Genomic DNA, 226378 nt, shown 5'->3' on the forward strand with positions numbered 1-226378 from the left:
CATCAGCCGCGTCAGCACCGTGGCCAGATCGGTCGCCGAACCCACGACAACCACCCGGGACGCGCCGTGGACGGCAGCGTCGATGGCCGCCGGATCGGGGTCGTCGAGACAGGGCAGCGAGCCCAGCCCGCGCGGCAGTCGGCGGCCCCCGAAACGCAACACGGCGATCTCGGTGTTGGTCAACGACACTCCTCGCGCTGCGCTCCGATAGGGTAGGTCACCGGCTGCACCACAATAAGCAGGAGAAATACCATGCCGGCAATCGTCCTCATCGGCGCCCAGTGGGGCGACGAGGGCAAGGGAAAAGCCACCGACCTTCTCGGTGGGCGCGTCCAGTGGGTGGTGCGCTACCAGGGCGGTAACAACGCGGGGCACACCGTCGTCCTGCCGACCGGCGAGAACTTCGCGCTGCACCTCATCCCATCGGGCATCCTGACCCCGGGGGTCACCAACGTCATCGGCAACGGTGTCGTCGTCGATCCGGGCGTGCTGCTGACCGAGCTTGCCGGTCTCGAGGACCGCGGGGTTGACACCTCGGGGCTGCTGATCTCGGCTGATGCCCACCTGCTGATGCCCTATCACGTGGCCATCGACAAGGTCACCGAGCGCTACATGGGCAGCAAGAAGATCGGCACCACCGGCCGCGGTATCGGCCCGTGCTACCAGGACAAGATCGCCCGGATGGGTATCCGCGTCGCCGACGTTCTGGACCACGAGCTGCTGGCTGCCAAGATCGGCGCCTCGCTGGAGCTCAAGAACCAGGTCCTGGTCAAGATCTACAACCGCAAGGCGCTGGACGCCGACGAGGTCCTAGAGGCACTGCTGGCGCAGGCCGAAGGCTTCAAGCACCGCATCGCCGACACCCGCCTGGTCCTCAACACCGCGCTGGAAGCCGGCGAGACGGTGCTTCTGGAGGGCTCGCAGGGCACGCTGCTCGACGTCGACCACGGCACCTATCCGTTCGTGACGTCCTCGAACCCGACATCGGGTGGCGCGGCCGTCGGCTCGGGCATCGGCCCCACCCGCATCACCACCGTGCTGGGGATCCTCAAGGCCTACACCACCCGGGTCGGCTCGGGCCCGTTCCCGACCGAGCTGTTCGACGAGCACGGCGCCTATCTGGCCAAGACCGGCGGCGAGGTCGGCGTGACGACGGGCCGCCCGCGCCGCTGTGGATGGTTCGACGCGGTGATCGCCCGTTACGCCACCCGGGTCAACGGCATCACCGATTACTTCCTGACGAAACTCGATGTGCTCTCCAGCCTGGAGACCGTGCCGGTGTGCGTCGGCTACACGGTCGACGGCAAGCGCACCAACGAGATGCCGATGACCCAGAGCGACATCGCCCGCGCCGAGCCGATCTATGAGGAACTGCCCGGCTGGTGGGAGGACATTAGCTCGTGCCGTACCTTCGAGGACCTGCCCGCCAAGGCGCGTGACTACGTGCTGAGGCTCGAAGAGCTTGCCGGAGCCTATGTTTCGTGCATCGGCGTTGGTCCCGGCCGTGATCAGACCATCGTGCGCCGCGACATCCTGGCACCGAGATGACGGAAGAGTTCGAACTCGACCCCGACTATTACAAGCACGGCGGCTTCCCGAAATTCGAAGCCGCCCAACCGGGAGAGGGATTCGGCCGGTTTCTGGCCGCGATGCGCCGGGCTCAGGACCTGGCGGTGTCGGCCAATCCGGACCCGGACACCTGGAGCGCTGCTGCCGATCGGGTCGAGGAACTGGTGAGCCTACTGGCATCGTTCGAGGCCGCCGAAGGCGTTGGTCCGGCCAACCGCGTGCCCAGTCTTCCCGGCGCCGGCAGCCTGTTGATGGCGCCGTACCACGTCACCAAGTTCGATGCCGAGGCCGTCGAGTTGACCGTGCGGTTCAGCAGGTTTCACGTCGGCGGCAACTACGCCGTGCACGGCGGTGTGTTGCCGTTGATGTTCGACTCGATGTTCGGCATGGTCATCCATGCGACCGGGCGTCCGATCAGCCGGACCGCCTTCCTGCACGTCGACTACCGCAACGTCACGCCGATCGACACCGACCTGACGGTGCGCGGCTGGCTGCGGGAAGCCGAGGGGCGCAAGGCCTTCGTCAACGCCGAGCTGCGACGTCCGGACGGAACTCTCTGCGCCGAATCGCACGGTTTGATGGTGCGTCTCCTGCCCGGGCAGCCCTGAGTCTGTCACCATGACGACGTGCCCGACTCCAGCATTGGCAACAAAGGCTCGTCGACGCTGAAAACCCTCACCACTCCGCGGGCGGCCGCGGCCGCCGGCGTGGCATTCGCGCTCTTGTTCGGCGCCAACCTGATCCTGATCCGCTCCTCCCTGCCCGAAGGTGCGCAGCCCGGCTCGCAATGGCTTGATGCCGCAAGCGGGAAGATGAAGATCGCGGCCATCCTGATGCCGTTCGCGGGGATCAGCTTCCTATGGTTCATCGGGGTCGTGCGCGACGGCCTCGGCCGGCTCGAGGACCGATTCTTCGCCACGGTGTTCCTGGGCAGCGGATTGCTGTTCCTGGCAATGATGTTCGTGACGAGCGCGATCGGGGCAGGCCTGGCCGGGAGTAACAGTGCGGTGGGTCACGAGCAGCTCGGGCACAGCGACGTGGCGTTGTTCGGCCAGATGATCGTGCTGACGTTGTCGAAGACCTATGCCCTGCGGATGGCCGCGGTGTTCATGATCTCGTTGGCCACGATCTGGCTGCGGACCGGGCTGATGCCGCGCTGGCTGGTGTACATCAGCTATCTGCTCGCCGTGGCGTTGTTGATCGCCAGCGACATCAGTATGTGGCTGACACTGGGCTTTCCGATCTGGGTGCTCGTCGTGAGCTTGCTGCTACTGGCGCGTGCCGGGGTGTTCGAGGATCACCAGGCCACCGGCAGGGACCGCAAGCCGTAGATGAAGTGGAACGGTTTGAACTCGATCTCGTCGAACGGTTCTGCGCACGCCAGGTTCGGAAAGCGCTGCAGCAGAGCCGGAAACGCGATCCGCATCTCCATGCGGGCCAGTGGGGCACCAAGGCAGTGATGCACGCCGTGGCCGAAGGCCAAGTGGCTCAGTAGTTCCCGTTTGATATCGAGTACGTCGGGGTCATCGACGAACGCCGAATCCCGATTGCCTGACGCCAAGGCGGCCAGCACCAGGCTGCCGGCCGGGATCGCCACCCCGGCGACGTCCACGTCGGCCGTGGTGATCCGAGGAATGCTGCTGTGCACGATCGACAGCCAGCGAAGTAGTTCCTCGACGGCCGGTGCAACCGCATCGGGGTCGTCGCGGACGGCTGCGAGCTGTTCGGGATGTCGCAGCAGCGCAAGGGTGCCCAGGCTGAGCATGTTCGACGTGGTCTCGTGCCCGGCGAGCAGCAGCAGCGCCGAGACCCCGATCAGTTCGTCATCGCTGAGCTCGTCGCCGTGCTCGCGCACCAGCATGCCGAGCATGTCCTCGCGCGGCGCGCGACGCGCCGAGGCCACCAGCGAGCCCATGTATTCGCGGCCGGCCCGCACCAACTCCAGGCGTTCGGGGATCGGGATGGACAGGTCGAGCTGGCGGGCGCTGCGCCGCTGGAAATCGTCGCGGTCGGCGTACGGCACGCCAAGCAGCTCGCAGATCACCAGTGAGGGGATCGGCAGGGCGAAGTCGGCCACCAGATCTGCTGGTGCGCCTGCCTGTTCGATCGCGTCGAGGCGGGCGGTGACGATCTCCACGATGCGGGGTTCGAGGGCCTTCATCCTGCGCACGGTGAACTCGCCGGTCAGCATCCGGCGCAGCCGGCTGTGCTGGGGTGGGTCGAGGGCCAGCAGGTTGCCCGCGCGTGCACTGGCCTGCTCGTCCTCGGCAAGCTGCGGCGCGCCGGGCACCACGAATCCGGGGGGCCGGGAATTGGAGAAGTGTTCGTGATCGGCGAGCACCGCCCTGATGTCGTCGTAGCGGGTGATCAGGTACACCTGCATGCCGAACGCGTTGACGGCGGTGACCACACCGCTGCCGTCGCGGATGTCGCGTAGTTCTGGCGTGGGGTCGAACCCGTTGCGCCGCATATGCAGTGGCGGCAGCGCGGGAGCGTGTGTCATGACACGACGTTACGCGCCCTTGGACGGTTCGATATCGCCACGCCGGAACGCCGGCCACCAGATCGCCGGTCCGATCAGGGTGAACAGGGCCGGGATCACCACGGTGCGCACCACGAAGGTGTCCAGCAGGATGCCCAGGCCCACGATGATGCCCAGCTGGGTCATCACGATCAGGGGCAGCACACCGAGCACGGTGAACACCGCCGCCAGCACGATGCCGGCGCTGGTGATCACCGCACCCGTCGCCGATACCGCGCGCACGATCCCGCCGCGGGTGCCGAACTCTGGCGTCTCCTCCCGGGCTCGGGTCACCAGGAAGATCGTGTAGTCCACGCCGAGCGCGACCAGGAACAGGAACGCGAACAGGGGTGTGGTGTTGTCCAGTGCCGGAAAGCCCAGCACGTGCACACTCACCCAGCCGCCCAGCCCGAGCGCGGCCATCGTGGACAGCACGGTTGCTGCCACCAGGACCAGCGGGGCCAGTGCGGCGCGAAGCAGCGCGTACAGCACCGCGAGCACCACGATCAGGATGGCCGGGATCACCACCCAGCGATCGCGAACCGCCCCGTCCCTGGCGTCCATGGCCTGGGCGTCTGAGCCGCCCACCAATGCGGCGGGGTCGACGTGATGCACCGAATCACGAAGGGCGGCAACGGTATCAAAGGCGGCTGGGGAGGCCGGTTCACCCTCGACGACGACCTGCCACTGCGTCAGCCCTGTCGGGGACTGCCCGGCCGGGTTGGCCGAGACGACGCCGGGGGTGGCCAGGATCGCCTGATTGATGGCAACACTCTTGTCGGTGCTGCCGATCACCCGGGTCGGGTCGGTGAGTCCGCTGGGAAAGTGCGCGGACAACGTGCGGTAGCCAGCCACCGAATCCGCACTGACTCGGAATTGGTCGATCTGATTGAGCCCCACCGGTGTTGCCAGCAGGCCGGTGGCCAAAACAGCCAACACCGCGGTGGCCGCGACCGTGACGCGGCCAGCATGACGCGACACCCAATCGGCGACCCGGTGCCACGCCCCGGTATCGGTGACGTCTTCGGTACCCGCACGAGGAATGAAGGGCCAGAACAGCTTCGGGCCGAACAATGCCAGCAGGGGCGGCAGCATCAGCAACACGAAGACGGCGGCGACCAACAGCCCAGACGCGGCCTGCACCCCCAGGCTGCGGGTACTCGGCGATGAGGCGAACAGCAGCGTCAGCAGCGCCAGCACGACGGTGGCATTGCTGGCGGCGATCGCGGGACCGGCGAACCGGACCGCGGTGCGCAACGCCTGCCGGTGTTGGCTCGTGTGACGCAACTCTTCCCGGTAGCGCGAAATCATCAGCAGCGCATAGTTGGTCCCCGCGCCGAACACCAGCACGCTGGTGATGCCGGAGGTCGAACCGTCGGCGGCCAGGCCGGAGGCGTCGGCGATGGCCGCGCCCAGGACCGCGGCCACTCGATCGGCGAAGGCGATCACCAGTAGTGGGACCAGCCACAGGACCGGTGATCGGTAGGTGACGATCAGCAGCAGGGCGACCACCGCACCGGTGACGGCCAGCAGGGTGATGTTGGCCCCCGCGAACGCATTTGCGATGTCCGCACCGAACGCCGGGCCGCCGGTGACGCTGGCGACGAGGTCGGCGGGCAGGCCCGCCTTGGCAGCTTCGCGCAGCGACTTGATTTCGTCGTTGAGCGCGAAACCGGACAGCGTCGTGGCGATCGGGACCGGGGCCAGGGCGGCTTTGCCGTCATCGGAGGCGGCGACCGGAATGGGTAGACCTCCGGTGCCGGTGGCGGCGATCATCCGTCCGCGCGCCGCGTCGGCGGCGGCCAGATCAGCCGGCGTCAGCGCCGCGCCGTCGGCGCGGGTGACGACGAGGATCACCGGCGCGGACTCGCCGCCGGGAAACTCTTTGAGCGTGGCGGCGACTTTGGCGGACTCCGCGCTCGGCGGCAGGGATACCGGTGACTGTTCGGCCGCGTTGCCCTGTCCGATGGCGCCCATCAGTCCGCCGCCGATCACCGCGACGATCAGCGCCAACAGCCAGGAATGCCGGTTGGTGACGAGATCGCCGATGCGCTCCCACAGCGGGCGCTTTGCTTCGAGTCCTCGGTGCACGACATCAACATAGCTTCATTTTCTTAACATTTCATCCACTTAACAGATAGCCTGGCGGGATGGACAACGCCGGCCGCGCCGAACTGGAGTCGGCCGTGGTTGCCGACATTCAGGCGTTGTCGGCCGAATCCGATCAGATCGGGCGGGAGTTCGCCGGCATCCACCGGCTGTCGGCCAATGACTTCCGGGCGCTGGTGCATGTCATGGTCGCCGAGAACGCCGGCACTCCGCTGACGGCGGGGGAGTTGCGCGCCCGGATGGGCCTGTCGGGTGCGGCGATCACCTACCTCGTCGAGCGGATGATCGAATCGGGGCATCTGCGCCGCGACTCCGACCCGACCGACCGCCGGAAAGTGATCCTGCGCTACGCCGATCACGGCATCGAAGTGGGCCGGGCGTTCTTCACCCCGCTGGCAACCCACACCCACCGCGTGCTGGGCGAGTTGCCCGACGCCGATCTCGCCGCCGCCCACCGGGTGTTCGCCGCCGTGCTGACTGCGATGACCGCGTTCCGCAACGATCTGGGTTCCTGACACTTTGTGTTTTGGAGAACTTGCCTGCGGACTTCGCCCAGGGTGAGTAAACATATTGTCGGCGAATGGGTCTTGGGGGTTCAGGTAGTTGCCGAGCACCTGTCGCTGACGGTCAGTGATGAGCGAAGTCGGGGAGCGGGCAATGAGTAGAGCAAAACATCTGTGCGTCGGGGTCGCCGCCGCGGGCATCGTCGGCCTCGGGGCGTCGGTTGGTGCGGCGGTCGCCAACGCCGAACCCGGCAACGCCGATGCCGGACCGTCAGCAAGCGCAGCGAAGTCCAGCTCGGCGAGCGCGGGACCCCGCGCGCGCACTCGTCCGCAGACCGAAACCCGGCGCACCGCAGGCAAGACCAGCCAGACCGTCGTGTCGTCGGCGTCGCGTAAACCCGCCGCGGCGGTGCGGACCACGACCTCGCCCGCGGCGGCGGCGCTGTCGGTTGCGCTGTCGTCGCTGGGGATCACCCCGCCGGCCTCCAGCGCGGCTTCCGGATCCTCGACGGTGTCCCCGGGAGTCGGTCAAAGTCGGCGCGGTCTGGTGATGACCGCGACGGCGTCGGCCGCCGCCGGTAACGGCGGTTCGGTCGGCGCGCTGGGCGTCAGCACGCCGACGCATGTGCTGGTGATCGGAATCGACGGCACGAATCTCAGTGCCATCCTGTCCGACCCGAACAACGTCAATCTTCAGGCGCTGATGAACACCGGCACCACCGCGGCGTCGACGATGGTGGGGCACACCACGATGTCGAATCCGTCGTGGACGGGCATCTTGACCGGCGTGTGGAGTGAGAAGACGGGTCTGTTCAACAACGTCTTCACGCCGTGGACCTACGACAAGTGGCCGACGATCTTCAACCAGCTCGAGGCCTTCGACCCGAACATCGAGACAACGTCAATCTCCGATTGGGAGAACATCGCCCAGATTTCCGGCGCGGGTTCGATTCCGGCCGACGTGATCAAGTTCTTCCCGAAGTACAACAACAGCTGGCTGGACACCGATGATCTGGTCGGCCAGGCCTCGGTCGATGCGATCAACGCCACGACAGCAGGCGTCTCCAGCTTCAACTTCACCTACTTCGTTGGCGTCGACGACACCGGGCACGAGTCCGACGCCGGATCCCAGCAGTACAAGGAGGCCCTGAACAACGTCGATGAGAACGTCGGCGAGATCATGGCCGCGGTCGATGCCTGGAACACGGCGCATCCGACCGAGAAATGGACCGTGCTGGTGACCACCGACCATGGTCAGGTGCCGTGGCCGACCATCCGGCTCGGCTCGGACATGCGTGCCCATGGTTTCCAGACACCATGGGAGACAACTACTTTCGTCATCGCCAACGGCGCGGGTTTCGAGCAGGGCGCGATCAACAACACCTACCTGAACATCGATATCGCCCCGACCGTCGACGCGCTGTTCGGGTTGACGCCCCCGTCCTACACGCAGGGCAAGCCCTTGATGGAGCGTGCGGCCAACGATTACAAGCCCGTGGCGCCCGGCTTGGACGCGCTCAAGCTGGCTCTGAACGACGCGATCGCGATGTACGGCTATCCCGACATCCAAACGGAGCTGGCCCTGGACCTCCGGACGATCGTCGGCTTCGTTCCCTACTTCGTGTACAGCGTCTTCAACGGCCTGACCGCCGACATGTCCGGGCCGCTGAAGCTGCCCATCCAGTTCATCGGGGCGGTGCTCTATCAGGCGGTCAACATCCCCGCGCAGATCATCGCGCGGCTGACCGGGGTGACGGGCAACCAGATCATCCCGCCGGACCTGTGGCCGTACACGACGGTGCCCGGCGTTCAGCCGTTGCCGCCCGCTCCGCCGACGGCCACCGTGCCGACGCCCGCCTCCATCGCGGTCTGATGGTGTCGGCCACGGCTGGTTAGCTGGGGGCGTGCTCGACACCGTCGCCGTGGAGAACTACCGCTCGCTGCGCCGGCTGGTCGTGCCGCTGCGCGGGTGCAACGTCGTCACGGGCCCCAATGGCTCCGGCAAATCCAGCCTGTACCGGGCGCTGCGCCTACTGGCCGACTCGGCCCGCAACGGCGCGGTCAACGCGCTGGCCCGCGAGGGCGGGCTGAATTCGACGATGTGGGCCGGCGGGGGAAAGACGGGTCCGGCGAGCCTCAAGCTGGGCTTCGCCGGTGAGGACTTCGGCTACGCCGTCGACTTCGGGATGCCCGTCCCCGGCAGAACCGCGTTCAACCTGGATCCGGAGGTCAAGTCCGAGGCGGTGTGGGCCGGCCCGGTGCTGCGACCCTCCGCTCTGCTGGCCGAACGCTTGGGGCCCGCCGTCCGGATCCGCGACGCTGACGACGGCTGGCGCACCGTCCCCGCCGGACTGCGCCCGTTCGACAGCATGCTCAGCGAACTCGGGGATCCTCAGTCCGCACCGGAACTGCTGGCATTACGTGAGCGGGTGCGGTCCTGGCGGTTCTACGACCATGTCCGCACCGACAGCGACGCGCCCGCGCGCCGACCTCAGATCGGCACCCGGACAATGGTTTTGGGCCACGATGGCGCCGACCTCGCGGCGGCTCTGCAGACGATCGCCGAGGTCGGCGATGCCGGGGCACTTGCCGAGGCGGTCGACGATGCGTTCCCCGGCTCCCGGGTGGAGATCCCCAACAGTGACGGTCGCTTCGAGGTCACCCTGCGCCAGCCCGGAATGTTGCGCGCACTGACCGCGGCCGAGCTCTCCGACGGCACGCTGCGCTATCTGCTGTGGGTGGCCGCCCTGCTCACCCCGCGGCCGGCCGAGCTCACGGTGCTCAACGAGCCGGAGGCCAGCCTGCACCCCGATCTGCTGCCCGCGCTGGCCGCGCTGATCGCCCGCTCCTCGGAACGTTCCCAGGTCGTCGTCGTCACCCACGCCGCCGCGTTGGTCCAGGCGTTGCGCCGCCAGCAGTGCGACGTCAACGCCATCGAACTCACCAAGGAGATGGGCCAGACGACCATCGTCGGCCAGGGTCTGCTCGACGAGCCGTCCTGGCACTGGCCTGCCCGGGGATGAGCCCACCTATCCTTGGGCATCATGCGTGTGATGCTGGTCGGGTCTGGTGAGCTGAGCCGCGAGCTGGTGCTGGCCTTTCAACGGCTCGGCGCCGAGGTCGTCGCCGTCGACCGCTACGCCGACGCTCCGGCGCACGACGTGGCCGACGAGGCGCTCGTCGTCACGATCACCGACCCCGAGGAACTGACCGCCGCTATCGCCAGGGTCGAGCCGGCCTACGTCGTGGTCGACACCAACGAAGTGGCCATCGATGCGCTGCGGGCGGCCGCCGACGGCGGCACCACCCAGGTCGTGCCCGGCGTCTACGCCACCCAGCTCAGCCTGGACCGGGAGGGGATGCGCCGGCTTGCCGCCGACGAGCTGGGCCTGCCGACCGCGCCGTTCTGGTTCGCCGGTTCGATCGATGAGCTGACCGCGGTCGCCGAGCACGCGGGGTTCCCGCTGGTGGTCAAGCCGGTGATCGGAGTGCCCGGCCAGGGCCAGTCGGTGCTGCTGCGCCCCGACGACGTCGAGCCCGCCTGGCAGCGCGCCGTCGCAGCCGGCGGCCGGGTGCCGCACAACCGGGTACTCGCCGAGACGGTCGTCGAGATCGACTACGCGGTCACCCTGCTGACCGTGCGTACCGACGGCCCCGCGGGTCCGGCCCTGCACTTCTGTGAGCCCATCGGGCACCGCCAGCTCGACGGCGTACTGGAGGCCTGGCAGCCGCAACAGATGACGCTGGCGGCGCTGGGCGCGGCGAAGTCGGTGGCGGCGCGGATCGTCCGGGCGCTCGGTGGCCGCGGAGTGTTCGGGGTGGAGCTGCTGGTCCGGGGGGACGAGGTGTACTTCTCCGATGTCAGCGTTCGTCCCTACGACAGCGGGCTGGTCACGCTGCGGACCCAGCGGCTGTCCGAATTCGAACTGCACGCCCGCGCCGTCCTGGGCCTGCCGGTCGACACCATCATGATCTCGCCGGGCGCCGCGGAGGTCACCTACGGCGGTGCCGACGAGAGCACCAACACCCCGGAGATCGACCCCGTGGTGCTGGCCGAAGCGCTCGTCGTGCCGGAGAGCGACGTGCGGCTGCTGGGCCGCCATGACGGTTCGGCACGATCGCGGCTCGGGGTTGCGCTGGCCACCGGATCCGAGGTCACCACCGCCCGGGACCGGGTCCGCCAGGTCTCGACGGCACTGCACCGGGTGTGGAAGCCGTGACCGAAGAAGAACACGACGGCTCGAGCCCGATGCCGATTTTGATCGCACTGGTTGTTGCTCTGCTGGTGCTCGGCACGATCGGGATCGTGTGGGTGCTCGACACCAGGCAGAAGCCGCTGACTGAGGACGTCAAGGTCGGTCGCGCCGCGGTCGGCCAGAATGACGCCCTGCAACGAGACAACTACGGCGACTTCCGCAAGTACACCTGCGCCGCACAACAGGGTGCTGAGGCCGAAGTGCTTGACCGGCAACAGAAGTCCAAGGCGGCACAGGGCGCCCGCTACGTCGACGACGTCACAGAGGTGAAGATCGACGGCGACAAGGCCACCGCGACGGTCGTCTACCACTTCGAAAAAGCGGCAGACCACAAGATCAACGTGCCGATGACCTTCGTGCGGGAGAACGGCGATTGGACGGTCTGCTCGCCAGGTCCGGTCTAAGAGCTATCCAGATCGGTGTGGAAGACTCGGCCGGGTGAGCTACGCAGGAGATATCACCCCTGAGGCGAGCTGGAAGCTGCTCAGCGAGAACCCGGACGCGGTGCTGGTGGACTGCCGCACCGACGCCGAGTGGCGGTGGGTCGGGGTGCCCGATCTGTCCAGCCTCGGCCGCAGCGTGGTGTTCGTGGAATGGAATCGCGGCAACGGCCAGCGCAACGAGGACTTCGTGGCTGAGCTGAATGCCGCCGGCGTCACCCCCGGCGAACGGCCGGTGGTCTTCATCTGTCGCTCCGGTAATCGCTCCATCCCCGCGGCCGAGACAGCCACCGCCGCCGGAATTGCGCCGTCCTACAACATGCTTGACGGTTTCGAAGGCCAGCTCGACGCGGACGGGCACCGCGGCGGCAACGGCTGGCGTGCGCTCGGCCTGCCGTGGAAGCAGTCATGAGCGACGTGCCCTCGGTCCGGATCCCCGTGCCGCTGCCCGACGGCGTGAGCCAGGCGACCATCGGCGTCCGGGGCGGGCTACTGCGCTCGGGCTTCGAGGAAACCGCCGAGGCGATGTACCTCACGTCGGGCTACGTCTATGAGTCCGCCGCCGAAGCCGAGAAGGCATTCACCGGCGATATCGACCGCTACGTGTACTCCCGCTATGGCAACCCGACGATCTCGATGTTCGAGGAACGCCTGCGGCTGATCGAGGGTGCGCCGGCCGCGTTCGCGACCGCCTCGGGAATGTCGGCGGTGTTCACCGCCCTGGGCGCACTGCTGGGTGCGGGGGACCGACTGGTCGCCGCGCGCAGCCTGTTCGGCTCGTGCTTCGTGGTGTGCAACGAGATCCTGCCGCGCTGGGGTGTGGAGACCGTCTTCGTCGATGGTGAAGATCTGTCCCAGTGGGAAGAGGCGCTGTCCAAGCCGACCCAGGCAGTCTTTTTCGAGACCCCGTCCAACCCGATGCAATCGCTGGTCGACATCGCCGCGGTTTCCGAGATGGCGCACGCTGCCGGAGCAAAGGTGGTGCTGGACAACGTCTTTGCCACTCCACTGCTGCAGCAGGGTATTCCGCTCGGCGTGGACGTGGTGGTGTATTCGGGTACCAAGCACATCGACGGCCAGGGGCGGGTGCTCGGCGGGGCGATTTTGGGCGACAAGGAGTACATCGACGGCGAGGTGCAGAAACTGATGCGCCACACCGGACCTGCGCTGTCGCCGTTCAATGCCTGGGTATTGCTCAAGGGCCTGGAGACCATGTCGGTTCGGGTCGACTATTCGAACCGGTCCGCTCAGCGGATCGCCGAATTCCTGGAAACCCAGCCCGGTGTGAACTGGGTGAGATACCCGTTCCTGGAATCACATCCGCAGTACGACCTGGCCAAGCGGCAGATGCGCGGCGGCGGCACGGTGGTCACCTTTGAATTGGACGGTGGCAAGGACCGCGCCTTCGAGGTGCTCGACAAGCTGCAAGTGATCGACATCTCGAACAACCTCGGCGACTCCAAGTCACTGATCACCCATCCGGCGACCACCACGCACCGCGCGATGGGTCCCGAGGGCCGTGCCTCGATCGGGCTCGGCGACGGCGTGGTGCGGATCTCGGTCGGACTCGAAGGCACCGAGGATCTGATCGCCGACCTGGATCGCGCGCTGGGCTAGCGGTGTCGCGAAACTCCGATGCCAAGAAGGCCCGCCGCAAGAAGCGGCAGGTCAACCGGGATGCGCGCTGGCTCCCCGAGGATGTGGCAGGTGCCCTCGACGATGTCGACGTCGAACTCGCGCAGGCGGTCGAGACGTTCGACGAATGGCTGACCACGCGCGGCTGGACGTTCGACGCCGAGTTCTCCACCGACACCCTGCTCAGCTGGTTCTTCGAGCCGTCGGCCACCGCCGTCGTAGCCGAGGGCTATGAGCCGGTCACCCGGATCTGGATCACCGCGTCCGGAGAAGACGATGACTTCCCCGAGAGCGTGAAGGCAGTCCTCGTCGGCACCGGTGGCGAAGGGGACGGCAAGCTCTACGCGGTCGAGCCAGAGGTCCTGCTCGCCCACATCGATGCGGTCGAAAACTACCGGCCCGGGGCAGCCATCCCCACGATGAGCTAGCACACCAGCAGCAGCGCGGCCGTGATCAGCATGACGACGGCGGTGCCGCCGTGGACGCCGAACGCGATGGGCTTGGTGCCGCCGTTGCGGAGCACGATGACGGCGTCGGCGACCGGAATCACGGTGGCGGCCAAGATGATCCAGCCGAGAAGGTGTGTCGCACCCGCGACCATCAGGATGATGACGATCAACCCCGATACGATGTCGCGCACGCCTTTGACGCTCAGATAGGCGCCCTCGCCGGGCACTCCGTAGCCGGGGGCGGCAACCCCTGGCGCGATGATGAAGCGGGCGCCGATGACAATGATGGCCGCGGCGATGAGGCCGGCGAGGACGTAGCCGATGGTCGTGATCATGATGAAAGCTCCTGGGGTTCAACTGCTTTGAGCGAGATGGTGTTGACGTCGATGATGTGGTCGGCGTCGAAGCCCGCCATGTCCGCGGCGAACTCAGGACTGGCCATGATGGTCCGCGCGAGCTCGCCGGGGTCGACGCCTTCCGGGTAACGGATGAGTGCGACGAGTCGGTTTGCCCCGCCACGACATTCGGTCCACACGCCTTCTGTGTTGACCCCGAACTTCGGGAAGGTCGTCAGGTGGCGGACCCAGTGCACGGTGGCGTATTGCTGCAGGGCCTCGGGTGATCGCAGGGTGTAGATCCGCAGCTGCAACATCAGATCGCCAGGGCTACGCAGAGAGCGGCCACCGCGAGGCCCTGCAGCAGTGCGCGGGCATTGATGATGCGGTCCCACTGTGCCTGCAGCGCACGGGCATTGGGCAATGACTCGCGGGCATCGGAGGCCGCCGTCAATTGCCGATTGATGGGCGCGCTCACCCGCGTGTAGAGCACGAGCCACACCAGCAGAAGGACGAGCGCGACGCCGGCCGCCAGCGCCTGTGTCCAGTGCGCCACCACGGCGGCCAGTGCCGCAGCCGCCGCGCTGGCCCCGATCCCGATCACGCCGGGGACGGGCATCCGCCGGTCGCCATATCGGTGCACGTTTCCCATGACCGCGACGAGGGCGCGATCGTCGACCGGCGCCAGCGCGGGTCGCAGCACGATCGCGCAGAACACGTCGGTCCCGTAGACGACGCCGGTGCCCAACACCGCGACCAGCGTGACGGTCCGGGCGATGAGATCCAAAATCATGCTAGCAACGCTAACCCCAAGTGCGACCCTGTGCAATAGCGCTGCTAGCTTTTCTAGCTGTGCTATTTTCAGGCATGGCCAGTGATGACCGACGCGAGCGCGACCGGGCCGCCCGGCGACAGCTGATCGTCACCACGGCACGCACCGTGGCCGAGGCTGAAGGGTGGGACGCGGTCACCACCCGGCGGCTGTCGACCGAGATCGAGTACAGCCAGCCGGTGCTGTACAAGCACTTCGCGGGCATGGAACAAATCGCGGACGCGGTCGCGATCGAAGGGTTCGGCGAGCTCGCGGACGCGGTCCGGGCGGCCCGGTCTGATTCCGGCACCGCGGGCGACGCCCTTGGCCGGATGGCCCACGCCTACCTCGACTTCGCCCGTGACAACCCGGCGGTGTACGACGCGATGTTCATCCGTGCGACCGCCCTGCGCTTCGCCGCCGACGACACCCCGCCCCAGCTCGAGGAGGCCTTCGCCGAGGTGCGCCACGCGGTCGGCGCCGTCGCCGGCGACCGGGACGCGGACACGCTCACCGAGGTCTTCTGGGCGGCGCTACACGGCCTGGTCACGCTGAGCCGCGCCGGTCGGCTGCGGCCCGACTACGACGCCGACCGTATTCGGCTACTGGTCGACGAGTTCGCGACTCGGCGTTAGCCGTTGTCCGGGGTCTCCACCACTCCGGTCGCACTCTGGGCGCGCTTCTCGTAAGCGGCGCGGGCGGTGGTGTCGAAGTCCAGGAACACCCGATCGGTGCCCATCTTGTTGGACAGCCACCGCCGGCCGCGCGGGGGAAGGAACATCACCGCGGCGGCGAGGAAGCGCGAGTAGCCGGGAACGGAGATCGACGTCGTCGGCTTGTCCAGCGCCTTGATCACCGCGGCGGCGATGTCTTCGGGCTGAACGGGCTTGGTTGCCGCGGTGGTGTGCGTACCCGAGATCAGCTCGGTATTGGTGAATGTCGGCATGACACAGCTGATTTGGACGCCCTGCGGGGCGAACTCGTCGGCCAGCCCGGTGGTCAATCCGACGACGGCGAACTTGGTCCCGGCGTACAGCGCCTGGCCGGGCACGGCCAGCATGCCGGCCATCGAGGCGATGTTGACGATGTGGCCGCCGCGGCGGCGGACCATCTCCGGCAGTACCAGCCGGCAGCCGGTGATCACGCCGTAGAGATTGACCTCGACGGCGGTGCGCACCGCTTGCTCGGAATGGTCGAGGAACGGGCCGACCGGCATGACACCCGCGTTGTTGATCAGCACATCGATGTGGCCGCCACCGTCGGCGCGAGCCTTGTCCAGGAACGTCGCGAACGACTCGGGGTCGCTCACGTCGAGCGGGTAGCCCGAGACCGGCCCGAGCTTGCTCAGCTGGGCGACAGCCGACTCCTCGAGCGCCACGTCGCGGTCGCCGATCACCACGCGCGCGCCGCGCTGCAGCAGCGCCCGGGCGGTGGCGAATCCGATACCTCGCGCAGCACCGGTGATGGCGATGGTCTTACCTCGGATGTTGTCCATGAACGGCGACTTTACAGGTGTCAACTTTTAGGTGAAAGGGGCAGACTGGCTCGGTGACCGGATTGCGCTTCGTACCTGTTGGCACCGGCGACGAGCTGGCGCAACCGCTGCTGGCCGAGCTCGCCATCGAGTACGCCACCCGCTACGAAGCCCCCGAGGCCGCCGTCGCAACATGGCTGCGCAACCACCCGGCGGGGACGTTCAGCCCGCCCGACGGCGGCATGCTCATCGGCGTGATCGGCGACCGGCCGGTGACGGGTGGGGCGTTCTGCCGTTTCGACGACGACACCGCCGAACTCAAGCGGATCTGGACCGACAGCGGAAGCCGGCGCCGGGGCTATGCCACGAAGCTTCTCGCGGCGCTGGAGGCTGAGATCGCCGAGCGCGGCTATCGACGGGTCTATCTGACCACCGGCAACCGCCAGCCCGAAGCTGAAGCGCTCTATGACAGCACCGGCTACACCCGGCTCGACGAACCCCTGCCCAGCCACGGAGACGTGTTCCCGGTGGCGTTCATAAAAGCCCTGTCGACGGCTTAGCTGGGCGAATTTGAAATCACGGTGAGCGCAACCCCGGATTACGGAATGCGTTCTGCCACCGCGCGTTAGACAGTTGTGTGATGGCGCAACACCCCCTGAATCTCGGCGTCGCACTCGACGGTTACGGCTGGCACCCGCAGGCCTGGCGGCGCACCCTTGTCGCCAACCCCACTGCGGCGCCGACGACTTCTGGGCGGCACTGGGCTCAGCTTGCCGCCACCGCCGAACGCGGGCTGCTGGACTTCCTCACCATCGACGACAGCCTGGCCGCTCAGCCGGGACGTCGCGAAGAGATCGATCCGCGCCGGCTAGCCGGTCGCGCGGACGCTGTCCTGGTCGCGTCCAGGATCGCCCCGGTCACCCGCAATATCGGCCTCATCCCGGTCGCCACCGTCACCCACACCGAGCCGTTTCACGTCTCCAAGGCCATCGCGACACTGGACTTCGTCTCGCACGGCCGGGCCGGCTGGCAGGCCAGGGTCAGCCCGACCGCGCACGAGGCGGCGGCATTCGGACGTCGCACGGTTCTCGACGGGACCGAATTATTCGATGAAGCAGCCGATTTCGTCGATGTCGTCCGCCGGTTATGGGATAGCTGGGAAGACGACGCCGTCATCCGCGATGTGGCGACGGGCCGCTACGTCGACCGCGACAAGCTGCACTACATCGACTTCCGGGGGTCGTACTTCTCAGTCAAAGGGCCCTCCATCACGCCACGCCCGCCCCAAGGCCAACCTGCGGTCGCCGCTCTGGCCCACGCCCAGCCGGTCTATGAATTCGCCAATGCCGCTGCCGATCTCGTGTTCGTCACGCCGAGCGACGAGGCATCGGTGCGGGCGCTCCTGGGCAGGGTCGATGGCAAGGTGATCGCCGACCTGGTGGTCAGCTTCGCCGGTGACAGTGACTTCCGCTCCGATGCACAGATTTTCGCGGGTGCACCGGCGGACCTCGTCGAGCTGCTGCTGGGCTGGCACGATCTGGGCCTTGCCGGGTTCCGGCTGCGGCCGGCCGTCAACGCCACCGATCTTCCCGTGATCGTCGACGAGGTTGTCCCGCATCTGCAGCGCGCCGGGCGATTCCGCACCCGCTACCGCGACGGCGAAACTCTGCGAGAACGGTTCGGTTTGCCCGCATCTGTCAATCGCTACGCCGAGGTGGGATCGTCGTGAACGTCCCGCTGTCGATCCTCGACCTGTCGCCGATCAGCGCCGGGTGCGACGCGGGGTCCGCGCTGCGCAACACCGTCGACCTCGCCCGCCACGCTGATCAGTGGGGCTACCAACGCTATTGGGTCGCCGAACACCACTTCGTCGCCGTCGCGAGTTCGGCGCCGGCGGTGTTGATCGGCCAGATCGCCGCCGCCACCGAACGAATCAGGGTCGGTGCGGCGGCGGTTCAGCTCGGGTACACCACGGCCCTGGCGGTAGTGGAGAGCTTCGGCATGCTCGATCAGTTCCACCCCGAGCGTATCGACCTCGGGCTCGGCCGTTCAGGGCAGCGCCGCAAGGAGGCCGAACGCGGCGACCTGCCGGACCGGCCTGACGTGCCGTGGCGGGAAGTCGACGGCGTGGTCGTTCCGTCGCCGTTCGACGTACGCGCGTTGCTGGGTAGCCCGCGAATGCGGGCGCTGTCAACGGTTCTCACCCAGCCCGAGGCCGTCGCACCGGACTTCGCCGAGCAGGTCGGTGAGATCCTGGCGCTGCTCGACGGCAGCCACACCGTAGACGGATACCCGGTGCACGCGGTGCCGGGGGAGGGTTCGGGCCTGACACCGTTGATCTTCGGCAGCAGCAGGGGGCAGAGCGCCGAAGTCGCTGGAGCACAGGGACTTCCGTTTGTGGCGAGCTACCACATCACGCCCAGCTCAGCGCTGGACGCCGTTGATGCGTACCGGGCGGCGTTCACGCCGTCCCCACATCTGGCGACACCGTACGTCGTGGTCTCGGCCGACGTTCTCGTCGCCGACGATTCCGCCACCGCAACACATCTCGCCGCCCCGTTCGGGCAGTGGGTGTATTCCATCCGGGCACAGGGTGGGGCGGAACCGTATCCGGACCCCGACACCGTCGTGCCCCTTGCCGACGATCAGCGGGCGGTCGTCGAGGACCGGCTCGCCACGCAATTCGTGGGTGACGCCGACGAGGTGGCCGACAAGCTCGCCGCTCTGCAGCGGGTCACTGGCGCCGACGAGCTGGTGGTGACAACGGCCACCCACCAGCACGCCGACCGGCTGCGTTCGTACGAATTACTGGCCAAACGCTGGGGTGTCACGGGATGATGCGAGAAGGTAAGCAACACAAGCAGGTTCACCTGGCGGCGCATTTCCCCGGGGTGAACAACACCACGGTGTGGTCGGACCCGGACTCGGGCAGCCAGGTCGAGTTCGATTCGTTCGTCCACCTCGCCCGCAAGGCGGAGCAGGGACTGTTCGACTTCTTCTTTCTCGCCGAGGGCTTGCGACTGCGTGAGCACCGCGGGCAGATCCACGATCTGGATGTCGTAGGCAGGCCTGACACCTTCACCGTCCTCGCCGCGCTGGCCGCGGTCACCGAGCACATCGGCCTGGCCGGCACGATCAACACGACCTTCAACGAGCCGTTCGAAGTGTCCCGGCAGTTCGCCAGCCTGGACAACCTCTCCGAGGGCCGCGCCGCATGGAACATGGTCACCTCATCTGATGCGTTCACCGGCGAAAACTTCAGGCGCGGTGGATTTCTCGACCATGCCGACCGCTACCGGCGCGCCGGGGAGTTCATCACCGTCGCGCGCGAGTTCTGGGACAGCTGGGCCGCCGGCGCGGTGATCGCCGACCCGGACTCCGGCATCTACGTCGACCCGGACCGCATCCGGACGGTGTCGCATCGCGGTGCGCAGTTCGACGTCCGCGGTGTGGCCACGCTACCCGCCGGCCCGCAGGGACATCCGGTTCTGCTCCAGGCCGGCGATTCCGACGAGGGCCGGGACTTCGGCGCCAAACACGCCGACGCACTCTTCACCGGCCACGGCGCGCTCGAGGACGGGCAGCGCTACTACGCCGACGTGAAGGCCCGCGCGGTGGCGCACGGGCGAAATCCCGACGATCTCAAGGTCTTTCCCGCCGCGACGTTCGTGCTCGGCGACAGCGCCGCGGACGCCGAGGAGAAGGCCCGACACATCCGGTATCAGCAGGTCAGTCCGCAGACGGCGATCGCAATGCTCGAACAGGTCTGGCAGCGCGACCTGTCCGGCTACGACCCGGACGGCCCGTTGCCCGATGTCGAACCCACCGACGATCCGAGCGTCACGCAGGGCCGGGTGCGTCACGGTGATCCCAAGGCGTTGGCCGGGGCCTGGCGGCAGCGAGCCGAGGCCGAGAATCTGTCGATCCGTGAACTGGTCATCGCCGTCACCAGCCGCCAGCAATTCGTCGGCACCGCAACACATGTCGCCACCGAAATCGACCGGTACGTACAGGCCGACGTCTGCGACGGATTCATCCTGGTGCCACACCTGACACCACGCGGGCTCGACGAGTTCGTCGACACCGTCGTGCCGCTGCTGCAGGAGCGCGGCGTGTTCCGCACCGAATACGGCGGTACCACTCTGCGGGAGAATCTGGGGCTGACCGCGCCGGAGCCCCCGACTCAGCGGGGCGTGGCCTGACGCACGGCCTCGCGGATCGGCCCGATCCACAGATCCCCGTGCCCGGGAATCAGCACATCGGTTTCGAGCATCGCCAGCGCGGACAGACTGCGCACACACCCCGGTTCGTCGTGGTTGAACACATGGTGCAGAAGCTGCGGGCCCTTGCGCGGCGCCAGCGGATGGCCGGTGACCAGGGCGTCACCGCTGACCAGTACGCCGTCGACGATGTAGGAGCAATGCCCGCCGGTATGCCCAGGGGTCGGTACGGCCAGCGGCCTGCCGGGAAGACGCTCGGCGACGTCTTCGGTCAGGGCGCCGGTCGACGGGATGCCCGCGTGCACCAGCGCACCCTTGCGGACTATGTCCAGCGACCACTTCACCCAGCGCGGCTGCCAGGCGTGCAGCATCAGGTCGACCGGTGAGGCTTGCTGGAGATATTCGCGTTTGGCGTGGCCGACCTCGTCGGCGTGGCAGTAGACCGGAGTGCCGTGGGTCTGCGCGAACCAGATGGCCGAACCGAAATGGTCGACGTGCGCGTGGGTCAGCAGGATCGCCGTCACATCCGTTGGTCCGAAGCCGAGTTCGCGCAGTGACAGCAGGACGTCGTCGCGGCTGCCGGGAAAGCCGGCGTCGATCAGCATGACACCGGCGTCGTCGGTGACGACCGTCCAGTTGACCAGCGGTGTCTGCGCCATGTGGACGTGTTCGGTGACAGCGGTCAGGGACACGGGCATGCCGCGAGTTTAAATCGAGACTCCGGCTGACCACAGTGGCGGCGAGGGGAGTAGAAACGAGAGCGTGGCTGAACTGAAACTGGGATACAAGGCGTCGGCGGAGCAGTTCGCGCCGCGGGAGTTGGTCGAGCTGGCGGTGCTCGCCGAGTCGCACGGGATGGACAGTGCGACGGTCAGCGACCACTTCCAGCCGTGGCGGCACGAGGGTGGGCACGCGCCGTTCTCGCTCGCGTGGATGACGGCGGTGGGTGAGCGCACCAAGCGTCTCGTCTTGGGCACCTCGGTGCTGACCCCCACGTTCCGCTACAACCCGGCGGTGATCGCGCAGGCCTTCGCGACGATGGGCTGCCTGTACCCCGACCGGATCTTCCTCGGCATCGGCACCGGTGAGGCGCTCAACGAGATCGCCACCGGCTACGAGGGCGAGTGGCCGGAGTTCAAGGAGCGTTACGCGCGGCTGCGCGAGTCGGTCCGGCTGATGCGTGAGCTGTGGCTGGGCGACCGCGTCGACTTCGAGGGCGAGTACTACAAGACCAAGGGCGCCTCGATCTACGACGTGCCCGAGGGCGGCATCCCGATCTACATCGCCGCGGGCGGACCGCAGGTGGCCAAGTACGCCGGGCGCGCGGGCGACGGCTTCATCTGCACCTCCGGTAAGGGCGAGGAGCTGTACAAGGACAAGCTGATTCCCGCCATGCGCGAGGGCGCCGAGGCAGCGGGTAAGAACCCCGACGACGTCGACCGGATGATCGAGATCAAGATCTCGTACGACCCGGACCCGAAGCTCGCGCTGGAGAACACCCGCTTCTGGGCGCCGCTGTCGCTGACCGCGGAACAGAAGCACAGCATCGACGACCCGATCGAGATGGAGAAGGCCGCCGACGCATTGCCGATCGAGCAGGTGGCCAAGCGCTGGATCGTGGCCTCAGATCCCGATGAGGCTGTCGCCAAGGTCAAGGACTATGTCGATTGGGGCTTGAACCACTTGGTGTTCCACGACCCGCGCCAAGATCAGCGCCGCTTCCTGGAGCTGTTCAAGAAGGACCTCGAACCGCGCCTGCGCAAGCTCGGCTAGGGCTTGCTCGCCGCGCTCACCTGTGGGCCGGTGACCTTGTAGAGCCGGAAGCGCTCATCGCCGGTGGCGCCATAGATCGTGAGGACCAGGTCGCCGAATCCCGCGCCGTCGTACCACAGCGTCGGATAGCGAACGTCGATCGCGTCGGCGTCGGAGATCTCGGGGTTGCTGATCAAGACGTACTTGACGCCGTTGGCCCATGGCCGGTTCAACGCGGTCTTGAAGTCGTAGTCACTGGTCACGATGAACTGTTTGGGGCGGTTGGAGCTCAGCCACACGCCCCAGGTGTTGAACGTGTCCATCAGCACCGAACCGTCCGGAAGCTGCATGCGATCGAGGTACTGGGCCAGCACCCGATCGTTGACCATCAGCCGGCGATACCACTGCTCTTGCGAACGATATTTCTCCGGGTGCAGTAGCGAGTTGAACCCGAACTGCAGCTGCTGATTTCCGATGCGTTCGTCCAGCGAGGCACGCACCGTGACAGGGAAGCCGACGAGGATGGACAGCGTGATCAGGACCGCGGCGAGTTTGGCCGCCGGTGTCTCCGCCTGCCACGGCGTGCGCAGTCTCGGGGCCGACGTCCAGCAGGCGAGTGCGATACACACCACCGCCGGAATCGCCAAGAGATAGAAGCGGAACCAGCCGAACGTGGTGGAGGTGAACTGTCCCCACGCAGCGAACGCAAGTACCGGCCCGAAGGTCACCAGCGGCACCAGCGGAGTCAGCCGGCGGCTCAATGCCGCGTAGAGAAGTGCACCGGCGGCGGCGATTCCGACGAACGGCTGCATCCCGAACAGACGTGCCGAGACCACCACCCAGTCCGACGATGCGGCCTGACTCAGCGTGCCGCCACGGGCCACCGCGCCGGCCACCTGACTTCCGTTGCCGTAGCGCGATGTCAGGGTGGCGAAGAGTTCGGCGTTGACCACCCAGCCTGCTGCTGCCCAGATCGAGGCGGCTGTCACGATCGGGAACAGCACGATGGCGAGATGTGCTGCGGTCGTGGTCATTCGCGTCGAGCGAGGCGCCGACCTGAAGACCAGGAAACCGACGAAGGCGGCAACGCCGACCGCCACGGGTACGACTTCATAGCGAGCCAGGTAGCCGACTCCCAATGCGACGCCGGCGAGCGCCAGGTCGCCGACATAGCGTCCCTCGACCCAGCGCAGCAGGTGACGGGTACACCACACCACGCAAAAGGCTTCGGCGGCTTCGCTCATCCCGGATGCCCCGTAGACGATGATCATCGGCTGCAGCGCGAAACAGAGGACAGCCAGTCGCCGCCAACCCGAACCCAGACCGCGGTCGAGGGCGATGCGGCGCACCATCACCGCGGCGCCGGCCATGAACAACGAGCTCTGCACCACGCCGGCGATCCCGTGGCTGCGCAATTCCGGCCACCAGCGGGCGAATTGCAGGATGGGGATCTCGACCAGGCTCGGCAACGGATTCCACACGAAGCCGATCGCCGACAGGTGGGGGTCGCGACTCTGCGTGACGTAGCCCGCGTTGGCGACCCGGCTGGTGGAATCGGGGTCAAACATGTTGTAGCGCACGGTCAGGACGTAGCCGACGGTGAAATACAGCGCACTCAGCACGATGTACAGAGCCACGCCCCGCCAACGCCCCGGCACCGATGGGTCCGGGGGCGTCGACGGGGTGTCGTGCGCGGCTGTCGCCGGCGCGTCCGTCAGGACTACGGTCACCGCATCACTCGTGAGGTACCTCGCCGACGTGCACCGGTTGCGTCGGTAGCTGCCGCTGACGGCGGCGCAGTCGTACCCGCAGCTGCCAGATCAGCAGGCCGGCGACGGCGACGACGGCCGCGGCGATCGCTCCGATCGTCAGCCATGACCACCATTTCCAGCCGTCACCGGGATACTCGTTGATCAGCGGACCACCTTCGCGCACAGTCAAATTCACAGTCTGCGAGGCGGCGCCGGTGGCTACGACGTCACCGGTCAGTGAGGCCCAGCGCGAGTCCGCCGCCCGGATGTAGTCGAAGTTCCGCTCGACCAACGACCAGTCGTCGGTCGCGCTGACGGCAAGAATCGTCCGGTTGTTCTGCGAGAAGACCTGCACCACGCCGACGGGTCCGTTGAAGTTCACGTCGCTGTCCGGTGTGCCACGGAAGCCCACTCCGTTGGTCTGCGCCAGCACCGTCGGCGTCAGGCCGGCACGCGAGAGATCCTCGCCGCGTCCCACCACCAGCAGGCCGCGGCCCGAGGTGGCGGCCGCAGGCAAGGCGTTGAGTTGTGGGCGCAAGGTGATGGCGGTCTGCTGTGCCATCAGATTGACTGCCTGCGCGGCGAATCGGAGATGGTCGGGCTGATCGACCACCACGTCGAAGTCCGGGGTGAAGGCCATCGGCAGGACCGCGAAACCGCCGCGATTATGCGTACCGGGGGTGACCGCCACGGTCGAGCCCGGATCGAGAGTGAACTGAATCCTGTTGCTCAGGGGCGCACATTCCTGGCTGGCGGTGTAGTGCAGTTCGATGGCGATGCCGACATTGGACTGCACCGATTCGCGCGGGATGACGCCGTTGACGTCGACGACACCGGACTCGTCGAGACGCTTCGACGCGAGCACGGTGCTGCCCGAACGAACCACCATGGATGCCTGGCCACCCAGCACCGGCGTGTAGTGCGCGATCAAGTGAAGTTTGGCTTCCTGGATCGGGCCGATGGCGAACTGACTGACATCGAACCCGACGTACAGCGTCGACGTGTTGGCAACCGAGGTCTGGCCGGTCATGTTCAACTGGCCAAATGTCTTGATATTGGTCGACTTCGGTGTGTCGGACTTCACCGCGGTGACCGCGGCCGAGTCAGTTTGCGCCAGCTTGATGCGCTGGTCGGCGAAGAGCTGAACCTGGCGGCTCAGGTCGTCACCCTTACCCGAAATCACCAGCACCGCGTCGGGAGAATTGGGATTCTCCACCAGCAGCCGCGCCGGCGCGATGTCGCGCAACTCGATGACCCGCCGGGTCGGCGAGCCCGGCGGCAGCGGGTCACTCGAGGTGTCGACGTCGACGCGTACCGGCATCGGCCGGTAGTGCTGGGTCAGCTTGGCCACCAGGTCGAGCGCGGCCTGCTGCTGCGCGCGGGATGGGGTGGGACCGGTCCGGATCACGATCTGGTCGGTGTAGCCGGGCTCGAAGTCGGACACCATGGCGGGGAACGGAGCCTGCCCGAGGAAGTTGACGGCCAGTTGACTCATCGTCAGCGACGGGAGCTGCGTACAGCTGTTACCCGGCGGGTTGGCGTCGCGCAGAACGAAACTCAACTTGGCCGACCCGTCGGTGACCTGCGCGGCGGAGAGGTCCACGGCGAACGGTACGGGTCCCAGTTCCGGCGGGATCACGATGGTGCCCAGCGTCGTTCCGCGGGCGTCGAGTACGTCGACACGACCGTCGGCGACATTGACAACCGAGTTGATCACGCCGGTGAGCACCCCGGGCACCACGCCCTCGGGCACCGGGACGTCGGTGTCCACCAATTGATTGCTGCCCACGATGTCGATGCGGTCCGATCGGCCCAGCTGCGGCCACGAGATGGGCGCTGTCACATTGGGTTCCGGCGGCGCCACCGCTTCCGGCGCGACTACCGGCTCGGTTTCGGGTGTCACTGGCTCCACCGGCGAGACCGGCTGCTCGCCGGGGTCTGGTTCGGCAGCGGCGCGCGGCATCGGACCACCCAGTAGGGCACAGGCCAGTAAGAGGCAGGCACACATGACCGCCCAAGCCCGAGACAGTGCCGTCATGACGCGGTCACCGAAACCCGGGTCGAGGACGGAGTGCTCAATCCATGCACGGTTTTCTCCCAATAGAACGGTCTGAAGAACAGCTGGTACACCGCTTTGAACGCGGCTATCGATTGAAGAACCCAATACCCGGGTGCCAGGAGGGCAGCCCACCAGAGCTGTGGCTTGCCCATCGCGACAACGGCGATGAGTCCGACGAACAGTGACATCGGCGCCGCCAGCATGAACAGCACCAGGCACAGGTAATAGGTGAGTGGCGGGAACATCAGTGTGACGGCGTGCGGGCGACCGATGATCCAGACCGCCATCGTCGACCACAGCAGCAGGTTGGAGGCGTTGGCCAGCGGAATCGCGCCGGTCATGTTGATCAACCGCAGCGTGGGGAGGATGCCGACTTCTTTACGCAGTTGTCCGGGGCGTCGCAGGTGCACGATCATCGTCTGCAGGTAGCCCTTGTACCACCGAGACCGCTGCCGGATCCAGTTGATCAGGTCAGCGTTGGCTTCTTCGAGCGTCAGCGAGTCCAAAATCATTGTGCGGTAGCCATTTCGGGCAAGGCGAACGCCGAGATCAGCGTCTTCGGTGACGTTGTGTTCGTCCCATCCGCCGATGTCGTGCCACACCTGTGTCCGCATGTGATTGGACGTGCCACCCAGGGGCACCACGCAGCGCGCCTTCTCGACCGCAGGCAGGACGGCGCCGAACCATTGGTCGTACTCCATCGAGAACCAGCGGGTGAGCAGGTTCTGGGATTCGTTGAAGTAGCCGAGTCGGGCCTGAAGGCATCCGACATCCGCTGGCAGCCGGCGGAACGCCACCACAGCGCGCCGCAGCTGCAGCGGGTCCGGAATGTCTTCGGCGTCGTAGATGGTGACCATCTCGCCGCGGAGCCCGGCCAGCGACATCCCGTAGTTGCACGCCTTCGGCTTCGTCTTGGGCAGGCTGTGCGGGACGAGGACGACTCGGATTCCCTTGATCGGCAACAGATGAAGCGCAGCCTGGGTGGCGATGTCGTCGTCCTCGACGAGCAACAGCACTTCCAGCTTGTCGTGCGGGTAGTTCAGGTTGCCAACGCCGTCGAGGAGGTTCTGGACGATCTCTGGTTCCTGGTAGACCGGCAGCAGCACGGTGTAGACGGGGAGATCGTCGTCGGCCACCGCCAGGGCGTCTTCGTCGCTGACCGACACCATCGCCAGCGAACGGATTCCCCGCAGCATCAACATGTTCCGGTCGATGGTGGACACGAGATACAGCGCTGCCGCGATCAGGGTCAGGATCGGGGGGACCGCGCGGGGAAAGGCCACGATGGCGGCGACGGTGACGGCGCCGAGCAGCAGCAGCACGAGCAGGGTTCGGGTGCCAAGCGCGGTGCGGGCAGACAGATGTGGCGCCAGCACGGCGGACGGCATGTTCTCAGGCACGTCTTGGCGCTCCGGCGGACAGGACGTCGGAGACGACCTGCCTGGCCCGCACGGTGACCAGCGGATCGGCGACGACGGAGGGGCTGGCTTGTTGGCGCGTGAGCCATAGCGCGGGGCCGGTCACGACGTCGTGCACCGTGAGCATGGCAGGCAGTGGCGGTGCGGCCTTGGAGACCGGGTCCTGATTGAGCACGACGAACACCTGCTGGTATTTGTCGCCCGCACGCCACAGCCAGGTGATCGCGTACCACTGGCTGGCGTCGGCGTCGGTGACGGACGACGAGTCGCTGCCGACGACACGCCCTTGTGGCACAGCGACATTGCCGAGGTTGATCGGTGCGTAATTGGGTGTGACGGCGGCGGGATACCAGACGACGTCGCGGTAGGCGCGCAGGGCTTCGAGGTTGTCGTCGGTGATCACATCGACCGCGGCCTGCGGATAACCGTCTCGGGCGGGCACGGTGTAGCGGGTGAAGCTGGCGTCGTTCCCGAGATAGCGATGGATGAAGCCGAAGTGCTGTGTGGGCACCAACCCCGACACCGTCTGCCAATTGGCGCGTGCCACTGCCGGCGATGACGCGCCGGCCAGGTTCGCGCTGTTGAGCACGAGCAGCAGGACCGATACCGCCGCGAGCAGTCCGACCGAGAGGAATGAGCGCCGCGGTACCGGCGTGTGCTCGACGTGCAGCTCCCACTGGCGCCGAGCGCCGAAGGCGTTCAGTGCCACGAACGACGCCACCGGCACCACTCCGGCGGACACGGCCACCGAAGCGATCAGTGGGACGTGCGCGAGAGCCATCGCGCAGGTGACACCGAAGAGGGCGGTTGCCATCGTGGCGGCCAACCGCCAGGCCAAGGCGTGTTGGCGCCCGGCCAGGAACACCGCGATCGCGCCGACGGCAGCGGCGACCGACGACGACGCGACGGTCGATCCGCCGAGCGCCGCGGTGAGCATCAGGTAGGGCACCGGTGTGACAGTGCACAGGGCGAACAGCCACAGCGGCCACTTGTTGGCGACCCGCCGAACGCCGAACAAGATGGTGCCCGCGACTGCGGTCCAGATGACGGCACCGATCAGGGGCAGGTGCCACAGGCCGGACAACGTCGGCAGGCGATGTTCCATCAGGAAGCGCAAGAGCAGTGCGAGGCCGCCGACTATCCCGGCCAGGATCCAGTCCGCCTCGGCGTCGCCCACTCCGCGCGGCGGCGCTGAGCAGCCGAACGCGACCATGGCCAGCAGGATTGGCAGCACGGCGAGGTAGGCGATCGGCGCGCCGCCCGCGATCGAGCGCGCGACCTCGAAGAAGATGCCGCCGAACGCGACGAGGGTGAACGCCAGCAGCAATGCCATCCGGCGCATGTGCCGCAGGGACGGCAACGTCCGCCGGTAGTGACGAGCTCGTGCCCGACTGGCCCGGCCGGCTTGCAGGGGGAGGGCAGGTGTCCCGACTAGGTTCAGCGTGAGCGAATCGCGGTGGTCGCTCACCAGCGCCGCCGAGGAGGCGCCTACCGGGATCGGGACCGTGTGGGGCTCGGAGGAGCTCGGCAGGGTCTTGGCCTTGCGGCCGGCCCAGCCGGCTGCGCGGGTCCGCAGAGGTGCGTGGGTGATGCGGTCGTCAGTGAGATCTGCGTACGTCGTCACACCGCTTCCTTCGCCCCGAAGTGTTTGCGCAATCCCCTGGCATACTTTGAATACAACTGGCTGGTGTGCAACTCAGGTGCTCAACGCACTAAATGCCTCGGAAATCATACAAATCCCGGCCAGATTCCGCACCCTTTGGCTCATTTTTCATAATTTGCCATATCTGCATGTCTGTGAACGTCTCTTAATTAACTCCTAAGTAATTTCGCTGGCGGGCTCGTGCCGGAAGGCCCTCGCTGCCGTCGCGGTGAGGTGTCCGGGTGTCACATCGATCGCGGTTACGGAAAGCTGTTGGGGTGACCGCCGCCCCCACCACGTCGATCTATATCGCGTCGCCCGAGGGTGACACCGGTAAGTCCACCGTCGCGCTCGGAATCCTGCACCGGCTGACCGCGATGGTGCCGAGGGCGGGGGTGTTCCGTCCGATCACGCGCCGAGAGAATCGCGACTACATCCTGGAGTTGTTGCTGGCGCACAGTAACGCCGGCCTGACGTACGAGGAATGCGTCGGCGTGACGTATCAGCGATTGCACGCCGATCCGGACGGAGCGATCGCCGACATCGTCGACCGCTATCACGAAGTGGCGGCGCGCTGTGATGCGGTCGTGATCGTCGGATCGGACTACACCGACGTTGCTACGCCGACCGAGCTGAGCGTGAACGCCCGCATCGCGGCCAACTTGGGCGCGCCGGTTCTGCTCTCGGTGCGCGCCCGCGATCGCTCCCCGCAGGAGGTCGCCGAAGTCATCGAGTTGTGCCTGGCCGAGCTGGCCACTCAGCACGCCCACACGGCGGCCGTGGTGGCCAACCGCGCCGATCCGGCCAAGCTCCACGCGGTGGCCGAGGCCTGCGCCAACCTGGGGCCGCGCGTGTACGTCATCCCTGAGGAGCCACTCCTGGTGGCACCGACGGTCGCCGACCTCAGCCATGCGGTCGACGGCGTTCTGGTGCACGGCGACGAATCGCTGCTCGGTCGCGAAGTGATGGGAGTGCTCGTGGCGGGGATGACCGCCGAGCACTGTCTGGAACGGCTCACCGAGGGCGTCGCCGTCATCACCCCAGGTGACCGCTCCGACGTGGTGCTGGCCGTCACCAGCGCGCATGCCGCCGAAGGCTTTCCCTCGCTGTCGGCGATCATCCTCAACGGCGGGTTACCGCTGCATCGCTCGATCGCCGAATTGGTGACGGGGCTCGGGCTACGACTGCCGATCATCGCCACCGACCTCGGCACGTTCGAGACCGCCAGTGCGGTGGCCGGGACCCGCGGCAGGGTGACAGCGACCTCACAGCGCAAGATCGACACCGCGATCGCGCTGATGGAGCGCTATGTCGACATCGACGACCTGCAGGACCGGCTCAGTCTGCCGATCCCCACGGTGACGACGCCGCAGATGTTCACCTATCAACTCATGGAGCGGGCGAGCGCCGATCGCAAGCGCATCGTTCTGCCGGAAGGGGACGAGGACCGGATCCTGCATGCGGCCGGCCGCCTGTTGCTCCGCGGTGTCGCCGACCTGACGATTCTGGGCGAGGAGGCTCAAGTCCGTTCCCGCGCAGCAGAACTGGGCGTCGATCTGAGCAAGGCGGCCGTTCTGAACCCGCGCACCAGCGAGCTCTGCGACGAGTTCGCCGCGCAATACGCCCAGCTTCGAAAGGCCAAGGGCGTAACGTTGGAGCAAGCCCGCGAGACCATGCACGACGTGTCGTATTTCGGAACAATGTTGGTGCACAACGGCATTGTCGACGGCATGGTCTCCGGTGCCGCGCACACCACGGCGCACACCGTGCGGCCCGCCCTCGAGATCATCAGGACTCGGCCCGATGTTTCGACGGTGTCCAGCATCTTCCTGATGTGCCTTGCCGATCGGGTCCTCGCCTACGGCGACTGCGCAATCGTGCCCGACCCGACCGCAGAACAACTTGCCGACATCGCGATCAGCTCCGCGCGCACCGCCGCGCAGTTCGGCATCGATCCGAGGGTGGCGATGCTGTCGTATTCCACGGGCGACTCGGGTAGCGGCAGTGGTGTCGAGAAGGTCAGGACCGCAACCGAATTGGTCCGGGAACGGGCACCCGAGCTCTTGGTGGAAGGTCCGATCCAGTATGACGCCGCCGTCGATCCGACCGTGGCCGCGGCCAAGATGCCGGGTTCCGCGGTGGCCGGCCGTGCGACCGTCCTGATCTTCCCGGACCTGAACACCGGCAACAACACCTATAAGGCGGTGCAGCGCAGCGCGGGCGCCATTGCCATCGGTCCGGTGTTGCAGGGACTCAACAAACCCGTCAACGATCTCTCGCGTGGCGCGCTCGTCGATGACATCGTCAATACCGTCGCGATCACCGCAATCCAAGCCCAGGGGGCCTGACCCGCGTTTTCGCGCACGTAGTGTGGCCAGTCCCGATAGCATGGCCTTTCGTCCTGGATGGGTGGGGATCAAGGGTGGGGGTCAGCGTGACGACGAGTAGCCGCCCAGGCGGTGATGGCTCCCCATCGCTGCGGTTTGCCTTCTTCACCGAGCTGTGTCTGCCGAGTATCGGCGGGCAGGAAATCTTCTTTCTCGAGCTGGGCGAGACGCTGGTCCGGCGGGGGCACGCGGTCGACATTTATTGCATCGGGCACGAACCGGGACTTTCCGCCAACGAGACGATCAACGGTGTGCAGGTCCATCGGAATCCCAACGGTGGGCACTACAAGAACCCCAGGATCAAGGCGCTGCGGCGCGACTGGTCCGACATCGCGAAGTACAGCGCCGGGATACGCAAAGTTGCCAAGAGCGGACGCCACGACTTCTATCTGCTGAACCAGTGGCCCCTCATGCATGTGGCGGCGTTGCCGAATCGGGTCCGTAAGCGTAGTGGCTTGCACTGGTGTGAGATCCGTGAAGATCCACTCCTGCGCGCACTGCAGGCGACACTTCCGCGGACGGTCAGTTCCAGCTTCGCCATCAGTGCATCGGTCGCGCAGGGAATTCTGGATGCGTCAGGGCGCCCGACGTTGGTCTTGCCGAGCGGAATCCAGCTCGAGCGGTACCGGTCGAAGCCGCGCAGCGAACGTTCCGGGGTGCTGGCCGTCGGACGGGTGGCGCCACACAAGAATCTCGAACTACTCATCGACGCGTTCGGTTTGGCGGCCGCGCGCGGCCTGACCGGTGATCTGACGATCGGCGGCGACGGGCCGGCACGAAGCGATGTCGAGGCCTACGCCCGCCAGTCGCCGGTCGCCGACCGCATCCACGTGCTGGGGTCGGTCACCGAAGAGAAGAAGATCGAACTGCTCTCGCAAGCCTCGATTCTGGGCATGCCGAGCAAGCGTGAAGGATTCCCGCGGGTGATCACCGAGGCAATGGCCAGCGGTCTGCCCGTGGTCACCGGTCGCTTCCCCGAGAATGGCTCGACGGCCATCGTGTCTCAATACAGCTCGGGCATCGTCTGCGGAACAGAGCCCGCCGAATTCGCCGACGCACTGCTGGCCGTGGAAGCCGAGTGGGATGGCTATTCGCGCGCAGGACTCGCCGCCGCCCAGACACTGGACTGGTCGGATATCGCACGCACGCTCGAGGAGCGGGTACGTGAAGTGATCGCCCACTGACGGCCGAATCGGCAGATCGGGAAGGAAAGCGCATGCGAGTTCTGGTAACGGGTGGCGCCGGCTTCGTCGGCAAGGAGTTGGTCGGCATCCTTCGCGATCAATCCGAGCTGTTGGTGGTCGACATGTTGCGCTACGGCATGCCCGATTGGTTGGAGCGGCCCGACGGATTTCAGTTCAGCCGCACCGACATCCGCGATGCCGGTGCCGTCGCCGAGGTGGTCGGCGGTTTCGCGCCCGACGTCGTCGTGCACCTCGCCGCGATTCACTACATCCCGGAGTGCGACAAGGATCCGGCAAATGCGGTGGCCACCAACGTCACCGGCACCGTCAACATGCTGGCCGCGTGCGCCCCGGGTACCCGGTTCGTCTTCGCGAGCAGTGGGGCGGTGTACAAGCCCGACGAGGCGCCGCACCAGGAGTTGACGTCGGTTGTCGAGCCCGCCGATATCTACGGCTTCACCAAACTGCATGGCGAGGCCTACGTGCGATCCCTGGCCACCAGCAGGCAGCTCACGGGCGTCAATGTCCGGCTGTTCAACGTGATCGGCCCTGGCGAGACGAACCCACACCTGTTGCCTGCGCTCATGGATCAGCTCCGCAATGGCTCCGACGTCCTCGAGGTCGGAAACACTTGGCCCAAGCGCGATTACATCGACGTCGTCGACGCCGCGGGTGGCTTCGCCGCTGCGGCTCTGGGTGACGGGCCCGGGCCCGGCGAATGCGAAACCGTGAATTTGTCCAGTGGTGACCAGTATTCGGTCGATGAGATTCTCGAACGGCTGCAGACGGTGCTCGGGCTGAAGTTCGAGGTGCGGCAGAGTCCGGATCGGATGAGAGCGGTCGATCGCCCGTTCCTGGGCGCTGACATCAGTCGCATCGGGGACAAGTTCGGCTGGACCCCTCAGTACAGCCTCGAGTCCAGTCTGGAGCGTGCGTGGGCCAGCCGCGACTCGCTGCCCGACCTGCGCGGCCGACTGAAGTAGGAGGCACGTAACCGATGGAGGACGGCACCGAAGTCGACTTGCTGTTTGATGTACGACACATCAATCAGAGCGGGATCGGTACCTACATCGTCACCCAGTTGCCCTGCCTTCAGGACGTTTTCGCCGAACACGGACTCGCCCTTGCCGTCCTGGCCAACCAGGCCAGCCGGCCGGCGGTGGATGAACGCACGCGGGTTGTGCTGTCCCACCCCCAGGATGCGCCGATGTATTCGATGCAGGAGCAGAAGGCGTGGGCGAACGCACTGAGTGCCACTCGGCCCCGGGCCATGTGGGTGCCGCACTACCCGTTCCCGGTGTCGCTGCTGGCACCGGCGAACCGGGGTGTGCGCAGTTTTGTCACCGTCCACGACACTCTGCACATCATGCCGCGCGAGATCAACGACCAGCCGCTGCCCAAGCGGATGTATGCCCGCACCATGTTGACCCTGGATGCTCGGCGCGCCACGAAGATCTTCACGCCGTCGCACGCGACGGCGAAGACTCTGCTCGCCGCACGGCCGTCGGCGCGGGTGCTGGTCACCCCGCTCGGACTCGACGAAATCTGGTTTGAGCCAGTCGATCCGAGCCTCTCGCCGGTGCAGAGTCCCTACATCGTCTACGTCGGCAACACGAAGTGGCACAAGAATCTGACGGTTCTGCTCGAGGCGTTCGAGCAGGTCGCCGATTCGATCCCGCACAAGCTGGTGATCGCCGGGGGAGGGGAGGTGGTGAAGACGGTCGACAGCCGTGTCGACGCGCTGGCCTCGAGGCGCCCGGACCGCATCGTCATCAGCGGCCGACTTGACTTCTCCGCGCTGCGCTCGCTGGTCGCCGGAGCCGACCTGTTGGTCATGCCATCACTGCACGAAGGCGTCGGACTGCCACCGCTGGAGGCAATGGCGTCGCACACGGCGGTTCTGTCGTCGCGCATTCCCGCGCTGGAAGAAACCTGTGGAGACGGGGCTGACTACTTCGATCCTCGGGATCCCCGCGAGTTGGCCGGGCTGCTGCGCACCTACTGCGGCGATGCCGAAGCCCGAACCGCATTGGCGGAGCGGGGTTTCGCTCACGTGACGCAACGGCAGTCGCGGATCTCGTTGCCCGCCACGGCCGAGGCGATATGCGCTGAGCTGGCGAAATCACGCGGTGGGCTAAGGTAGCGCAGGTGAACGACAGTGTGGCGAATCCGGCGGCTCCGAGGGTCGGTGTCGCCATCACCACTGTCGGGCGATGGGATGCGCTGCGCGGTCTGCTCGATGACCTGGCCAACCAATCACAACGGCCGCACGCGGTGGCGATCGCCCACCACGATGCCGCCGCCGCGGGCGATCTGGAGGCGCTGGTCGACGCGTTCGCCGACAAGCTGACAATCACCACGGTCGTCAGCCCGCGCGGGATCTCCAACGGGCGTAACGCGGCGGCCGGGACGTTCGGCGATGACGTCGACTGGCTCTGGTTTCCCAACGACACCAGCCGAATTGACTCCGACTTTCTGCAACGGGTCGCACCGCACCTGGCACCCGAGGTCGCCGTTTGTGCGGTACAGCTGGTCGATCGAGAAGGTCCCAGAAACGTGCTGCCGCCGAAGGGCACCCCGGTGGACCGACGCAACATCTGGGGTCCGATCGAACCCGCCACCTTGTTCAGGCGGCGGGATTTCCTGCGGGCCGGGGGATTTGACCCGGGAATCGGATCCGGCGCCGGCACACCTTGGCAGGCCGGTGAGGGTACCGATCTGTTGTTCCGGATGTCGGAGCAGGACGGCTTTGCGATCGCATGGGTCGACGACATCGCTGTGCGTGCCCAAACCGAGTTCGCCCATCTGACCCCGAAGGAACGCCGCCGCAAGAACAGGTGCTACGGGCGCGGCACCGGCTATCTGTACCGGCGGTGGAAATACCCTGCGTGGCAGCGGTTCCGACACATCGTCGGTGCCGCTCTGATGCCACTGAGAAACCCCGACAAGTTCCAGCTCCGAGACGGTCTGGCACTCACGGTCGGTCGCGCCGAGGGCATCTTCGGCAGAGTCGTTCCCGGCGATCAGGACAATCGGGCCATCTTGCGATGATCAGTCCCGGAGCTCATCGATGACGCGATGGAGGGTCCTCGCGCGGGTGCTGGCGCTCGTGCTGATCGCGTGCACGGTCCTTTCCTGCCAGTCGGAGTCGCCGGCGAGCCGGGTCCCGATCGGGATGACGGTGCACCCGCGCGACGCGGACGCGGCCAATATCGTGCGGCAATTCGAACTGATGGCGGCCATGCATGTTACGTGGGTCCGAGTGGATCTGGCCTGGGCGTGGATGGAAAGCCAACAGGGCGAACTGGATTGGGGCTATCCCGACAGGATTGTGCAGGAAGCCAACGCCAGAGGCATGAAGGTTCTCTGTGTGTTCTCGTCCACGCCCAAGTGGGCGCGCTCGGCCGATGCCGGCGACAGCGCCGAGAGCAACTATGCGCGCCCGGTGGACTTGACCAGCTATGCGAACTTCGCCCGGGTCGCTGTCGAGCGCTACGCACCGCGAGGGGTTCACAACTGGGAGATATGGAACGAACCCAACGTTCGCCAATTCTGGCCGCCAAAACCCGATGCCGACGAGTACGGCAGATTGTTCAAAGCCATTGTGCCGGCAGTACGAGAGGCCGACCCGAACGCCACGGTGTTGATCGGTGGCTTGTCCCCGAAGTACCAGTCATCAGAGAACGAGGAGTCTCCGCTCGACTACCTCGAACAGCTCTACGCCAACGGGACAGCGCAATTGGCCGATGCGATTGCCGCCCACCCCTACACCTTTCCGGCGTTGCCGATGGCCAAGAAGCAGCGGATGGTCGGCGGCTTCAAGAGTCTGCCCACCATGCACGAGATCATGGTCAAACACGGTGACGGTGCAAAGAAGATCTGGATCACCGAGTACGGTGCTCCGACAGGCACCAGTGCGAACGCGGTCTCTGAAGATGCGCAGGCCCGCGCCCTGATACTTGCCCGTCAAGAGCTGGCTCAGTGGGATTGGGCCGGACCGCTGATCTACTACGAATTGGTCGACGGTGGAACCGATCCCAATTACGATCAAGACAATTTCGGTGTCTTCCGCAAGAATCTCGATCCCAAGCCGGCAGCTGAGGCGTTGTTGGAAGCCGCTTCCCACGGCGGTGCATAGGGCGTGAAACGTCCGGCGCATCAGGCGAGAATCGGGCCGGTTCAATTCAGTCCCAAACGGGCGGCTCCGTGTTCTCAACTGGCTAGAATCGGGCCGTGACGTCTCCCGATAGCGGTTCCCTACAGGGAACGGCTGTCCGCGGCGGGGCCGCCGTCATGCTCGGTCAGGTAGCGCGCACCGTGATTCAGTTGATCGGCCTGATCCTGCTGGCCCGCTTGCTCAGTCCGGCCGATTTCGGGTTGGTCGCCATGGTCACCTCGATCATCGGGGTGACCTCCGTGTTGAGCGATTTCGGTCTTTCACTGGCCATCATGCGGGACGCGAACCTTGAGCGGGCGATCCGCGACAGCCTGTTCTACATCAGTGTGGTGATGGCTGTCGTGACGGCGGGCTTGGTGTGGCTCGCGGCGCCGTTGATCGCCGACTTCTACAGTGAGCCGCGGCTCGAAGAGGTGACCCGATGGCTGGCGGCCTCGATCTGTATCGCCGGTCTGGCGCCGCAGTTTCGGGCGGAATTGGCGCGCACGCTCAAGTTCGGGGCGTTGGCATCCGTCGACACCATCGCGCAGGGTGTGGCCTTGGTCGCGGCGTGCATAGCCGCGATACGGGGTGCCGGATACTGGGCGGTGGTGATCCAGCAGGGCACGGCCGCCGTCGCCCTCGTCATGTTGTTGGTGGTGCTGTCGCGCTATATGCCGCGTTCGCGGCCGAGTCTGCGTGGGGTCAAGGAACACGTGACACTGGGTGCGACATCGCTGGGCATCGACGTGACGAACTACGCAGCCGTTTACGCGGCCCCAACGGCGGTCGGCCACGCGCTCGGCGCTGCGGCTGTCGGGTTGTACTCGCGGGCGTTCCAGCTCGTGGCGTTTCCCCTCGTCCAATTGGCCGGGCCGCTCACGCGGGTGATGGTGCCGATCCTGTCGCGTGTGGACTCCGGACCACCACTGGTCGCCGCGGCCAAGCGGGTCCAGCTGGCGATGGCCTACGCACTCTTGCCGTTCCTGGTCTTCATCATCGTCGGTGGGGCTGACCTCATCGAGATCATGTTCGGGCCGGTGTGGCGCCCGTCAGGGCAACTCGCTCAGATTCTCGCCGTTGGCGGAATCTTTCAGATCTTCGGATATGTGAACTACTGGTTGTTCACGCACAAGGGGCGGCTGGGATTTCTGTGGGCTCTTGATGCGTCGGTCTGGGTGCCGATAACGGCGATGTATTTCATCTTCAACACCAGGGGAGCGGAGTGGGTCGCCTCGCTCTATGCCCTTAGCCTGGTGCTGAACTGGCTCGTGTCGACCACGATCGGGTTGCCCAGGCTCGGATTCCCCGCGCGAGAATTTCTGCTGCCGTCGCTGAAACGCCTCGTCTACTTGATTCCGGTGGTGGCAATCGGACTGGTCGTCAGCGAGGTGTTGACTCGCGTTGGCTGGCACGCGATCTGGGTGTTGACAGCTACGACGGTCTCATCGTTGGCGGTGGTCGCCGGGCTGCTGCTCGTACCGAACTTTCGTAGCGAAATGCGGGAGTTTCTCGCAGTTCTGGGGAATGTTCGGAAGCGCAAAGTTTGATCGAAGCGATCGCGAGGCGCTGCTCTATTCGGCTCCGATTGTCTGTCCGATCTTCGGCGCTGGCATTCTCCAGGTGGTCGCCCCGCCCTTGGTGAAAAGGCAAGGGGTGATTGCCCCTCCGCACTCACGCTCCAGGTTCTCGGCAACTTCGATACGCCGGCGAGGGTCGACGATCATCATCAGGAAGCCACCACCGCCGGCGCCTGAGACCTTGCCGGCCACCATGCCGTGAGATGCCGCCACCTGATATGCCCGTTCGATCTCCGGGTTGGAGATTCGCGAGGCGAGCCGTTTCTTTGCTTCCCAGCCCCGAAGCAGAGAGTCTGCGAAGCCGGGCATATCGCCCACCACGAGAAGGTCTTTCATCTCAAGTGCTTCTGCCCGAATGGTGTGAGTCGCCGCCAGGGCATCCTCGTCGCGTTCCACCACGTGCCGCTGCTGTTCGGCAATGACCTCTGAGGACAACCGTGATACTCCACCGAAATACAGAAGCAGCGACGCCTCCAGTTCCGCTATCACCTCACGACGTATGCGAAGCGGGTTGACGATCACGTCGCCGCTGCGATGGCATTCCATGAAGTTGAAGCCACCGAACGCCGCGGCGTAGTGATCCTGCCAGCCGCCTGCCATGCCGAGATCGACGCGTTCGATCTCCCACGCCGTGCGGGCCAGCTCGTACGGTCCAGGCGATACGCCGATCAGTTCGCATGTGGTGATCAGCATGGCGACCACGAGCGCCGACGATGAGCCCAGTCCAGAACCCGGGGGTGCGTCGACCTGTGTCGCAAGGTCGAGCGCAAACGGTACGCCGCCGTTGAAGTCTGAGACCACTCGCCGGTAGACAGCGACATGCAGCGGAAAGGCCGCCTCGAGCGAGGGGAGATCGTCGATGTGGGCTTCGCCGGCCCGCGACCGATCGGGGGAACGAAATGCCACTGTCTTTCCGGCTTTTCGCTCGGCGAACGCATACGCGTACTTGTCGATGGTGGCATTGAGAATGCGCCCACCGAATTCGGTCGAATACGGATCTACGTCTGTGCCGCCGCCGCCCAGACCCAGGCGCAACGGTGCCCGTCCACGCAGGCATGTCATACGGGATCTCCCCTCGGCTCAGCCATCTCTGTCGACAAGGACCCACGACGCCCAGGCCGCGCGCTCCGCGGCAACCGTCCGCGAAAGGCGCCAGGGTCCCGCTCGCTACGTCTGGGGAGCGAAGAGCGCGTATTCGACATGCTCGGATATGGCGTGGATGAAGACGATATGGGATTCCTGGATCCGGCCTGTGTCTCGGGATGGCACATTGATCAAGAAATCTGCGAGCCCCGCGAGCTGACCACCGGACTCGCCGGTCATGGCCACCACCGCGACCCCCAACTGCTTGGCTGTGGTCGCGGCCCGAATGACGTTTGCGGAATTGCCAGAGGTGCTGATCGCCACGAGTGTGTCACCCGGGCGGGCGGAGGCCTCGAGGGCCCGGGCAAAGACTGTGTCGTAGTCGTAGTCGTTTGCGACCGCTGTCATGTGGGAGGAATTGGCATGGAGCGCCTCAGCGCCGAGTGGTGGTCGATCGAAGATGAAATGGCCGGTCAGCTCGGCTGCGAAGTGCTGGGCGTCCGCCGCGCTGCCACCGTTCCCGCACATGAAGACCCGGGCTCCGGCCCGGTAGCCGACAATCAGGTGATCCCCTACCGCCCGAGCGGTTTCCAGCAACACTGCGTCGCTGACGATCCGCGTTTTGACCGCGATCGTGTCTGAGAAAATCTCCTCGACGGTCCTCATGCTGACCCCTTCGCCGACACCCCCGAATGCCAATGGCCCAACCAGACTACGGTCTCGGCGGTGGCGTTGCGTAGAGTTTGGCGAGGTCGACGCGAACCGTCGGCCACGAAAAACGATCCCGTGCCGCATCGTGCAGGGCGATGCTGTAGGCACGCAACTCCTCGGGACCGAGCGCTGCGAGCGCATCGTATTTCGACCAGAACTCCTCTGGCGATGAGAACAACAAGCGATCGCCGTCGGCGACGTAGTCCGTCACACCGTCGATACGGCTCAAGAGCGCGGGTAGATAGCAGTTGTAGGCCTCCAGCAGCGCATTGTTCGCGGTTGCAAACGTCAACGGGAGTAGCAGGGCGAACGACTCCCGCATCAGGGTGTTGTAGCTCTGCGCGTCGAGTCGCGGGTGGCACACCACGCCGGTGTGTTCGGCGAAGCGATCGCGAGTCGCCTCGTCCATGCCGACGAGGCTGATCTGGACTGAACGCGAACCGCGTTGCGCCGCAATCTGTTCCACCATATCGAAGTCGCGGTAGTTGGCACCGACGACGATCAGACGCCGCGGCTCCCGGGAGCGCTTTTCGAAGAGCTCGACAGAAGGCTCACCGTCTTGGGTGAAGGTGAACCCGTGAGGTACGAATTCCACTTCCGCGTTGGGAAGCAGCCGGCTGAAGACCTCGCGCTGCTGGCTGCTCAAGGCCACGACGACATGCGCGGCGCCCAGCGAGAACTGCTTGATGCGGTGGTGCGTGCTGCGCGTCGGTCCGAACCACTGAGTGTCGTCGAGATGGACCGTGTAGACGATGCGCTTCCCGAGCAGGCGAAGTATCCAGGGCGACACGTACGCCGTCGCCTCCGGGTGGAAGTAGTGCACCGCGTCGTAGCGGAGGCCCCGCACGATGGTGAGCAGGTCCAGCAAGAGGAAGTTCAGGTGCCGCGGTCGGGTGGATTCGAGACGATCCGCGAAGGGCAGGTTCTCCCCGCTCACATAGTCGCGGGGATCAGCGACGACCTGGTCGTACCCCGAGCCGGGATTGAGGTGGAGATAGTGGAACCCGGAGTACAGCACGCGAGCGGAGCCGGAACGTTTCGCCATCATGTCTGCCCTTCCGTGGCTCTGTCTCTGTCTCGAGCCATGAGTAGTGTCGCGAAGATCAGACCGCTGGTCGGGAACTGCTGCATATTGGGCCAGAGGTCCCACACGGCTTCGGTTGTTGCGATGACGAAAAATGCTATGAGATAGCCGAAAACGGCGATCTGCTCATTGCGGAGGCGTATCGCGCGAACGGCGACGATCGCACCGATCCAGATCGGCAGCAATGCGGCCACCCCGGCCAAGCCTGACTTCACGAGCGTATCGATGAGAATGTTGTGACCGGTGCCCGGGCCTGCCCAGATCACGAGCTCCGCCGCCGACTGGCCGTAGGCCAAGAACCAGTTGAAACCCGAACCGACGAACGGGGAATGCTGCCAGAAATCCAGGGCTTGCGACCAGATGAACGCACGTCCGGTGAACGTTTCTGGGCTCAGATCCAACAGTGGAACAACAAGTGCGGCCGAAAGGGCAAGGCTCGCAAGCACGGTGCCCGCGAGCCGGACCGAAACCATCGTGCGCAGCCAGCACAGTGTCCACCACAGCATGACAACCGCCGAAGCGGTAACCGCGGTTCTGGTGGCTGACAGAACAATCGTCGTGAACAGGATCGACGCGCAGATCACCCGCCACCTGGTCCCAGGTATGAGCGGAACCAAGGAAAATGCGACCCCGCAATACATCCCGAGGGCGTTGCTCTGACCAAACGGGCCGGCCAATTCCCAACCGGCAACCAGGGATTTCCGCGACACCAGGTTGTACATCATGTATTCGGGGATAAGCAGCCCACCGATGATGGAGTACACGCCGACGCACGTCACCAGGATCGGAATCCACTTCAGTTCGGCTACCCGTGCCCCGGTGTTCCAAATCGCCACCAGCACAACGTTGGCCAGCACGATTTTTATCAAGTCCGGTGGCAACACCGGTTCTGGCCCGATGACATACGGCAGATTCAGTGCCAGCAACAACAGGCCCAACCAGGTGATGTCCCGGTTCGGATGGCCGGGCATGAATGCGATCACACCTGCCACGACAAGTAACAGGCCCGAGAAGGCCCATCGGGAAAGACCCGCGATGGGGGCCTCCGCGGAGATCAAGGCTCGTTCGATTTCGAGATCGGGTGTGTGCTTGAGGATCAGGTGGTTGATGACTTCGGGTATCACCACGAGACTCATCGCGGTCGCCAGCAACACGACATACGCACGGTTGCCGGCTCGAAGGCCCGATGCCGCGGCGTCGATCCCACGGACGGGCGCCGACAGAAAAGTTCCCAGCGCATTCGGACCAGTCGGCGAAGGCCTGGGATTACCGCCCGCCGATCTCGGTGGCGCGGCTATGAAGGCGGCTTGTGTTCCGTTGTCTGCCGATTGGTTTCGCGCCATGACTCTGCCGACCTAGATCACTTCTGTTGCGAGCGGCGGCGACCCCGACGGCTTGGTGAGCTCGAATTCTGCTGCGGGGCACTGTAATACCTCGTCTCAACGGAGTTCGGCTTCTTGGTTGGGGCCATCGTCACCACGGCGCCGAGCAAGGGTGCCCCGGCCCGGCTGAGGGCCTCTGCTGCGTGGGCAAGCTGCGTGCGCGTCGTCTGACCGAACCGGGCGACGAGCAACACCCCTTGAGAATCTCCGGCCAGGATCGCCGCGTCTGTGACCAGCATCGGCGGCGAATCGACGATGACGTAGTCGAACGTCGTGGCCAATTCGGTCAGAACTTCTCTGGCGGCCTGAGACCCGAGTAATTCCGTCGGATTGTCGGGCGGGGCGCCAGCGGGCAGCACGGTCAATCGCGGAAAACGAGAGGCCTGCAGTGCTTCGCTCAATGGCGCCCCGCCGGACACCACCGTGCTGAAGCCGATCTGCTGATCGATGTCGAGGTACGAGGCGACCTCAGGATGTCGAAGATCGCCGTCGACGACGATCACATTCTGGTCCGCTTCTGCCAGCGCCAACGCAAGATTGATCGCTGTTGTCGTCCGGCCTTCATCGGGCATGGGGCTCGCCATCACGACGATCCGCGACGTGTTCGCGATCTCCAAAGACTGCAGGTTGATCCGCAACGCTCGGAAAGCCTCGGCAACAACGGAGCGATCGTTCGCGAACGCAATCACCGGTTGCTGTTGGCGTTCAGGCCGAAAGGGGATCGAGCCGATGACGCCGACGCCGGTCGCCTTTTCGACCTCCGTCAGTTTCCTCACGCTGCGATCGAGACGGTCGCGGATCACCGCCAGGACGACGCCGATCACGAGCCCCAATGCCCCGGCAATGCCGAGAATCCGCTTTTTCCTCGGAGTTGCCGGAGTAGCGGGCTCCTCTGCGCGTTGCTGAACTATTACCTGGGCGTTTGGCCGAAGTCCTCCCGAGGGCGTCTCCAGATTGGCGACCATGACGGTGAATTCGTCGGACAGTGTGTTGGCGATATCGCGCGCCCGCGTTGGCGATGGATCCAGCACCGAGACATCGATCAGGACCGTGTCCGCCGGGGCGCTGGCGGTGATCTTCTGCTGCAGTTGCGCCGGGGTCATATCGAGGTTGAGTTTGTCGATCGTGCGCTGCGCGAGGATTTCGCTAGCCAGAAGCTTTGTGTAGGAGACCACGCGGCGCTGCGCAAACAACCCGCCGTCGTTTGCCTGGGTGGCATTGCCGTCTGCCGTCGCCCCGACAAACAGGCGCGTCGAGGCTTCGTATTGGGGAGTGACCAGGAGCAGATATGCCACCGCGGCAAGAATTGTGACGGCGATTGTCCCGCAAATGATCTTCCAGCGGGACCGCAAGATCTGCGTCAAGTCCTGACTAGTCAATTGCGACCCCTCCATCGCCGGTACGGCCAGCGTAACTTCCACTCGCACGCCGGACGTCCGATAAGCGCCTACCTTCTTGGCGCTCTCTCACAAGGTAGTTTGACATCCCGCAGTGGGGGTCGTGCCGTTTGCGCACTTGGCACCTCACATGTGTTGCCCGACGGAGATCTTCCTGTGTCGGGCATGCGACCAGCGAACGTCGCCGTCCATCGATGAAGAACACGCATGATCCGATGTGCCGACCGGTAACGTGCCGCGCCTGTTAGTCTTGCGAGACTCGAACACCGAAAGTAGACAGCGTGCATCCGGTCAGTTCAGTTTTCTCAACGATTTTGCTGCGACGCCGCGGTTCGAGTGCCGGTAGTTTCGTTGGTGGCCAATCATGATCTTCTTTCGGAACGCCCTGCGCACCATTCTTTCCGCCATTTTGCTGGCCCTGCCCACCCTTCTCGCCGGGCCTGCTACGGGTCCGGCGGGTGCTGCTCCCGATCAACCCGCCGATCCGGCAGTAACGGCGTTGCCGTTGCCATGGACTGCCCTCGGATTGAACCCTTCTCTGGTTCTGGGACCCAACGCCAACATGGGTGTCACCGTGCCGGTGCCCGCCGGGCTGACAGCCGCGCGGGTGCAGGGGTCGATCGAGGTGCCCATGAATGTCAGCCCCGGCTACGTCGAGGTCGATGGTGGCGACGGCACGTTCCTCGGTGCGGTTTATGTGCCTGCCGCCGGGCCCGATCGGCTCGTGACACCGTTCGACATCGATATCTCGGCAGCGCGGCGAGGGCCCTCGTCAGTCGACTTGTCGTTTGCCTTCCATCCGATCGAACGTGCCGACGAGGTCTGCGCCACTCAGCAACTGACGCTGAACAATCTGGTGACGGTGTTCGCGGGGGTCGAACCCGCGGTGACGTCGGTGGCGAGTTTCTTCCCGTCGGTGGTGAAGCGGTTCACGATCTACGCACCGACCGACGCCGACACGGCTGAGAAGCAGGCGGTGCTGACGTTGGTATCCACGTTGGCGCGGCTCTATCAACCCCAACCGCTGGCGATCTCGGTCCTCACCCAGCCGCGTGGCGCGATACCGCCACCGGCGCCGTCTATGGAGCGGGCGATCGTGGTCGAGGCCGGACCGGTGGGCTACACCGTGGTGAACCCGAGCAGTCCGGCTGCCTACCTTCGGATTTCGGGCCGTGGTGACTCGCTGACAGCTCAGATTTCGTTGCTCGTCACCCAGATGCAGTCGCTGGTGCAGTCTCCCACTGCGCGGGTCGACCAGGCAGGCGCCACTGAGACCCGCGGCGGAGACACGCTGACGTTCAGCCAGTTGAAAATGGCCGGGAAGACCGATGTCCTGCGGACCGGCACCATGTCGGTCGGTGTCGACCGGTCAGCGCTGAGTGCCGGCCGCATCGACAGCGTCCAGGTGCACCTGCTCGCCGACTACACGCCCGTCGCCAAGGATGACCGGGGAGCCGTGGTGATTCGCTCCAAAGGCGTCGTCGTCTACCGGGCGTTGCTGGACGGCAGTGGTCGCCTCGACACGACCTTCGACTTGGAGCGCCCCGACTTCGGCCAGGGAATCAACCTGGACTTCACCCTCACCTATACCCCGGTCCAGGTGTGCGGACCGCTGCTGGCCCCCCTCACCTTCCAGGTCGATCCACGTTCGACGTTGACCATCCACCGGGGTGGGCCCCCGCTCGATGGATTCACCGCTCTGCCATCGGAGTTCAGTCCAGGTTTCATGGTCGCCCTTGACGGCAGTGGGCCCAACCAGCTGTCTTATGCCGCCCAGATCGTCGCCGAGATCGCGAGCCTCACCAGCCGCCAGCTGACACCTCAGGTCGTGGACGTGAAGACCGCCGCCGACGCCGCAACCGGCGCATTGATCGTGGCCAACGCCATGGCGATACGGCAAACCTCGCTGAACCCGCCGGTCGGGGGCGACGGCGCGGGGGTGACTGTCCGACTGCCCAGCGAGCTCGGCCTCAACGTCGACGGGGGGATCGGGTCGATTCAGGCCTTTGCCGACCGCCCCCGAAACCGTGCGGTTGTGCTCGTCACCACGACCACCGGGTGGAACCTGGTCGACCCGCTGTTCAGCTACCTGGCGGGCCTCAAGAACGGGTGGGCGGAGTTGACCGGAGACGTCCTGGCCGCCGGTGCCGATGGCGTGCCGACCAACGTCGCCGTGCGCGCCGAGGCCGACACCTTTCAACCGGCGCCGCCGCACAAGACGAGCCCGCTGGTCTTCGTCGGCATCGGGGTGGGTGTGCTCGCGGCGATCGCGATTGTCGCGGCGACCCTGCGGTCGGGTCGGCGCCGCAACGCCGCCGCCGCATCGCAGGCACCGTCAGACCCGGGTGCCTGAAACGCGCGTCGCGCAGGTTAACGTTTGGCTGGCAACGGTCACGGCCCGGCGCGGATAGGGGAAGCTTAGGGGATGACCGATACCGTCCTGGTGCTCAACTCTGGTTCGTCGTCGCTGAAATACCAACTGGTGCAACCCGATACTGGGGCGTCGCTGGCCCACGGGATTGTCGAGCGGATCGGTGAGCAGACCTCCACCGCGACACTGGTGCTGGGCAACAATGAGATTCGCCGCGACGGCCCTGTCGGCGACCACGAGGCCGCGCTGCGGACGGCATTCGATTTGTTCGCCGAGGCCGGCCAGGCGCTGGACAGCCTAGGGCTGGTCGCCGTCGGTCACCGGGTGGTGCACGGGGGCCAGGATCTCTATCGCCCCACCGTCATCGACGACGCGGTGATCGCCAAGCTGGAGGAGCTCGCCCCGCTGGCACCGCTGCACAACCCGCCCGCGGTGCTGGGTATCGAAGTCGCCCGCCGGGTGCTGCCGGATCTGCCACACGTCGCGGTGTTCGACACCGCGTTCTTTCACGACCTGCCCGCCGCCTCGGCCACGTATGCGATGGACCGGGAGTTGGCGCAGCGCTGGCAGATTCGCCGCTACGGCTTCCACGGCACCTCGCATCAGTACGTCAGCCAGCACGCCGCGCAGTTCCTCGATGCTCCGATCGAATCGCTCAACCAGATCGTCCTGCACCTGGGCAACGGAGCGTCGGCGTCGGCGATCGCGGGCGGCCGGCCGGTCGACACCTCGATGGGCCTCACACCGATGGAGGGGCTGGTCATGGGAACCCGCTCCGGGGACATCGATCCCGGCGTCCTGGTGTACCTGTGGCGCACGGCCGGAATGGGTGTCGAGGAGATCGAGACGATGCTCAATCGACACGCCGGTATGTACGGGCTCGGTGGCGAGATCGACTTCCGGGTCGTGCATCAGCGGATCGAATCCGGCGACGAGGCAGCGCAATTGGCCTACGACGTGTATATCCATCGGCTGCGCAAGTACGTCGGCGCGTATCTGGCTGTCCTCGGGCACACCGATGTGGTGACGTTCACCGCCGGTGTGGGTGAGAACGACGCGCGTGTGCGCCGCGATGCGCTGACCGGGCTGGCGCCGTTGGGGATCGAGCTCGACGAGCATCTCAACGAAAGTCCGGCCCGGGGTGCGCGACGGATTTCGGCCGACAAGTCACCGACCACGGTCCTGGTGATCCCGACGAACGAGGAATTGGCGATCGCCCAGGCCTGCATGACGGTGATCTAGCGCGGCGGGCGGGGGTCTCCTGGGTCGTCGGGGTCGGGATCGCCGAACCAGCGCGACGGAATGTGCTCGGGGTAGTTGTCGTGCCAGCTCCACCACTCGTAAGGCTTGCTCTGCGGGTAGCCCTGCGGCGAATCCTCCCAGGTCTCCTGGCGGCCCAAGGCGGTCATGTCGAGGAAATGCCATGTGTTGACGAAGATCTCGTCACCGCGGCTGTCGATGAAGTAGGTACGGTAGATCTGGTCGCCGTCACGAATGAAGGCATTGGTGCCGTGCCATTGGTCGACGCCGAAGTCGACGTCGAAGGCGTTGTCGGGACCGGGCAGCATTGTGAACCACGGGATGTCCCAGCCCATGGCGGCCTTGATGCGCGCGACGTCGGTCTGGGGTCCGCGCGATGTGTAGACCAGAGTGGTGTCGCGGGCGTTCAGGTGCGCGAGGTTGCCGATGTGGTCGGCCATCAACGAACATCCGACACAACCGTGGTCGGGCCAGCCGTGGACGCCGGGATCCAGAAAGGCGCGGTAGACGATCAACTGGCGGCGGCCGTCGAACAGGTCGAGCAGGCTCACGGTGCCGTCGGGCCCGTCGAACTCGTACGTCTTGTCGACCGGTGTCCAGGGCATTCGCCGTCGCTGCGCGGCCAGCGCGTCGCGCGCTCGGGTCAGCTCCTTCTCCTTGACGAGGAGATGTTGGCGGGCGGCGTCCCAGTCCTGTGCCGAGACGATGTCAGGTGTCTTCATCGGTGCTCCCTCGTAAACATTAAACAAATACGTTGAATATCTTCCTCCAGAGAACCACGGCTGCGGGTCTATAGTCAACAAGATGGTTGAAGATCAGGTTCTGGACCGTGCGTACGCCGCACTGGCCGATCCGACCCGGCGGCACCTGATCGAGGCGCTGCGGGGCGGCGACGCTCGGATCACCGACCTCGCGGCGCCGTTGCCGATGACGTTCGCCGGGGTCTCGCGCCACATCGGCGTGCTGGAATCGGCCGGACTGATCCAGCGCGAGGTGCGCGGCCGCGAACACTGGGTGTCCCTGCGGCCGGAAGGGCTTAGCGCAGCACAACATTGGATCGACGAGCAGACCCGGTTCTGGTCGGCGCGCGCCGATGCACTGGCGGCGCGCCTGCGCCGAAAGAAAGGGCAGGGCCGATGAGCGAGACCGTGACCGTCGTCGTCGAGCGGGTCATGCCGGCCATACCGGAGGACGTGTTCGACGAGTGGCTTGATCCGGAGGCGCTGCAGGAGTGGATGTGTCCGCACCCGGTGCGCGTCGTCGATGTCAGCGTCGACGCCCGCGTCGGGGGCACGGTGCGCTTCGACGTCGACGACTCGGGCGCGCGGGTGCTCATCAGCGGGCAGTTCCTGACCATCGAGCGCCCACACCTGCTCCGGTTCACGTGGAGCAACTCCAACTGGGAAGATCCGACACAGGCCAGTGTCGTCACCGTGACGTTCGAGGCTGTCGGCGCCGACGAGACGTTGATGTCGATCGAGCATTCCCTGCTGCCGCCAAGCGAATTCGAATCGTTCCACACCGGCTGGATCGTCACGTTCGGCCAGCTCGCCGAGAAACTGGAGCGCTGACGCCGGGAGTCACCGTCGATCCTGTGGATAGCCGAAGGCACGGTGCCGGGTCGCATGGCAACCTGCACCCGTGTGGGATGGCAACCAGCCCTTTATCGGGAGCGAAGCTCTGGCATGTGGGCTGCTGAATCGCCATCAGCTGCGAACTCGATTCCGTGCGCTGTTTCCTGACGTATACGTGGACAGAAAGACTGAGATCTCACTGTGCGAGCGAATTGCCGCCGCGTGGTTGTGGTCGCATCGCGAGGCCACCATCGCTGGGCTCTCTGCCGCGGCGGTGCATGGCACGAAATGGATTTCGGACGACACGCCCGTTGAGCTGATCCACCACAATGCACGACCACCCTCTGGAGTCGTGACCCGGCGGTCGCTGCTGCATGACGACGAGGTGCAACTGCTCGACGGTCGACGGGTGACGACCCCAGCCAGGACAGGCTTTGACATTGGGCGGCGCGGCAGGTTGTCATCCGGTGTCGCTCGGCTCGATGCGCTGGCGCGAGCGACCAAGCTGCGCGCCGAGGAGGTTGCGGCGGTGGCCGCCCGCCATCCCGGTGCGCGTGGGCTGCGCCAGCTGGAATCAGCACTTGACCTGATCGACCGAGGCGCAGAGTCCCCGCAGGAGTCGTACTTGAGACTGGTTCTGATTCGGGGCGGGCTGCCGCGACCGACAACCCAGGTACCGGTGTACGCCGAGGACGGCACGGTTGTCGCCTATCTGGATATGGGCTGGCCGGAATTGATGGTCGGTGTCGAATACGACGGTGACCATCACCGCACGGACAGGCGACAGTATGTGCGAGATGCGCGCCGCAAGGACCTGGTCGAAGAGCTGGGCTGGCTGATGGTCCGAGTGGTCGCTGAGGACCATCCCAAAGACATCCTGCTTCGGGCACGGCGCGCGATCGCCAAGCGAGAACTGACTGTGCGCTGAGGGTTTCGAGTGTGCGTCCAGGGCGGGATTCTCGGCCGAACGTCGCCCTGAGCGCACAGTCGACGCCGTGAGCGCACAGTCGATCCCAAGCTAGTCGGCGTACGGTCGGCAGCCGTGGTTCGCGGGACGTGCTTCGTGTCGGCCATCGCGGTGTGGGCAGTGGCGACCTTCAGCGCCGTGGGCACCTACGCGCCCGTGCTGTTCTGGGTTCGCGCGCTGCAGGTGCTGCTGCTGTTGCAGGTCGTGCCGTTCCTGCTGGCCCTGAGCCGGCCGCTGACCGTGTTGGGCGTGGGGGAGTCGCAACTGGACTCGAGATTCCTGCGGATCGCCTGCTCGCCACTCGTGACGTCCATCGCCATGCTGGCCACTCCCTGGCTGCTGTACCTGACACCCTGGTACGTCGCCTCGATGACCGGACCGCTGGCCGTCGTGACGCAGGGGCTTCTCGTGTTCATCGGTTTCGGCTATTTCTACGCTCGCCTGCAGGCCGATCCGGTACCGCAGCGCTTTTCCCCGCTGGTATCCATCGGGATCAGCGTTGTCGAGTCCCTGGCTGACGGCCTGCTCGGTATCGTCCTGTGGCTGGGACCGCTCGTCGCCGCTGACTATTACACTGCACTACAACGCAATTGGGGACCGAGTGCGCGGATTGACCAGTCCATCGGTGCGGGCATCCTGTGGATCGCCGGGGACGTGCTGAGCATCCCATTCCTCGTGGTTCTCATGCGCAGGCTCGGTTCGCACGAACGCCGACGAGCAGTCGAGGTCGACACCGCGTTGGACGAGAGCCCCGCGTCGACGCTGTGGTGGGAGAACGATCCGCAATTGCGCGATCGTTTCCAGCATTAGAACGTGCTCGTGGGCCGCACGTTGTTCGCCATGTCGACCAGCGCATAGCGGTGCGCCTGGCTGGTGGCCACCCGGGCCAGGCTGCGCAACGAGGCTTCGACACCAAGGCGCAGACCGTGTTCGGTGAACGGGAAACCGAGGATGTGGTTCGTGCTTGCCGAGTTCTCGGACATCCAGTCCATCGCGGTGCCCAGGACCAGCGCACGGATCTGCAATACCCGCGGCTCGGAGTCGGGCAGTGCCTCCACCCGGTGCGCGGCATCGCGGATCTGCTCTTCGGTGAGCTCGTGCGCCGACCGCCCGGACAGCAGCGTCACCGCACTGGTCAACCGCGCGGTGGTGAAATGCCGTGACGAAGCCGGGACTTCGTCGAGTGTGTTCACCGCGTCCTCGCGGTCGCCTTCGACCGACTGCGCCCGGGCCAGGCCGAAGGCGGCTGAAATCGAGTTGTTGTCGGTGTGCCACACCGTCCGATAGAACGGCAGCTCGTCGGACGTTGCGGCCAGCTCGGCGGTGGCCGCCAAGGCCAGCTTCGGCGCCAGCTCACCCGGGAAGATGTCCAGGACCTCGGTGAAATGCTTTGTCGCCGACTCGTAGTCACCGGTCAACACCTCGGAGACGGCCTTGAACCAGATCAGCCGCCAGCGCCACCCCACCCGCTCGGCCAGGTCGTCGAGCTTGCGGTTCGCCTTGGCGACGTCGCCGAGGTCGAGCAGTGCCCGCACCTCCATCAGGGGAAGTTCGATCGATTCGGCAAGATCGACGCCCTCGGCATCCAGTACGCCGTGCCGGGCCGCGCGCAGCGAGTCCAGCGTCTGGACGGGCTGCGAGAGCACCGTTGACGAGAGTACGGTTGCGGCGATATCGGTGGGATCCACGAGCGGAACCGGAAGTGCGGTAACGATTTCGGCGGCCGTCAGTTTCTCGGCATGGGCCAGCCCGTCGAGGTAGACATCGGTGTGGGCCACCAGCAATTCCACGCCGAACGCCGCGCGGGTGCGGGTGAACACGTTCGACAGACCAGGCCGCGGGACTCCGGTGTCCTCGGCGACCACCTCGCGCAGCACACCCAGCAGTTGCCCGGACATCTCCTCGGCGCTGGCGAACCGGCGACGCGGATCGGGATCGATGGCCCGGCGCAGCAGCCTGGCGAACGAATCGTATTTCAGCAGCACCGGATCGTCGTCGGGCAGGCCATCGACATAGCGGCCCTTGCGCGTTCGCAGATCCAGTGTCAACGCGGCCAGCGTGCGGCCGACCGTGTAGATATCACTGGCGACGGTCGGGCCGGTACGCACGATCTCAGGCGCCTGGTAGCCGGGTGTGCCGTAGAGGTAGCCGAACGAGTTGATCCGCGATACCGCGCCGAGGTCGATCAGCTTGAGCTGTTCCTCGGTGACCATCACGTTCTCGGGTTTGAGGTCGTTGTAGCACAGGCCGATCGAATGCAGATAGCCCAGCGCGGGCAGGATCTCCAGCACGTAGGCGATCGCCTCCGACACCGGAAGCTTCTCGCCCTTGGGCATTTTCAGCGACTTACCGCCGACGTACTCCATCACGATGTAGCCGACCGGCTCACCGTGCTTGTCGGGATGCTCGACGAAGTTGAAGATCTTCACGATCGACGGGTGGACGACCTCGGCGAGGAACTGGCGCTCGGCCATCGCGATCGCCTGCGCCTCGGCGTCACCGGAATGCACCAGGCCCTTGAGCACCACCGGGCGTTCGTTGACGTTGTGGTCGACGGCCAGGTACACCCAGCCCAGGCCGCCGTGCGCGACGCAGCCCTTGATTTCGTACTGATCGGCGACCATATCGCCGGGAACCAGTTGCGGCACGAACGAATACGCGCTGCCGCAGTGCGGGCACCACCCTTCGGAGTCGGCCGCGCCATCCTTGGTCGAGCGGCCCACCGGGCGTCCGCAGTTCCAGCAGAACCGTTTCGACTCCGCGACAACGGGATCGACCATCAACGCTGTCAGCGGGTCGATCTCCGGGAACCGGGGAATCTCCACCAGGCCGCCGCCCAGGCGCCGGGTCGGCGAGAGCTTGCGGGCAACGGTCGGATGGTGCATGGCTTCCGGCTCGGTGCCCACGCTGCCGACCGAGTCGTCGTCGTCATCGTCGAAGTTGGGCCGGAAGATCGCCTGGGTGGCCATCGGCCGCATCGTCGACATCGAATCGACGGCGAGGTCGTCGAAACTCGCCGGCTGGGTGCCGACGTCGACCTCTGGCTGATCCGGGGTTTCCATCAGTCCAGATACCTCGGTGTCGGGGGAGCGGGCGCGGGCCCCAGCACCGTCAACCATTTGCGGTACAACGTGTTCCATGTGCCGTCGCGCCGGATGCGTTCCAGCGTGCCGTTGACGAACCGCACCAAACCGGTGTTGGCCAGATTGATCCCGATGCCGTACGGCTCCTGGGCCATATTCGGTCCGATGATGTGCAAGTACGGATCCTGGGCCACCAGGCCTGCCAGGATCGAGTCGTCGGTGCTGATCGCGTCGACCTCACGCTGCTGTAGGGCCACCAGGCAGTCCGCCCAGCTGACCACCGTCACGATGATCGGCGGCGGGGCGATCTGGCGCACCCGGTCCAAGGACGTCGTGCCGCTGGCCACGCACACCCGCCGACCGGACAGATCGGACGCCTGCGAGATGGCCGACTCCCGCGGGGCCAGAATGCGTTGATAGGCAGTGAAATACGCCGTGGAGAAGTTCACCAGCTTGCGGCGCTCACAGGTGATCGTCATGGTCTTGACCACGATGTCGACGGTGTTGTTCTGCAACGCGGTGATCCGGTCGGCCGAGGACAGGATCCGGTATTCGACGGCCGAGGGGGTGCCGAAGATGTCGCGAGCCACCTCACCGGCGATGTCGACGTCGAAACCGGTGATCTCCCCGGTGATCGGATCGCGGAACGAGAACAGGTTGCTCCCGACGTCCAGGCCGACGATCAGGCGCCCACGACCGCGGATGCCCGCCACCGCCGCGTCGGCCTCAGCCTTCGTGGGGAACGGTTTGAGACTGGCGGTCCGATCGCAGTTGTTCTCGGTCGGGTCCGGCGGCTGCGGCGGTTCGGGCGCCAGCTCCTGCATGCCGGCCGGTGTCGGCGGTGCCAGGGTCGGCACCGGTGGGGTTCCCAGGTATTCGGTCTTGGCGCAACCGGAAAGGGCGATCGCCGCGGCGATCACGAGGCACAGCATCCGGCGCATTTTCATCAGCGGTACTCGCTCAGCCGCGGCCACAGCCCCAGCGCCACCGCCAACGCCGCGCCGACCGAGAGCACCACACCGCCGACCGTCGTGCCCGACAGCACCCGCCTGGCGGACAGGATGTCGTTGCGGAGTTGGTTGCGGCTCTCCCGGATACCGAGGGACAGCGCGTCGTCGAGCTTGTCGAACGCCGGCGTCGAGTCGTCCTCGCCGGTGCCCAGCGCCACCTGGGTGGCCGCCTGGTAGTTGCCGACCGAGATGTAGGCGTTGATCCGTTCATCGGCCTGCCGCCACTTGGTCAGCAGCTGGTCGGCGTTGGCCAGATCGTTCTTGGCGATGGCGTCGTTGCGGGCCAGATAGTCGGCGAGCTGAGTGTGCATGGCTTCAACGCGTTGGTAGTAGGAGCGTTTCCGGACGTCTTCGTCGCCCCGCCGGATCAGCGACAGCGTCTCGTCGGCGCGAGCCTGCTGGGCGGTGATCGCCAGGTTAGTCACCGTCTTCAGTGACTCGGCCGCGGTGTCCTTGGCCGCCCGGCTGCCCGCGGTGGAGATCAGCAGTGCCGACCCCACCCAGATGACCATCACGACGATCGCCAGACCGCCGGCGATCAGACCCACATTGATCCGGCGTTTGGTGCGGTCGGCCAGCCACCGATGGCCGAACACCCCGAACAGCAGGGTCACCGCCACGATCGCGATCACCGGCGCCGGGATCCGGGTGGAGGCCGTGGTCTCGGCGTCGACTCGGGCCGAGGTCTCCTCGTAGAGCCGTTGCGCGTCGGGCAGGATCTGCTGCTGCATCAGCGCCGACGCCTCCGACAGGTACGACGAGCCGACCGGGTTGCCCATCCGGTTGTTGGTGCGCGCCGTCTCGATCAGCCCGGTGTAGACCGCCAGCTGCGCGTTGATCCGGCCCAGCAGCTGCACCAGCGGCTCGTCGGTGAGCCCGCTGGACGCCCGGGTGACCGCGACGGCCGCGTCGGTGATCGCCTGCTCATACCGCTGTCGCACGGCGCGCGGCTCGGAGCCGGCGATGAACGCGGTCGCCGCCGCGGCGTCGGCCACCGACAGCGTGGTGTACAGCTGGCCGGCGGCGAACGACAGCGGCTCGGTGTGGTTGAGGACGGTGGTCAGCTGGGTCTGCCGGTTGGTGATCGTCGTCGAGGTGGCGAATGCGGACAGGATCCCCAGCGTCGCCAGGATCAGGCCGAGGGTGAGGATGCGACCCGGGGTGCTGCGCAGGAACCACCAGCGGGGGTGAGCGGGCAGGGTCGGCGTCCGTTGCCCCAACGGCTCAGTCGACGGGTGTGCCAACTCAACGGTCACCGCTCGCGGACCTCATTCCCTGTTGTCTCAGATCCCTTGCTGCCCTGTGCCGGTATACCCGACATGCTTCCTGAGACAATCCTAAGAGGTCGTGTGACGGATGGGGCGGGATCGACCGACCTACTCCGGCGTGGCGTGCTTATCCTGAACGCGTGCGTGGGGATGGCGACGGCTGGGTGGTGTCCGATACCGGCACCCACTATTGGGGTGTGTACGGTGCCGCCGGTCTGTTGTTGCGGGCGCCCCGCGCCGACGGCACGCCCGCCGTACTGCTCCAGCACCGCGCCCCGTGGAGTCACCAGGGCGGCACCTGGGCGTTGCCCGGCGGTGCACGCGACAGTCATGAAACCCCCGAGCAGGCCGCGGTGCGCGAAGCTCACGAGGAGGCCGGGCTGCTGGCCGAGCACGTGCATGTCCGCGCGACGGTGGTGACCGCGGAGGTCTCCGGTGCCAGCGGTTCGCACTGGAGCTACACGACCGTCGTCGCCGACGCCCCCGAACTGCTGAACACCGTGGCCAACCGGGAGAGCTCCGAATTGCGCTGGGTGGCCGAGGACGAGGTGGTCGAGCTGCCGCTGCACCCCGGTTTCGCCGCCAGCTGGGAACGGCTGCGCATCACCGCGATGCTGAGCGCGCACGATCATGACGAATGCCTGAAACCGGTGCCGCACACCGTCGAGATCCAGTCCGGGGTCTTCGGGTGGTGCACGTCGGCGGCCGCTGAGGTCAGCTAGTCAACGCTGCGCGCAGCCGGGTGGCCGCGGCCCGGGGGTCATCGGCCGCGGTGATCGCACGCACCACCACGATTCGGCTCGCGCCCGCCCCCAGGACCTCGGGCAGGCGCTGCTCGTCGATTCCGCCGATGGCGAACCACGCCTTGTCGGGTCGCACCGCCGCGACCTCACGCACCAGGTCCAGACCGGGTGCCGGGCGGCCGGGTTTCGTCGGCGTCGGCCAGCAGGGGCCGACGCAGAAGTAGTCGACGTCCTCCGTCAGTGCGCGGGCAGCCTCACCGATCGCGTGGGTGGAACGGCCGATCACGGTCTGATCGCCGACGATGTCGCGGGCCACCTCCAGCGGCAGGTCGTCCTGGCCCAGATGCAGCACGTCGGCACCGGCCGCGCGGGCGATATCGGCGCGGTCGTTGACCGCCAGGAGGGCGCCGTGCCGACGGGCGGCGTCGGCCAGGATCTCCAGCGCCTGAAGCTCCTCGCGAGCCTCCAGCGGGCCGAACTGCTGTTCGCCGGGCGAGCCCTTGTCGCGCAGCTGGATCAGGTCGACGCCACCGGCCAGCGCCGCGTCGGCGAACTCGGCCAGATCGCCTCGTTCGCGGCGGGCGTCGGTGCAGAGGTAGAGCCGTGCGGTCGCGAGCCTGGTGTGAGGTTCGTGCACACCGCGACGGTAGCGGCTAGCGTGGACGGTTGGCACGGGAGCCCCGGGAGCGGGGCTGAGAGTGGAGCGATAACCCTCCAGACCGTCACCACCTGATCCGGGTCATGCCGGCGAAGGAAGCGAAAGGGATATGTCGAAGGAATCTCTGGCCGTCGTCGGGGGCGGTGTCATCGGTCTCGCGGTCGCTCGCCGCGCGGCGCTGGACGGACTGGCGGTGCGGGTACATCGGTCACCATCCTGGGGTGCCTCGTGGGTGGCCGGCGGCATGCTGGCCCCGCACAGCGAAGGCTGGCCCGGCGAGGAGAAGCTGCTGGCGCTCGGCCTGGAGTCGCTGCGGCTGTGGCACGGCGGTTTTCTGGACGGTCTGCCCGACGATGTGGTCACCGCTCGTGAGTCGTTGGTGGTCGGGGTGGACCGGGCGGATGCTCAAGACCTTCGGACGGTCGCCGACTGGCTGTCGGCCCAAGGCCACCCGGTTTCGGTCACGACCACCGCCCGCGAAACCGAACCGCTTCTGGCCCAAGGTATTCGGCATGGCTTCATCGCCGCTGACGAACTCGCGGTGGACAATCGCAAGCTGGTGAGTGCCCTCGAGGCCCGCTGCGAGCAGCTCGGCGTTCAGTGGGCGGCGCCGGTGGAGCGGCTCGACGACGCTCGCGACGGCGCGGACACCGTGGTGATCGCCAACGGCATCGACGCGCCCGCGCTGTGGCCCGGTCTGCAGGTACGCCCGGTCAAGGGCGAGGTACTGCGGTTGCGTTGGCGGCGCGGGTGTATGCCGGTGCCGCAACGCGTGGTTCGGGCCAGGGTGCACGGCCGTTCGGTGTACCTGGTGCCGCGGGCTGACGGGGTGGTGATCGGTGCGACGCAATACGAGCACGGCCGTGACACCGCACCCGCGGTGACCGGTGTGCGGGAGCTGCTCGACGACGCCTGCGAGGTGATGCCGGCTCTGGGCGAATACGAGCTGGCCGAATGCGCGGCGGGGTTGCGGCCGATGACCCCGGACAACATGCCGATCGTCGGCCGTCTCGACGAGCGAACATTGGTGGCCACCGGACATGGCCGGTCGGGATTTCTGTTGGCGCCGTGGACCGCGCAGCGGATCGCCGCCGAATTGATTGGAGCACGGGCGTGAAGGTGATGGTCAACGACGAGGAGCGGGAAGTCGACGACGACACCACGGTGTCGGGACTGCTGGAGACTCTCGGCTTTCCCGAACGCGGGATCGCCGTCGCGGTGAACTGGACGGTTCTTCCTCGCTCACAATGGAATTCGGCGGTACCCGAGGGTGCCCGGATCGAAGTGGTGACGGCGGTGCAAGGTGGTTGAGCAACTCACGATCGCGGGCCGCATGTTCGGCTCGCGGCTGATCATGGGCACCGGCGGTGCGCCGAACCTGACGGTGCTCGAAGAGGCGCTGATCGCGTCGGGCACCGAGATGACCACCGTGGCCATGCGCCGAGTCGACGCCGAGGGCGGTACCGGCGTGCTGGACCTGTTGACCCGGCTGGAGATCGCGCCGCTGCCCAACACCGCGGGGTGCCGCGGTGCCGCAGAGGCGGTGCTGACCGCGCAACTGGCCCGCGAGGCACTGGGCACCGACTGGGTCAAGCTCGAGGTCATTGCCGACGAACGGACACTACTGCCCGACGCGGTCGAATTGGTGCGTGCGGCAGAGCAATTGGTCGACGACGGATTCGTGGTGCTGCCCTACACCAACGATGACCCGGTGCTGGCCCGCCGACTCGAAGACATCGGTTGCGCGGCGGTGATGCCGCTGGGCTCACCGATCGGGACCGGCCTGGGGATCTCCAATCCGCACAATATCGAGATGATCGTCGAGGCGGCCGGTGTGCCGGTGATCCTGGACGCCGGGATCGGTACCGCCAGCGATGCCGCACTGGCCATGGAATTGGGTTGTGATGCGGTGCTGTTGGCGAGTGCGGTCACCCGTGCCGCCGACCCGCCCGCGATGGCCGCAGCGATGGCTGCTGCCGTCACCGCCGGTCTGCTGGCCCGGCACGCCGGGCGCATCCCCAAGCGGTTCTGGGCGCAGGCGTCGAGCCCCAGCCTCGCATGAGCCGGTACGTCGCGCTGGGCAGCTCGATGGCGGCTGGGCCCGGAATCAAGCCTCGCGCAACGGGATCGCCGGTCGCGGCCGGCCGGTCGGCCAACAACTATCCGCACCTGGCCGCCGAACAACTGGGTGTCGACCTGGTCGACGTCACCTACTCCGGAGCCACCACCGCCAACGTCCTGCGTGAACCCCAGCGCGGCGCGCCACCCCAGATCGACGCCCTGGACGGCTCGGAGGAACTGGTCACCGTCACCATCGGCGGCAACGACGTCGGTTACGTCCCACTGCTGTTCGCCGCTACCCTGCCAACGATGTTGCGGTCCATGCCGATGATCGGTGGCTGGCTGCGCGACCTGCTGGATCCGCGGGCGCGTGACGCGGCGCTCGATCAGGTGGGCGCGTCCCTGCGGGAAGTCGGCCAGACGCTACGCGAGAAGTCTCCACGCGCGCGAATCCTGTTCGTGGACTACCTGACCCTGCTGCCGCCGGCCGGAACACCCGCCCCACCACTGCCCGACGATGTCGCCGACCTGGGCCGTCACGTCGCGCAGCGACTGGCCGACGAGACTCGGGAAGCCGCCCAGGCCACCGGATGTGAAGTCGTCCACGCCGCGGATGCCAGCCGCGATCACCACGCCTGGTCGGCCGACCCGTGGACCATCGGCGCGGGCTCGCTGCTGCCGTGGCGGCCGAAACCGTGGCATCCCAACGCAGCCGGTATGCGCGCGGTCGCCGACCTCATCGCGGCGACGGTCCGTCAACCGTAGGTGTTGGCGGGTGGATCAATCCGCGTGAGAGCCGACACCTCGAGTGTCGGTATCGACGACGTGCCCGAGTAGGTCTGCCCGGCAGGCACGGTGCCCTCGACCCGAAGCCAGGTGTTCTCCGGCAGCGCCGCGGCGTCGGCCACGGCCGGGCCGGACAGATGAAGCCGCGCCAACTGCGCGTCGGCAGCACAACAGATGATCACGATCTTGGCCAGATCGACCCGATCGCCGTCGCGCATGATGAACCCGGTTGTGGTGATCGGCCTGCCGTCCAATCCGCCGACCTTGCCGACCGCGACGCGCATCAGCACCTCGGGCAGTGACACCGCAGGCGCCGGCCCGGCGGGCAGCGGCGGAAACGACAGGGCACCGGTCACCGTCACCGCTGCCGGTGCCGCCGCCCTGGCGCTCAATGCCGGTGGCACCACGAAGATCAGCAGCACCACGGGAAGGACGAGCAGCCAGACGATGCCGTTGCGGTGAACATGCCCGACGTGGTCGTGGCCGGCGCCGCCGCTGCGGACGTCCCGCACGATCGCCGCCAACGCCAGCGCGATCACCACCGCCGCCGAGATCGCCAGCCACGGCAGCATCGCCGGTTTGACGTAGCGGGTGTACGCCCCGGTGATCGTCACCATCACCAGTGCGATCCCCACGATCAGCAGCAGCGTGTTCTCGGTTTCGCGCCTCACAGCAGCACCACTCCCACCGCCGTCGCCAGCACCGTCGCGACCACCAGGGTGACCGGGGCGAAGCGGAGCGCGAAGCTCCGCCCGAACAGACCCGCCTGCATGGCAACGAGTTTCACGTCCACGGCCGGACCGACCACCAGGAACACCAGCCGCGGTATCAGCGGCACCATGGTGAGGCTGGCCGCCACGAAGGCGTCGGCCTCCGAGCACAGCGCCAGCACGAACGCCAACAGCGCCATGGTGATCACACCGATCACCAGATGACCGGCGATGTGCTCGAACATCCACGGCGGCACAACAACTCGCAATGTGGCCGCCGCGGCGGCACCGATCACCAGATACGAGCCGGCCTGCAGGAAGTCATGCCGCGCGGCCTCGCTGAACACCGTCCAGCGCGACTGGCTGTCGTCGTCTTGGCGCGGCAGCGTGCGGGTGACCCAGCCGGGGCGCCCCCACTTCGACCACAGCACTCCCATGACGACCGCGGTGGCCAGCGAGGCCACGCAGCGGGCGGCCACCATCTGCGGCTGACCGGGGAACGCCACCGCGGTGGCCACCAGCACCACCGGATTGATCGCCGGCGCGCTGAGCATGAACGTCAGTGCTGCCGCCCCCGTCGTCCCCTCGCCGAAGAGGCGCCGGGCCACCGGAACCGATCCGCACTCACAGCCCGGAAGCGCGGCGCCGGCCACCCCGGCGGCGAGCACGGCCGTGGGCGTCCGCTTGGGCAGCCACCTGGCCAGCCGTTCCGGGGAGACGAACGCGGCGATCAGACCGCTGATCACCACACCGAGCACCAGGAACGGCACGGCCTGCAGAAAGACCCCGGCGAACACCGTGCCCGCGGTCGCCAACCGCGGGTTGCCCGCCACCCCGTCACGCATCCAGGTACCGACCAAGGCGCACACCACGAGCCCCGCCACCAAGACCTCGGTCGAGGTCACCAGGCGGCGGCGCGGGGCGGTCACGGTCATCGAGCAACATCGTGCCACCCGAACCTGCGTGCGCGCCGATACGTCTAACCTGGGCGCGGTGAAGTACAGACAGCTGACCGCAGTGGCCCTCGCCGGCGTGGTGGTGACCGTCGCCGGATGCAATCACCCGGCCCAGTCGACGCAGCCCGGCACGGCCCGCACGCCGGCCGCGGCGTTCGCCGACGGACTGCGCAAGCAGGTCAGCACCGATGCGATGTATGCCCACCTGGAGAAGCTGCAGGGCATCGCCGACGCCAACGACGGAACCCGGGCGGTCGGCACCCCTGGCTTCGATGCCAGCGTCGACTATGTGGCGGGCGTGCTGCGCGATAAGGGGTTCGACGTGCAAACCCCGCAGTTCCAGGCCAGGGTCTGGCAGTCAGGCAAACCGGATCTGCGGGTCGGCGGCAGCGAGGTCACCGCCCGCGCCATGGAGTTCAGCCTGGGGACGCCGCCGCAGGGCATCACCGGCCCGCTGGTCGCCGCGCCGGCCGAGGACACCCCCGGCTGCGCGCCGGCCGACTACGACGGCCTGCCCGTCAAGGGTGCGGTGATACTGGTCGACCGGGGGAGTTGCCCGTTCAAGGACAAGCAGGAGATCGCCGCCAAGCTGGGCGCGGTCGCGATGGTCGTCGCCGACAACGTCGACGAACAGCGCATGGGCGCCACGCTGGGCGAGGACACCGACGTCAAGATCCCGGTGGTCGGCGTGACGAAAGCCGACGGGGCTGCGCTGCGGGCCAAACCGGGTCCGGCGACGCTCAAGCTCGAAGCGGAGACGAAATCCGTCAACGCCCGCAACGTCATCGCCCAGACCAAGACCGGCTCGGTCAGTGATGTCGTGATGGTCGGCGCGCATCTGGACAGCGTTCCCGAGGGGCCCGGTATCAACGACAACGGCTCGGGGGTGGCCGCGGTGCTGGAGACGGCCGTGCAACTCGGTCCGAACCCCGACGTGAAAAACGCTGTGCGGTTTGCCTTCTGGGGAGCAGAGGAGCTCGGCACGATCGGGTCGAAGAAGTACATCGAGTCGCTGAATGTCGATCAGCTCAAGGACATTGCGCTGTACCTCAACTACGACATGATCGGCTCACCCAACCCGGGCTATTTCACCTATGACGGAGACCAGTCCACTCCGCCCGGACAGGGGGGCGCGATCCCGCGGGTGCCGGAGGGGTCGGCGGGAATCGAGCGCACGCTCGTCGCCTATCTCAAGGCGGCCGGGAAGACCGCCCAGGACACATCATTCGACGGTCGGTCGGACTATGACGCGTTCACCCAGGCCGGGGTGCCCAGTGGCGGGCTGTTCTCCGGAGCCGAGGAGAACAAGACCCCCGAACAGCAGAAGCTCTGGGGTGGGACTGCCGACGCGCCGTTCGATCCGAACTATCACAAGAGCACCGACACCCTGGCGCAGATCGACAAGACCGCGCTGGGAATCCTCGGTGGCGGAGTGGTCTACTCGGTCGGGTTCTATGCGCAGGACCAGGACGGCCGCAACGGGATTCCGCAGCGCGAGGATCGCACCCGCCACCTGATCACCGACGCGTAGCTCGAGTCAGCGACCGCACACTCGCCAAAGCTCTTCGGCGGCATCGAGATTGGCTGCACCGAGGCATTCGCCGATGGTCGGCTGACGCAGCCACGTCAGCACCTGTTCCTTGACGGCCGGGTCGAATGGCTCGCGAGTGGTGAACGCCGCCTCGACGAGCTCGCCGAGATGCTGTGCAGCAGCGACGGTACCGGTCGCGGACCAACGGTCCAGATGAGGCTGCAATGGCTGGTCGGTCCAATAGGTGAAGTCGATCAGAGTGGGGCCATCGGAGAAATAGCCGATTTCGGCCGGATGGTGGGCCAGTAACCGGCGCCACAGATCGTCGACGAGTTGTCCGACGGCCTGTTTCTCGGTGGTCGGCCAGCGCGGTATCTGCTGGCGCAGGCCGCGCAGGTTGAAGGCGAACACCGGTGCCTTCTCATCGGCCAGCAGCTCGATGAGACGTGGAAAGAAGTGGCGAAAGTGATCGTCGCTCAACGACATCACGTGCAGCGCTTCCAGCTGCGGCAGCGACAACGACCGCAGCGGGGTCGACCGGATGTCGTCGATGGACCACTGCGGGCCGCACTGCTCACAGATCGCCAACTCCCTCGGCAATGGATAACGCGCGAAGGTGGTGTACAGCGGCGCGGCGACATCGGTCACGACGACCGCGCGCCCCGCAGCACCCCCAACGCCCGCATGCCGTGATAGACGACGAGTGCGGCGATGGAGCCCAGCGCGATACCGGTGAACGTGAGATTGCCGATGCTCCAGGTGAAGTCGGCGATTCCGATGATCAGTGCGATCGCTGCGGTCATCTGGTTGACGGGCAGGCTGAAGTCCACATTGTTGGTCAGCCAGATCCGTACACCCAGCACACCGACGAGCCCGTAGAGCACGATTGTGGCGCCGCCGAGCACACCGGGTGGAACCGCCGAGATCGTCGCTCCGACCTTGGGGCACAACGCCAGAACGATGGCCGTCACACCCGCTACCCAGTACGCCGCGGTGGAGTAGACGCGAGTCGCGGCCATCACGCCGATGTTCTCGGCGTAGGTGGTGGTCGCGGAGCCACCGCCGATACCGGCGAGCACCGTCGCGACACCGTCGGCTGCCAGCGCCCGGCCGGTCAGCGGATCGGTGTCCACGCCCGTCATCTGCCCGACCGACTTGACGTGCCCGATGTTCTCGGCGACCAACGCGATGACCGCGGGTAGGAACATCGGCAGAACCGACAGGTTCAGCGTGGGGGTCTGGAACTCCGGCAACCCGATCCAGCCCGCCGCGGCGATCCCCGAGGTGTCCACCTCACCGAGAGCCAGCGCGAGCAGATATCCCGCGACGACCGCCAGGAAAATCGCCAGCCGGCCGATGATGCCGCGGAAGAACGCCAGCACCACGACGAGCAGGACCAGCGTGACAATGCCGACCAGAGGGCCCTTTTCGAAGTTCGTCTTGGCGGCCGGGGCCAGGTTGAACCCGATCAGGGCGACGATGGCTCCGGTCACGACCGGGGGAAGGGCGACCTCGATCCAATGCGTGCCCGCCAGGTGCACCACCAGGCCGATGACGATCAGCAAGGCGCCGACGGCGATCAACCCACCCAATGCGCTGCCTGCGCCGTGCGAGGCCACCGCTGCCGTCACCGGCGCGATCACCGAGAAGCTCGAGCCGAGATAGCTCGGCAGCCGATTGCCGGTGATCACCAGGAACAGCAGCGTGCCGATGCCGGAGAACAACAACGTGGTCGCGGGTGGGAAGCCGGTGAGGACCGGGACCAGAAAGGTGGCTCCGAACATCGCGACGACGTGCTGGGCGCCGATGCCCAACGTCCGCGGCCAGCTCAGCCGTTCGTGCGGGGCGACGACGAATTTCTCGTCGGCGCGACTTTCAACCGGTGTCCAGCTCATCGGTATCACGGACTGAAACTCAACCGCATTCTGGCGCGGCGCGCACGCTGTATCCATGAACTGGACTGGCCCCGCTATCGCATCGATCCAGTCGGCCCCGCCTTGGTTCACTCGGTAGGGTTGGGCTACAAGCGGATTCAATCCATAGAAGCAACGCGCTGACATTGCGACGGAGAGGGAAACCGTCATGAGTCGCCGAGAACACGCGCCTAGTCCGGTACCGCAGTCGGTGCTGGACGATCTGCAGACCCGACTGGCGTCGTACCGCCGGGTGGAACTTCCCGTCGGGTTCGGCTGGGAACGCGGTGTCGACGGCGAATATCTCGCCCGCCTGCTCGACTACTGGACGACGTCCTACGACTGGCGCGAACATGAAGAACAGCTACTCACGTTGCCCTGGACAGTCGCCGGAACCAACAGCGAGACACCGATCCGGGCGATCCATCAGCGGTCAGCAGACGATGGTGCGGGGACGGTGCTGTTGCTGCACGGGTGGCCCGACTCCGTCCTGCGCTTCCACAAGATCCTGCCGATGCTCACCGAGGCGCACCTGGTTGTGCCAGCCTTGCCCGGATTTCCCTTCGCCGCGCCTATCGACCGCCGTGGCGTATCCGCGACCGCTGCGGCCGAGGCAATAGCGGCCGCGATGACCGATCTCGGTTACGACCGCTACGTGGTGTCTGCCGGCGATGTCGGTTGTGACGTCGCCGAGGCGATCGCAGCCGATCACCCCGACGCGGTCGCGGCACTGCACCTGACCGATGTATCCCAATACCGATATCTCGTGAATCCGCCTCAGGACGTGACCGAATCGGAGCGGGCATACATGGCACACGGTCACCGGTGGCAGGATGCAGAGGGCGGTTACATGCATCTTCAGCGTACGAAGCCACACACCGTCGCCGTCGGACTCGGTGATTCGCCGGCAGGGCTGGCGGCCTGGATACTCGAGAAATTGCGGAGTTGGACCGACTGCGGCGGCGACGTGGAAGCCGTGTTCAGTCGCGACCAACTGCTCACCTGGATCACCGCCTACTGGGTCAGCGGTGCGATCGGTACGTCGTTCACGCCGTATGTCGAAAGTGGTTCGAAACCACCGGCCCGAATCCAGATCCCGACGGCCTTCACCATCTTCCCGAAGGACCTTGTGAACGCGCCCCGAGAATTCGCAGAACGCTTCTTCGACGTCCGGTCATGGAGCGAGGAGTCCCGCGGCGGTCACTTTGCGGCGTGGGAATGTCCGGTTGAATACGTCGCGGGTGTGCGTGCTGCAGTCGAGCTTGCCGGTTCACCGTAACCGCCGGACTAGGTAAATCAGCGCACCGAGCAGGAGTACGCCCACACCGGAGGCCACGGCCTGCACGGGAAGTGCGACCGCCAGCACGACGCAGCCGACCAGGCCGAGGGCGGGAACGAGGCGACGCCCCAGCGTCCACGCCGAGGCGTTGGCGATCGCGTAGTACACGAGCACCGCGAACGACGAAAACCCGATCACCCCACGGACATCGGCGACCGCGGCCAGCACAGCGACCACCACACCGACCGCCACCTCCGCGCGATGCGGCACCCCGAAGCGGGGATGCACGACGGCCAGACCGGCCGGCAGGTGGTGATCGCGCGCCATCGCCAGGGTGGTCCGCGATACCCCGAGAATCAGTGACAGCAGGGAACCCAGCGCCGCGACCGCCGCCCCGGCGCGCACCACGGGTTCGAACCCGGCCGCTCCGGCTGCTCGCACTGTGTCGGCCAATGGTGCTGCGGCCGTTGCCAATCGGTCGGGGCCCAGGACCGCCAGCACGGTCACGGCCACCGCGGCGTAGATGATGAGGGCAAGGCCGAGTGCGAGGGGAATGGCCCGCGGGATCGTTCGGGCGGGATCGCGCACCTCCTCGCCGAGCGTGGCGATGCGCGCGTAGCCCGCGAATGCGAAGAACAGCAATCCGGCGGCTTGCAGCACCCCGAGCGCGTGGGCGTCGCCAAGCCTGAGATGCTCGGCGTCGGCGCGCCCTGAGGTCGCCGCGATCACCACGACGGCGGCCAGCACCGCCACAACGACGGCGACGATGATCCGGGTCAGTAGCGCCGACTTCTGGATACCGCGGTAGTTGACGGCGGTCAGCGCCAGCACCGCGGCAACCGCCACCGCGTGCGCGTAGGCGGGCCAGACATAGAACCCGACCGTCAGCGCCATCGCGGCACACGACGCGGTCTTGCCGACGACGAAACTCCAGCCCGCGAGGTAGCCCCAGAACTCGCCGAGCCGCTCCCGGCCGTAGACGTACGTGCCGCCCGACTGGGGGTAGCGGGCCGCCAGCCAGGCCGAGGACATCGCGTTGCAGTAGGCGACGGCACCGGCAAGCGCCAACCCGACCAGCAACCACGAACCCGACGCGGCCGCTGCAGGGGTCAACGCGACGAAGATGCCGGCCCCGACCATGGAACCGAGCCCGATGATCACCGCATCGCTGGTGCCGAGGCGTCGCTGTAGGCCGTTCACCGGCGGGATCCTAGGCCCTGAACATGAATGCGGACCGACGTGGGAGCGGTCGCCCGCACTCACGCCGGTCCGGCACGGTCCCCCGACCTTTCGTGCTCGATCAATGTAAGCGAAAAATCTGACGGGGGCGTAAAAGGTGTCAGAACTGTGATCTTGAAGAGCTCAGCGGTTGCGGGCGATATTCGCACCCAGATAGGCGCCGTAGGCCACCAATCCGGCCAGCGCCAGCTTGCGCGTCTTAGGCACCACCAGGGCCAGCCCGATCGCGGTCTCGATCCCGCCGTCGATGTAGGTGTGCTGCAGGGTGTTGTCCGGGAAAGCCGACTTGGTCGCCGATTCGAACAATTCGGGGCGCACGAAGTGCGACAGCCCGGTGACGGCAACGACGACCCCGGTCAACTTGATCAACGGCTCTGCAGACATCGACGTCCTCTCAGGTTCAGCTGATGTGCCACTCGGTTTAACTGATGTGATAGTCGGACACCGGATACGTCGACGCCTCGCGTAATGCTTCGTGCGTAGTCATCGGCCGCAACAGCGTCGCCTCACCACTGGGATTGAAATAGTACGACCGCGACGACGCGCAGTTTCCGAGGGTGAACAAAGAGGTCCCCAGTAACTCGGTCATGTGATCGAGGTAGCGGGTGTTGGCGTCCTCGGTGATCTCGAACGTTGTCGCCCCGCGCTGCTTCAGTTCTCCGAAGAGCCGGTCCATGTGCCGCATCTGGTACTCCATCGAGTTGAAGAAGTTCAACCCGAGGAACGCGTACGGACTGGCCAGGCTCAAGAAGTTGGGGAAGTACGGCACCGACACGCCCTGGTACGCCTGGAACCGAGTCTCCCGCCACCACTTACCCAGATTGCGGCCGTCGCGACCGATCACCTCGATGGCCGGGAAGTTGGCTTCCCAGAGATCGAAACCCGTTGCCAGCACCAGAGTGTCGATGACGGCTTTGCTGCCGTCGTTGGCGACGATGCCGTCGGGTTCGATGTGATCGATCCCGCTGGTCTGCAGGTGCACATTCGGTTTGGTGAACGCCCGATAGAACTTGTTCGAGAATGTCGGCCGCTTGCAACCGAAGTCGTAATCCGGGGTGAGCTTGCGCCGCAGTTCCTTGTCCCGAATTATGGCGAACCGCCACAACTTCGACAGGTCGCCCGCGGCCCTGTTGCCCGCCGGGAAACGGCTGTAGTGGAGGATGCCCCAGTCGACGAGTACCTCGTAGACGAAGTCGGTGACGGCGCGGATGGCACGCTGGGCCAGCGGGACACGCGCGAACAGCCGCTTGGCCCTGGCGCCGAATTTGATGTCGATCTTCGGCACCACGTAGATCGCGGTGCGCTGATACACGGTGAGATCGGCTGCGTCCTTGGCCAATTCGGGGACGAGTTGCACGGCGGTGGCGCCGGTGCCGATGATGCCGATCTTGCGGTTGGCTGGGTCGTAGCTGTCGTCCCACGCGGCGGTGTGAACGACCTTGCCCTCGAAGCTCTCGATGCCTGGAATTTCGGGCGTGAACGGCTGCGACAGGAAGCCCGTCGCGGTGATCAAATACCGCGCCGTCAGCATGTCACCGTCGGCCAGCGTCACCCGCCACCGCTTGTCTTCCTCGTCCCATTGAGCGCTCTCGGCGGTCGTGTTGAACCGGATGTGGCGGCGCACGTCGTATTTGTCGGCGACGTTGTCTGCGTACTGCTTGATCTCCGTGCCGGTCGAGAACAATCGGTTCCAGTTCGGATTGGGCTCGAAGAAGTACGAGTACGTCGTGGTCGGGACGTCGACGGTCAGCCCGGGATAGTGGTTGACGTACCAGGTACCGCCCAGATCGTCCTCGCGGTCGAGCACGACGAAGTTGTCGAACCCGAGGCGTTTGAGCTGGATTGCCGCACCGATTCCTGCGAAACCGGCGCCGACGATGATCGCGTCGAGCTGCATCGATGGCATGCGGACAGAATACCGTATCTTACTCGCGAGTAAGGTGAAGCCGTTTGGCCCGAGTCCCCGGGACCAATGTCGTCAGGGCAGTGCCCGCAGCGCGGCGTCGACCGCCAGCGTGGGAACGTCCAGCGCCTTCGACCCCAGGTCGTGGCGCGCCCCGGTGACCTCGACGATCTCGACGGGCCCGGTGATGCCGCGGGCAGCCTCGCGCACGTCGTCGATGCTGCCGAACGGGTCCGACGTGCCGTGGGTGAACACCGTGGGGACCGTGATGGCACCGAAGTGTTCGGTGCGGAGTCGGTCGGGCTTGCCCGGCGGATGCAGGGGATACGAGAACAGTGTGAGCACGTTCAGCAGGTCGGAGTGCTCGGCGGCGACCATCGAGGTCATCCGGCCGCCGTAGGAATGCCCGCCCGCGATCACCGGCCCGTTGGCCAGCGTGCGGGCCAGCGTGAGCGCCTCGACGATCCCGTCCCGATCACCGGCTGCCGACCCCGACGGCGGTCCCTTCGGGCGGCGCCGGCGATACGGCAGGTTGTAGCGCACCGCGAGCCAGCCGCGGGATGCCCACTCGTCGCAGATCCGGATCAGCAGCGGAGACTCCCGGCTACCGCCGGCGCCGTGGGTCAGCATGACGACTCCGACCGGGGTGCCGTCCGGCTCGTGCGCGATGCCCGCGATGTCCTCGAGGTTCATTGCTGCAGCCGGAAGAGCGCTGACACGGGGCCGTGCCCGCCGCCCAGCGGATAGGCGGCGCGCAGACATTCGGTGACCCAGGCCTTGCCGAACGCCACCGCCTCGGGCATCGAATACCCATGCGCCAGTGCGCAAGCCGTGGCCGCGCCCAGCGTGTCACCGGCACCGTGGTCGTGGCCGGTGTCCACTCGCGGCGCGTCGAATTCGTGGAAGTCGGTGCCGTCGTACAACAGGTCGGGGCTGTGCGTCGAGCCCCGCAGATGGCCACCCTTCACCAATGCCCATTGCGGGCCAAGGGCGTGCAGCGCCTTCGCGGCGTCGCGCTGGGTCTGCTCGTCGACAACGTCGATACCGACCAGCAGGCGCACCTCGTCGAGGTTCGGTGTGACCAGGCTGGCCAGCGGAAACAGCTCGGTGCGCAGGGTCTCCAGCGCCGACGGATGCAGCAGCGGGTCGCCGTGCATGGAGGCGCAGACCGGGTCGACGACGAACGGGGTGGTGCCGGCCAGGCCGAGATCGCGCCAGGTTCCCGCGACCGTCTCGATGATCGCCGACGATGCCAGCATGCCGGTCTTGGCCGCCTGCACGCCGATGTCGGTGACCACCGACTCGATCTGGCCGGCGATGATGTCCAGCGGAATCTCGTGAAAACCCTTGACGCCCATCGAGTTCTGCACGGTCACCGCGGTGACGGCAACCAGAGAGTGCACCCCCAGCAATGCGAAGGTGCGCATATCGGCCTGGATGCCGGCACCGCCACCCGAGTCGGAGCCGGCGATGGTCATGACCCGCAGTGGGGTCTGGCCGAGCGGGGTCAGGGGCAGGAAATTCACGGCACCGAGTTTTCCAGAGGTATGTACACCCGGTTGCCGTGTGCGGCGAACTCCTCGGATTTGGCGGCCATCGCGTCGCGAATGTCCTGCGTGATGCGCATCGAGCAGAACTTGGGCCCGCACATCGAGCAGAAGTGGGCGGTCTTGGCGGGCTCGGCGGGCAGCGTCTCGTCGTGGAACTCTCGCGCGGTGTCGGGGTCCAGCGACAGGGCGAATTGGTCGTGCCACCGGAAGTCGAACCGGGCCCGCGACAGCGCGTCATCGCGCTCTTGAGCGCGCGGGTGACCCTTGGCCAGGTCGGCGGCGTGGGAGGCGATCTTGTACGCGATCACGCCGTCCTTGACGTCCTTGCGGTTGGGCAGCCCGAGATGTTCCTTGGGGGTGACGTAGCACAGCATCGCGGTGCCGGCCTGGGCGATGATCGCCGCGCCGATCGCCGACGTGATGTGGTCATAGCCGGGGGCGATGTCGGTGGCCAGCGGGCCCAGTGTGTAGAACGGGGCCTCGTCGCACAGTTCCTCTTCGAGGCGGACGTTCTCGACGATCTTGTGCATCGGCACATGGCCGGGTCCTTCGATCATCACTTGCACCCCAGCGGCTTTCGCGACCTTCGTCAGTTCACCGAGGGTGGCCAGCTCGGCGAACTGGGCCGCGTCGTTGGCGTCGGCGATCGAGCCGGGCCGCAGGCCGTCACCGAGCGAGAAGGTGACGTCATAGCGCTGAAGGATCTCGCAGAGATCGTCAAAGTGCTCGTACAGGAACGACTCTCGATGATGAGCCAGGCACCAGGCGGCCATGATCGACCCGCCCCGGCTGACGATCCCGGTGACCCGCTTGACGGTCAGCGGGATGTGGCGCAGCAGGACTCCGGCGTGCACGGTCATGTAGTCCACGCCCTGCTCGCACTGCTCGATCACGGTGTCGCGGTAGATCTCCCAGCTCAACTGGGTTGGGTCGCCCTTGACCTTCTCCAGCGCCTGATACATCGGCACGGTGCCGACCGGCACCGGGGAGTTGCGCAGGATCCACTCCCGGGTGGTGTGGATGTCGGCGCCGGTGGACAGGTCCATGATCGTGTCGGCGCCCCATCGAGTGGCCCACACCATCTTGTCGACCTCTTCGGCGATCGAGGAGGTGACGGCCGAATTGCCGATATTGGCATTGACTTTCACCGCGAATGCCTTGCCGATGATCATCGGCTCGCACTCGGGGTGGCGGTGATTGGCGGGGATCACCGCGCGGCCGCGCGCCACCTCGTCGCGGACGAGTTCAGCGGGCACTCCTTCCCGCGTGGCGATGAACGCCATCTCCGCGGTGATCTCCCCGGCGCGGGCCCGCTGTAGCTGGGTGCCTTCGGTGACAACGCCGGCCCGCGCGGGCAGCCCCGCGTGCAGGTCAATGGTGGCCTCGGAATCGGTGTACGGACCCGAGGTGTCGTAGAGGTCCAGATGCTCGCCATTGGACAGGTGCACACGGCGGAACGGAACGCCATCGCGGTAGATCTTGGTGCTGCCGGCGATCGGGCCGGTGGTAACGGTGGGTTCGACAAACGCAGTCATGCTCACTCCCTACGCCGGCATTATCCGGACAGGTTCTACGGTCGACGGCCCTCAGCCGTCCTCTCAGCGCACTGCCGGTGCGCTCCCGTGTGGTTGGTTTCCGTCGCCCACAGTAGCCCATGTCGCCGAGTTTCACGTTTTGCAGCCACTCACTCGATGTTTCGCTGCGAAAGGTGAAACTCGATCGGGGCCAGTCGGTCTCGGCTGAATTGTCGGGACTCGCTGGGATGCTTCCCGCATGGCGAAGCGGGATGTATTCGTCGGCCGTGAGGCATTGGCGGCCGGTCGGCTCACCAGAAGTGAGCTGGTCCGCTGGTATCAGCCGCTGTTCCGCGGCGTGTACATGCCCAAGGGTGCTGTCACGTTGTGGGACCGGGCGAAGGCGGCCTGGTTGGCGACTGGCCGCCAGGCGGTGGTCACCGGCGTCGCTGCATCGGGCCTGTACGGCGCGAGTTGGGTCGACGCTGACGCCACCATCGAGCTGATCTCCCCGCGGCACGCTCGTCCGCAACCCGGCCTCGTGGTCCGGCAGGAATTGCTCGCACCCGATGAGATCACCAAAGTCGCCGGCATCCCGGTCGTGGTGCGTGCCCGCGCGGCGTTCGACCTGGGGCGACATCTGGGACGCGGCGAGGCGGTCGCACGCCTGGATGCGCTCATGCGCAATCGTGTGTTCTCGGCCGAAGACGTACTCATCCTGGCCAAGCGGTATCCCGGAGCGCGAGGGGTGAAGCAGCTGGTCGGCCTCTTGCCGCTCATCGATGGCGGTGCGGCCTCGCCGCAGGAGACTCGGCTCCGATTGCTGTACATAGACGCCGGGCTCCCTCGTCCGACCACCCAGGTTCCCGTTCTCAACGGATGGGAAGCAGTCAGAATTCTGGACCTCGGGTGGGAGGACTTTCGGGTCGGCTCGGAGTACGACGGCGACGTGCATCGCACCAACCGTCGTGCCTACGTGAAGGACTTGCGTCTACGGCCGAAGGTGGAGGCCCTGGGCTGGGCGGTCGATCACGTCATCAAAGAAGACAGTGACGACGAAATCATCGGCCGCGCCGCCCAACTTCTGCGCTCTCGCGGCTGGACTCCCTGACGAGTTTCACGTTTTGCGGCGCGGTACTCGCACTTTCCCTGCGAAAGGTGAAACTCGCGCGTTGCCGGCCTGTCCCGGCGGCTGGGAATACCGATTGGCCCTTGATGATTTGTATAGCTAACATATGTGTTTCGCATACGAAACGAGATTCGCCCGTGACGACCGAGCTTGACCCTGCCCTGGCGGAAACCGACCGGCGTCGACGCCGGATGGACCACGATCACCCGCACTACAAGTGGGTCGTGCTGTCCAACACCACGCTGGGCATCCTGCTGGCCTCGATCAATGCCTCGATCGTCCTGATCTCACTGCCTGCGATCTTCCGTGGCATCGGCCTGAACCCTCTCGCGCCCGGCAACGTCAGTTACCTGCTGTGGATGCTGATGGGCTACCTGGTGGTGACCGCCGTGCTGGTGGTGCCGTTCGGGCGGCTCGGTGACATGTACGGCCGGGTGCGGATCTACAACATCGGCTTCGTGGTGTTCACGCTGGCGGCGGTCGCGCTGTCGTTCGACCCGTTCCACCTCGACGGCGGCGCGATATGGCTGATCGCCTGGCGGGTGATCCAGGGCATCGGCGGCGCCATGCTGATGTCGTCGTCGTCGGCCATCCTCACCGACGCCTTCCCGGCCAATCAGCGGGGCATGGCGCTCGGGGTCAACATGGTCGCCGCGGTGGCCGGCTCGTTCCTGGGCCTGCTGATCGGCGGCGTGCTCTCCGAGATCCACTGGCAGGCCATCTTCTGGGTGGGCGTGCCGATCGGCATCTTGGGCACCATCTGGAGCGTGCGCTCGCTCAAGGAGCTGGGTGTGCGCAATCCCGGCCGGGTCGACTGGGCCGGCACCGTCACATTCGGTGTCGGACTCACGGTCCTGCTGATCGGCATCACCTACGGCATCCAGCCCTACGGTGACTCCACGACGGGCTGGACGAGCCCCATGGTGCTGGGCTCGATCATCGGCGGGCTGGTGCTGCTGGTTGCGTTCTGTTTCATCGAACTGCGGGTGTCGCAGCCGATGGTCGACATCCGGCTGTTCAAATCGGCCGCGTTCGGCATGGGCAACCTCGCCGGGCTGATGTCGTCGGTGGGCCGCGGCGGCTTGCAGTTCATGTTGATCATCTGGTTGCAGGGCATCTGGCTTCCCTTGCACGGCTACAGCTTTGAATCCACCCCGTTGTGGGCGGGCATCTACCTGCTGCCCGCGACGTTCGGGTTCCTGGCCGCCGCGCCCATCGCGGGTTCGTTGGCCGACCGGTTCGGGGCGCGGCCGTTCACCGTGGCGGGCATGCTGCTGATGGCGGTGACATTCGTTGCGCTGCTGATGATCCCGGTCAACTTCAACTACTGGGTCTTCGCGGTGCTGGTGTTCCTCAACGGCCTGGGCGGCGGCATCTTCACCGCACCCAACACCGCGGCCATCATGTCCAGCGTCCCGGCCTCGCAGCGGGGCGCGGCGTCGGGCGTGCGCTCGACGTTCTTCAACGCCGGCAACTCGCTGTCGATCGGAATCTTCTTCTCGCTGATGATCGTCGGGCTGGCCCACACCCTGCCCGATGCGATGAGCCAAGGCCTTCAGGCCCAAGGCGTTTCGGCATCAGTCGCCCACGATGTGGCCAATCTGCCGCCGGTCGGCAGTCTGTTCGCCGCGTTCCTGGGCTACAACCCGATCGCCGAGCTACTGGCGCCGTACAACGCGCTGCACCAACCGGGTGTCAACGCCGATGTGCTGACCGGTCAGACGTTCTTCCCGAACCTGATCACCGAGCCGTTCCACTCCGGGCTGGTGGTGGTGTTCGGTGCCGCCGCGCTGATGATGGTGATCGGCGCGATCGCCTCGTTGTTCAACCCGGGCCGCTATGGCGGCGATCCGGTCACCGAGGGCCAGACGCCCGAGCAGGCGACGGCCGAGTAGCCACCGGCGGGGCGGTCCCCTCAGCCACCCAGCGGTGCAAGCGGCCTGCAGTGCGCCACATGGCGGCCTGCATTTCGTCGGGACCCAATTCGTCTTGGGCACAAGCCTTGAGGCGATCGGAGACCCTGACCAGGGTCACGGCTGCCACGCGGGCGGTGCGGTCACGCGAGGCCCGCATGCTCTGCGAGATCACCTCACGGAGCTCGATGAGATCGCCGACCACCCGCGAACCTCCGGCGGGTCGTTCTCGGCGATACAACTCGATGAGTGCGTCGATGCACGTCAACGTCTGGTGTGCGGTGCTTTTGGGAATCAGGATGTCGATGTCCGAACTCACCCGCTCAGCCCAGCACACCCGCGCGAACAAATCGTGACGAGCCGAGGACGGCCCGGGTTCACCAATCCGAACGGCCGACCAGAATGAGGTCGGTCAGTGCGAACGCAGGCACAGCGAGCGCTTCGGAGAGCTGCGCCGCGTAGGACCGTGCGATGAGGGGCCCGTCGCTGCGCTCGTCGAAGTCTCCGGTCAAGTCGACGGCGATCCGGCAGCCGAAGGTGTCGCTGGCCTCCACGACCTCGATGCCGAGCACACCGGCGGGCATCGGCAGTGTCGACGCGGCCGCGCGCACGTGCTCCACGGTGGCCGCCCAGTCGACGTAAACGGAAACAAACGATCGCATCTCATTGATCGTCGTTTCGGTCACCGGCGACCGCCACACGAATCGCCGAATGTTCACCTGCCGGTAATGGCGGGCGGCCTACTTGGTCCGAAACGACGTCTGCAACAGCTGCGCATCCATGTGGCTCGGCGTGACACCTGTGGTGGCGTAGAGGTACACCGCGGCCCGGAAAATCGATCCGAGCGCGGTGAAGACGAGGATCAGCGCCAAGAGATAGACGACTCCGACCGCGACGAGCGTGGCCACGACGGCTCCGCTCACGGCACCGCCGCCCGCACTGTTGGCCAGCATCACCCCGAGGGCGCCGAAAGCGAACAGCGGAAGCATGAAGAGAAACGAGATGAGGCCCAATCCGCCTGAGCCGGCCAGTGATTCACCCCAGGTGCGGCGCAGGATGCCCGACGACTGCTTGACAGCCTTGATGGGCCCGACCCCGTCGGTGACGAGGACCGGGACCACGAAATAGGTGGCGACTCCCCAGACTGCGCTGAAGATGCCCGCAAGCAGTTCCCCGAAAAACCCGAGCTTGTCGGTCAACAGCGCCTGCAGCGCCTGCAGGATGACACCGACGGTAGCCGCGATCAGTGACCACCCGAGGATCTGTGGCAGGCGCTTGGCCGCGGCGGCGAATCCCGAACCGATCGTGGGTGTCTGGCCAGCGAAGCTCTGCAGCGCGCAGGAGATCAGCGCGGCGTTGCAGAACACCACCACGAATGTGCACAGGAAATACCAGACGAACACGGCGACTCCGACAATCACCTGTTCGGTGTTCTGCGAGACGTTCAGCCCGGCTCCGGCCGCCGCAGCCACGCCGGTCGGGATGACTGCCACCGCGCTCACTGCGATCAGTGCGATACCGGAGAACACCGGGAACAGCGCCAGTTTCGGATAGCTCTTCAGGACCGACCAACTCGCCCCGGCCATGCTCCAACCGCGCTTGAACGATTCGAACATTGCGGCCTCCTTGTCTGAAGCCAATGCGTCGAGGACACCGTAGCGTGGTCTGTCTCATCTGGGCTCCAAACCGGCGTCGCCTTGGGTAGCTTCACTGACCGTGCCCGTTCTGACGAACCGCCAGATCCTGCTGCGCCGACGCCCCACGGGGCTGGTCCAGCCCGCCGACACCGAGCTGATCACCACGGCCGCTCCTGAGCTGGCCGACGGTGAGGCGCTGCTGCGCACGACGTACGTGGGTCTTGACGCCGCCGTGCGCACCTGGCTCGACGACCAGCCGAGCTATCTGCCGCCGGTGCAGCTCGGCGCGGTCATCCGCGCCGCCGGGATCGGCGAGGTCGTCGAATCGCGGTGTCCGGCGTTCGCGGTGGGCGACATCGTCACCACCCTGACCGGCTTTCAGGACTACCAGGTCATCCGCGACGACCTGTTCAGCACGCCCATCCCCGGCGAAACCGACCACCTGGCCATCATGAGCGTCTACGGGCCGACCGGTGCCACCGCCTATTTCGGGATGACCGATATCGGACGGCCGCAGGAAGGGGAGACGGTCGTGGTGTCGGCGGCCGCCGGGGCCACCGGGTCGATTGCCGGACAGATCGCCAAGATCGCCGGTGCCCGGGTCGTCGGCATCGCCGGTGGGCCGGATAAATGCCGGGCGGTGATCGAGGACTTCGGATTCGACGCCTGCATCGACTACAAGAGCGACGACATCCCCGCCGCGCTCAAGCAGCACTGCCCCAAAGGGGTGAACGTCTATTTCGACAACGTCGGCGGCCCGATCCTGAACGCGGTGCTGGGCCGGCTGGCCCCCAAGGCCCGGGTGGTGCTGTGCGGTGTCATCTCGAGCTACCTGACAGGCGAGCATCCGGGGCCGGCCAACTACGTCAACCTGCTGGCGAAAACCGCGTCGATGCAAGGGTTCAACGCGCTGGACATGTGGGGCCGCTTCGACGAGGCGTTCGCCGATCTGCGCCGCTGGGAATCCGAGGGCAGGCTGGTGCACCGGCAGACCGTGTTCGACGGTCTCGAGTCCTGTGTCGATGCGCTCAACGGACTGTTCACCGGTGCCAACATCGGCAAGATGCTGGTGAAGGTCAGCGAGCCGAGCGGCTAGCGGCTCAAGTCCACCAGCACCGGAGCGTGATCGCTTGGCGCGGGGTCGCCCTTCTTGCCCGGACGGCGCTCGTCCTTGACGATCTCGGCGTGCGTCACCCGCTGCGCCAGACCCGGTGAACCGAGGATGAAGTCGATGCGCATGCCGCGCCGCTTCTGGAAGGCCAGCTGGGTGTAGTCCCAATACGTGTAGACCCCGGGGCCGGGCGTGTACTCGCGGACCACATCGGTGAAGTTGGTGTCGGCGAAGGCGTTGAACGCCTTGCGTTCCGGTTCGGACACATGGGTGGCGCCGTCGAACGCCGCCATATCCCAGACGTCCTCGTCGGTGGGCGCGATGTTCCAGTCGCCGACCAGGGCGATCGGCTGCTGCGGATCGTCCCGCAGCCAGGACTCGGCGGTATTGCGCAGGGCGGCAAGCCATTCCAGCTTGTACTGATAGTGCGGATCGGCCAGGGTGCGGCCATTGGGTACATAGAGGCTCCACACCCGCACACCCGCGCAGGTGGCGCCCAGCGCGCGGGCCTCGGCCTTGGCATCCGCCCCGTCCTTGCTCCAGGACGGCTGGCCGTCGAAACCGATCTCGATGTTGTCCAGGCCGACCCGCGAGGCGATCGCGACTCCGTTCCACTGGTTGAACCCGCAGTGCACCACCTCATAGCCGGCTTCCAGGAACGGCATGGTGGGGAACTGGTCGTCGGAGCACTTGGTCTCCTGCATGGCCAGCACGTCGACGTCGCCGCGCTGCAGCCAGCTGACCACCCGGTCCACCCTGGTCCGAATCGAATTCACATTCCAGGTGGCGATGCGCAGGGCGTCGGCTGACATGCGCTACACCCTACGTCCGGTCAACGACACGGCATCGACGTAGCGATGGTGATGGTGTAGCCGGAACCCCAGCGAGTGATACAGCATGATCGCGCCGCTGTTTTCAGTCAGCACCTGGACGTATGCCCGGGTTGCGCCGCGCTGCACACCCCACCCCAGCAGGGCCTGGCACAGCCGTCGGGCATGGCCCTGTCGCCGGGCGGCGGCACCGACGTGAACCGCCGAGATCCCCAGCCAACGGGTGGCGTCCGGGGCGGTGGTCACCGCGCCTCGGCCCACCGCCGCGGCGGTCGAGGCGAACACCACCTCGCCGTCGACGACCGCGGTCAGCACCTCGGTCGGTACGTCGCGCTCGTAGCCCGCCAGCCACGCGGCATCCGGCCGGTCGGCCAGCCTCACCGCCGGATCCAGGTCAGCCCCGGTGAGATCGGTGACCATCACGCGGGTGTGCTTGACGCCTTCGGCGCGAATGGGAAGCAGTCGCTCGGGAAGTGCCAGCCAGGGTTCCAAACCGCGTTGGCGATACCAGTCGATGATCGGTGGCAGTGTTTCGACCGTCGCCGAGAAGTCCAGCGGCACAGCCGAGTTGGCCCGGCTGGTGTAGCCGCCGCCGGCGCGCAGCAGCCAGCCGTCCTGCCAGCTCTGCTCGGTTCCCGGCCAGGCCAGTGCCGCCGCATGCTCCAGCGCTCGGATCTCGGAGGCCCGTACCGGAACCACACTGAGTTCGCGCACCGCCACGACATCGGCGGGTGACACCTCGACCACTCCATCGGATTTGGTGCGCACCACGATGACGGGCTCGACAGCCTGCAGTTCGCCGATCACGTCGGTCATGGCCGGGGCAGTGCCCGCGGGGAGGCGGTAACGAATGCTCACCCGGCTGCCGACGGGCGGCAGGCTGGCCATCGGATCAGTGACCGAACGGGTCGGGCACCTCGCCGGGTGTCCACGACAGTCCGGGCACACCCCAGCCGTTCGACTTGATGGTGCGCTTGGCTGCACGGGCGTGCCGGCCGATCAGGTGGTCGACATAGAGAAACCCGTCGAGGTGACCGGTTTCGTGCTGCAGCATGCGGGCAAACAGGTCGTGCCCTTCGAGGGTGATGGGATTCCCGTCGGCGTCCAGGCCGGTGACCCGGGCCCACTTCGCCCGACCCCGGGGGAACGATTCGCCGGGAACCGACAGGCAGCCTTCGTCGTCGTTGTCCGGGTCGGGCATCGTCTCGGGGATTTCCGAGGTCTCCAGAACCGGGTTCACCACGACGCCGCGATGGCGCGTGGTCTTGCCGCGCTCGTCGGCGCAGTCGTAGACGAACACCCGCAGGCCGACTCCGATTTGGTTGGCCGCCAGCCCGACTCCGTTGGCGGCGTCCATCGTGTCGTACATGTCTTTGATGAGATCGGCGAGATCTTCGGGCAGCGAGCCGTCGGCTCCGACCGGCACCGGTTGGGTCGGAGTGTGCAGAACGGGATCACCCAGGATCACAATTGGTCTTACTGCCATGATCGGCAAGCTTAAGTCAGCCGACGCGCGGGCTTGGCTGCCGTCCCAACCGGCTCGACCGTGATTGAATGAGCGCCAAGCAAAGGGATGTCTTTTCAGGTCTTCGAAAGGGTCAGCAGATCGAAATGGACGGCGCCATGGCACGGGCCGAGCGGTCTAATGACGACGCTGACCTTCCCGATGGGTTGACTCGCCGCGAATACGACGTCCTCGCCTTCGAGCGGCAGTGGTGGAAATACGCCGGGGCCAAGGAAGAGGCCATCAAGGAGCTCTTCAGCATGTCGGCGACCCGGTACTACCAGGTGCTGAATGCGCTGGTTGACCGCCCCGAGGCGCTGGCGGCCGATCCGATGCTGGTCAAGCGGCTGCGACGGCTGCGGGCGAGCAGGCAGAAGGCGCGCGCGGCTCGCCGGCTCGGCTTCGAGGTCCCCTGATTTTTCTCCGTAGGCGGCGCCCCTGGTTACAGTGGGCGCGATGAACGACCGCGTTCCTGACTCCTCCGGGCTGCCGCTGCGGGCCATGGTGATGGTGCTGCTGTTCCTCGGTGTGATCTTTCTGTTGGTCGGGTTCCAGGCGATGGGCTCGGGCAACGACACCAGCAGTGACGACACCTCGGTGCGCACCGTCACCACCACGACCACCAAGACGTCGGCCGCGCCGGCGCCCAAGTCCGACGTGCGCGTGTTCAACGTCGGTGAAGGCGAAGGCGCCGCGTCGCGCATCGGTGACCGGCTGCGTGAAGCGGGCTGGAACGTCACCGAGACCAGCAACCTCCAAGTGCCGCCGATCCCCGCGACGACGGTCTACTACGGCACGACCGACGGGGAGCAGGCCGCCGCGGAGGCGGTGGCGAAGGTGCTCAGCGCGCCGGTGGCACCGAGAATTCCAGAAATTGCCGAGCAACCACCGGGCGTCATCGTTTTGGTGACCGGATAGGCTTCGGCACATGGTCAAGCCTGTGAGCCCGTTGAGAACTGCCGCCGCCGTCCTGTTCGTTGCTCCCGTCGCATTGCTGAGCGCGTGTAGCCCCAACGAGCCGATCGCCTCGCAGCCCGGCACCACGCCCGCTGTGTGGACGGGTTCCCCGGCGCCCGCCGCTGCGGGCGAAGAGTCGCACGGTGCACCGGAAGCGTCGCACGGCGCGCCGCAGGCCCCGGCCAGCTCGGGCGACACGCTGACCGCACAGATCAAGACCGCCGACGGCACCCAGGTCGCCGCGGCCACTTTCGAATTCCAGGACGGCTTCGCCACGGTGACCGTGCAGACCACCGGCACCGGCAAGCTGACCCCCGGCTTCCATGGCCTGCACCTGCACTCGTTCGCCAAGTGCGAGGCCAACTCCGTCGCCCCGGCCGGCGGCGCACCCGGCGACTTCCTCTCCGCAGGCGGACACTTCCAGGTCAGCGGACACACCGGCCACCCGGCCAGCGGTGACCTGGCCTCGCTGCAGGTCCGCGAGGACGGCTCGGCGACGCTGGTGACCACCACCAACGGCTTCACCAAGCAGGATCTGCTGGCCGGCAACGGCACCGCGATCATCATCCACGCGGATGCGGACAACTTCGCCAACATCCCGCCCGAGCGCTACCAGCAGATCAACGGCGGCGCACCGGGTCCGGACGAAACCACCATGGCCACCGGCGACGCCGGCAAGCGGGTGGCGTGCGGTGTCGTCGGTACCGGCTAAGCCGTCAGCGGGTAAGCCCGAGCGCATCGATTTCGCCGGCTCACCCCGGCCGACGCTCGGCGTCGAGTGGGAGTTCGCGCTGATCGACGCGAAGACCCGCGATCTGAGCAACGAGGCGGCCGCGGTGATCGCCGATGTGGGCGAAAACCCGCGCATCCACAAGGAATTGCTGCGCAACACCATCGAGGTCGTCACCGGTGTGTGTGACACCGTCGACGAGGCGATGGCCGACCTTCGGACGACCTTGGGCAGTGCGCGCGAGATCGTGCACGAGCGCGGCATGGAGCTGTTCTGCGCGGGCACCCATCCGTTCGCGTCGTGGTCGGCGCAGAAGCTCACCGACGGGCGGCGCTACGCCGAGCTGATCAAGCGCACTCAGTGGTGGGGCCGGCAGATGCTGATCTGGGGCGTGCACGTGCACGTCGGGGTGTCCTCGGCGCACAAGGTGATGCCGATCATCTCCTCGCTGCTCAACCAGTATCCGCACCTGCTGGCGCTGTCGGCGTCCTCGCCGTTCTGGGCCGGCGACGACACCGGGTATGCCAGCAATCGGGCGATGATGTTCCAGCAGTTGCCGACGGCGGGCCTGCCGTTCCAGTTCGAGACCTGGCAGCAGTTCGAACAGTTCGTGCACGATCAGAAGACCACCGGCATCATCGACCACATCAACGAGATCCGTTGGGACATCAGGCCGTCACCGCATCTGGGCACCATCGAGGTGCGGGTGTTCGACGGGGTGTCCAACTTGCGGGAGCTGTCTGCGCTGGTCGCGCTGACGCACTGCCTGGTGGTCGACCTGGACCGCAGGCTGGATGCCGGTGAGCAGCTGCCGGTGATGCCGCCCTGGCATGTGCAGGAGAACAAGTGGCGCGCGGCGCGCTACGGTCTGGATGCGATCATCATCCTCGATGCCGACAGCAACGAGCGCCTGGTGACCGAGGACCTCGACGATCTGTTGACCCGGTTGCAGCCGGTCGCTGAATCTCTGCACTGCGCAGACGAATTGGCCGCGGTCGCCGATATCCCGAGGCGCGGAGGTTCGTATCAACGCCAGCACAAGGTGGCCGAGGCCAATGGCGGGGATCTGCGTGCGGTGGTTGACTCGTTGGTCGGGGAGCTGGATGTCTAGGAGGCGCCCATGAGAATTCGTCGATGGGGACTGGCGGTATTGGCCGCCGCGGTGGTCGTGACCGGTGGGGGGTGTGCCAAGGCGATCACCGGTACTCCGGTGGCCACACCGGGTGAAGCCGGTAAGGGTATGCGGCCGGCCGATCTGCTCACCACGACGTGCCGGGAGTATCTGACCATGGACACCGTCACCCGGCGCGAGGTCATTGTGGCGATCGGTAAGAGCGGGAACCAGTTGGTCGCGATGAACCCCGAATTGTGGTCGGGGGTCGCCGGTGCGCTGTGCGGGTTCGTCGACCCGAGTGCCCCGGTGAAGGACGTGGTGATGGGACAGGGCATCCGGTAGCCATGACGGCCCAACCCATGTTCCCCCTGCAGTCGGCGCTGCTGCCGGGAGAGTTGTTGCCGCTGCGGATCTTCGAGCCGCGGTACTCACAGTTGGTGTCTGATTGCCTGGCAATGACAGACCCCGCGTTCGGTGTCGTGCTGATCACCCGAGGACGTGAGGTCGGTGGCGGGGATGCCCGCAGCGAGGTCGGTGCGCTGGCGCGCATCACCGAGTTCAGCGATCAGGGGATGGGCCAATATCAGCTGAAAACTGTTCTCGGTGAACGCATCCGGGTGCTCGAATGGCTGGATGACGATCCCTACCCGCGGGCCGTCATCGAACCGTGGCCCGATGAGCCGGGCCCGGAAGTGAGGCCCGAGCGCATCGGCGAGGTCATCGACAAGATCTTGGCGCTGTTCGAGAGGATCGTCTCCATCCGTGGCGGGCAGCTGCGGCCGGATGCACTGGCCGTCGAGCCCGAGATCGCCGACGATCCATCCCTGCACATCTACGCGCTGGCCGCGCGGGTGCCGATGGGACAGGCCGACCGCTACGCGGTGCTGGCCGCTCCGACACTGGCCGAGCGGATCGACGCGTTGACCGACGCCATCGAAACCGTCACGGCCATGGTCGAATTCCAGATCGCCGACGAGGATTCCTAGCCTCAGAGCCCGCCGAAATCGACACGAAGGTTGCGATTGTCGAGTTTTCACGACCCTCATGGCGTTCTCGCGGAGTACTGCCTCTGCCTCAGAGCTTCCTGGCGTCGATCAGGACGGTGTCGGGCACGGGGTCCTCGAGCCCCTCGGGTGCGGGCCGCTGGTAATGCGCCATCAGGTCGACCGCGGCGATCGCGCTGACCTCCCAGCCACGTTCGGTCAGCCAATGCGCGACGTCGGTGCGTGCCTCCATGTACCACAGCCGGGTGACGTCAGGCAGCTCCGGGCCGCCGGCCGCGGCGGCGGCGGCGCGGGCTTCGGCCATCCGTTCCTGCCGGCGGGCCAGTTGTTCTGCCGAGTAGAACACTTCACCGAAGGCCTCGACCGACAGATGGCTGCCGCGCGCACTGAGCTGGTCGATCTGCTCGAACAGGGCGTCCTGGGCGGCGGCGGGCAGGTAGGGCAGCAGCCCTTCGGCCGACCACGCCGTCGGGGTGGACGGATCGAAACCGGCCTGGCGCAACGCCTTTGGCCAGTCGTGGCGCAGGTCCACGGCCACCGCGGCGTATTCCGCGGCCGGCCGGGCCCGGTGCTGGGCGAGCACCCGGTCCTTGAACTCGAGCACCTTCGGCTGGTCGATCTCGTAGACCGTGCTCCCGTCGATCCACGGCAGTCGCCAGGCTCGGGTGTCCAGGCCGGCGGCCAGGATCACCGCCTGATCCACACCGTTGGCACCGGCCGTGGTGAAGAACTCGTCGAAGAACTTCGTCCGCGATGCGATGTAGGCGGCCATGGCCTGGGCCCGCATCGGGTAGTCGTCCATGAACGGGGAACGCCAGCCCGCTTCGACCGCCGCCTCGACGAAGAAATGCGCGTAGGGGTCGGTGTAGAGCGGGCACTTGGCGTCGGTCTCGACAGCCCGCGCGCGGGCCACGCTCAGCGCGGTCGCACCGACACTCTCGGTGATGTCCCAGGTGTCGTCGTCGGTTCTGCTCACGGATTCGGCTTCGTTCTCTCGGTGTCGTCGCGCATCTCGTCGACGGTCAGCTCGTCACCGACCTTCTGTTCACGGTAGGCCAGCTGTCCCACGCGGTGCGCCACCACCGGCGCGGTGATGAGGGTGAACATCGCGGTGAGCATCAGCATGCCGACGTCGACGTTGCCGGACAGCCGGATCGTCGCGCCGCCGAGCACCAGCAGAAGTCCCAGCACCTGCGGCTTGGTCGCGGCGTGCATGCGAGTAAGGGTGTCGGGGAAGCGCAGCACGCCGATGGCCGCGGTCAACGCCAGCGCCGAGCCGGCCAGCACGAGGATGCCGGCCACCAGGTCGAGGGCGCTCATACCTCGGTCTCCTGTCCGGCGGACTTGCCGGCGATGTCGGGCACCCGGAACCGGGCCACGCTGACCGAACCGACGAAGCTGATCAACGCCAACGCCGCCAGGCTGTAGGTGACGGTGGTGTCGAGGCTGAACGCCGCCCAGGCGGCGACCCCGCACATCGTCACCGCCACCATGGTGTCGACGGCCACCAGTCGGTCCAGCGTGCTGGGACCCAGCAGCAGCCGCAACATGGTCACCGCGGCGGCCGCGACCAGCATCACCCCGGAGAGCACCCACACGACCGTCATGAGACCTCCTCCGATTCGGTTGCCGCAGGACGCCATTCGGAGTCACGCTCGAACGCGGCGATCAGTAGCCGTTCCAGCTGAGCCATCTGCCGATAGAACCGCTCCACCGAGCGTTCGTTTCCGACGTCGAGCACATGCACGTAGACCAACCGCCTGGCCTGGTCGATCTCCAACACGATCGTGCCGGGGGTCAGGTTCATGATGTTGACCGCCAGCGCCAGCACCAGGTCGGACTTCAGCGCCAGGTGTCCGCGCAGCACCGCCGACAACGGTGGACGTCCGGGGCGGATCGCCAGCCACGCCACCTGCACCGAGGATTGGGCCAGCCACCACGCCACGTGCAGCGCCAATCGCAGCAGCGACAGTGGGTGCAGCCGGCCCTGCACCGGGACCGACGGCAATGGCAGCAGCAGCGTGATCCCCAGTGCGACCACCACACCCGAGAGCACGTTGGCCACCGACACGGTGCCCCACAGCAGCACCCACACCATGGTCAGCCACGCCAGAATCCAGATCCGCAGCGTCCACTTCCTCATCGGTGACTCCCCAGCACCGCAGTGATGTACTGGTCGCGGTCGAGCACTTCGTGTGCGGCGCGGTCGGTGTAGCCGAAGATCGGACCGGCGGCCACCGTCAGTGCCACACCGACGGCGATCAAACCCATTGTCGGAGCCAGCATTCCGACCGGCATCCGGCCGACGTCATCGCGATCGTCGAAGGCGACGTCCTCGGAGTAATCGTCGAGCAGCACCGAGGGCGCCGAGTCGGCGAGCTCACCCTCGGGCGCGTCGGCCCTGGCCCGCCAGAAGGCCTTGGTCCACACCCGGGCCACCACGTACAGCGTCAGCAGGCTGGTCACCACCGACCCGGCGACCAGCAGCCAGGCCAGCACCGAACCGCTGGCGGTACCGGCCTCCAGCAGCGCCACCTTCCCGATGAAGCCTGAAAAGGGTGGAATACCACCCAGATTCAAGGCCGGAACCAGGAAGACGAACGCCAACAGCGGGCTGGCCGCGGCCAATCCGCCCAGGCGGCGCAGCGTCGAGGCACCGGCTTGCCGCTCGATCAGGCCGACAACCAGGAACAGCGTGGTCTGCACGACGATGTGGTGGGCGACGTAGTAGATCGCCCCCGACATACCCAGCTGGCTGGATAGCGCGACACCGAACACCATGTAGCCGATATGGCTGACGAGGGTGAAGGACAGCAGCCGCTTGATGTCGTTCTGCGCGATCGCGCCCAGGATGCCGACGAGCATGGTGAGCAGTGCGGCGACCAGCAGCACGTTGTCCAGCCCACCCGCGGGAAACAGCAGTGCGTGCGCCCGGATGATCGCGTACACACCGACTTTGGTCAGCAAGCCGGCGAACACAGCGGTCACCGGTGCCGGCGCCGTGGGGTAGGAGTCGGGCAGCCACGCCGACAGCGGGAACACCGCCGCCTTGATGCCGAAGGCCACCAACAACACCGCGAAGATCGCGCCTCGGGTGCCGTCGCTGATGCCGTGCAGTCGCAGCGACAGCTCGGCCATGTTCAGCGTCCCGGTGGCCGCGTAGACCAGTGCCAGGCCGATCAGGAAGATCAGCGACGACACCATCGACACCATCACGTACGAGATGCCTGCGCGCACCCGCTCCTTGCTGGCCCCGATGGTCAGCAGCACGAAGCTCGCCGAGAGCAGCACCTCGAAACCGACGTACAGGTTGAACAGATCACCGGCCAAGAATGCCGTGCAGACGCCGGCCGACAGCACCAGATAGGTGGGCAGGAAGATCGACACTGGCTGGTGTTCGTCGCCGTCGCGGATACCCTGCCCGATGGCATAGAAGACCACTGCCAGCAGCACGATCGCCGATACCACCAGCATCAGTGCCGAGAGCCGGTCGGCCACCAGCGTGATGCCCAGCGGTCCCAGGCCCGCCTCGGTCGGACCCCAGCCGCCGACGTGCAGCGCCTGAGTGCCGTCGCGGTCGGTCAGGTAGGTCAGCACGGCGCACACGACCAGCACAGCGGTGAGTGCGGCCAAGGTGATCAGCCGCTGCAGCCGTGGCCTGCGGCCGGCGATCAACGTCAGTGCGGCTGCCGCCAACGGGATCAGCACCGGCAGCGGCATCAGCACACCGGCGGTGTTCATCGCGACCCCTCATGGCCGGGCAGCGCGTCGAGCTCGTCGGGCTCGTCGGTATCGCGCTCGGCCACGGGCTGGGGGACGTCCTCGTCGACCGAGGAGGCTTCCTCGTCGGAGAGCTTCGAGACGCGGGTGTCCTCCGGGTCGTTGCTCACTTCCTCCTCGGTGGTCAACCGGAACGAGCGGTAGGTCAGCGCCAGGATGAACGCGGCGATCCCCATCGCGATGACGATCGCGGTCAGGATCATCCCCTGGGCCAGCGGATCGGCGGTTGTCGTCTCCGACCCACTTGTCCGGCCGCGGATCGGCGGGTTCCCGGTTTCCCCGCCGACGGTCAGGATCAACAGGTTGACGGCGTTGCCCACCAGCAGCAGGCCCAGCAGCATGCGGGTCAGGTTGCGCGAAAGCAGAAGGTACACACCACAACTGGTGAGACCGCCGATGATGACGAGCGGAACGAGGTAGACGATCATGACGCCCTCGCGCGCACCACGGCCGGCGAGACGAATTCCTCGTCGATGCGCGCGCCGAGGCTGCGCAGTACGTCGAGAACCAGACCCACCACGATGAGGTACACCCCGAGGTCGAAGAACAGGGCGGTCACGAACTTCACCGTGCCCAGCAGCGGCAGATGCAGGGTGATCACCGCCGACGACAGCGCCGGCGCGCCGAGCAGCATCGAGCCGACGGCGGTGCCGCCTGACAGCGCCAGCCCGGCGCCGAGGATCTTGCCGGCGTCCAGTGGCAGCGTCTCGCCGAGCTCGTAGCGTCCGCCCGCGAGGTAGCGCAGCACCAGGGCAAGGCCTGCGGTCAGCCCGCCGGCGAAGCCGCCGCCGGGGGTGTTATGTCCGGTGAAGAAGAAGTACACCGACAGCACCATGATCAGCGGGAAGATCATCCGGGTGGCGACCTCGAGCACCAGGGAACGGTTGCGCGGGTCGCGCAGCTCGCTGCCGCGCAGCCAGGTGGTGTCGCCGACTGCGGGGCTGTAGGCGGTCGTGGGAAGCACACCGATATCGGGCTGTCCGGCGTCGGCCACCCGCGGTGCCGCGCCGAACCGCCGGTTGCGGAACACCAGCGATGCCACCCCGGTGGCGGCGGCCACCAGGACCGAGATCTCGCCGAGGGTGTCCCAGGCGCGGATGTCGACGAGCAGCACGTTGACGGTGTTGGCGCCGTGGCCGCGGTCGTAGGCGGCGGCTGGCAGCAGATCGGCGATCGGGGTACCGGTGCGAGCGGCCATCGCGAACACCGCCAGGGTGGTGACGCTGGCGCCGACGGCCAGCGCGAGTGCGATGCGGGGCACCCGGTAGCGCCGGGCTTCCTCGGCCTCGGCCGGCAGTGTGCGCAGCACCAGAACGAAGATCACCAGGGTTAGCGTTTCCACCAGGAACTGGGTCAAGGCCAGGTCGGGCGCGCCGTGAAAGGCGAAGATCGCCCCGCAGCCGTAGCCGGTGATGCCGACCAACAGCACCGCGGCCAGCCGGTTGCGCAGAATGGTGGCGGCCACTGCGGCGGCCAGGATGAGCAGGCCCACCACCGGCTGCACCAGGGAATCCCACAGCCGGAACTGCGGGTGATTTCTGGATCCCAACGCCAGCACCGCGACCGGGAACAGCACCAGCGTCGACAAGATCACCGACTGGGTGACCGGAATGGATCCGCGCTGGGTGATCGCGGTGAGCCGCACCGAGGCGACGTCGGCTCCGCGAATGACCGCGTCGTAGATCCGGTCGGCGTTGCCCAGCGGATGCCAGTTGCCAAGTCCGGTGCGGCGCAGGCGTTCACGACCGAAGAAGGCCGCGATGCCGATCGCCAGCACCAGCGCGGACAGCACCAGCGGCAGATTGACGCCGTGCCACAGCGCCAGGGTGTAGTGGCCGTCATCGGCGCCTGCCGCGGGCATGGTGCCGGCATAGCCGTCGAGGGCGGTGTCGAGATAGCTGGGTACCACGCCGAAGAACAGTCCGGCCGCGGCCAGGATCGCGGGCGCCACCAGGAACGCGGCCGCGGGCCGGTGCAGGTTGGCCACCAGCGTGGTCGGGCCGTGAGATCCCTTGCGCGCGAACGCACCCCACAGGAATCGTAAGGCGTAAATCGTGGTGAACACCGAACCGATGACCACCCCGGTGAGCACCACGGGTGCCCAGGCGCCCAGTGACTCGCTGTGGGCGATGCTCTCGAAATCGGCCTCCTTGGCCACGAAACCGAGGAACGGCGGCAACGCGGCCATGCTCGCGGTGGCACCGGCGGCGATCACGAACAGCGCGGGCATCCGGTGGCCCAGCCAGGCGAGTCGGCGGATATCCCGGGTGCCGGTCGAATGGTCGATGACGCCGACGACCATGAACAGCGTCGCCTTGAACAGCGCGTGCGCGCAGAGAATGGCCAGCCCGGCCAGCATCATGTCCCGGCCGCCGCCACCGACCATCACGGTGATGAAGCCCAGCTGACTGACCGTGCCGAACGCGAGGATCAGCTTGAGGTCGTACTCGCGGACCGCGCGCCAGCCGGCCAACAGCATGGTCGCCACGCCCAGCGTGATGACGGTCGGCCGCCAGCCCGGGGAGTCGGCGAAGCCCGGGGTGAGCCGGGCGACGAGGTACACACCGGCTTTGACCATCGCGGCGGCATGCAGATAGGCGCTGACCGGGGTCGGGGCGGCCATGGCGCCGGGCAGCCAGAAGTGGAACGGGACGATGGCCGACTTCGACAGCGCACCGACGAGCACCAGCACGATGGCGACCGCGACGGCGGTGCCCTGCGGTGGTCTGGCCACCAGTTCGGACAGCAGGTAGGTGCCCGCGGTGTGGCCGAGGATCACGATGCCGGCCAGCATGGCCAGCCCGCCCGCGGTGGTGACCAGCAGGGCCTGCATGGCGGCCCGGCGGCTGGTAGCCCGTTCGGCGTAGTGCCCGACGAGCAGGAACGACAACACCGTCGTCAGTTCCCAGAAGGTGTAGAGCAGCAGCATGTTGTCGCTGATCACCAGACCGAACATCGCCCCCGAGAACGCGACGAGCTCAGCGGCGAAGCTGGGCAGCCGGTTCTCGGTATGGCCGTCGCGGTGGTGGAAGTACTCCGCGCAGTAGAACAGCACCAGCGCGCCGATACCGAGCACGAGCACGCTCATGATCGCGGTCAAGGTGTCGAAGCGCAGCGTGATGTTCATCGACAGCTCGGGCACCCACGGGATGTCCACGGCCGGTGTGGGGCGTCCGGCCCGTGGCCAGTTGAGGCCCACCCAGACCAGCGAGGCCGCTGGGACGAGAGCGAGAGGGTAGAAGGCCAGCCGTCCCCATCGGTACACGAGCGCCGGCGCCACGGCGGCGGCGATCGCGTGCGCGATCAGGATGACGAGCATGGCACTCCGATCTTTGGACGCGCCAGCGCGTCGGCGATCTACCGGTCGGTCGGGGTGTCAGCCAAAGGTTTTCGGCTATGTCCTGTCGACAGTCTACGGGGTTGACCCTTTCGTAGATTCTCGGGCCGCGCGTGTGCAATGCTCAGACTTGCTGTGTTGGCTCTGAAATGGCTTGAGCGGCAATACGTCTCAGCATATTGCGGACCACGACCCGGTGTCCGCCCGAGCCGATCACCAGTGCGCGGTAGACCCTGCCCTTGACCCCTGGGAAGGCCGCCCAGGTCTGTGCCGCGACCCTGGTGCCACCGGCCGGATCGTCGGAGAGCAGGAAGATCAGCTTGTACACCGAGAACCAGTGCCGCCCCTTCAGGGCGAAGCGGTCCGGTTGCTCGGCGGCCTCGAGGGCGAAGCCGAACGGGACCGTCTCGGGGTCCGAGGGATTGCTGCACATCGTTCGCAACACTGCGTGCCACGTCGCTGCCCGGTCTGCCGGGACCGTTATGGCATGCTCATCGATATAGGGTAAACGTTCCATATAGAAGGACTGTACTAGATCATGGCGCCACCGCGGAAGCACGAAACCGACGCCATCCTGGATGCGGCACGCGGGCTGCTGCTCGCCGAAGGGCCGCGGGCGGCCAGCGTCGCGGCGATCGCCAAAGCCAGCGGCGCGCCGGTGGGCACGCTGTATCACCGGTTCGGCAATCGCGACGGTGTGGTGACGGCGGTGTGGCTGCGCGCGCTGGAACGCTTCCAGGCGCGGGCGATGGCCGCGTCCGGCACAGATCCGGTGGAGGTAGCCGTCCAGATGGCGGTGGCCGCGGTCGGGTTCGCGACGGACTGCGCCGAGGACGCGCGTCTGCTGTTGACGATCCGGCCCGTCGATCTGCGCGACGCCGGACCTGACCCGGAATTCGACGCGACGCTGGCGACGATGAATGCGCCGCTCGTCGACCGGGTGGCTGAGTTGGCGCGCCAGCTGTACGGCCGTGCCGACGCGCGAAGCGTCGACGCCGTCACCAGAGCGGTGGTCGACCTGCCGTACGCGGTGGTGCGACGGCACGCGCACGACGACGGCATGCCGTCATGGGTGCGGGCCGATCTAGCCGCATCCGTTCGGGCCTTGCTGACGGCCCATTCGCCCGCGAGTCCGCTCTAGCGCTGCATGTAGGTGACCGTCTGGACGGCATTGGCCGCCGGGTTCGCGGTGAAGAGGACGTCGGTGGTGCCGCCCGCGCTTCCGGTCATGCGGGCCTTACTGGCGTCGCTGCTCGACGCGATGGCGATGCCGCCGGAGTTCGCCAGATGATCGGGGTGGCGGTAGGCGAAGTTGCAGTTCGCCGGCCCGCCGTTGGCACGTCGCTTGCCTTTCAGGAATCCCGTTGCGCCAGAGGCGATGCGGGGTGGACAGCTCGCGACGTTGGTGGTGATCTCCGGGACGAAGATCAGGTCGTGACCGGTGGTGTTGGTGAGCTCGAATTCCCAGCCGTTGTAATTGGGTCCCCAGGGGTCCCACCTGAAGACCACGATCTGGGGCCGGTCACCGGGGGTGTCGGGGAAATCGACGGACATCCCCTGGCCGTGTTCGTGCGCGGTGTGGCGGGTAATGGTGCCATCGGCGGACGCTTCGATGGCGATTCGTGCGCCGGTCGAACCGCACCGGTAGCCGAGATCGGCGTTGGCCGGCCCGTCGAACACGAAGGGCGGCGACGAACTCTTCATGCCCTTGGCGTAGCCGATCTGGCCGGCTTTGATGGGGCCGTCGGCGCTCTCGATATTCGAATTTCCGAAGTAGATGGGGACGAGGTCGACCGGAGTCTGGTTGTGGATCTCGAACTCCCAGCCGTCACGGTTGCGGCCCCAATCGAATTGGCCCAATTGTTCGGTGGTTACGTTCAGGGTCGCGGTCACGGTGTTCCTTCCGATGCATGCCGAGTGGAATAACCATGCCGCGGAAGGAGTCTGGCGCGCGTCGTCTGATCGGTGGGTGACGGGGAGGAAATCCTTGTCCCCCAATCGGAGTACGGGCCGCGCCCTAGCGGCAGAAGGTGCGCACCGGAAGCGCGTGCCCGAGCAGCCCGATGGCTCCGCCGACGATCGGCCAGACGGGCCAGAAGTACGCGGTCGAACCGGTGGTGAGCGCGACGGCCAGCCAGACGGTCAGGACGATCGCGACCATCGCCGCGTAGCCGGCGAGATGGAACCGCACCGAGGCGCGGGCGGCCTTCTTGCGGGCGGCGACGCGACGCGGATCGACGCGACGCAGCTGTCCGACGGGCAGGTCGGCGACCAGTCGGCGGAGTTCTTCTGCGCTGCGTGCGGCGAATGCCGCTTGCACGCGAGTCTCGTACTCGGCGAGGTCGAAGTATCCCTGGCTGAGGGCCTGGGACAGCAGGTCAGCGGTATTTTCCCGGTCGCGGTCGCCGATCAGGACGGTGGGAGTGGTCATACCGTCCAACTCTGACATGTCAGTAGTGGAGTGTCAATGGATGCTGTTGAATTGCTCCATGGCCGAGCTCAGCAGGATCGTCAGCGCCAGCACGCGGATCGCCGCACCCGCGGCAGCCATCTTCGAGCTCATCGCCGATCCCGCCCGCCAACCCGAATGGGACGGCAATGACAACCTGGCGCAGGCAGTGCCCGGCCAGCGGGTGCGCGGTGTGGGTGACGTGTTCACGACGACCCTGACCATGGGCGTCGACCGGGAAAACCACGTCGTCGAGTTCGAGGAGGGACGGCTGATCGCCTGGCGGCCGTCCGAGGTCGGCAATCCGCCGCCCGGGCACCTGTGGCGCTGGCAGGTCGAACCCGCCGACGATGCCAGCGCCGTCGTCACCCATACCTATGACTGGACACAGCTGACCGACCCCAAGCGGCTGGAGAAGGCACGGAATACCACGGCCGACAAACTGCAGGCCTCGCTCGACCGGCTCGCCGCGCTCGCCGAACGGGGTTAGCGGCCGGCTTCACCCTCTGGTCCGGTTCCTCCTCCGCGCTCGTTCCTCGCGCGGCATCGGTCACCGTTCCGAAAAAGCGCGCAACGACTCCACCTGCGCGGAGTCCAGCGACGGCCGCACTGTTTCGCGGGCCTTGGCCACATCGGCGGCGGTGACGTCGGCGGCGTCGATCGAGCGACGCATCGCGGTCAGTGCGGCCTCGCGCAACAACGCCACGCAGTCGGCCGCGCTATAGCCGTCCAGCTCGGCGGCAAGGGCGTCGAGGTCGACCTCCGGCGACAGCGGCACCGATTTACCTGCCGTGCGCAGGATTTCGCGTCGGGCGTCGGCGTCGGGCGGCTCGACGAACACCAGCTTCTCCAGCCGTCCCGGGCGCAGCAGCGCGGGGTCGATCAGGTCTGGGCGGTTGGTGGCGCCGAGCACCACCACGTCGCGCAACGGCTCGATGCCGTCGAGTTCGGTCAGCAGCGCGGCCACCACCCGGTCGGTGACCCCGGAGTCGAAGCTCTGTCCGCGCCGTGGCGCCAGCGCGTCGATCTCGTCGAGGAAGACCAGTGACGGGGCGGAATCCCTTGCCCGGCGGAACAATTCGCGGACTGCTTTCTCCGAGGAGCCGACCCACTTGTCCATGAGCTCGGCACCCTTGACCGCGTGTACGGACAGCCGGCCCGAGCTGGCCAGCGCGCGTACCACGAAGGTCTTCCCGCATCCTGGCGGGCCATAGAGCAGCACGCCCCTCGGCGGGTCGACGCCGAGGCGGGCGAAGGTGTCCGGATGCTGAAGGGGCCACAACACGGCTTCGGTCAGCGCCTGTTTGACCTCGACCATGTCGCCGACGTCGTCGAGGGTGACCGAACCGACCGACACCTCCTCGGTCGCCGAGCGGGACAGCGGGCGGATCACAGTCAGCGCGCCTGTGAAGTCCTCCTGGGTCAGGGAAGGCGGTTTGCCGTCCTCGCTGGCGCGAGCGGCTGCGCGCAGTGCCGCCTCCCGGACCAGTGCCGCCAGGTCGGCGCGAACGAATCCCGGTGTGCGCTCGGCGATCTCGTCGAGTGCCAATTCGTCGGCAGGGACGTCGCGCAGCAACACCTCGAGCACCGCCTTGCGGGTGGCACCGTCGGGCAGGCTCAGGCCGAGCTCGCGGTCGCAGAGGTCCGGTGCGCGCAGCCGCGAATCCACCGCGTCGGGCTGTTGGGAGGTGGCGACCAAGGCCACCCCAGGCGCGCCGACGGCCTTGCGCAGCTCGGCCAGGATCAGCGCTGACACCGGCTCGGCCGGAGTGGGTAGCAGCGCATCGATATCGGTGATCAGCAGCACCCCGCCGCCACCGATGACGGTGGCGACGGCTTCGGCGACCGCACGCTGGCGATCCTGAGCCGCCAGCGCTCCGGTGTCGGGGCCGTCGAGTTCGACCAGCCGCCGGCCGGCACAGACCGCGCGCACCAGGGTGGCCTTGCCGACGCCGGCCGGCCCGGTCACCAGTACGCCCAGATTCGGTGTGGCACCGAGCTTTTCCAACAGCTCTGGCTCGTCGAGCGCCAGCTTGAGCCACTCGGTGAGCCGGCCGGCCTGGACGTGCTGACCCTTGAGGTCATCGATGGACACCGCAGGGGCCTGCGGCCACACCATCGGCGGGCTGACAGCCGGAGAGAGCGCCGGGACGGCGGACGATCCCGTCACTCCGTCACCCCAGGTGACCGACGAATTCGGTTGTACGCTAACCGGTCCGGACGGATCGGTGCCGGTGACGGTCAGCAGCTCCGAGGTCCAGGTGATGCCGACGGAGGACGCCAGGGCGGAGCTGGCCTCGGTGGTCGACGTGCCGGGCCCGAGATCGCGCGGCAGCAGCGACACCGTGTCACCGACCGTCATCACCTTGCCCAACAAGGCCTGCCGCAGGGTTGCCGACGAGACCGACTGGGTGGCCAGGGTGGAGCCGCGCAGGGTGACCGATCGCGCACCGTACACGGTGACCGGTGCGACCAATACCGTCGTGTCTTCGCGCAGGCCGGCGTTGGACAACGTCACATCGTCCAAGAGTGCGGTGCCGGCAGGCGTGCCAGGGGGAGCGACGCCGGCCACGGCGGCGGTGGTACGAGAGCCGGTGAGCGACAACGCGTCCCACTCACGGATACCAAGGGCGGCAATGGCTTCGGGGTGAAGTCGGACCACGCCACGACGAGAGTCCAGCGCCGAGGTGTTCAGCCGTGCGGTCAGCGCCAGGCCGGTCGGTGCCATCTCAGCGACCCGGCCTGCGCAGGCCGAGGCGCGTCACCGAACGACGGTTGGGCAGACGACGATTCGCCCGGCGCGCCGCGCGCCGCTGTTTGGGTGCGTCGTTCCATGCTTCCGGGCGCGCCGCCACCCAGCGCTGGCTGTACACCGTGAACGGGATGATGCACAGGTAGCCCGCGATGATCAGCAGGACCAGGATGTAGGGGAACAACAGCAGCGCCGCCGCGGCGGCAGCGATCAGGATCAGCAGGATCGGTGCGGCATTCGGCGGCATCTTGATGGCTTTGAGTGCCAGCGTCGGCACCCGGCTGATCAGCAGGGTGGCGTTGGCGGCGAACCAGAAGCAGACGAACCACGGCGAGGTCCACCAGCCGTGGCCGAACTGCAGCATCGCCGCGAGCGGGCCGATCACCCCGACCGCGCCGCATGGTGCGGGCATACCGGTGAAGTACTCCCGCGTATAGGCCGGCCGGGTGTCGTCGTCGAGCAATGCGTTGAACCTGGCCAGCCGCAACACAATGCACACGGCGTAGAGCAGCGCGAAGATCCAGCCGACCGGCGAGGTCGGTAGCAGCGTCACGTAGACCACCAATGCCGGTGCCACACCGAAGTTCACCGCGTCGGCTAGTGAGTCGATCTCGGCGCCCATCCGCGACTGGGCGTCCAGGGCGCGCGCGATACCGCCGTCGATACCGTCGAGCACGGCCGCCGCGCCGATCAACGCCAGCGCGATGTGCGGGCGCCCGTCCAAGGCGAACTTGATCGATGTCAGCCCGCAGCAGATCGCCAACACCGTTGTCGCGCTGGGCAGGATGCGCATGGCGGACGGGCGCCCCGACTTGATCATGGCAGCTCGGCCAGCACAGTCTCGCCGGCTGTCGCCCGCTGGCCGGGGGACACCAGCAGTCGCGAGCCCTGGGGCAGATAGGTGTCGAGCCGCGAGCCGTACCGGATCAGTCCGTACGTGTCGCCGATCGCCACGTTGTCGCCGGGGTGGACGTCGCACACGATGCGACGGGCCACCAGACCCGCGATCTGCACGGCAACCACCTCGGCGCCGTCGGGGGTGCGGATGACGATGCTGTTGCGCTCGTTGTCCTCGCTGGCGGCGGGCAGGTCGGCCGAGACGAACTGCCCCGGCCGGTAGTGGACCGCGGTCACCTGGCCGCCGACCGGTGCGCGCTGCACGTGCGCGTCGAACACCGACAGGAAGATGCTGACCCGCGGCAGCGGCTCGGCCGCAAGGCCGAGTTCGGCGGGCGGCACCGCGGTGTCGACGAGGCAGACCTGACCGTCGGCCGGCGCGACGACCACGCCGGGCCGGGTCGGTGGGACGCGGCGCGGGTGGCGGAAGAACGCGGCGTTGGCGCCCGCGGCGACCAGACCGGCGGTGCGGACCCAGCGATAACGCCTGCCCAGGGCGGCAACCGCCAGGCTGGCGCCGACGAACGGCAGGCCCGCCGGGTGCATCGGTGGCACGGTCGACCGGACCAGATCCAGCAGGTGTGATGATTCGGAGGTGCGGGGGCGTCTGGCCATCGGCGACGAGTCTAACCGCGCAGACCTACGACAGGTCCCACAGCTGGACCTGCTCGCCCGCGGCCATCTCGGTGACGTCCTCGGCGATCTCCAGCAGGCAGTTCGCCGAGGCCAGCCAGCGCAGGTGATGCGAGGCAGGCGGCCCGTAGGTGGTCACCGTGCCCGCCGCCGCGTCGTACACCCCGCGCCGGAACTGACGCTTGCCCTTCGGCGAGGTCAGGCTGTCGGCCAGCACCGCGGTCCGCCGTGGCCGGTGCGGGTGCGGCAGTCCCATCGCCGCGCGCAGGGCCGGCCGGACGAAGACCTCGAATGAGACCAGCGCGCTCACCGGATTGCCCGGCAGCGTGATGATCGGACAGCCGTTGATCCGTCCCGCGCCCTGCGGCATACCGGGCTGCATGGCGACCTTGACGAACTCGACGGCACCCCCACCGAAGGCGTCTTTCACGACCTCATACGCGCCGGCGCTGACACCGCCGGTGGTGATGATGAGGTCGGCCTGCCCGGCATACCCCTCGAGCACCGTGCTGAACTGCGCGACGTCATCGCTGGATGTCGGGGTGGCCACTACTTCGCCGCCGGCCTCCCGGACCGCGGCGGCCAGCATGATGGCGTTGGATTCGTAGATCTGTCCGGGCTGCAGTTCGGTGCCGGCCGACACCAACTCGGTGCCCGTCGACATCACCAGCACCCGCTGGCGCGGCCGGATCGTCAACGAGCCCAGGCCGAGTGCGGCGGCCAGACCCAGCGCCGCGGGGGTGACCACATGACCGGTCTGCAACACCGTGGTGCCCGAGGTCACGTCCTCGCCCGCGCGGCGGATGTGCTGGCCGAGCTTGGGTGCGGTCCGGATCTCGACGGTGTCGACGCCGCCGTCGGTGGCCTCGACCGGTACCACCGCCGTCGCGCCGGCCGGCAGCGGTGCGCCCGTCATGATCCGGTGCGCGGTCCCGGGGGCCAGCGTCAGCCGGTCGATACGCCCGGCCGGAATATCCTCGGCCACAGGCAGTTTCACCGGATTGGTGTCGGCTCCCGCGACGTCGTCGGCGTGCACGGCGTAGCCGTCCATCGCGGAGTTGTCGAACACCGGCAGCGACAGCGGTGCCGTCACGTCGGCGGCCAGTGCCAGTCCCTCGGCATCGACAAGACCGACCGTCTCCGCCGCCCGGGCAGCGATCAGGTCGGCGACGACCCCCTGGTGCTCCTCGACGGTACGCATCAGATCGGGAAACTCACGCCGGTCAGTTCCTCGGACACCGTCCACAGCCGCTGCTGCAGATCGCGGTCGTGGGATTGCGAACTGGACTGCACCAGCTTGGGATTGCCGCGCTGCTCACCGAAGCCGTCCGGGCCGTAGTACTGCCCGCCGCGCACGTCGGGATCGGTCGCGGCACGCAGCGTCGGCAGCGCTCCGGCGGCCGCGCTCTGGAAGATCATCGGCCCGACGATGCGGTAGGCCGGGTGCAGGATCGTCGGGATGTTGCGGGCCAGCTCGGTATAGGAACCACCGGGGTGAGCGGCCACCGCGATGGTGTCTTTCTTGGCCTGCTCGAGCCTGCGCTGCAGTTCGTAGGTGAACAGCAGATTGGCCAGCTTGGACTGGCCGTAGGCGGCGATGCGGCTGTAGCGGCGTTCCCACTGCAGATCGTCGAAGTGGATATCGGCCAGCAGCCGGTGGCCGAGGCTGCTGATCGTCACCACGCGCGAATTCGCCACGGGTAGCAGTGAGTCGAGCAGCAGGCCGGTGAACGCGAAGTGCCCGAGGTGGTTGGTGCCGAACTGGAGCTCGAAACCGTCCTTGGTGGTCTCCTTGGGCGTCCACATCACGCCGGCGTTGTTGATCAGCAGATCGATCTGGGGGTGCAGCGTGCGCAGCGAGTCGGCGGCGGCCCGGATCGAATCCAGCGACGTCAGGTCCAGTTGCTTCACGCTGACGTCGGCGCCCGGGGCGGCCGCCAGGATCTTGTCGCGCGCGGCCCCGCCCTTGTCGAGGTTGCGCACCGCCATCACGACGCGGGCACCGCGGGCCGCCAGTACCGCGGCGGCCTCGTAGCCGATACCGGAGTTGGCGCCGGTGATGACGACGACGCGCCCGTCCTGTGCGGGAACGTTGGCCCGAGTCCATTTACTGCCGCTCATGGCACGACGATACGTCGGCCCAAGTTGCATCCAACCGGTGGCCGTTTACTGTCGCTGCATGGCTATCGGTGGGGTGCTGTTCGACATCGATGGCGTCTTGGTGACCTCGTGGAAGCCGATCCCCGGCGCGGCCGAGGCCCTTGCGGTGCTGGCCGAACACCAGATCGCCCGCTCGTATCTGACCAACACCACCACTCGCACCCGTCAGCAGATCGCCGCGGCGCTCTCGAAGGCCGGTATCGAGGTGCGGCCCGACGAGGTGATCACCGCCGCCGCGCTGACCGCCGACTACGTGCGGGCCAACTATCCCGACGCGCGATGCTTCCTGGTCAACAACGGCCAGATCACCGATGACATGCCGGGTATCGACATCGTCGACTCCGGGGTCTACGACGACGACGGCGAACCCGATGCGCCCGACGTCATCCTCCTCGGCGGGGCAGGCCCGGAATACAGCCATCGCACCTTGAGTCGGGTGTACGAATGGATGGCTCAGGGCGTGCCGGTGGTGGCGATGCACCGCAGCACCGCGTGGACCACCACCGAAGGCCTGCGTATCGACACCGGCATGTACCTGATCGGCATGGAGGAGACGTCCGGTCGCAAGGCCACCGCCGTCGGGAAACCGGCACCGGCGGGCTTCCTGGCCTCGGCCGCCCGCCTCGGTGTCGATCCCGACGAGATGTACATGGTCGGCGACGATCTCAACAATGACGTGCTGGCCGCCCAGGTGGTCGGCATGACCGGCGTGCTGGTGCGCACCGGAAAATTCCGGCAGGACACCCTGGATCGTTGGGCCGCAGACGAATTCGCCATGCAGCCCAACCACGTCATCGATTCGGTCGCCAAGTTTCCGGAGTTACTGGGGCTGTAGCGGCTCTAGCGACTTCGGCGCGCATTCCGCCGCTGAGCGAACGAAAACGCGCCGAAATCGCAAGGGTGATGAGTTTCTCGAGGCCGCCGAGTCTGTCTGGATATGACTGAAACTCTGATTGTGAATGCCACCGTCGACGCGCCGGCCGGTGCGGTGTTCGGCGTACTGGCCGACCCGAACACGCACAAGGACATCGACGGCACCGGCTGGGTGCGGGATGCGCTGGATCCGCAGCCCCTGAACTCTGTCGGGCAGGTCTTCCGCATCGCGATGTACCACGATCTACACCCCGACAAGGACTACGAGATGGCCAATCAGGTCACCGCGCTGGAACCCGACCGCGTCATCGCCTGGGCGCCGGGGGGACTGACCGAGGACGGCAGCGTCGACCTGGGCGGCTGGACCTGGCGCTACGACCTCGAGCCGCTGGGTGCCGAGCAGACCCGCGTCGTACTGACCTACGACTGGACGAATGCGACGGCGGCGGTCCGGGAGAACATCGTGTTCCCGCCGTTCCCCGTCTCGCACCTGGACAACTCGTTGGCAAATCTGGCGAAGCTGGCCGCCGCGCGGCAATGACGCCGCTCGACTCCCGTCAATCCCGTCATCGAGTAGGTGACGACGGATTGCTGCACCGACCCGAGTAGCGAACTACTGGCGACAATCGCGCTGGCGTGCGTCACTGTGCTCTTGACATGGCTATTTGCTGCAGGTTGAGGGCTTCACCTGGGTCTCGGAGTACCACCGGGTCTCGGGTCGACGGCGAACGTCCGAGCCACGACGGAAATTTGCTGCGCTTGCCCCCCGCGGCGCTTCCGGTTGTGGTATCTATTCAGGCAATGTCGGCGCCCTCGATGGGCCATGCGTATCGCCTCCCGGGGGTAGAGGTCATGCTCGATTCGCATTTGATTCGCGCGATTGTTGGAACCGGTAGCGAAGCCCCTTCAATAACGTCGGCACCCGATCTCGTCACTCGAGATATCGCGGAACGGACATGAAGGGCGCACGGTGCCAATCCTCCTGACCGGGCAGGCGCCCGGTGATCAGATGCGCACGCTGGCAGGCGGCAAAGCACACAACCTGTGCGACCTGACCGCGGCCGGCTTTCCCGTGCCGACGTGGGCGATCCTCGGAACCGAAGCCTTCGAGGCCGCTGTCGCGGCGGCCGGGCTGAGCATCAGCGAGGCACCCCTCACTCTGGCCGATCGCCTTCGGGAAGCGGCATTCGCAGAAGCAGCGTTGAGCGAATTCGTCATGACCGCCGAAATTCGAGACGCGATTCAAGCGGCATTGGATTATGTGGGTGCCGAGACGGTCGCGGTGCGCTCATCGGGTCGGCAAGAAGACGGGGATCGGGATTCGTTCGCGGGACTGTTCGACACCTATCTCAACGTCGTTGGTCTTGACGCCACCGAAGACGCTGTCCGGCGTTGCTGGGCCTCGGCCTTCTCGCAACGAGCAACGCAATACCGTCACACCCGGGGCCTGGACTTCCGAGATGTCGCTCTGGCGGTCATCATTCAGCGATCACTGCAACCAGTGAGCAGCGGCGTGATGTTCACCGCGGACCCGCTGACGGGTTCATCGGACCGGGTGGTCATCAACGGTGTACTCGGGCTCGGCGAGGGTTTGGTCTCGGGCACCGTCGACTCGGACTCCGTCGCCATCGACAAGAGCAGCGGCGCAGTCATCGAGGAGACGATCGCCACCAAGGAGCAGATGGTGGCCGGAGTGGCCGGGGGTGGAATCAGCACGGTCGACGTTCCTGTTGAACGACAACGCGATTCCAGCGTCGGCTCTGCTCTGCGCGCGACCCTGTTCGATCTGGGGACTCGGCTGGAACAGCATTTCGGGGCGCCCCAGGATGTCGAATGGGCCTGCGACGACACATCCACCTGGATACTGCAGTCCAGGCCGGTCACCACCCTCGATCGCCACATCGCCGACACCGCTGAACATTTGGGCGAAGACGTGGCTCTCGACGAGGTCCGCATCTGGGACAACTCGAACATCATCGAGAACTTCGCAGGAGTCACGTCGCCGTTGACGTTCACCACGGCCCGCAGGCTTTACGGCGACGTGTACCGCGCCTATGCACGCAGCTTGAAAGTTCCTCCCGCGCAACTGGAACAAATGGAGTCGTGGCTGCCGGTGATGCTCGGCCAGTTCAACGGCAACGTCTATTACAACCTGCTGCACTGGTACCGGATGGTGGGCATCGCGCCGGGGTACTTCCTGAATCGCCGCGTCCTGGAAGTCGCGCTCGGCGTCAGCGAGACCCTCGACCGCAAGACGGCAAAAACACTACGTCCCTTCACCTTTGCCAATCCGCTCGCCCGCGTCCGGTCCCGGGTTCGCACGACCCTCCACTACGCGCGCAGCATCGCGGCCATCGACACCCTGGTTGCGGACTTCGACGAGACCTTCGTCGAATTGATCGACCGGCACGGCTTGATGGACGTCTCGGCGATGGACGGGCCTTCTGCCTACCGGAAGTTCCGCCAGATCCACGACGAGGTCGCCGAACTCTGGGGCCCGTTGATGGTCCTCGACGCGATCCTGTTGACGTTGGTCGGATCGCTGGCGGTGCTGACGAAGGTGCTGTTGCGCGACGCGCCCGAGTGGGTCCAGTTCGCGATCGTCAACCCGGAGCCGGACGTGATCTCCGTCGAACCCGCCAAGGCGTTGGTGGACATCGCCGCCTTCGCGCGTGAGCATCGCGAGCTCGACGAGTTCATCGGCTCCGTCGAACCCGCCATCGCCTACGCCCGGCTCGCCGAGTACGCCGCCGACTCCGAGTCGCCGATGTGGAAGGAACTGCTCGGCAAGATCGACGCGTACATCGACAAGTTCGGCTACCGGTGCCTCGACGAACTCAAACTCGAGGCGCCCGATCTGCGGCAGGATCCCGCGGGGATTTTTCACATGCTGCGGATGGCCTCTGCCGAAGAGCGGGTGAAGACCGGGGATTCCGCCGAGGATTATCTCGACGCGCATCTCGGTGGCCGGCGCCGACGCGTCTTCGACGCGCTACGCCGAAAGATTCAGCGAGCGGCCACCCACCGCGAACACCTTCGCTTCTGCCGCACCCAGGGTTTCGGCATCTTGAAATCGCTTGCCGCGGTGATGGGTCGGGATCTGGAGGAACGAGGAACGGTCGGCAGTCGCACCGACATCTTCCAGTTGCGCATCGACGAGTTGTTCGCTGTGTACGAAGGCACGATGCCGGTGGCGGACGCGCAGACCGCTATTCGGCGGCGCAAGCTCCTCCACGACAGCTATACGCAACTCGCGGCGCCTGCCCGCTTCACCACGACCGGATCGCGCTACTCAGACCAGGAGCTGGCTGCCGCCGGCTGGCGGCCGTCCGAAGACTCAGGACATGCGCCGGCCGGGACGGTGCTCACCGGCACGCCGTCCAGCCCGGGAGTGGTGACCGGCCGCGCGGTCGTCGTCGAAAAGCCGCAGGATTTCTCCAGTGGCATCCTCGTGGCCTACCGGACCGATCCGGGGTGGGTGGCGGCTCTGCCGTTCGCCTCGGCGCTGCTCATCGAACGCGCGTCACCGCTCACTCATGTGGCGATCATCGCCCGCGAACTGGGTGTGCCGACCGTGGTGCAGATCGACGGGCTGACCAGTGCGGTTCGCACCGGGATGACGATCAGTGTGGACGGCGCCAGCGGCCGCGTCGTTCTGTTGGAAGAGCCCCTTCTGGAAGAGCCGACGCCATGACCGATACCGAACGCATCATCGGCTGGCTGATGGCCCCGCGGGATGACACCGGGATCCAGCTGGCGACCGACGACGGTGGCTGGCAATTCGCGAGCTACCGCGAATTGGCCGACCAGGCCCGGCGTATCGCGCGCCAGTTGGTCGACGAGGGCGTGCGCTCCGGCGACGTTGTCAGTGTCTTGATGCCGACGTCGGATCTGTGCTTGGCAACGCTGTTCGGAGTGTTGGCCGCCGGCGCAACGCTCACCCCGATCGTGCCGCCGATGTTCCAGCACCCCGACCAGTACACGGCCCATCTGCACGGCATCCTCGGTGCGTCGGGTTGCCGCGCTGTGGTTGCCGCGTCGGGCTTCACCGGCCTGGCACAGCGAGCGCTGCCCGGCTTGGCCCTGAACCCGAAACTCATCGAGCTGGATCGGGCACCAGACTGTGCACCCATCGACGAATTGGCCGAGCCCGCACCGTCGGTGCTCCTGCAGATGACATCGGGATCGACGAGTGCACCGCGTGGCGCGAGCATCGGTTGGCACAGCCTGGCCACCAATCTCAATGTGATGGAGGAGCTTTGCGGAATGGCCGACGGCCAGCTCGGCGTTTCCTGGCTTCCGCTGTATCACGACATGGGGTTGATCGGGTGCGTCTTCCAGGCGATGACCCGGCAACGCAACCTGCAACTGCTGCGACCCGATCAGTTCGTCCGTGATCCGTTGCGGTGGCTGCGGGCGGCCGCGAACGCAGAGCACACGGCGTCTCCGTCGTTCGGACTGGTCTATGCGAGTCGCAGGCTCAAGCCGGAAGATCTCGGCGATATCGACCTGTCGGGGCTGCGCACGCTGGTCATCGGCGCCGAGCCGATCAACCCTGCCCATTTGCGTGCCTTCACGGAACTGACTGCAGGACACGGTTTTTCGCCCGCCGCATTCATGCCGTCCTACGGTCTGGCCGAGCACACACTGTTCGCCACCTCGCACCGGCTTGGCGAGGCGCACCGGATGGTCCGGGTGGATAGATCCGCGTTGCGTCATGGTGAGCCGATACGGGTGCTCGCCCGGGTATCGGACTGTGTGACAGACCAACCCGGCGACGACTGGGTGGTGTCGTGCGGTACGGCCGCGCCGGGTCACGAGGTGTGGATCGCCGACGAGTCCGGCGCTCGGCTGCCGGACGGGACGCTGGGGGAGATCGTTCTGTCGGGCCCGTCGGTGGCGCTGGGCTATCACGGGGACGCGGGCAGCACCACCCGGTTCGTCGGGGATGAACTGCGAACCGCGGATGCCGGGTTCCTCCTCGACGGCCAGCTGCACGTGTTGGGCCGCATGGGGACGAGCCTGAAGATCAACGGGCGCAGCGTCTTTACCGAGGACCTCGACGTGACGACCGCGGCCGCCATGGGACTGGCGCCGAGCCGGGTCGTCACCGTCGCGGTCAACGATGCCGGCCAAGCGGGCGTGGCGGTGTTCATCGAACAGGCGGCCATCGCCCCCGGCATGCTCACCGCAGCCGTCCGGTCGTTGCAGGCGAACGTCGGTGAGGACGCGCCGCTGTGGCTGATCAACGTTCCGCGCGGAGCCCTGTCTCGGACATCGAGCGGCAAGCCGCGCCGCGCGCACATGTGGCAGCAATGGCGAGCGGGCCAGACGACCGGCGCGGAGCTGCTCACCATCGGCGGTGCCGGACGGGATCCCCAGCAGCTCGAACGGGTGCGGACGTTGTTCGAGAAGACCCGCGAGCTGGCGGTGATTCCCGACGACGCGACAGTGCATTTCGAGGGTTCCCTGGCCGAAGGCTTCGGCAACGAGGGATCCGACATCGACTTCCTGCTGCTGGTGCCCGGGGCGAGCAAGCAAGCGGTGATGCCGACGGTCCTGTTCCTGGATGGTCGCCGGGTCGAGGTGCGCGCCCAGTCGCACGAGCAGGCTCGCAAACGGCTGCTGCGGGTTCGGCGAGCCATCGACACCGGTTCGATCGCCGGTGTGACCGAGGACGTGCTGAACCGGGTCCAGCGTTTCCTGCACGGCATTCCGCTGTATACCGGCCCCGACTATGGACAACTCCTCGACATCGTGACCTACGCGGAGCTGACCACACTGTTGCAGTCATGGTGGCGCCGGCGGGCCGGCGGCTGCCTGCGTCACGCCGCCGCGCTGACCCTCCTCGGTGACGATCGCGAGGCGGTCACCTGGGCCCGAGAAGGCCTGGCGCAGAACATGAAGGCCTTTCTCGCCGCGCACGGCGAGGGCTATATCGAGATCAAATGGCTGCCCGAGCAGATCGCGCGGCTGCGAAAGGTCGCCGACCAGAGCGTGGCGGCCCTGCTCGAGGAATACCAGACCCTCGATGCCACCCAGACGCCGGCGAGCCGGGACTTCATCGAGCGAGCCCTGGCACTGTCGGTGCGATTGGGCGGGCCCAGGATCACGCCGGATCCCGCCAACGTGCTGCTGCGGCGCGCACCCGGGGTGACCACCTGGCCCATCGGCTCGGCCCCGCACGTCGTGCGTGACAAGAACGACGTGTTCATGCTCTCGGCGCCGTGCGCACAGTCGTGGGGGAATGTGGTCTTCGGCCAGTCGATCGCGGACACCAAGGCTGCCCACCAACACATTCGGCTCTTCGTCCACTACGGCCTGATCGGCCTGACCTGGCGCGGTGCGGGCCAGATCACGCCGGTGTCGGCGATGTGCACACCCGGCCGGCCGCTGACGCCGCTACCGTCGGGCCGACGCCCGGTTGTCACGATCGACGGTGCCTTCACCGACCAGGACATCGCCCGATCTCCGCTCAACGCACGGGCTTTCGCCGAATGTGCGGGCGCATTGCTGGTAGCCAACATGGTGCTGGAGAACGCACGCGAGGATTTCTACGGAGCGGTCAAGAACGGCCAGTGGCAGGTGACATCGCTGTGCGGACGCCGCATCGTCATCATGGCGGTCCGGATATTGGCCAGCGCCTGGGGAATCACCCCGTTGCCGTCGGATCCGGTGCTCCTGCACCAGCTCGACATGCTCGTCCCCGAGCATCCTCAGATCGCGGCAACCGCCCGCCGGCTCAGCGAGCTGTCGGTCGGCGATCACGACGAAGCCTGTTCCGCCCAAAGGGAACTCGATGCGCTGGTTGCCGAGGTTCGAGAGGTCACCTGCGGAGCCCAGTTCCCGTCGTCGTTCTCGTCCCGAGACGAGTGGCAACGCACCATCCGGTACGGGTACCAGTGGCTGCGGCTGGGCGGATATGTCGATGCCTACGTCGAACTCGACGAAACCCGCGACCTGCTCAGCACGGGGGGCGCACAACCATCGGAGAGGCGGGCGCCATGACCGTTCGTGAAGACGTTCTGGCACTGGTCGCGGCAATGGCACCCGACACCGCCGGCGAGCCGGACCTGAACAGCGCCCTGATCGGCGACCTCGGATATACCTCGTTGCGGCTCGTCGAATTGTCGATCGCGGTCGAACGCGCATTTGGGCTACCGCAGCTGAATCCAGAGCTGCTCGCCGGCGTGTACACAGTGGGCGATCTCGTCAATCTCGTTGAGGCCCAGAAGGAACGGATATGAGTGCGGGCACGGGCATTCTGATCACGGGCGCCGCCGGACACGTCGGCACCGACGTCGTCGCCCGCCTGTCCCGGCGCGGGCGCAGCGTCATCGCACTGACGCACGATCGGGCGGTCGCCGGCGCGCGACCGGTCAAAGGGGATGTCCGGCGCGAGGATCTCGGCCTCGACCGGCAGACCGTGTCCGAACTCACCGGTGAGGTCGGCCTGGTGGTGCATTCGGCCGCGGTCACCGATTTCGGGTTGCCCGAGCAGAGTTACACCGAGCTGAACGTCGACGGAACCGCCAACGCGCTGGCGCTGGCGCGCCGCTTCGATGCGGGCTTCGTCTACGTCAGCACCACCTACGTGTGCGGCGAGACCGAGGGGACGTTCCACGAGGACCAGCTTGACATCGGCCAACAGTTCAGCAACGACTACGAGCACAGCAAGTATCGTGCCGAGCAGCTCGTCCGCGCATCGGGGCTTCGGTCGGTCGTCGTCCGGCCCGGCATCGTGACCGGCGAGTATCGCACTGGAAATACGCAGGTGTACAAGCACATCTACCAACTGCTCAAGGTGATCGTCGAAGGTAGGTTGCGCACGCTGCCGGGGAACTACGCGGCGACACTGGGGCTGGTCCCGATCGGGCATGTTGCCGACGTCACGGTGGCCGCCGTCGAGAGGTTTGCCGAGAACGTCGGGCGCACGTTCCACGCGGTCGGCGCCAATTCCCTGTCGCTGCGCACGATTTCCGATGTGCTCGCCGAGTATCCGTGCTTCCGCATCCCCGACTTCGTGCCTCCCGCCACGTTCAGCGAATACGACCTCGACGATATCGAGCGCAGTTACTACCAGAAGGTCGGGACGCTCTACACGAGCTATCTGCGCCGCCGCCTGGAGTTCGACAGCACCAACACCCGCGAGCGGCTCGGTCTCACGCCGCCGGCGATCGGACCCGGATACTTTCGCCGTCTTCTCGACTCCTGCTTGCGCACCGGATATCTGGGCCGGCCCGAACCGTCCGTCGCCGAGGTCCTGGCCCGGCTGCAGGCCGAGAGGAGCCTGGTATGACCAGCTCCGATCGCGTCGAAGCGCTACCCGTGCATCAACCGAGCAGGTATGACGCGGATACCTACTTCATCGAGACGTGTGATGCACTGGCCGCGTTGGACATCGACCGCCACGGGTTCGCGTACGAGAACGGAATACTGCTGCTCAAGCCGGATGCAGCGGTCACCGGGGCGATGAAGTCGGCGATCGATTGGCTGGTCGAGCATGACTACCGCATCGTCGGGGCAGCCGCGGTACAACTGACGTATCTGCACCTGCGCGCGCTGTGGTACTTCAACTGGCACAAGGCAACTTCCGAACGGCGCAAGGTCGCCGATCGACTCGCCGGGCTGTCGCCGTCGCTCGTTCTGGTCGTCCGCCACCCCGATGATGGGCAGCCGGTTTCGGTTCGGTTGACCGCCGACAAGGGACCGGCCGACCCGGCGCTGCGCAAGCCGGGCGAGCTGCGGCATGCGCTGGCGGCCGGTACCTATCTGCTCAACAAGGTGCATACCCCGGATGATCCCGACGATGTTCTGCGGGAACTGAGCATCTATTTTCCGGAACCCACACTCAGCGCCGTGATTTCGGCATGCGTCGCCGGCGCCGACGCAACATCGGATGCCGTTCGGATCGTCGACGGCATCGAATCCGGCCTGGAGTGCAAAAGCGGTGACCTCGCCGCCGCACAGGATGCGATCTGGCACGGATTTGGTGAGGTCGGTATGGGGGACCGACCTCGAAACGGCGAGGAATGGCTGGCTGCATTGGCCGACGCGGAGAAGCGGGACATCGGTGTCGATCCGTGGTTTCGGATCGTGGTCGAGTCGTCTTATCTGCCGATGCACCGATAGGAAAGAGACGGAATCATGAACGGAGAAAGCTTTTCTCAGACGGTTCGCCGTGAGTTGGTGCACAAGCGGGCCGTCTCCGAAGTGCTGGTCACCTCGGTGGCCGACCAGGACGGCACGTGGATTGTGCACGCCCAGCTGCCGCGTCAGCACAGTTTCCACACCGACGGGGTGGGACGTCAATGTTCGTACTACGACCCACTTCTCGTTCTGGAGGCATTCCGGCAGGGCTGCATCGCCAGCAGTCATCTCTTCTATGACGCGCCGCCGGACGCCCGGCACACCGTACGCCTGTACGAACTGTCCGTCGTCGACTTCGACCATTTGCAGCGCGGACCCGAGATGCTGGATCTCGAACTGACGATCGTGGTGCAGAAGGAATTCCGCCGCGGCGAGGACCAAGGCGCGGTGCACGGCCTGGAAGTCCGGGCCGTCGCCGCCCACGAGGGCACCAAAACGATAGAGCTGGCCGCGGCGTTCAACTGGATGCCGTTGGAGAAGTGGGATCGGATGAGGGCGGGCGCAAGCTGGGACCCGGGCCCCCAACCCGCTCCGGCTGAAGCCGCGTCAGTGGGTCGGACGCGGACGGAGAACGTGGTGATCGGGGCGCCCGTTCACACTGTCGAGGAACGCTCGGCGACTGCGCCACTCGTGGTGGACATCGGTCACGCGACACTGTTCGACCATCCCCTCGACCATCTGCCCGGCGGACTGATCATCGAGGCGGCACGGCAGCTGTCGCTGGCGATCGCCGATACGCGGGCCGAGAGTCTTGTCGGGCCGTCCTGGCTGAAGATCGAATTCCAATCCTTCGTCGAGATGGATGCGGTCAGCAGTGTCGCGATGACCCAGGACGCCGCCGAGCCGCTGACGTTCCGCGGCGACATCACACAGTCCGGAAATACCAGGGCCACCATCGAATTGGCCTTCATGGAATGACCGTTCTGCGGCGCACGACCGGCATCGGCGCATTCCTGGTCGAACGGTGCCTGCCGGTCTATCCCATCTACCTGGCGTTGTGGGTCGTCGCGGTCGAGTGCCTGATCGTCGTGGTCGGGCACTCCTCCGGCCCGTGGCATCCGTCCTGGGATACCGCGCTGAAGATCCTGGCGCTCAACGCCGCAGGGGCGTTCCTGCGGATGGTCGACGACCAGAAGGACCTCGACTACGACACGGCGTACAACCCGGACCGCCCGCTGGTTCAAGGTCGGATCAGCACTCGCGAGTTGCGAGTCGCGATGGTGCCGGCCGCCCTGATCGCGTTGGCGCTGGGAGCGGCGGTATCGGTCTGGACGGCCGCGTTCGTGGCGCTGATCCTGGGCTACAGCCTTCTCGTCTGGTGGGCGGAGTCCCGCGTTCAAATGGTGCGGGACAACCCGATCGTCAACCTGATCGCGGTGTGCCCCGCACAGTTCCTGGCGACGGGTTTCGCGATGACGGGTCAGCCGGGAGTCGGCGATGCGTCCTGGCTACGGCTGGCGCTGATCCCGCTGGTGTTCACCGCCACGATCTTGCATGTGGAATTGGCGCGCAAGACCACTCGGACGGCGGATGCCGACGATCTGCGCTCGTATTCACGAGTCATCGGACCGACGGCCAGCGGGGTCTCGGTGTTGATGCTCGGCCTGGGCGCGGTGCTTCTCGAAGTGCTGCTGAGCGCGCCGTGGAACTGGACCGGTCCCTGGTGGCCCGTTGCCTGGCTCCCGCTCGTGGCCGCCGTGCTGCCATGCATCTCGGCGTGGACCTTCTTTGTCACACGGGTGAGCGTCCACCCGCGCGGCCTGCCAACGGCTTTCGTGATCGTCTTCTATCTCGCCATCCTCGGACAGGGCTTGGTCTACCACTAGAAAGGTACATACTGTGCGGATCCTCATACCACTGGTCGGCAGTCGCGGTGACGTCCAGCCCGGGGTGGCGCTTGGTCTGGAGCTCGAACGCCGCGGCCATGATGTGATCGTCGGTGCGCCACCGAATTTCGTCGACTTCGTCGCCAAAGCCGGCCTGACCGTGCGCCAATTCGGCCCGGACGTGCACGCGCTGTATTCCTCTCCGGAGGGCCAGCGGGCGCTGGCGGCGGGCAGCACGTTCAAGTTGATGTCGATGGTGTCCAAGCAGATGTCGGAATACGCCGACCGGATGGACGACGAACTGATCGAGATCTCCAAGGGCGTCGAGATGATCGTGTGCACCACGTTCAGCGAGGACCGCTCGGCGATCATCGCTGAGTCCCTGGGCATCCCGATGGTGACCCTGCATACCTATCCGTGCCGCAAGAACAGTCACTACGCGCCGCCGGGATCGGTGCCGGTCAACTGGCGAGTTCCCGGTGTTTTCACCCGGGTGGCCTGGGCCGCGATCGAGCGACTGCGGACGGTGGTTTTCGGGAAGTACCTCAACAACCTTCGCACCAAGCTCGGCCTGAAGCGATCATGGGCCAGCACCGAATCGATTCTGATTCAACGGAATGTCCCCGAGCTACAGATGTACGACCCGGCTTTTGTGCCGGGGCTGGCCGAGGAGTGGGGCTCGTCGCGGCCCATGGTCGGGTTCCTGTGGTTGCCGCAGTCGGCCCGGGCGGCGATCGGCGAGTCGGCTGAGGCGCATACCGAGGTACTCCAGTGGGTGAATGAGGGAACGCCGCCGATCTTCTTCGGCTTCGGCAGCATGCCCATTCTGGACTTCGGATTGGTGCTCGGCATGATCGAGCAGATCTGCGCCAGGACGGGTGAGCGGGCGCTGGTCAGTGTGGGCGGTGCGAGCCTCGACCCGAGCCTGCGGAACACCTCGGCCAGCGTGAAGGTCGTCGATGCGTTGGCGCACGATCTCGTCTTCCCGCATTGCAAGGCGGCGGTCCACCACGGTGGGATAGGCACTCTCTTCGAGAGCCTTCGGGCGGGGCTGCCGACACTGGTCTGCTCGGTATCGTTCGACCAGCCGGTGTGGGGACATCAGGTGGAGAAGCTCGGGGTGGGTGCGCATATTCCGTTCACCAAGTTGGCACCCGACACCCTGAGCGCGGGCATCGATGCCGTGTTGGACCCCCAGATGCGTTCCCGGGCAGAGGCTTTCGGCGCACGCCTGCAGTCGACCGGCGACGGCGTGCCGCGGGTCTGCGACATCGTCGAGAAGACGGCTGCGCGCTAACCGGGGCGGCGAGGCGAGAACACCACCGGCAGCGATGCCGGCGACAGGACGAAATCCTTGGCCTGTGGCTTGACGGTGAAGTCGGCGGGCAGCCGGATATCCCACCGGGAGAACAGTGCCGCGGCCTGCAGGGTGATGGACAGCAGCGCGAATTGGCTTCCGGGGCAATGCCGCTGACCCAGTCCGAACGCCATCATGACGTCACGATCACCCGACCCGGACTCCCAGCGGTCGGGGTCGAACGTCGCCGCATGGGGAAAATACTGGTCCTGCAGATGCACCATCAACGGGCTGAACAGGATGTTGGTGCCGTCCGGAAACTCCGCAGAGCCGATCCGTACCGGGCCGTCGGACGTGAGGATGCTGATCCACGGTGCCCACAGACGCAGAGTCTCATTCAGCACATTTCGGAGATAACTCAAGGCGGGCACGTCGCCCACTTCCACAGGGCGAGAACCGATTACCGAATCCAGCTCGTCGCGGATCTTGGCTCCGATCTCGGGTGCGCGACTTGTTTCGTAGACGAGCCAGGAGAAGATGGACGTCTGCGACCCGATGCTCGCGGCAAGTGAGAGGAGCAGCTCGTCGACGAGATTGTCGTCGGACAGCGTCGCGCCGGTCTCTTCGTCGACGTGGTGCAGCAGGGCCGACAACATATCGCCCTCGTCGGGTTCATGGCGCCGGCGTTCGATGAGTGAGCGCAGTGCTGCGCGGACCTGTCGGGAATGTGCGATGAATCGCCGGTTGGCCAGCACCCGTAACTGTCGAGCGATCTTGGGCAGGGCACCGCGAATGATGACTTCGCTGAGCAGCCAAGGTGTTCGCTCACGAATGACATCGATCTCGTCGGCATCGGACTCGGCGCGGAACAGCGTCGCCAGCATGGTCCGCATCACCAGCTCGTGCACGCTGGAGCGCAGATCGGCCTGAGCGCCACTGGCAAGCGAGCCGGCCCAGTCGTCGGCAATTGCCGCGACGGTGACCCCGTACTCGGTGAGACGGCGTTGCCGGAAGACGGGAGCGATCAGCCTGCGGCGCAGGTCGTGTTCGGGGCCGCTGAGCACATTGGTCGCGCCGCTGACCAATTCGTGGATGGCCTCGCGCATCGGCTCGCGATGGAACGCTCCCGCGCGCCCGAGGCTGACGTCCCGGATGAGATCGGGCGTGGTCAGCATGTACGAGGCCTGTGGCCCCAGATAGACCCGGACGATGGGACCGATCTCAGGGGCGCGCAGCAGCAGCTCGCGAGGATCGCCCGTGACCATGTGGGCGTGGCCGATGAGTGGCAGACGCCCTGGCGCCGTGGGTATTTGAGACAAGCCGGTTTGGCTCATGGCCGCAGCGTATCGGGTTTAGGACGAGGTGAGTCCGCGAACGGCCTCGATGCGGGCCTTGAGCTGATCGGTGGTGGCCGCCGCCACCGGAGGGCCGCCGCAGACCCGGCGCAGCTCGTTGTGGATCTGCCCGTGCGTCTTGCCGGTGCGGTGATGCGCCAGCGACACCAGCGCGTTGAGTTCGCGGCGCAGGTCCCGCAGCTGGCCGTGGGTGGTCAGCCTGGGCATTTCACCACTGGCCGTACGCTTTTCGATCTGCTCTTCTTGCCTGCGCCGCAACAGATCTCGCATCGATTCGGCGTCCAGGAGACCCGGGATGCCGAGGTAGTCGGCCTCCTCGTCGCTACCCGCGGGCGTCGCGGTGCCGAACGACGACCCGTCGAAGATCACCTGATCGAGCTCGGCGTCGGCGCCGAGGTACTCGATCTTGTTCTCGCCCTCGTCGGGCTCGTCGCGGTTCTGCTTGGCCAGCTCCGCTTCGAGGGGGTCGTCGTCGAGGTTCTCCCGGTGCGGCTTGCCGAGCACGTGGTTGCGCTGGGCTTCCATCTCGCTGGCGAGCAGCAGCAGGTTGGGTACCGAGGGCAAGAAGATGCAGGCGGTCTCGCCGGGCCGCCGCGACCGTACGAACCGGCCGATCGCCTGGGCGAAGAACAGCGGTGTCGAGGCGCTGGTGGCGTAGACACCGACGGCCAGCCGCGGCACGTCGACGCCCTCGGACACCATGCGCACGGCCACGAGCCAGCGCGAGGTGCTCGCCGAGAACTGCGAGATCCGATCCGAGGCGCCCTTGTCGTCGGAGAGCACGACCGTGGGGGCCTCGCCGGTGATCTTCAGCAGCAGATCGGCATAGGCGCGGGCCGCGGTCTGGTCGGAGGCGATGATCATGCCGCCGGCGTCGGGCACGTGTTCACGAAGGCCGCGCAGGCGGATGTCGGCCGCGGCGATCACGGCCGGCATCCACTCGCCGGCCGGGTTGAGTGCGGTCTTCCACGCCCGCGCGGTCTGCTCGGCGGTCAACGGCTCGCCGAGCCGGGCCGCGTGCTCCTCGCCGGCGCTGTCGCGCCAGCGGGCCTCGCCGGAGTAGGCCATGAACATGACCGGGCGCACGACACCGTCGGCCAGCGCGTCGGAGTAGCCGTAGGTGTGGTCGGCCTGCGAGCGGGCGAAGCCGTCGGGCCCGGTCTCGTAGGTGATGAACGGGATCGGGCTGTCGTCGCTGCGGAACGGGGTCCCGGTCAGCGACAGCCGTCGGGTCGCGTCGTCGAACGCCTCCCGGATGGCGTCGCCCCACGTCTTGGCGTCACCGCCGTGGTGGATCTCGTCGAAGACGACGAGGGTCTTGCGGTTCTCGGTGCGCACCCGGTGCCGGGTCGGGTGGCTGGCGACCTGGGCGTAGGTGACGACGACGCCGTGGTATTCCGCGGAGGTCTGCGAGTTGGAGTTCGAAAACTTGGGATCCAGCGAGATACCGTGCCGGGCGGCGGCCTGAGCCCACTGGATCTTGAGGTGTTCGGTCGGGACCACGATGGTGATCGATTCGACGGTGCCCTCGGCGAGGAGCTCGGCGACGATTCGCAGAGCAAAGGTGGTCTTCCCGGCGCCGGGGGTCGCGACCGCGAGGAAATCGCGTGGTTTGGCGGCCAAGTACTTGACCAACGCCCGCCGCTGCCAGCCCCGCAATGCCTGGGTGCTGGGCGCATCAACTGCCCGCACCCCTGGGACTCCTCTCCGGTCGAGATGGACTCTAGCCCAAGCACATCCGCTTGCGCATATCGATCCGGCGTGTCGGCGGACCCGAGAAAGTTCTCGGCGTCGCGTCGATATTCACCCGGCCCGTCGGGTGCGTCAATTGACCCGTCGCCAGTGCTCGACCGCCTATGCTTGGCGGGTCGGGTGCCCGGGGGTCCCCGGGTTGGCGGTGCTGACATGACGGCGGCAGCTTGCGTGGCGTGCGGTACAACGCTGCGCGAGTCCGCGAAGTTCTGCGACGAATGCGGCGCGGCCGTGCCGGCCAGCGCCGCTCCCGCCGAGTACAAACAGGTGACGGTGCTGTTCGCCGATGTCGTGCACTCGATGGACATCGCCGCGGCGGTGGGGGCCGAGCGGCTTCGCGAAATCATGACCGCACTGGTCGATCGCGCCGCACGGGTCGTGCAGCGCTACGGGGGCACTGCCGACCAATTCACCGGCGACGGCTTGATGGCCCTGTTCGGCGTCCCAGTCGCGCTAGAGGATCACGCGTTTCGCGCCTGCTTGGCCGCGCTGGAGGTTCAGGAGGAATCGAAGGTCCTTGCCGAGGAGGTTCGCCGACGCGACGGTGTCGAGCTACAACTGCGGATCGGGCTGAACTCCGGCGAAGTGATTGTCGGCCAGCTCGGAGCGAGCCCATTCGGCCGTACTGCGGTCGGCGAGCAGGTTGGGATGGCGCAGCGCATGGAGTCGGTTGCCCCACCCGGCGGGGTGATGTTGAGCCAGTCGACAGCGCGGCTGGTCGAGCACGGCGCCATCTTGGACGGCGAAGAAAAGGTCCGCATCAAAGGTCGTGACAGTCCGGTTCTCGTGCGCCGGCTGCGCGGAGTCAGTGCGCAACGCGGCGACACCGGCCGGCAGGAGACCGCGTTGGTCGGGCGTGGGCAGGAGGTCGCCACGCTGACCGAGATCCTCGACCGGGCGATCGCGGGAACCGGTGGCGTCGTGGGGATCGTCGGCGCGCCCGGAATCGGCAAGAGCCGGCTGGTTCGCGAGACCGTGGCACGGGCCAACACGCGTGGTGTCGCGGTGTTCTCGACCTTCTGCCAATCTCACACGCGCGATATCGCGTTTCATGCCGCGGCGGGGCTTTTACGCGCGGTCTTCGACACCGATGGTCTACCTGGGGGCGCCGCGCGCGAACGAGTGCGCACGCGCCTGCCCGATGCCGATGCCGAGGATCTGGTTCTGCTGGACGACCTGCTGGGTATTCGTGAGGCTGACGTCGAGCCGGTCGTGATCGATGCTGATGCCCGACGTCGGAGGCTGACCCGCTTGATCAGGTCTGCCGCGCTGGCACGCCGCACGCCGACTCTGTATGTCATCGACGATGTCCATTGGCTCGATGAGGCCAGCGAATCGATGCTCGAGGAATTCGTCTCGGTGCTTCCTCGGACGCATTCACTGGCGCTGTTCACTTATCGGCCCGAGTATCACGGAGCGCTGGCGCGCACGGCCGGCTCGCGGACCATCAGCATCGTCCCGCTCGACTCGTCGGACACCGCAGCGCTGACAGCGGCGCTGCTCGGTGAGCACAGATCGGTCGCCGGGCTCATGTCGCAGGTCGCCGAGCGCTCCGGCGGTAACCCGTTCTTCACCGAGGAGATCGTGCGCGATCTCGTCGAACGTGACGTGCTCAGCGGGAGCGCCGGCTCCTACATCTGCCACCTCGACTCGGCGCATGTGACGGTGCCCGCCACCGTCCAAGCCACCATTGCGGCCCGCATCGACCGCCTCGGCCGCGCGGCAAAACGCACACTGCACACGGCAGCGGTGATCGGTTCCCGGTTCGTACCCGATCTGCTCTCCCGGGTGGACGGGCGGTCGGCGCTTGCCGAGCTGGTCGATGCCGATCTGGTCGACCTCGTTCCCGGGTCGCCGCATGGTGAGCATGCGTTCCGGCACCCGTTGATTCGCGCGGTCGCCTACGAATCCCAACTCAAAGCTGACCGTGCGGTGTTGCATCAACGCGTGGCCGAGGCGATCCAGCAGGACGATCCTGCGGCGGACGACGAGAACGCCGCGCTGATCGCCGGCCACCTCGAAGCTGCTGGGGACGTGCGCGCCGCGTTCGACTGGCACATGCGCGCGGCGGGCTGGCTCATGACCCGTGACATCCGCGCCGCCAAGACGAGTTGGCAGAAGGCCCGTGATGTCGCCGACCAACTGCCCGCCGACGAGCCGGGCCGCCTCCCGATGCGGATCGCCCCGCGCACGCTGCTGTGCGGCTTCGCGTGGCGTGCCGGTGGCGAAGCGAGTGTTGCCGACACCGGCTACGACGAACTGCGGGAACTCTGTTTGGCGGCCGGCGATCAGATGTCATTGGTCATGGGCACCTCAGGACTGCTGGTTGCGATGGGCCTCAACCATCGACTCGCCGAATTGCAGTCGCTCACACCGGAATACATTCGCTTGCTCGAGTCGACGGGTGATCCTGCACTGCTGTTGCTCTCGAACTGCGCGACCTTCGGTGTATTCCAGGCAGGCGCTATCGCCGGGGTGATGCCGCTGTTCCAACAAGCAATCGACGCTGCGGACGGCAACCCCACGCTCGGCAACTTCTTCTTCGAATCGCCATTGGCGTGGGTGACGACGCTGCGCGGGCTGGCTCGGAGCAGCCTCGGCGACCCGAACTGGCGGGACGATCTGCGCGATGCGCTGACGATGGCACGCGAGGTGGGCGGCATGACCCAGGCCTCGGTCGTCACCTACGGCTATGGCGTTGCTCTCCTGAACGGCACCCTGGTGCCGGACGCGACGACTTTGGAGCATTCCGCTTTCGCTCTGGACGCCGCGGAACGATCCGGCGACGACGTGTCACTGGCCTGGTCGCGAGTCAGCCACGGCATCATGCTGATTCGTTCGCGCGACGGCGACTCCGCAGGCGGGCTCGAACTGCTCAGGACCGGTCGCCGGCAAGCGGCGGGTCATGCGGATCTGCTCACGGTCACGATGGCCGACGTCCAACTCGCCGAGTGTGAAGCGCGCAGTGGCGACCTGGATGCGGCCATCGAGATCGCGGCGCCGACGGTCGCGCATTGCTTCGCTAGTGGCGAAGCCATCTTCCGCGGACCCGCGGTTGCCGTACTGGCGGATGCGCTGTTGAGCCGCGGAACCGCGCAAGACATGCAGGACGCCCGGAATGTGGTCGACCGGTTGGCCGCGAGCCACGCGGATCCGGGCTTTGTGTTCTACGAGCTGCCGCTGCTGCGGCTGCGCGCCCAGTTGGCGCGCGTCCGTGGCGACGAACAGGCATACCGAGAACTCGCGGACCGCTATCGGGCGATGGCGACGTCCGCCGGCTTTGAAGGGCACATCGCGTCGGCCCGTTGACCGAGCCCGTCAGCCGACCGGGTACACCACGCCCGTCAGATCTTCGGACACCTGCCACAACCGCTGCTGAGTCTTGACGTCGTAGGACTTCTTGTTGGACGTCACCAGCTTCGGGTAGCCCCGCATCTGCAGAATCCCGCCGGGCCCGTAGTACTGCCCGCCCCGCACGCCCGGGTCGGTGGCGGCGCGCAGCGTCGGTAGCGCGCCCATCTCCGCGTCCTGAACGGTCAGGCCGAAGCCCCATTCGATCGCCTTGGGCAGGTTGCGGCCCAGCTCGGTGGCCGAGCTGCCCGGGTGGGCGGCGGTGGCGATTGTGTCGGTGCCGGCCAGCCGCTTCTGCAGTTCATAGGTGAACAGCAGGTTGGCCAGCTTGGCCTGGCCGTAGGCGCCGGCACGGCTGTAGCTGCGCTCGGACTGTAGATCGTCGAAGTTGATGCTGCCGAAGCGGTGGCCGTTGCTGCTGACCGTGACGACCCGCGAGCCCGGTGTCGCGAGCAAGCGGTCCAGCAGCAGCCCGGTGAGCGCGAAGTGGCCGAGGTGATTGGTGCCGAACTGCAGCTCGAACCCGTCCTGGGTGGTCTGCTTCGGCGTCATCATCACGCCCGCGTTGTTGATGAGGAGGTCGATGCGGTCGTGGCCGGCCTTCAACTCGTCGGCGGCCGCGCGGACGGACTCCAGCGAGGTGAGGTCGAGTTCCTGGACGGCGACGTCGGCACCCGGGTAGCGGCGGGCGATCAGATCGGCCGCGGCCTTGCCCTTGTCGAGGTTGCGGACCGCGAGCACCACACGGGCGCCCTTCGACACCAGCGCGCGGGCGGTCTCGTAGCCGAGCCCGGTGTTGGCGCCGGTGATCACGGCGGTGCGGCCGGTCTGATTCGGAATGTCGTTGGCAGTCCACGCGGCCATCAGGGCCTCCTCGTCTAAACTCGATAAACGGAGCGCGCGCCCCGGTTTCTTCGACTATACGGAACGTGCGCCCCGCTTTGTCAACGCGTGAGAGGTGTGAGGTGGGCCTGAACTGCCGGCCGCTACGAGCCGATGCCGCGCGCAACCGCGCCCGGGTGCTGCAGGTTGCCTACGACGTCTTCGCCGAGCAGGGCCTGGCGGTGCCGATCGACGAGATCGCCCGGCGGGCCGGCGTCGGCGCGGGCACCGTCTACCGCCATTTCCCGACCAAGGAAGCGCTGTTCGAGGCCGTCATCGGCGACCGGGTGCGCTTGGTCGTCGAGCGGGGACGAGAGCTGCTGGCCGCCGACCCGTCCACCGCACTGTTCGAATTCCTACGCGAGATGGTGCGATCAGGTGCCGCCGACCACGGGATGGTCGAGGCGCTCGCGAGCTACGGGATCGACCTCGACTCCGCGGCGCCGGGAGCCGAGGCGGAATTCCTCGCGGTGCTCGGCGAGATGCTGGTGGCGGCCCAGAAGGCCGGAGCCGCGCGGGCCGATATCGGGCTGGCCGAACTCAAGGCACTGCTGGTCGTCTGCAAGAGCGGCCAAGAATACGGCGACGACGTCGCCGACCGGATCACGAACGTCATCGTGGCCGGTTTACGCGCCGGGTGAACGGCTGATCCACTTCTTGCACTCGCCCAGGCCGAGTGCTAAAAAGGTCTTTGGCACTCCCGACCGGTGAGTGCTAGGTCGGGACGGTGAGATCGAAGCCGAACACAGCTGCGATCGTCCGTCGCGGGCACTGCGTCCGGCCAAGAACGTGTAACCCCCAACCGGAGGATTCACTTCGCAATGTCCAAGATCATTGCTTACGACGAAGAGGCCCGTCGCGGCCTCGAGCGGGGCCTGAACAGCCTCGCCGACGCGGTAAAGGTGACGCTGGGCCCCAAGGGTCGCAACGTCGTCCTGGAGAAGAAGTGGGGCGCCCCCACGATCACCAACGATGGTGTGTCCATCGCCAAGGAGATCGAGCTGGAGGATCCCTACGAGAAGATCGGCGCTGAGCTGGTCAAGGAAGTTGCCAAGAAGACGGACGACGTCGCTGGCGACGGCACCACCACCGCCACCGTTCTGGCTCAGGCCCTGGTTCGCGAAGGTCTGCGCAACGTCGCTGCCGGCGCCAACCCGCTCGGCCTGAAGCGCGGTATCGAGAAGGCCGTCGAGAAGATCACCGAGACGCTCCTCAAGAGCGCCAAGGAGGTCGAGACCAAGGACCAGATCGCTGCCACCGCCGGAATCTCCGCGGGCGACCAGACCATCGGTGACCTGATCGCCGAGGCCATGGACAAGGTCGGCAACGAGGGTGTCATCACCGTCGAGGAGTCCAACACCTTCGGGCTGCAGCTGGAGCTCACCGAGGGTATGCGCTTCGACAAGGGCTACATCTCGGGTTACTTCGTGACCGACGCCGAGCGTCAGGAAGCGGTCCTCGAGGATCCCTACATCCTGCTGGTGTCGTCGAAGGTTTCGACCGTCAAGGACCTGCTTCCCTTGCTGGAGAAGGTCATTCAGTCGGGCAAGCCGCTGCTGATCATCGCCGAGGACGTCGAGGGCGAAGCCCTGTCGACCCTGGTGGTCAACAAGATCCGTGGCACCTTCAAGTCTGTGGCCGTCAAGGCTCCGGGCTTCGGTGACCGCCGCAAGGCCATGCTGCAGGACATCGCGATCCTGACCGGTGGCCAGGTTGTCAGCGAGGAGGTCGGCCTCTCGCTCGAGACCGCTGACGTCTCCCTGCTGGGCCAGGCTCGCAAGATCGTCGTCACCAAGGACGAGACCACCATCGTCGAGGGTGCCGGTGATTCCGACGCCATCGCCGGCCGGGTGGCCCAGATCCGTGCCGAGATCGAGAACAGCGACTCCGACTACGACCGCGAGAAGCTGCAGGAGCGCCTGGCCAAGCTGGCCGGCGGTGTTGCGGTGATCAAGGCCGGCGCTGCCACCGAGGTGGAACTCAAGGAGCGCAAGCACCGCATCGAAGATGCCGTGCGCAACGCCAAGGCCGCTGTCGAAGAGGGCATCGTCGCCGGTGGCGGCGTGGCTCTGCTGCAGTCGGCTCCGGCTCTCGACGAGCTCTCGCTCTCGGGTGACGAGGCCACCGGCGCCAACATCGTGAAGGTTGCGCTGTCGGCTCCGCTGAAGCAGATCGCCTTCAATGCGGGCCTGGAGCCCGGCGTTGTCGCCGAGAAGGTCACCAACTCTGCACAGGGAACCGGCCTGAACGCCGCGACCGGTGTGTACGAGGACCTGCTCAAGGCCGGCGTCGCCGACCCGGTGAAGGTCACCCGCTCGGCGCTGCAGAACGCGGCGTCCATTGCGGCTCTGTTCCTCACCACCGAGGCCGTCGTTGCCGACAAGCCGGAGAAGGCCGCCGCACCTGCGGGCGACCCGACCGGTGGCATGGGCGGTATGGACTTCTAAGTCCAAGATTCGAAGAAGCCCCGGCGTGCTCCGCACGCCGGGGCTTTTCGTTATCCCCACTGTGCGCCTCATGCACAGATATCGGCCAAAACCGCTGCACCGCAAGCACAGTCGCGGCGACCACGACCATGGTGTGGGCGTGCAACCCTTCATCGGAAGTGCCGCGGTGCGCCGCGGTGACATCACTCGAAATGCGCTTGCCCGTCATCACAGAGCGATCTACCGCGACGTTTACCTTCCTCGCGACGTCGAGCTGACGGCGCTGCTGCGGGCGCGGGCAGCCTGGCTGTCGACCGGTGCGACGTTATGCGGCTTGTCGGCTGCGGCGGCGTTCGGCACGAAGTGGCTCGATGCGTCGGCGCCCGCGGAAATCATCCGGGACACTCGGCATGCGCCGGCTGGCATCGTCGTCCACTCCTGGCGCCTGGCGCCCGATGAGACATGTCTGGCCGGAAGCATGACCGTCACGACCGCGATCCGTACCGCGTTCGACATCGGCCGGCACTTGCCGCCGGATCGAGCGATTCCAGTTCTGGACGCTTTGGCGAACGCCACCGGCCTCAGACCCTCCTCGGTGCACGCAATGGCGGACCGGTACCCGGGTGCGCGCGGAGTATCTCGGCTGCGCCGAACCCTCGAACTGGTCGACGGTGGCGCGGAATCTCCACAGGAGACCAGGCTTCGACTGCTGATCGTGGGCGCTGGGCTACCGACGCCTGAAACCCAGATCGCATTCCGCGACTTGCATGTTCGTGTCGACATGGGATGGCGCGAATGGCGGGTCGCCGTCGAGTACGACGGTATTCAGCACTGGACTGATCGCCGGCAGCGGGCCTGGGACCTCGAGCGGGTTGCCCTGTTGGAAGCTGCTGGCTGGGTCGTCGTCCGCGTCAGCGCGGACATGCTGTCACGACCGAAGGTCGTCGTCGAGCGCATCACGGCCAAGCTCCGGGCAGCAGGTTGCCCGATCTAGAGCCGAGTGTGCTGCTCCTGCAGAGATTTTCGCGAATTCGCGAGCATAGGGCGCACAGTCGGATGCCTAGCTGAGCGGCACGCAATCGTCGCCGCAGCCTGAGGCAGTCGGAACGTTGGGCTGCGCCGGCCGGTGCAATACGGCGCGCTGCGGGATCACGTGCAAGGAATCGTCGGTGAGCTCTCCTCGACCGTCGACGATCAGGCTATAGCCGCCAGGTTGGGCCGGCGGCCACAGCAGCGTGGCGTCGGGATGGCCGCAGATATTGCGGCGTGTGCTGTTGCCGACCGCGCCGACGTCGAGGACGCCGTTCGTGAGTTGCGCATTCACTGCAACGGTGTGGGCACGGTGGTCGTCGCCCACGGTGATGAGGTAGCCGATCGGGTAGTCGCCCAGGGTACCGGCGAGCTGATCGAGATCGACCTTGATGCTCATGGGCTGACGATACTGCGGCTCATCCACCTGAGCGTTGGGAATGCCACACCGTGCCCTAGGGTTGCCAACCAAATGCCGCTGCCTACGCCATCACCCACGTCCACCGCCGTCGTCACCGGGGCATCCTCCGGAATCGGCGCCGACCTCGCCCGCGAACTCGCATCACGCGGTTACGGCGTCACCCTGGTCGCCCGCCGCGAGGACAAGCTCAAAGAGCTCGCCGCCGAACTCGCCGACCAGGTACGCGTCGAGGTCATCGCGTGCGACGTCGCCGACCCGGCTGCTCGCGCCGGTCTGTTCGACGAGATACAACGGCGCGGCCTGACCGTCGACATCCTGGTCAACAACGCAGGCATCGGCACCATGGGTGCGGTCAAGGACGCGTCGGTCGACGACGAGATCGCGCAGGTCCGCGTCAACGTCGAAGCCGTTATCGACCTGACGACCCGCGCCGTGCAGCAGATGGTGCCGCGCGGTCGTGGTGCGATCCTCAATGTCGGCTCGACGGCCGGCTTCCAGCCGTTCCCCGGCCAAGCCGGGTATGCGGCGACCAAGGCCTTCGTCCGGTCCTATACCGACGGGGTGCGCGCGGAGTTGGCAGGCACCGGTGTCACCATCGCCACGCTCAACCCGGGTCCGGTGCGCACCGAATTCCTTCAGGCTGCCGGCATGGACGAGCGGACGTTCGCCGATGCGTTCCCGAAGTTCATGTGGGAGCCCTCGCGCGCTGTCGCCAAGGCCGGTATCGACGTGCTCGACCAGGACGGCGGCAGCGTGATTCCCGGTCTGGCGAGCCAGGTTTCGACGCGGATCTTCCAGGTGTTGCCGAAACGGCTACTCCTGCCGTTACTGGTCAAACAGCATCCGGCGCTACGACGCTGAACCCGGCCACGCACGCATCCAGCCCTCGACCGGCAGGTCCAGCCCGTTGCACAGGGTGCACACCGTGCGGTACCAGCCGACCGCGATCAGCAGCTCCATCCGCTGCTCGTCGTCGAAATTCTCGCCGAGCGCGGCCCAGGTCTGCTTCGACCACGACCCGGTGCGCTCCAGCTCGTCGACCGCCACGATGAGCGTGCGCTCCTCGGGACTCCACCGCGGATCGGTGGCGTCGCCGACGGCCAGCGCGTCGGCCTCGTCACCGGACACGCCCGCGATCGGTCCCCAGAACGCGGCCTGCCCACCCCACTCATAGGCGCACCGCACCAACCCGCAGATGCGCAGGATCGCAATGGTCCGGGCGCGCGGTGGCAGCCGGGTGTCGACGTACAGCGACTCACCCATCTTGCGCAGCTTGCGGGCCATGTCGGGGTGACGTTGTAGGCAGCGCACCAGCAGCAGTGGCTCATACGTCCGATCGGGGTGACCCCAGCTGCCGATGTCGGTGGCATCCTCGGGGCTCCACGGCTCGGCCAGCGGCGCAACGCGACTCACAGCGCGGGCGCCGGTTGACGACCGCGAATCAGCTTGCCTGGCCGTGCCGATGTGGGCACGCCATTCTCGGAGATCACCTCACCGGCGACGATCGTCGCCACGTAACCGTCCGCGGTTTGGTCCAGACGCCGCCCGCCGGCGGGCAGATCCGACTTGACGGTCGGCTGATGCAGCCGCAGCGCGTCACCGTCGATCACGTTGACGTCGGCCTTGTAGCCCACCGCGAGCCTGCCGCGGTCGGCCAGTCCGGCGATGCGGGCGGGTGTCGACGTCAGCTCCTGGATCACCCGTTGCACCGAGAGCCGGCCGGACTCCCGGTCGCGCACCCAGTGCGTCAGCATGTAGGTGGGAAAGCTTGCGTCGCAGATCATTCCGTAGTGAGCGCCGCCGTCGCCCAGGCCGAGGACGACGTCGTCGCGCTGGATCAGTTCGGCGACCGTGTCCAGTGAGTTGTCGCGGAAGTTGGCCAGAGTGACCAGCAGCATGGCGTGACCGTCGTCGTCGAGCAGCCGGTCGTAGGCCTCCTCGAGCGGGCTGACGCCGCGGGCGCGGGCCCGTGCCCCGATCGAATCCTCCGGCGAGGGTTCGTAATTCGGCGGATCGCCGAGCGGGTACATGTAGTCCCACGCCTGAGCGGCGAACATCAGCGGATGCCCGTCGCTGGCCGGGCTGTCGTTCAGGATGCGTTCGCGCACTTCGGGTTTGCGCATCTCGGCGACACGCTCGGCCAGCGGCAGCTCGGCGATCTCTCGGTACGCCGGGTACATGACGAACGGGTTGCCGGACAGGTCGAGGCCGAGCACCAGTCCGATCGGGCGCGGGAAGATCTGTCCGGTGACATCACCGCCGTTGGCGTTGGCCTTCTCGACCATGCGCAGTGCGTCGAGGTGGATCGGCGGGCCCGCGTTGCCGATCGCGAGTGTGAACGTCACCGGCAGACCCACGTCCGCGGCGACGTCGAACACCGCGCTCAGCGCGCCTTCGTAGTCGCCTGCCATCAGATCCGGCACGAACTGCAGCAGGCCGCCGCCGGCGTCGTCGACACCCCTGGCGATCGCCTCGATCTCCTCGTACTGCGCTTCGTAACTCGGAATCGGTTGTCCGCCAGAGGTTTTGTGCAGGGTCAGCCGGGAAGACGCGAAGCCCAGCGCGCCCGCCCGAATCGCCTCCTCGGCCAGCTTGCGCATCAAGGCCAGATCCTCGGTGGTGGGGAGTTCGCGGTCGACGCCGCGCTGCCCCATGACATAAACCCGAAGGGGGGAGTGCGGCAGGAATGCGGCGACATCGATGTCCCGCTGCCGCGAATCCAATGCGTCGAGGAACTCGGGGAACGTCTCCCAGCTCCACGGCAGTCCGTCGACCATCACGACGCCGGGGATGTCCTCGACACCGGCCATGACATCGACGAGGACGTCGTGATCTTCTGGGCGGCACGGCGCAAACCCGACGCCGCAGTTGCCCATCACCGCGGTCGTCACGCCATGCGCCGACGACGGCGTCATTCGGTCCGACCAGATCGCCTGCCCGTCGTAGTGGGTGTGGAGGTCGACGAAGCCCGGCGTGACGAGCAGCCCGGTGGCGTCGATCTCCCGGTCACCTGTGCCGTCGACGGTGCCGACCGCGGCGATGACGCCGTCGGACACGGCCACGTCACCGGGGTAGGGCTCACCGCCCAGGCCGTCGACGATCGTGCCGTTGCGGATGACCAAGTCGTAACTCATGAGCTCAGGTTACGACGCCTGTCAGGATGGCAGCTGTGATCGATCACTTCGGAATCAACTGCAGCGACTGGGCCAAGTCGAAGGAGTTCTACGACGGCGTGCTCGGTGTGCTCGGCTACACGCGTCAGATGGACTTCGATGTCGCGATCGGCTACGGCCGTGACGGCAAGCCGGACTTCTGGATCGCCGACGCCTCGGCGGGCGAGGCGTCCGGCCCCAACCGCGAAGTGCACATCGCGTTCGCGGCGGCCGACGTGGACGCGGTCAAGGCCTTCTACGACGCCGCACTCGAACTCGGGGCCGAGTCGCTGCATGCGCCGCGGCTGTGGCCCGAATACCACCCCGGCTACTTCGGCGCCTTCGTGCGCGATCCCGACGGCAACAATGTCGAGGCCGTCTTCCACGGCGCCTAGCTGTCGTGGGGGCGACCTCCCCGAATTTATTGACGACGATGCAACCGGCCGCGCTAGTCTGTGGGTGGCCTGTTAGTTAGCTGTCAAACAACAATCGGGGGATTGTCATGACGGCAACCGTTTATCCGCACACGAGGCTCGCGTCGGCTCTGTTGGCGGCGGGCGTGGTCGCCGCGTCGCCGCCGTTGGTTCAGGTCGCGGAGCGGCCTGCGCCGGTTGTCAGCTTCGCTGCCGTACAACCGGTGTCGGTGGTGACCGATGTGCTGCAGAACCTGGGAGACGCCGTCTCCGGCGTCACCTGGGTGCTCGGCTCTCCGATCTACGGGTTGCTCTCGCTGCCGTTCAACGCCGTGTACGCGCTGACGACAGCCGTCAAGGATCCAGCGTTGATCCCCAGCGTGCTGAGCTACCTCACCCAGATCTACCTGAACCCGGACTCGGCCAGCGGTGGCCTTGCCTACGGCGTGAAAACCGGGTTGTCGGAGATCGCTGCCACGCTGCCGAACCCGCTGGGAACCTGGACCACGGGGACGCTGAACACGCTCTCCGGCCTGGTCGACAGCCTGTTCACCGCGTTCCCCGACCCCACGCCGGGCGGAGACGTGTTCGAAGATCTCGCCTTCATCAAGGCACCTGGCCGCGCGTTGTGGGCCGTTCGGCAAGCGCTCGTCGCGCCGGTCGAGGCTCTCGCCGACGTGATCACGTGGCTCGGCTACCTGCCGGCCACGCTCGAGGCGACGCTGGAGTCGGCGATCCGCGACCCCGCTGAGATTCCCGGCCTGTTCAGCAATGTGGTGCGTAGTGTGCTCGACCTCAATGCCGGTGTTCTCGGGTGGGTGCTCGAGGACCTCGTCCGTCCGTTCCGCTATCTGCCGGTCCCGATCGGGGACGACCCGGCGAATGTCTATTACGGCATGGCCAGCCAGTTCTTCAGCGCGCAGGCGGACAACATGGAGAAGTTGTTGGATGCGCTGCTGCCGGTACCGGTGACACCGACGCCGTTCAAGAAGGCGGCGGCGCCGAAGGGTGTCGACAAGAAAGCCGCCGCCGACGCGGTGAGCACCACGGGTGCCAGGCGCGCCGATACCGGTGTGAGCGCACGCGGCCGCACGACGGTGAAGGACGCCCGCAAGGCTCCGTCGACCAGCGTCAAATCCAGCGATACCAAGGCTGGATCCCATCGGGTAACCCGGCGGTCGGGCGCCGGGTAGGAGTTGCCTGGGCGTACGTTGGCGGGCATGACGATGGATGCCGCACGCGAACTCTTACGGGACTCCTTCACCCGCATCATCGAGCATGTCAACGACCTCACCGACGATCTGACCGACGAGGTCTCGTTCTTCCGGCCGACCGCGACGGCGAACAGCATCGCCTGGTTGATCTGGCACAGCGCCCGCGTTCAGGACGCCCAGCTCGCCGACATCGCGGGAACCGATCAGGTGTGGTTCACCGGCGGCTGGGTGGACCGCTTCGACCTGGATCTGCCCCGGGACGCCCATGGCTACGGACACACGCCTGAGGACGTGGGTAAGGTCCGCGTTCCCGCCGACCTGCTTGCCGGCTACTACCACGCGGTGCACAAGGCGACTCTGGAATACATCGCCAGCGTCACCGCCGAGGAGCTCGCCCGCGTGGTCGACACAAACTGGAATCCGCCTGTGACAGCGAGCATCCGGTTAGTCAGCATCATCGACGACTGCGCTCAGCATCTGGGCCAGGCGGCCTACGTACGGGGCATCGCCCGCTGACCACCCACGCGGTCCGGTGGTGGCCGCCCATCGGCATCGCCGCGATGGCGCTGCTGGGCTGGGCGGTGGGTGCCGGGTCGACACCGATCGACGACTGGTTCCAGCGCGCCCACGGCAGCGTGCTGGGGTGGCTGCTGTTCTTCACCGACCAGCGCACGGTCGCGGTGATTCTGATCGGTGCGCTGATGCTTGCCGGCTACCGGCAGCGGTGGCTGCTCGCCGTCCTCGTCGTCGTGACTCCTGGTGCAGCCGTGTGGCTTTCGCGGATTCTCAAGGACTGGTTCGGCCGCGAGAAGGGTGGTGCGGTGGCGTACCCCAGCGGGCATACCACGCTGATGGTCGTCGCGTTGGGAATGCTGATCCTGGTCGCCGGTGCGCGGCTGTACATCGTTGTGGCCGCGACTTTTTGGGGAGTGCTGGGGATGCTCGGCCAGGCGGTGACCTACCACTACTTCACCGACGCCATCGGGGGCCTCCTGCTGGGGAGTTCGCTGGTGTGTGCGGCCGCCGCGACACTGCAGTCCGCCCGCACCAGAGCACACGACTGACGAGCCGTCGTTCACCGCGACGTCACCTCGGGTTTGCCTGCCGCTGATAATTTCCGGCCGTGTCACTCGAAAGCCATGGTTACTCGATCTTCGACGACGACGATGACGACCCGGTGCTGCTGGATGCCGCGGGTCTGGCCGTCGACACGTGGCGGGAGAACTACCCGTACGACGCGCGGCTGACCCGCACCGAGTACGAGGAGCAGAAGCGCCTCCTGCAGATCGAACTGCTGAAGCTGCAGAAGTGGAGCCAAGCCAACGGGCTGCGGCACGTCTTCGTGTTCGAGGGGCGCGACGCGGCGGGCAAGGGCGGCACCATCAAGCGCTTCATGGAGCACCTCAACCCGAGGGGCGCGCGGGTCGTGGCACTGGAGAAGCCCACCGAGAAGGAAACCACCCAGTGGTACTTCCAGCGCTACGTCAACCACCTGCCCGCCGCGGGTGAGATCGTCATGTTCGACCGGTCCTGGTACAACCGCGCCGGCGTGGAGCGGGTCATGGGCTACTGCACGCCCAAGCAGCACGCGGAGTTCATCCGGCAGGCACCGCTGTTCGAACAGATGCTGGTCAACGACGGCATCAGCCTGACCAAGCTGTGGTTCTCGGTGTCCTCGAGCGAGCAGCGCACCCGGTTCACCATCCGTCAGGTCGACCCGGTGCGGCAGTGGAAACTCTCGCCGACGGACCTGGCGTCATTGGACAAGTGGGACGCCTACACCTCGGCCAAAGAGGACATGTTCGCCTGGACGGACACCGAGATCGCCCCGTGGACCGTCATCAAAAGCAACGACAAGAAACGCGCGCGGATCAACGCGATGCGCCACGTGCTGAGTAAGTTCAACTACGAGAACAAAGACCATGAGGTGGTCGGCCAGCCCGACCCCTTGATCGTGGGCCGCGCAACTCACTCCGACTAGACCTGCGCGTCCCCGCAGAGGAGGACGCGTGCGGTTCGCGACGACGCTACTGCTGTGGCTCGTCACGACGCTCTTGCTGGCCCTCGCCCTGCCCACGGCGTGGGCGCAACAACACCTGGTCGACGAAGACGGCTATGCGGCGTTGGCGCAGAAGGCGGCCACCGATCCCGGGTTGCAGTCGGCGATGTCCTCGCAGTTGACGACGCAGGTGGCCCGCCTGGGTACCAGCGTGAACACTCAGACCGTGAGTCTGGTCGCGGCGGCCTACACCTCGAACTCCTCGTTCCCCGGTCAGTTCGCCCAGGCGAACCGCTTCGCGCACCGATGGTTGTTCACCGACACGATTCGCTCCAGCGTGGACTCACAGGGCCGCTGGGTGATCGACATCGCGCCGATGCTCTCCGACGCGGCGTTCAAGGAAACGCTGTCCGACTACAACATCACGGTGCCGACGACGGTGCCGATTCCGCTGACCGACAACGCTCCATCGGTGCTGCGGCCCGGCGCGTTGCGACTCGTGGGCACCTACGGGCCGTGGGTCAGTGTCGGGTTGGCAGTGCTCACCGGAGTACTCGCGTTGCTCACCCTGTTCGTCGCCCGAAGCCGCGGCAAGATGCTGGTGGGCTTGGGGGTGTCGGCCCTGTTGGTCGGTGCGGCCGGTTGGGCCGCAATCGAATTCGGCCGAAGACGGCTGAACGCGGTGCTCGACAATTCGTCGGGTGACATCAGGCGGATCGCCGACGTACTGGTCGGCACGGCGCAGAACAGCATGCATCAGTGGCTGAACATCACCCTGATCGTCGGCGGTGGCCTGGTGATCATCGGCGTGATCGTGTCACTGCTGGTGAGCCTGGCGAAGTCGAGCTAGCCATGCCCTTCGTCACCGATATCGTCGGCCCCCAGCATCCCGTCACCGAGTGGCCACCGCTGCGTCCCGGAATGCTGCGCAGGGCTACCACGATCGACACTCATCCGCAGGACTCGCACCGCGCCGATGCGCAGCTGCGTGCCCGTGACACACGGGCAGGCTCGTCCGGCATCCTCGAAGTGCTCGACGACGTCGTCGTCCTGGCACGGCTGACCGATCACGTGATCGATGAAATCAGTGGCGGTGATCCACGATTGGGCCGATTGCTGGGTGCCCGGGTGGGCGGGGGTTTCCGCGCGATCGTCAGGGATCTGCTGGGAAGCGACACCATGCGTTCGCCCGCGCTGTACCTCCTGCTCGACGACTGGGTCGGCGCATCGCTGGTGACGGGTTACGGCGCGCATCACGCCGATCTCACCGGCGGCGTCGAGTGGCCGATGTCGGATGCCATGTCCGATCACCTGGCAGGTGTCTGTTCGGGCTTCGCCCCCGACGCGTCGGCCGTCGACTTCAGCCGGCGCAATATGTTGATGCCGTGCGTGCGTGGGCCGCTCGCGCCGCCGCTTGGCGGCGACGGCATGCCGCCCGGGGAGCCCCTCCGGCCGCACGGTATGCGCCGGATGCGCAGGCTGGACGTATCTCCGAACGGCGCGACGGCGGCGTTTGACGCACACTTCCGGGATTCCCACGCCGACGCTGACGGCATCGAGACCGTCGTGCATGAGTACACCGTTACCGGCGAGATCGACGCTGCCACGCAATCCATTTCGCATCTGACGGCAGAGGCCAGGGTGCTTCCGTGGCAGGAGTGCCCTGGTGCTCTGGCCAGTGCGCAGCGGATCGCCGGGATGGCGGTGGCCGACGTGCGCGACCACATCCGCACCGAGTTCACCGGGATCTCGACCTGTACCCATCTCAACGACACCCTTCGGTCGCTGACCGACGCGCAGGCGCTGCTCGCGGCTAGGGCTCGATGATGTGCGACGGGTCGGGCCGCCGCTCGGGCGGGGCCTGGCTGTAGTCACCCCACGGCCCGTCGCGCAGCTCGACGGCCGCGCGGACGCCCTGTGCGCCTGCAGTATTGATGAAGTCGAGAGCTTCGGGGGTGTTGCGCATCAGTCCGTCGAGAATGCCGCCCAGAGTCTGCGTACTGGCCAGGCCCATGTTCTCGTAGGCCTGGTTGACGATCATCTTCTGAGCCTGCAACTGTGACAACGGGATTCGTGCCAGATCAGCGGCGATCTCGGCCACCCGCGCCTCCAGTCGCTCGAAAGGCACCGCCTCGTTGATCAGCTCGATGTCGGCGGCCTCCCGCCCGGTGAGCGGGCGCCCGGTCAGCGAATGCCACTTGGCCTTGCTGAAACTGAGTCGGTAGAGCCACATTCCGGACAGGTAGGCGCCCCACATCCGGCTGTACGGCGTGCCGATCATCGCGTCCTCGCTGGCGATCACCAGATCGGCAAGCAGCGCATAGTCGCTGGCGCCGCCCACACACCAGCCGTGGACCTGTGCGATCACCGGCTTGGTGGCCCGCCAGATTGCCATGAATTTCTGGGTCGGGCCGGTCGCGCGCCCACTGACCATGGCGAAATCCTTACCGGGGTCCCAGCGGCCATCGGTCATCATCGACTCGCCCCAGTGCTGGAATCCGCCGCCGAAGTCGTAGCCGCCGCAGAAGGCGCGACCGGCGCCGCGCAGCACGATCACCTTGATCGAGGGATCGTGTTCGGCCAGCCCGATCGCGGCCTCCACCTCGTCGGGCATGGGCGGCACGATCGTGTTGAGGTGTTCGGGGCGGTTGAGCGTGACGGTCGCGACGGGGCCATCGGTCATGTAGAGCACGGTTTCGAATGTGGTCATACGTCCAATTAACGGTCTTGGACACCGGCCAATTCAACGGGCACAAATTGAAGGTATTACCGAATGGCTTACAGTACGATCACCCCGTGCTGCGAGTCATCCAGTGGGCCACCGGTTCGGTCGGTAAGCATTCCGTCGCGGCCGTCCATCGCCATCCCGACCTCGAGTTGGTCGGAGCCCTGGTCTACAGCGATGCCAAGGCGGGCCGCGACGTCGGCGAGCTGAGCGGGATCGGTCCGATCGGCGTGCAGGCCACCAAGGATCCAGACGAGATCGTCGCGCTCGACGCCGACTGCGTGCTGTACATGCCGCAGGGGGAGATGAATCCGACCGGGGCGGTCGACGACATCTGCCGGCTGCTGGCGTCGGGCAAGAACGTGGTCTCGACCGCGGTGACGGCCTTGATCTATCCGCTCGCGATGGGCCAGGAGGTGGTGGACCGGCTCAGCCAGGCCTGCGCCGAGGGTGGGACGTCGTTTCACGGCACCGGCATCGAGCCCGGCTGGGCCGCCGAGGTATTGCCACTGACGATGTCCGGATTGTTCGCGCGCATCGACTCGCTGCTGGTGCAGGAACTGATGGACTACACGACCTATGACAGCGCGCTGATGCTGTTCGACATCATGGGATTCGGGAAACGGCCCGACGAACCGGTGCCGATGGCCGACGCCGCGCTGGCCGGGGTGACGTTCCGAGCCCCGTTGATGTTGCTGGCCGACGGGCTGGGCGCGACGGTCGACGACTTCGTCTACCATCGCGAAATCGCGCTGGCCGCTGAGGCTTTCGACGTCAAGGCGGGCCGGGTGGAGGCGGGTACCGTTGCCGCGCAACGCTTCGGCTACACGGCCGTGGTCAACGGGCGACCCGCGATGACCGTGGAGCACATCACCCGCCTCGGCGACGAGCAGGCGCCGGAGTGGCCGACCGGGCGGGGGTGGAAGGTGACCGTCGAGGGGGAGCCGTCGATGGTGCTGGAATCCAAGATCGCCACCCACGGCGAGGACGAGACCGATCAGGGTTGCCTGGGCACGGCAATGCATGCGGTGCATGCGATTTCGCCGGTGTGCGCTGCCGCGCCCGGTATCCGGACGTTCCTGGATCTGCCGATGATCACCGGCAGGCACGTGCTGGGCTGAATCACTCGTCGTCGGCGGGAGCCAATGCCGGTGGTCGGTCGGAGCGAGGAGAGGCGCTGAACACCCGCCCGTTGATCTTGATGAACGTGGTCCACCGACCGGCGACGAAGAACAGCGCGACCGCGAGCAGGATCGCGGCGAACACGCCCTGCCCCCAGTTGGGCAGTTGCCACAGCAACACCGATACCGCGGCGATCGCGCAACACGTCCACCACACTCGGCGCTGAATCGCATCGGGCGACACGGTCGCCGACTTCCACAGCGGGAAACTGCTGAAGATCGCAGCGGCTGCGAGCGCGGCGATTGCGGAGAACCCGAAGATCTCTTGCACTCTCACCAGCTACCTCCGCCACCGCCTGCGGACCCGAATGCGGGGTCGAACATCGACCCGATACCACCGCCGATCTGCTCGCCGCCAAGCCCACCGACCACACTGGCCGCGACCACGATCGCCGCGGTGGTCCACGGCCCGGTGAACGAGCCGGCGATGGCCGCCGCGCCCCAGGCGGCCGCCGATCCACCTGCCACCCCGCCCACCGCGCTACCGAAGTCTTCGTTGCTGCCGCCGTTGGCCCGATCGTTGAGGGCGTCGACCAGTTGGATGACGTCGCCGACCTTTCCGACCTTGCCTGCGATATGGGCCCACTTCTCGGCATCGGCAGGTGACAGCAGATCTTCCAGTTTCGCGTGTCGTCCGCCGGGCACCCGCTCGCCGTAGGCTTCGACACCGTTGGCCGCCGGTCCGGTGTAGCCGGCCAGATCACTACCTTTGTTCACCATGTCGTTGAGCACCGCCTTGGCGCCGTCCTCGGACATGCCCTGGCTGGTCAGTGCGAACATCGCCTGCTTGACCGCGACGACCCGGCCGAACTGCTCGCCGTTGTCGAGCTGCTGGGTTGCCTGATCGGGTGTCATCGGCGGCAGGTTGTACAACCCGCCGTGTTCCAACTGTTGTTGCATGTCGAGTCGGCGCTGCGCCCGCGTGCGGGCATCCTCGCCGAGGATGGGGTCCCTGGGTAGTGGCCCGACGAAGTTGGCCATCCGGAAATCGTCGAGACGTTCACCGGCCAGCTTTCGCGCGTCGGGGTCGGCGCCTGGATTCGTGGCGGTGGCGAAATCGCGCAAACGCGCTGCGGCCGCGGCCTTTTCCGGCGTCATGGGCCCGCCGCTGTTGACCAGCGCCTCGTCCTTGGCGCGCTGGTTCGCGTCGTAGTACTCGGTGGACTCCCGTCCGCGTTCTTCCGGGCCGAGTTCACCGTCGCCGTCGACGTCCTCGATCCCCGCGGGGTCGTACCCATGCTCGACGCGCAGGTCGGTCAACGACGCTTCCAGCTTGGCGCCGTAGTCGTCGCGCAGGGCCACCACCTGCTGCAGCACCCCGGAGGTCGCGGCGATCGCGTTGTCCTCCAAGGCCGAAGTGTCCTGTTTGTTCTTCAGTGCCTGGTCGATCAGGGCGTCGATGTAGTGCAGCTGGGTGTTGAGGTTGTCCACCTGCATATCGGAAAAACGTTGTGCCTCAGCAAGGTTCGCGGCAATGGTCGAGAGGTCGGCGCCGATCGCCGGCAGCTGGTCGCGCTGGACCAGCAATCCGGTGGTGGCGCGCTGCACCTCGGCGCTGTCGTTGATCGGATGCTCGCCATTTTCGCGATTCCAGGACGCCTGGAACCGCGCCTGCGCCTGCGTGAATTCCGTGTAGGTCTCGGCCGTGCAGGCGCCGGCGTTGTAGAACGCCCGGCCCAGCTCGGCGATCTGCCCGGGATCACCACTCTGCAGCGTGGCGTCGACCTGCCACGGATCGCCACCGGCCTCGCCGATGAGGGCGCCGACGCTGATGTGGATCAGGCTCGGGTATTCGGTCACAGCACCGAACGCAGGGCCTCGGCGTTGCGCTCCTCCATGTCGACGAACACCGACGCGGTCTTGTGCCCCTTGTCGCCCAGCACCCCGAGACGGTTCTCGTGCTTGCGCAGCCGGTCGACGTGGTTGCTGTGCGCGGCGGTCAGCGCGCCGTGAAACGACTCCGCAGCCGGAAAATCGCCGAATATGCCCGAGGTCGGGTGGACCCGTGACAGCTGGTCAGCGCCCTCCATCGCGAACGAGGCCGCGTTGTATGAGCGGTTTGCACCCGACCGCATCTCATCGACATCGACCTGCACCGAACACCCCCTGGCGTGTTAGCTGTTAGCTCGAGGGTACGCGAAAGTAGGTGCTGGTCAATTCAGCAGTTACCACTGCGCGAGAACGCCACCAGGGTCGTGAATTCGACAATTTCGCAGCCCTGAAGGCGGTCTCGCGGCTCGGCTCTAGTCGATCAACCCAGCATGCGGTGCAGGAACGAGTAGCTCAACGCCGACTTGAACGCCGTCTGGGCATTGTCGGCCGCCCCGGCGTGCCCACCTTCGATGTTCTCGTAGTACCAAACCGGCTGCCCGGCCTGCTCCAGGGCGGCCGTCATCTTGCGGGCATGCCCCGGATGCACCCGGTCGTCGCGCGTCGACGTCGTGATGAGCACCGGGGGATAGCGCTTGTCAGCCGAAATATTCTGATACGGCGAGTATTCGGACATGAACGCCCAGTCCTGCGGATCGTCGGGATCCCCGTACTCGGCCACCCAGGACGCCCCGGCCAACAGCAGATGAAAGCGCTTCATGTCCAGCAGTGGCACCTGGCACACCAACGCGCCGAACAACTCCGGGTACTTGGTCAACATGATGCCCATCAGCAGACCGCCGTTACTGCCGCCCTGTGCACCCAACTGCGCGACGCTGGTGATGCCGCGGTCCACCAGATCCCGTGCGACCGCGGCGAAGTCTTCGGCCACCTTGTGCCGGCCTTCCCGCATCGCCTGGGTGTGCCAGGCCGGGCCGTACTCGCCGCCCCCGCGGATGTTGGCCAGAACGTAGGTCCCGCCACGTGACAGCCATAACCGTCCCAGCACACCGTCGTAACCCGGAGTGCGCGATACCTCGAACCCGCCGTAGCCGCCCAGCAGCGTGGGGGACGGGCCCTGGTTGTGTCTATGGCCGACAACGAAATAGGGGATCGCCGTGCCGTCGTCGGAGGTCGCGAAGTGTTGGTGCACCTCGAGGTCGGCGGCGTCGAAGAACGAGGGCGCCCTCTTGATCTCGGTGAGGTCGCCGCCGATCCGGCCGTGCAGAAGTCGCGATGGCGTGATGAAATCGCTGGATTCCATGAAGATTTCGTCACCGTCGGGGTCGGTGGCCACGACGACGGCGTTATCGCCCAGGCCAGGCACCGGCTCGCGCGTCCATGAACCGGGTGTCGCGATCTCCACGCGGGTGGCGACGTCGACGAGCGTCACGATCAGCAGCCGGTCCAGCGTCCACGAGTACTGGTGCAGGCTGCTGTGCTCGTCGGGTTCGAAGACCACCGCCAATTCCGCTGTGCCGCTCAAGAATTCCTCGTAGTTGGCGGCCAACAGCGATCCGGTTCGATACGACGCCTTGCCTGTCAGCCAGTCGCTGCGCAGCTCGATGAGCAGCCACTCGCGGTGCACCGACAAGCTTGCGTCGGTCGGCGCGTCGATGCGGACCAATTCACCCAAGCGGAGTTCATACACCTGGTCGTTGAAGAAGTCGACGGCTCGGCTCAGCAGCGTGCGTTCGTAGCCGGGGGTGCGGTCCACCGATGCGCCTACCGCCACATCGGTGACCGGCCCGGTGAACAGTGTCTCGGCGTCGGCCAGCGGCTGGCCGCGGTGCCACCGCTTGACGATCCGCGGATATCCGGACTCCGTCATCGAATCCGGTCCGAAGTCGGTACCCACCAACACCGTGTCGTGGTCTTCCCACGACAACCGCGACTTGGCCTCCGGCAGCTCGAAGCCGCCGGTCACGAATTCCCGAGTCGCCATGTCGAATTCGCGCACGATCGCGGCATCCGAACCGCCCGGCGACAGGCTGATCAGCGCCCGCGTGTGATCCGGCTCGATGACGTCGGCCCCGGCCCACACCCACTTCTCGCCGTCGGCGGCTGCCAGTTCGTCGAGGTCGAGGATGACATCCCAGTCGATGGTCTCCGACAGGTAGCTCTCGAGTGTGGTCCGCCGCCACAGACCCCGCGGGTTGTCCGCGTCGCGCCAGTAGTTGTAGAGGAATTCACCGCGACGGCGCACGTACGGGATCCGTGCGTCGGTGTCCAGCACCTCCAGTGCTTCGGTGCGCAGCTGCTCGAACGTCTCCCCGCTGAATTCGGCAACTGTCGGATCGTTGTGCTTGCGCACCCAGTCCAATTGTTCGTCGCCGGCGATCTCTTCCAGCCAGAGGTAGGGATCGGCGTCGGTCTGCTCGGGGTGCCTGTTCGTCACGCCCCCATTGTGCTCAATGCGACATACTGCCTCGCATGGGCATCTTCGGCCGGTCGGACAACGTCGACGACGTCGATGACGGTGGATTGCGGCGCCGGGTCGACGAGTTGGAACGTCGCGTCGCCGCGCTGGAGTGGGCGCTTCGCGGCGCGGGCGCGCCGCCCGCACCAACTCCGGCTCCGGCTCCCGCTGCCACCGGTCAGGTCAGTTCCGAAGTTCTGCAGTTGGCTCGTCAGGGAAAGAAGATCCAGGCCATCAAGGTGCTTCGCGAGCAGACAGGTCTGGGACTCAAGGAATCCAAGGACATCGTCGACGCTCTCGATCCCTGACCGACGTCAGCTCAGGTGGTGCACCTCTTGCAGGCCGTAGACGGGCGTGGGGAGTCCTTCGTGGCGGGCCTTCAGCTGTAGCGCCAGATACAGCGAGTAGTGCCGCGACTGGTGCAGGTTGCCGCCGTGGAACCACAGGTTGGGCTGCTGGGTCGGCTTCCACATGTTGCGCTGCTCGCCCTCCCACGGGCCGGGGTCTTTCGGGGTGTCGCTGCCAAGGCCCCACACCTTGCCCACCTTGTCGGCGACGTCCTGACCGATCAGGTCGGCCGCCCAGCCGTTCATCGAGCCGTAGCCGGTCGCGTACACCACGACGTCGGCGGGGAGTTCGGTGCCGTCGGCCAGCACCACCGAGTTCGCCGTCAGGTGGTCGACCTGTCCGTGGGCCAGCTTGATCCGGCCGTCGGCGACCATGTCGCAGGCGCCGACGTCGATGTAATAGCCGGATCCGCGACGCAGGTACTTCATGAAAAGCCCGGAACCGTCAGCACCCCAATCCAATTCGAATCCGGCGGCTTCCAGCCGGTCGTAGAACTCCTTGTCGCGCTCACGCATCTGGTCATAGAGCGGGATCTGGAATTCGTGCATGATGCGGTACGGCAGCGACGCGAACGTGAGGTCGGCCTTTTCGGTCGTCATGCCGGCGGCCAGTGCGCGCTCGGAGTACAGGTCGCCAAGACCGATGTCCATCAGCGAATCCGATTTGACGATGTGCGTCGATGACCGCTGCACCATCGTCACGTCGACGCCGTTCTCGTAGAGCGCCTTACAGATGTCGTGCGCCGAGTTGTTCGACCCGATCACGACGGCCCTGCGGCCCACGTAGGTGTCGGGACCGGGATGTGCCGACGAATGGTGCTGGTCACCGGTGAACACGTCCTGCCCCGGCAAGACCGGCACACTGGGCTTGCCCGACATGCCGGTGGCGAGCACCAGCTGGGTCGGACGCAGCGTCAGCCGCTCGCCGTCACGGTCCACCTCCACCGTCCATCGGCCGTCGGATTCGTCGAAGGATGCGGACAGGCACGTGGTCTTCGACCAGTACGGCACCTCCATCACGCGGGTGTAGAACTCCAGCCAGTCGCCGATCTTGTCCTTCGGGGCGAACACCGGCCAGTTCTGCGGGAACGGCAGATACGGCAGGTGGTCGTACCAGACCGGGTCGTGCAGGCACAGCGACTTGTACCGCTTGCGCCACTGGTCGCCGGGGCGTTCGTACCGGTCGACAACGATCGCGGGCACTCCGAGCTGACGCAGCCGCGCGCCGAGCGCGATCCCGCCCTGGCCGCCACCGACGACCAGTGCGTACGGCTGGACGGTGCGCCCGAGCTCGGCGTCCTCGGCGGCCTTCTTCTCCGCCCACGACCGCGGATCCGGGTCGTCACCGTGCACCGCACCCATCACGCGGCTGGGGCCCTTGCGCTCCTCGTGGCCCTTGAGCTCCTGCAGTGCGGTCAGCAGCGTCCATGCCTCATCACCCTTGAGCCGGAGATGGCCGACGCCGCGGCCCGCTCCGGTCTCGAATTCGATGAACGCCGATGTGACATCACCGTCGGCGGTGGGGGCTTCACGGGTGCGGAAGCCGGACGGGTCAGCATCGATGAGCTGGGATCCCAGCATCGCGGCGATCTCGTCACGGCCCTCCAGGGTCTTGATGTTCCAGGTGAAGGACACGAGATCACGCCAGAAGCTGTCGACGGCGAACATGCCGGCGACCCGATCGATGTCGCGGGCGGCCAGCGCGGCTTCGAAGCCGGCGAGCCAGGCGTCGACGCGCTGCTGCGGTGTCACATCCGAAGCGGTCTGAGGTTCGAGAGTGGAAGTCATGTGAGCCACACCACACCCCCGGGGCAAGGCCTGGCAAGAGTTGCGACCCGTTGCAACGACCGGCTGCAACCCTCTGCAACTCTTTCGGGGTGTGGTCGCCGTCACATAGAACTGGCCCTATGAAGGCAGCTGTGTACTACGGACCGAACAAGATCGAGATCGACGACGTCGCCGAACCGGACCCGAAACCGGGCACCGTCAAACTCAAGGTCGGCTTCAACGGCATCTGCGGCACCGACCTGCACGAGTACTACGCCGGGCCGATCTTCGTGCCGACCCAGCCGCATCCGCTGACCGGAGCTGAGCTGCCGCTCACCATCGGCCACGAGTTCTCCGGCACGATCACCGCGATCGGCGACGGGGTCACCGGCTGGGCCGAGGGCGACCGGGTCGCCGTCGAACCCATCTACAAGTGCGATCACTGCGGGCCGTGCCGAGCCGGCAACTACAACGTCTGTCAGCAGATCGGCTTTCACGGCCTGATGTCCGACGGCGGGATGGCGGAGTACACCGTGGTGCCGACCGGCATGCTGCACAAGCTGCCGGACAGCGTCTCGCTGGAACTCGGCGCCCTGGTCGAGCCGATGTCGGTGGCCTACCACGCCGCGACTCTCGGCGATGTCCGCGCCGGCGATACGGCCATGGTGTTCGGCGCGGGGCCGATCGGCATCGGTCTGTGGTTCGCGTTGCGCGGCAAGGGACTTGACGATGTCTTCGTCGTCGAACCATCTCCGACCCGGCGTGCGGCCATCGAGGCGCTCGGTGCCGCAACGCTGGACCCTGCGGCCCTCGACGTCCCCGGCTTCATCGCCGACCACACCGACGGCCACGGCGCCGACGCGGTCTTCGATGCCGCGGGCGTGACTCCCGCAGTGTCGACCGCCCTGGCGTGTGTCGGCTCTCGCAAACCGATGATCAGTGTCGCGATCTACGAAAAGCCGCTCGAGACACCGCTTCTCAATCTCGTCATGAACGAGTCCCGCATTCAGGGCTCGCTGTGCTACACCGGCGCCGATTTCGAGGCCGTCATCGCGCTGATGGCCGATGGCAGGTACGACACCACCGGATGGGTGACCCGGATCCCGATCGACGACGTCATCGACGAGGGATTCGAGGCGCTGCACGCCGGCACCAAGATGAAAGTTCTGGTCGACCCGAACGGAGAATCATGAGTCTGCAGGGGAAGGTCGCACTGGTCACCGGTGCTGCGCGAGGCATCGGACGCGGCATCGCGCTGCGGCTCGCACGCGACGGCGCCGATATCGCACTGGTGGATGTGCTCCCGGACGGCATCAATACCGTCGCCGACGAGATCACCGAGATCGGTTGCAAAGTAACCACATTCGTCGCCGACGTGAGCGATCGGGACCAGGTGTTCGCGGCCGTCGATCACGCGGACTCGGCGCTCGGTGGCTTCGACATCATGGTCAACAACGCCGGTATCGCCCTGGTCGGGCCGATCGCCGACGTCACGCCTGCCCAGATCGAGAAGCTGTGGGCGATCAACGTCAACGGCGTGCTGTGGGGCATTCAAGCCGCCGTCGACAAATTCACCGAGAACGGCACCAGAGGCAAGATCATCAACGCGTCGTCCATCGCCGGCCACGACGGTTTCGCGATGCTCGGTCCCTACAGCGCATCGAAGTTCGCTGTGCGTGCATTGACTCAGGCCGCCGCCAAGGAGCACGCCGCGCACGGCATCACCGTCAACGCGTATTGCCCCGGCGTCGTCGGCACCGACATGTGGGTCGAGATCGACAAACGGTTCGCCGAGCTGACCGGGGCGGCCGAAGGCGAGACGTATGACAAGTTCGTCGGCGGCATCGCGTTGGGCCGGGCCGAAACCCCCGACGATGTCGCCGGCTTCGTGTCCTACCTCGCCGGCCCTGATGCCGACTACATGACCGGCCAGTCTGGTCTAATCGACGGCGGCCTGGTTTACCGCTGAGATGCGGAGCACAATCGGCATTGATGCAAGGGGCGTATGTGCCTGAGCCCGCGGTCGCGGTCGGCGAGGACCCGCGCAGCTACGCGCGGCTGATGTCGGCTGTCTACGACGCGACGATGTCGGGCCACCGTGCCCCCGCCCGCCCACGCGAGGTGATCGGCGAATCCTGGCGGAGACTCATGGTGGCCGGTGTCGACCCGGACGCTCGCACGCCACCCGTGGTCGAGTCCGGTGGCCTGGAGACGCTGCGCCGGGCGTCGGGATTGACCGCGGTGCTCGACGAGGTCTCTCGCGGGCTCGAGTCGATCGTCGCCGACGGAACCAACATCCTGGTCGTCGCCGACTCCCACGGGCGGGTGCTGTGGCGATCGGGTTCGCCCGCGGTGCTCAGCAATGCCGACCGGCTGGGCTTCATCGAGGGTGCGAACTGGGGCGAAGGCGAAGTCGGCACCAACGCGATCGGCACGGCGCTGGTGTCCAACCGCGCCGTCCAGGTGTTCTCCGCCGAGCACTTCATGCGCAGCCACCATTCGTGGACGTGTGCCGGTGCGCCCATCCGAGATCCGCGAACCGGCCACGTCATTGGTGTCGTCGACGTCTCGGGCCCCGCGGCCACTGTGCATCCGACGACGGTGGCGTTGGTCGACGCGGTCGCCCGGCTCGCCGAATCGCACCTGCGGGAACAACACGACCGCACGCTCAATCGACTGCGCATGGTGGCGGCTCCGATCCTGGCGCGCATCGGCAAACCGGCTCTGGCGGTGGATGCCGAGGGCTGGGTGGCGGCCGTCGACTCGTTGCCCCTGCACCACCGCATCCTGCTGCCCGATGACGTCGCCCCGGGCCGGGCGTGGATTCCCACCTTCGGCATCTGTGACGTCGATGTGCTGCCCGGCGGCTGGCTGGTGCGGCCCGCCGATGACGACGACGCGCCGGCGCTGGCGCAGGTGTCGCTGGACCTGAGCGCCGCGGGCGCACCGGCACTGGAGATGGTCGGACAGTTCGGTTCCTGGCGCCATGACATTTCACTGCGGCACGCCGAGATCCTGCTGATCCTGGCGCGCGATCCGCGCGGTCGGTCGGCACCGGAGCTGGCCGCCGATCTGTACGGCGACCGGTCCCGGGTCGTCACCGTCCGTGCCGAATTATCCAGGCTGCGTAAGCATTTCGCGGGTCTACTGGCGGCTCAGCCGTATCGCTTCGCGGGCGGGATCGATGTGACCGTGCGCTACCCGCTCGACAAGTCAATGGTGTTACCCGCGTCGACCGCACCGGCGGTTCGCGCTGCTCGTGTCCAGGAAAGTATCTCGTAGAGGAGGACTTATGACTGTCTATGCCCGCCCCGGAACCGGATCCACGATGGCGTTCCAGTCCAGGTATGAGAACTTCATCGGCGGTGAGTGGATCGCGCCGGCGGGCGGCCAGTACTTCGAGAACCCGACGCCGGTGACCGGTGAGGTGTTCTGCGAAGTTGCCCGCTCGACGGATGCCGACATCGACAAAGCCCTGGACGCGGCGCACGCCGCCGCGCCGGCGTGGGGCAAGACCTCGGCCGGTGAGCGCGCCGTGATCCTCAACAAGATCGCCGATCGCATCGAAGCCAAACTGGAGTCCATCGCGCTGGCCGAAACCTGGGACAACGGCAAGCCGATCCGGGAAACCCTCAACGCCGATATTCCGTTGGCAGTCGACCACTTTCGCTATTTCGCCGCGGCTATCCGCGCACAGGAAGGCGCCCTGAGCCAGATCGACGAGGACACCGTCGCCTACCACTTCCACGAGCCGCTCGGCGTCGTCGGCCAGATCATCCCGTGGAACTTCCCGATCCTGATGGCCGTGTGGAAACTGGCACCCGCCCTGGCCGCCGGAAATGCGGTGGTGCTCAAGCCCGCCGAGCAGACCCCGGCCTCGGTGCTCTATCTCATCTCGTTGATCGCCGACTTGCTGCCCGCCGGTGTTCTCAACGTGGTCAACGGGTTTGGCGTCGAGGCGGGCAAACCGCTGGCGTCGTCGAACCGGATCGCCAAGATCGCGTTCACCGGTGAGACCACCACCGGCCGGCTGATCATGCAGTACGCCAGCCAGAACCTGATCCCGGTCACCCTGGAGCTCGGCGGCAAGAGCCCCAACATCTTCTTCTCGGATGTGATGGCCGCCAACGACGACTACCAGGACAAAGCCCTGGAGGGCTTCACGATGTTCGCCCTCAACCAGGGTGAGGTGTGCACGTGCCCGTCGCGGTCGCTGATCCAGGCCGACATCTACGACGAGTTCCTGGCGATGGCCGCAATCCGCACCAAGGCTGTGCGGCAAGGAGATCCACTGGACACCGAGACGATGATCGGGGCGCAGGCCTCCAACGATCAACTCGAAAAGATCTTGTCCTACATCGAGATCGGCAAGAGCGAGGGCGCCCAGATCGTGACAGGCGGCGAGCGCGCCGAGCTCGGCGGTGACCTCAACGGCGGCTACTACGTGCAGCCGACGATCTTCACCGGCGACAACGCCATGCGGATCTTCCAGGAAGAGATCTTCGGACCGGTGGTGTCGGTGACGTCCTTCAACGACTACGACGACGCCATCCGGATCGCCAACGACACCCTGTACGGTCTCGGCGCCGGGGTGTGGAGCCGCGACGGCAACACCGCCTACCGCGCCGGACGCGATATCAAGGCCGGTCGCGTCTGGACCAACTGCTATCACGCCTATCCCGCGCACGCAGCGTTCGGCGGTTACAAGCAGTCGGGCATCGGGCGCGAGAACCACAAGATGATGCTCGACCACTACCAGCAGACCAAGAACCTGCTCGTCTCGTACTCCAACAAAGCCCAAGGATTCTTCTAGTGAGCGAGGCGCCGGCGCGGGCACTGATCACCGCGGCGGCCGCGGACCTTCTGCGCCGGCTGCAGGAGCGGCACGGGCCGGTGATGTTCCACCAGTCCGGCGGCTGCTGCGACGGGTCCTCGCCGATGTGCTACCCCGACGGGGAGTTCATCGTGGGCGACCGTGACGTATTGCTCGGGGTCCTCGAGGGTGCGCCGGTGTGGATCTCCGGACCGCAGTTCGAGACCTGGAAGCACACCCAGCTGGTGATCGACGTCGTTCCCGGGCGGGGCGGTGGTTTCAGCCTTGAGACCCCCGAGGGGGTGCGCTTCCTGAGCCGCGGGCGGGCCTTCACCGACGCCGAAAACGAGTTGCTGGCCAGCGCATTGCCGCTGACCGGAGCCGATTACGAGCGTGGTGCGCGGCTGCCTGAACGGTCCGATCTGGTGGTCGCCGAGGCTGCTGACGCGTGTGCAATCCCTGGTCGGCACGCCGGAGTCGTTCAGCCGTAGTCGGCTCACAGGCAAGTACCCTCATAAGGGTGATACCCCTGCCTCGGGCATGGCTGCTCACAAGTGCGTTGCTGGTCGGGACCGTGACCGGTCTGATCGCGGCTGTCGCGGCCACCGTGCTGATCAAGACCCCGGTTCGCCCCGATCTCGTGGTGGGCTTGGTGGTGGCGGTCCCCAGTGTGATCGGAATGCTGCTCATCCTGTTCTCCGGGCGGCGCTGGGTCACGACGGCGGGGGCGTTCATCCTGGCGATGGCGCCGGGCTGGTTGGGGGCCTTGGTTCTGGTTCAGGTGGTGTCCAGTGGCTGACAAAGCGTCCCTTCCGTCGACCGAACCGCATCATGCGCCGATCTTCGATACCGGACCGCACCCCGAGGCGTTGCGGTCGCTGACCGACGAGCCCGAGGCGGAGATCTCGGGACCGTCCATCGCCTTCAGCGAGCTGGAGGCTTTCGACACCGACTCATTCCTTCGTCCGCTCAACGGCCACGCGGAGCCGGTCGTGGTGCCGCCCGCGGTGATCGCGGCGTCGGACAACTACCAGTCGGTCAAACGCTGGCAGTTCGTGTTCATCGTCGCCGCGGTCTGGGTGCTGGCCGCGGCAGCCGGCCTGGGCTTCTACTTCTGGTGGTACACCTCGCTGAACAAGACGCCCGCGGTGTTCTTCGTGCTGATCTACCTGATCTTCTGCTCGGTCGGCAGCATGCTGGTGTCGATGGTGCAGAACCGGCCGTCGGTAACGGCGCTGGCCATCGCCCTGATGTCGGCTCCGCTTGCGTCGGTGGCCACCGCCGCGCTACTGCACGGTGCCTACTACTTCGAATGGATCGCGCGTCCGACGATAGGCTGAGGACGTGACTCACTATGACGTCGTCGTTCTCGGAGCAGGTCCTGGCGGGTACGTCGCGGCGATCCGCGCCGCCCAGCTCGGGCTGAACACCGCCATCATCGAACCCAAGTACTGGGGCGGAGTCTGCCTCAATGTCGGCTGCATTCCGTCGAAAGCGTTGCTGCGCAACGCGGAGTTGGCCCACATCTTCACCAAGGAAGCCAAGACGTTCGGCATCAGCGGGGAGGCCACCTTCGACTACGGAGCCGCTTTCGACCGCAGCCGCAAGGTCGCCGACGGCCGGGTGGCCGGCGTGCACTTCCTGATGAAGAAGAACAAGATCACCGAGATCCACGGCTACGGCAAGTTCACCGGCCCGAACAGCATCGAGGTCGACCTGAACGAGGGTGGCACCGAAAAGGTCGAGTTCGACAACGCCATCATCGCGACCGGCTCGAGCACCCGCCTTGTCCCCGGCACGTCGCTGAGCGAGAACGTCGTCACCTACGAGAAGCAGATCCTCGCGCGCGAACTGCCGGGCTCGATCATCATCGCCGGCGCCGGCGCGATCGGCATGGAGTTCGCCTACGTCCTGAAGAACTACGGCGTCGATGTCACCATCGTCGAGTTCCTGCCCCGGGCGCTGCCCAACGAGGACGCCGAGGTCTCCAAGGAGATCGAGAAGCAATACAAGAAGCTGGGCGTCAAGATTCTCACCGGCACCAAGGTGGAGTCCATCAACGATGACGGATCGACGGTCACCGTCACCGTCAGCAAGGACGGCAAGACCGAGGAGCTCAAAGCCGATAAGGTGTTGCAGGCCATCGGTTTTGCCCCCAACGTCGACGGCTTCGGACTCGAGGCCACCGGCGTGGCGCTGACCGACCGCAAGGCCATCGGCATCGACGACTACATGCGCACCAACGTGCCGCACATCTACGCGATCGGCGATGTGACCGGCAAGCTGATGCTCGCTCACGTCGCCGAGGCGATGGGTGTGGTGGCCGCCGAGACCATCGCCGGCGCCGAGACGCTGGCCCTCGGCGATTACCGGATGCTGCCGCGCGCCACGTTCTGCCAGCCGCAGGTGGCCAGCTTCGGCCTCACCGAGGAGCAGGCCCGCGACGAGGGCTACGACGTCGTCGTCGCCAAGTTCCCGTTCACCGCCAACGGCAAGGCGCACGGCTTGGCCGACCCGACTGGCTTCGTCAAGCTGATCGCCGACAAGAAGCACCTGGAGCTGCTCGGCGGGCACCTCATCGGTCCTGACGTTTCCGAGCTGCTGCCGGAGCTGACCTTGGCGCAGAAGTGGGATCTGACCGCTACCGAGCTGGCCCGCAACGTGCACACTCACCCGACGCTGTCGGAGGCACTCCAGGAATGCTTCCACGGTCTCGCCGGCCACATGATCAACTTTTGAGACCGACGCTGATCGCCGGTATCGGCGGACTCGTGGTCGGCCACATCCTGTGGCTGATCGGCATTTCCGTCGCTACCAGCGGCCAGGACGTCAGCTTCTGGGTGTTGATCCTGTCGGCGGTGATCGCGGTACTGGCCGCCGTCGTCGGCTTCGTCGCGTGGCGGAACTACAAACGCAAGCGGCTGGTGTGGGCGGCGTTTCTGGGTTGTGTCCCGGTCTCGCCGATCATCTTCACGCTGATCGTTCTCGGGGTCACCTACCTGTAGCCGGATCTGCCAGCGGTTCGCCAGGTTCGTGACAGGCTGTCGCAAGCATCGTGGTGTCCACTGTCGTTCACTACCGGCGACCACGCCTGGCGCCGGTTCGAAGCGGGGGGCAACATGGCTGAACTCACTCGTCTTGCGCGTACCAAAATCCTGATGGCAGTGGTCGCCGGCGGTGCCGTGGTGACGATGGCCGGTCTGGCCGTCGCGATCGACGATGGCGCGCCGCTGGTATCGACTCCGGTTGCCGCCCCGATCCTTCCGGGCCCAATGACGCAGGGCGACACCGTGACAACCACGATCGTGCCCGTGGCACTCCCGGGCACCGCGTTGGCCACCGCGAAGGCGGTCGTGACGCACAAGGCCCAGCCCTACAAGGGCTGAGTCGCGCTAGTCGGGGAAATCCATCGGAACGCGAAGCGTCGCCAGTATCGCGGCGATCGCGTCGTAATGCCCTGCCAGGGCACAGAATTCGATGACCTGCTCGCGACTCAGGTGGGTCGACAGGTCGGCGAACGTCTCATCGCTGAGATCCCGGTTGAGCACGAACTCGTCGACCGCCGTGATCAGGGCGCGCTGACGATCGGTCAATCCTTGCGCGGTCGGGCCGGCAAAGATCTTGTCCTGCACCGCAGAATCCAGCCCTCGGCTTCGGGCCAGCCGGCGGTGCTGCTGCAGTTCGTACGCCGAGTTCCGCAGGTGGCCCACCCGCAGGATCACCAGTTCCTTGTCCCGCTTGGACAGCTTGCCCCAATTCAGCAGCACGTGCGAGTAGGGCAGGAACGACAGGAACAGCATCTTGTGCTGGCCCAGGACCTCGAACAGATGCATGTGCGGAGCCCGAATCGCGCGGGCACCCAACCGGGAGATGCCCCAGTTGACCAGGCCCAGTTCGCGACGGCTGCCTGGCGGAATGCGTTGACCCATCATGGCTCCTTGACTAGGTAGGGCGACACTGTGCTGCGGTGCTCGTCGAGATCCAGTGCCCGGCCCAGCGCGGGGAAGGCGCGCTGCGGGCAGTTGTCGCGTTCGCACACCCGGCAGCCCGCACCGATGGGTGTCGCGCTGTCTGACGAGAGGTCGAGACCCTTCGAATACACCAGCCGGTTGGCGTGCCGGGCCTCGCAACCCAGGCCGATCGCGAACGTCTTGACCGGCTGACCGTATCGCGACGCTCGCCGCTCGACGGTGCGGGCCACCCACATGTAGTTCTGTCCGTCGGGCATTTGCGCGATCTGCACCAGGATCTTGCCCGGGCTTGCGAACGTCTCGTAGACGTTCCACAGCGGACAGGTACCGCCGGCGGAGGAGAAGTGAAAGCCGGTGGCGGACTGGCGTTTCGACATGTTTCCGGCCTTGTCCACCCGGACGAACGAGAACGGGACCCCGCGCATCGAAGGCCGCTGCAGTGTCGAAAGCCGGTGACAGATCGTCTCGTAGCTCACCTGGTAGAAGGCCGAGAGTCGTTCGATGTCGTAGCGGAAGGTGTCGGCCATGTTGTGGAATTGCCCATAGGGGAGCACCGTCGCCGCGGCGAAGTAATTGGCCAGCCCGAGCCGGGCCAGCTTGCGGGATTCGTCGCTGGTGAACTTGCCCTCGTCGACCAGTCGATCGATCAGGTCGCCGAACTCCAAATACGCCAGCTCCGTTGCCATCTTGAAGACCTGCTGACCGGAGGACAGGTGGTTGCTGATCTCCAGCGTGCGGGACTCCGGGTCGTAGCGGTGTAGCAGCGTGTCGCCGAGATCGACGCGTCGGATGATGTGCACGCCGTGCACCATGGTCAGCCGGTCGGACAGCTCGCGCGGCAACTCGGCGCGGTGCATCCGCATCCGAATGGTGAGATCTTCTGCGGCGGTGTCGAGTTCGTGCAGATAGTTCTGCCGTTGGTAGAAGTAGTCCCGAACTTCCTCGTGCGGCATCGAGATCGATCCCGTGCCGCTGCCGCCGGTGTTCACGCTGAAGCGGTCCTCGGTGGCGGCGGCCAGCTGTGCGGTGGTGATCCGGTAGCGGCGGTGCAGGTTGACAATGGCGCGGGCGACGCTGGGATGGGTGTTGACGATGTCGGCGACCTCGGTCATATCGACATCGAGATCCAGATCGCGATCCAGCGTGACTTCGCGCAGTTCGGCCAACAGTCGGGTCTCGTCCTGAGATGCGAAGAAGGTGGCGTCCACTCCGAACACTTCGGTGATGCGCAGCAGCACCGCGACGGTCAGCGGCCGGACATCGTGCTCGATCTGGTTGAGATAGCTGGGTGAGATCTCCAGCATCTGAGCCAGTGCAGCCTGACTGAATCCACGTTCATTGCGCAGTTGGCGGATTCGGGAGCCGACGAACGTCTTGGCCACTCGTCCAGCCTAGCGATACCTGCGAAGAACACCTTCGCAGCGTTGGCAACACAGGTTGGTTGGCATCCCCGGGGCCCTTTGGCATGATCGCGCTGGGATGGGGATTGGGGAAAGGACGACCGAATGAGTGCCGCTGAGCGCGCCGCCAACCCCGGGTTGGCGAAAGTGCTGATGCCCGTTCCCGACCCACACCCCGACGTCTTCGACCGGGAATGGCCACTTCGGGTCGGCGACATCGACCGGGTGGGCCGGTTGCGGCTCGACGCGGCCTGCCGCCATATCCAGGACATCGGTCAGGACCAGCTGCGCGAGATGGGCCAGGAGGAGACCCATCCGCTGTGGATCGTCCGGCGCACGATGGTCGACTTGATCCGCCCGATCGAGTTCCACGAAACGCTGCGGATGCGGCGCTGGTGTTCGGGCACGTCGAATCGCTGGTGTGAGATGCGCGTGCGGATCGACGGGCGCAAGGGCGGGCTGATCGAATCGGAAGCGTTCTGGATCAACATCAATCGGGAGACCCAGGGCCCTGCCCGCATCTCCGATGACTTCCTGGACGGTCTGAAACGCACCACCAGCGAAGCCAGGCTGCGCTGGAAGTCCTACCTGAGTGCCGGGGCCCGCGAGGACGCCGCCGAAATCCGCGACTTCCCGATCCGGGTCAGCGATATCGATCTGTTCGATCACGTCAACAACTCGGTGTACTGGAAGGTGGTCGAGGAGTTCCTCGCGCCGAACCCCGAGCTGTTCGAGGCCCCGCTGCGGGTCACCATCGAGCACGATGCCCCGGTGGCCTTCGGCGACAAGCTCGAAATCCTGTTGCACGTGTATCCGCCCGGTTCCACCGACAAGTTCGGGCCCGAGCTCACGGATCGCACTGTTAGAACGCTCACATACGTCGTCGGCGACGAGATCAAAGCCCTCGCCGCGATCTTCCCGCTCTGAGCGACGCGGTTTAACAGTACGAGCGTACTGACCTGCGAAAAGGTGCTACTGGACGGTAACTTCTGAACCGGTTCAGCTGGAGACGACCTTCGCAACCTTTGCAAACTTCTCGGCCCTGTTGGCGAAAATTGGCATTCAAAACCGCTTGAACTGCACTAATGATGCGAGGCATCCTCGTATCAGCACACAAGCGAAGCTGCGTTGGCGTTAACAGTTCCCCGTCAAGGTGGCGACCTCGATCCGAGAAGGAGCAGGCATGTCCACCGTTGGCCAGCCGAAGACCCCAGAAGCAATCCAGAAGGACTGGGACACCAACCCCCGCTGGAAGGGGATCACCCGTACCTACACCCCGGCCGACGTCGTCGCGCTGCAGGGCAGCGTCGTGGAGGAGGCCACCCTGGCCCGCCGCGGTGCCGAGGTGCTGTGGAACCAGCTGCACGACATGGAGTTCGTCAACGCGCTGGGTGCGCTGACCGGCAACATGGCCGTCCAGCAGGTCCGCGCCGGCCTGAAGGCCATCTACCTGTCGGGTTGGCAGGTCGCCGGTGACGCGAACCTGTCCGGCCACACCTACCCCGACCAGAGCCTCTACCCGGCCAACTCGGTGCCGCAGGTCGTGCGCCGCATCAACAATGCGCTGCTGCGCGCCGACGAGATCGCCAAGGTCGAGGGCGACACCTCGGTGGAGAACTGGCTGGCCCCGATCGTCGCCGACGGCGAGGCCGGTTTCGGTGGCGCACTGAACGTCTACGAGCTGCAGAAGGCGATGATCGCCGCCGGTGTCGCGGGCTCGCACTGGGAAGACCAGCTGGCCTCGGAGAAGAAGTGTGGTCACCTCGGTGGCAAGGTGCTGATCCCGACCCAGCAGCACATCCGCACCCTGACCTCGGCCCGTCTGGCTGCCGACGTCGCCGACGTCCCGACCGTCGTCATCGCCCGTACCGATGCCGAGGCCGCCACGCTCATCACGTCCGATGTCGACGAGCGCGACCAGCCCTTCATCACCGGTGAGCGCACCGCAGAAGGCTTCTACCGGGTCAAGAACGGCATCGAGCCCTGCATCGCCCGCGCCAAGGCCTACGCGCCGTACTCCGACCTGATCTGGATGGAGACCGGCACCCCGGACCTGGAGCTGGCGGCGAAGTTCGCCGAGGGCGTCAAGAGCGAGTTCCCTGACCAGATGCTGGCTTACAACTGCTCGCCGTCGTTCAACTGGAAGCAGCACCTCGACGATTCGACGATCGCGAAGTTCCAGAAGGAACTCGGTGCGATGGGCTTCAAGTTCCAGTTCATCACGCTGGCCGGCTTCCACGCCCTCAACTACTCGATGTTCGATCTGGCCTACGGTTACGCCCGCAACCAGATGAGCGCCTACGTCGAGCTGCAGGAGCGCGAGTTCGCTGCCGAGGAGCGCGGCTACACCGCGACCAAGCACCAGCGCGAGGTCGGCGCCGGCTACTTCGACCGGATCGCCACCACCGTGGACCCGACCAGCTCGACGACCGCTCTCGCGGGTTCGACCGAAGAGGGTCAGTTCCACTAATCCCGCCGTGAGTGACATCAGGCCCCGTCCTTATATTGGGCGGGGCCTGATGCGTAGGGGAGACGACCTGTTTGTGTGAGGAGTTGGAGTTGAGCATTCAACGAGTTGGCGTGGTCGGCGCGGGACAGATGGGCGCGGGCATCGTCGAGGTGGCGGCCAAGGCGGGCGCGAACGTCGTCGTCTACGAGCCCACCGACGCACTGATCAACGCGGGCCGCGATCGCGTCACCTCATCGCTGGAACGCGCGACGAGCAAGGGCAAGCTCTCCGAAGCCGATCGCGATGCCACGCTGGCCCGGCTCACGTTCACCACCGACCTCGAGGACATGGCCGACCGCCAGCTCGTCATCGAAGCGGTCGTGGAGGACGAGGCCGTCAAGGCCAAGATCTTCGGTGAGCTCGACCGGATCGTCACCGACCCCGACGCCGTGCTGGCGTCGAACACCTCGAGCATCCCGATCATGAAAATCGCTGCGGCCACGAAGAACCCGAGCCGGGTTTTGGGCCTGCACTTTTTCAACCCGGTGCCGGTGCTGCCGCTGGTCGAGGTGATCAACACGCTGGTCACCTCCGATACCGCCGTCGCCAGCGTCGAACAGTTCGCCGGTGAGGTCCTCGGAAAGAAGGTCGTGCGCTGCGGCGACCGATCCGGATTCGTCGTCAACGCGCTGCTGGTGCCCTACCTGCTGTCGGCGATCCGGATGGTCGAGGCGGGCGTTGCCACCATCGAAGACGTGGACACCGCGATCGTCGCCGGCCTGTCGCACCCGATGGGCCCGCTGCGCCTCTCGGACCTCATCGGTCTCGACACGATGAAGCTCATCGCGGACTCGATGTACGACGAACTCAAGGATGCGCACTACGCTCCGCCCCCGTTGCTGCTGCGCATGGTCGAGGCCGGAATGCTGGGCAAGAAGTCGGGACAGGGCTTCTACTCGTACTGACCCCAACACCTGCGGGCCTTATGCATTTCCCAGAAGGATTGGCTAGGCTCCTGGTTTTGGTCGGGGCGGCCGTTGCAACAACAATGCTTTTCGCGGCATCTGACCATGCAAGTAGAAAGCTAAGAGGTAGCTGTTGATGGTGGACGTAGACGCGGATTTGACCCCTTACTACGAGGAGTCACAGTCGATCTACGACGTCTCTGACGACTTCTTTGCGCTGTTCCTGGGCCCGACCATGGGCTACACCTGCGGTTACTACGAGCGCGACGATATGACGCTCGAGGAGTCTCAGAACGCCAAATTCGACCTCGCGCTGGGCAAGCTCAACCTGGAACCCGGGATGACGCTGCTCGACGTGGGCTGCGGCTGGGGCGGTGCGCTCGAGATGGCCGTGCAGAAGTACGACGTCAACGTCATCGGCATCACGCTGAGCAAAAACCAGTCGGAGTTCGCCCGTAAGCGCCTGGCCAAGCTCGACACCGACCGCTCGATCGAGGTCCGGCTGCAGGGCTGGGAGGAATTCGACGAGCCCGTCGACCGCATCGTGAGCATCGGCGCTTTCGAGGCTTTCAAGGTCGAGCGGTATCCGCTGTTCTTCGAGAAGGCCTACAACCTGCTTCCCGCCGACGGTCGCATGCTGCTGCACACGATCCTGGCGCACACTCAGAAGTTCTTCCGGGACAACCAGATCAAGGTCACCATCAGTGACCTGAAGTTCATGAAGTTCATCGAGACCGACATCTTCCCGGGGGGACGACTGCCGGCCGTCGAGGACATCGAGGTGCTGGCCGCCGACTCCGGCTTCACCCTGGAGCGCATCCATCTGCTTCAGCAGCACTACGCGCGCACCCTGGACATGTGGGCCGCGAAGCTGGTTGCCAACGAGGCCGAGGCGATCGCCATCACCTCGCAGGAGATCTACGACCGCTATATGAAGTACCTGACCGGCTGCGCGGATTTCTTCCGCCGTGGAATCACCAACATCGGTCAGTTCACCCTGGTCAAGGGCTGACGGTCAGGCCTGCGCCAGCCGCTGCTTCTCGGCCTCGATGTCGAAGTCGGCGGCCGGCCACGACAGATTCATGCCCTTGAGGGCCTCGATCAGCAATTCGTTGATGGCCAGCCGGGCATACCACTTCTTGTCGCACGGGATGACGAACCAGGGCGCGTGGTCGGTCGAAGTCCGGTCGAGCACAGCCTGATAGGCCTCTTGATAGGCCGGCCACAGCAGGCGCTCGGTGACGTCGCCGGGGTTGTATTTCCAGTACTTGTCGGGCCGGTCCAGGCGTTCGGCCAGCCGCCGCTTCTGCTCGTCGAGGGAGACGAACATTGCGCATTTGAGGATCGTGGTGCCGGAGTCGACGAGTTCCTTTTCGAAGGCGTTGATCTCCTCGTAGCGGGGCTCCCACACGTCGCGCGGCACCAGATCGTGGACCCGGACCACCAGCACGTCCTCGTAGTGCGACCGGTCGAACACCCCGATCTGGCCGCCTGTTGGAAGCGCCTTGCGGATGCGCCACAGGTAATGGTGGGCGCGTTCTTCTTCGGTCGGAACACCGAAACCGGTGTAGCGGATGCCCATTGGATCACCGGCACCGACGACGTGCTTGACGATGCCGCCCTTGCCTGCCGTGTCCATGCCCTGCAGGACCAACAGCAACGAGCGGTTGTCACCGGACTTGCCGTTGGCGTAGAGCATCTCCTGCAGGCCCGCGAAGCGCTCGTTGCGCTCGGCCTGTAGTTCCTCTGACCCGTCTTTGCCGTCGGAGTACCCGGGGCTCGAGTCGGTGTCTATGTCGGCGATGGTGGTTCCGGGCCGGAACCGCAGGATCTTCCGCGGCTCGTGTGTCCATTGCGACGGCAGATCGGTCATAGCCGACGAGAGTAGTCGGCGATCGGCTCAATCAGTTGTGGTCGCCGGTTGCGTGTTCTTCGGACCCGAACCACTTCCGGTAGATCGTCTGGTACGTCCCGTCTTCGCGGATCGCCAGCAGGGCGCCGTCGATCGGCTTGCGCAGGTCGCTTCCCAGCCGGAACGCCAGTCCGTAGTCCTCGTCGTGGAATTGGATCCCGGTCATCTGGGCCTTGCCCACACCCTGATGGGTCGCGTAGTACCGCAGGACCGGGGCGTCGAAAACGATCGCCTCTTGGCCCTGCCCGAGCGCCTTGTAGCAGTCGTCGATCGTGGGCAGTGAGGTGAAGCCGATCCCCATGGCCTGCAGGTAGTCCGATGACGTTGTATTGGCCACGGTGGCAACCGATTTGCCGTACAAGTCGTCGGGCCCGGCAATACGGCTCTCGATCTGTTCGACGGTCAGATTGGCCGTCAGGTTGGCGGTGTACAGGGCGACGAAGATGATCCCGGCGAATCCCCACACGATCGCCAGCGAACGGCTCACCCAATGCTGCGGTTCCCCCGGAGCCACCGCTGCCAGCGCTCCGAAGCCCCAGGCGAAGGCCTGGAAGATGCCCGGGAAATACGACCGGGACACCATCGACTCCGGGTGGCGGCGCTCGATCAACCACATGATGTGCGCGGGAATCAGAGCCACCAACGCCGCTGCGGACAGCCAGATCAGCATGGATTTCGACCACAGCAGGTTCAGGAAACTGCGCAATCCTGGCGCCGAGTCCGCGTGTTCGTTGTGCGGCACCATGATCTGCAGCCCGGCGTCGAGGATGGGTTGGGAGAAGTCGAAGCGCTTTTCCCGTTCGGCGGTGATCGACAATCCGCCGGCGGCGATATCGGCCTTGCCGCCGGCCACCGTGTCGAGCTGGTTCTTGACGTCGCCGACGCTGACGTAGTTCGTGGTCCAGCCAAGACGTTGGGCGATCTGCTCCCACAGCTCGATCGTGAATCCGGTCCACTGGCCTTGGTTCTCGATGACGAACGGCGACATCTGGTAGACCGCCACCGACACCGTGCGCTCCTGGGCGGCCGCCGGCGGTGCGAATGCCGGTGCGCCGCCGCAGAGTGCGACGACGAAGGCCACCAGCAACAGTGCGTACCAGCGCCTGCTCATAACAGTGCCTCCCGGGCAAAGTGTAGGTGACGGATTGTTGCGAACGCTCGTGAACTGTTGCAGCTCAGCGCATTTAACGCCCGACCGCGCCGCGTGCCGGCACGACCGGAACCGGTGCCTGGTGCGGACTGAACAAGGCCAGTGCGGCGATGGTGGCGTCGTCGATCAAGTCTTGTATCCGGCCGCCCCGCTCGAGGGTCAGCGCCGTCAGTTCGCGCAATCCGCCGATGAACATGATCGCCTGCGATCGGGCGACCTTCTCGTAGCCCGCCGCGCGATGTAACGGGGTATCGCTGAAACTTTGGATCAGGTGGATGTAGGCCTCGGTCACCTCGAGCTTGTGCTGGCGCGCCGCATGGCCCAGTCCCGGTGTCTCACGAATCCAGCTGAGCATCACCGCCGATTGCGGTGCGGCATTCTCGATCCAAGCGCGCACCGCCTGCGCGATCTGCACCTCCCACGGCGCCTCGATATCGATGGCCAACCGGATGGACCGGATTCCCTGGGTGTTGATGTGGGTGAGCAAGGCGACCAGGCAGGCCTCACGGTCGGCGAAATAGTCGTAGAACGTGCGCCGCGATGTCTTGGCGCGGCGCACGATGTCGGTCACCGTGGTGGCGGGGTAGCCGATCTCGGCGATCGAGGCCGACAGAGCGCCGATGAGGCGCTGGCGCGGAGTCTCATCGGATCCGTCCGTCGCATGTCCGACATTCACGGTGGCCCCCAGCATCGATGCGTGAGTGGATCCTAACCGCGTTGACCTGCACCGGTCGGCCCTTTGCACCACCGCCGCCGCGTACGAAAACGGGTGGGTCGGTGGGTAGGTGTCCGGGCCGCTACCCGCTGCGCCGCCGCCTGGTGGCAAGGATGAGCCCGACCGCAGCCAACGCCAACACGCCCGCGCCGACGGCGACACCGATCAGCAAGGTCTTGTTCTTGTCGATCCACGAACGCTTCTCGGCCGCGGTGGCGGCTGTCAGCTTCACGTTGTAGCCCGGCAGCGGTTCCTGGCCCGGCGGATTCACGCCGGGAAGGGTCTGGGTTTGGTTGATCACGAACAACGCGTCGCCCTTGTCGGTCTTCGACCATTGGCCCCAGGCGGGAATCTCTTCGTCGAGCAACACCTTGGTGGCGCCGTTGACGGTCGGGTCGGTGCCCAGATCGGTCAGCGACTTCACCCGGAACGGCGCTGACGCACCGCGGTCGAACTTCACCTGGACGAGCACGTTCTTCTGGGTGTTGAGCGACGCCGGCCGCTGGGGCGGTGCCTGCCCGGGAGCGGGCTCGTAGCCGCCGCCGGAGAAGCTGCCCACCGACAGGTTCGTGGGTGGCCCGGACTGAGGGCGCGTCACCGCGGTGAAGCTGTAGACGCCGGCGTTGGGGACGTTCACCGCGGCGCGAGCAAGCGGCGGCACGGTGAAGACCTGAGGTTGGCCGCCGGAGGTGTAGACAATGCTCAGCGGTGTGCGGTACGGGTTGGTGAACACCGGACGGTAGTACCTGTCGTAGGAGATCCAACCCGAATTCCACAGTGCCACAGGGCTACTCAAGGTGAACCCGGTGGTGAGTGTCGACGTGCTCACGACCGATGACATCGACGACTGGAAGCTGGAGTACTCCTCCGACGTCATCTCGGTCGTTGTCGTGGTCGTCACCTCGGAGTCCGAGGCGGTCTTGACATCTGTCGCCTCGGCCTGCGGGCCCTGGGGTGTCGGCTCGGCGACGTCGCCCGCGCCGGCAGTGTCCGTACCGGGTTCTTCGCCCGGCACCTCGTTCGTGCCGCTGCCGGGTTCTTCGTGCGTTCCGCCGGGTGCCTCGCTGCCACCGGGCTCTTCGTGTGTGCCACCGGGGGTTTCGTTGCCGCCGCCCGGTTCGTCGTGGGTGGCGCCGGGTTCGTCGTGCGTGCCGCCCGGTTCTTCGTGCGTGCCACCGGGTTCTTCCTGCGGAGCGCTGGGTTCTTCCACGCCACCGCCCGCGGGCTCCTCGACGCCCCCTCCCGAGGGTTCCTCGACGGCGCCGCCGCTATCGCCACCGCCGTCATAGCTGCTGCCGCCGCCGTCGTCCCCGTCAAACGGATCGGCAACGGCAACGGGGGTGCCAGCAAATACCGTGCACAACGACACGGCGACCGCGGCAACGACCCCTGCCGGCTTGCGATACGTGAAACTGTCGGTTCCCACCCTGATTCCCCTCGATGTGCGGCCCGGATTCTGCGATGTCGAAGAGATGCCCATTTGATCGAAACACTCTCCATCTGAGGCTGAATGCTCTTCATACATGGTCTGGGCACTCTCCATTCACGGTTTGCTTTTCAGCGAGGGGATTGCGGCGCGGCTTGCCGGGTGAGATGGGGTCTTGCGGGGCGCACGCAAATACGCCGTTGAAATGGTATGTCGCTCAATACCGTTGCGGCTTGGCGCCGAGATGTCCGGTATCAACCCAGCGATACCGCACCTCCCGGCATCGCCGGAGTGAACGCTATCAATCGGCAGCGTCGTTGGCGGGGAAACACATCCGTGCGACCGTCCGGATTTGGTATGCGGTTGTACCAACCTCTCGAATGAGCGGTTGCGTGATCACCCCGCATCGCGCCCGCGCGCCAGTTAACATCATCGGGCGTTGGATCGACGACTCGGGGGGACTGGTGCGCGCGCGAACCTGCTCGATCGGTGTGGTGCTGCTGTCGCTGGCGGCGGCCGCCGGTTGCGGACACAACAATTCATCGACGTCGTCACCGTCACCGTCGTCGACGGCCTCGGTGGTCGCCTCAACCGCGCAGGCACCGCCCGACGTCAACGGCAATGGGGTCCCCGACGCGTCGACCGACGACAAGGACTGGCCGGGCAAGATGACGGCGACCTACGAGGATGCGACCTCTCCGGACGCGATCACCGGTCGCGACATCATGCGCAACGATCACCTGCTCGAAGATCTCGCCGACGGCATCACCGATTCCATGAAGCTGCCGTATGACATTCCGCTGATCGGCAAGCAGTGCGACACGGCCAACGCCTACTGGAGCCCCGGCGACAAGTCGATCACCATCTGCTACGAGGACGCGGCCGACGCGCTGGACATCTACACCAAAGCCGGCGACCCCGACCCTCGGGCATCGGCGATCAACTCGGAGATCGCGACGTTCTACCACGAGACCGGTCACATGGTGATCGACCTCTACGACCTGCCCGCGACCGGCAAGGAAGAGGACGTCGCCGATCAGCTGGCCGCCTACATCCTGCTGGCGCCCGGACCCGACGGGAAGATCGATCCGGACTCGGTGCAGGCGGTCAAGGACTTCGCGCGTGAGTTCAAGGGCTACAGCGACCAAAAGGGCGGCGAGATCGACGAAGGCCAGCTCTCGGATGTGCACTCGCTGGATCTCGCCCGCATGTACAACCTCGAATGCTGGGTCTACGGAGCCGATCCCGTCGGCAACGCGGATCTGGTCAAGAACGGCTCACTGCCCGAGGACCGGGCCGATGGCTGCGAGGACGAGTACGCCAAGCTCAGCAGTTCCTGGGATACCCTGCTCGGCCCGTACCTCAAATGAGATTGGGCGGCAGCATCGGGGACGGATGCGCGACGGAGCTGAACATTTCCAGCGAGCCGCCCGCTTCGACGATTCCGCACAGCGCGTTCCAGCACAGCATCGTCAGGTAATCGATCAGCTCGTCGCTGCTCATCCGCGGGTTCGACATCCACGAGTGGGTGGCCAGCTGCACGCCACCGACGATGAGGTAGGCCCAGGGCTCGACGCCGCCGGTGTCCATCCCGGCCCGGTGCATCCGCCTGCGGAGCACCACCGCGAGCATCCTGGCGATGATTTGCTCCGAGTCTGCGATGACTTTGTTTTTGCTGGCGGAACTGTTTGCCATCACAAATTGGTACGTGGCGGGTTCGTCGGCGACCGTGTCCACGTAGACGCGGATGATCTCGCGGGTGAGCGCGAAACCGTCCATGTTCGACGACAGTGCGGCCGCCATATTGGGGATCAACGTGGTCTGCGCGAAGCGCATCATAATCGCTGTGGTCAGATCATTCTTGTCGACGAAGTAGCGGTACAAAACGGTCTTCGACACGCCGATTTCCGCAGCTATCTCGTCCATGCTCACGTCGCGGCCGCGATGCCGGACGGCCTCAAGCGCGCCGTCCACCAACTCGGTGCGACGTTCGACCTTGTGTTGATGCCAGCGTCGCTTGCGACCATCGGTCTTGGCGACCCCATGGGTAGTCTGCTGTGCCACTTTCGCGGAGTCCGTTCCCCTCGTTCTCGACGATTCTACTGTCTAATCAAAGGGCAGGGTCACATTAACTGGCTCGCCCGATAGCGGATGATGGTGGGGTGGCAGCGAAACATCGTCTCCCGGCGTTGCCGGCGGAGGTAGCCCGAGCGGGTGCGTCGTTTGCGGAGTCGTTTGCCGGGGCCGACCCGGAGGCGGACGAGCAGCGGCGCCGCGGGCTGCGCCGGATGAAGGCCGTCGCGCTGAGTTTCCTGATCGGCGCGACGGTGATCTTCCTGGTCTGCCGGTGGGGCCAATCCCAGGGCGGACCGGCGTGGATCGGCTACATCGGCGCGGCCGCCGAGGCCGGGATGGTCGGCGCGCTGGCCGACTGGTTCGCCGTCACCGCACTGTTCCGTCATCCGCTCGGGCTCAAGATTCCGCACACCGCGATCATCAAGCGCAAGAAGGATCAGCTCGGTGAGGGACTGGGCACCTTCGTGCGCGAGAACTTCCTCTCACCGGAGGTGGTGGAGACCAAGCTGCGTGACGCCGAAGTGGCAGGCCGGCTGGGCAAGTGGCTGTCCGAACCGTCGCACGCCGCCCGGGTGGCCAGCGAGGCAGGCACCGTGCTGCGGGTGGTCGTCGAGTTGCTCAACGACGACGACATTCAGCAGGTCATCGACCGCACGATCGTCAGACGGCTCGCTGAGCCGCAGTGGGGACCGCCGGTGGGTCGTGTGCTCGCCCAGCTGTTGGCCGAGAACCGCCAGGAGGCCTTGATACAGCTGTTGTGCGACCGGGCTTTTCAATGGGCTCTCAACGCCGGCGACACCATCGAGCGCGTCGTCACCCGCGACTCACCCACCTGGTCACCGCGATTCGTCGACCAGTTGGTGGGCGACCGGATCCACCGGGAGCTGATGGACTTCACCGACAAAGTGCGTCGCGATCCGAATCATGAACTGCGCCAATCGGCTAACAGATTCCTGTTCGAGTTCGCCAACGATCTGCAGAACGACGATGCGACGATCGCCCGCGCGGAGGCGGTCAAAGAGCAGCTGATGGAACGGGACGAGGTTGCGCGTGCGGCCGAGACCGCGTGGAAGACCTTGAAGCGCTTGGTCCTTGAGGGAGTCGACGACCCGTCGAGCACATTGCGCACGCGCGTCACCGATTCGGTGGTGCGGATCGGGGAGTCGCTGCGCGACGACGCCGAGTTGCGCGACAAGGTGGACAACTGGATCGTGCGGGGCGCGCAGCATCTGGTGGCCCAATATGGGGCGGAAATCACCACGATCATCACCGACACCATCGAGCGGTGGGATGCCGAAGAGGCGAGCCGGCGGATCGAATTGCACGTCGGCCGCGACCTGCAATTCATCCGGATCAACGGCACGGTGGTGGGCGCTCTGGCCGGCCTGATTATCTACAGTGTGGCGCAATTCATGTTCTGACCTGCGCTAGCAAGTGCTTGCAAAAGTTAGCACCCCCACGTAATGTGGCGTCCGTACGCATCGGAATACCCAACGCGACGGGAGGCGAACCATGGCGCAAGACGGCGATATCCAGGCCGTGGTGTCCAATGCCGCGCATGACATCGGGGGCTTCATCAGGGCGCAGCGTGAAGCCGCTCAGGTTTCGGTGCGGCAGTTGGCCGAAAAGGCCGGTGTCAGCAATCCGTACCTCAGTCAGATCGAACGGGGGCTGCGGAAACCTTCCGCGGAAGTTCTGAGCCAGATTGCCAAGGCGCTGCGGATGTCTGCCGAAGTGCTCTACATCCGGGCTGGGATTCTCGAGCCCGGGGAAGCGAGCAAGGTGCACGACGCGATCATCGGAGACACCGTGATCACCGAGCGTCAAAAGCAGGTGCTGCTCGACATTTACACGTCGTTCTGTCAGCAGAACGAAGCTGCCCGTGAGGAGCTCATCCCTGAGTAACAGACCAGCAAGCTTCCAAACCCGTTAACTGACAACCGATTCCAACATCGAAACATCGGAAGGAGCCATACCATGGCTGAGAACAATCCCAACCTCGAAGATCTGAAGGCCCCGCTGCTCGCTGCGGTAGGCGCCGCTGATCTGGCCCTGGCCACCGTCAACGAGATCCTGGCCACCCTGCGTGAGCGCGCCGAAGAGGCCCGCACCGAGGCCAGCAGCCGTGTCGAGGAGCGTCGTGCGGCGCTGACCAAGCTGCAGGAAGACCTGCCCCAGCGTGCCGAGGAACTGCGCGGCAAGCTGTCCACCGAGGAGCTGCGCAAGGCTGCCGAGGGCTACGTCGAGTCGGCCACCGAGACCTACAACAGCCTGGTTGAGCGCGGCGAGGCCGCCCTGGAGCGGCTGCGCAGCCAGTCCGACCTCAAGGATCTCGGCGCCCGTGCCGAGGGCTATGTCGACCAGGCCGTCGAGCTGACCCAGGAAGCCCTGGGCAACGTCTCGTCGCAGACCCGCGCCGTCGGCGAGCGTGCCGCCAAGCTGGTCGGTGTCGAGCTGCCGGCCAAGAAGGCTCCGGCCAAGGCCCCGGCGAAGAAGGCCCCGGCCAAGAAGGCTGCTCCGGCTGCCAAGAAGGCCCCGGCCAAGGCTCCCGCCAAGAAGGCTCCGGCCAAGAAGGTCACCCAGAAGTAATTTCACTTCCACGACAAGACCCGCCTACGCTTGTAGCTGTGATGCTGCAAGGTGTGGCGGGTCTTGTTCTTGAAGTCGTGTTCTGGATGGTCACCGCAGTGACCATCTACGCGTTCGTCCACGCGGCGATGCAGCGGCAGGACGCCTACACCGCGGCCGAGAAGCTCACCAAGCCGGTCTGGCTGGTGATCCTCGGCGTTGCGGGACTGTTGTCACTGTTCCTGGGCGTCACGGGCGTGGCGATCGCCGCCGTGGCCGCCGGGGTCTATCTGGTCGACGTCCGGCCCAAGCTGCTCGAGGTCCAGGGGAAGTCGCGCTGAGCGCACGAGGCCGGCTGGCGGCGGCGCTCGTCGTCGTTCCTATCGGGCTGAGCCTGGCCGCCCCCGCCGCCGCCGACACCACCCCCGCGCCGCCGTTCATCGATCACGCCCAGTGGGTGAGCTGGGGCGATCTGAAGAGTCTGCGGGTCTACCCGACCCCGGCCGGCCGACAGGCGGCCGCAGCGCTGCTGAAAACCCCGTGGGAAATCGATGAGGCATGGGGCGAGGTGCTGGCCCTGGCTCCCGATGCCGATCTGCCCGGGATGCGGGATCAATTCGTCTGTCACTTCCGGTTCGCCGAGATCGGCCAGCCGGGCAAGACCAGCTGGAACCTGGAGCCGTTCCGGCCCGTGGTCGACGACCAGACGATGACGGAAGCGGGCTGCAATCCCGGCGGCCTGGACGAGCCGTTCTGATGCGCTTCAAGGCTGACGTTGCCGCACTGGTCGACCACACGCTGCTCAAGCCCGAGGCCACCGATGCCGACGTCATCGCGCTGGTCGGCGAGGCAGCCGACCTCGGCGTGTTCGCGGTGTGCGTGTCCCCGTCGATGGTGAGCGTTGCCCACACAGCCGCGACCGCGTATCCGGAAGCCCCAGCTATCGCCGCCGTCGCCGGCTTCCCGTCGGGCAAGCATCTGCCGGACGTCAAGGCCCGGGAGGCAGCGGCGGCTGTCGACGATGGTGCCGCCGAGATCGACATGGTCATCGACGTTGGGGCGGCGCTAGCCGGCACGTACGCCGAGGTGGCCGCGGACATCGCGACGGTCCGGTCCGCTGTGCCCGGCGCGGTGCTGAAGGTCATCGTGGAATCGGCCGCGCTGCTGAGCCTGGCCGACGAGGACACGTTAGTGGCGGTGTGCCGGGCCGCCGAGGAATCCGGCGCCGACTTCGTCAAGACCTCCACCGGCTTTCACCCCGCGGGCGGAGCGTCGGTGATCGCGGTCGAGATCATGGCCGCCACCGTCGGCGGTCGCCTCGGGGTGAAGGCCAGCGGCGGTATCCGCACCGCCGAGCACGCGGTGGCGATGCTCGACGCGGGTGCGACCCGGCTCGGGCTGTCCGGGACGCGCGCGGTACTCGACGGGCTCGGCTAGACGCCTGCGAAGCAGGGATCCTGCTGACCGTTGGGGATCGTCGCGTTGCGGGTGATGAACTTGGCGGTGACGCCGTCATCGGTCACCGCGACGCTGTCGGCGTGAATGCCCATCGGCAGGTTGTTGGTCAGCGTGGTCATGAACGCGTCCAGCGCCGGCTGCACCGACTCCTTCGGCAGCATGAAGCCCAGGCCGGTGAGGCTCACCACCTGCAGGCTCAACGCCCCGTTGGCCACCGCAGGCTTCACGATCACACTGCCCAGCCCGCCCTGAAGCTCGATGGTGCCGTCGGACGGCGTCGTGGTCACACCACTGATCAGGCTGCCCAGGAACGGGATGGCGTCCTGCACGGTCTGCTTGATGCCGTCGCTGGACCAGGTGATGTCGGCATCGAGCGCGCCCATCGTGCCCGCCGAGTTGGCGGTCTGGTTGATCCGGACGTCATCGAGAAGAAGGTCGAGTTTCATGCCCTTGGCCTGGCGGATCTGATTGCCGGCCGTCTCGACGTGAATGTCGTTGTAGTGCTTGGTCAGGTGCTGGAGGATGAACGGCCGGACGCCGAACGAGACCTTGGTCTGGTCCTGGACCACGCAGGACACGGCCCTGGACACCACGGTGTCGGCCACGTGGCGCACATAGAGTTCGGTGCCCAACAGCCCGGCGATCACCACCGCCACCACGATGATCAGCGACAGGACGATCGTCAGCGGGTCGCGAAAGAACCCCCGTTTGGGCTCTTCGGGCTCCTCCGGCGATGTGGGCGGCGTTGGCGGGGCCGGTGGCGGTGGCTGCGGGATGTACTGCGTCGGCGCCTCGGTTGGGCCACCCGCACGCGGGATGTACTCGGTGGGTGTGCCCTGCCCCGGGGCCGCTGGCCACGCCGGGGTGGTCGGATCGCCAGGGCCCACGGGATGGTTCGGTCCTTGGGGGGGCGGATTGGTCACCCGCGCGATTCTGCCTTATCAGTCTGAGTGAACTCGGCGCGGTTGCGCAGTACCCCGAGCATTTCCCGCACGGGTGCGACGCGATCGACGTCGATATCGGTCACCACCAACTGCGGATCGTCGCCTGCGGAGGCCACCACCTCGCCCAGCGGAGAGGCCACCACACTGCCGCCCACCCCGGTGGGGGCTTTGGATGCCGTGGCCATCTCGTCGCCGGGATAGCCCTGGTCGACCGCGGCCACAAAGCACGCCGAGTCCAGGGCGCGGGCGCGGGCCAGCAGGGTCCACTGCTCCAGCTTGCCCGGCCCGGCACCCCACGAGGCGTGGACGGTGATCAGCTGGGCGCCGCGGTCGGCGAGCTCGGCGTAGAGGGTGGGGAAGCGGATGTCGTAGCAGAGGGTGATCCCGACACCCACCCCGTCGACGGTGATCACCACCGGCTCGCGGCCCGGTGCCACCGCATCGGATTCAGCGAATCCGAACGCGTCGTACATATGGATCTTGTCGTAGTGCGCGTCGACGTCGGGTCCGACCGCCAGCACCGTGTTGGTGACCCGACCGTCGGGGACCGGGGTGAACATGCCGGCCAGCACGGTGATCCCCGCGCTGTGCGCGATGCGGCGCACCTCGTCGGCCCACGGGCCGCCGAGCGGCTCGGCCACCGGGGCCAGCGGAACGCCGAACCGGCACATCATGCCTTCGGGGAAGGCGACCAACCGGGCACCGGCGTCGGCGGCGCGGCGGGTGTAGTCCTCGACGAGCTTGAGGTTCACGGCCGGGTCGGTGTCCGAGAGCAGTTGGGCCAGGGCAATCCGCATGCCGCCAGCCTACGTCGGCGCGACCGTCGACCAGGGAACAGTCAGCAGTGCATCGCGGGCAGTGCGCCGCTGCGGCTCGATCGGAACCCCCGCCCCGCGCAGGTCGGCGAGCATCGCCCGCCAGCGGTCGCGGGGCCCGAACACCGAGTGGCCGGCCGCCGCGGCCCAGGCCCGATCCGCTTGCATCAGCAGAGTATGGATGGGCTGTCCTGGAACATTATGGTGGATAAGGACTTTCGGCAATCGCTCGGCCAGATCCGACGGTCGCTCGATATGCCGCGGGTCGCATGCCAGGGTCAGGCTCACCGGGCCGTCGCGGTCCAGCAGCACCCAACAGCAGCGCCTGCCGAGCTCGTCGCAGGTGCCGTCGAGGATCAGCCCACCCGGCGCGAGCCGGGCCCGCATCTGTGCCCACGCTTCGTCCACGGCATCTTCGGGGTACTGCCGCAAGACGTTGAACGCGCGCACCAGAACCGGGTGCAAGCCGGCGAGTTCGAAACCGCCGAACCGGAATTCGACGCCGTCGACGCCGGGCATCACCCGCTCGGGATCGATCTCCAGGCCGACGACGCGGGCGTCGGGGCATACCGTGCGCAGCCGTGCCGCCAGTTCCAGTGTGGTGACAGGCAATCGGCCATAGCCCAGGTCGACGATCACCGGTTCGGCGGCCGACTCGAGCGCCGCGCGGACCCGTGGCGAATTCACCAGCCAACGGTCGGCCCGCCGCAACCGGTTGGCATTGGTGGTGCCGCGGGTCGGAACGCCGACCGGGCGCGGTGGTCTAGTAATGGCTGGCGATCCAGTCGCGGGTGAAATCCCGTTCGCTGTCGAACATTCCGCGCAGTCCGTCCAGGACCCACTTCTCGATCTTGCCGCCGACCAGCGGCACGTTGACCTTGCACTGGCTGTGCAGTTGCAGCTGGCTGCCCGCACCGGTCTGCGTCAGCACGTAGGTGCCGTCGAAGTTCATCGGTGCGGCAGGCACCAGCGCCCGGTAGTGCCCGTCGGCCGAATTCGTCGCGGCGTCGAACGGATCGAAGTGCTGTTCGCGGGTGATGGTGAGCCGCAACGGAACCACCGCGGCGATCATCGACGGCACATCTCTGCGCGACACCGTGTGGGTGAACACGATGTCGGTGCCGTTGTCGTCGGAGTGGAACCGGGTGAGCTCGGTGTCGGTGTGCTGCTGGTGCTCGGCGACCAGGTCTTCCCAGTACGTACGGCTGGTGAAGCTCTGGTAGAGGTCGGCCACCGGCTTGTCGAGTCCGATGACGTAGTCCATGCGGCGGGACATGGGCCAACGGTACCCGCGGAGTCAGCCGTTCTGCGCGATCCACCTGGTGGTGAATCGCTGCTCGGCGATCAACAGGTCGACGAGCTGATTGCCGATGAAGTTCTCCACCTTGCCGCCGACAAGCGGGATCCGCACCTCGACGGTGGCCCGAAAAGCCAAGTGCGCCCGCAATTCTGACGGCGCCAACTGTGCGCTGCCGGTCAGTGACACCGGTGCCCCGGGAATGGTGCCGTCGACGGTGGCATTGGCTTGGCCGCCTACCAGTCCGGTCCAGTTCTCCGCGCGCCGGATCTCCAGGTCACCGTGGTGGAATTGATGGACTACCGCGGGTAGCCGGTCGGCCCGCAGCACCTGAGTGGTCGTCACCTCGACGCCGCCGTTCGGGGTGAACCGGATCGAGTTGAGTGTCGCGTCGTCGGCACCGGAATCGGCCAAGCGGGCCAGCCAATACTGCTCGTCGAGGAATGCCTCGTGCACCTGTTCGACGCTGCCCTCGTAGTCGGTGGCCATGTCGAATGAACGCGGCATAGCTGGTGAGGCTACCGTTACGGGCCGTGGGAGCAGGGGACATGTACAGCGGCGCGGCGGTTGCCGAGAACGTCCCGCTGGCCCCTCTGACCACACTGCGGGTCGGGCCGATCGCACGCCGCGTCATCACCTGCACCACCTCCGAGCAGATCGTGGCGACCCTGAGTGCCCTCGACGGCGCCGTCGACGGCCCGGTCCTGGTGCTGGCCGGCGGGTCCAACGTGGTGATCGCCGACGATCTCGCGGATCTGACCGTCGTCCGGCTGGCCAATCGAGCGGTCCGTGTCGACGGCGCCCTGCTGCGTGCCGAGGCCGGCGCGGTCTGGGACGACGTCGTGGTCGCCGCCGTGACGGCCGGACTGGGCGGGCTGGAATGCCTGTCCGGGATCCCCGGCTCGGCCGGTGCCACCCCGGTGCAGAACGTCGGCGCGTACGGCGTCGAGGTGGCCGACTACTTGACCCGTGTCCGGCTGCTGGACCGCAGACGGTCCCAGGTGAGCTGGGTTCCTGCCGGTGAACTCGGCCTGGCATACCGGCACAGCGACCTGAAGAACTCCTCGGATGCGGTGGTGCTGGAGGTGGAATTCGCCCTCGACGACACCGGCCGGTCAGCCCCGCTGCAGTATGCCGAGCTCACCAAGGCCCTCGGCGTGCCGGCGGGGGAGCGGGCGCAGCCCGCCGAGGTGCGGGCCGCCGTGCTGGAACTGCGGGCGCGCAAGGGCATGGTGCTCGATGCCGACGACCACGACACCTGGAGCGTCGGCTCGTTCTTCACCAACCCCGTCGTCCCGGCCGACCGGTTCGCGGAACTCCAGGGTCGCCGCGACGATCCGGTGCCGCACTACCCGGCGCCGGACGGGGTGAAGTTGGCCGCCGGCTGGCTGGTGGAGCACGCCGGTTTCGGCAGAGGCTATCCAGGCGCGGACGGCGCGCCGTGCCGGTTGTCGACCAAGCACGCGCTGGCCGTGACCAATCGTGGCAGCGCGACCACCTCCGATGTGCTGGCGCTGGCGCGGACCGTCCGTGACGGCGTGCGGGACGCGTTCGGCATCACGCTGGTGCCCGAACCCGTGCTGGTTGGCTGTTCGCTGTAGCCCGCTGCGACATCGCCTCGACCGGTATTCACCGCGCCTGCGGCGACACACCTCGATCAATATTCTCAAAATTAACCCGCACGACGAAAAATGGGGAGAATGGTGGGTATCAGCCCGCTCACGGGTTTGCTTCGACGACTACTGGGGGATTCGACATGGCCACTGGGACCACGAAAACTGTGAAGCGCGGACCGCACCGCACGCTGGGTGTCAGAACTTGGCTGGGCGCGGGCGCGGTGACCCTGGGAGTGGGGGCTGCCCTGGCAGGTGCGACCGCGGTCGCCGCGGCCGACACCGGCGGTCACGCGTCCTCGAGTTCGGCGTCGTCGAGCTCGTCGGACGCCGGGCCCAAGCGCGCCACAGGCGTGGCCCAGACCAAGCGGGTGAACGCGCCGGTGGCCAAGGTGGCGAACGCCAGGCCCGCGGTGGCGGGCAAATCCGCTGTGGCGAGCTCGCAGACCAACGAGACCACCCAGACGATCAACACGCCGATCGGCCCGATCACCGTCGCGATCAGCGCCACAACCCCTGACCTCGGTCAGAGTGGCCCGGTCGACCTGGCGGTGAACGCGAGCACCCCGCTCGGCAAGGTGAAACTCGGCCTGGCGGGCAATGAGGTCTTCACTGCGCCTACCCAGCAGGATCCCACGGCCAAGGTCCAGTTCTCGCTGACAGACGGCACGCTCGTCGTCCCCAAGCCGGTCGCCTTCCTGGTGAGCTCCGCCGGCTCCGCCGTGTTGGGGGCCATGTCGGCGTACAACAGCGTCAACGCGTTCTTCACCGCCGCCCAGCACGGAAACTTCCTCGGCGCGGCGCAAGCCTTCCTCGAGGGCGGTCCCAAGATGGCGAATGCCATCTTGTTCGGCCAGGAGTCGCTCACCCTGCCGATCAGCGTCGGTCAGGGTGAACCCGCCCAGGTGAGCATTCCGTTCGGTGGGTTCTTCGCGCCGCTACGGCCCGTGACGCTGACCTGGCCGGGCTACAGCTACGTCGATCAGACTACCGGCGCGGAAGTCACCATCGATCCGGTCGATATCGAGTTCGCGGGCACCAAGTTCGGCGGCGTCGCCGGTGCTCTGGGGCAACTAATCGGCCTCTTGTGAGGGATTGACCACACACGCTCAATTGGCAGCACGGCGGCCGGGTTCCGTATCTTGGATTGACGTGAGCCCAGCCGACCAGCCGCCGATCAACCGGCGACGCGCTTTGACCGCGCTGGCGCTCGGCGTGGCCGCACCCGGTGTGCTGGCCGCCTGCGTCAGCAACCAGCCCGGCAAACAAAGCGCGGCGTCGGGACCCCCACCCAAGCCGTCGCTGAACTTCTCCCCGGCCGACGCGTCCAAGGACGTCATGCCGACGACGCCGGTGAGCATCCAGGTCAAGGACGGCTGGCTGCAGCATGTCTCGCTGACCAATGCCGACGGCAGGGCCGTCGCCGGGGTGCTCAACCGCGACCGCACCGCGTTCACGATCACCGAACCGCTCGGGTACGGCGCCTCCTACACCTGGGCCGGATCGGCGGTCGGACGCGACGGCAAGGCTCTGCCGGTAGCCGCGTCGTTCACCACGGTCGATCCCACCACTAAGGTCAACGGCCAGTTCCAGCTGTCCGACGGCCAGACGGTCGGAGTGGCGGCGCCGATCATCCTGCAGTTCGACGCCGCGATCGACGACGAACACAAGCCCGATGTCGAGAAGGCGCTGACCGTCACCACGACGCCGACGGCCGAGGGCAGCTGGGCCTGGCTGCCTGACGAGGTCGGCGGCTCGCGGGTGCACTGGCGGACCAAGGAGTACTACCCGGCCGGCACCAAGGTCCACGTCGACGCCCGCCTCTACGGCGTGAAGTTCGGCGAGGACGCCTACGGCGCAGCGGATTCCACGCTGGACTTCGATATCGGCCGGCGTCAGGTCGTCAAGGCCGACGCCACCTCGCACCGGATCCAGGTGATCACCGACGAGGGCGTCATCATGGACTTCCCCTGCAGCTACGGCGAGGCCGATCAACCCCGCAACGTCACCCGCAGCGGGATCCACGTCGTCAGCGAGAAGTACGCCGACTTCTACATGACCAACCAGGCCGCCGGCTACAGCAACGTGCACGAGCGCTGGGCGGTGCGGATCTCCAACAACGGTGAGTTCATCCACGCCAATCCGGCGTCGTCGGGCGCGCAGGGCAACACCAACGTCACCAACGGGTGCATCAACCTGTCCACCGGCGACGCCGAGCAGTACTTCGGCACCGCGGTGTACGGCGACCCCGTCGAGGTGACCGGGACCTCCATCAAGCTGTCCTACGCCGACGGCGACATCTGGGACTGGGCGGTGGACTGGAACGATTGGAAGGCCATGTCGGCACTGTCCGACACGCAGCCGCAGACGAGCATCCCGAGCAGTGCGCCGGCCACCCCGAGCGACGCGCCGACGCTGTCGGGCACGCCGACCACGACGAGTCCCACCCCAACCTCATCGTCGAGCCCAACGACGACGGAGACGACGACGTCGACACCGACGACGACGCGGACGGCTACGTCCGGCGGTTGAACCGGCTGGCGCTGGCCTGATCCCGGGGCCGGATGACGATCTGGTCGAGGTTGACGTGCGACGGGCGCGATGCCACGAAGCCGATCACCTCGGCGACGTCATCGGCGGCCAGCGGCGTGATCCCGGAATAGACCGCGTCGGCGCGTTGCTCGTCGCCGCCGAAGCGCACCAGGGAGAACTCCGTCTCCACCGCGCCTGGCGCAATCTCGGTGAGCCGCACCGGTTTTCCGAGCAGCTCCCCGCGCAGTGTCCGGTGCAACGCACCCTGCGCGTGCTTGGCGGCGGTGTATCCGCCACCGCCGTCGTAGACCTCGAGGGCGGCGATCGACGTGACGGTGACGATCAGGCCGTCCCCGGATTCGACGAGTTTGGGCAGCAGCGCCCGCGTGACTCGCAACGTCCCGACGACGTTGGTCTCCCACATCCAGCGCCAGTTGTCGAGGTTGGCTTCGGCGATCGGTTCCAGCCCTTTGGCGCCGCCGGCATTGTTGACCAGCACGTCGACCCGGGTCAGGCCCGCGGCCAGGGCCTCGACCTGGGCTTCGTCTGTGACGTCGGCCACCACGGGCGTTCCGCCGATCTCGTCGGCCAGCCGTTGGAGGCGATCCGCCCGCCGGGCTACTACGACGACGTGAAACCCAAGAGCGGCAAGGGTTTTGGATGTCGCCTCGCCGATACCGGAGCTGGCGCCGGTGACCACGGCCACGCGGGAATGGGCATCTGGACTCGTCATCGCTCCAACTCTAGTAACTGTGCTACTTTCTCCCCGTGATCCGTTTCGGTCTGACCAGCTGTCTGGTCGCGCACACCGCGTGTTGTTGTCGCGCGATTCGCTGCGCCTGACCAGACCGGACACTTTTCTCTCGTCCCGCTCAAGTCGCCAGGTGTGGCACAGGCCCCCACTGAAGACTCGAGAAGGACACCCCCTATGCGCACCGTCGCACTTTCCTCACAAAATCCGCTCCGCACTTCCGCCCATGACGCGGCCCGCATCGCCACCCGGCCGCATCCCCTGCGGGCCCGCCACCACATCGTGGCCCCCTCGCTGCGAATCCCCGATGCCGCCGCCGCATCGGTGTTCGCGGCGGTACGGCAGCGCGGTGCCATCGGCCGGGATGTGATCGCCCAGGTCACCAACCTGTCGATCGCCACAGTGAACCGCCAGGTCACCGCCCTGCTGGACGCCGGAATCCTGCGTGAGCGCGCCGATCTCGCGGTGTCCGGCGCCATCGGCCGCCCGCGTGTCCCCGTCGAGGTCAACCACGAGCCGTTCCTGACCCTCGGTATCCACATCGGCGCGCGGACCACCAACATCGTCGCGACCGACCTGCTTGGCCGCACGCTCGACGCCGTGGAAACCCCCACCCCGCGGGGCGGGCAGGCCGCCGCGCTGGCCTCGCTGGCCGGCAGTGCCCGTCGTTATCTGAGCCGCTGGCATCGCCGTCGCCCGTTGTGGATCGGCGTTGCGATCGGCGGTGTGGTCGACAGCGTCACCGGACACGTCGACCACAGTCGGCTGGGCTGGGCGCAGGCTCCGGTCGGACCGGTGCTCGCCGAGGCGTTGGGGTTGCCGGTGTCGGTGGCGTCTCACGTGGATGCGATGGCCGGCGCCGAAGTGCTGCTCGGTCTGCGTCGCCCGCCGGCCCCGACCTCGAGCAGCCTGTACGTCTATGCCCGCGAGACCGTCGGCTTCGCGCTGGTGATCGGCGGCCGGGTGCACAGCCCATCCAGTGGGCCTGGCACCATCGCTGCACTGCCGGTGTCCTCCGAATTACTCGGCGGCAGTGGACAATTGGAGTCAACCGTCAGCGACGAGGCCGTGCTGGCCGCCGCCCGCAAGCGCGGCATCGTGCCCTCGTCGGGCCCCAGCGCGTCGATGGCCGCCCTGCTTCGCACCGCCCGCCAAGGTGATACGCCCGCCGCGGTCGGCGCCCGCGAACTGCTGGCCGAACGGGCGCGGGTTCTCGGTGGTGCGGTCGCGCTGCTGCGCGACATGCTCAACCCCGACGACCTCGTCGTGGGCGGCCAGGCGTTCACCGAATATCCCGAGGGCATGCAACTTGTCGAGGCCGCGTTCGCCGAGCGGTCGGTGCTGCCGGACCGCGATATCCGGGTGACCGCGTTCGGTAATCGGGTGCAAGAAGCCGGCGCCGGAATCGTGTCGCTGGGTGGGCTGTACGCGGATCCGATCGGCGCTTTGAGACGGGCGCAGAACCGCCGCGAAGCCGCGGTGTAAAGATGGAGGCGTGCGGTACGCCCGGGAACTGACTGACAGTTCGACCGATGCGATGCCGCGGCGTGTTGCGGTGTTGTCGGTACACACCTCGCCACTGGCCCAGCCCGGCACCGGTGATGCCGGCGGAATGAACGTCTACGTCCTGCAGACCGCTCTGCACATGGCCCGGCGCGGGGTGGAGGTGGAGATCTTCACCCGGGCGACCTCGTCGTCGGATCAGCCGCTGGTCCGGGTGGCACCCGGGGTGCTGGTGCGCAACGTGGTCGCGGGCCCCTTCGAGGGGCTCGACAAGTACGACCTGCCGACTCAGCTGTGCGCGTTCACCGCCGGGGTCCTGCGTGCCGAGGCCAATCACGAGCCCGGGTACTACGACGTCGTGCACTCGCATTACTGGCTGTCTGGTCAGGTCGGCTGGTTGGCCCGCGACCGCTGGGCGGTGCCGCTGGTCCACACCGCGCACACGCTGGCCGCGGTGAAGAACGCCGCACTGGCCGAGGGTGATTCGCCGGAACCGCCGCTGCGCTCAGTGGGCGAGCAGCAAGTGGTCGATGAGGCCGACCGGCTGGTGGTCAACACCGAAGATGAAGCTCGCCAACTGATTTCGTTGCACAATGCCGACCCGCGGCGGATCGACGTGGTGTACCCGGGCGTCGACCTGGACACGTTCACTCCCGGCGACAAGGCAACCGCGAGGGCAGGTTTGGGGCTGCGGGCAGACGAGCGGGTGGTCGCCTTCGTCGGGCGGATCCAGCCGCTGAAGGCACCCGATGTGCTGTTGCGGGCGGCGGCCCAGGTGCCCGGTGTACGGGTGCTGGTCGCCGGTGGCCCGTCGGGCAGTGGGTTGGCCGCACCCGATGCTTTGGTGGGTCTTGCCGCTGAATTGGGTATCGCAGATCGGGTGACGTTCCTTCCTCCGCAGTCCCGCGAGCAGCTGGTCAATGTTTATCGGGCTGCCGATCTGGTTGCGGTGCCCAGCTATTCGGAATCGTTCGGGCTGGTGGCCGTCGAGGCTCAGGCCTGTGGAACACCGGTGGTGGCCGCCGCGGTGGGTGGACTGCCCGTCGCCGTCGCCGATGGTGTCAGCGGGGCCCTGGTGTCCAGTCACGACCCCGCTCGGTGGGCCGACGCGATCGCCGAAGTGCTTCGGCGCGACCCCGATGAGCTCAGCCGGGCGGCCGCCGCGCACGCGCAGCGCTTCTCCTGGGCCAGCACCGTCGATGGACTGCTCGACAGCTATGGCAGGGCGATCACCGACTACGCCAGCGCCCGCAGGCGCGGTGCGGCCGGTGACGCGCTGGCCCGGCGTAACGGCCGACGCTGGTCGATGCGCCGCGGGGTCCGGGCCTGATGGGTGACGTTCAGCAGCTCATCGAGGACGCGCTGACCGAACATGGGCTCGTCTACAGCCGACACGTTGGGGCTCACGGCGGGCTACCCGGGCTGATCGTCGAGCTGCCGGGGGAGCGCAAGCTCAAGACCAACACCCTGTTGAGCATCGGTGAGCACTCGGTGCGTGTCGAGGCGTTCGTCTGCCGCCAGCCCGACGAGAACCACCAGGGCGTCTACCGATTTCTGCTCAAGCGCAACCGACGGCTCTACGGCGTCGCCTACACGCTGGACAACACGGGCGACATCTATCTGGTCGGGCGGATGGCGCTGGAGGCGGTCACCCCCGACGAGCTCGATCGGGTGCTCGGACAGGTCCTCGAGGCCGTCGACACCGACTTCAACACCCTGCTGGAGCTGGGTTTCAAGTCGTCCATCCAGAAGGAGTGGGCGTGGCGGGTGTCGCGCGGTGAATCACTGAAGAACCTCGAGGCGTTCGAGCATCTGATCGACCAAGACGACGACTGAGCCGCGTGAGAGGATTTCGGGCATGGCTGACTCGACATTGATCCTGCTCCGGCACGGCGAGAGCGAATGGAACGCGCTGAATCTGTTCACCGGCTGGGTGGACGTCGACCTCACGGACAAGGGCCGGGCCGAGGCCGTGCGTGGCGGGAAGCTGATGGCCGAGCAGGGCGTGCTGCCCGACGTGCTCTACACCTCGCTGCTGCGGCGCGCGATCACCACCGCGCACCTGGCGCTGGATGCCGCTGACCGGCTGTGGATTCCGGTGGTCCGGGACTGGCGGCTCAACGAGCGGCACTATGGCGCGCTGCAGGGCCTGGACAAGGCCGAGACCAAGGAGAAGTACGGCGAGGAGCAGTTCATGCTGTGGCGCCGCAGCTACGACACGCCGCCGCCGCCGATCGAGCGGGGCAGCACCTACAGCCAGGACGCCGACCCGCGCTACGCCGATATCGGCGGCGGACCGCTGACGGAGTGCCTGGCCGACGTCGTCGCCCGGTTCGTCCCGTACTTCACCGAGACGATCGTCCCGGATCTGCAGGCCGGTAAGACAGTCCTGATGGTGGCGCACGGCAATTCCTTGCGCGCGCTGGTGAAATACCTGGACGGCATGTCGGACGACGAGGTCGTCGGCCTGAACATCCCGACCGGGATCCCGCTGCGTTACGACCTGGACGCCGACCTGAAGCCGCGGGTCGCCGGGGGTACCTATCTGGATCCCGAGGCCGCCGCCGCCGGTGCTGCCGCCGTGGCCAGCCAGGGCGCCAAATAACCCGACGATTCGGCCGGTTTGGGAAACGGCGGGTAAACGGGGGCGGAATACATACGTCCTGAGAGTGTGACGTGACCCGATTTAGCCGCACGCTGCTGGGATGACGTTCACCGGATGCGTACCCTTTGCGTGTGGGTGTTGTCTCGGTGGCACTGTTGGTCACCGCTGCGGCGCTGGTAGCGCTCGCTTTGGGTCTTGGAATAGGGGCCGCGCTCACCCCACGCATCCTCGAGCGCAGGCAGCGCCGCGCGATCACCGAAGCCGGCATCACGGTGTCGCAGATGTTGCAGCACGTCGTGTCGCTCGCGCCGATCGGCATGGTGGTCGTCGACTCCCACCGCGACGTGGTCTTCATCAACGACCGCGCCACTGAACTCGGCCTCGTGCGCGACCGCCAGCTCGACGAGCGAGCCTGGGCCGCTGCGCAGCACGTGCTGGCCACCGGGGAGGGTGTCGAGGTCGACCTCTCTGCGCAGCCGCAGCGCGCCGCCGCCGGCCGTTCGGGACTCTCGGTTCGCGGACACGTACAGATGCTGAGCAAGCAGGATCCGCGGTTCGCCGTGGTCTACGTCGAAGACCAGTCCGAGCAGGCGCGCATGGAGGCCAGCCGGCGCGACTTCGTGGCCAACGTCAGCCATGAACTCAAGACGCCGGTCGCCGCGATGGGTGTGCTGGCCGAGGCGCTGCTGGAGTCGGCCGAAGACCCCGAGACCGTGCACCACTTCAGTCGCAAGATCCTCACCGAGTCCCAGCGGCTGGCCAACATGGTCGGCGAGCTGATCGAACTGTCTCGTCTGCAGGGCGCCGAACCGCTGCCGAACCTGGACGGCATCGACGTGGATTCCGTTGTCAGCGAGGCGATTTCGCGCCACAAGGTGGCAGCCGACAATGCCGACATCAAGGTGACGACCGACGCGCCGAGCGGCTTCCGGGTGCTGGGCGATCAGACGTTGTTGGTCACCGCGCTGGCGAATCTGATCTCGAATGCGATCGCGTACTCACCCGACGGGTCGAAGGTGTCGATCAGTCGACGTCGCCGCGGCGACAACGTCGAGATCGCGGTCACCGACCGGGGAATCGGCATCGCCCGCGCCGATCAGGAGCGGGTGTTCGAACGGTTCTTCCGGGTCGACAAAGCGCGCTCCCGTGCCACCGGCGGCACCGGTCTGGGGTTGGCCATCGTCAAACATGTGGCGGCCAATCACAACGGCAGTATCCGGCTGTGGAGCCAGCCGGGAACCGGCTCGACGTTCACCCTGTCCATTCCCGCCTATCCCAACAACGATGACGACGAACCGGCCGACCAATCGGCCATTGACGAGGAGGCACTACGCCAATGACCAATGTGTTGATCGTGGAGGACGAAGAATCCCTGGCCGACCCGCTGGCATTCCTGCTGCGCAAGGAAGGGTTCGAGGCCACCGTCGTCGGTGACGGCCCATCGGCCCTTGCTGAATTCGATCGATCCGGCGCCGACATCGTGCTGCTCGATCTGATGCTGCCGGGGATGACCGGCACCGATGTGTGTAAGCAGTTGCGCGCTCGCTCCAGCGTGCCGGTGATCATGGTGACCGCACGCGACAGCGAGATCGACAAGGTGGTCGGGCTGGAGCTCGGTGCCGACGATTACGTGACCAAGCCGTATTCGGCCCGCGAGCTGATCGCCCGTATCCGTGCCGTGCTGCGCCGCGGCAGTGACGCCGAAGACTCCGGCATCGGTGACGCCATCCTGGAGGCCGGCCCGGTGCGCATGGACGTGGAGCGTCACGTCGTTACAGTCAACGGTGAGCCGATCACCTTGCCGCTCAAGGAATTCGACCTTCTGGAATACCTGATGCGCAACAGCGGGCGGGTGCTCACCCGCGGTCAGCTCATCGACCGGGTGTGGGGTGCGGACTATGTCGGCGACACCAAAACCCTTGACGTCCACGTGAAGCGGCTGCGGTCCAAGATCGAGGGCGATCCGGCCAACCCGGTGCACCTGGTCACGGTGCGCGGGCTGGGCTACAAGCTGGAAGGCTAGCCCGGCCGCTGGCTGGATCTAGTAGGCGCCGTCGCCGCTCAAAACGGTCTTGATCGTCTTGACGATGATCACCAGATCCTTGATGGGCGACCAGTTTTCGATGTAGCTGAGGTCCAGACGGACGGCGTCCTCGGTCTGCAGGTCTGAGCGTCCGCTGATCTGCCACAGGCCGGTCAGGCCGGGCTTGACGCTCAACCGGCGGCGAACCAGATAGTCGTACGAGTCGACCTCGCGGCGGACCTGCGGCCGGGGCCCGACAACGCTCATGTCACCGCGCAGCACGTTGATGAACTGCGGCAGCTCGTCGATGCTGTATTTGCGAATCACCTTGCCGACCCGGGTAACCCGCGGATCGTCCTTGGCCTTCCAGAACATCGGGGTGCTGCCGTCGGCGGCGATCATCGCCGACGCTCCGGCGTCGGCACCGTCGACCATGCTGCGGAACTTGAGCATCTTGAACGTGGTGCCCCGCAGGCCGATCCGCTCGGAGACGTAGAAAACCGGTCCGGGGCTGGACAACCGCACGGCCAGTGCTGCGAGTGCGAACAGCGGTGCCACGACGATCAGCGCGATCGTGGTGAACACGATGTCGAAGGCGCGCTTGGCTGCCGAGTTGGCCCCTTCGTGCTGCGGCTTGGTCACCTCGAACATGGCCATGCCCGCGACCGGCCGGCTGTGCAGCCGGTCCTCGGCGATGTCGACCAGCCCGGGGGCGATCAGCAGATCCACGCCGAGCGAATCGAGCTCCCAGATCAGCCGGCGGATCTCGGTGGGGTGCAGATGATCGGTGGCCGCCAGCGCGACCGTGTGCGCCCCGGTGCGGCGCACGGCATCGGCGATGGCCTGGTCGATCCCGACGATGGGGATGGACCGCCCGTCGACGTCGATGCTGTGGTCACGCACTGTCGGCCCCGCGGGGGTGCAGACCCCGACGACTCGGTACCCAGCACTGGGGTCACGGACGAAGGTTGCGGCAACGTCGGTTGCCGAGCGCGAGCTACCGACCACGAGCACGGAAACCTGGTGCTCGGCGCGACTGAGTTCGGCGACCGCTACCTTGCGCCAGTAGCGGCGGCTGACCAGCAGGCCGGCCAGTCCGAGCGGGAAGGCGATCGCGAGATAGGGGCGCGAGATGTCGACGTGGAACAGCAGCGCGCCGATCGCGATCAGGCCAAACAGCTGCAGGGTGGCGAGCACGACGCTGGTGTACTCGCTGACGCCGCGGCCGACTGTCCGGCGTGCGCGGTAGCCGTTGAGCCCCAGGGCGCCCATCCACAGCGCAGCCAGCCCGGCCGAGCCCGCGGCGTAAGTCAGCAGGGCGTCCGGCTGGCCGGCAAACACCACCGCGGTCGCGACAGCCAACATCAAGCTAATAATCGCCGCGTCGGTCAGCACCATCCGCTTGGAGTGCCGATCATGACGGGCCTCGCGCCGCGAAGCACGAGTTTCGGGCCACAGCGGGGGAATAGTGTTCTCGAAAAATAACGGCGAGGTCGAGTTTTGGCGAAGATCTTCATCCCAGTCGTTACCGACTGAGATGTGATTATCAGACTGTTCGGCCAACACAGCGAAAATATGCCCTCGGTATCGGAGAACTGCTATTAACTGCACCGTAACCCCACTTAGGCCGCAAGGCAACCACTGGGACGGATGACGTCCATCACTTGTTTTGTGCAGAGTGATGCAGATTCAGCAAATAATCGAAAGAAGGCGCTGCTCGGCGTCGTCAGTCCGTGCCGAAGGCGTCGTCATACGCGGCGAACACCGCGGGACGCGAGTACTTGGAAAGAAAGTGTTCGCGGGCCTGCGCCGAGATCTCGGCGTTGTAGGCCGGGTTGGTCAGCGAGCACAGCTGCTCGGTGAATTCGGCCGGTTCGGCACACACCAGCACGCCGGTGCCGGCGCCGCTGGCGATGCCCTCAGCACCGATGGGCGTGGACACCACCGGCAGCGCCCGGCCGAGCGCTTCGACCACCTTGAGCTTGATACCGGAGCCGAAACGCACGGGGTTGACCAGTGCCGCGGCCCCGCCGAGTGCCTCGCCGAGGTCGGTGACATAGCCCTCGATCTGGACGCTGTCGCGCAAGGTCGCCGCCAGCTCGGATAATTCGGGCCTGGCCTCGCGTCCGATGACTCGGAGCCGGGCACCGGGCAATCGCTCGACAATGCTCGGCCAGGCCGTGCGCAGAAACGAGCGCAGGCCGTCGTCGTTGTGGGGAAGCGACAGCAATCCGAGGAAGACGAACTCCGGTTCGCCGTCCCAGTGTCGTTGGGGCATGGTCGGTGCCAGGACCAGCGGCGGAACGCTGCGGATTCGATGTGCCGGCGCACTGGAGCGATCGGCCAGCACGCTGGCCTCGTCGGCGTTGACCAGTAGCGAGCGACGAAACCGGTGCACTGTGCGGTCCTCGCTGCGCCGGACCAGTGACCGCTCGGCGCGCAGCAGCAGGGTCTGGCTGTGACGGTGAGTGGCCAGCGGACGCAACTTCGCCGGGACGTGTTCGGCGAAATTGCCCAACGGGCTGACGTTGATCTCGCCGTAGCGTTCGGCGGCTTCCAGCATGCGGTCGTAGCGCTCGGAGAACAGGTCGTCGAGATAGCAGACCTGGGTGGCCGCCACCTGGTCGGGAGCGTACTGCGCCATTCGGACCGTATCGTATACCTGCAGTTCAGGACGTATTTTGCCGAGGATCTCGGTGATGCCCGCGGCGGTCTGCCGGGAGCCAAGGAAGGCTTCCTGCAAGCTGGCCCGCCCGGTGGTGACCTTGGTCATGAGATTGCCGAGGACCTGGCCGCGGCTGGGACCGGGCACGACGTGCAGCGGAACCGGAAACTGGTGCTGTGGTGGTGCGCCGACCTTGATGTAGTGCACGTTGTCCTGGCCGTGCCGTTCGCTGAGGTAGTCGATGAATCCCGCCAGGACGACCTTCTTACCGGCATCGGTCGGATAGGGGTCGACGGCACTTATCAACGCAACAGCCACCGCGTGATGTTAGCTAAATTGCGAAAATTTGCCATGACGTCTTCTGGCAGCGGTGGTGTAGCCGCCGCCGTCAGTTCGGGTAGCAGGTCAGCGCGACCTGCGCCTCCTTCATGTATGCGGGTGCGTTGACGCCGAAGAGTCGAAGGATCGTCGGGGCCACCGACGTCAGCGGGATCCGCTCGTCGACCCGGCGAGGTGTGGGGGACTGCACCCAGAAGCAGCCGTCGGGATGGTGGCGGCCGCTGCGCAGGCTGTGGATGCGGTAGAAGTACTCGTCGAACGGTGCCTGCCTGCCGTCGGGCAGCGTCATCATCGTGCGGCCCTGCGACCACTCGTTGATCGCACAGCCGGCCTTGAACCGTGGCCCCTCGGCCTCCTGCATCCGGAACAGCGGCTGGTCGCTGACTCGGCACTCCGTGAGCTGCGCGATGGCGCGCTGGGCGGCGGCCTCGTCGGGGAACGACAGCAGGAATTCCTCGGCCATCAACGGCGCCACTTCCGCGCTGGTCATGTCGATGCCGATCAGCCCGAGCAACTGGTCGAAATCCTTGGGCCGGTAGGTGCACTTCGTCGTGTCCCAGGGCTGCTGGCTCAGTGCGGTCGCGAACACCAGCCGGTCATCGGGGAAGTCGGCCAGGAAGCGCCCGATGAGCTGGTCATTGTTGCGGTAACCCTCGAGCATCGCGTCCGCCAGGGACGAGTGATCCTCGGGCGGCGACGGCAGCGAGAAGATCTCGGGTCGGAAGTTGCGCCAGTAGTAGTGCTGAAGGTGGGCCGTCGAATTCGAGAAGAAGGTGGCGAACGCGACGTTGTGGCGGCGCACCAGATTGCGAAAGACGTCGTAGGACATGGCGTCCAGGGCGAAGGAGCGACGCCATTTCACGCCGGGATCGCGCCGTTCACCGAGGAGCTGCTGCACGGTGGACAACGCGGTGGCCGGCGTCAGGCCATGTGTCGCGAGGTATCTGGCGAACGGGAGTGCGGCCCGCTTGTCGAGTTGATCGGCGGAATTCTCCTGCACGGCAGACACCACGAAGTTGGTGAACGCCTTGATATCGGCGGGATGCGGCGACAATTCCGCATTCCACGGGTCGGGTATGACGAAACCGTCGAGCGGTCCGTAGTCGAGGTTCATCGAGCCGAAGACGCCGACCTTGAATCCGGCGGCGGCCAGTTCGCGAGCGATCCCGCGCCCGGCGACCAGATCGGCTTCGCCGAGATGCTGGATACCGTGATCGCGGTCCGGGATACCGGTGTGCAGCGTCGGCCACTGAACCCACGGCTCGAGGTTGATCTCGTTGGCGGCGTCGGTGACGAAGACTTCCGAGGAGTCCCGCAGCTTCCGGAAATTCGGCAACTCGCCCGCGTCGATGAACTCGTCGATCAGAGTCGGACTCAACTCGTTGAATTCGATCTGAATTGTCCGTCGCATCGGCAACTCCACCCCGTAGGTCCTGGCGTGAAGATAGCACGAGCGTGGCGACGTCGAGATGTGCCGAGGATGCTGTCCAAAGTTCGCCGGGCCGACGCGCCAAACAGCAGTCGTCCCAGTTCAGACGGCGCTGTATTGTGTCCAACACCCGAAGACATCGGTAACGAGAAAATTGTCTCGGCGCCAAGTTGCACATGGCGCGGCGAGACTGAAGGACGGGATATGACCAAGCATCGCAGGACGATCGCCGTCTTCGCGTTCGTCGGCGCCATCCTCGGAGCGGCACTGGGATTCTTTCTGGCCCCGCAACCGCACTGGTACCAAGCGTCGGCCAACGTCGCGCTTCTCCCGGCACCCGATCTCACCACCGAGCAGTCCTCGGCGTTCTGGGAGGTGCTCACCCGCGGGCAGGTCAGCAGGACGGCCGCGGTGCTGTACAACGACGGCCGCTGGATACCGTCGGCGGCCACGGCGGCGAAGGTGCCCCAGGCCGATCTCTCGCTGTCCGCCGCGGCCCTGCCCGATACGACGATCGTGGTCGTCACGGTGGTGGCGCATTCGGCAGGTGCCGCCGAGGCGGGTCTCAACGACGTTCTGAACAAGGCCACTCCCGAAGTCGCGTCGCTGGCCGCGCCGTATGCCGTGAAAGTGATGTGGCCGCCGCAGAACAACGCCCTTCCCCTTCCGAGCCCGCGCCGCTCACAGATCGCGGCCGCGGTGGCGCTCGGCGGACTGCTCATCGGCGGCGGCGTCGGCTGGATCGTCGCCCGATCGCGAGATCGCCGCGATGACACCGCATCTCGTCGGACCGGCCCGATCCGCGAAGAGGTGCGACCCGGGCTATGACCGGCCCGATCCGCGCCACGCCTCAATCCGGCGAACTTGCGGCGATGGCCCTCGTCGGTGGTGCCGCGACCGTCGCGGCGGTGGTGATGTTCGGTTCGCGCAGCCCGTTGTTCGTGATCGCCGCGCTGATCGGCGGTGTCGGGCTGGTGTACGCGGCGCGGCGACCGCTTCTGGCACTTGTCGCGATGGTTGCCATCGAGGCCAGCAACCTGTCGGGTGTGCTGGAGCAACACGGCAATGTCCCGGTGTTCCAGGCGTCGATGGCGCTCGGACTTCTGGCCGTCGTTCTTGGCCTGCGTGATTCGGAGTTACGCGCGCGGCTCAACGTCTGGACGGTGATCTGCGCCGGACTACTGGCTGTGTTCCTGGCGACGCAGATGGTGGCCGCGATCGGCAGTGCCGATCTGGCGGCGTCGCTTTCTTCGGTGCGCCGCACCGCTATCGACCTGCTCTTCCTGATGCTCGTTCTGATGCTGGCTCAGATGACGGCGCGGCCGTGGACCGTCGCGATCACGATCGTCACGGTGCTGGCGCTGCTGTCTGTACTGACGGTGATCGACTTCGTCGTCTTCGGTGGCACCAACTCGTTCGGCGGATTCTCCATCGTCACAACATCTTCGGGTGAACTGGTCACCACGCCCCGATACGGCGGACCGCTGCCGGACTCCAACTTCTGGGGCAGGCACCTGATAATGGGCCTGCCGCTCGCGGCGGCCCTGTTGACACGGTCACTGCGGGCGTCGGACCGGCGGGCCGTGACCCTGGTCGCCCTGTCGATTCTTGCGTTGCTGGCCGGCATCTACCTGACCCAGTCGCGCGGCACGTTCCTGTCGGCCGGCATCGCAATGGTGGTGTGGTTCATCGCTTCTGAACGATCCATCCGGCGGTGGGCGCTGGTCGCCCTGCCCGCGGTGTTCGCATCGTCGTTCGTTCCCGGCATCGGCAACCGCCTCCAGGACATGTTCCAGCAGATCAGCCAGGGCGACGAGAGCAGCCACGTGGACCCGTCGCTGCTCGGCCGGTTGGCCGCCCAGGAACAGGCCGCCATGATGTGGTCGCAGCGGCCCTATTTCGGGTTCGGTCCCGGTACGTTCGCCGGTGAGGTGATCAACTTCGCCGGGCGGGTGTCGACGGCGGTTCGGGAGCCGAATCTGGCCGCGCACAACCTCTATCTGTCGCTGCTCGCTGAGACCGGGGTCTTCGGTCTCATCGGGTGGACGGTAATGGTGGCCGGTTTCTTGGCCATCATCGTCTTGCGGATCATCGCGCAGCCGCGCTCGGCCGACCGGGTTCTGGTGGCCGCACTGGCCGCGGCGATCGTCGGATGGTCGGTATCCAGTGTCGGGCTTCATCTCTCGTACTTCCGCACCTTCGCATTGGTGCTGGCCATGGTGGCGGCGGTCGCGCCGCAGTGGCCGGTTTCGGCCGAGATCGTGCGAAGGTTCCTGCGCAACGCCGGGATATGGCTGGTGGCCACGGCTCTGGGCGGAGCGTTCTTCTGGGCCTACCTCACCGCGAACAGCACCTCGGTGTTCCGGGCCAGCCAGCACATGACGCTGGTGCCCGCGCAGCCCCCCGACGGTTGGTATGCATACGCCCTCGATGTCCGGTCGAGGATCGAGATGTTGCCCACCATGGGAAGAGTTCTGCGCGACGGGAATTCGCCGGTCACCATCGAGGCCGACGCCGTACGCGGACTTCTCACCTTCACCGCCGAGGCGGACAGCGCGGACCAGGCTCGCGACGAGGTGCAGCGCGCCGCGGCGGTCGCGGGTACCCGGTTGAGTGAGGTGAACGGCTACGACCAGTACCTGCTGCAGACCGTCGGCAGCATGCAGATCACGCAGACCAGCGATCACACGAACACCACGGTCTTCGTCGCCGTTGCCGTCGGCATCGCCGGTGGACTGGTGACGGGTATGTCGTTGTTCGCGATGATCGGTGGCAGGCGTACCGATGATCAGGATTCCGTGACGCAGTCGTCGACAGACGATCGCGTTGCCGCCGAATGAGACGTGCCGGCAAGGCTGTTCACCATTGGTCTAGCAGCAGATCGGCGCGGTCGGTCACCGCGGTGGTCGCCATCGTGATCGTGGTTGTGGCGGTGCTTGCCGGGCGGGCGGCGTGTTCGAGCCCTGCCCATGACTGGCTGGCCAATCCGTTCGCAGCCGAGAGCCCTTGGCGGACAGCGATTCCACAGGATGCGGGGGTCGACCCGAACAGTGCGGCCATGATCGGCTACGTGCAGTCGACCCGCGGCGTGTTCGCCAACATCGTGGAGTTCGGCATTCCGATCTTCTCGGTTGGCCCGGATACCCCCGCCTACGCGGTGAAATGCTCAGGCCCCGAGTGGGGAGTATGCCCTTTCGCCGGCTGGCCGGTACCGATTCCGTATGGGGCGAAGCCCAATTCGGGCTCCGATGGGGTGATGGTCACCGTCGACGAGGCCACCTCGACCATCTTCGAGTTCTGGCAGGCGGCCAAGAGCGGCAATGACTGGTCCGCGCAGTGGGGCGCTGTCAACAGTCTGCGCGGGTCCGGATGGGGTGGCTCGGCAACGGGATCGGGTGCGTCGCGGCTCGGCGGCGTCATCCGGGTCGCCGAGATCAGTTCAGGCGTGATACCGCATGCGCTGGCCCTGCAAACCAGCAACGCCTGCAAGACCTTTCGGCCGCCTGCACTGAAGTCCGATGGCAAGTCGGCCCGGGCTGACTGCCTGCCCGAAGGCGCTCATCTGCAACTGGATCCGTCTGTCGACCTGACCAAGCTCGGCCTCACCAAGGGGGAGCTGGCGGTTGCGACGGCCATGCAACGCTACGGCGGCTATATCGTGGATGTCGGGGGCGCACCACTGAGCATGAGCTTCGAATTCGAAGCCTCGGCCAGCCCGCCCGCGCTCGGCAAGACCTACCAAGCCGCGGGATTCCGTTGGGATTACGACCCGATGGAACGCATCCCGTGGGAGAAGCTTCGGGTGCTGAGCTGACGCGGTTCGCGCAAGCGCTTATCGGCCCTAGAAGTGCTGCTATCGTGCACAAGTGGCCCTCAAGCACGCCGTGTACGACGCCGTCAATCGACCTTCGACCCGCTGGTTGCTCGGCCTCGCGGCGTCGGCGAACGCCACCCTCGCCGGTGACCGCGCGCTGTTCACCTACGACCGGCAGACCGGGGATTGGCTGAAGCGGACACGCGCCGGTGCGATGCTCCTGCCCGACCTTCGTGGCGGCGAGGGGATGGACGCCGCGCAGTGTGACGCGTTCGCGCGAGAGGTGTTCCTACCCGAATACGCGATTCGGCCCGGCGACGTCGTTCTCGACGTGGGGGCGGGGATCGGCACAGAGGCGCTGCCGTTCTCCCGCATGGTCGGCGACTCGGGCCGGGTGATCGCCATCGAGGCGCACCCGACGACCTACGCCAAGCTCGCACGCGTGTGCCAGGCCAACAACCTGCGCAACGTCGAACCGATCCACGCCGCGGTGATGGACACCGAAGGAACGGTGAAAATCACTGACCTGCAGGCGGAGTCGTATCTCGAGAACAAGATCGGCGACGAGGGGGTGCCCGTCGCGGCGGTCACGATCCCCGGGCTGGTCGCCAAGCTGAAGCTGGATCGCATCGACTTTTTGAAAATGAACATCGAAGGCGCCGAACTACCTGCCCTGCGAGGTGCTCTCGACGTGCTGCCGATCGTCCGCCATGCGGCGATCGGGTGCCATGACTTCCTCGCCGACGAAACCGGCGACGAGTCGTACCGCACCAAGGATGCAGTCCACGCGATATTGGTCGACGCCGGTTTCACGGTCACCTCGCGGTCGGACGATCCGCGTCCGTGGGCGGCCGGGTACCTTTTCGCTTCGCGCTGAAGCCCGCCGCTCTATGATGGCCGTGAAATGGCTGCGGCTCCAGGCTGATCGGGGACTCTTCGGGTGGGACAGGGCGAGGATCCGACCATAGCCGGGGACAGTCGCGATCGCATCGGGGACGAGCCGCCCGCGGCACCGGAATCGACTCCGCAGACCGGCCGGCAGGCTGCGTGGAACTACTTGGTCTTCGGTCTGAGCAAGAGCTCGACGCTGATCATGACGATCGTGGCGGCGCGGCTTCTCGATCCCGCCGATTTCGGTCTGTTCACGCTCGCACTGCTGGTCGTCAATCTGTTCGACTACATGAAGGATCTCGGGGTCGGCGCCGCCCTTGTCCAGAGTCCGGGCAAGTGGGACCGGCTCGCCCCGACAGGGTTGACGCTGTCCGCGATCTTCGGTGTCATCGCCGGAGCGGCCCTGGCTGTCTTCGCCCCTTATGGTGCCGAGCTGGTCCGCCAACCGCAGCTGACGCCGCTGATCCGAGTACTGGCCATCGGGCTCACCATCTCGGCTTTCAGCGTGATTCCCGCCGCCCGGCTACGGCGCGATCTCGACTTCCGGCAGCGGATCTGGCCGGAGTTCGTGGGCTCCGCGGTCAAAGCGATACTCACCATCGTCCTGGCCGCCGCCGGGCACGGTGTGTGGAGCCTCGTCTGGGGCCAACTCGTCGGGACCATCTTGACGACGATCCTGTACTGGGTGGTTGCCCGCACTCCGGTCGTGTTCGGCTTCGATCGCCAGCAGGCGCGAAATCTCATCCGCTACGGATCAGCGCTGACCGGCGTCGCGCTGCTCAGCTTCGCGATGTTCAACACCGATTATCTGTTCATCGGCATGCGCCGCGGTGACGAACAGCTGGGTCTCTACACCTTGGCCTACCGGCTGCCCGACTTGCTGGTGCTGGCGCTCTGCAACGTGATCAGCGAGGTACTGTTCAGCTCTCTGTCGCGACTCCAGCATGCCCGCGAGCGTCTTTCGGAGCATTTCCTCCAGGTCATGGCCGTCACGATGGCGCTGAGCGCACCGATCAGCGTCGCCCTTGCCACGGTGGCGCCGGCCGTTGTGGGCACCCTGTACGGTCCCCAATATGCCGGTGCCGCACCGGTACTCATGGTGTTGTCCGTCTACGGTCTGCTGTTCTCGGTCTCCTGGCATGCCGGTGACGTGTTCAAAGCCATTGGTAGACCGTCGCTTCTCCTCGCGACAGGCACCGGCAGGCTCGGACTCATGGTCGGCCCGGTCTGGTGGGCCGCAGGACACAGCATCGTGGCGGTGGCGTCGGTGCTGGTGGCGGTCGAGACGGTGCTCCTCATGGTGAACACCGTGTTGTTGCGGAGGATGGGGGGAATCACCCCCGGCCAACTGTGGAATGCGGTGGGACGGCCGTTGCCCGCGGCGGCGGGGATGGGCGTCGTCATGCTCGCGCTCGCGTATCTGATGGCCGGACTGCCGGATCCGCTTGTCCTTGTCGTCGCCGGGGTGGCGGGTGTGCTGACCTACATTCTCGGGTTGCAACTCAGTGCGCCGAGCCTGTTCGAAGCGGGACTCGCGGTGGTCCGGTCCGTCCGCGGACACAGCGCCGCGGAATCGGCGAGTTCGGCTGTCGCACAACCTGGCAGCAGCATCGTCGTCACCATCCTTGTCGTGTTCGGCCTGTCACCGGTCATCGCCGCCGTCAACGGCGTTCGGCAGCTGTTGGGAGGTTCTCGGTGACCGAACAGAACCACGCACCGACGCGAGTGCTGATGATCCTGGACTCGTACAACTTCGGCGGTGCCGAGAACCTGATCGCCGAACTCGGCCGTTATGCGCCTGCGGCACTTGATGTGTCGGTCGCAAGCCTGGCACCGCAGGAGAGCAACCGCAATGCCCTGTACGGACGGTTGGCTGATGCGAACCTGAATCCGACCTACATCTCGGTGCGAAAGTTGTTGGATCCCCGTGGTTTCGTTCGGCTGGTGCGGGCGCTGCGCCAGGCGCACGTCGACGTGGTCCATGCTCATCTCGGGTATTCGGCGACTCTGGTCCCGCTCGCCGCCCGACTGGTAGGCCTGCCGGTGGTCGCCACCCTGCACCTGAGCCCGCAACCCCACTCGAGCCGAGGTGAATGGTTCAAAGAGCTTCTCTCGGTGCGGATCCCGGCTCGACTGGGCCGGATCGTGCTGGTGTCCCAACATGCTTTCGACCAGTATGCCAAGAGATACGGCCCGGCCCGCTCCACCTGGCGGGCGATCCCCAACGGGGTGGATGTCGGCCGCTACACCGTTCGCAGCGGCGCCCGCGCCACCGATCGACCGGTGTGGGCCGTTGTCGCCGCGTTGCGTCCGGACAAGAACCACGTCGACCTCATCAAAGCCTGGGCCGGGGTCGTGGCCGTGCATCCGTCCGCCAAACTGTTGGTGGTCGGTGACGGGCCCAGTCGCGCGGATATCGAAAATGCCGTTGCGGTAGCCGGATTGGAGGACTCGGTGGAGCTACTGGGCCGCCGCGAGGACGTACCCGACATCCTGGCGACCGTCGACGGCGTGGTCTCGGCGTCAGTCGACGAAGCGCTCCCGACCGCATTGATCGAGGCTGGTGCCTGCGGCCTGCCGGTGGTGGCCTCCGACGCAGGCGGAACCCGGGAGATCGTTGTCGACGGCGTCACCGGGCGGCTGGTACCCCTTCGTGACGTTCCTGCACTCACCGACGCACTTCTGGAGGTCATCGGAAACCCCGAACTGGCAGCCACATTCGGCGCTGCGGGGCGGACCCAGGCCGAGGACAAATACTCGATGCGCACGTGGGTCGACAGTCTCGACCATCTGTATCAGGAGGTCATCGGTGAACGCGCCTGACCGGGCCGTGCCTGCGCCGTTGACGGTGGCGCACGTGATCCACTCTCTCGGATCAGGCGGCGCCGAGGCGGTATTGGTCGATCTTGCCCGCGCGGCCCCGTCGGCGGCGATACGCCTCGTCGTCATCGGGCTTTCTGATGCGCACTCCGAGGGGGCCGTGGACAACCGGGCCGTCCCACTGCTGCGCGAGCAGGGCGCAACTGTCTACGAAATGCACTCGGGGCGTTATGATCTCACCGCCGTCATACGATTGGCCAAGGTGCTCAGAGACGAGCGCGTCGATATCGTGCACACCCACCTGAAGCACGCCGACCTGGTCGGCGGGCTAGCGGCCCGCCTGGTCGGGGTTCCGTCGGTCTCGACTCTGCATGTCATCGACATCCCGAAGTCCCGGGCGTCCCGGTTGCGGGTCAAGGCGGCGGTCGTCGGCCGCCGGTTCCTGTCGCGCGCGGTCATCGCCCTGTCCAGCGCCCAACGACGATGGTATGCCGAATACGCCGGCGCGGCGGCCCCGATCGTGGTGTTGCCCAACGGTGTTGTCGAACCTCGGGTCACCCGCGACCGCGCGGCGATCCGCGACGAGATCGGGGTACCCGAGGGCCACCTGCTGGCCGTCTGCGCGAGTCTGATGCGGCCGGAGAAGGGTCATGCCGACCTCGTCGAGGCGGTACGGCTGCTTACCGCCGACGTGCCCGTGGTCGTCGCCCTTGCCGGCGACGGCCCGCTGCTGGACGAGATCCAATCATCGGTGGACTCCGATCCTTCTCTTGCCCAACGGGTTCGGATCCTCGGATTCCGCGGCGACGTGCCAGACCTCATCGCGGCCGCCGACTTCGTCGTCCAACCCTCGCTGGAGGATGCCCTACCCACATCGCTCATCTCGTCGCTGGCCGGCGCCCGGCCGATCGTGGCGACCAACGTCGGGGGCATCCCCGATATCGTCGGCCCCGGCTGCGGGCTCCTCGTGGCGGCGGGACAGCCCGCTGCGCTGAGCTCTGGAATCGCCGATATGGCAACGACGATCCAGACCGACCCCGGCCAGCTCGCCGCAATGGAGCGCGCCACCCGCGAGCGCTACGACACCACCTACAGCGCCGACGTCTGGGTGCAGAACCTGCGCGCGCTCTACTCCCAGGTACTCCGGCGCGACAACGCGCGAGCACCGCAATCTGTGGTATTGGTGGAGTTTCCGCCGTCCGGTGGCCTGTACCAATTCTCGCTTCAGCTCGGTGAGGCGCTGGCACGCGCCGGTGACAGCGTGGAGCTCGTCACCGGCCCGTCCCCTGAACTGGGCTCTCGCGAACTCGGTTGCCGCGTCCTGTCTATCCTGCCGACCTGGCACCCCACGGCCGGCGCGGCTCTGCCGGAACTCTTGCGTAAGGGCCGCAGGGTGATTCGGGCCGGTCGGCACACCGCCGCCTGGGGTGTCCTGCTGGCGCACCTGATCCGTACCCGGCCCGACGTGGTGGTGTGGTCGGCCTGGCGGTTCCCGAGCGACGGCTGGGGTGTGCGTGCGGTGCGCAAGGTCATCCCGAATGCCTTGTTGGTCTTGGTGGCTCATGAACCGCGCGCGCTGGTCGAGCAACCCGGCCAGGACGGCCTGTACAAGACATCGCCGCTCATGACGCGGGCGCTGGGTCCGGCCTACGCCGATCTCGACGCCGTGTTCGTGCTCGGGGAGTCGGCGAAGCGCATCCTGCTGGAGACGTGGCCGGTGACCGCACCGGTCCACGTGATCCCGCACGGCGACGAAGGGATCTATGCCTCGGCCACCATGCCGAGCCCGGCCGCCACCGGTCCGCAAGCGCTGTGCTTCGGCACGGTCACCGCCTACAAGGGCATCGACACCCTGTTCAAGGCCTGGCCCGCGGTACGGGCTCAACTCCCCGACGCCGAACTGGTGGTGGCCGGCGCGCTGGGTCCCGACATGGACGAGTCGGCGCTGCGTGCCGATGTCGCCCAGCTGTCCGGGGTGCGGCTGGAGCTCGGGTATATCCCCGTCTCGGACGTGGCGTCCTACTTCGCGCCCGCGCGCTGCGTGGTCCTTCCGTACAAGCGCAGCTCGCAATCCGGTGTGGCACACCTGGCATACACGTTGGGCCGGCCCGTTGTCGCCACCAGAGTCGGGGACATCCCGGTTGTGGTCCGCGACGGGATCTCCGGAATCCTCGTCGAACCCGATGACCCCGATTCACTGGCCGCCGGGCTGATTCGGCTGCTGACCGATCCCGCGCTCGCGGAGACCATGGGCAAGGCCGGCGAACAGAGCCTGGCCGGGGTGTCGTGGGACGAGGTCGGAACCCAAGTCCTGGCGGCTCTGTCAGACGCCCGAAAGGCGCGGGGCGCAACAGGATTGGCGCAGCGTTAGTTACTCCGCGGCGCGGGTGGCCGGGTGGATGGCAAGCAGTCCCAATCCCGCCCGCCGTTTGCACATGGCCGCGAGTTCCGCGTAGGCCTTCTCACCGATCAGCTCGGTCAGCTCAGGGCCGTAGGACTGCCACACCTGCTTTTTCCCGACGTGGGCCCCCGGATCGCCTGTGCAATACCAGTGCAGGTCCAAACCGCCTTCGCCCCAGCCACGCCGGTCGTATTCGGTGATCAGGGTTTTGAGCACCTCGCTGCCGTCGGGCCGGGTGATGCGCTCCTGGACGCGACGGATCGGAAGCTGCCAGCAGATCTCGGGTTTCATCGTCAGCGGCTCGACGCCGAGTTTGAGTGCCTTGGTGTGCAGCGCGCAGCCGATGCCCGTCGGGAAGCCCGGCCGATTCAGGAAGATGCAGGCGCCCTTGTACTTGCGGGTGCGCAGTGCGGGCTCGTCGTCGTACTCGTCCTGTTCGAGGTAGCCCTTGCGGCCCAGCCCCTTCTCCCGGAACTGCCAATCGTCGTCGGTCAACTGTTTGACCGCCTCGTCGAGGTTGGCGCGGTCGTCGTCATCGGACAGGAACGCTCCGTGCGAGCAGCAGCCGTCGTCCGGGCGTCCCTCGACCGTGCCCTTGCAGGCCGGCGTCCCGAAGACACACGTCCAATGCGACAGCAGCCAGGTCATATCCGCGGCGATGAGATGTTCTGGATCGTCCGGGTCGTAGAACTCGACCCACTCGCGCGGGAAGTCCAGTTCGACCTCGCCTGGGTGCCCATGTGTCACAGCGCCCAACGGTAGTCCACTTTCGCGCAGCCTTCTCGCCGGCTTTTGTGCCATGTCGCAAGTGGCGCGCATCGCTGTCGCGCTACGTTTGTCCACGTGCGATTAGGCGTCCTCGATGTGGGCAGCAACACGGTTCATCTGCTGGTGGTCGATGCGCACCGCGGCGGGCACCCGACTCCGATGAGTTCGACAAAGGCCGCGCTGCGGCTCGCCGAGGCGATCGACGACTCCGGCAAGCTCACCCGCCGCGGCGCGGACAAGCTGATCGAGACCATCGACGAGTTCGCCAAGATCGCGGCCAGCTCCGGCTGCGCCGACCTGATGGCCTTTGCCACGTCCGCGGTCCGCGACGCCAAGAATTCCGAGGACGTGCTGGCCCGGGTCCTGGCCGAGACTGGGGTGAACCTGCAGGTTCTCTCGGGTGCCAACGAGTCCCGGCTGACGTTCTTGGCGGTGCGGCGCTGGTACGGCTGGAGTGCCGGGCGGATCATCAACCTCGACATCGGTGGCGGGTCACTCGAGCTGTCCAACGGTGTCGACGAGGCACCCGAGGTGGCGTTGTCGCTGCCGCTGGGGGCCGGCCGGCTCACCCGCGAATGGCTGCCCGACGATCCGCCGGGCCGGCGCCGGGTGGCCATGCTGCGGGACTGGCTGGACAACGAACTCGCCGAGGCCAGCGCGTTCGTCCTGGAGGCCGGCGTTCCGGACCTCGCGGTGGCGACCTCGAAGACGTTCCGCTCGCTGGCCCGCCTCACCGGCGCCGCCCCCTCGGGCGCCGGGCCCAGGGTCAAGCGGACGCTCACAGCCAACGGCCTGAGGCAGCTCATATCCTTCATCTCTAGGATGACGACGACAGATCGTGCCGAGTTGGAGGGAGTCAGCGCCGAGCGGGCGCCACAAATCGTGGCCGGCGCTCTGGTGGCGGAAGCAAGTATGCGAGCACTGTCACTGGAGTCCGTCGACATCTGTCCGTGGGCACTGCGCGAGGGCATCATCCTGCGGCGACTCGATAGCGAAGCTGACGGAACTGCCCTGGTAGAAACCTCCGTGGGGGATGCTGGAGGCAAGGTTTTTGATCGGTCGACTGCCGCCCGATCGAGAGGCACACGATGACTGCACCAGATGACAGCGAGAACAGCCGGCCGATCTCGGTCGCCGAGCTGCTCGCCAAGAACGGAACGATCGGCTCACCGCCGGTCGGGGGGCGGCGTCGCCGCCGGCGCGGTAACAGCGACGCGGTGACGGTAGCCGAGCTGACCGGCGAGATCCCGATCATTCGGACCGGCGAGATGCCGATCGTGCGTGACGTCGAGGTCACCGACGTCGAGGTGACCGAGGAACCGGTCGACGAAGAGACCACCGCTCCCGAGCCGGCCGAGACGCCGGCCACCAACGGATCGGCCCCGGCGATCGAGCAGGTCGAAGAGGTCGAGGAGCCCGTCGAGGAAGAGCAAGAGCCGCCAGCGCGGCCCTTCGACGGTCCGCCCCCGCGCGCGGACAGCCCGCTGCCACGCCGCGAGAGCGGCCCCGAGCGCGGTTACGACCCGCGTCCGCTGCGCAGGCCCGAGCAGCAGCCGGTGGCCGCGGTAACGGCCGTCGACGGGGAGGAATCCTCGGACGCCGAACAGATGGCCTTCGACCCGCTCGACGAGGCTGCCCCTGCGCTGGACCTGGCCGCCGACGAGCAGGTCGACGAGGCTATTGAGGCCGCTGCGCTGCAGTCCTACCTCCGCTCCTCCGGCGGCACTCTGTTCGGCGGCCAGACGGTGGCCGACGACCTGGCCCGCCGCGGAATCGCCCTCGACGACCAGCATGACGGCGACGCCATCGTGGTGGCGCCTGATAAAGACGCCGACGCCGAAGCGGAGTATCCCCGCGAGGGCAAGCTCACTGCCGTGTGGCGCGGCCTGCTGGTGGTGGGCCAGTCGATCCTGGCCGTCGCGTTCGGCGCCGGGCTGTTCATCGCCTTCGACCAGCTGTGGCGGTGGAACAACATCGTCGCGCTGGTGCTGTCGGTATTGGTGATCCTTGGCCTGGTGGTGGCTGTCCGAATCGTCCGGAAAACCGAGGACATCGCCAGCACTCTGATCGCGGTGGCGGTCGGGGCGCTGGTCACACTCGGACCGCTGGCGCTGCTGCAATCGACCTGATTCATCAGTGCGCCCCGCAATCAAGGTCGGTCTGTCGACGGCCTCGGTCTATCCGCTGAGGACCGAGGCCGCTTTCGAGTACGCGGCCGAATTGGGTTACGACGGTGTCGAACTCATGGTGTGGGCCGAGACCGTCAGCCAGGACATCGGCGCCATCGCGAAGCTGTCGCGCCGCTACAACATGCCGGTGTTGTCGGTGCATGCGCCGTGTCTGCTGATCTCCCAACGCGTCTGGGGTGCCAACCCCATCCCGAAGCTGACCCGCAGTGTGCAGGCCGCCGAGCGGCTCGGCGCGCAGACGGTGGTGGTGCACCCGCCGTTTCGATGGCAGCGCCGCTATGCCGACGGATTCAGCGAGCAGGTCGCGGAGCTGGAGAGTCGCAGCGATGTGCTGGTCGCGGTGGAGAACATGTTCCCCTTCCGCGCCGACCGGTTCTTCGGCTCGGGGGACCCGTCGATCGAGCGGATGCGCAAGCGTGGTGGCCGTCCCGGCGTTGGCATTTCGGCGTTCGCGCCGTCGTATGACCCGCTCGACGGTAATCACGCGCACTACACGCTGGATCTCTCGCATACCGCGACCGCGGGCACCGACGCTCTGGAGATGGCCGAGCGGATGGGCTCCGGGCTGGTGCACCTGCATCTGTGTGACGGAAGCGGTGCGTCGACCGACGAACACCTGGTGCCTGGCCGCGGGACCCAGCCCACCGTCGAGGTGTGCCAGATGCTGGCCGCCAGCGACTTCACCGGACATGTGATCCTCGAGGTCACCACGTCGGGTGCGCGTACCAAAGCCGAGCGGGAGGGCTTGCTCACCGAGTCGCTCCAGTTCGCGCGGACTCACCTGTTGCGTTGAGCGAGAAGGGCATTGATGTACCCCCGGTTCGATGAAGTGATGAAGCTGATCCCGGTTGACGAGGGCTTCGAGGCAAACCTCAACGAGCACTGGACAATTGGCCCGAAGATCCACGGCGGCGTGATGCTGGCGTTGTGCGCCAAGGCCGCTCGCGACGCGTATGGCAATGCGGATTTCCAGCCGGTCGCGGTGTCGGCCGACTTTCTGTCCGCTCCCGATCCCGGGGCGGTACGGCTCGTCACGACCGTGCAGAAGCGCGGTCGCCGCATCGGTCTGGTGGATGTGGCACTCGCCCAGGGCGAGCGCACCTGCGTGCGCGCGGTGGTCACCCTCGGCGATCCCGAGCACCATGTCGAGCCCCTGCTGTCGGCCAGTCCGGTGACGGCACTGATGAGCGTGGAGCCGCCCGCGCAGATCGAGCCGATCGGACCTGGACATCCCGCGGCCGCCATCAACAACCTGGCCCGCGGCTGCGATATCCGGCCGGAGCTCACCGAGACGGTCACCGAGTCCGGCGCGCCGGTGTTCAAGATCTGGGTCCGGCCCAAGGAGGGACCGGTGGACGTTCTGTTCGCGCTCATGTGCGGCGACATCTCCGTTCCGGTCTGCTACGCCGTGAACCGGCGCGGCTGGGCGCCCACCGTGCAGATGACCGCCTACCTGAGGGGCATGCCCGACGACGGCTGGCTGCGGGTGGCCTGTACGACCACCCAGATCGGTCAGGACTGGTTCGACGAGGACCACACCGTGGTCGACAGCGCGGGGCGCATCATCGTGCAGACGCGCCAGCTGGCCTTGGTGCCGACCGAATAGCCGTTCTATAGGGTTCCCCGCATGGCCAGAATCGCGATCATCGGCGGCGGCAGTATGGGCGAGGCGATCCTTGCGGGGCTGCTTCGGGCGGGCCGGCAGGTCAAGGACCTGGTGGTGTCCGAGCGGATGCCGGAGCGAGCCCGCTACCTGGGCGAGAAGTACTCGGTGCGGATGGCGACGGTCGCCGAGGCGGTCGAGACCGCCGCGTTCGTGATCGTCGCCGTCAAACCGGCTGATGCCGAGACAGTCATCGCCGAGATCGCCGAGGCGGCCGCGCAGGCCGACAGCGACACCGTCGAGCAGGTCTTCGTGACCGTCCTGGCCGGCGTGACGATCGGCTTCTACGAGGCCCGGCTGCCCGCCGGCTCACCGGTGGTGCGCGTGATGCCCAACGCCCCGGCCCTGGTCGGTGCGGGCGTCAGCGCGCTGGCTGCGGGCCGGTTTGCCACGCCTGAGCAGCTGGCCGACGTCGCGGGCGTGTTCAAGTGCATCGGCGACGTGCTGACGGTGCCCGAAAGCCAGCTCGATGCGGTCACCGCGGTCTCCGGTTCGGGGCCCGCGTACTTCTTCCTTTTCGTCGAAGCGTTGGTCGACGCGGCGGTCGCAAACGGGCTCGGCAGGGCCGTCGCGACCGATCTGGCGGTGCAGACGATGGCCGGATCGGCGGCCATGCTCCTGGAACGCCTCGACAGCGAACGAGCGGCTGGCGAAGACACCGGCCTGGACACGTCGGCGGCCCGGCTGCGGGCGATGGTCACCTCCCCGGGCGGGACCACGGCCGCTGGCCTGCGGGAACTTGAGAAGGGTGGGGTCCGCGCGGCCATCGCGGCCGCCATCGACGCCGCGAAAACACGCTCTGAGCAGCTAGGAATTACATCAGAGTAGTTCAACAATTTTCTGATGGATCTACCCACACCCGTCGCAGTAACCCCATCCGCCACGCTATTCTCCTCGTGTATGCACGGCTGGGTGCCAGCGGTGGGGAAGCCGCTGGAACTGCCCGTGCCTGACGGATTGGGTTGCGATGACGTCTATGAACGGGCCATCGGCGCGGGATTCGGCTGGAAAATCGGCGCGGGATGCCGGTGGCGCCGATAGCCCGCCGGCCGCCAGAGCTCAATTTCTCACCGTCGCCGAAGTTGCTTCACTGATGCGCGTCAGCAAGATGACGGTGTATCGCCTGGTGCACAACGGCGAGCTGCCCGCGGTGCGGGTCGGCCGCTCGTTCCGGGTGCACGCCAAGGCCGTCCACGACTTGCTGGAGACGTCGTACTTCGACGCCGGCTAGTCGCCGTCGCGCGAGGCCGTTTTCCGTTCTGCATGCCTGCTTAGGTAAGGTGTTCGGGACATAGAGACGCCTGCTCTGGTGCAGGCACTGCAAAGACTTAGGTAGCGGATTTCATGGGTTCAGTCATCAAGAAGCGGCGCAAGCGCATGTCGAAGAAGAAGCACCGCAAGCTGCTGCGTCGTACCCGGGTCCAGCGCAGAAAACTCGGTAAGTAGCCGCTCTACCGGGCCGCGACGATCTCGAGCCCGGTGAGATGTCGAGCCGCGCCGGGCTCCGTTGCAAGCCGATAGGCTGTCCAGATGGATTCCGGCGGTACCGACTCCGAAACCCCGCACTACCCGAAGGTTGTGCTGGTCACGGGCGCCTGTCGTTTTCTCGGCGGATACCTGACTGCGCGGTTGGCGCAGAATCCGTTGATCAACAAGGTCATCGCCGTCGACGCTGTCGCGCCGAGCAAGGATCTGCTTCGCCGGATGGGGCGGGCTGAGTTCGTCCGCGCCGACATCCGAAACCCGTTTATCGCCAAGGTGATCCGGAACGGCGAAGTCGACACCGTCGTGCATGCCGCTGCGGCCTCCTACGCCCCGCGCTCGGGTGGCCGCGCCACGTTGAAGGAAATCAACGTGATGGGCGCCATGCAGCTGTTCGCGGCCTGCCAGAAGGCGCCCTCGGTGCGCCGGGTGATCCTCAAGTCGACCTCCGAGGTCTACGGCTCCCATGCCCACGACCCGGTGGTCTATACCGAGGACAGCAGCAGCCGCAGGCCGCCGGGCGAGGGCTTCGCCCGCGACAGCATCGACATCGAGGGCTACGTGCGCGGGCTGGGGCGGCGCAGGCCCGATATCGCGGTGACGATCTTGCGGCTGGCCAACATGATTGGCCCCGGAATGGACACCGCCCTGTCGCGGTATCTGGCCGGCCCCGTGGTGACCACCGTGCTCGGCCACGACGCACGGCTGCAGCTGCTGCACGAGCAGGACGCTCTCGGGGCGCTGGAGCGCGCGACGATGGCCGGCAAGTCGGGCACGTTCAACATCGGCGCCGACGGCGTGATCATGATGTCGCAGGCGATCCGGCGAGCCGGCCGCGTTGCGCTTCCGTTGCCGAATCCCGGCTTTTGGGCACTGAATTCGTTGCGAAGGACCGGCCGGAGTTCCGACCTCAACCGCGACCACATGGACTGGCTTAATTACGGGCGCGTCATGGACACCACGAGAATGCGCTCCGAGTTGGGCTTTGCGCCGAAATGGACGACGATAGAGGCGTTCGACGACTACGTGCGCGGCAGAGGATTAACCCCGATCATCGATCCGAAATGGGTACGATCTGTGGAGAGTCGCGCCGTTGCCGTTGCGCAGCGATGGGGCGGCTGATGAGCCGATGGTGGGGAAGAGGTAACCGTGGCGGGTGATTCCAAAGCGAAAGTGATTCCGCTGCACTCGAATTCAAGTCGTGCGGCGGCCGCCCGACGGGCTGCGCTGCGCGCCGAGGCCGCCCGCCGACATCCCTCCCTGCTGTCCGATCCCGGCACTCGCGCCTCGGCGGAAGAAATTGCCGCTGTCGTAAGGGAAATCGACGGGCGCCGCGGCGCGGCCTCTATAGGCCGCCCTGATGAGGCTCCTAATGAACTGGCGCAACGCATTTCGGCGATTGCCGATTTTGTGTCCAAGCGTCTCGCCGGCGATTACTCGGTCGACGAATTCGGTTTCGACCCGCAGTTCAACAACGCACTCGTCCTGCCTTTGCTGCGCTTCTTTTTCCAGAATTGGTTCCGGGTCGAGGTCAGCGGAATCGAAAACCTGCCGAAGAATGGCGCGGGCCTGCTGGTCGCCAATCACGCCGGCACGTTGCCGTTCGACGGGTTGATGCTGTCGGTGGCTGTGCATGATCACCACCCGAAGAACAGGGACCTGCGGTTGCTGGCCGCGGACATGGTGTTCGACATGCCGATGATGGGCCCGATCGCCCGCAAGGCCGGCCACACGATGGCGTCCACCGTCGATGCCCACCGGCTGCTGGTCGGCGGCGAGCTGACGGCGGTCTTCCCCGAGGGCTACAAGGGCCTGGGCAAGCCGTTCAAGGACCGCTACAAGCTGCAGCGATTCGGCCGTGGTGGGTTCGTCTCGGCGGCGCTGCGAACCAAGGCGCCGATCATCCCGTGCTCGATCGTCGGGTCCGAGGAGATCTACCCGATGATCACCGACGTGAAGCTGCTCGCACGGGTGCTGGGGTTGCCGTACTTCCCGATCACCCCGCTGTTCCCGCTGGCCGGCCCGGCCGGGCTTGTCCCGCTACCGTCCAAGTGGCACATCGCATTTGGGACGCCGATCGAGACGGCTGACTACGACGAATCCGCGGCCGACGATCCGATGGTCACATTCGACCTGACCGACCAGGTGCGCGAGACCATCCAGCAGACGCTCTATCAGTTGCTGACCAAGCGCCGCAATATGTTCTTGGGCTGAGCCCGGGGAATCAGCGCGGCGTTTGCCGGCCCAGCGCTGCCGCGGCGATCGCCGCCACCTGAGCATTGGTCGCTTCGTCGCTCTCGGCTTCACCGATCATGGTGACGACGGTCGTCATCACCGGTTTGCCTTCTTCGTCGGTGACTTCGCTGCGCAATTCACTGATGACGGTGCCGAACGATTCGACCACCGAATCCAGCCAGGAATCGAAGAACAATTTGTCGCCGGCCACGATCGGTCGGTGGAAAAGGATCTTCTGGTCGCGGTGAATGACGCGGGCGATATTGACCCCGACATCGAAGTTCAAGAAGATGTCGAGCTGCACCTGGCGTCCCGCGATCGCGATGAACGTCAGCGGGGCCACCACGTCGGAGTAACCGGCCGCCTTGGCGGCGTCCTCGTCGAAGTGCAGCGGATCATCCGACTGGATCGCCTTGGCGTACTCGCGGATCTTCTCCCGCCCGACCAGGTAATAGTCCGGGTAGCGGTAATGGGTTCCGATGATGTCGTTGGCGATTGACACTCGGGGAGCCTATCAGCGGGTATGGCGGCGGCTGTGTGGTCAGTGCTCGTGCCTGCGTGACACCGCCGCCGCAAGCGCTCCACCGATCGCACCCAGCGCCAGCGCCGAGGGCACCCCGATGCGGGCCGCTTTGCGCGCAGTCCGGAAATCGCGGATCTCCCAACCCCGCTCGCGGGCCAGTTCGCGCAAGTTGGCGTCCGGGTTGATCGCGACGGCCGTGCCGACCAGGGACAGCATCGGCACGTCGTTGTAGCTGTCGGAGTAGGCGGTGCAGCGTTTGAGGTTCAGGCCCTCGCGAACGGCCAGCTGTCGCACCGCGTGCGCCTTGCCGACGCCGTGCAGGATGTCGCCGACCAGACGGCCGGTGAAAACCCCGTCTGCCGACTCCGCGACCGTGCCCAGCGCGCCGGTCAGGCCCAGCCGCCGGGCGATCGTGTCGGCCAGCTCGTAGGGCGTCGCGGTGACCAGCCAGACCTGCTGGCCGGCATCCAGATGCATCTGGGCCAGCGCGCGGGTCCCCTGCCAGATCTTGTCGGCGATGATGTCGTCGTAGATCTCCTCGCCGACCGCGATCAGCTCGGCGGTCGAGCGGCCCTCGATGAAGGCCAGCGCCTTGGCCCTGCCCTCGGCCACGTCGTCGCTGTTCTCCCGGCCGGTCAGCTGGAACTTGGCCTGCGCGTAGATGAATTTGGCCATGTCGGCGTAGGTGAAGTACTTGCGGGCGGCCAGGCCGCGACCGAAGTGCACCAGCGACGAGCCCTGCACCAACGTGTTGTCCACGTCGAAGAACGCCGCCGCCGTGAGGTCGGCGGGCGGCGGCTCGGCCGGCTCGGCGGCCTGTGGGCTGGGCTCGCGACGCGCGGCGATGCTGGCGTCGCGTGCCACGGCGCTGGCCTGCTCGGCGACCAACTCGTCGACGGCCCGCTCGGCGCTCGCATCGCCCGCGAGTTCCTGGTCGTGGTCCCCGGGCCCCATGGGACAACCCTAACTGCGACACTTGCTCGCGTGAGCCGCGCACACGTCGAGCTGTTGACCCGGGCCGGATGCTCCCTGTGCCAGCAGGTCCACGACCGGCTGACCGAGCTGGCCGCCGAGCTCGATTTCGAGCTCTCGGCCACCGACGTCGACGCCGCCGCGGCAGCCGGAGACAGCTCTCTACGAGCCGAATTCGGCGATCGGCTGCCTGTTGTCCTGCTCGACGGCCGCGAGCACAGTTACTGGGATGTGGACGTTCCGCGGTTACGAGCGGATCTCGCTGCGCGGTGAACGACCGCTGGAATTTGGCCAGCCGCCTGCGCAGCGTTTACCGTGGAAGTAAGTTTCACTAACGGAGCATTCCGTGACAGCAAGGGAGCGGGCCAGGTGATCGTGCCGTGAGCGTGCTGCTGTTCGGGGTGTCGCATCGAAGCGCCCCCGTTTCTGTCCTTGAGCAGTTGTCCACGGACGAGTCCGACCAGGTCAAAATCATCGACCAGATCCTCCAGTCGTCGCTGGTGACCGAGGCGATGGTGCTGTCCACCTGCAACCGGGTCGAGGTCTACGCGGTGGTCGACGCCTTCCACGGCGGGCTGTCGGCGATCGGCCAGGTGCTGGCCGAGCATTCCGGTATGTCGATGGGCGATCTGACCAAGTACGCCTACGTCCGCTACAGCGAGGCCGCTGTCGAGCACCTCTTCGCCGTCGCGAGTGGTCTGGACAGCGCGGTGATCGGCGAGCAGCAGGTGCTCGGCCAGGTCCGCCGTGCCTATGCCAACGCCGAGACCAACAAGACCGTCGGGCGGGTGCTGCACGACCTGGCCCAGCGTGCGCTGTCGGTGGGCAAGCGGGTGCACTCCGAGACTTCGATCGACGCCGCGGGGGCCAGTGTGGTGTCCGTCGCACTCGACATTGCCGGATCACGGCTCAGCGGGCTCGGTGGGCGCACCGCCACCGTCGTCGGCGCCGGCTCCATGGGCGGCCTGTCGGTGGCGCACCTGCTGCGCGCCGGCGTCACCCACATCGACGTCGTCAACCGCTCGCTGCCCCGCGCCGAGCGGCTGGCCGAGAACATCCGCGCGCAGGGTGCCACCGCGCAGGCGCTGACCCTCGAGCATCTCCCGGAAGCACTGGCCGCCGCCGATGTGGTGGTCAGCTGTACCGGCGCGGTCCGCCCGGTGGTGTCGCTGGCCGACGTGCACAACGCACTGGCCACCACCCGCCGCGACGAGACCGCCCCGCCGCTGGTCCTCTGCGACCTCGGAATGCCCCGCGATGTCGACCCCGCCGTGGCCGGCTTGCCCGGTGTTTCGGTCATCGACATGGACCGGGTGCAGCGTGAACCGTCCGCCCGGGCCGCGGCCACCGACGCCGAAGCTGCCCGCCAGATCGTCGCCGCCGAGGTTGCCAGCTACCTGACCGGACAGCGGATGTCCGAGGTCACCCCCACTGTCACCGCCCTTCGCCAGCGCGCCGCCGACGTCGTCGAGGCCGAGCTGTTGCGGCTGGACAACCGGCTGCCGGGCCTGGACGACTCGCAGCGCGACGAGGTCGCCCGTACCGTGCGCCGAGTGGTCGACAAGCTGCTGCACGCCCCGACTGTGCGGGTCAAGCAGCTGGCCAGCGCGCCCGGTGGCGACAGCTACGCCGAGGCGTTGCGGGAACTCTTCGAACTCGATCCACAGGCCGTCGACGCCGTCGCCGCGGGTGAATTGCCCCTGCCGGCAACGGAATTCGATCAAGGCCGAGCAGACGGTACCGGGTAGCGCGGTTGGCCAGCAGTAACGACGCGGTAATCCGGATCGGTACCCGGGGCAGCCTGCTGGCGACAACGCAGGCCGGGACCATTAGAGACCAACTCATCGAGCGCGGGCATCCCGCCGAGCTGGTCATCATCAGCACCGAGGGTGACCGATCGGACAAGCCGGTCGCCGAGATCGGGGTGGGCGTGTTCACCGCCGCCCTGCGTGAAGCCATCGCCGACGGCCGCGTGGACATGGCCGTGCACTCGTACAAGGATTTGCCGACGGCTCCCGACGACCGGTTCGTCATCGCCGCCATCCCTCCTCGGCAGGACGCCCGCGACGCGTTGGTGGCGCGCGACGGGATGGTCCTGGGGGAGTTGCCGACCGGCTCGGTGATCGGCACGAGCTCCGTGCGACGGGCGGCACAGCTTAGAGCACTGGGTCTCGGTTTGGAAATCCGCCCCCTAAGAGGCAACCTAGATACCAGGTTGAACAGGGTAAGCAGTGGTGATCTCGACGCCATCGTGGTTGCCCGGGCGGGCCTGGCCCGCCTCGGACGACTCGGCGATGTCACCGAGACGCTGGAGCCGGTACAGATGTTGCCAGCGCCGGCTCAAGGTGCGCTCGCGGTCGAGTGCCGCGCAGGCGACACCGAGCTCGCGACGCTGTTGGGAGAGCTGGACGATCCCGACACCCGCGCCGCGGTCACCGCCGAGCGAACCCTGCTGGCCGAACTGGAGGCGGGTTGTTCCGCACCGGTGGGCGCGATCGCCGAGGTCGTCGAGTCCATCGATGACGACGGCCGCGTCTTCGACGAGCTGTCACTACGCGCATGCGTGGCGGCAGCAGACGGATCCGACGTGATTCGTGCGTCCGGTATCGGCACTCCCGGCCGGTCCGCAGAGCTGGGGCTCTCGGTCGCCGCGGAGTTGTTCGAACTCGGTGCGCGCGAGGTCATGTCGGTACAACTCCGCGATGAAGCGGTAGAGCGGGAGTGAAGCGATGACTGGGCATGTGAGCGGTCGGGGACGTAAGGCGAAGCCGGGACACATCACGTTCGTCGGCTCGGGTCCAGGTGACCCCAACCTGTTGACGACGCGTGCCCGCACCGTGTTGGCCAATGCCGCGCTGGTGTTCACCGACCCGGACGTGCCACCGGCCATCCTGGCCGTGGTCGGCACCGATCTGCCGCCCGCCGTCGGCCCCGCCCCGGCGCCCGCCCCCGACGAAGCTGTCCAGGGCCATGACGAGACCGCGCCGCCGGTCGTCAACGTCGGCCCCGACATCCGCCCCGCCCTCGGTGATCCGGCCGAGGTGGCCAAGACCCTGGTGACCGAGGCCAAGACCGGCTTCGACGTGGTGCGCCTGGTCGCCGGTGATCCGCTGTCGGTCGATTCGGTGATCACCGAGGTCAACGCGGTGGCCCGAGCCCACGCCGAGTTCGAGATCGTCCCCGGCCTGCCCGCCACCAGCGCGGTGCCCACCTACGCGGGACTGCCGCTGGGTTCGGCGCACACCGTCGCCGACGTGCGCGGCGAGGTCGACTGGGCGGCGCTGGCCGCCGCCCCCGGCCCGCTGATCCTGACCGCGAGCGCCTCGCACCTGCCCGAGGCCGCCCGCACCCTGATCGAGTACGGCCTGGCCGACGGCACCCCGTGCGTGGTCACCTCCAACGGCACCACCTGCGCGCAGCGGTCGGTGGAGACCACCCTGCAGGGACTGACCGATCGCGCCACCCTGGCCTGCAACAGTGATCCGGCCGGCCCGCTGACCGGCACGCTGGTCGCCACCATCGGCAAGACCGTGGCGCACCGCGCGAAGCTGAACTGGTGGGAGAGCCGGGCCCTGTACGGCTGGACCGTGCTGGTGCCGCGCACCAAGGATCAGGCCGGCGAGATGAGCGACCGGCTGGTCGGCCATGGCGCCCTGCCCATCGAGGTGCCGACCATCGCGGTCGAGCCGCCGCGTAGCCCGGCCCAAATGGAAAGGGCCGTCAAGGGTTTGGTCGACGGTCGCTACCAGTGGGTGGTCTTCACCTCCACCAACGCGGTACGCGCGGTGTGGGAGAAGTTCGGTGAGTTCGGTCTGGACGCTCGTGCCTTCTCCGGCGTGAAGATCGCCTGCGTCGGCGAGTCGACCGCCGACCGGGTCCGCGCCTTCGGCGTGAGCCCCGAGCTGGTGCCCGCAGGCGAACAGTCATCGCTGGGTCTGCTCGACGAATTCCCGGAGTACGACAGCATTTTCGATCCGGTGAACCGGGTGCTGCTGCCGCGTGCCGACATCGCCACCGAGACACTGGCCGAGGGTCTGCGTGACCGTGGCTGGGAGATCGAGGACGTCACCGCCTACCGCACCGTGCGCGCGGCACCGCCGCCGGCGGAGACCCGCGAGATGATCAAGACCGGCGGTTTCGACGCGGTGTGCTTCACCTCCAGCTCGACCGTTCGCAACCTGGTCGGCATCGCGGGTAAGCCGCACGCTCGCACCATCGTGGCGTGCATCGGCCCGAAGACGGCGGAGACCGCTGCGGAATTCGGTCTGCGGGTGGACGTTCAGCCCGAGACGGCCGCGGTCGGCCCACTGGTCGACGCGCTGGCCGAGCATGCCGCCCGGCTTCGTGCCGAGGGGGCGTTGCCTCCGCCGCGCAAAAAGAGCCGACGCCGCTAGGAGGCGTGTGTGCCGTATCCGAGACAGCGTCCGCGCCGGCTGCGCTCAACCCCGGCACTGCGCCGGTTGGTGGCCGAAACATCTTTGGAGCCAAGGCATTTGGTGCTTCCGATGTTCGTCGCCGACGGGATATCGGAATCGCGGCCCATCGCTTCCATGCCGGGCGTCGTCCAGCACACCCGTGAGTCGCTGCGCCGTGCCGCCGCCCAGGCCGTCGATGCCGGCGTCGGCGGGCTGATGTTGTTCGGGGTGCCGCGAGAATCGGACAAGGACGCGACCGGGTCGTGCGGTGTGGATCCCGACGGCATCCTCAACGTTGCGCTGCGCGACCTGGCCAAGGATCTCGGCGAGGACACCGTGCTGATGGCCGACACCTGCCTGGACGAGTTCACCGACCACGGACATTGCGGCGTGATCGACGCGCGTGGCCGCGTCGATAACGACGCCACCAACGCTCAGTACGTCAAACTCGCTGTGGCCCAGGCTGAATCGGGTGCGCGAGTGGTCGGGCCGAGCGGCATGATGGACGGTCAGGTGGCCGCCATCCGCGACGGACTCGACGCGGCCGGGTTCACCGACGTGCTGATCCTGGCGTACGCGGCGAAGTTCGCGTCGGCGTTCTACGGCCCGTTCCGCGACGCGGTGGCCTCCAGCCTGCAGGGGGACCGGCGTACCTACCAGCAAGAGAGCGGTAACGCGCGAGAGGCGTTGCGCGAGATCACACTCGACATCGAAGAGGGTGCCGACATCATCATGGTCAAGCCCGCCATGTCCTATCTGGACGTCGTGCGCGCGGCCGCCGACGTCTCGCCGGTGCCCGTTGCCGCCTACCAGGTATCGGGGGAGTACGCGATGATCAGCGCCGCCGCGGCCAACGGCTGGATCGACGGCCGGGCCGCCGCACTCGAGTCGTTGACCAGTATCCGGCGGGCCGGAGCGGACATCGTCCTGACCTACTGGGCTGCCGACGTGGCGGGCTGGCTGGCGTGAGTCACCAACAGCCGTCCGAGGCTCCCGCGCGTCCGGCCGATGTCGACACCGGATTCTGGCTGTGGCTCATCGCGCTGCCGTTGATGGTGATCGGCTACGTGGCCAACGCCTACTTCGCGGCGGGTAAGCAGGCCTCGTTCCTGGTCGTCGGCGTCAGCGTGCTGATCGCGCTCACGGTGGCCGCCGTGGTCGTCACGTTCCTGTTCTTGATGCGGTCCGGGTATCGCTGGACCCGCACACTGCTGACCGGTGGTGGGCTGGCCACCGTGATCTACACCGGGGCCAATCTGTTCGGCGCCGACCGCGACCCCGTGCAGGCGGTGATCTTCGCGGTCACCGGCATCATCGGGTCGGTGCTGATCCTGGGTGGCGCGTTCCTGTTGCACCGGCAGGACGCCCAAGGGTTCTTCACCAAGTGAACCGATAGGCTGGCCCGACCATGACCGCAACCCAACCCAGGCCTCGCGCCTTCAACGTCGCGTTTTGGCTGCTAATGGTCGGTTCCGTGATGCTCATGGGCGGTGGCCTGATCGCTGCGACCGCGAACATCCCGGTCCTATTCCGAGGCGCAGGCATTATCTGCGTCGTTGCAGGGGCGCTGATCGCGTTTCTGGCTGGGCGGGTCCGTAAGACTGATGACCCGCGATTTCGTCGCGCTACCTTGGCCCTCTCGTTCATGGTCGTCGTCTTGGTGTCGGTGGTCGCAGCGCTCGGCATCGTCCACCTCCTCGCGCTGTTGTCGGTCTTGCCCCTCTTGGTAGGGGCGATGCTGCTGAGCCGACCCGCCGCCACAGGGTGGGCTGTTGAAGACTCGGCGAAGCCCGATGCTTGAGGATCAGCCGATCGAACAGCCGGAGCGGCTGTTCTTCGAGAACGGCGCCAGCTGGTACTGGCTGCTGGCCGGTCCGGTGTCGGCGATCGCGATGCTGCTCATCCAGTTCAAGGGCGGCGTCGGCTTTCAGCCGTGGGTTCCGTTGATCTTCCTGGTGCTGGTGACGGGCTTCCTCGGCCTACAGGTCAAGGCCGCGCGGATCCACACCAGCGTCGAGCTGACCCGTGACGCCCTGCGCGAGGGCACCGAGGTCACTCCGTTGACCCACATCGTCGGGGTGTTTCCCGAAGCCGAGTACTCGGTGAAATCCCGTGGGCCACTGGAGAAATGGCAGCAGGCGCGGGCGCTCGGCGAATTGTCCGGGGTGCCGCGCGGCCGTACCGGGATCGGTGTCGAGCTCTCCGGCAAGCGCACCGCGCAGGCATGGGCGCGCAATCATCGGGGCCTGCGGGCCGCGCTCACCGAACTGGTCGGGGAGAAGACGGCGAGCGCTCAGTGAGGCATGTCATCCAGCTGGTGCTGGCCGTGCTGGCGTCGGCGGGCGCGGTCATCACCACGTTGCAGGCCCGCAGTGTGGTCTCGGTGGCGCCGGTCGCCGACGGTCAGCCCTCGACGACATCGTTCGCTTTCGATCCGCCGCTGATGATGTTGACCTGGCTCTTGATCACCGCGGCCGGCGTGCTGGCCGTGCTGGGCATCGCGGGTCTGGTCCGGGCCAGGAAGGCCCGTGAGGCCGTGCTCAGTACACCCGCGTCTGCCCCTCCAGCACCGGAACCGTCGTAGGCAGCTTGTAGGTCTGCACGCCGTTACGCCACATCACGGCGTCGCGGGCGTGCTCGGGCAGGTGCTTGACCAGCCAGCGCGGATCGTCGAACGTCCAGTGCGGGTAGTCGCTGGAGAACAGCAGGATCTTTTCGCATTCCATCCACTCGAAGGCGCGCAGCAGCTCGGTCTTGTCCTCGGGGTAGTCCAGCGGCTGAGTGGTGAACTTGATGTGGTCCTTGACGTAGTCGGACGGTTTGCGCTTGATACCGGTCCACGAGGGACGGGCGGCGTAGATGGCGTCCATCCGCCACATCAGCGGAAGGATCCAGTTGAACGCGTGCTCGACGAACACGATGCGCAGGGTGGGATAGCGATCGAAGACCCCGTCGAAGATCAGGCTCATCACCTGGTTGGCGGCCAGAAGCGAGTAGGTGACCATGAAGTCGTGGTTGTAGCTGGGTAGGCCGACCGGCGGGATCGGCAGGTTCTCGTACTTGCCGCGGCCCAGGTGGCAGCTGACGGCGATGTCGTGTTTGGTGGCGGCCGCCCACACGGGGTCGTAGCGCGGGTCTCCCCATGACGGGCGGGGTTCGGCCTTGATCAGGATCTGTGCCATGTACGGGTGGCCGGCCCATGTCTCGATTTCGCGGGCCGCCCCGTCGGGATCCTCGATAGCCACCGAGATCGATCCGCGCCAGCGTTCGTGCCAGTTGTTGCGGCTGTCCAGCCAGTGCTCGTCGAGCCAGAGGTTCGTCGCGATGGCCGCGGCCTGGGCCGCGTCGGCCAGCCGGGCGCCGGGAGCCAGCGGCTCCAGGATGCAGATATCGGCGCCGGCCTCCATGACCAGCTGGCGAAACGCCAGGTCAGGGTCGCTGCCGGCGAACTCGCCGTCGTCAGGGAACGTGTCGGTGCGCATCGCGAAGGCGTGCGCGTAATCGGGGGCGTCGTAGTAGATCTGTTCGCCGACGGGGTGGCTGAGGAAGTAGGTCGAACGCCAGGGCTCGGGGATGTAGTCGATCAGCACGCCACGCCGCGGCACCGGGTGGACATCGGAGTCCACGCACCGTACGGCGATGTGTTCGGTCGGCGCCGACCGCTGCTCGATATGCGTCAGAGTCATGCCGGTCATCTCTTCGTCGTCGTTGCCGTCATTGTCCCACCGACGTGCGCGTGGTTCGCCGCAAAAATGAAGTAGTCACCTACGCATGTCGTGAGCAGGGTTATGCGGGACAGTTGATGACGGGGGAGCGACAGTGCCGTTGCCGCGACGGGAATGAATTCAAACCTGTTCTGCGACAGGGTGATACGTAGATCGACGCACGATCGTGGCGCGAGGAGGGGGCATGGAGCGCATCCGCGGGCTGTCCACCGAGGTCTCGCCCGTGCCGACCACGCTTCATGGCCAGCTGTTCTTGCTGGCGTACGACCCCAAACTGGGCCGATTCGACGGGCACGATTCCACGCTGTTCGGGTTCGCTCTGCGTGCGGCGATGCTGGCCGACCTCTACCTGCAGGGGTACCTGGTCGAACGCGCAGGGTGCGCCGTCCCGGGCCGGGCCGCGAGCCCCGACGATCCCGCGCTTCGTGCCGCATTTGCTCAGGTCGGTGTGCACAATCGGGCGACCTGGGCCCAGTTGATCGCCGGCAACGGCTACGAGGCCATCTCGGTGGTCCGGGAGCAGTTGGTCACCGAGGGTTGGTTGCGCACCGGCCGCCATGCCGTCCTGGCGGTGCCGGCCGCGAGCCTCGAGCCCTATGACCCGTGCCGGGTCGGCGCGCTGGCCGACGACGTCATCGGTGAGCTTCGGAACGCGATCGCGGAACGGCCGGCCGAGCCGTGGCTGCTGGCGGTGGGGTTGTTGGCTTTCCTGGCCCAATTGCCCGGCGTGGCTGACTTCGCCGCGACCGTCGACCGCCATCGGCTGCAAGACCTGGCGCGCGACGGCATCGCGCCCGTTTCCGGGCTGGCCGAAGCGATCCGGAGTGGGTCGGCATGACCGGCAACGAGCGTCGGCATCTGCATCTGGTTCCGCCACCGAGCAGCGCCGAGGAGGACCCCGAACCGCCCGAACCGGACGATCCCGAGCCGCCGGACGAGCACTTACGCGTGTTGTTGTGGTGAGCGGACGAGGCACTGGACAACATACCCCCTAGGGGTATCATCTGAGGTATGGCGACGACCGACCTCCAGTTGACCGGCATGAGCTGCGCGTCCTGCGCGGCCAGGATCGAACGCGGCCTCAACGACTTGGACGGTGTGCAGGCCACGGTGAACTTCGCCGTCGAGCGCGCACACGTCGAGCACGGGCCGCAGGTCTCCGAGCACGACCTCATTCACGCAGTGGAATCCACCGGCTACCACGCGTCGGTGGTGGACCACTCCGGCCCCGCCCACGACCACATGAACCACGACGTCCCCACCGAACAGTTGCGCCCCCGGCTCATCGGCTCGTCGGTGCTGGCGGTGCCGGTGGTGGCGCTCTCGATGGTGATGCCGTGGCAGTTCCCCGGCTGGCTGTGGGTGGTGCTGGCGCTGACGACGCCGATCGTGTTCTGGGGCGGCTATCCGTTCCACAAGGCCGCGTTGAACAGCGCGCGGCACGGATCTTCGACGATGGACACCCTGGTGTCGATCGGCACGCTGGCCGCCTACCTCTGGTCGCTGTACGCGGTGCTGACGGGGGCCGCCGAGCACGGGCATGGCCACGTGTATTTCGAGGTCGCCGCGGCGGTGACGGTGTTCCTGCTGGCCGGCCGGTACGCCGAGGCCAAAGCGAAGCGCTCGGCGGGAGCCGCCCTGCGCGCCCTGCTGTCGCTCGGCGCCAAGGACGCCACGGTGCTGCGCGACGGCGCCGAGGTGCGAATCCCGGTGAGCGAGTTGCGGGTTGGCGACGTGATCGTGGTGCGCCCCGGTGAGCGGGTGGCCACCGACGGGGTCGTGGTGGACGGCGCCTCGGCGCTGGACACCTCGGCGATGACGGGTGAGTCGGTGCCTGTCGACGTGCGCGCCGGTGCCGAGGTGCTCGGCGGTGCGGTGAACACCTATGGGCGAATCCTGGTACGTGCCAGCCGGGTTGGCGCCGATACCCAACTGGCGCGAATGGCTCGGATGGTCACCGACGCACAGAGCGGCAAGGCTTCGATCCAGCGGCTGGCCGATCGGGTGTCCGGCGTCTTCGTCCCGGTGGTGCTGGCCATCGCCGTGATCACCTTGGCTGCTTGGCTTCTCGCGGGTGGGCCGGTCACGGCGGCATTCACCGCCGCGGTGGCGGTGTTGATCATTGCCTGCCCGTGTGCGCTCGGCCTGGCGACGCCCACCGCGATTCTGGTCGGCACCGGTCGCGGCGCGCAGCTCGGCGTGTTGATCAAGGAGCCGCAGGTGCTCGAGACCGTCACCGGTATCGATGCCGTCGTGCTGGACAAGACCGGCACCGTCACCACCGGCACGATGACGGTCGCGGCCGTCGAAACCGACCCCGGCGCCGACAGCGACGTCGTGTTGGCCTGGGCCGCGGCTGTCGAGTCGGCCTCCGAGCACCCGGTGGCCGCCGCGATCGTGGCCGCCGCCCGCGAGCGCGGCCTGAACGTGCCCGCCGTCAGCGACTTCGCCAACGACCCCGGCACCGGGGTCAGCGGGGTTGTCGACGGGGTGACGGTCCGGGTGGCCCGCGCCTCGGATGACGACGGCCGCACCAGCGTGGCCGTGACCTGGGACGGTGCCCAGCGCGGGGTCATCCGGCTGGTCGACGCCGTCAAACCGACCAGCGCTGAGGCGATCGCCGAACTGAAGACCATGGGCATCACCCCGATCCTGCTGACTGGTGACAATCCGGCCGTCGCGGCGCAGGTGGCTACCGAGGTGGGCATCGCGCCCGAGAACGTCATCGCCGGTGTGCTGCCGTCGGAGAAGGCCGAGGCGATCACGCGCCTGCAGGCACAGGGCCGCAAGGTCGCGATGGTCGGCGACGGGGTCAACGACTCCGTGGCGCTGGCCACCGCCGACGTCGGCATGGCGATGGGCACCGGCACCGACGCCGCGATCGAGGCCGGCGACATCACGCTGGTCCGCGGTGACCTGCGGACGGTTCCGACCGCGCTACGGCTGTCGTCGCGCACGCTGCGGATCATCAAGCAGAACCTGTTCTGGGCGTTCGGCTACAACGTGGCGGCCATTCCGCTGGCAGCGCTGGGCTTGTTGAACCCGATGATCGCCGGCGCCGCGATGGCGTTCTCCTCGGTCCTGGTGGTGACGAACAGCCTGCGCCTCAAGCGCTTCAAGTGACGCTGGTCACGAACCCGTTGGTACAAAGTGCGAAATCTGTAACACTGTCCCAATGACCGACCTCGCCGAGCCTCAGTCCGCGACCGACGCCCTGCCGCTGGGCCCGCGGTCACTGGTGTGGCGCTACTTCGGCGACAACCGGATGTTCCTCATCGGGCCCCGTCCGGCGGTGCTGCAGAACATGCTGGCCGAGCTGGGTCAGGGCGTCCTGGACCATTCGGTGTTCTTCGCCGACACCGCGGCGCGGGTCAAGCGTTCACTGCCGCCGATCTTCATGACCGTCTACGGCGCCGACGACGACAATGCCGGCGCCAGCGTCCGCGACTTCCACCACAACATCAAGGGCGATATGCCCGACGGCAAGCGCTATCACGCGCTGGATCCCGACACCTACTTCTGGGCGCACGCCACCTTCTTCGACCAGGCGCTCTACTTCGCGGACACCTTCGTCAAACGGCTCTCGCGCGAGGAGAAGGAGCAGATGTACCTGGAGTCCAAGACGTGGTACCGCCGCTACGGCGTCAGCGATCGCCCGATGCCCGCCGACTACGCGGAGTTCGAGCGCTACTGGGATCGCATGATCGACGAGGTGCTGGTCGCCCACTCCACCGCCAAGTACGGCGTCGGCTACGTCACCAAGGGATTCCCGAAGCCCAAGGGCGTCAGCCCGTTGGCGTGGCGGCTGGTGTCGCCGGTGTTCAACCCTGTCGCGGCGTTCCTGACCACCGGCGGGATGCCACCGCGCACCCGCGAGCTGCTCGGCCTGCCCTGGAGCGAGCGCAAGGAACGCAACTATCAGCGCTTCGCGGCGCTGTGGCGCTCGCGTCCGGTCAACTGGCTGTGGGATCATCTCCCGATGGACGTGCGCTACAACCGATACGCCGCAAAGGGTTTCGCGCAGGCAGGGCATGCCTGACCAGGCGACCGAAGCGATCCTCGACGCCGCGCTCGTCGAGTTCGACCAGCATGGCATCCGCCGGGTCGCCCTCGATGACGTCGCCCGCCGGGCCGGGGTGAGCCGCACGACGATCTATCGCCGCTTCGCCAACAAGGACGATCTGGTGTCCGCCGTGGTGGACCGCGAGAACGTGCAGCTGTTCGCCGATATCGCCGAAGAGCTCAAAAGCAAACGGCCGCAATCCAACTACTATGTCGAGGCATTCACTCAGGCGCTCCTGCGTGGCCGCAAGCACCGAGTGCTCAACCGGATGGTGCACGACGAACCGGCCTTGACACTCGAGCTGGCCCGCAGGCATTACGCGGCGGCGGTGCAGCGCATCGAGGTCGCCTTGCACGTGATCTTCCCGCCCGGCTTCGCCGACCGGATCGGCCCGGAAGCCGTGCATGAACTGGCCGACAACATCTGGCGGTACACGATCATGGCGGCGCTACTGCCCGGACCGGATCCGATCGAAACCGTGGACGATATAAGAGCTTTCGCCACCAAGCATTTCCTGCCCAGCCTGCCCGAGGCGCTGCGCGCGGTTCCGGTCTAGTTGCCGGCGGGGCAGTCCAGGTCGACATAGGCGGTTGGTGACGATCGGTGCACGTCTGTGACCGTGCACTGAGTCAGATCTCCGTTCGGTGAGCCGTTGAACTGCACCGTGAAGCCTTGACTCTGTAGTTCGCTGACGATGTCGGTCGTCGACCCGCTCCCCGAGGAAACGATATGGGCGACGCTGATGAGTGCTGCTCCAATGATGTTGCTGTACATGCCTTTAGATAGGCGGGGAGGTTACACGACCGTTCGCTAAGTCGTTTGCGTCGGGGGAGCCAGGACTTCCACCACGCCGTTTTGCTCACGGACCTCGAAGTGGGGCAACGGCTTCGGGGCGATCGGCAGGGCATGGGTGACGACCATCCCGGTCGGCGAGAACGACGTCGAGTGGCACGGGCAGCGCAGCCGGTCGACGGTCTGGTCGAACCACAGCTTGCAGCCCTGGTGGGTGCACACGCCCGACACCGCCTGCACCGTGCCGTTCACCCGGCCGACGAAACCACTGACCGAACCCAGGTCGAAGGCGTGCATTCCGCCCTCGGACACCTGCGCGCTGGACGCCACGGTCTGCCAGGATCCGTCGAGGGGCACCATATGGGGGTCGGCGACCGGGGGTTCGCCGGTTGTGGGGCGCAGCACCAGCCGGTCGACGGATACCGCCGCCACCGCCGCCGTTGCGGCGGCGGTGGTGCCGACGATCACCTGCCTGCGGGTGGCCGACGGCGCCGCCTTGGGCGGCACTGCGACGGGTGCCGGCTCTGACGACATCTCGCCGGCCAATCGCGCCCTGAGCCCGGCCACGAATTCCGGTCGGGGCTCGCTCGCGTCGTCGCGAGCGGCGGTCAGGTCGATGGCGGTGCGCAGCTGTGCGGCCTCGAAGTCGTCCGGGCTGAAGCTCTTCGGCTGGCGCCCGGCCAGCATGTCGTCGATGTAGCGACGCAGTTCACGGCGGGTCATGGATGTGCCCCCTCGCTGATCTGCGCGGCCAGTCGCAGCGCCCGGTGTTGCAGCACTTTGGCATTCGCGACGCTGATGCCGAGGGTACTGGCCGCCTCGCGCACCGAACAGCCTTGAAGGAAGCGGAGTTCGAGCACGCGTCGGTAGTTGTCGGGAAGAGCCTCCAGCAGTGCGGCGACGCGTTGGGGTGCGGTGCTCGGGGCCGCCGGACCGAAGACGGTGGCGGGCAGGTCCTCGATGGTGGTGATCTCAGTCCCCAGGGTGGCCCGCCAGTGCGCGGCCAGCACAGTGCGCGCGGTGGCCCGCAGGTAGGCCCGCACCTCGGGGATGCTGGCCGTCAGGCGCAGTGGCCGCATGGCGGCCAGGAAGACCTCCGAGGTCAGGTCTTCGGCGTCGGCTCGATTTCCGACCCGGCCGAAGATCATCCGGTACACCCACGTCACGTTGTCGTCGTAGACGGCTTCCCAATCCGGATAGTGCGCATCGGGGACCAGACGCAGGTCTGGTCGCGGGCGCCGATCGTCGTCCGCCGCCATCGTCGTTTGCCTTCCGCTCATCACCCAGAGATAGGCGGCGGGGTTACACAGCCGTCCGTGTAACCCGCGCCCTACCTCTTGATGAGACGGTCCGCGCCGCGGACATGGTTCAGCCGAGGAGGCAGATTTCATGCACTACTCCCGTACCGCGCTCGCCTGCGTCGCGGTCGCAGTTGGCGTCGCCGGGTGCTCAGCCCCGGCGAAAGCGCCCACACCGACGGTCGATTTCGGCTCCAACGGCGGCACATCGGTCGGCATGCCCGGGATGTCGGGCATGCCCGCCATGGGGCCGATGTCGTCGGCCTCGACGTCGACGCCACCGGCCGCGCCGGTCGCCGGCACCGCGGTGAACATCACCAACTTCGCGTTCGCCCCGGCCAACCTGACCGTCAAGGTCGGCGACACCGTCACGTGGACCAACAAGGACGAGGAGCCCCACAACGTGGTCGCCAACGACGGAGCGTTCCGATCGCCTGGGATGGACGCCAACGCCACGTTCACCTACACCTTCACCAAGGCGGGCAGCTTCGACTACATCTGTGGCATCCACCCGTTCATGCACGGCACCGTGGTGGTGACCGCGTGAACGGCGATCCGCAGCAGATGAGCAGGCGCCAGCTCATGCGCCACGGTGCCTGGTTCGGTGCCGCGGTGGGTCTGGCGGTCGTCGGCGGCGAGGTGCTCTCCCATGTCGCCGCCGCCCCGGCGGCCACCCCGGCCCGGCCGAGTCTGCGGTTCGCGCAGATCAGCGACAGTCACATCGGGTTCAACGGCACCGCCAACCCCGATGTGGTGGGCTCCTTCGAGCGGGCCATCAAGCAGATCAACAACCTCGGCTACACACCGGATTTCGTCATCCACACCGGTGATCTGACCCATCTGGCCACACCGGCCCAGTTCGATCAGGTCAACCAGATGATGGGCAGCCTCAACACCCCGCACGTCTTCACCGTGCCCGGCGAGCATGACTCGGTCGACGACGCCGGGCAGAAGTACCGTTCGGTCTTCGGGGCAGGCACCCGTGGTGACGGTTGGTACAGCTTCGACATCGCCGGTGTCCACGTCATCGGACTGGTCAACACGCTGAATCTCAAGAAGCTGGGCCATCTCGGAGCCGATCAGTTGGAGTTCGTCGAAAAGGACGTGGCGGCACTGTCGTCCGACACCCCGATCATCGTGTTCAGCCACATCCCGCTGTTCGCGATGTACCCGGACTGGGGCTGGGGCACCGACGACGCCACCCAGGCGCTGAGCTACCTGCGCCGGTTCTCGTCGGTCACCTGCCTGAACGGCCATGTCCACCAGTTGTTTTCGAAGACCGAGGACAACGTCACGTTTTACAGCGGCACCACCACGGCCTACCCGCTGCCGCATCCTGGCGATGGCCCGGCGCCCAAGCCGCTCACCCTGCCGGCCGGCCAACTGCATGACGCGCTCGGCATCCGCGAGGTCAGCTACACCAAGGGCCAGACCATGCTGGCGCTGAAAGAGGAGACGCTGCAATGACCCGGCTCATCAACTTCGGCATCGCGGCCGGCCTTCTGGTCAGCGCTGCCAGCCACGGCTACCTGTTCCTGCACGGGTACCAGTACATCCCGGCGATAGGCCCCGGATTCCTGGTCCTGACAAGCGTTTCCGTCGCGCTGGCAATCCTGATCGCACTCGGCGGGCCCGGCTGGCTGCGGATGGCCGCGTTGCTGGTCTCCCTCGGCGCGCTCGGCGCCTTCGCGCTTTCGCGCACGATCGGGGTGATGGGCTTCATCGAACGGGGTTGGGAGGCGCCGCACGGGCCGATCAGTGTGCTCGCCGAAGCCGCCACGGTCGTGCTGTGTGCGTGGTCGCTGGTCCGGCGCGGGGCACCAGTCCCCGCTGGTCAATTCGAGTAGGGCACTACTGAGGCGTCGCGCGCCTCGCGCGCCTACCGTTGCAGGATGCCACTCCACTGGCTCCGGGCTGCCGCGGTGATGCTGGCCGTCCTGGCGGCGGTCTCGGGATGTGCGCGTGAAAAACCCGTGGCAACACTGAATTACGACCCGCCGCCGTCAGCGGCGATCGTCGAAGATCCGCCTGATCCGCACCTCGTCGAGCACCCGATCGTTGCGACTGTCAGGCCGAGTGTCGTCGCAGTTAGAGCGGTGGCCTGCCACCAGGTGACCGGCGGCAGCGGCTTCGTGATCGGGCCGCATCGAGTGATCACCCTGGCGACGGCGGTCGCCGGAAGCGCCGTGGTGGGAGTCTTCGCCGACGGCAAGAGCTATGCCGCACGAGTGGTGGGCTTCGATCCTCGAGGGAACGTCGCCATCCTCGACGTGCCGAAGCTGACCGTCCCACCGCTATCACTCGCCTCGGCACGCGCTCAAAGCGGCGCCGATGCGTTGATATTGAACTACCCGAACAGGTCCGGGCCTGAGGCGATTGCCGCACGCATCCGCCACTTCACGATTGTGGGCGGTTCGGACATCTATCACGGTGAGACGGTCAACAGGGAGGCCTACGAGATCAACGCCGTCATGAATTCCCGCAGTGCGGGTGGCCCGCTCATCAATATGAACGGCGGTGTGCTGGGCTTGGTACTCGGCCGCGAGATTCAACGGCCGGAGGTGGTTCTGGTGTTGACCGCACGCGAGATCTCGGTGCGCCTGGAGAAGGTCGGCAACAATGCGCTGACCGTGCCGACCGGACGTTGCATCACCCCACCGACGGGACTCTGAGTGGCTCCGACGACCTCAGCTTCGCGTCAGCAGTACCGCGCTCTCGAACGGCAACATCGCGAAGACCGGCCGCCAGAGACCCGAAACATGAGGGGCGGCTTCGGCTTTGGACATCACCCGCGGATTGCTGACGGTGAAGGTCCGGCCGTAGCGCTTGAGCCGGCCGCCTCCGGTGGCGGTGATGTTCTTCAGCCAGTCCCGATCGGGCCCGTAGGTCAGCAGGATCGCGATGCCCTCGTCGGTGCTGAACACCGTCAGCGGGGTGCGGTAGTGCGCGCCGGAGCGGCGGCCGATGTGTTCGAGGATGCCCATCGTCGGGACGAACCCCGCCCACAACCGCTGGATCGGGTTGGTGACGTGCCGGTTGAACCTGGCCAACCATTGCGGCAGCTGCATCACCCAATCAAACTCTGAAGACATGGCCTACCTCAAGCCTCCGTGGTTCACCGTCAAGGTGTTCAACAAGATCGCGATGGCCACCGGCGTCTCGGGCACCGAGACGCTCACGGTGACGGCCCGCGCCAGCGGGCAGGAGCAGAAGATCCCGGTGATCACCGTCGACGTCGACGGCGTCCGACACCTGGTGTCGACGCGGGGTGAGTCGCAATGGGTGAAGAACGTGCGGGCCAACCCGGTGGTGACGCTGGACACCAAGGTCGGCTCAGTGCGGTTCACCGCCGCTGAGCTGCCGGTTGCCGAGCGCGGGCCGGTGCTGGCGGCCTACCGCGCCAAGGCGGGAAAGACCGTCGACGGCTACTTCGCCAAGCTCCCCGACCCCGCCGACCACCCGGTTTTCGGCCTCGAACCGGTGTGAGTCGGGTCGGCCGCTGGGGGAGAACCCGGACTCCTACACCCTGTAGTTGACCATCCCCGGCTGCCTGGGACACTGGTGGCCATGAACAGCACCGATCAGGCCGCCTCGACCGCGGCGTCGGCCAGGCTGTTCGCCGACGCCTGCGAGGTCATCCCCGGTGGAGTGAACTCCCCGGTCCGGGCCTTCAACTCCGTCGGCGGCACGCCCCGCTACATCACCTCGGCCAACGGCTACTGGCTCACCGACGCCGACGGCAATCGCTTCATCGACCTGGTCTGCTCGTGGGGCCCGATGATCCTGGGCCACGCTCACCCCGCTGTCGTCGAGGCCGTGCAGCGCGCCGCCGCCGATGGGCTGTCGTTCGGTGCGCCCACCCCCGGCGAGACCGAGCTGGCCGCCGAGATCATCGCTCGGATGCAACCGGTCGAGCGGGTGCGGCTGGTGAACTCCGGCACCGAAGCCACCATGAGCGCGGTGCGCCTGGCCCGCGGCTTCACCGGCCGGTCCAAGGTCGTCAAGTTCTCCGGGTGCTACCACGGCCACGTCGACGCCCTGCTGGCCGACGCCGGCTCCGGTGTTGCGACGCTGGGCCTGCCGTCGTCTCCGGGTGTCACCGGCGCCACCGCCGCCGATACGATCGTGTTGCCCTACAACGACATCGCCGCCGTCGAGGAGTCGTTTGCGGCGTTCGGTGACACCATCGCCGCGGTGATCACCGAGGCGTGCCCGGGCAACATGGGTGCGGTTCCGCCGCTGCCCGGCTACAACGCCGCACTGCGGCGGATCACCGCCGAACACGGCGCCCTGCTGATCATCGACGAGGTGATGACCGGCTTCCGGATGAGCCGAAGTGGTTGGTACGGAATCGATCCCGTCGACGCCGACCTGTTCACCTTCGGCAAGGTGATGAGTGGCGGCCTGCCCGCGGCCGCGTTCGGTGGCCGCCGCGATGTGATGGAGCGCCTCGCCCCGCTGGGCCCGGTGTACCAAGCCGGCACCCTGTCGGGTAACCCGGTGGCGGTGGCCGCCGGGCTGGCCACCCTGCGCAACGCCGACGATGCCGTGTACGCCGCGCTCGACGCCAACGCCGACCGGCTGGCCGGTCTACTCTCCGACGCGCTCACCCAAGTCGGTCTGGCCCATCAGGTTCCGCGGGCGGGCAACTTCCTGTCGGTGTTCTTCACCGATACGCCGGTCACCAACTTCGCCGAGGCGAAAGCCAGTGAGACGTGGCGGTTCCCGGCGTTCTTCCACGCGCTGCTCGATGCCGGCGTCTACGCACCGCCGAGTGCCTTCGAAACCTGGTTCGTCTCAGCCGCTCTCGACGACGCGGCCTTCGACCGGATCGCCGAGGCCCTCCCGGGTGCGGCCCGCGCGGCCGCGGAGGCCAAACAGTGAGCAACCGCACGATCGTCCACGTGATGCGTCACGGCGAGGTGCACAACCCGGACGGCATCCTCTACGGCCGACTGCCCGACTTCCACCTCTCGGACCGTGGCCGCGCGCAAGCCGAAGCGGTGGCCGGCTGGCTGGCCGCTCGCGACATCGCCTATGTGGTGGCCTCACCCCTGGAGCGGGCGCAGGAGACCGCCACGCCGATCGCCGCCCATCACGGCCTGGTTGTCGACACCGACGACGAACTCATCGAGTCGGAGAACATCTTTCAGGGCGAGCGCGTGTCCCCGGGCGACGGCGCCCTGCGCGACCCACGCAACTGGTGGCACCTGCGTAACCCGCGCACACCGTCGTGGGGCGAGCCGTATCGCCAGATCGCTGACCGGATGGAGCGGGCGCTGGGCCGGGCCCGCGTCAAGGGGGCCGGTCACGAGGCGGTCTGCGTCAGCCACCAGCTACCCGTCGAAACCCTGCGACGGGCGATGACGGGCGCCAACCTGCATCACTTCCCGACCCGGAGACTGTGCAACCTGGCGTCGCTGACCTCGTTCTACTACGACGGGGATGACTACATCGGCTGGGGATACACGGAGCTAGCCGGGCGGTGAAGCGGCTGTTGGTCCTCCTGGTGGCGGCAATGGTGTTGGCCGGCTGCTCCACCGGTGACGACGCCGTCGCCCAGGGTGGCACGTTCGAGTTCGTCGCTCCGGGCGGCAAGACCGACATCGTCTACGACCCGCCGGCCAGCCGCGGGACGCCGGGGCCGATCTCCGGTCCGGAGCTGATGGACCCGTCGAAGACGTTGTCGCTGAAAGACTTCGAGGGCAAGGTCGTCGTCATCAACGTGTGGGGCCAGTGGTGCGGACCGTGCCGGTCCGAGATCACCCAGCTGGAGAAGGTCTACAACCAGACCCGCGACTCGGGCGTGGCATTCCTCGGAATCGACGTGCGGGACAACGACATCACCGCACCGCAGGACTTTGTCACCGACCGCAAGGTCACGTTCCCGTCGATCTACGACCCCGCGATGCGCACGATGATCGCCTTCGGCGGCAAGTACCCCGCGACGGTGATCCCATCGACAGTCGTGCTCGACCGGGAACACCGGGTGGCCGCGGTGTTCCTGCGCGAACTGTTGGCCGAGGACCTGCTGCCGGTGGTGCAGCGACTTGCGGCCGAGCCGAAACCGGCTACGCCATGACCGGTTTCGCGCAGACCGCCGCCGCGGGCCCGCTGCTGCTGGCCCTGGGCATCTGCGTGCTGGCCGGGCTGGTGTCGTTCGCGTCGCCGTGCGTGGTTCCCCTGGTGCCCGGTTATCTGTCTTATCTCGCGGCCGTCGTCGGCGTCGACGACACCGCCGGACCGGTCGCACTGCGCACCCAGCGCCTACGGGTGGCCGGATCGGCGCTGCTCTTCGTGGTCGGCTTCACCGCGGTGTTCGTCCTCGGCACCGTGGCGGTGCTGGGCATGACCACCTCCCTGATCACCAATCAGCTTGTATTGCAACGGGTCGGGGGCGTGCTGACCATCGTCATGGGCCTGGCGTTCATCGGCTTCATCCCGGCGCTGCAGCGCCAGGCGCGCTTCACGCCGAAAAGGCTCGCCGGCGTGGCGGGCGCGCCGCTGCTCGGCGCGGTGTTCGGGCTGGGGTGGACCCCCTGCCTCGGCCCGACGCTGACCGGGGTGATCACGGTCGCGTCAGCCACCGACGGCGCCAGCGTCGCGCGCGGTGTGGCGCTGGTGATCGCCTACTGCCTTGGCCTCGGTATCCCGTTCGTCGTGCTGGCACTCGGATCGGGTTGGGCGGTCAACGGATTCGGCTGGTTGCGCCGTCACACCAGGACCATCCAGATCATCGGGGGTGTGCTGCTGATCGCCGTCGGCCTGGCCCTGGTGACCGGGCTCTGGGCCGATTTCATCTCCTGGGTGCGCGACGCCTTCGTCTCGGACGTGAGGCTGCCGATTTGAGATCCGTTGTCACACTGATCCGCACCCTCTGGCGCGCGCTCACCTCGATGGGTACCGCGCTGGTGCTGCTGTTCCTGCTCGCCCTTGCGGCCGTACCCGGCGCGCTGCTGCCGCAGCGCAGCCTCAACGAGTCCAAGGTCAAGGAGTACCTCGCCGAGCACACCGTCATCGGTCCGTGGCTGGATCGCCTGCAGTTGTTCGATGTGTTCTCCAGCTTCTGGTTCACCGCCATCTATGTGCTGCTGTTCATCTCGCTGGTGGGCTGTCTGACGCCGCGGATGGTCGAGCACGTCAAAAGCCTTCGCGCAGTGCCGGTGCCGGCCCCGCGCAACCTGTCCCGGCTACCCAAGTACGCCATCGCCGAGGTCACCGGGACCCCGGAACACGTGG

Annotated in this window: 230 protein-coding genes and 2 riboswitches (2 of these 232 running past the window's edge); of the genes, 142 read left to right on the forward strand and 88 right to left on the reverse strand. The window is 66.7% G+C overall.

The annotated features are described in order from the left end of the window. Nucleotides 1-183: the beginning of a peptidase M50 gene (locus tag EV580_RS26940; RefSeq protein WP_133695255.1), read on the reverse strand. 426 nt of this gene lie to the left of the window's left edge; 183 of the gene's 609 nt are visible here — the first part of the coding sequence; the start codon lies at nucleotides 181-183; the stop codon falls past the left edge of the window. A gap of 69 nt (nucleotides 184-252) precedes the next feature. On the opposite strand from EV580_RS26940, the gene EV580_RS26945 reads away from it, so the two are divergent. From EV580_RS26945 to EV580_RS26955, 3 genes are read left to right on the forward strand one after another with little or no spacing between them, the layout of a single operon-like run. Next, a complete protein-coding gene (locus EV580_RS26945; RefSeq protein WP_133695257.1) occupies nucleotides 253-1548 on the forward strand; it encodes an adenylosuccinate synthase in 1296 nt (431 codons plus the stop codon). Further along, complete coding sequence (locus EV580_RS26950) at nucleotides 1545-2177, forward strand: PaaI family thioesterase (protein WP_133695258.1); 633 nt, start codon at nucleotides 1545-1547, stop codon at nucleotides 2175-2177. The genes EV580_RS26945 and EV580_RS26950 overlap by 4 nt, the downstream gene beginning before the upstream one ends. An 18-nt stretch (nucleotides 2178-2195) precedes the next feature. Next, nucleotides 2196-2900, forward strand: a complete 705-nt coding sequence (locus tag EV580_RS26955; protein WP_183517106.1) for a hypothetical protein — start codon at nucleotides 2196-2198, stop codon at nucleotides 2898-2900. Here EV580_RS26955 and EV580_RS26960 read toward each other — a convergent pair. After that, entirely contained in the window at nucleotides 2867-4072 is a 1206-nt protein-coding gene (locus tag EV580_RS26960) for a cytochrome P450 (RefSeq protein ID WP_133695260.1), read from the reverse strand. The genes EV580_RS26955 and EV580_RS26960 overlap by 34 nt on opposite strands. Before the next feature lie 9 nt (nucleotides 4073-4081). Continuing rightward, nucleotides 4082-6067: an MMPL family transporter gene (locus tag EV580_RS26965; protein ID WP_133695953.1), complete on the reverse strand. Its 1986-nt coding sequence runs from the start codon at nucleotides 6065-6067 to the stop codon at nucleotides 4082-4084. A gap of 173 nt (nucleotides 6068-6240) precedes the next feature. On the opposite strand from EV580_RS26965, the gene EV580_RS26970 reads away from it, so the two are divergent. The 8 genes from EV580_RS26970 (at nucleotide 6241) to EV580_RS27005 (ending at nucleotide 13461) form a co-directional block, all read left to right on the forward strand. Beyond that, nucleotides 6241-6714: a MarR family winged helix-turn-helix transcriptional regulator gene (locus EV580_RS26970; RefSeq protein ID WP_133695262.1), complete on the forward strand. Its 474-nt coding sequence runs from the start codon at nucleotides 6241-6243 to the stop codon at nucleotides 6712-6714. A gap of 142 nt (nucleotides 6715-6856) precedes the next feature. Next, nucleotides 6857-8575: an alkaline phosphatase family protein gene (locus EV580_RS26975; protein ID WP_166654916.1), complete on the forward strand. Its 1719-nt coding sequence runs from the start codon at nucleotides 6857-6859 to the stop codon at nucleotides 8573-8575. A 31-nt stretch (nucleotides 8576-8606) separates the two neighbouring features. Then, the gene (locus tag EV580_RS26980; protein WP_133695265.1) at nucleotides 8607-9725 is read left to right on the forward strand and encodes an AAA family ATPase; all 1119 of its coding nucleotides are present in this window, start codon (nucleotides 8607-8609) and stop codon (nucleotides 9723-9725) included. A 21-nt stretch (nucleotides 9726-9746) separates the two neighbouring features. Further along, nucleotides 9747-10922: a formate-dependent phosphoribosylglycinamide formyltransferase gene (gene purT, locus EV580_RS26985; protein ID WP_133695267.1), complete on the forward strand. Its 1176-nt coding sequence runs from the start codon at nucleotides 9747-9749 to the stop codon at nucleotides 10920-10922. Next, complete coding sequence (locus EV580_RS26990; protein WP_133695269.1) at nucleotides 10919-11362, forward strand: Rv0361 family membrane protein; 444 nt, start codon at nucleotides 10919-10921, stop codon at nucleotides 11360-11362. Before purT ends, EV580_RS26990 begins: the two co-directional genes overlap by 4 nt. Before the next feature lie 34 nt (nucleotides 11363-11396). Beyond that, entirely contained in the window at nucleotides 11397-11810 is a 414-nt protein-coding gene (locus EV580_RS26995) for a rhodanese-like domain-containing protein (RefSeq protein WP_133695270.1), read from the forward strand. Next, nucleotides 11807-13015, forward strand: a complete 1209-nt coding sequence (locus EV580_RS27000; RefSeq protein ID WP_133695272.1) for an O-succinylhomoserine sulfhydrylase — start codon at nucleotides 11807-11809, stop codon at nucleotides 13013-13015. Before EV580_RS26995 ends, EV580_RS27000 begins: the two co-directional genes overlap by 4 nt. Before the next feature lie 2 nt (nucleotides 13016-13017). Beyond that, nucleotides 13018-13461, forward strand: coding sequence for a hypothetical protein (locus tag EV580_RS27005; protein WP_133695274.1), 444 nt, complete (start codon nucleotides 13018-13020; stop codon nucleotides 13459-13461). Here the strand turns inward: EV580_RS27005 and EV580_RS27010 are convergent. Genes EV580_RS27010 through EV580_RS27020 form a run of 3 tightly spaced genes read right to left on the reverse strand, consistent with a single transcriptional unit; the run spans nucleotide 13458 to nucleotide 14610 of the window. After that, nucleotides 13458-13817: a DUF4267 domain-containing protein gene (locus EV580_RS27010; protein WP_166654917.1), complete on the reverse strand. Its 360-nt coding sequence runs from the start codon at nucleotides 13815-13817 to the stop codon at nucleotides 13458-13460. The two genes, EV580_RS27005 and EV580_RS27010, sit on opposite strands and share 4 nt — an antisense overlap. Beyond that, nucleotides 13814-14134, reverse strand: coding sequence for an NIPSNAP family protein (locus EV580_RS27015; protein ID WP_133695276.1), 321 nt, complete (start codon nucleotides 14132-14134; stop codon nucleotides 13814-13816). The genes EV580_RS27010 and EV580_RS27015 overlap by 4 nt, the downstream gene beginning before the upstream one ends. Further along, a complete protein-coding gene (locus EV580_RS27020) occupies nucleotides 14134-14610 on the reverse strand; it encodes a DUF1772 domain-containing protein (protein ID WP_133695277.1) in 477 nt (158 codons plus the stop codon). Before EV580_RS27020 ends, EV580_RS27015 begins: the two co-directional genes overlap by 1 nt. A gap of 74 nt (nucleotides 14611-14684) precedes the next feature. Here EV580_RS27020 and EV580_RS27025 point away from each other — a divergent pair, with 74 nt between their 5' ends. After that, nucleotides 14685-15263 (forward strand): TetR/AcrR family transcriptional regulator, encoded by a 579-nt coding sequence (locus EV580_RS27025; protein WP_133695279.1) that lies wholly within the window; start codon nucleotides 14685-14687, stop codon nucleotides 15261-15263. Here the strand turns inward: EV580_RS27025 and EV580_RS27030 are convergent. Beyond that, nucleotides 15260-16123: an SDR family oxidoreductase gene (locus EV580_RS27030; protein WP_133695281.1), complete on the reverse strand. Its 864-nt coding sequence runs from the start codon at nucleotides 16121-16123 to the stop codon at nucleotides 15260-15262. The two genes, EV580_RS27025 and EV580_RS27030, sit on opposite strands and share 4 nt — an antisense overlap. A 53-nt stretch (nucleotides 16124-16176) precedes the next feature. Between EV580_RS27030 and EV580_RS27035 the strand changes: the two genes are divergently transcribed. The 4 genes from EV580_RS27035 to EV580_RS27050 all read left to right on the forward strand — a co-directional run bounded on the left by EV580_RS27035 (nucleotide 16177) and on the right by EV580_RS27050 (nucleotide 20304). Further along, nucleotides 16177-16662 (forward strand): GNAT family N-acetyltransferase, encoded by a 486-nt coding sequence (locus EV580_RS27035; RefSeq protein ID WP_133695282.1) that lies wholly within the window; start codon nucleotides 16177-16179, stop codon nucleotides 16660-16662. An 80-nt stretch (nucleotides 16663-16742) separates the two neighbouring features. Beyond that, nucleotides 16743-17831, forward strand: a complete 1089-nt coding sequence (locus EV580_RS27040; protein WP_133695284.1) for an LLM class flavin-dependent oxidoreductase — start codon at nucleotides 16743-16745, stop codon at nucleotides 17829-17831. Then, nucleotides 17828-18940, forward strand: a complete 1113-nt coding sequence (locus EV580_RS27045) for an LLM class flavin-dependent oxidoreductase (protein WP_133695285.1) — start codon at nucleotides 17828-17830, stop codon at nucleotides 18938-18940. Before EV580_RS27040 ends, EV580_RS27045 begins: the two co-directional genes overlap by 4 nt. Continuing rightward, nucleotides 18937-20304 carry an NtaA/DmoA family FMN-dependent monooxygenase gene (locus tag EV580_RS27050; protein WP_133695287.1) on the forward strand — a complete coding sequence of 456 codons (1368 nt, stop codon included), beginning with the start codon at nucleotides 18937-18939 and terminating at the stop codon, nucleotides 20302-20304. Before EV580_RS27045 ends, EV580_RS27050 begins: the two co-directional genes overlap by 4 nt. Here EV580_RS27050 and EV580_RS27055 read toward each other — a convergent pair. Continuing rightward, nucleotides 20286-21020, reverse strand: coding sequence for an MBL fold metallo-hydrolase (locus EV580_RS27055; protein ID WP_133695289.1), 735 nt, complete (start codon nucleotides 21018-21020; stop codon nucleotides 20286-20288). The two genes, EV580_RS27050 and EV580_RS27055, sit on opposite strands and share 19 nt — an antisense overlap. A gap of 64 nt (nucleotides 21021-21084) precedes the next feature. Here EV580_RS27055 and fgd point away from each other — a divergent pair, with 64 nt between their 5' ends. Continuing rightward, nucleotides 21085-22095 carry a glucose-6-phosphate dehydrogenase (coenzyme-F420) gene (fgd, locus tag EV580_RS27060; protein WP_133695291.1) on the forward strand — a complete coding sequence of 337 codons (1011 nt, stop codon included), beginning with the start codon at nucleotides 21085-21087 and terminating at the stop codon, nucleotides 22093-22095. Here fgd and EV580_RS27065 read toward each other — a convergent pair. The 4 genes from EV580_RS27065 to EV580_RS27080 form a co-directional block, all read right to left on the reverse strand. Then, on the reverse strand, nucleotides 22092-23732 hold the full coding sequence (locus tag EV580_RS27065) for a glycosyltransferase family 39 protein (protein ID WP_370629516.1): 1641 nt from the start codon (nucleotides 23730-23732) through the stop codon (nucleotides 22092-22094). The genes fgd and EV580_RS27065 overlap by 4 nt on opposite strands. Before the next feature lie 76 nt (nucleotides 23733-23808). After that, nucleotides 23809-25788: a hypothetical protein gene (locus tag EV580_RS27070; RefSeq protein WP_133695292.1), complete on the reverse strand. Its 1980-nt coding sequence runs from the start codon at nucleotides 25786-25788 to the stop codon at nucleotides 23809-23811. Nucleotides 25789-25859: 71 nt separating this feature from the next. Further along, nucleotides 25860-27272 (reverse strand): glycosyltransferase family 2 protein, encoded by a 1413-nt coding sequence (locus tag EV580_RS27075; protein ID WP_133695959.1) that lies wholly within the window; start codon nucleotides 27270-27272, stop codon nucleotides 25860-25862. 4 nt (nucleotides 27273-27276) lie between these two features. After that, nucleotides 27277-28926, reverse strand: coding sequence for a hypothetical protein (locus EV580_RS27080; protein WP_133695294.1), 1650 nt, complete (start codon nucleotides 28924-28926; stop codon nucleotides 27277-27279). Between the two features lie 296 nt (nucleotides 28927-29222). Between EV580_RS27080 and pta the strand changes: the two genes are divergently transcribed. The 7 genes from pta to EV580_RS27115 all read left to right on the forward strand — a co-directional run bounded on the left by pta (nucleotide 29223) and on the right by EV580_RS27115 (nucleotide 38221). After that, nucleotides 29223-31292 carry a phosphate acetyltransferase gene (gene pta, locus EV580_RS27085; protein WP_133695296.1) on the forward strand — a complete coding sequence of 690 codons (2070 nt, stop codon included), beginning with the start codon at nucleotides 29223-29225 and terminating at the stop codon, nucleotides 31290-31292. 86 nt (nucleotides 31293-31378) lie between these two features. Then, entirely contained in the window at nucleotides 31379-32515 is a 1137-nt protein-coding gene (locus tag EV580_RS27090; RefSeq protein ID WP_286171876.1) for a glycosyltransferase family 4 protein, read from the forward strand. A 32-nt stretch (nucleotides 32516-32547) separates the two neighbouring features. Continuing rightward, entirely contained in the window at nucleotides 32548-33498 is a 951-nt protein-coding gene (locus EV580_RS27095; protein ID WP_133695298.1) for an NAD-dependent epimerase/dehydratase family protein, read from the forward strand. A 14-nt stretch (nucleotides 33499-33512) separates the two neighbouring features. Then, nucleotides 33513-34658, forward strand: coding sequence for a glycosyltransferase family 4 protein (locus EV580_RS27100; protein WP_133695299.1), 1146 nt, complete (start codon nucleotides 33513-33515; stop codon nucleotides 34656-34658). Nucleotides 34659-34663: 5 nt separating this feature from the next. Continuing rightward, the gene (locus EV580_RS27105; protein ID WP_133695301.1) at nucleotides 34664-35566 is read left to right on the forward strand and encodes a glycosyltransferase family 2 protein; all 903 of its coding nucleotides are present in this window, start codon (nucleotides 34664-34666) and stop codon (nucleotides 35564-35566) included. A gap of 19 nt (nucleotides 35567-35585) precedes the next feature. Then, on the forward strand, nucleotides 35586-36653 hold the full coding sequence (locus EV580_RS27110; RefSeq protein ID WP_133695302.1) for a cellulase family glycosylhydrolase: 1068 nt from the start codon (nucleotides 35586-35588) through the stop codon (nucleotides 36651-36653). 95 nt (nucleotides 36654-36748) lie between these two features. Further along, nucleotides 36749-38221 (forward strand): lipopolysaccharide biosynthesis protein, encoded by a 1473-nt coding sequence (locus tag EV580_RS27115; RefSeq protein WP_133695304.1) that lies wholly within the window; start codon nucleotides 36749-36751, stop codon nucleotides 38219-38221. A 24-nt stretch (nucleotides 38222-38245) separates the two neighbouring features. On the opposite strand, the gene EV580_RS27120 is transcribed toward EV580_RS27115, so the two are convergent. The 5 genes from EV580_RS27120 to EV580_RS27140 all read right to left on the reverse strand — a co-directional run bounded on the left by EV580_RS27120 (nucleotide 38246) and on the right by EV580_RS27140 (nucleotide 43905). Beyond that, complete coding sequence (locus EV580_RS27120) at nucleotides 38246-39313, reverse strand: GHMP family kinase ATP-binding protein (RefSeq protein ID WP_133695305.1); 1068 nt, start codon at nucleotides 39311-39313, stop codon at nucleotides 38246-38248. A gap of 105 nt (nucleotides 39314-39418) precedes the next feature. Further along, nucleotides 39419-40000 (reverse strand): D-sedoheptulose 7-phosphate isomerase, encoded by a 582-nt coding sequence (locus tag EV580_RS27125; protein ID WP_133695307.1) that lies wholly within the window; start codon nucleotides 39998-40000, stop codon nucleotides 39419-39421. A gap of 46 nt (nucleotides 40001-40046) precedes the next feature. After that, nucleotides 40047-41090, reverse strand: a complete 1044-nt coding sequence (locus EV580_RS27130; RefSeq protein ID WP_166654919.1) for a glycosyltransferase family 4 protein — start codon at nucleotides 41088-41090, stop codon at nucleotides 40047-40049. After that, entirely contained in the window at nucleotides 41090-42283 is a 1194-nt protein-coding gene (locus tag EV580_RS27135; protein ID WP_286171878.1) for an O-antigen ligase family protein, read from the reverse strand. The genes EV580_RS27130 and EV580_RS27135 overlap by 1 nt, the downstream gene beginning before the upstream one ends. 206 nt (nucleotides 42284-42489) lie before the next feature. Next, the gene (locus tag EV580_RS27140) at nucleotides 42490-43905 is read right to left on the reverse strand and encodes a tyrosine-protein kinase domain-containing protein (RefSeq protein ID WP_133695963.1); all 1416 of its coding nucleotides are present in this window, start codon (nucleotides 43903-43905) and stop codon (nucleotides 42490-42492) included. 367 nt (nucleotides 43906-44272) lie between these two features. Here EV580_RS27140 and EV580_RS27145 point away from each other — a divergent pair, with 367 nt between their 5' ends. Both EV580_RS27145 and EV580_RS27150 read left to right on the forward strand, forming a co-directional pair. Further along, a complete protein-coding gene (locus tag EV580_RS27145) occupies nucleotides 44273-46261 on the forward strand; it encodes a hypothetical protein (RefSeq protein WP_133695310.1) in 1989 nt (662 codons plus the stop codon). Between the two features lie 72 nt (nucleotides 46262-46333). Further along, nucleotides 46334-47521: an acetate kinase gene (locus tag EV580_RS27150; RefSeq protein WP_133695312.1), complete on the forward strand. Its 1188-nt coding sequence runs from the start codon at nucleotides 46334-46336 to the stop codon at nucleotides 47519-47521. Here the strand turns inward: EV580_RS27150 and EV580_RS27155 are convergent. Next, on the reverse strand, nucleotides 47518-48261 hold the full coding sequence (locus EV580_RS27155; RefSeq protein ID WP_133695314.1) for a DUF899 domain-containing protein: 744 nt from the start codon (nucleotides 48259-48261) through the stop codon (nucleotides 47518-47520). The two genes, EV580_RS27150 and EV580_RS27155, sit on opposite strands and share 4 nt — an antisense overlap. Before the next feature lie 82 nt (nucleotides 48262-48343). Between EV580_RS27155 and EV580_RS27160 the strand changes: the two genes are divergently transcribed. From EV580_RS27160 to EV580_RS27175, 4 genes are all read left to right on the forward strand, one after another. After that, nucleotides 48344-48679, forward strand: coding sequence for an ArsR/SmtB family transcription factor (locus EV580_RS27160; protein ID WP_133695315.1), 336 nt, complete (start codon nucleotides 48344-48346; stop codon nucleotides 48677-48679). Beyond that, complete coding sequence (locus EV580_RS27165) at nucleotides 48676-49110, forward strand: SRPBCC family protein (protein WP_133695317.1); 435 nt, start codon at nucleotides 48676-48678, stop codon at nucleotides 49108-49110. The genes EV580_RS27160 and EV580_RS27165 overlap by 4 nt, the downstream gene beginning before the upstream one ends. Before the next feature lie 70 nt (nucleotides 49111-49180). Next, on the forward strand, nucleotides 49181-50041 hold the full coding sequence (locus tag EV580_RS27170; RefSeq protein ID WP_133695319.1) for an endonuclease domain-containing protein: 861 nt from the start codon (nucleotides 49181-49183) through the stop codon (nucleotides 50039-50041). Between the two features lie 114 nt (nucleotides 50042-50155). Continuing rightward, the gene (locus EV580_RS27175; protein ID WP_133695321.1) at nucleotides 50156-50890 is read left to right on the forward strand and encodes a cytochrome c oxidase assembly protein; all 735 of its coding nucleotides are present in this window, start codon (nucleotides 50156-50158) and stop codon (nucleotides 50888-50890) included. On the opposite strand, the gene EV580_RS27180 is transcribed toward EV580_RS27175, so the two are convergent. From EV580_RS27180 to glnX, 3 genes are read right to left on the reverse strand one after another with little or no spacing between them, the layout of a single operon-like run. After that, nucleotides 50887-53142 carry a serine/threonine-protein kinase PknG gene (locus tag EV580_RS27180; RefSeq protein WP_133695322.1) on the reverse strand — a complete coding sequence of 752 codons (2256 nt, stop codon included), beginning with the start codon at nucleotides 53140-53142 and terminating at the stop codon, nucleotides 50887-50889. The two genes, EV580_RS27175 and EV580_RS27180, sit on opposite strands and share 4 nt — an antisense overlap. Then, nucleotides 53142-54110 (reverse strand): glutamate ABC transporter substrate-binding protein, encoded by a 969-nt coding sequence (locus EV580_RS27185; RefSeq protein WP_183517086.1) that lies wholly within the window; start codon nucleotides 54108-54110, stop codon nucleotides 53142-53144. The genes EV580_RS27180 and EV580_RS27185 overlap by 1 nt, the downstream gene beginning before the upstream one ends. Beyond that, the gene (gene glnX / locus EV580_RS27190) at nucleotides 54110-55429 is read right to left on the reverse strand and encodes a protein kinase G-activating protein GlnX (RefSeq protein ID WP_133695324.1); all 1320 of its coding nucleotides are present in this window, start codon (nucleotides 55427-55429) and stop codon (nucleotides 54110-54112) included. The genes EV580_RS27185 and glnX overlap by 1 nt, the downstream gene beginning before the upstream one ends. Nucleotides 55430-55581: 152 nt before the next feature. Between glnX and EV580_RS27195 the strand changes: the two genes are divergently transcribed. Continuing rightward, nucleotides 55582-56163: an NUDIX hydrolase gene (locus tag EV580_RS27195; protein ID WP_133695326.1), complete on the forward strand. Its 582-nt coding sequence runs from the start codon at nucleotides 55582-55584 to the stop codon at nucleotides 56161-56163. On the opposite strand, the gene thiE is transcribed toward EV580_RS27195, so the two are convergent. Further along, nucleotides 56156-56821, reverse strand: a complete 666-nt coding sequence (thiE, locus tag EV580_RS27200) for a thiamine phosphate synthase (protein WP_133695327.1) — start codon at nucleotides 56819-56821, stop codon at nucleotides 56156-56158. The two genes, EV580_RS27195 and thiE, sit on opposite strands and share 8 nt — an antisense overlap. Before the next feature lie 24 nt (nucleotides 56822-56845). Then, nucleotides 56846-56957: riboswitch (TPP riboswitch) on the forward strand. Here thiE and thiO point away from each other — a divergent pair. From thiO to EV580_RS27220, 4 genes are all read left to right on the forward strand, one after another. Further along, a complete protein-coding gene (thiO, locus tag EV580_RS27205; protein ID WP_133695329.1) occupies nucleotides 56952-57959 on the forward strand; it encodes a glycine oxidase ThiO in 1008 nt (335 codons plus the stop codon). (Overlaps the previous riboswitch by 6 nt.) Continuing rightward, complete coding sequence (gene thiS / locus EV580_RS27210; RefSeq protein ID WP_133695331.1) at nucleotides 57956-58153, forward strand: sulfur carrier protein ThiS; 198 nt, start codon at nucleotides 57956-57958, stop codon at nucleotides 58151-58153. The genes thiO and thiS overlap by 4 nt, the downstream gene beginning before the upstream one ends. Next, complete coding sequence (locus tag EV580_RS27215) at nucleotides 58146-58904, forward strand: thiazole synthase (protein WP_286171880.1); 759 nt, start codon at nucleotides 58146-58148, stop codon at nucleotides 58902-58904. Before thiS ends, EV580_RS27215 begins: the two co-directional genes overlap by 8 nt. Further along, nucleotides 58901-59668, forward strand: coding sequence for an SGNH/GDSL hydrolase family protein (locus EV580_RS27220; RefSeq protein WP_133695332.1), 768 nt, complete (start codon nucleotides 58901-58903; stop codon nucleotides 59666-59668). Before EV580_RS27215 ends, EV580_RS27220 begins: the two co-directional genes overlap by 4 nt. Here the strand turns inward: EV580_RS27220 and EV580_RS27225 are convergent. After that, nucleotides 59659-60360 (reverse strand): TIGR03943 family putative permease subunit, encoded by a 702-nt coding sequence (locus EV580_RS27225; RefSeq protein WP_133695334.1) that lies wholly within the window; start codon nucleotides 60358-60360, stop codon nucleotides 59659-59661. The two genes, EV580_RS27220 and EV580_RS27225, sit on opposite strands and share 10 nt — an antisense overlap. Next, nucleotides 60357-61334, reverse strand: a complete 978-nt coding sequence (locus EV580_RS27230) for a permease (protein WP_133695335.1) — start codon at nucleotides 61332-61334, stop codon at nucleotides 60357-60359. The genes EV580_RS27225 and EV580_RS27230 overlap by 4 nt, the downstream gene beginning before the upstream one ends. 58 nt (nucleotides 61335-61392) lie before the next feature. On the opposite strand from EV580_RS27230, the gene EV580_RS27235 reads away from it, so the two are divergent. After that, complete coding sequence (locus EV580_RS27235; RefSeq protein ID WP_286171881.1) at nucleotides 61393-62886, forward strand: M28 family metallopeptidase; 1494 nt, start codon at nucleotides 61393-61395, stop codon at nucleotides 62884-62886. A gap of 6 nt (nucleotides 62887-62892) precedes the next feature. Here EV580_RS27235 and EV580_RS27240 read toward each other — a convergent pair whose 3' ends face one another. Next, on the reverse strand, nucleotides 62893-63534 hold the full coding sequence (locus tag EV580_RS27240; RefSeq protein ID WP_133695338.1) for a hypothetical protein: 642 nt from the start codon (nucleotides 63532-63534) through the stop codon (nucleotides 62893-62895). Further along, the gene (locus EV580_RS27245) at nucleotides 63531-64781 is read right to left on the reverse strand and encodes a uracil-xanthine permease family protein (RefSeq protein ID WP_166654920.1); all 1251 of its coding nucleotides are present in this window, start codon (nucleotides 64779-64781) and stop codon (nucleotides 63531-63533) included. The genes EV580_RS27240 and EV580_RS27245 overlap by 4 nt, the downstream gene beginning before the upstream one ends. A gap of 187 nt (nucleotides 64782-64968) precedes the next feature. Here EV580_RS27245 and EV580_RS27250 point away from each other — a divergent pair, with 187 nt between their 5' ends. Beyond that, entirely contained in the window at nucleotides 64969-66078 is a 1110-nt protein-coding gene (locus EV580_RS27250; RefSeq protein ID WP_133695342.1) for an epoxide hydrolase family protein, read from the forward strand. Here the strand turns inward: EV580_RS27250 and EV580_RS27255 are convergent. From EV580_RS27255 to thiC, 6 genes are all read right to left on the reverse strand, one after another. Continuing rightward, a complete protein-coding gene (locus EV580_RS27255) occupies nucleotides 66070-67287 on the reverse strand; it encodes an APC family permease (RefSeq protein WP_133695968.1) in 1218 nt (405 codons plus the stop codon). The two genes, EV580_RS27250 and EV580_RS27255, sit on opposite strands and share 9 nt — an antisense overlap. A 153-nt stretch (nucleotides 67288-67440) precedes the next feature. Beyond that, nucleotides 67441-67701 (reverse strand): DoxX-related protein, encoded by a 261-nt coding sequence (locus tag EV580_RS27260; RefSeq protein WP_133695343.1) that lies wholly within the window; start codon nucleotides 67699-67701, stop codon nucleotides 67441-67443. Between the two features lie 37 nt (nucleotides 67702-67738). Continuing rightward, nucleotides 67739-69223, reverse strand: a complete 1485-nt coding sequence (locus EV580_RS27265) for a flavin-containing monooxygenase (protein ID WP_133695345.1) — start codon at nucleotides 69221-69223, stop codon at nucleotides 67739-67741. A 72-nt stretch (nucleotides 69224-69295) separates the two neighbouring features. Continuing rightward, nucleotides 69296-69913 carry an alpha/beta hydrolase family protein gene (locus EV580_RS27270; protein WP_133695347.1) on the reverse strand — a complete coding sequence of 206 codons (618 nt, stop codon included), beginning with the start codon at nucleotides 69911-69913 and terminating at the stop codon, nucleotides 69296-69298. Then, on the reverse strand, nucleotides 69910-70746 hold the full coding sequence (gene thiD / locus EV580_RS27275; protein WP_133695348.1) for a bifunctional hydroxymethylpyrimidine kinase/phosphomethylpyrimidine kinase: 837 nt from the start codon (nucleotides 70744-70746) through the stop codon (nucleotides 69910-69912). The genes EV580_RS27270 and thiD overlap by 4 nt, the downstream gene beginning before the upstream one ends. Then, nucleotides 70743-72305, reverse strand: a complete 1563-nt coding sequence (gene thiC, locus EV580_RS27280; RefSeq protein WP_133695350.1) for a phosphomethylpyrimidine synthase ThiC — start codon at nucleotides 72303-72305, stop codon at nucleotides 70743-70745. The genes thiD and thiC overlap by 4 nt, the downstream gene beginning before the upstream one ends. Further along, nucleotides 72295-72404, reverse strand: a riboswitch (TPP riboswitch). (Overlaps the previous gene by 11 nt.) Nucleotides 72405-72543: 139 nt before the next feature. Here thiC and EV580_RS27285 point away from each other — a divergent pair. Continuing rightward, on the forward strand, nucleotides 72544-73395 hold the full coding sequence (locus tag EV580_RS27285) for a putative endonuclease domain-containing protein (protein WP_133695352.1): 852 nt from the start codon (nucleotides 72544-72546) through the stop codon (nucleotides 73393-73395). A gap of 209 nt (nucleotides 73396-73604) precedes the next feature. Continuing rightward, complete coding sequence (locus EV580_RS27290; RefSeq protein WP_133695970.1) at nucleotides 73605-75308, forward strand: MFS transporter; 1704 nt, start codon at nucleotides 73605-73607, stop codon at nucleotides 75306-75308. On the opposite strand, the gene EV580_RS27295 is transcribed toward EV580_RS27290, so the two are convergent. From EV580_RS27295 to EV580_RS27305, 3 genes are all read right to left on the reverse strand, one after another. Next, entirely contained in the window at nucleotides 75268-75645 is a 378-nt protein-coding gene (locus EV580_RS27295) for a hypothetical protein (protein ID WP_133695354.1), read from the reverse strand. The two genes, EV580_RS27290 and EV580_RS27295, sit on opposite strands and share 41 nt — an antisense overlap. Before the next feature lie 58 nt (nucleotides 75646-75703). After that, nucleotides 75704-75988: a hypothetical protein gene (locus tag EV580_RS27300; protein WP_133695355.1), complete on the reverse strand. Its 285-nt coding sequence runs from the start codon at nucleotides 75986-75988 to the stop codon at nucleotides 75704-75706. Nucleotides 75989-76066: 78 nt separating this feature from the next. Continuing rightward, nucleotides 76067-76942 (reverse strand): DUF6159 family protein, encoded by an 876-nt coding sequence (locus EV580_RS27305; protein ID WP_133695357.1) that lies wholly within the window; start codon nucleotides 76940-76942, stop codon nucleotides 76067-76069. Between the two features lie 100 nt (nucleotides 76943-77042). Between EV580_RS27305 and EV580_RS27310 the strand changes: the two genes are divergently transcribed. Further along, nucleotides 77043-78059 (forward strand): NADP-dependent oxidoreductase, encoded by a 1017-nt coding sequence (locus tag EV580_RS27310; RefSeq protein WP_133695358.1) that lies wholly within the window; start codon nucleotides 77043-77045, stop codon nucleotides 78057-78059. Here EV580_RS27310 and EV580_RS27315 read toward each other — a convergent pair. From EV580_RS27315 to EV580_RS27325, 3 genes are read right to left on the reverse strand one after another with little or no spacing between them, the layout of a single operon-like run. Continuing rightward, nucleotides 78056-78871: an exodeoxyribonuclease III gene (locus EV580_RS27315; RefSeq protein ID WP_133695971.1), complete on the reverse strand. Its 816-nt coding sequence runs from the start codon at nucleotides 78869-78871 to the stop codon at nucleotides 78056-78058. The genes EV580_RS27310 and EV580_RS27315 overlap by 4 nt on opposite strands. An 18-nt stretch (nucleotides 78872-78889) precedes the next feature. Next, the gene (locus tag EV580_RS27320) at nucleotides 78890-79792 is read right to left on the reverse strand and encodes an N-acetylglutamate synthase, CG3035 family (RefSeq protein ID WP_133695360.1); all 903 of its coding nucleotides are present in this window, start codon (nucleotides 79790-79792) and stop codon (nucleotides 78890-78892) included. A 4-nt stretch (nucleotides 79793-79796) separates the two neighbouring features. Next, complete coding sequence (locus tag EV580_RS27325; RefSeq protein WP_133695361.1) at nucleotides 79797-80390, reverse strand: peptide deformylase; 594 nt, start codon at nucleotides 80388-80390, stop codon at nucleotides 79797-79799. A 125-nt stretch (nucleotides 80391-80515) separates the two neighbouring features. Between EV580_RS27325 and napA the strand changes: the two genes are divergently transcribed. The 6 genes from napA to EV580_RS27355 are packed head-to-tail and all read left to right on the forward strand — an operon-like array spanning nucleotide 80516 to nucleotide 84195. Next, nucleotides 80516-80824: a nucleoid-associated protein NapA gene (gene napA / locus EV580_RS27330; protein ID WP_047328743.1), complete on the forward strand. Its 309-nt coding sequence runs from the start codon at nucleotides 80516-80518 to the stop codon at nucleotides 80822-80824. Between the two features lie 40 nt (nucleotides 80825-80864). Continuing rightward, entirely contained in the window at nucleotides 80865-81326 is a 462-nt protein-coding gene (locus EV580_RS27335; RefSeq protein WP_133695362.1) for a LytR C-terminal domain-containing protein, read from the forward strand. A gap of 10 nt (nucleotides 81327-81336) precedes the next feature. Further along, a complete protein-coding gene (gene sodC, locus EV580_RS27340) occupies nucleotides 81337-82077 on the forward strand; it encodes a superoxide dismutase[Cu-Zn] (RefSeq protein WP_133695364.1) in 741 nt (246 codons plus the stop codon). Next, nucleotides 82058-83206 carry a glutamate--cysteine ligase gene (locus tag EV580_RS27345; protein ID WP_133695365.1) on the forward strand — a complete coding sequence of 383 codons (1149 nt, stop codon included), beginning with the start codon at nucleotides 82058-82060 and terminating at the stop codon, nucleotides 83204-83206. The genes sodC and EV580_RS27345 overlap by 20 nt, the downstream gene beginning before the upstream one ends. Before the next feature lie 9 nt (nucleotides 83207-83215). Continuing rightward, a complete protein-coding gene (locus EV580_RS27350; protein WP_133695367.1) occupies nucleotides 83216-83551 on the forward strand; it encodes a hypothetical protein in 336 nt (111 codons plus the stop codon). A gap of 2 nt (nucleotides 83552-83553) precedes the next feature. Beyond that, nucleotides 83554-84195, forward strand: coding sequence for an LON peptidase substrate-binding domain-containing protein (locus EV580_RS27355; RefSeq protein WP_133695368.1), 642 nt, complete (start codon nucleotides 83554-83556; stop codon nucleotides 84193-84195). A gap of 88 nt (nucleotides 84196-84283) precedes the next feature. On the opposite strand, the gene EV580_RS27360 is transcribed toward EV580_RS27355, so the two are convergent. The 8 genes from EV580_RS27360 to EV580_RS27395 form a co-directional block, all read right to left on the reverse strand. Further along, nucleotides 84284-85189: an SAM-dependent methyltransferase gene (locus tag EV580_RS27360; protein ID WP_133695370.1), complete on the reverse strand. Its 906-nt coding sequence runs from the start codon at nucleotides 85187-85189 to the stop codon at nucleotides 84284-84286. After that, nucleotides 85186-85533 (reverse strand): monovalent cation/H(+) antiporter subunit G, encoded by a 348-nt coding sequence (gene mnhG, locus EV580_RS27365; RefSeq protein WP_133695372.1) that lies wholly within the window; start codon nucleotides 85531-85533, stop codon nucleotides 85186-85188. The genes EV580_RS27360 and mnhG overlap by 4 nt, the downstream gene beginning before the upstream one ends. Continuing rightward, nucleotides 85530-85820: a monovalent cation/H+ antiporter complex subunit F gene (locus EV580_RS27370; protein WP_133695374.1), complete on the reverse strand. Its 291-nt coding sequence runs from the start codon at nucleotides 85818-85820 to the stop codon at nucleotides 85530-85532. Before EV580_RS27370 ends, mnhG begins: the two co-directional genes overlap by 4 nt. Beyond that, the gene (locus EV580_RS27375) at nucleotides 85817-86356 is read right to left on the reverse strand and encodes a Na+/H+ antiporter subunit E (RefSeq protein WP_133695375.1); all 540 of its coding nucleotides are present in this window, start codon (nucleotides 86354-86356) and stop codon (nucleotides 85817-85819) included. The genes EV580_RS27370 and EV580_RS27375 overlap by 4 nt, the downstream gene beginning before the upstream one ends. Continuing rightward, nucleotides 86353-87954, reverse strand: a complete 1602-nt coding sequence (locus EV580_RS27380) for a Na+/H+ antiporter subunit D (protein WP_133695377.1) — start codon at nucleotides 87952-87954, stop codon at nucleotides 86353-86355. The genes EV580_RS27375 and EV580_RS27380 overlap by 4 nt, the downstream gene beginning before the upstream one ends. After that, on the reverse strand, nucleotides 87951-88421 hold the full coding sequence (locus EV580_RS27385) for a Na(+)/H(+) antiporter subunit C (RefSeq protein ID WP_133695379.1): 471 nt from the start codon (nucleotides 88419-88421) through the stop codon (nucleotides 87951-87953). Before EV580_RS27385 ends, EV580_RS27380 begins: the two co-directional genes overlap by 4 nt. Further along, nucleotides 88418-91312: a Na+/H+ antiporter subunit A gene (locus EV580_RS27390; RefSeq protein WP_133695381.1), complete on the reverse strand. Its 2895-nt coding sequence runs from the start codon at nucleotides 91310-91312 to the stop codon at nucleotides 88418-88420. The genes EV580_RS27385 and EV580_RS27390 overlap by 4 nt, the downstream gene beginning before the upstream one ends. A gap of 142 nt (nucleotides 91313-91454) precedes the next feature. Continuing rightward, entirely contained in the window at nucleotides 91455-91763 is a 309-nt protein-coding gene (locus tag EV580_RS27395; protein WP_286171884.1) for a hypothetical protein, read from the reverse strand. A 105-nt stretch (nucleotides 91764-91868) separates the two neighbouring features. On the opposite strand from EV580_RS27395, the gene EV580_RS27400 reads away from it, so the two are divergent. Next, nucleotides 91869-92471: a TetR/AcrR family transcriptional regulator gene (locus EV580_RS27400; protein ID WP_133695384.1), complete on the forward strand. Its 603-nt coding sequence runs from the start codon at nucleotides 91869-91871 to the stop codon at nucleotides 92469-92471. Here EV580_RS27400 and EV580_RS27405 read toward each other — a convergent pair. Together EV580_RS27405 and EV580_RS27410 are read right to left on the reverse strand one after the other, a co-directional pair. Next, nucleotides 92468-93223, reverse strand: a complete 756-nt coding sequence (locus EV580_RS27405; RefSeq protein WP_133695386.1) for a hypothetical protein — start codon at nucleotides 93221-93223, stop codon at nucleotides 92468-92470. The genes EV580_RS27400 and EV580_RS27405 overlap by 4 nt on opposite strands. 124 nt (nucleotides 93224-93347) lie before the next feature. Next, on the reverse strand, nucleotides 93348-93761 hold the full coding sequence (locus tag EV580_RS27410) for a DUF1707 domain-containing protein (protein WP_133695388.1): 414 nt from the start codon (nucleotides 93759-93761) through the stop codon (nucleotides 93348-93350). A 58-nt stretch (nucleotides 93762-93819) separates the two neighbouring features. Here EV580_RS27410 and EV580_RS27415 point away from each other — a divergent pair, with 58 nt between their 5' ends. Further along, the gene (locus EV580_RS27415) at nucleotides 93820-94269 is read left to right on the forward strand and encodes an SRPBCC family protein (protein WP_133695389.1); all 450 of its coding nucleotides are present in this window, start codon (nucleotides 93820-93822) and stop codon (nucleotides 94267-94269) included. 60 nt (nucleotides 94270-94329) lie between these two features. Here EV580_RS27415 and EV580_RS27420 read toward each other — a convergent pair whose 3' ends face one another. From EV580_RS27420 to EV580_RS27440, 5 genes are read right to left on the reverse strand one after another with little or no spacing between them, the layout of a single operon-like run. Continuing rightward, the gene (locus EV580_RS27420) at nucleotides 94330-96507 is read right to left on the reverse strand and encodes an AAA family ATPase (protein WP_133695390.1); all 2178 of its coding nucleotides are present in this window, start codon (nucleotides 96505-96507) and stop codon (nucleotides 94330-94332) included. Nucleotide 96508: 1 nt separating this feature from the next. Next, nucleotides 96509-97351, reverse strand: coding sequence for a CDP-alcohol phosphatidyltransferase family protein (locus EV580_RS27425; RefSeq protein WP_133695392.1), 843 nt, complete (start codon nucleotides 97349-97351; stop codon nucleotides 96509-96511). After that, nucleotides 97348-98043 carry a phosphatidylserine decarboxylase gene (locus EV580_RS27430; RefSeq protein ID WP_133695394.1) on the reverse strand — a complete coding sequence of 232 codons (696 nt, stop codon included), beginning with the start codon at nucleotides 98041-98043 and terminating at the stop codon, nucleotides 97348-97350. Before EV580_RS27430 ends, EV580_RS27425 begins: the two co-directional genes overlap by 4 nt. 25 nt (nucleotides 98044-98068) lie before the next feature. Continuing rightward, nucleotides 98069-99262 carry a molybdopterin molybdotransferase MoeA gene (gene moeA / locus EV580_RS27435; protein WP_133695395.1) on the reverse strand — a complete coding sequence of 398 codons (1194 nt, stop codon included), beginning with the start codon at nucleotides 99260-99262 and terminating at the stop codon, nucleotides 98069-98071. Continuing rightward, the gene (locus tag EV580_RS27440) at nucleotides 99262-100182 is read right to left on the reverse strand and encodes an SDR family NAD(P)-dependent oxidoreductase (protein ID WP_133695397.1); all 921 of its coding nucleotides are present in this window, start codon (nucleotides 100180-100182) and stop codon (nucleotides 99262-99264) included. The genes moeA and EV580_RS27440 overlap by 1 nt, the downstream gene beginning before the upstream one ends. Before the next feature lie 58 nt (nucleotides 100183-100240). On the opposite strand from EV580_RS27440, the gene EV580_RS27445 reads away from it, so the two are divergent. The 10 genes from EV580_RS27445 (at nucleotide 100241) to EV580_RS27490 (ending at nucleotide 113367) form a co-directional block, all read left to right on the forward strand. Beyond that, nucleotides 100241-101056 (forward strand): HAD-IIA family hydrolase, encoded by an 816-nt coding sequence (locus EV580_RS27445; RefSeq protein ID WP_133695399.1) that lies wholly within the window; start codon nucleotides 100241-100243, stop codon nucleotides 101054-101056. A gap of 102 nt (nucleotides 101057-101158) precedes the next feature. Beyond that, on the forward strand, nucleotides 101159-101635 hold the full coding sequence (locus EV580_RS27450; RefSeq protein ID WP_133695401.1) for an SRPBCC family protein: 477 nt from the start codon (nucleotides 101159-101161) through the stop codon (nucleotides 101633-101635). Nucleotides 101636-102064: 429 nt separating this feature from the next. Further along, nucleotides 102065-104788, forward strand: coding sequence for a phosphoenolpyruvate synthase (locus tag EV580_RS27455; RefSeq protein WP_286171885.1), 2724 nt, complete (start codon nucleotides 102065-102067; stop codon nucleotides 104786-104788). Continuing rightward, nucleotides 104785-108102 (forward strand): AMP-binding protein, encoded by a 3318-nt coding sequence (locus EV580_RS27460; protein WP_133695402.1) that lies wholly within the window; start codon nucleotides 104785-104787, stop codon nucleotides 108100-108102. The genes EV580_RS27455 and EV580_RS27460 overlap by 4 nt, the downstream gene beginning before the upstream one ends. Next, nucleotides 108099-108341, forward strand: coding sequence for an acyl carrier protein (locus tag EV580_RS27465; RefSeq protein ID WP_133695404.1), 243 nt, complete (start codon nucleotides 108099-108101; stop codon nucleotides 108339-108341). The genes EV580_RS27460 and EV580_RS27465 overlap by 4 nt, the downstream gene beginning before the upstream one ends. Continuing rightward, complete coding sequence (locus EV580_RS27470; RefSeq protein ID WP_133695406.1) at nucleotides 108338-109393, forward strand: SDR family oxidoreductase; 1056 nt, start codon at nucleotides 108338-108340, stop codon at nucleotides 109391-109393. The genes EV580_RS27465 and EV580_RS27470 overlap by 4 nt, the downstream gene beginning before the upstream one ends. Beyond that, on the forward strand, nucleotides 109390-110226 hold the full coding sequence (locus EV580_RS27475) for a nucleoside-diphosphate kinase (RefSeq protein ID WP_133695408.1): 837 nt from the start codon (nucleotides 109390-109392) through the stop codon (nucleotides 110224-110226). The genes EV580_RS27470 and EV580_RS27475 overlap by 4 nt, the downstream gene beginning before the upstream one ends. Nucleotides 110227-110241: 15 nt before the next feature. Then, nucleotides 110242-111162: an AfsA-related hotdog domain-containing protein gene (locus EV580_RS27480; RefSeq protein WP_133695409.1), complete on the forward strand. Its 921-nt coding sequence runs from the start codon at nucleotides 110242-110244 to the stop codon at nucleotides 111160-111162. Further along, the gene (locus tag EV580_RS27485) at nucleotides 111159-112070 is read left to right on the forward strand and encodes a UbiA family prenyltransferase (protein WP_133695411.1); all 912 of its coding nucleotides are present in this window, start codon (nucleotides 111159-111161) and stop codon (nucleotides 112068-112070) included. Before EV580_RS27480 ends, EV580_RS27485 begins: the two co-directional genes overlap by 4 nt. 13 nt (nucleotides 112071-112083) lie before the next feature. Continuing rightward, the gene (locus EV580_RS27490; protein WP_133695413.1) at nucleotides 112084-113367 is read left to right on the forward strand and encodes a glycosyltransferase; all 1284 of its coding nucleotides are present in this window, start codon (nucleotides 112084-112086) and stop codon (nucleotides 113365-113367) included. Here EV580_RS27490 and EV580_RS27495 read toward each other — a convergent pair. Then, nucleotides 113364-114701: a cytochrome P450 gene (locus tag EV580_RS27495; protein WP_133695414.1), complete on the reverse strand. Its 1338-nt coding sequence runs from the start codon at nucleotides 114699-114701 to the stop codon at nucleotides 113364-113366. The genes EV580_RS27490 and EV580_RS27495 overlap by 4 nt on opposite strands. Nucleotides 114702-114719: 18 nt before the next feature. Continuing rightward, nucleotides 114720-116414 (reverse strand): DEAD/DEAH box helicase, encoded by a 1695-nt coding sequence (locus EV580_RS27500; protein ID WP_133695416.1) that lies wholly within the window; start codon nucleotides 116412-116414, stop codon nucleotides 114720-114722. Nucleotides 116415-116627: 213 nt separating this feature from the next. On the opposite strand from EV580_RS27500, the gene EV580_RS27505 reads away from it, so the two are divergent. After that, complete coding sequence (locus EV580_RS27505) at nucleotides 116628-119783, forward strand: AAA family ATPase (protein ID WP_133695418.1); 3156 nt, start codon at nucleotides 116628-116630, stop codon at nucleotides 119781-119783. A 9-nt stretch (nucleotides 119784-119792) separates the two neighbouring features. Here EV580_RS27505 and EV580_RS27510 read toward each other — a convergent pair whose 3' ends face one another. Next, nucleotides 119793-120689: an SDR family NAD(P)-dependent oxidoreductase gene (locus EV580_RS27510; protein ID WP_133695419.1), complete on the reverse strand. Its 897-nt coding sequence runs from the start codon at nucleotides 120687-120689 to the stop codon at nucleotides 119793-119795. Between the two features lie 101 nt (nucleotides 120690-120790). Between EV580_RS27510 and EV580_RS27515 the strand changes: the two genes are divergently transcribed. The 3 genes from EV580_RS27515 to EV580_RS27525 all read left to right on the forward strand — a co-directional run bounded on the left by EV580_RS27515 (nucleotide 120791) and on the right by EV580_RS27525 (nucleotide 124127). Continuing rightward, nucleotides 120791-121348 (forward strand): TetR/AcrR family transcriptional regulator, encoded by a 558-nt coding sequence (locus EV580_RS27515; RefSeq protein ID WP_133695421.1) that lies wholly within the window; start codon nucleotides 120791-120793, stop codon nucleotides 121346-121348. A 180-nt stretch (nucleotides 121349-121528) separates the two neighbouring features. Next, complete coding sequence (groL, locus tag EV580_RS27520; protein WP_133695423.1) at nucleotides 121529-123154, forward strand: chaperonin GroEL; 1626 nt, start codon at nucleotides 121529-121531, stop codon at nucleotides 123152-123154. A gap of 139 nt (nucleotides 123155-123293) precedes the next feature. Then, the gene (locus tag EV580_RS27525; protein WP_166654936.1) at nucleotides 123294-124127 is read left to right on the forward strand and encodes an endonuclease domain-containing protein; all 834 of its coding nucleotides are present in this window, start codon (nucleotides 123294-123296) and stop codon (nucleotides 124125-124127) included. A gap of 66 nt (nucleotides 124128-124193) precedes the next feature. Here the strand turns inward: EV580_RS27525 and EV580_RS27530 are convergent, their stop codons facing one another. After that, nucleotides 124194-124562, reverse strand: a complete 369-nt coding sequence (locus EV580_RS27530; RefSeq protein ID WP_133695426.1) for a pyridoxamine 5'-phosphate oxidase family protein — start codon at nucleotides 124560-124562, stop codon at nucleotides 124194-124196. A gap of 72 nt (nucleotides 124563-124634) precedes the next feature. Here EV580_RS27530 and EV580_RS27535 point away from each other — a divergent pair, with 72 nt between their 5' ends. Further along, nucleotides 124635-125444: an SDR family NAD(P)-dependent oxidoreductase gene (locus EV580_RS27535; RefSeq protein WP_133695428.1), complete on the forward strand. Its 810-nt coding sequence runs from the start codon at nucleotides 124635-124637 to the stop codon at nucleotides 125442-125444. Here the strand turns inward: EV580_RS27535 and EV580_RS27540 are convergent. Together EV580_RS27540 and EV580_RS27545 are read right to left on the reverse strand one after the other, a co-directional pair. Next, nucleotides 125433-125996, reverse strand: coding sequence for a carboxymuconolactone decarboxylase family protein (locus tag EV580_RS27540; protein ID WP_133695430.1), 564 nt, complete (start codon nucleotides 125994-125996; stop codon nucleotides 125433-125435). The genes EV580_RS27535 and EV580_RS27540 overlap by 12 nt on opposite strands. Continuing rightward, nucleotides 125993-127717, reverse strand: a complete 1725-nt coding sequence (locus EV580_RS27545; RefSeq protein WP_133695431.1) for an N-acyl-D-amino-acid deacylase family protein — start codon at nucleotides 127715-127717, stop codon at nucleotides 125993-125995. Before EV580_RS27545 ends, EV580_RS27540 begins: the two co-directional genes overlap by 4 nt. Before the next feature lie 35 nt (nucleotides 127718-127752). Here EV580_RS27545 and EV580_RS27550 point away from each other — a divergent pair, with 35 nt between their 5' ends. The 7 genes from EV580_RS27550 to EV580_RS27580 all read left to right on the forward strand — a co-directional run bounded on the left by EV580_RS27550 (nucleotide 127753) and on the right by EV580_RS27580 (nucleotide 133188). After that, a complete protein-coding gene (locus EV580_RS27550) occupies nucleotides 127753-128130 on the forward strand; it encodes a VOC family protein (protein ID WP_133695433.1) in 378 nt (125 codons plus the stop codon). A gap of 107 nt (nucleotides 128131-128237) precedes the next feature. Then, nucleotides 128238-129341: a hypothetical protein gene (locus EV580_RS27555; protein ID WP_133695435.1), complete on the forward strand. Its 1104-nt coding sequence runs from the start codon at nucleotides 128238-128240 to the stop codon at nucleotides 129339-129341. Between the two features lie 27 nt (nucleotides 129342-129368). Continuing rightward, entirely contained in the window at nucleotides 129369-129878 is a 510-nt protein-coding gene (locus EV580_RS27560; protein WP_133695437.1) for a mycothiol transferase, read from the forward strand. A 44-nt stretch (nucleotides 129879-129922) separates the two neighbouring features. Next, a complete protein-coding gene (locus EV580_RS27565; RefSeq protein ID WP_133695439.1) occupies nucleotides 129923-130426 on the forward strand; it encodes a phosphatase PAP2 family protein in 504 nt (167 codons plus the stop codon). Between the two features lie 59 nt (nucleotides 130427-130485). Further along, nucleotides 130486-131343, forward strand: a complete 858-nt coding sequence (gene ppk2, locus EV580_RS27570; RefSeq protein ID WP_133695441.1) for a polyphosphate kinase 2 — start codon at nucleotides 130486-130488, stop codon at nucleotides 131341-131343. Nucleotides 131344-131371: 28 nt separating this feature from the next. Next, nucleotides 131372-132211, forward strand: coding sequence for a hypothetical protein (locus EV580_RS27575; RefSeq protein ID WP_133695443.1), 840 nt, complete (start codon nucleotides 131372-131374; stop codon nucleotides 132209-132211). A 2-nt stretch (nucleotides 132212-132213) separates the two neighbouring features. Then, nucleotides 132214-133188: a DUF2889 domain-containing protein gene (locus tag EV580_RS27580; protein ID WP_133695444.1), complete on the forward strand. Its 975-nt coding sequence runs from the start codon at nucleotides 132214-132216 to the stop codon at nucleotides 133186-133188. Here EV580_RS27580 and EV580_RS27585 read toward each other — a convergent pair. Next, nucleotides 133175-134071, reverse strand: coding sequence for a crotonase/enoyl-CoA hydratase family protein (locus EV580_RS27585; RefSeq protein WP_133695446.1), 897 nt, complete (start codon nucleotides 134069-134071; stop codon nucleotides 133175-133177). The genes EV580_RS27580 and EV580_RS27585 overlap by 14 nt on opposite strands. An 86-nt stretch (nucleotides 134072-134157) precedes the next feature. On the opposite strand from EV580_RS27585, the gene EV580_RS27590 reads away from it, so the two are divergent. Next, nucleotides 134158-135207: an NAD(P)H-dependent amine dehydrogenase family protein gene (locus EV580_RS27590; RefSeq protein ID WP_133695448.1), complete on the forward strand. Its 1050-nt coding sequence runs from the start codon at nucleotides 134158-134160 to the stop codon at nucleotides 135205-135207. Nucleotide 135208: 1 nt separating this feature from the next. Here the strand turns inward: EV580_RS27590 and EV580_RS27595 are convergent, their stop codons facing one another. The 4 genes from EV580_RS27595 to EV580_RS27610 form a co-directional block, all read right to left on the reverse strand. Next, complete coding sequence (locus tag EV580_RS27595; RefSeq protein WP_133695449.1) at nucleotides 135209-135544, reverse strand: hypothetical protein; 336 nt, start codon at nucleotides 135542-135544, stop codon at nucleotides 135209-135211. Further along, nucleotides 135541-137067, reverse strand: a complete 1527-nt coding sequence (locus tag EV580_RS27600; protein ID WP_133695451.1) for a putative alpha/beta hydrolase — start codon at nucleotides 137065-137067, stop codon at nucleotides 135541-135543. The genes EV580_RS27595 and EV580_RS27600 overlap by 4 nt, the downstream gene beginning before the upstream one ends. Continuing rightward, nucleotides 137064-137363: a DUF2563 family protein gene (locus EV580_RS27605; RefSeq protein WP_133695453.1), complete on the reverse strand. Its 300-nt coding sequence runs from the start codon at nucleotides 137361-137363 to the stop codon at nucleotides 137064-137066. Before EV580_RS27605 ends, EV580_RS27600 begins: the two co-directional genes overlap by 4 nt. 155 nt (nucleotides 137364-137518) lie before the next feature. Next, nucleotides 137519-139534, reverse strand: a complete 2016-nt coding sequence (locus tag EV580_RS27610; protein ID WP_133695455.1) for a prolyl oligopeptidase family serine peptidase — start codon at nucleotides 139532-139534, stop codon at nucleotides 137519-137521. A 35-nt stretch (nucleotides 139535-139569) separates the two neighbouring features. On the opposite strand from EV580_RS27610, the gene EV580_RS27615 reads away from it, so the two are divergent. Continuing rightward, the gene (locus EV580_RS27615; RefSeq protein ID WP_133695456.1) at nucleotides 139570-139863 is read left to right on the forward strand and encodes a ribosomal protein L7/L12; all 294 of its coding nucleotides are present in this window, start codon (nucleotides 139570-139572) and stop codon (nucleotides 139861-139863) included. Between the two features lie 6 nt (nucleotides 139864-139869). Here EV580_RS27615 and EV580_RS27620 read toward each other — a convergent pair whose 3' ends face one another. Further along, nucleotides 139870-141690 carry an NAD(P)/FAD-dependent oxidoreductase gene (locus EV580_RS27620; protein WP_183507589.1) on the reverse strand — a complete coding sequence of 607 codons (1821 nt, stop codon included), beginning with the start codon at nucleotides 141688-141690 and terminating at the stop codon, nucleotides 139870-139872. 119 nt (nucleotides 141691-141809) lie between these two features. Here EV580_RS27620 and EV580_RS27625 point away from each other — a divergent pair, with 119 nt between their 5' ends. The 10 genes from EV580_RS27625 (at nucleotide 141810) to EV580_RS27670 (ending at nucleotide 149868) form a co-directional block, all read left to right on the forward strand. After that, nucleotides 141810-142862, forward strand: a complete 1053-nt coding sequence (locus EV580_RS27625; RefSeq protein ID WP_133695460.1) for a 2,3-butanediol dehydrogenase — start codon at nucleotides 141810-141812, stop codon at nucleotides 142860-142862. Beyond that, entirely contained in the window at nucleotides 142859-143638 is a 780-nt protein-coding gene (locus EV580_RS27630) for an acetoin reductase (RefSeq protein ID WP_133695462.1), read from the forward strand. The genes EV580_RS27625 and EV580_RS27630 overlap by 4 nt, the downstream gene beginning before the upstream one ends. A 23-nt stretch (nucleotides 143639-143661) precedes the next feature. Further along, nucleotides 143662-144951, forward strand: a complete 1290-nt coding sequence (locus EV580_RS27635; protein ID WP_133695464.1) for a GAF domain-containing protein — start codon at nucleotides 143662-143664, stop codon at nucleotides 144949-144951. A 10-nt stretch (nucleotides 144952-144961) separates the two neighbouring features. Then, nucleotides 144962-146482, forward strand: a complete 1521-nt coding sequence (gene exaC / locus EV580_RS27640; RefSeq protein ID WP_133695466.1) for an acetaldehyde dehydrogenase ExaC — start codon at nucleotides 144962-144964, stop codon at nucleotides 146480-146482. Beyond that, nucleotides 146482-146973, forward strand: coding sequence for a DUF779 domain-containing protein (locus EV580_RS27645; RefSeq protein ID WP_133695468.1), 492 nt, complete (start codon nucleotides 146482-146484; stop codon nucleotides 146971-146973). The genes exaC and EV580_RS27645 overlap by 1 nt, the downstream gene beginning before the upstream one ends. 29 nt (nucleotides 146974-147002) lie before the next feature. After that, entirely contained in the window at nucleotides 147003-147281 is a 279-nt protein-coding gene (locus EV580_RS27650) for a putative holin (RefSeq protein ID WP_133695470.1), read from the forward strand. After that, a complete protein-coding gene (locus tag EV580_RS27655; RefSeq protein ID WP_133695471.1) occupies nucleotides 147274-147822 on the forward strand; it encodes a hypothetical protein in 549 nt (182 codons plus the stop codon). Before EV580_RS27650 ends, EV580_RS27655 begins: the two co-directional genes overlap by 8 nt. A gap of 4 nt (nucleotides 147823-147826) precedes the next feature. Then, a complete protein-coding gene (gene lpdA / locus EV580_RS27660; RefSeq protein ID WP_133695473.1) occupies nucleotides 147827-149221 on the forward strand; it encodes a dihydrolipoyl dehydrogenase in 1395 nt (464 codons plus the stop codon). After that, nucleotides 149218-149487, forward strand: coding sequence for a hypothetical protein (locus tag EV580_RS27665; RefSeq protein WP_166654921.1), 270 nt, complete (start codon nucleotides 149218-149220; stop codon nucleotides 149485-149487). Before lpdA ends, EV580_RS27665 begins: the two co-directional genes overlap by 4 nt. Nucleotides 149488-149601: 114 nt before the next feature. Further along, nucleotides 149602-149868 carry a hypothetical protein gene (locus tag EV580_RS27670; protein ID WP_133695475.1) on the forward strand — a complete coding sequence of 89 codons (267 nt, stop codon included), beginning with the start codon at nucleotides 149602-149604 and terminating at the stop codon, nucleotides 149866-149868. Nucleotides 149869-149874: 6 nt separating this feature from the next. Here the strand turns inward: EV580_RS27670 and EV580_RS27675 are convergent, their stop codons facing one another. Then, nucleotides 149875-150411, reverse strand: coding sequence for a carboxymuconolactone decarboxylase family protein (locus tag EV580_RS27675; RefSeq protein WP_133695477.1), 537 nt, complete (start codon nucleotides 150409-150411; stop codon nucleotides 149875-149877). After that, complete coding sequence (ramB, locus tag EV580_RS27680; RefSeq protein ID WP_133695478.1) at nucleotides 150411-151835, reverse strand: acetate metabolism transcriptional regulator RamB; 1425 nt, start codon at nucleotides 151833-151835, stop codon at nucleotides 150411-150413. The genes EV580_RS27675 and ramB overlap by 1 nt, the downstream gene beginning before the upstream one ends. 123 nt (nucleotides 151836-151958) lie before the next feature. On the opposite strand from ramB, the gene EV580_RS27685 reads away from it, so the two are divergent. From EV580_RS27685 to EV580_RS27700, 4 genes are all read left to right on the forward strand, one after another. Continuing rightward, nucleotides 151959-152780, forward strand: a complete 822-nt coding sequence (locus tag EV580_RS27685) for an acyl-[acyl-carrier-protein] thioesterase (protein ID WP_133695480.1) — start codon at nucleotides 151959-151961, stop codon at nucleotides 152778-152780. A 256-nt stretch (nucleotides 152781-153036) separates the two neighbouring features. After that, on the forward strand, nucleotides 153037-154323 hold the full coding sequence (gene aceA / locus EV580_RS27690; protein ID WP_133695482.1) for an isocitrate lyase: 1287 nt from the start codon (nucleotides 153037-153039) through the stop codon (nucleotides 154321-154323). Between the two features lie 83 nt (nucleotides 154324-154406). Beyond that, nucleotides 154407-155267: a 3-hydroxybutyryl-CoA dehydrogenase gene (locus EV580_RS27695; RefSeq protein ID WP_133695483.1), complete on the forward strand. Its 861-nt coding sequence runs from the start codon at nucleotides 154407-154409 to the stop codon at nucleotides 155265-155267. Nucleotides 155268-155403: 136 nt separating this feature from the next. After that, nucleotides 155404-156279 (forward strand): cyclopropane mycolic acid synthase family methyltransferase, encoded by an 876-nt coding sequence (locus EV580_RS27700; RefSeq protein ID WP_133695485.1) that lies wholly within the window; start codon nucleotides 155404-155406, stop codon nucleotides 156277-156279. A 3-nt stretch (nucleotides 156280-156282) separates the two neighbouring features. Here the strand turns inward: EV580_RS27700 and EV580_RS27705 are convergent, their stop codons facing one another. The 4 genes from EV580_RS27705 to EV580_RS27720 all read right to left on the reverse strand — a co-directional run bounded on the left by EV580_RS27705 (nucleotide 156283) and on the right by EV580_RS27720 (nucleotide 160470). Beyond that, on the reverse strand, nucleotides 156283-157140 hold the full coding sequence (locus EV580_RS27705) for a polyphosphate kinase 2 family protein (protein ID WP_133695487.1): 858 nt from the start codon (nucleotides 157138-157140) through the stop codon (nucleotides 156283-156285). Nucleotides 157141-157171: 31 nt separating this feature from the next. Next, on the reverse strand, nucleotides 157172-158290 hold the full coding sequence (locus EV580_RS27710; RefSeq protein ID WP_133695488.1) for a transporter substrate-binding domain-containing protein: 1119 nt from the start codon (nucleotides 158288-158290) through the stop codon (nucleotides 157172-157174). A gap of 73 nt (nucleotides 158291-158363) precedes the next feature. Continuing rightward, nucleotides 158364-159020, reverse strand: coding sequence for a TetR/AcrR family transcriptional regulator (locus EV580_RS27715; RefSeq protein WP_133695490.1), 657 nt, complete (start codon nucleotides 159018-159020; stop codon nucleotides 158364-158366). Nucleotides 159021-159126: 106 nt separating this feature from the next. Next, a complete protein-coding gene (locus tag EV580_RS27720) occupies nucleotides 159127-160470 on the reverse strand; it encodes an ICP22 family protein (RefSeq protein WP_133695491.1) in 1344 nt (447 codons plus the stop codon). A 464-nt stretch (nucleotides 160471-160934) separates the two neighbouring features. Between EV580_RS27720 and EV580_RS27725 the strand changes: the two genes are divergently transcribed. Then, complete coding sequence (locus tag EV580_RS27725; RefSeq protein ID WP_133695976.1) at nucleotides 160935-161840, forward strand: DUF4344 domain-containing metallopeptidase; 906 nt, start codon at nucleotides 160935-160937, stop codon at nucleotides 161838-161840. Here the strand turns inward: EV580_RS27725 and EV580_RS27730 are convergent. Beyond that, nucleotides 161833-162534 carry a TetR/AcrR family transcriptional regulator gene (locus EV580_RS27730; RefSeq protein WP_133695493.1) on the reverse strand — a complete coding sequence of 234 codons (702 nt, stop codon included), beginning with the start codon at nucleotides 162532-162534 and terminating at the stop codon, nucleotides 161833-161835. The two genes, EV580_RS27725 and EV580_RS27730, sit on opposite strands and share 8 nt — an antisense overlap. 98 nt (nucleotides 162535-162632) lie before the next feature. Here EV580_RS27730 and EV580_RS27735 point away from each other — a divergent pair, with 98 nt between their 5' ends. The 6 genes from EV580_RS27735 to deoC all read left to right on the forward strand — a co-directional run bounded on the left by EV580_RS27735 (nucleotide 162633) and on the right by deoC (nucleotide 166551). Continuing rightward, nucleotides 162633-163967: a DUF445 domain-containing protein gene (locus EV580_RS27735; protein WP_286171886.1), complete on the forward strand. Its 1335-nt coding sequence runs from the start codon at nucleotides 162633-162635 to the stop codon at nucleotides 163965-163967. A gap of 91 nt (nucleotides 163968-164058) precedes the next feature. Beyond that, entirely contained in the window at nucleotides 164059-164451 is a 393-nt protein-coding gene (locus EV580_RS27740; RefSeq protein WP_133695495.1) for a helix-turn-helix domain-containing protein, read from the forward strand. Nucleotides 164452-164523: 72 nt separating this feature from the next. Beyond that, nucleotides 164524-165135, forward strand: coding sequence for a heparin-binding hemagglutinin (locus EV580_RS27745; RefSeq protein ID WP_133695496.1), 612 nt, complete (start codon nucleotides 164524-164526; stop codon nucleotides 165133-165135). A gap of 44 nt (nucleotides 165136-165179) precedes the next feature. After that, nucleotides 165180-165455, forward strand: coding sequence for a DUF2516 family protein (locus EV580_RS27750; protein WP_370581688.1), 276 nt, complete (start codon nucleotides 165180-165182; stop codon nucleotides 165453-165455). After that, the gene (locus EV580_RS27755; protein ID WP_208114674.1) at nucleotides 165452-165871 is read left to right on the forward strand and encodes a DUF2599 domain-containing protein; all 420 of its coding nucleotides are present in this window, start codon (nucleotides 165452-165454) and stop codon (nucleotides 165869-165871) included. The genes EV580_RS27750 and EV580_RS27755 overlap by 4 nt, the downstream gene beginning before the upstream one ends. Continuing rightward, nucleotides 165871-166551: a deoxyribose-phosphate aldolase gene (gene deoC, locus EV580_RS27760; RefSeq protein WP_133695502.1), complete on the forward strand. Its 681-nt coding sequence runs from the start codon at nucleotides 165871-165873 to the stop codon at nucleotides 166549-166551. The genes EV580_RS27755 and deoC overlap by 1 nt, the downstream gene beginning before the upstream one ends. On the opposite strand, the gene EV580_RS27765 is transcribed toward deoC, so the two are convergent. From EV580_RS27765 to EV580_RS27785, 5 genes are read right to left on the reverse strand one after another with little or no spacing between them, the layout of a single operon-like run. Next, nucleotides 166548-167495, reverse strand: coding sequence for an LmeA family phospholipid-binding protein (locus tag EV580_RS27765; protein WP_286171887.1), 948 nt, complete (start codon nucleotides 167493-167495; stop codon nucleotides 166548-166550). The two genes, deoC and EV580_RS27765, sit on opposite strands and share 4 nt — an antisense overlap. Then, nucleotides 167492-168313 (reverse strand): carbon-nitrogen hydrolase family protein, encoded by an 822-nt coding sequence (locus EV580_RS27770; protein ID WP_133695503.1) that lies wholly within the window; start codon nucleotides 168311-168313, stop codon nucleotides 167492-167494. The genes EV580_RS27765 and EV580_RS27770 overlap by 4 nt, the downstream gene beginning before the upstream one ends. Nucleotides 168314-168322: 9 nt before the next feature. After that, nucleotides 168323-169102 (reverse strand): class I SAM-dependent methyltransferase, encoded by a 780-nt coding sequence (locus EV580_RS27775; RefSeq protein WP_133695981.1) that lies wholly within the window; start codon nucleotides 169100-169102, stop codon nucleotides 168323-168325. After that, a complete protein-coding gene (locus EV580_RS27780) occupies nucleotides 169095-169607 on the reverse strand; it encodes a DUF2505 domain-containing protein (RefSeq protein ID WP_133695505.1) in 513 nt (170 codons plus the stop codon). Before EV580_RS27780 ends, EV580_RS27775 begins: the two co-directional genes overlap by 8 nt. Nucleotides 169608-169628: 21 nt before the next feature. Then, nucleotides 169629-170135 (reverse strand): DUF2505 domain-containing protein, encoded by a 507-nt coding sequence (locus EV580_RS27785; RefSeq protein ID WP_133695506.1) that lies wholly within the window; start codon nucleotides 170133-170135, stop codon nucleotides 169629-169631. Between the two features lie 41 nt (nucleotides 170136-170176). Here EV580_RS27785 and EV580_RS27790 point away from each other — a divergent pair, with 41 nt between their 5' ends. The 3 genes from EV580_RS27790 to EV580_RS27800 all read left to right on the forward strand — a co-directional run bounded on the left by EV580_RS27790 (nucleotide 170177) and on the right by EV580_RS27800 (nucleotide 173773). Further along, nucleotides 170177-171229, forward strand: coding sequence for a UDP-N-acetylmuramate dehydrogenase (locus tag EV580_RS27790; protein WP_133695983.1), 1053 nt, complete (start codon nucleotides 170177-170179; stop codon nucleotides 171227-171229). 155 nt (nucleotides 171230-171384) lie between these two features. Continuing rightward, the gene (locus EV580_RS27795; protein WP_133695508.1) at nucleotides 171385-172332 is read left to right on the forward strand and encodes a hypothetical protein; all 948 of its coding nucleotides are present in this window, start codon (nucleotides 171385-171387) and stop codon (nucleotides 172330-172332) included. A 61-nt stretch (nucleotides 172333-172393) separates the two neighbouring features. Further along, nucleotides 172394-173773 (forward strand): L,D-transpeptidase, encoded by a 1380-nt coding sequence (locus EV580_RS27800; RefSeq protein WP_133695510.1) that lies wholly within the window; start codon nucleotides 172394-172396, stop codon nucleotides 173771-173773. Here the strand turns inward: EV580_RS27800 and EV580_RS27805 are convergent. Next, on the reverse strand, nucleotides 173757-174506 hold the full coding sequence (locus EV580_RS27805; RefSeq protein WP_133695512.1) for an SDR family NAD(P)-dependent oxidoreductase: 750 nt from the start codon (nucleotides 174504-174506) through the stop codon (nucleotides 173757-173759). The two genes, EV580_RS27800 and EV580_RS27805, sit on opposite strands and share 17 nt — an antisense overlap. A gap of 195 nt (nucleotides 174507-174701) precedes the next feature. On the opposite strand from EV580_RS27805, the gene EV580_RS27810 reads away from it, so the two are divergent. The 6 genes from EV580_RS27810 to regX all read left to right on the forward strand — a co-directional run bounded on the left by EV580_RS27810 (nucleotide 174702) and on the right by regX (nucleotide 180655). Further along, nucleotides 174702-176009 carry an ROK family protein gene (locus EV580_RS27810; RefSeq protein ID WP_133695514.1) on the forward strand — a complete coding sequence of 436 codons (1308 nt, stop codon included), beginning with the start codon at nucleotides 174702-174704 and terminating at the stop codon, nucleotides 176007-176009. Between the two features lie 52 nt (nucleotides 176010-176061). After that, on the forward strand, nucleotides 176062-177357 hold the full coding sequence (mshA, locus tag EV580_RS27815) for a D-inositol-3-phosphate glycosyltransferase (RefSeq protein ID WP_133695984.1): 1296 nt from the start codon (nucleotides 176062-176064) through the stop codon (nucleotides 177355-177357). Then, a complete protein-coding gene (locus EV580_RS27820) occupies nucleotides 177357-177863 on the forward strand; it encodes a type III secretion system chaperone family protein (RefSeq protein ID WP_133695515.1) in 507 nt (168 codons plus the stop codon). Before mshA ends, EV580_RS27820 begins: the two co-directional genes overlap by 1 nt. Before the next feature lie 22 nt (nucleotides 177864-177885). Further along, complete coding sequence (locus tag EV580_RS27825; RefSeq protein ID WP_133695517.1) at nucleotides 177886-178632, forward strand: phosphoglyceromutase; 747 nt, start codon at nucleotides 177886-177888, stop codon at nucleotides 178630-178632. Nucleotides 178633-178763: 131 nt separating this feature from the next. Next, the gene (locus EV580_RS27830) at nucleotides 178764-179972 is read left to right on the forward strand and encodes a sensor histidine kinase (protein WP_133695519.1); all 1209 of its coding nucleotides are present in this window, start codon (nucleotides 178764-178766) and stop codon (nucleotides 179970-179972) included. After that, nucleotides 179969-180655: a two-component sensory transduction protein RegX gene (gene regX / locus EV580_RS27835; RefSeq protein ID WP_133695520.1), complete on the forward strand. Its 687-nt coding sequence runs from the start codon at nucleotides 179969-179971 to the stop codon at nucleotides 180653-180655. Before EV580_RS27830 ends, regX begins: the two co-directional genes overlap by 4 nt. An 18-nt stretch (nucleotides 180656-180673) precedes the next feature. On the opposite strand, the gene EV580_RS27840 is transcribed toward regX, so the two are convergent. From EV580_RS27840 to EV580_RS27850, 3 genes are all read right to left on the reverse strand, one after another. After that, a complete protein-coding gene (locus EV580_RS27840; RefSeq protein ID WP_133695522.1) occupies nucleotides 180674-182221 on the reverse strand; it encodes a sugar transferase in 1548 nt (515 codons plus the stop codon). Between the two features lie 160 nt (nucleotides 182222-182381). Continuing rightward, a complete protein-coding gene (locus EV580_RS27845; RefSeq protein ID WP_133695523.1) occupies nucleotides 182382-183638 on the reverse strand; it encodes a glycosyltransferase family 4 protein in 1257 nt (418 codons plus the stop codon). 70 nt (nucleotides 183639-183708) lie between these two features. Continuing rightward, nucleotides 183709-185070 (reverse strand): alkaline phosphatase family protein, encoded by a 1362-nt coding sequence (locus tag EV580_RS27850; protein ID WP_133695525.1) that lies wholly within the window; start codon nucleotides 185068-185070, stop codon nucleotides 183709-183711. A 222-nt stretch (nucleotides 185071-185292) separates the two neighbouring features. Between EV580_RS27850 and EV580_RS27855 the strand changes: the two genes are divergently transcribed. From EV580_RS27855 to EV580_RS27885, 7 genes are all read left to right on the forward strand, one after another. Beyond that, complete coding sequence (locus tag EV580_RS27855) at nucleotides 185293-185916, forward strand: hypothetical protein (RefSeq protein ID WP_133695527.1); 624 nt, start codon at nucleotides 185293-185295, stop codon at nucleotides 185914-185916. Continuing rightward, a complete protein-coding gene (locus EV580_RS27860) occupies nucleotides 185913-187928 on the forward strand; it encodes an O-antigen ligase family protein (RefSeq protein ID WP_133695528.1) in 2016 nt (671 codons plus the stop codon). The genes EV580_RS27855 and EV580_RS27860 overlap by 4 nt, the downstream gene beginning before the upstream one ends. 62 nt (nucleotides 187929-187990) lie before the next feature. Then, nucleotides 187991-188902: a hypothetical protein gene (locus EV580_RS27865; RefSeq protein ID WP_286171889.1), complete on the forward strand. Its 912-nt coding sequence runs from the start codon at nucleotides 187991-187993 to the stop codon at nucleotides 188900-188902. A gap of 52 nt (nucleotides 188903-188954) precedes the next feature. Then, the gene (locus EV580_RS27870; protein ID WP_133695532.1) at nucleotides 188955-189779 is read left to right on the forward strand and encodes an FkbM family methyltransferase; all 825 of its coding nucleotides are present in this window, start codon (nucleotides 188955-188957) and stop codon (nucleotides 189777-189779) included. Nucleotides 189780-189842: 63 nt separating this feature from the next. Next, nucleotides 189843-191492, forward strand: a complete 1650-nt coding sequence (locus tag EV580_RS27875) for a lipopolysaccharide biosynthesis protein (RefSeq protein WP_286171890.1) — start codon at nucleotides 189843-189845, stop codon at nucleotides 191490-191492. After that, a complete protein-coding gene (locus EV580_RS27880) occupies nucleotides 191489-192616 on the forward strand; it encodes a glycosyltransferase family 4 protein (protein WP_286171891.1) in 1128 nt (375 codons plus the stop codon). The genes EV580_RS27875 and EV580_RS27880 overlap by 4 nt, the downstream gene beginning before the upstream one ends. Continuing rightward, nucleotides 192603-194984 carry a glycosyltransferase gene (locus tag EV580_RS27885; protein ID WP_286171892.1) on the forward strand — a complete coding sequence of 794 codons (2382 nt, stop codon included), beginning with the start codon at nucleotides 192603-192605 and terminating at the stop codon, nucleotides 194982-194984. Before EV580_RS27880 ends, EV580_RS27885 begins: the two co-directional genes overlap by 14 nt. Here EV580_RS27885 and EV580_RS27890 read toward each other — a convergent pair whose 3' ends face one another. Then, nucleotides 194985-195761, reverse strand: a complete 777-nt coding sequence (locus EV580_RS27890; protein WP_133695533.1) for a DUF3109 family protein — start codon at nucleotides 195759-195761, stop codon at nucleotides 194985-194987. A 96-nt stretch (nucleotides 195762-195857) separates the two neighbouring features. Between EV580_RS27890 and EV580_RS27895 the strand changes: the two genes are divergently transcribed. The 9 genes from EV580_RS27895 to EV580_RS27935 all read left to right on the forward strand — a co-directional run bounded on the left by EV580_RS27895 (nucleotide 195858) and on the right by EV580_RS27935 (nucleotide 203330). Next, nucleotides 195858-196874 (forward strand): Ppx/GppA family phosphatase, encoded by a 1017-nt coding sequence (locus EV580_RS27895; RefSeq protein ID WP_133695535.1) that lies wholly within the window; start codon nucleotides 195858-195860, stop codon nucleotides 196872-196874. Further along, on the forward strand, nucleotides 196871-197911 hold the full coding sequence (locus EV580_RS27900; RefSeq protein WP_133695537.1) for an Rv0497 family membrane protein: 1041 nt from the start codon (nucleotides 196871-196873) through the stop codon (nucleotides 197909-197911). Before EV580_RS27895 ends, EV580_RS27900 begins: the two co-directional genes overlap by 4 nt. Nucleotides 197912-197918: 7 nt before the next feature. Continuing rightward, nucleotides 197919-198764 carry a sugar phosphate isomerase/epimerase family protein gene (locus EV580_RS27905; RefSeq protein ID WP_133695538.1) on the forward strand — a complete coding sequence of 282 codons (846 nt, stop codon included), beginning with the start codon at nucleotides 197919-197921 and terminating at the stop codon, nucleotides 198762-198764. A 15-nt stretch (nucleotides 198765-198779) separates the two neighbouring features. Continuing rightward, nucleotides 198780-199577 (forward strand): thioesterase family protein, encoded by a 798-nt coding sequence (locus tag EV580_RS27910; RefSeq protein WP_133695540.1) that lies wholly within the window; start codon nucleotides 198780-198782, stop codon nucleotides 199575-199577. Nucleotides 199578-199598: 21 nt separating this feature from the next. Next, a complete protein-coding gene (proC, locus tag EV580_RS27915; protein ID WP_133695542.1) occupies nucleotides 199599-200462 on the forward strand; it encodes a pyrroline-5-carboxylate reductase in 864 nt (287 codons plus the stop codon). Between the two features lie 139 nt (nucleotides 200463-200601). Then, nucleotides 200602-200865, forward strand: coding sequence for a helix-turn-helix domain-containing protein (locus tag EV580_RS27920; protein WP_108053030.1), 264 nt, complete (start codon nucleotides 200602-200604; stop codon nucleotides 200863-200865). Nucleotides 200866-200978: 113 nt separating this feature from the next. Next, a complete protein-coding gene (locus EV580_RS27925; RefSeq protein WP_003402602.1) occupies nucleotides 200979-201080 on the forward strand; it encodes a 30S ribosomal protein bS22 in 102 nt (33 codons plus the stop codon). An 84-nt stretch (nucleotides 201081-201164) separates the two neighbouring features. After that, entirely contained in the window at nucleotides 201165-202238 is a 1074-nt protein-coding gene (locus EV580_RS27930) for an SDR family oxidoreductase (protein WP_133695543.1), read from the forward strand. A 27-nt stretch (nucleotides 202239-202265) separates the two neighbouring features. After that, nucleotides 202266-203330, forward strand: coding sequence for a lysophospholipid acyltransferase family protein (locus tag EV580_RS27935; RefSeq protein WP_133695545.1), 1065 nt, complete (start codon nucleotides 202266-202268; stop codon nucleotides 203328-203330). Between the two features lie 10 nt (nucleotides 203331-203340). On the opposite strand, the gene EV580_RS27940 is transcribed toward EV580_RS27935, so the two are convergent. Beyond that, nucleotides 203341-203853, reverse strand: a complete 513-nt coding sequence (locus EV580_RS27940; protein ID WP_133695548.1) for an FAS1-like dehydratase domain-containing protein — start codon at nucleotides 203851-203853, stop codon at nucleotides 203341-203343. A gap of 39 nt (nucleotides 203854-203892) precedes the next feature. Then, nucleotides 203893-204828, reverse strand: coding sequence for an HAD family hydrolase (locus EV580_RS27945; protein WP_133695550.1), 936 nt, complete (start codon nucleotides 204826-204828; stop codon nucleotides 203893-203895). Nucleotides 204829-204858: 30 nt separating this feature from the next. On the opposite strand from EV580_RS27945, the gene EV580_RS27950 reads away from it, so the two are divergent. From EV580_RS27950 to EV580_RS27990, 9 genes are all read left to right on the forward strand, one after another. Continuing rightward, entirely contained in the window at nucleotides 204859-205119 is a 261-nt protein-coding gene (locus tag EV580_RS27950) for a glutaredoxin family protein (protein ID WP_133695551.1), read from the forward strand. A 107-nt stretch (nucleotides 205120-205226) separates the two neighbouring features. Beyond that, nucleotides 205227-206594 (forward strand): glutamyl-tRNA reductase, encoded by a 1368-nt coding sequence (locus tag EV580_RS27955; protein ID WP_133695553.1) that lies wholly within the window; start codon nucleotides 205227-205229, stop codon nucleotides 206592-206594. A 5-nt stretch (nucleotides 206595-206599) separates the two neighbouring features. Next, on the forward strand, nucleotides 206600-207571 hold the full coding sequence (gene hemC, locus EV580_RS27960) for a hydroxymethylbilane synthase (protein ID WP_133695554.1): 972 nt from the start codon (nucleotides 206600-206602) through the stop codon (nucleotides 207569-207571). 4 nt (nucleotides 207572-207575) lie between these two features. Then, complete coding sequence (locus EV580_RS27965; RefSeq protein WP_166654922.1) at nucleotides 207576-209240, forward strand: bifunctional uroporphyrinogen-III C-methyltransferase/uroporphyrinogen-III synthase; 1665 nt, start codon at nucleotides 207576-207578, stop codon at nucleotides 209238-209240. A 9-nt stretch (nucleotides 209241-209249) separates the two neighbouring features. After that, nucleotides 209250-210230, forward strand: a complete 981-nt coding sequence (gene hemB / locus EV580_RS27970) for a porphobilinogen synthase (RefSeq protein WP_133695556.1) — start codon at nucleotides 209250-209252, stop codon at nucleotides 210228-210230. Then, complete coding sequence (locus EV580_RS27975; RefSeq protein WP_133695558.1) at nucleotides 210227-210649, forward strand: hypothetical protein; 423 nt, start codon at nucleotides 210227-210229, stop codon at nucleotides 210647-210649. Before hemB ends, EV580_RS27975 begins: the two co-directional genes overlap by 4 nt. 20 nt (nucleotides 210650-210669) lie before the next feature. Further along, nucleotides 210670-211062: a hypothetical protein gene (locus EV580_RS27980; RefSeq protein WP_133695560.1), complete on the forward strand. Its 393-nt coding sequence runs from the start codon at nucleotides 210670-210672 to the stop codon at nucleotides 211060-211062. Then, nucleotides 211055-211561 carry a transport-regulating membrane protein Mce1N gene (mce1N, locus tag EV580_RS27985; protein ID WP_133695991.1) on the forward strand — a complete coding sequence of 169 codons (507 nt, stop codon included), beginning with the start codon at nucleotides 211055-211057 and terminating at the stop codon, nucleotides 211559-211561. The genes EV580_RS27980 and mce1N overlap by 8 nt, the downstream gene beginning before the upstream one ends. Then, nucleotides 211558-211845, forward strand: a complete 288-nt coding sequence (locus tag EV580_RS27990) for a hypothetical protein (RefSeq protein ID WP_133695562.1) — start codon at nucleotides 211558-211560, stop codon at nucleotides 211843-211845. Before mce1N ends, EV580_RS27990 begins: the two co-directional genes overlap by 4 nt. Here EV580_RS27990 and EV580_RS27995 read toward each other — a convergent pair. Beyond that, a complete protein-coding gene (locus EV580_RS27995; RefSeq protein WP_133695564.1) occupies nucleotides 211802-212947 on the reverse strand; it encodes an amidohydrolase family protein in 1146 nt (381 codons plus the stop codon). The genes EV580_RS27990 and EV580_RS27995 overlap by 44 nt on opposite strands. Before the next feature lie 223 nt (nucleotides 212948-213170). Here EV580_RS27995 and EV580_RS28000 point away from each other — a divergent pair, with 223 nt between their 5' ends. The 5 genes from EV580_RS28000 to EV580_RS28015 are packed head-to-tail and all read left to right on the forward strand — an operon-like array spanning nucleotide 213171 to nucleotide 217605. Further along, nucleotides 213171-213824 carry a GOLPH3/VPS74 family protein gene (locus tag EV580_RS28000; RefSeq protein ID WP_133695565.1) on the forward strand — a complete coding sequence of 218 codons (654 nt, stop codon included), beginning with the start codon at nucleotides 213171-213173 and terminating at the stop codon, nucleotides 213822-213824. Continuing rightward, complete coding sequence (locus EV580_RS34355) at nucleotides 213821-213949, forward strand: hypothetical protein (protein WP_255497170.1); 129 nt, start codon at nucleotides 213821-213823, stop codon at nucleotides 213947-213949. The genes EV580_RS28000 and EV580_RS34355 overlap by 4 nt, the downstream gene beginning before the upstream one ends. A gap of 48 nt (nucleotides 213950-213997) precedes the next feature. Beyond that, nucleotides 213998-216109, forward strand: coding sequence for a heavy metal translocating P-type ATPase (locus tag EV580_RS28005; RefSeq protein ID WP_133695567.1), 2112 nt, complete (start codon nucleotides 213998-214000; stop codon nucleotides 216107-216109). 52 nt (nucleotides 216110-216161) lie between these two features. After that, nucleotides 216162-217025 (forward strand): oxygenase MpaB family protein, encoded by an 864-nt coding sequence (locus tag EV580_RS28010; protein WP_133695569.1) that lies wholly within the window; start codon nucleotides 216162-216164, stop codon nucleotides 217023-217025. Continuing rightward, nucleotides 217018-217605, forward strand: a complete 588-nt coding sequence (locus tag EV580_RS28015) for a TetR/AcrR family transcriptional regulator (RefSeq protein WP_133695571.1) — start codon at nucleotides 217018-217020, stop codon at nucleotides 217603-217605. The genes EV580_RS28010 and EV580_RS28015 overlap by 8 nt, the downstream gene beginning before the upstream one ends. Nucleotides 217606-217859: 254 nt before the next feature. Here the strand turns inward: EV580_RS28015 and EV580_RS28020 are convergent, their stop codons facing one another. Beyond that, complete coding sequence (locus EV580_RS28020; RefSeq protein WP_133695572.1) at nucleotides 217860-218564, reverse strand: Rieske (2Fe-2S) protein; 705 nt, start codon at nucleotides 218562-218564, stop codon at nucleotides 217860-217862. Beyond that, on the reverse strand, nucleotides 218561-219100 hold the full coding sequence (locus EV580_RS28025) for an RNA polymerase sigma factor (RefSeq protein WP_133695992.1): 540 nt from the start codon (nucleotides 219098-219100) through the stop codon (nucleotides 218561-218563). Before EV580_RS28025 ends, EV580_RS28020 begins: the two co-directional genes overlap by 4 nt. A gap of 130 nt (nucleotides 219101-219230) precedes the next feature. Here EV580_RS28025 and EV580_RS28030 point away from each other — a divergent pair, with 130 nt between their 5' ends. From EV580_RS28030 to EV580_RS28045, 4 genes are read left to right on the forward strand one after another with little or no spacing between them, the layout of a single operon-like run. After that, nucleotides 219231-219686: a cupredoxin domain-containing protein gene (locus EV580_RS28030; protein WP_133695574.1), complete on the forward strand. Its 456-nt coding sequence runs from the start codon at nucleotides 219231-219233 to the stop codon at nucleotides 219684-219686. A gap of 17 nt (nucleotides 219687-219703) precedes the next feature. Then, the gene (locus tag EV580_RS28035) at nucleotides 219704-220606 is read left to right on the forward strand and encodes a metallophosphoesterase family protein (RefSeq protein WP_133695994.1); all 903 of its coding nucleotides are present in this window, start codon (nucleotides 219704-219706) and stop codon (nucleotides 220604-220606) included. Beyond that, the gene (locus EV580_RS28040) at nucleotides 220603-220986 is read left to right on the forward strand and encodes a hypothetical protein (protein ID WP_133695575.1); all 384 of its coding nucleotides are present in this window, start codon (nucleotides 220603-220605) and stop codon (nucleotides 220984-220986) included. The genes EV580_RS28035 and EV580_RS28040 overlap by 4 nt, the downstream gene beginning before the upstream one ends. A 45-nt stretch (nucleotides 220987-221031) precedes the next feature. Continuing rightward, complete coding sequence (locus EV580_RS28045) at nucleotides 221032-221811, forward strand: trypsin-like peptidase domain-containing protein (RefSeq protein WP_133695577.1); 780 nt, start codon at nucleotides 221032-221034, stop codon at nucleotides 221809-221811. 15 nt (nucleotides 221812-221826) lie between these two features. Here EV580_RS28045 and EV580_RS28050 read toward each other — a convergent pair whose 3' ends face one another. Beyond that, nucleotides 221827-222207, reverse strand: a complete 381-nt coding sequence (locus EV580_RS28050) for a nitroreductase family deazaflavin-dependent oxidoreductase (RefSeq protein WP_133695996.1) — start codon at nucleotides 222205-222207, stop codon at nucleotides 221827-221829. 22 nt (nucleotides 222208-222229) lie between these two features. Between EV580_RS28050 and EV580_RS28055 the strand changes: the two genes are divergently transcribed. From EV580_RS28055 to resB, 6 genes are all read left to right on the forward strand, one after another. Then, complete coding sequence (locus tag EV580_RS28055; protein WP_133695578.1) at nucleotides 222230-222625, forward strand: nitroreductase/quinone reductase family protein; 396 nt, start codon at nucleotides 222230-222232, stop codon at nucleotides 222623-222625. Between the two features lie 81 nt (nucleotides 222626-222706). Continuing rightward, entirely contained in the window at nucleotides 222707-224023 is a 1317-nt protein-coding gene (gene hemL, locus EV580_RS28060; protein ID WP_133695580.1) for a glutamate-1-semialdehyde 2,1-aminomutase, read from the forward strand. A gap of 23 nt (nucleotides 224024-224046) precedes the next feature. Continuing rightward, nucleotides 224047-224628: a histidine phosphatase family protein gene (locus EV580_RS28065; protein ID WP_133695997.1), complete on the forward strand. Its 582-nt coding sequence runs from the start codon at nucleotides 224047-224049 to the stop codon at nucleotides 224626-224628. Beyond that, complete coding sequence (locus tag EV580_RS28070; protein WP_133695581.1) at nucleotides 224625-225221, forward strand: TlpA disulfide reductase family protein; 597 nt, start codon at nucleotides 224625-224627, stop codon at nucleotides 225219-225221. Before EV580_RS28065 ends, EV580_RS28070 begins: the two co-directional genes overlap by 4 nt. Further along, a complete protein-coding gene (locus EV580_RS28075) occupies nucleotides 225218-225988 on the forward strand; it encodes a cytochrome c biogenesis CcdA family protein (protein WP_133695583.1) in 771 nt (256 codons plus the stop codon). Before EV580_RS28070 ends, EV580_RS28075 begins: the two co-directional genes overlap by 4 nt. A 47-nt stretch (nucleotides 225989-226035) precedes the next feature. Next, a protein-coding gene (gene resB, locus EV580_RS28080; protein WP_133695999.1) for a cytochrome c biogenesis protein ResB crosses the window boundary here: on the forward strand, nucleotides 226036-226378 show its 5' end (the start). It continues 1178 nt past the right edge of the window; only the first 343 of its 1521 coding nucleotides appear in the window; the start codon lies at nucleotides 226036-226038; its stop codon lies beyond the right edge, outside the window.

Source organism: Mycobacterium sp. BK086 (genome assembly GCA_004362315.1).
Lineage (GTDB): Bacteria > Actinomycetota > Actinomycetes > Mycobacteriales > Mycobacteriaceae > Mycobacterium.

What these genes read in the sequence shown, in the direction of transcription:
- EV580_RS26945 (WP_133695257.1), top strand. Translation starts at nt 253, where the DNA reads ATGCCGGCAATCGTCCTCATCGGCGCCCAGTGGGGCGACGAGGGCAAG.
- EV580_RS26950 (WP_133695258.1), top strand. Translation starts at nt 1,545, where the DNA reads ATGACGGAAGAGTTCGAACTCGACCCCGACTATTACAAGCACGGCGGC.
- EV580_RS26960 (WP_133695260.1), bottom strand. Translation starts at nt 4,072, where the DNA reads ATGACACACGCTCCCGCGCTGCCGCCACTGCATATGCGGCGCAACGGG.
- EV580_RS26965 (WP_133695953.1), bottom strand. Translation starts at nt 6,067, where the DNA reads ATGGGCGCCATCGGACAGGGCAACGCGGCCGAACAGTCACCGGTATCC.
- EV580_RS26970 (WP_133695262.1), top strand. Translation starts at nt 6,241, where the DNA reads ATGGACAACGCCGGCCGCGCCGAACTGGAGTCGGCCGTGGTTGCCGAC.
- EV580_RS26975 (WP_166654916.1), top strand. Translation starts at nt 6,857, where the DNA reads ATGAGTAGAGCAAAACATCTGTGCGTCGGGGTCGCCGCCGCGGGCATC.
- purT (WP_133695267.1), top strand. Translation starts at nt 9,747, where the DNA reads ATGCGTGTGATGCTGGTCGGGTCTGGTGAGCTGAGCCGCGAGCTGGTG.
- EV580_RS27000 (WP_133695272.1), top strand. Translation starts at nt 11,807, where the DNA reads ATGAGCGACGTGCCCTCGGTCCGGATCCCCGTGCCGCTGCCCGACGGC.
- EV580_RS27010 (WP_166654917.1), bottom strand. Translation starts at nt 13,817, where the DNA reads ATGATCACGACCATCGGCTACGTCCTCGCCGGCCTCATCGCCGCGGCC.
- EV580_RS27015 (WP_133695276.1), bottom strand. Translation starts at nt 14,134, where the DNA reads ATGTTGCAGCTGCGGATCTACACCCTGCGATCACCCGAGGCCCTGCAG.
- EV580_RS27020 (WP_133695277.1), bottom strand. Translation starts at nt 14,610, where the DNA reads ATGATTTTGGATCTCATCGCCCGGACCGTCACGCTGGTCGCGGTGTTG.
- EV580_RS27025 (WP_133695279.1), top strand. Translation starts at nt 14,685, where the DNA reads ATGGCCAGTGATGACCGACGCGAGCGCGACCGGGCCGCCCGGCGACAG.
- EV580_RS27030 (WP_133695281.1), bottom strand. Translation starts at nt 16,123, where the DNA reads ATGGACAACATCCGAGGTAAGACCATCGCCATCACCGGTGCTGCGCGA.
- EV580_RS27040 (WP_133695284.1), top strand. Translation starts at nt 16,743, where the DNA reads ATGGCGCAACACCCCCTGAATCTCGGCGTCGCACTCGACGGTTACGGC.
- EV580_RS27050 (WP_133695287.1), top strand. Translation starts at nt 18,937, where the DNA reads ATGATGCGAGAAGGTAAGCAACACAAGCAGGTTCACCTGGCGGCGCAT.
- EV580_RS27055 (WP_133695289.1), bottom strand. Translation starts at nt 21,020, where the DNA reads ATGCCCGTGTCCCTGACCGCTGTCACCGAACACGTCCACATGGCGCAG.
- EV580_RS27070 (WP_133695292.1), bottom strand. Translation starts at nt 25,788, where the DNA reads ATGCCGCGCGCCGCTGCCGAACCAGACCCCGGCGAGCAGCCGGTCTCG.
- EV580_RS27075 (WP_133695959.1), bottom strand. Translation starts at nt 27,272, where the DNA reads ATGCCGTCCGCCGTGCTGGCGCCACATCTGTCTGCCCGCACCGCGCTT.
- EV580_RS27095 (WP_133695298.1), top strand. Translation starts at nt 32,548, where the DNA reads ATGCGAGTTCTGGTAACGGGTGGCGCCGGCTTCGTCGGCAAGGAGTTG.
- EV580_RS27100 (WP_133695299.1), top strand. Translation starts at nt 33,513, where the DNA reads ATGGAGGACGGCACCGAAGTCGACTTGCTGTTTGATGTACGACACATC.
- EV580_RS27110 (WP_133695302.1), top strand. Translation starts at nt 35,586, where the DNA reads ATGACGCGATGGAGGGTCCTCGCGCGGGTGCTGGCGCTCGTGCTGATC.
- EV580_RS27120 (WP_133695305.1), bottom strand. Translation starts at nt 39,313, where the DNA reads ATGACATGCCTGCGTGGACGGGCACCGTTGCGCCTGGGTCTGGGCGGC.
- EV580_RS27125 (WP_133695307.1), bottom strand. Translation starts at nt 40,000, where the DNA reads ATGAGGACCGTCGAGGAGATTTTCTCAGACACGATCGCGGTCAAAACG.
- EV580_RS27130 (WP_166654919.1), bottom strand. Translation starts at nt 41,090, where the DNA reads ATGGCGAAACGTTCCGGCTCCGCTCGCGTGCTGTACTCCGGGTTCCAC.
- EV580_RS27140 (WP_133695963.1), bottom strand. Translation starts at nt 43,905, where the DNA reads ATGGAGGGGTCGCAATTGACTAGTCAGGACTTGACGCAGATCTTGCGG.
- EV580_RS27145 (WP_133695310.1), top strand. Translation starts at nt 44,273, where the DNA reads ATGATCTTCTTTCGGAACGCCCTGCGCACCATTCTTTCCGCCATTTTG.
- EV580_RS27150 (WP_133695312.1), top strand. Translation starts at nt 46,334, where the DNA reads ATGACCGATACCGTCCTGGTGCTCAACTCTGGTTCGTCGTCGCTGAAA.
- EV580_RS27155 (WP_133695314.1), bottom strand. Translation starts at nt 48,261, where the DNA reads ATGAAGACACCTGACATCGTCTCGGCACAGGACTGGGACGCCGCCCGC.
- EV580_RS27160 (WP_133695315.1), top strand. Translation starts at nt 48,344, where the DNA reads ATGGTTGAAGATCAGGTTCTGGACCGTGCGTACGCCGCACTGGCCGAT.
- EV580_RS27165 (WP_133695317.1), top strand. Translation starts at nt 48,676, where the DNA reads ATGAGCGAGACCGTGACCGTCGTCGTCGAGCGGGTCATGCCGGCCATA.
- EV580_RS27180 (WP_133695322.1), bottom strand. Translation starts at nt 53,142, where the DNA reads ATGGAAACCCCGGATCAGCCAGAGGTCGACGTCGGCACCCAGCCGGCG.
- EV580_RS27185 (WP_183517086.1), bottom strand. Translation starts at nt 54,110, where the DNA reads ATGAAAATGCGCCGGATGCTGTGCCTCGTGATCGCCGCGGCGATCGCC.
- thiO (WP_133695329.1), top strand. Translation starts at nt 56,952, where the DNA reads ATGTCGAAGGAATCTCTGGCCGTCGTCGGGGGCGGTGTCATCGGTCTC.
- EV580_RS27220 (WP_133695332.1), top strand. Translation starts at nt 58,901, where the DNA reads ATGAGCCGGTACGTCGCGCTGGGCAGCTCGATGGCGGCTGGGCCCGGA.
- EV580_RS27230 (WP_133695335.1), bottom strand. Translation starts at nt 61,334, where the DNA reads ATGACCGTGACCGCCCCGCGCCGCCGCCTGGTGACCTCGACCGAGGTC.
- EV580_RS27245 (WP_166654920.1), bottom strand. Translation starts at nt 64,781, where the DNA reads ATGAGCTGGACACCGGTTGAAAGTCGCGCCGACGAGAAATTCGTCGTC.
- EV580_RS27250 (WP_133695342.1), top strand. Translation starts at nt 64,969, where the DNA reads ATGAGTCGCCGAGAACACGCGCCTAGTCCGGTACCGCAGTCGGTGCTG.
- EV580_RS27260 (WP_133695343.1), bottom strand. Translation starts at nt 67,701, where the DNA reads ATGTCTGCAGAGCCGTTGATCAAGTTGACCGGGGTCGTCGTTGCCGTC.
- EV580_RS27265 (WP_133695345.1), bottom strand. Translation starts at nt 69,223, where the DNA reads ATGCCATCGATGCAGCTCGACGCGATCATCGTCGGCGCCGGTTTCGCA.
- EV580_RS27270 (WP_133695347.1), bottom strand. Translation starts at nt 69,913, where the DNA reads ATGAACCTCGAGGACATCGCGGGCATCGCGCACGAGCCGGACGGCACC.
- thiC (WP_133695350.1), bottom strand. Translation starts at nt 72,305, where the DNA reads ATGACTGCGTTTGTCGAACCCACCGTTACCACCGGCCCGATCGCCGGC.
- EV580_RS27285 (WP_133695352.1), top strand. Translation starts at nt 72,544, where the DNA reads ATGGCGAAGCGGGATGTATTCGTCGGCCGTGAGGCATTGGCGGCCGGT.
- EV580_RS27290 (WP_133695970.1), top strand. Translation starts at nt 73,605, where the DNA reads ATGGACCACGATCACCCGCACTACAAGTGGGTCGTGCTGTCCAACACC.
- EV580_RS27300 (WP_133695355.1), bottom strand. Translation starts at nt 75,988, where the DNA reads ATGCGATCGTTTGTTTCCGTTTACGTCGACTGGGCGGCCACCGTGGAG.
- EV580_RS27305 (WP_133695357.1), bottom strand. Translation starts at nt 76,942, where the DNA reads ATGTTCGAATCGTTCAAGCGCGGTTGGAGCATGGCCGGGGCGAGTTGG.
- EV580_RS27320 (WP_133695360.1), bottom strand. Translation starts at nt 79,792, where the DNA reads ATGGCCAGCCTGCCGCCCGTCGGCAGCCGGGTGAGCATTCGTTACCGC.
- EV580_RS27325 (WP_133695361.1), bottom strand. Translation starts at nt 80,390, where the DNA reads ATGGCAGTAAGACCAATTGTGATCCTGGGTGATCCCGTTCTGCACACT.
- napA (WP_047328743.1), top strand. Translation starts at nt 80,516, where the DNA reads ATGGACGGCGCCATGGCACGGGCCGAGCGGTCTAATGACGACGCTGAC.
- EV580_RS27335 (WP_133695362.1), top strand. Translation starts at nt 80,865, where the DNA reads ATGAACGACCGCGTTCCTGACTCCTCCGGGCTGCCGCTGCGGGCCATG.
- sodC (WP_133695364.1), top strand. Translation starts at nt 81,337, where the DNA reads ATGGTCAAGCCTGTGAGCCCGTTGAGAACTGCCGCCGCCGTCCTGTTC.
- EV580_RS27350 (WP_133695367.1), top strand. Translation starts at nt 83,216, where the DNA reads ATGAGAATTCGTCGATGGGGACTGGCGGTATTGGCCGCCGCGGTGGTC.
- EV580_RS27355 (WP_133695368.1), top strand. Translation starts at nt 83,554, where the DNA reads ATGACGGCCCAACCCATGTTCCCCCTGCAGTCGGCGCTGCTGCCGGGA.
- mnhG (WP_133695372.1), bottom strand. Translation starts at nt 85,533, where the DNA reads ATGAGCGCCCTCGACCTGGTGGCCGGCATCCTCGTGCTGGCCGGCTCG.
- EV580_RS27370 (WP_133695374.1), bottom strand. Translation starts at nt 85,820, where the DNA reads ATGACGGTCGTGTGGGTGCTCTCCGGGGTGATGCTGGTCGCGGCCGCC.
- EV580_RS27375 (WP_133695375.1), bottom strand. Translation starts at nt 86,356, where the DNA reads ATGAGGAAGTGGACGCTGCGGATCTGGATTCTGGCGTGGCTGACCATG.
- EV580_RS27380 (WP_133695377.1), bottom strand. Translation starts at nt 87,954, where the DNA reads ATGAACACCGCCGGTGTGCTGATGCCGCTGCCGGTGCTGATCCCGTTG.
- EV580_RS27385 (WP_133695379.1), bottom strand. Translation starts at nt 88,421, where the DNA reads ATGATCGTCTACCTCGTTCCGCTCGTCATCATCGGCGGTCTCACCAGT.
- EV580_RS27390 (WP_133695381.1), bottom strand. Translation starts at nt 91,312, where the DNA reads ATGCTCGTCATCCTGATCGCGCACGCGATCGCCGCCGCCGTGGCGCCG.
- EV580_RS27395 (WP_286171884.1), bottom strand. Translation starts at nt 91,763, where the DNA reads ATGTGCAGCAATCCCTCGGACCCCGAGACGGTCCCGTTCGGCTTCGCC.
- EV580_RS27400 (WP_133695384.1), top strand. Translation starts at nt 91,869, where the DNA reads ATGGCGCCACCGCGGAAGCACGAAACCGACGCCATCCTGGATGCGGCA.
- EV580_RS27410 (WP_133695388.1), bottom strand. Translation starts at nt 93,761, where the DNA reads ATGACCACTCCCACCGTCCTGATCGGCGACCGCGACCGGGAAAATACC.
- EV580_RS27415 (WP_133695389.1), top strand. Translation starts at nt 93,820, where the DNA reads ATGGCCGAGCTCAGCAGGATCGTCAGCGCCAGCACGCGGATCGCCGCA.
- EV580_RS27420 (WP_133695390.1), bottom strand. Translation starts at nt 96,507, where the DNA reads ATGGCACCGACCGGCCTGGCGCTGACCGCACGGCTGAACACCTCGGCG.
- EV580_RS27425 (WP_133695392.1), bottom strand. Translation starts at nt 97,351, where the DNA reads ATGATCAAGTCGGGGCGCCCGTCCGCCATGCGCATCCTGCCCAGCGCG.
- EV580_RS27430 (WP_133695394.1), bottom strand. Translation starts at nt 98,043, where the DNA reads ATGGCCAGACGCCCCCGCACCTCCGAATCATCACACCTGCTGGATCTG.
- moeA (WP_133695395.1), bottom strand. Translation starts at nt 99,262, where the DNA reads ATGCGTACCGTCGAGGAGCACCAGGGGGTCGTCGCCGACCTGATCGCT.
- EV580_RS27440 (WP_133695397.1), bottom strand. Translation starts at nt 100,182, where the DNA reads ATGAGCGGCAGTAAATGGACTCGGGCCAACGTTCCCGCACAGGACGGG.
- EV580_RS27445 (WP_133695399.1), top strand. Translation starts at nt 100,241, where the DNA reads ATGGCTATCGGTGGGGTGCTGTTCGACATCGATGGCGTCTTGGTGACC.
- EV580_RS27450 (WP_133695401.1), top strand. Translation starts at nt 101,159, where the DNA reads ATGACTGAAACTCTGATTGTGAATGCCACCGTCGACGCGCCGGCCGGT.
- EV580_RS27460 (WP_133695402.1), top strand. Translation starts at nt 104,785, where the DNA reads ATGACCGATACCGAACGCATCATCGGCTGGCTGATGGCCCCGCGGGAT.
- EV580_RS27465 (WP_133695404.1), top strand. Translation starts at nt 108,099, where the DNA reads ATGACCGTTCGTGAAGACGTTCTGGCACTGGTCGCGGCAATGGCACCC.
- EV580_RS27470 (WP_133695406.1), top strand. Translation starts at nt 108,338, where the DNA reads ATGAGTGCGGGCACGGGCATTCTGATCACGGGCGCCGCCGGACACGTC.
- EV580_RS27475 (WP_133695408.1), top strand. Translation starts at nt 109,390, where the DNA reads ATGACCAGCTCCGATCGCGTCGAAGCGCTACCCGTGCATCAACCGAGC.
- EV580_RS27480 (WP_133695409.1), top strand. Translation starts at nt 110,242, where the DNA reads ATGAACGGAGAAAGCTTTTCTCAGACGGTTCGCCGTGAGTTGGTGCAC.
- EV580_RS27485 (WP_133695411.1), top strand. Translation starts at nt 111,159, where the DNA reads ATGACCGTTCTGCGGCGCACGACCGGCATCGGCGCATTCCTGGTCGAA.
- EV580_RS27495 (WP_133695414.1), bottom strand. Translation starts at nt 114,701, where the DNA reads ATGAGCCAAACCGGCTTGTCTCAAATACCCACGGCGCCAGGGCGTCTG.
- EV580_RS27505 (WP_133695418.1), top strand. Translation starts at nt 116,628, where the DNA reads ATGACGGCGGCAGCTTGCGTGGCGTGCGGTACAACGCTGCGCGAGTCC.
- EV580_RS27510 (WP_133695419.1), bottom strand. Translation starts at nt 120,689, where the DNA reads ATGGCCGCGTGGACTGCCAACGACATTCCGAATCAGACCGGCCGCACC.
- groL (WP_133695423.1), top strand. Translation starts at nt 121,529, where the DNA reads ATGTCCAAGATCATTGCTTACGACGAAGAGGCCCGTCGCGGCCTCGAG.
- EV580_RS27530 (WP_133695426.1), bottom strand. Translation starts at nt 124,562, where the DNA reads ATGAGCATCAAGGTCGATCTCGATCAGCTCGCCGGTACCCTGGGCGAC.
- EV580_RS27535 (WP_133695428.1), top strand. Translation starts at nt 124,635, where the DNA reads ATGCCGCTGCCTACGCCATCACCCACGTCCACCGCCGTCGTCACCGGG.
- EV580_RS27545 (WP_133695431.1), bottom strand. Translation starts at nt 127,717, where the DNA reads ATGAGTTACGACTTGGTCATCCGCAACGGCACGATCGTCGACGGCCTG.
- EV580_RS27555 (WP_133695435.1), top strand. Translation starts at nt 128,238, where the DNA reads ATGACGGCAACCGTTTATCCGCACACGAGGCTCGCGTCGGCTCTGTTG.
- EV580_RS27560 (WP_133695437.1), top strand. Translation starts at nt 129,369, where the DNA reads ATGACGATGGATGCCGCACGCGAACTCTTACGGGACTCCTTCACCCGC.
- EV580_RS27565 (WP_133695439.1), top strand. Translation starts at nt 129,923, where the DNA reads ATGGCGCTGCTGGGCTGGGCGGTGGGTGCCGGGTCGACACCGATCGAC.
- EV580_RS27580 (WP_133695444.1), top strand. Translation starts at nt 132,214, where the DNA reads ATGCCCTTCGTCACCGATATCGTCGGCCCCCAGCATCCCGTCACCGAG.
- EV580_RS27585 (WP_133695446.1), bottom strand. Translation starts at nt 134,071, where the DNA reads ATGACCACATTCGAAACCGTGCTCTACATGACCGATGGCCCCGTCGCG.
- EV580_RS27615 (WP_133695456.1), top strand. Translation starts at nt 139,570, where the DNA reads ATGGGCATCTTCGGCCGGTCGGACAACGTCGACGACGTCGATGACGGT.
- EV580_RS27620 (WP_183507589.1), bottom strand. Translation starts at nt 141,690, where the DNA reads ATGACTTCCACTCTCGAACCTCAGACCGCTTCGGATGTGACACCGCAG.
- EV580_RS27625 (WP_133695460.1), top strand. Translation starts at nt 141,810, where the DNA reads ATGAAGGCAGCTGTGTACTACGGACCGAACAAGATCGAGATCGACGAC.
- EV580_RS27630 (WP_133695462.1), top strand. Translation starts at nt 142,859, where the DNA reads ATGAGTCTGCAGGGGAAGGTCGCACTGGTCACCGGTGCTGCGCGAGGC.
- EV580_RS27635 (WP_133695464.1), top strand. Translation starts at nt 143,662, where the DNA reads ATGCAAGGGGCGTATGTGCCTGAGCCCGCGGTCGCGGTCGGCGAGGAC.
- exaC (WP_133695466.1), top strand. Translation starts at nt 144,962, where the DNA reads ATGACTGTCTATGCCCGCCCCGGAACCGGATCCACGATGGCGTTCCAG.
- EV580_RS27670 (WP_133695475.1), top strand. Translation starts at nt 149,602, where the DNA reads ATGGCTGAACTCACTCGTCTTGCGCGTACCAAAATCCTGATGGCAGTG.
- EV580_RS27675 (WP_133695477.1), bottom strand. Translation starts at nt 150,411, where the DNA reads ATGGGTCAACGCATTCCGCCAGGCAGCCGTCGCGAACTGGGCCTGGTC.
- EV580_RS27685 (WP_133695480.1), top strand. Translation starts at nt 151,959, where the DNA reads ATGAGTGCCGCTGAGCGCGCCGCCAACCCCGGGTTGGCGAAAGTGCTG.
- aceA (WP_133695482.1), top strand. Translation starts at nt 153,037, where the DNA reads ATGTCCACCGTTGGCCAGCCGAAGACCCCAGAAGCAATCCAGAAGGAC.
- EV580_RS27700 (WP_133695485.1), top strand. Translation starts at nt 155,404, where the DNA reads ATGGTGGACGTAGACGCGGATTTGACCCCTTACTACGAGGAGTCACAG.
- EV580_RS27705 (WP_133695487.1), bottom strand. Translation starts at nt 157,140, where the DNA reads ATGACCGATCTGCCGTCGCAATGGACACACGAGCCGCGGAAGATCCTG.
- EV580_RS27710 (WP_133695488.1), bottom strand. Translation starts at nt 158,290, where the DNA reads ATGAGCAGGCGCTGGTACGCACTGTTGCTGGTGGCCTTCGTCGTCGCA.
- EV580_RS27715 (WP_133695490.1), bottom strand. Translation starts at nt 159,020, where the DNA reads ATGCTGGGGGCCACCGTGAATGTCGGACATGCGACGGACGGATCCGAT.
- EV580_RS27740 (WP_133695495.1), top strand. Translation starts at nt 164,059, where the DNA reads ATGGCGCAAGACGGCGATATCCAGGCCGTGGTGTCCAATGCCGCGCAT.
- EV580_RS27745 (WP_133695496.1), top strand. Translation starts at nt 164,524, where the DNA reads ATGGCTGAGAACAATCCCAACCTCGAAGATCTGAAGGCCCCGCTGCTC.
- deoC (WP_133695502.1), top strand. Translation starts at nt 165,871, where the DNA reads ATGCGCTTCAAGGCTGACGTTGCCGCACTGGTCGACCACACGCTGCTC.
- EV580_RS27770 (WP_133695503.1), bottom strand. Translation starts at nt 168,313, where the DNA reads ATGCGGATTGCCCTGGCCCAACTGCTCTCGGACACCGACCCGGCCGTG.
- EV580_RS27780 (WP_133695505.1), bottom strand. Translation starts at nt 169,607, where the DNA reads ATGTCCCGCCGCATGGACTACGTCATCGGACTCGACAAGCCGGTGGCC.
- EV580_RS27785 (WP_133695506.1), bottom strand. Translation starts at nt 170,135, where the DNA reads ATGCCGCGTTCATTCGACATGGCCACCGACTACGAGGGCAGCGTCGAA.
- EV580_RS27790 (WP_133695983.1), top strand. Translation starts at nt 170,177, where the DNA reads ATGTACAGCGGCGCGGCGGTTGCCGAGAACGTCCCGCTGGCCCCTCTG.
- EV580_RS27795 (WP_133695508.1), top strand. Translation starts at nt 171,385, where the DNA reads ATGGCCACTGGGACCACGAAAACTGTGAAGCGCGGACCGCACCGCACG.
- EV580_RS27805 (WP_133695512.1), bottom strand. Translation starts at nt 174,506, where the DNA reads ATGACGAGTCCAGATGCCCATTCCCGCGTGGCCGTGGTCACCGGCGCC.
- EV580_RS27810 (WP_133695514.1), top strand. Translation starts at nt 174,702, where the DNA reads ATGCGCACCGTCGCACTTTCCTCACAAAATCCGCTCCGCACTTCCGCC.
- mshA (WP_133695984.1), top strand. Translation starts at nt 176,062, where the DNA reads ATGCCGCGGCGTGTTGCGGTGTTGTCGGTACACACCTCGCCACTGGCC.
- EV580_RS27820 (WP_133695515.1), top strand. Translation starts at nt 177,357, where the DNA reads ATGGGTGACGTTCAGCAGCTCATCGAGGACGCGCTGACCGAACATGGG.
- EV580_RS27825 (WP_133695517.1), top strand. Translation starts at nt 177,886, where the DNA reads ATGGCTGACTCGACATTGATCCTGCTCCGGCACGGCGAGAGCGAATGG.
- regX (WP_133695520.1), top strand. Translation starts at nt 179,969, where the DNA reads ATGACCAATGTGTTGATCGTGGAGGACGAAGAATCCCTGGCCGACCCG.
- EV580_RS27850 (WP_133695525.1), bottom strand. Translation starts at nt 185,070, where the DNA reads ATGCGACGGACAATTCAGATCGAATTCAACGAGTTGAGTCCGACTCTG.
- EV580_RS27855 (WP_133695527.1), top strand. Translation starts at nt 185,293, where the DNA reads ATGACCAAGCATCGCAGGACGATCGCCGTCTTCGCGTTCGTCGGCGCC.
- EV580_RS27860 (WP_133695528.1), top strand. Translation starts at nt 185,913, where the DNA reads ATGACCGGCCCGATCCGCGCCACGCCTCAATCCGGCGAACTTGCGGCG.
- EV580_RS27900 (WP_133695537.1), top strand. Translation starts at nt 196,871, where the DNA reads ATGACTGCACCAGATGACAGCGAGAACAGCCGGCCGATCTCGGTCGCC.
- EV580_RS27910 (WP_133695540.1), top strand. Translation starts at nt 198,780, where the DNA reads ATGTACCCCCGGTTCGATGAAGTGATGAAGCTGATCCCGGTTGACGAG.
- proC (WP_133695542.1), top strand. Translation starts at nt 199,599, where the DNA reads ATGGCCAGAATCGCGATCATCGGCGGCGGCAGTATGGGCGAGGCGATC.
- EV580_RS27920 (WP_108053030.1), top strand. Translation starts at nt 200,602, where the DNA reads ATGACGTCTATGAACGGGCCATCGGCGCGGGATTCGGCTGGAAAATCG.
- EV580_RS27925 (WP_003402602.1), top strand. Translation starts at nt 200,979, where the DNA reads ATGGGTTCAGTCATCAAGAAGCGGCGCAAGCGCATGTCGAAGAAGAAG.
- EV580_RS27930 (WP_133695543.1), top strand. Translation starts at nt 201,165, where the DNA reads ATGGATTCCGGCGGTACCGACTCCGAAACCCCGCACTACCCGAAGGTT.
- EV580_RS27945 (WP_133695550.1), bottom strand. Translation starts at nt 204,828, where the DNA reads ATGGGGCCCGGGGACCACGACCAGGAACTCGCGGGCGATGCGAGCGCC.
- EV580_RS27965 (WP_166654922.1), top strand. Translation starts at nt 207,576, where the DNA reads ATGACTGGGCATGTGAGCGGTCGGGGACGTAAGGCGAAGCCGGGACAC.
- EV580_RS27980 (WP_133695560.1), top strand. Translation starts at nt 210,670, where the DNA reads ATGACCGCAACCCAACCCAGGCCTCGCGCCTTCAACGTCGCGTTTTGG.
- mce1N (WP_133695991.1), top strand. Translation starts at nt 211,055, where the DNA reads ATGCTTGAGGATCAGCCGATCGAACAGCCGGAGCGGCTGTTCTTCGAG.
- EV580_RS27995 (WP_133695564.1), bottom strand. Translation starts at nt 212,947, where the DNA reads ATGACTCTGACGCATATCGAGCAGCGGTCGGCGCCGACCGAACACATC.
- EV580_RS28000 (WP_133695565.1), top strand. Translation starts at nt 213,171, where the DNA reads ATGGAGCGCATCCGCGGGCTGTCCACCGAGGTCTCGCCCGTGCCGACC.
- EV580_RS34355 (WP_255497170.1), top strand. Translation starts at nt 213,821, where the DNA reads ATGACCGGCAACGAGCGTCGGCATCTGCATCTGGTTCCGCCACCGAGC.
- EV580_RS28005 (WP_133695567.1), top strand. Translation starts at nt 213,998, where the DNA reads ATGGCGACGACCGACCTCCAGTTGACCGGCATGAGCTGCGCGTCCTGC.
- EV580_RS28010 (WP_133695569.1), top strand. Translation starts at nt 216,162, where the DNA reads ATGACCGACCTCGCCGAGCCTCAGTCCGCGACCGACGCCCTGCCGCTG.
- EV580_RS28015 (WP_133695571.1), top strand. Translation starts at nt 217,018, where the DNA reads ATGCCTGACCAGGCGACCGAAGCGATCCTCGACGCCGCGCTCGTCGAG.
- EV580_RS28020 (WP_133695572.1), bottom strand. Translation starts at nt 218,564, where the DNA reads ATGACCCGCCGTGAACTGCGTCGCTACATCGACGACATGCTGGCCGGG.
- EV580_RS28025 (WP_133695992.1), bottom strand. Translation starts at nt 219,100, where the DNA reads ATGGCGGCGGACGACGATCGGCGCCCGCGACCAGACCTGCGTCTGGTC.
- EV580_RS28030 (WP_133695574.1), top strand. Translation starts at nt 219,231, where the DNA reads ATGCACTACTCCCGTACCGCGCTCGCCTGCGTCGCGGTCGCAGTTGGC.
- EV580_RS28035 (WP_133695994.1), top strand. Translation starts at nt 219,704, where the DNA reads ATGAGCAGGCGCCAGCTCATGCGCCACGGTGCCTGGTTCGGTGCCGCG.
- EV580_RS28040 (WP_133695575.1), top strand. Translation starts at nt 220,603, where the DNA reads ATGACCCGGCTCATCAACTTCGGCATCGCGGCCGGCCTTCTGGTCAGC.
- EV580_RS28045 (WP_133695577.1), top strand. Translation starts at nt 221,032, where the DNA reads ATGCCACTCCACTGGCTCCGGGCTGCCGCGGTGATGCTGGCCGTCCTG.
- EV580_RS28050 (WP_133695996.1), bottom strand. Translation starts at nt 222,207, where the DNA reads ATGCAGCTGCCGCAATGGTTGGCCAGGTTCAACCGGCACGTCACCAAC.
- EV580_RS28055 (WP_133695578.1), top strand. Translation starts at nt 222,230, where the DNA reads ATGGCCTACCTCAAGCCTCCGTGGTTCACCGTCAAGGTGTTCAACAAG.
- hemL (WP_133695580.1), top strand. Translation starts at nt 222,707, where the DNA reads ATGAACAGCACCGATCAGGCCGCCTCGACCGCGGCGTCGGCCAGGCTG.
- EV580_RS28065 (WP_133695997.1), top strand. Translation starts at nt 224,047, where the DNA reads ATGCGTCACGGCGAGGTGCACAACCCGGACGGCATCCTCTACGGCCGA.
- EV580_RS28075 (WP_133695583.1), top strand. Translation starts at nt 225,218, where the DNA reads ATGACCGGTTTCGCGCAGACCGCCGCCGCGGGCCCGCTGCTGCTGGCC.